The sequence below is a fragment of the Pseudoxanthomonas koreensis genome (assembly GCF_041890415.1).
GTDB classification, from domain to species: domain Bacteria; phylum Pseudomonadota; class Gammaproteobacteria; order Xanthomonadales; family Xanthomonadaceae; genus Pseudoxanthomonas; species Pseudoxanthomonas koreensis_A.
On the sequence record NZ_CP169056.1, the window covers coordinates 224,738 to 449,900 of the forward strand.

General features: G+C 69.8%; 203 protein-coding genes, 1 other RNA gene, 2 pseudogenes and 2 riboswitches (2 of these 208 cut by a window edge). Of the genes and pseudogenes, 117 read left to right on the plus strand and 89 right to left on the minus strand.

Annotated elements, in window-relative coordinates:
- Positions 1–257: the end of an SDR family oxidoreductase gene (locus tag ACEJ41_RS01045; protein WP_374012954.1), read on the plus strand. 415 nt of this gene lie to the left of the window's left edge; the window shows 257 of its 672 coding nt (coding positions 416–672); its start codon lies off the left edge, out of view; the stop codon is at positions 255–257.
- A 40-nt stretch (positions 258–297) separates the two neighbouring features.
- On the opposite strand, the gene ACEJ41_RS01050 is transcribed toward ACEJ41_RS01045, so the two are convergent.
- Positions 298–525, minus strand: coding sequence for a hypothetical protein (locus tag ACEJ41_RS01050; RefSeq protein WP_374012955.1), 228 nt, complete (start codon positions 523–525; stop codon positions 298–300).
- 225 nt (positions 526–750) lie between these two features.
- Between ACEJ41_RS01050 and ACEJ41_RS01055 the strand changes: the two genes are divergently transcribed.
- From ACEJ41_RS01055 to ACEJ41_RS01065, 3 genes are all read left to right on the plus strand, one after another.
- Positions 751–2,622: a right-handed parallel beta-helix repeat-containing protein gene (locus ACEJ41_RS01055; protein ID WP_374012956.1), complete on the plus strand. Its 1,872-nt coding sequence runs from the start codon at positions 751–753 to the stop codon at positions 2,620–2,622.
- Between the two features lie 379 nt (positions 2,623–3,001).
- Entirely contained in the window at positions 3,002–5,683 is a 2,682-nt protein-coding gene (locus ACEJ41_RS01060) for an EAL domain-containing protein (RefSeq protein ID WP_374012957.1), read from the plus strand.
- Positions 5,684–5,810: 127 nt separating this feature from the next.
- Positions 5,811–7,760: an alpha/beta hydrolase family protein gene (locus tag ACEJ41_RS01065; protein ID WP_374012958.1), complete on the plus strand. Its 1,950-nt coding sequence runs from the start codon at positions 5,811–5,813 to the stop codon at positions 7,758–7,760.
- 98 nt (positions 7,761–7,858) lie between these two features.
- Here ACEJ41_RS01065 and ACEJ41_RS01070 read toward each other — a convergent pair whose 3' ends face one another.
- A complete protein-coding gene (locus ACEJ41_RS01070; RefSeq protein WP_374012959.1) occupies positions 7,859–10,354 on the minus strand; it encodes a glycoside hydrolase family 9 protein in 2,496 nt (831 codons plus the stop codon).
- A gap of 547 nt (positions 10,355–10,901) precedes the next feature.
- Entirely contained in the window at positions 10,902–11,513 is a 612-nt protein-coding gene (locus ACEJ41_RS01075) for an ACP phosphodiesterase (protein ID WP_374012960.1), read from the minus strand.
- 152 nt (positions 11,514–11,665) lie between these two features.
- Between ACEJ41_RS01075 and fabV the strand changes: the two genes are divergently transcribed.
- Both fabV and ACEJ41_RS01085 read left to right on the plus strand, forming a co-directional pair.
- Positions 11,666–12,874 carry an enoyl-ACP reductase FabV gene (gene fabV, locus ACEJ41_RS01080; RefSeq protein ID WP_374012961.1) on the plus strand — a complete coding sequence of 403 codons (1,209 nt, stop codon included), beginning with the start codon at positions 11,666–11,668 and terminating at the stop codon, positions 12,872–12,874.
- Positions 12,875–13,078: 204 nt separating this feature from the next.
- Positions 13,079–14,035, plus strand: coding sequence for a hypothetical protein (locus ACEJ41_RS01085; RefSeq protein ID WP_374012962.1), 957 nt, complete (start codon positions 13,079–13,081; stop codon positions 14,033–14,035).
- Positions 14,036–14,047: 12 nt separating this feature from the next.
- On the opposite strand, the gene ACEJ41_RS01090 is transcribed toward ACEJ41_RS01085, so the two are convergent.
- On the minus strand, positions 14,048–14,290 hold the full coding sequence (locus ACEJ41_RS01090) for a DUF3297 family protein (protein WP_374012963.1): 243 nt from the start codon (positions 14,288–14,290) through the stop codon (positions 14,048–14,050).
- A gap of 146 nt (positions 14,291–14,436) precedes the next feature.
- On the opposite strand from ACEJ41_RS01090, the gene ACEJ41_RS01095 reads away from it, so the two are divergent.
- The 3 genes from ACEJ41_RS01095 to ACEJ41_RS01105 all read left to right on the plus strand — a co-directional run bounded on the left by ACEJ41_RS01095 (position 14,437) and on the right by ACEJ41_RS01105 (position 16,602).
- Positions 14,437–14,988: a YaeQ family protein gene (locus ACEJ41_RS01095; protein WP_374012964.1), complete on the plus strand. Its 552-nt coding sequence runs from the start codon at positions 14,437–14,439 to the stop codon at positions 14,986–14,988.
- A 6-nt stretch (positions 14,989–14,994) separates the two neighbouring features.
- On the plus strand, positions 14,995–16,188 hold the full coding sequence (locus ACEJ41_RS01100) for an NAD(P)/FAD-dependent oxidoreductase (protein WP_374012965.1): 1,194 nt from the start codon (positions 14,995–14,997) through the stop codon (positions 16,186–16,188).
- A gap of 108 nt (positions 16,189–16,296) precedes the next feature.
- Positions 16,297–16,602, plus strand: coding sequence for a hypothetical protein (locus ACEJ41_RS01105; RefSeq protein WP_374012966.1), 306 nt, complete (start codon positions 16,297–16,299; stop codon positions 16,600–16,602).
- 22 nt (positions 16,603–16,624) lie between these two features.
- On the opposite strand, the gene msrB is transcribed toward ACEJ41_RS01105, so the two are convergent.
- On the minus strand, positions 16,625–17,089 hold the full coding sequence (gene msrB / locus ACEJ41_RS01110; RefSeq protein ID WP_374012967.1) for a peptide-methionine (R)-S-oxide reductase MsrB: 465 nt from the start codon (positions 17,087–17,089) through the stop codon (positions 16,625–16,627).
- A 155-nt stretch (positions 17,090–17,244) separates the two neighbouring features.
- On the opposite strand from msrB, the gene ACEJ41_RS01115 reads away from it, so the two are divergent.
- Positions 17,245–17,649 carry a host attachment protein gene (locus ACEJ41_RS01115; protein WP_374012968.1) on the plus strand — a complete coding sequence of 135 codons (405 nt, stop codon included), beginning with the start codon at positions 17,245–17,247 and terminating at the stop codon, positions 17,647–17,649.
- Positions 17,650–17,672: 23 nt separating this feature from the next.
- Here ACEJ41_RS01115 and ACEJ41_RS01120 read toward each other — a convergent pair whose 3' ends face one another.
- Positions 17,673–18,227: a DUF3016 domain-containing protein gene (locus ACEJ41_RS01120; protein ID WP_374012969.1), complete on the minus strand. Its 555-nt coding sequence runs from the start codon at positions 18,225–18,227 to the stop codon at positions 17,673–17,675.
- A 219-nt stretch (positions 18,228–18,446) separates the two neighbouring features.
- On the opposite strand from ACEJ41_RS01120, the gene yedA reads away from it, so the two are divergent.
- Both yedA and rarD read left to right on the plus strand, forming a co-directional pair.
- The gene (gene yedA / locus ACEJ41_RS01125) at positions 18,447–19,346 is read left to right on the plus strand and encodes a drug/metabolite exporter YedA (RefSeq protein WP_374012970.1); all 900 of its coding nucleotides are present in this window, start codon (positions 18,447–18,449) and stop codon (positions 19,344–19,346) included.
- On the plus strand, positions 19,343–20,254 hold the full coding sequence (gene rarD, locus ACEJ41_RS01130) for an EamA family transporter RarD (RefSeq protein WP_374012971.1): 912 nt from the start codon (positions 19,343–19,345) through the stop codon (positions 20,252–20,254). Before yedA ends, rarD begins: the two co-directional genes overlap by 4 nt.
- Positions 20,255–20,341: 87 nt before the next feature.
- On the opposite strand, the gene ACEJ41_RS01135 is transcribed toward rarD, so the two are convergent.
- The 4 genes from ACEJ41_RS01135 to ACEJ41_RS01150 form a co-directional block, all read right to left on the minus strand.
- Complete coding sequence (locus ACEJ41_RS01135; protein WP_374012972.1) at positions 20,342–21,652, minus strand: ABC transporter permease; 1,311 nt, start codon at positions 21,650–21,652, stop codon at positions 20,342–20,344.
- Between the two features lie 12 nt (positions 21,653–21,664).
- Positions 21,665–22,825: an ABC transporter permease gene (locus ACEJ41_RS01140; protein ID WP_374012973.1), complete on the minus strand. Its 1,161-nt coding sequence runs from the start codon at positions 22,823–22,825 to the stop codon at positions 21,665–21,667.
- Positions 22,826–22,837: 12 nt separating this feature from the next.
- Positions 22,838–23,527, minus strand: coding sequence for an ABC transporter ATP-binding protein (locus tag ACEJ41_RS01145; RefSeq protein WP_374012974.1), 690 nt, complete (start codon positions 23,525–23,527; stop codon positions 22,838–22,840).
- Positions 23,528–23,638: 111 nt separating this feature from the next.
- Positions 23,639–24,892 (minus strand): efflux RND transporter periplasmic adaptor subunit, encoded by a 1,254-nt coding sequence (locus ACEJ41_RS01150; RefSeq protein WP_374012975.1) that lies wholly within the window; start codon positions 24,890–24,892, stop codon positions 23,639–23,641.
- Positions 24,893–25,131: 239 nt separating this feature from the next.
- On the opposite strand from ACEJ41_RS01150, the gene ACEJ41_RS01155 reads away from it, so the two are divergent.
- The 4 genes from ACEJ41_RS01155 to ACEJ41_RS01170 all read left to right on the plus strand — a co-directional run bounded on the left by ACEJ41_RS01155 (position 25,132) and on the right by ACEJ41_RS01170 (position 28,770).
- Positions 25,132–26,094, plus strand: coding sequence for an ABC transporter ATP-binding protein (locus ACEJ41_RS01155; protein WP_374012976.1), 963 nt, complete (start codon positions 25,132–25,134; stop codon positions 26,092–26,094).
- On the plus strand, positions 26,094–26,858 hold the full coding sequence (locus tag ACEJ41_RS01160; RefSeq protein ID WP_374012977.1) for an ABC transporter permease: 765 nt from the start codon (positions 26,094–26,096) through the stop codon (positions 26,856–26,858). The genes ACEJ41_RS01155 and ACEJ41_RS01160 overlap by 1 nt, the downstream gene beginning before the upstream one ends.
- Positions 26,859–26,874: 16 nt before the next feature.
- Entirely contained in the window at positions 26,875–28,065 is a 1,191-nt protein-coding gene (locus tag ACEJ41_RS01165) for a sensor histidine kinase (protein WP_374012978.1), read from the plus strand.
- A gap of 102 nt (positions 28,066–28,167) precedes the next feature.
- Complete coding sequence (locus tag ACEJ41_RS01170; protein ID WP_374012979.1) at positions 28,168–28,770, plus strand: response regulator; 603 nt, start codon at positions 28,168–28,170, stop codon at positions 28,768–28,770.
- A gap of 60 nt (positions 28,771–28,830) precedes the next feature.
- On the opposite strand, the gene ACEJ41_RS01175 is transcribed toward ACEJ41_RS01170, so the two are convergent.
- Positions 28,831–30,207 (minus strand): M17 family metallopeptidase, encoded by a 1,377-nt coding sequence (locus ACEJ41_RS01175; RefSeq protein WP_374012980.1) that lies wholly within the window; start codon positions 30,205–30,207, stop codon positions 28,831–28,833.
- Positions 30,204–30,953 carry an HAD family hydrolase gene (locus tag ACEJ41_RS01180; protein ID WP_374012981.1) on the minus strand — a complete coding sequence of 250 codons (750 nt, stop codon included), beginning with the start codon at positions 30,951–30,953 and terminating at the stop codon, positions 30,204–30,206. The genes ACEJ41_RS01175 and ACEJ41_RS01180 overlap by 4 nt, the downstream gene beginning before the upstream one ends.
- Before the next feature lie 626 nt (positions 30,954–31,579).
- Between ACEJ41_RS01180 and ACEJ41_RS01185 the strand changes: the two are divergent.
- Positions 31,580–31,729: pseudogene (locus ACEJ41_RS01185) on the plus strand (hypothetical protein); the annotation flags it as partial.
- 68 nt (positions 31,730–31,797) lie between these two features.
- On the opposite strand, the gene ACEJ41_RS01190 reads toward ACEJ41_RS01185, so the two are convergent.
- The 5 genes from ACEJ41_RS01190 to ACEJ41_RS01210 all read right to left on the minus strand — a co-directional run bounded on the left by ACEJ41_RS01190 (position 31,798) and on the right by ACEJ41_RS01210 (position 35,876).
- Positions 31,798–32,922 (minus strand): AI-2E family transporter, encoded by a 1,125-nt coding sequence (locus tag ACEJ41_RS01190; RefSeq protein WP_374012982.1) that lies wholly within the window; start codon positions 32,920–32,922, stop codon positions 31,798–31,800.
- A 57-nt stretch (positions 32,923–32,979) separates the two neighbouring features.
- Complete coding sequence (locus ACEJ41_RS01195; protein ID WP_374012983.1) at positions 32,980–33,420, minus strand: protein sip-5; 441 nt, start codon at positions 33,418–33,420, stop codon at positions 32,980–32,982.
- On the minus strand, positions 33,417–33,947 hold the full coding sequence (locus ACEJ41_RS01200; RefSeq protein ID WP_374012984.1) for a phage holin family protein: 531 nt from the start codon (positions 33,945–33,947) through the stop codon (positions 33,417–33,419). The genes ACEJ41_RS01195 and ACEJ41_RS01200 overlap by 4 nt, the downstream gene beginning before the upstream one ends.
- Positions 33,948–33,961: 14 nt before the next feature.
- The gene (locus ACEJ41_RS01205) at positions 33,962–34,321 is read right to left on the minus strand and encodes a hypothetical protein (protein ID WP_374012985.1); all 360 of its coding nucleotides are present in this window, start codon (positions 34,319–34,321) and stop codon (positions 33,962–33,964) included.
- Between the two features lie 100 nt (positions 34,322–34,421).
- Positions 34,422–35,876, minus strand: coding sequence for a Do family serine endopeptidase (locus ACEJ41_RS01210; protein WP_374012986.1), 1,455 nt, complete (start codon positions 35,874–35,876; stop codon positions 34,422–34,424).
- A 459-nt stretch (positions 35,877–36,335) separates the two neighbouring features.
- Between ACEJ41_RS01210 and ACEJ41_RS01215 the strand changes: the two genes are divergently transcribed.
- From ACEJ41_RS01215 to ACEJ41_RS01225, 3 genes are all read left to right on the plus strand, one after another.
- Positions 36,336–38,492 (plus strand): adenosylcobalamin-dependent ribonucleoside-diphosphate reductase, encoded by a 2,157-nt coding sequence (locus tag ACEJ41_RS01215; RefSeq protein WP_374012987.1) that lies wholly within the window; start codon positions 36,336–36,338, stop codon positions 38,490–38,492.
- Between the two features lie 181 nt (positions 38,493–38,673).
- On the plus strand, positions 38,674–39,336 hold the full coding sequence (locus ACEJ41_RS01220; protein WP_374012988.1) for a histone H1-like repetitive region-containing protein: 663 nt from the start codon (positions 38,674–38,676) through the stop codon (positions 39,334–39,336).
- Positions 39,337–39,440: 104 nt separating this feature from the next.
- On the plus strand, positions 39,441–40,217 hold the full coding sequence (locus ACEJ41_RS01225) for an NrdJb (protein WP_374012989.1): 777 nt from the start codon (positions 39,441–39,443) through the stop codon (positions 40,215–40,217).
- 70 nt (positions 40,218–40,287) lie between these two features.
- On the opposite strand, the gene ACEJ41_RS01230 is transcribed toward ACEJ41_RS01225, so the two are convergent.
- Positions 40,288–42,024: an ATP-dependent endonuclease gene (locus ACEJ41_RS01230; RefSeq protein ID WP_374012990.1), complete on the minus strand. Its 1,737-nt coding sequence runs from the start codon at positions 42,022–42,024 to the stop codon at positions 40,288–40,290.
- 397 nt (positions 42,025–42,421) lie between these two features.
- On the opposite strand from ACEJ41_RS01230, the gene ACEJ41_RS01235 reads away from it, so the two are divergent.
- From ACEJ41_RS01235 to ACEJ41_RS01260, 6 genes are all read left to right on the plus strand, one after another.
- The gene (locus ACEJ41_RS01235) at positions 42,422–43,222 is read left to right on the plus strand and encodes a hypothetical protein (protein WP_374012991.1); all 801 of its coding nucleotides are present in this window, start codon (positions 42,422–42,424) and stop codon (positions 43,220–43,222) included.
- A 128-nt stretch (positions 43,223–43,350) separates the two neighbouring features.
- Positions 43,351–43,728, plus strand: coding sequence for a hypothetical protein (locus ACEJ41_RS01240; RefSeq protein ID WP_374012992.1), 378 nt, complete (start codon positions 43,351–43,353; stop codon positions 43,726–43,728).
- A 180-nt stretch (positions 43,729–43,908) separates the two neighbouring features.
- On the plus strand, positions 43,909–44,991 hold the full coding sequence (locus tag ACEJ41_RS01245) for a hypothetical protein (protein WP_374012993.1): 1,083 nt from the start codon (positions 43,909–43,911) through the stop codon (positions 44,989–44,991).
- Positions 44,992–45,177: 186 nt separating this feature from the next.
- Positions 45,178–45,564 (plus strand): MAPEG family protein, encoded by a 387-nt coding sequence (locus ACEJ41_RS01250; RefSeq protein ID WP_374012994.1) that lies wholly within the window; start codon positions 45,178–45,180, stop codon positions 45,562–45,564.
- A gap of 49 nt (positions 45,565–45,613) precedes the next feature.
- Complete coding sequence (locus ACEJ41_RS01255) at positions 45,614–45,796, plus strand: hypothetical protein (protein WP_374012995.1); 183 nt, start codon at positions 45,614–45,616, stop codon at positions 45,794–45,796.
- Between the two features lie 80 nt (positions 45,797–45,876).
- Entirely contained in the window at positions 45,877–46,323 is a 447-nt protein-coding gene (locus ACEJ41_RS01260) for a GNAT family N-acetyltransferase (protein WP_374012996.1), read from the plus strand.
- On the opposite strand, the gene ACEJ41_RS01265 is transcribed toward ACEJ41_RS01260, so the two are convergent.
- Complete coding sequence (locus ACEJ41_RS01265) at positions 46,320–47,177, minus strand: PA4780 family RIO1-like protein kinase (RefSeq protein ID WP_374012997.1); 858 nt, start codon at positions 47,175–47,177, stop codon at positions 46,320–46,322. The two genes, ACEJ41_RS01260 and ACEJ41_RS01265, sit on opposite strands and share 4 nt — an antisense overlap.
- A 117-nt stretch (positions 47,178–47,294) precedes the next feature.
- Here ACEJ41_RS01265 and ACEJ41_RS01270 point away from each other — a divergent pair, with 117 nt between their 5' ends.
- Positions 47,295–48,017 carry an RNA pseudouridine synthase gene (locus tag ACEJ41_RS01270; RefSeq protein ID WP_374012998.1) on the plus strand — a complete coding sequence of 241 codons (723 nt, stop codon included), beginning with the start codon at positions 47,295–47,297 and terminating at the stop codon, positions 48,015–48,017.
- A 43-nt stretch (positions 48,018–48,060) separates the two neighbouring features.
- On the opposite strand, the gene ACEJ41_RS01275 is transcribed toward ACEJ41_RS01270, so the two are convergent.
- Complete coding sequence (locus tag ACEJ41_RS01275) at positions 48,061–49,173, minus strand: alpha/beta fold hydrolase (protein WP_374012999.1); 1,113 nt, start codon at positions 49,171–49,173, stop codon at positions 48,061–48,063.
- Between the two features lie 295 nt (positions 49,174–49,468).
- Between ACEJ41_RS01275 and ACEJ41_RS01280 the strand changes: the two genes are divergently transcribed.
- The 3 genes from ACEJ41_RS01280 (at position 49,469) to ACEJ41_RS01290 (ending at position 52,140) form a co-directional block, all read left to right on the plus strand.
- Positions 49,469–50,194 carry a hypothetical protein gene (locus ACEJ41_RS01280; RefSeq protein ID WP_374013000.1) on the plus strand — a complete coding sequence of 242 codons (726 nt, stop codon included), beginning with the start codon at positions 49,469–49,471 and terminating at the stop codon, positions 50,192–50,194.
- 104 nt (positions 50,195–50,298) lie between these two features.
- Complete coding sequence (locus ACEJ41_RS01285; RefSeq protein WP_374013001.1) at positions 50,299–50,733, plus strand: hypothetical protein; 435 nt, start codon at positions 50,299–50,301, stop codon at positions 50,731–50,733.
- Positions 50,734–51,108: 375 nt separating this feature from the next.
- Positions 51,109–52,140, plus strand: a complete 1,032-nt coding sequence (locus ACEJ41_RS01290) for an alpha/beta hydrolase (RefSeq protein WP_374013002.1) — start codon at positions 51,109–51,111, stop codon at positions 52,138–52,140.
- Here the strand turns inward: ACEJ41_RS01290 and ACEJ41_RS01295 are convergent.
- Positions 52,137–53,600 carry a nucleoside hydrolase-like domain-containing protein gene (locus ACEJ41_RS01295; RefSeq protein WP_374013003.1) on the minus strand — a complete coding sequence of 488 codons (1,464 nt, stop codon included), beginning with the start codon at positions 53,598–53,600 and terminating at the stop codon, positions 52,137–52,139. The two genes, ACEJ41_RS01290 and ACEJ41_RS01295, sit on opposite strands and share 4 nt — an antisense overlap.
- Before the next feature lie 232 nt (positions 53,601–53,832).
- Here ACEJ41_RS01295 and ACEJ41_RS01300 point away from each other — a divergent pair, with 232 nt between their 5' ends.
- From ACEJ41_RS01300 to ACEJ41_RS01315, 4 genes are all read left to right on the plus strand, one after another.
- Positions 53,833–54,639 carry a hypothetical protein gene (locus tag ACEJ41_RS01300; protein ID WP_374013004.1) on the plus strand — a complete coding sequence of 269 codons (807 nt, stop codon included), beginning with the start codon at positions 53,833–53,835 and terminating at the stop codon, positions 54,637–54,639.
- A 148-nt stretch (positions 54,640–54,787) separates the two neighbouring features.
- Positions 54,788–55,303, plus strand: coding sequence for a hypothetical protein (locus tag ACEJ41_RS01305; RefSeq protein ID WP_374013005.1), 516 nt, complete (start codon positions 54,788–54,790; stop codon positions 55,301–55,303).
- 151 nt (positions 55,304–55,454) lie between these two features.
- The gene (locus tag ACEJ41_RS01310; protein ID WP_374013006.1) at positions 55,455–56,516 is read left to right on the plus strand and encodes a Kelch repeat-containing protein; all 1,062 of its coding nucleotides are present in this window, start codon (positions 55,455–55,457) and stop codon (positions 56,514–56,516) included.
- 83 nt (positions 56,517–56,599) lie between these two features.
- On the plus strand, positions 56,600–57,304 hold the full coding sequence (locus tag ACEJ41_RS01315) for a hypothetical protein (protein ID WP_374013007.1): 705 nt from the start codon (positions 56,600–56,602) through the stop codon (positions 57,302–57,304).
- Positions 57,305–57,353: 49 nt separating this feature from the next.
- Here ACEJ41_RS01315 and ACEJ41_RS01320 read toward each other — a convergent pair whose 3' ends face one another.
- The 3 genes from ACEJ41_RS01320 to pdhA all read right to left on the minus strand — a co-directional run bounded on the left by ACEJ41_RS01320 (position 57,354) and on the right by pdhA (position 60,884).
- Complete coding sequence (locus ACEJ41_RS01320) at positions 57,354–58,694, minus strand: dihydrolipoamide acetyltransferase family protein (RefSeq protein ID WP_374013008.1); 1,341 nt, start codon at positions 58,692–58,694, stop codon at positions 57,354–57,356.
- A 29-nt stretch (positions 58,695–58,723) separates the two neighbouring features.
- Positions 58,724–59,710 carry an alpha-ketoacid dehydrogenase subunit beta gene (locus ACEJ41_RS01325; RefSeq protein ID WP_374014028.1) on the minus strand — a complete coding sequence of 329 codons (987 nt, stop codon included), beginning with the start codon at positions 59,708–59,710 and terminating at the stop codon, positions 58,724–58,726.
- 88 nt (positions 59,711–59,798) lie between these two features.
- Positions 59,799–60,884 (minus strand): pyruvate dehydrogenase (acetyl-transferring) E1 component subunit alpha, encoded by a 1,086-nt coding sequence (pdhA, locus tag ACEJ41_RS01330; RefSeq protein WP_374014029.1) that lies wholly within the window; start codon positions 60,882–60,884, stop codon positions 59,799–59,801.
- Between the two features lie 216 nt (positions 60,885–61,100).
- Between pdhA and ACEJ41_RS01335 the strand changes: the two genes are divergently transcribed.
- The 3 genes from ACEJ41_RS01335 (at position 61,101) to ACEJ41_RS01345 (ending at position 64,564) form a co-directional block, all read left to right on the plus strand.
- Entirely contained in the window at positions 61,101–61,964 is an 864-nt protein-coding gene (locus ACEJ41_RS01335) for a tryptophan 2,3-dioxygenase (RefSeq protein ID WP_374013009.1), read from the plus strand.
- Between the two features lie 189 nt (positions 61,965–62,153).
- Positions 62,154–63,965 carry a peptide MFS transporter gene (locus ACEJ41_RS01340; protein WP_374013010.1) on the plus strand — a complete coding sequence of 604 codons (1,812 nt, stop codon included), beginning with the start codon at positions 62,154–62,156 and terminating at the stop codon, positions 63,963–63,965.
- 2 nt (positions 63,966–63,967) lie between these two features.
- On the plus strand, positions 63,968–64,564 hold the full coding sequence (locus ACEJ41_RS01345) for a thioredoxin family protein (protein ID WP_374013011.1): 597 nt from the start codon (positions 63,968–63,970) through the stop codon (positions 64,562–64,564).
- A 7-nt stretch (positions 64,565–64,571) separates the two neighbouring features.
- Here ACEJ41_RS01345 and ACEJ41_RS01350 read toward each other — a convergent pair whose 3' ends face one another.
- Positions 64,572–65,075, minus strand: coding sequence for a MarR family winged helix-turn-helix transcriptional regulator (locus ACEJ41_RS01350; RefSeq protein ID WP_374013012.1), 504 nt, complete (start codon positions 65,073–65,075; stop codon positions 64,572–64,574).
- A gap of 168 nt (positions 65,076–65,243) precedes the next feature.
- Between ACEJ41_RS01350 and hppD the strand changes: the two genes are divergently transcribed.
- From hppD to ACEJ41_RS01365, 3 genes are all read left to right on the plus strand, one after another.
- Complete coding sequence (gene hppD, locus ACEJ41_RS01355) at positions 65,244–66,290, plus strand: 4-hydroxyphenylpyruvate dioxygenase (protein WP_374014030.1); 1,047 nt, start codon at positions 65,244–65,246, stop codon at positions 66,288–66,290.
- A gap of 104 nt (positions 66,291–66,394) precedes the next feature.
- Positions 66,395–67,696: a homogentisate 1,2-dioxygenase gene (hmgA, locus tag ACEJ41_RS01360; protein WP_374013013.1), complete on the plus strand. Its 1,302-nt coding sequence runs from the start codon at positions 66,395–66,397 to the stop codon at positions 67,694–67,696.
- Positions 67,697–67,764: 68 nt separating this feature from the next.
- On the plus strand, positions 67,765–68,712 hold the full coding sequence (locus ACEJ41_RS01365; RefSeq protein WP_374013014.1) for a sodium:calcium antiporter: 948 nt from the start codon (positions 67,765–67,767) through the stop codon (positions 68,710–68,712).
- 12 nt (positions 68,713–68,724) lie between these two features.
- On the opposite strand, the gene ACEJ41_RS01370 is transcribed toward ACEJ41_RS01365, so the two are convergent.
- The 6 genes and pseudogenes from ACEJ41_RS01370 to ACEJ41_RS01395 all read right to left on the minus strand — a co-directional run bounded on the left by ACEJ41_RS01370 (position 68,725) and on the right by ACEJ41_RS01395 (position 74,758).
- Entirely contained in the window at positions 68,725–69,108 is a 384-nt protein-coding gene (locus ACEJ41_RS01370; RefSeq protein ID WP_374013015.1) for a Na+/H+ antiporter subunit G, read from the minus strand.
- Complete coding sequence (locus ACEJ41_RS01375; protein ID WP_374014031.1) at positions 69,105–69,347, minus strand: K+/H+ antiporter subunit F; 243 nt, start codon at positions 69,345–69,347, stop codon at positions 69,105–69,107. Before ACEJ41_RS01375 ends, ACEJ41_RS01370 begins: the two co-directional genes overlap by 4 nt.
- A gap of 38 nt (positions 69,348–69,385) precedes the next feature.
- Positions 69,386–69,895 (minus strand): Na+/H+ antiporter subunit E, encoded by a 510-nt coding sequence (locus ACEJ41_RS01380; protein ID WP_374013016.1) that lies wholly within the window; start codon positions 69,893–69,895, stop codon positions 69,386–69,388.
- A complete protein-coding gene (locus ACEJ41_RS01385; RefSeq protein WP_374013017.1) occupies positions 69,892–71,457 on the minus strand; it encodes a monovalent cation/H+ antiporter subunit D in 1,566 nt (521 codons plus the stop codon). Before ACEJ41_RS01385 ends, ACEJ41_RS01380 begins: the two co-directional genes overlap by 4 nt.
- Before the next feature lie 146 nt (positions 71,458–71,603).
- Positions 71,604–71,927 (minus strand): annotated as a pseudogene (locus ACEJ41_RS01390) (Na+/H+ antiporter subunit C); the annotation flags it as partial.
- On the minus strand, positions 71,927–74,758 hold the full coding sequence (locus ACEJ41_RS01395; protein WP_374013018.1) for a monovalent cation/H+ antiporter subunit A: 2,832 nt from the start codon (positions 74,756–74,758) through the stop codon (positions 71,927–71,929). The gene ACEJ41_RS01395 and the pseudogene ACEJ41_RS01390, both read right to left, overlap by 1 nt.
- 149 nt (positions 74,759–74,907) lie before the next feature.
- On the opposite strand from ACEJ41_RS01395, the gene ACEJ41_RS01400 reads away from it, so the two are divergent.
- On the plus strand, positions 74,908–75,837 hold the full coding sequence (locus ACEJ41_RS01400; RefSeq protein WP_374013019.1) for an NAD-dependent epimerase/dehydratase family protein: 930 nt from the start codon (positions 74,908–74,910) through the stop codon (positions 75,835–75,837).
- Between the two features lie 43 nt (positions 75,838–75,880).
- On the opposite strand, the gene ACEJ41_RS01405 is transcribed toward ACEJ41_RS01400, so the two are convergent.
- Positions 75,881–76,360, minus strand: a complete 480-nt coding sequence (locus ACEJ41_RS01405; RefSeq protein ID WP_374013020.1) for a DUF962 domain-containing protein — start codon at positions 76,358–76,360, stop codon at positions 75,881–75,883.
- Positions 76,361–76,760: 400 nt separating this feature from the next.
- Positions 76,761–77,714, minus strand: coding sequence for a phosphoribosylaminoimidazolesuccinocarboxamide synthase (locus tag ACEJ41_RS01410; RefSeq protein ID WP_374013021.1), 954 nt, complete (start codon positions 77,712–77,714; stop codon positions 76,761–76,763).
- A gap of 132 nt (positions 77,715–77,846) precedes the next feature.
- On the opposite strand from ACEJ41_RS01410, the gene ACEJ41_RS01415 reads away from it, so the two are divergent.
- From ACEJ41_RS01415 to ACEJ41_RS01435, 5 genes are all read left to right on the plus strand, one after another.
- A complete protein-coding gene (locus ACEJ41_RS01415) occupies positions 77,847–78,179 on the plus strand; it encodes a DnaJ family molecular chaperone (protein ID WP_374013022.1) in 333 nt (110 codons plus the stop codon).
- Positions 78,180–78,224: 45 nt separating this feature from the next.
- Positions 78,225–78,911, plus strand: a complete 687-nt coding sequence (gene rpe, locus ACEJ41_RS01420) for a ribulose-phosphate 3-epimerase (RefSeq protein ID WP_374013023.1) — start codon at positions 78,225–78,227, stop codon at positions 78,909–78,911.
- Between the two features lie 118 nt (positions 78,912–79,029).
- Positions 79,030–80,031: a lipid kinase YegS gene (gene yegS / locus ACEJ41_RS01425; RefSeq protein ID WP_374013024.1), complete on the plus strand. Its 1,002-nt coding sequence runs from the start codon at positions 79,030–79,032 to the stop codon at positions 80,029–80,031.
- Between the two features lie 147 nt (positions 80,032–80,178).
- On the plus strand, positions 80,179–81,681 hold the full coding sequence (gene trpE / locus ACEJ41_RS01430) for an anthranilate synthase component I (protein ID WP_374013025.1): 1,503 nt from the start codon (positions 80,179–80,181) through the stop codon (positions 81,679–81,681).
- 10 nt (positions 81,682–81,691) lie between these two features.
- A complete protein-coding gene (locus ACEJ41_RS01435; RefSeq protein WP_374013026.1) occupies positions 81,692–82,270 on the plus strand; it encodes an aminodeoxychorismate/anthranilate synthase component II in 579 nt (192 codons plus the stop codon).
- A 135-nt stretch (positions 82,271–82,405) separates the two neighbouring features.
- Here ACEJ41_RS01435 and ACEJ41_RS01440 read toward each other — a convergent pair whose 3' ends face one another.
- Together ACEJ41_RS01440 and ACEJ41_RS01445 are read right to left on the minus strand one after the other, a co-directional pair.
- Positions 82,406–82,663 (minus strand): DUF2249 domain-containing protein, encoded by a 258-nt coding sequence (locus tag ACEJ41_RS01440; RefSeq protein WP_374013027.1) that lies wholly within the window; start codon positions 82,661–82,663, stop codon positions 82,406–82,408.
- Positions 82,664–82,785: 122 nt separating this feature from the next.
- Positions 82,786–83,172, minus strand: coding sequence for a GtrA family protein (locus tag ACEJ41_RS01445; protein WP_374013028.1), 387 nt, complete (start codon positions 83,170–83,172; stop codon positions 82,786–82,788).
- Positions 83,173–83,394: 222 nt separating this feature from the next.
- On the opposite strand from ACEJ41_RS01445, the gene glmU reads away from it, so the two are divergent.
- A complete protein-coding gene (gene glmU, locus ACEJ41_RS01450) occupies positions 83,395–84,768 on the plus strand; it encodes a bifunctional UDP-N-acetylglucosamine diphosphorylase/glucosamine-1-phosphate N-acetyltransferase GlmU (protein ID WP_374013029.1) in 1,374 nt (457 codons plus the stop codon).
- 8 nt (positions 84,769–84,776) lie between these two features.
- Here the strand turns inward: glmU and ACEJ41_RS01455 are convergent, their stop codons facing one another.
- The 8 genes from ACEJ41_RS01455 to ACEJ41_RS01490 all read right to left on the minus strand — a co-directional run bounded on the left by ACEJ41_RS01455 (position 84,777) and on the right by ACEJ41_RS01490 (position 94,706).
- On the minus strand, positions 84,777–86,123 hold the full coding sequence (locus ACEJ41_RS01455; RefSeq protein ID WP_374013030.1) for a PAS domain-containing sensor histidine kinase: 1,347 nt from the start codon (positions 86,121–86,123) through the stop codon (positions 84,777–84,779).
- A gap of 3 nt (positions 86,124–86,126) precedes the next feature.
- Entirely contained in the window at positions 86,127–87,464 is a 1,338-nt protein-coding gene (locus tag ACEJ41_RS01460) for a sigma-54-dependent transcriptional regulator (RefSeq protein WP_374013031.1), read from the minus strand.
- A gap of 26 nt (positions 87,465–87,490) precedes the next feature.
- The gene (locus ACEJ41_RS01465) at positions 87,491–88,723 is read right to left on the minus strand and encodes an ABC transporter permease (protein WP_374013032.1); all 1,233 of its coding nucleotides are present in this window, start codon (positions 88,721–88,723) and stop codon (positions 87,491–87,493) included.
- A gap of 12 nt (positions 88,724–88,735) precedes the next feature.
- Positions 88,736–90,037, minus strand: a complete 1,302-nt coding sequence (locus tag ACEJ41_RS01470) for an ABC transporter permease (RefSeq protein ID WP_374013033.1) — start codon at positions 90,035–90,037, stop codon at positions 88,736–88,738.
- Positions 90,038–90,056: 19 nt separating this feature from the next.
- Positions 90,057–91,280, minus strand: coding sequence for an ABC transporter permease (locus tag ACEJ41_RS01475; RefSeq protein WP_374013034.1), 1,224 nt, complete (start codon positions 91,278–91,280; stop codon positions 90,057–90,059).
- A 46-nt stretch (positions 91,281–91,326) separates the two neighbouring features.
- Complete coding sequence (locus tag ACEJ41_RS01480) at positions 91,327–92,634, minus strand: ABC transporter permease (protein ID WP_374014032.1); 1,308 nt, start codon at positions 92,632–92,634, stop codon at positions 91,327–91,329.
- An 8-nt stretch (positions 92,635–92,642) separates the two neighbouring features.
- Positions 92,643–93,362 (minus strand): ABC transporter ATP-binding protein, encoded by a 720-nt coding sequence (locus ACEJ41_RS01485; protein WP_374013035.1) that lies wholly within the window; start codon positions 93,360–93,362, stop codon positions 92,643–92,645.
- Positions 93,363–93,434: 72 nt separating this feature from the next.
- Positions 93,435–94,706 carry an efflux RND transporter periplasmic adaptor subunit gene (locus ACEJ41_RS01490; protein ID WP_374013036.1) on the minus strand — a complete coding sequence of 424 codons (1,272 nt, stop codon included), beginning with the start codon at positions 94,704–94,706 and terminating at the stop codon, positions 93,435–93,437.
- Positions 94,707–94,942: 236 nt separating this feature from the next.
- On the opposite strand from ACEJ41_RS01490, the gene glmS reads away from it, so the two are divergent.
- From glmS to ACEJ41_RS01505, 3 genes are all read left to right on the plus strand, one after another.
- A complete protein-coding gene (gene glmS, locus ACEJ41_RS01495; protein WP_374014034.1) occupies positions 94,943–96,775 on the plus strand; it encodes a glutamine--fructose-6-phosphate transaminase (isomerizing) in 1,833 nt (610 codons plus the stop codon).
- Between the two features lie 168 nt (positions 96,776–96,943).
- Positions 96,944–97,516 (plus strand): NADPH-dependent FMN reductase, encoded by a 573-nt coding sequence (locus tag ACEJ41_RS01500; protein WP_374013037.1) that lies wholly within the window; start codon positions 96,944–96,946, stop codon positions 97,514–97,516.
- Positions 97,517–97,528: 12 nt separating this feature from the next.
- Complete coding sequence (locus ACEJ41_RS01505; protein WP_374013038.1) at positions 97,529–98,422, plus strand: pirin family protein; 894 nt, start codon at positions 97,529–97,531, stop codon at positions 98,420–98,422.
- 22 nt (positions 98,423–98,444) lie between these two features.
- Here ACEJ41_RS01505 and ACEJ41_RS01510 read toward each other — a convergent pair whose 3' ends face one another.
- A complete protein-coding gene (locus ACEJ41_RS01510) occupies positions 98,445–99,173 on the minus strand; it encodes a DUF1428 domain-containing protein (protein WP_374013039.1) in 729 nt (242 codons plus the stop codon).
- Positions 99,174–99,414: 241 nt separating this feature from the next.
- Between ACEJ41_RS01510 and ACEJ41_RS01515 the strand changes: the two genes are divergently transcribed.
- Positions 99,415–100,518, plus strand: coding sequence for a PLP-dependent cysteine synthase family protein (locus tag ACEJ41_RS01515; RefSeq protein WP_374013040.1), 1,104 nt, complete (start codon positions 99,415–99,417; stop codon positions 100,516–100,518).
- A 73-nt stretch (positions 100,519–100,591) separates the two neighbouring features.
- Entirely contained in the window at positions 100,592–102,634 is a 2,043-nt protein-coding gene (locus ACEJ41_RS01520) for a M3 family metallopeptidase (protein WP_374013041.1), read from the plus strand.
- Positions 102,635–102,683: 49 nt separating this feature from the next.
- Here the strand turns inward: ACEJ41_RS01520 and fabB are convergent, their stop codons facing one another.
- The 6 genes from fabB to ACEJ41_RS01550 all read right to left on the minus strand — a co-directional run bounded on the left by fabB (position 102,684) and on the right by ACEJ41_RS01550 (position 108,858).
- Complete coding sequence (gene fabB, locus ACEJ41_RS01525; RefSeq protein ID WP_374013042.1) at positions 102,684–103,898, minus strand: beta-ketoacyl-ACP synthase I; 1,215 nt, start codon at positions 103,896–103,898, stop codon at positions 102,684–102,686.
- Between the two features lie 2 nt (positions 103,899–103,900).
- Positions 103,901–104,416 carry a 3-hydroxyacyl-[acyl-carrier-protein] dehydratase FabA gene (gene fabA / locus ACEJ41_RS01530; protein ID WP_374013043.1) on the minus strand — a complete coding sequence of 172 codons (516 nt, stop codon included), beginning with the start codon at positions 104,414–104,416 and terminating at the stop codon, positions 103,901–103,903.
- A 48-nt stretch (positions 104,417–104,464) separates the two neighbouring features.
- Positions 104,465–105,595, minus strand: coding sequence for a DNA polymerase IV (gene dinB / locus ACEJ41_RS01535; RefSeq protein WP_374013044.1), 1,131 nt, complete (start codon positions 105,593–105,595; stop codon positions 104,465–104,467).
- Positions 105,596–105,665: 70 nt separating this feature from the next.
- Positions 105,666–107,537, minus strand: coding sequence for a TonB-dependent vitamin B12 receptor (btuB, locus tag ACEJ41_RS01540; protein ID WP_374013045.1), 1,872 nt, complete (start codon positions 107,535–107,537; stop codon positions 105,666–105,668).
- Between the two features lie 127 nt (positions 107,538–107,664).
- Positions 107,665–107,909, minus strand: a riboswitch (cobalamin riboswitch).
- A 107-nt stretch (positions 107,910–108,016) separates the two neighbouring features.
- Positions 108,017–108,376: a TfoX/Sxy family protein gene (locus ACEJ41_RS01545; protein ID WP_374013046.1), complete on the minus strand. Its 360-nt coding sequence runs from the start codon at positions 108,374–108,376 to the stop codon at positions 108,017–108,019.
- Positions 108,373–108,858 carry a GAF domain-containing protein gene (locus ACEJ41_RS01550; protein WP_374013047.1) on the minus strand — a complete coding sequence of 162 codons (486 nt, stop codon included), beginning with the start codon at positions 108,856–108,858 and terminating at the stop codon, positions 108,373–108,375. Before ACEJ41_RS01550 ends, ACEJ41_RS01545 begins: the two co-directional genes overlap by 4 nt.
- A 180-nt stretch (positions 108,859–109,038) precedes the next feature.
- Here ACEJ41_RS01550 and bioD point away from each other — a divergent pair, with 180 nt between their 5' ends.
- Positions 109,039–109,722: a dethiobiotin synthase gene (gene bioD, locus ACEJ41_RS01555; protein ID WP_374013048.1), complete on the plus strand. Its 684-nt coding sequence runs from the start codon at positions 109,039–109,041 to the stop codon at positions 109,720–109,722.
- A 115-nt stretch (positions 109,723–109,837) separates the two neighbouring features.
- Here the strand turns inward: bioD and ACEJ41_RS01560 are convergent, their stop codons facing one another.
- The 3 genes from ACEJ41_RS01560 to ACEJ41_RS01570 form a co-directional block, all read right to left on the minus strand.
- On the minus strand, positions 109,838–110,227 hold the full coding sequence (locus ACEJ41_RS01560) for a phasin family protein (protein ID WP_374013049.1): 390 nt from the start codon (positions 110,225–110,227) through the stop codon (positions 109,838–109,840).
- Positions 110,228–110,433: 206 nt separating this feature from the next.
- The gene (gene queD, locus ACEJ41_RS01565) at positions 110,434–110,787 is read right to left on the minus strand and encodes a 6-carboxytetrahydropterin synthase QueD (RefSeq protein ID WP_374013050.1); all 354 of its coding nucleotides are present in this window, start codon (positions 110,785–110,787) and stop codon (positions 110,434–110,436) included.
- Positions 110,788–110,995: 208 nt separating this feature from the next.
- Positions 110,996–112,378 (minus strand): DEAD/DEAH box helicase, encoded by a 1,383-nt coding sequence (locus ACEJ41_RS01570; RefSeq protein WP_374013051.1) that lies wholly within the window; start codon positions 112,376–112,378, stop codon positions 110,996–110,998.
- Positions 112,379–112,869: 491 nt separating this feature from the next.
- Here ACEJ41_RS01570 and ACEJ41_RS01575 point away from each other — a divergent pair, with 491 nt between their 5' ends.
- Together ACEJ41_RS01575 and maiA are read left to right on the plus strand one after the other, a co-directional pair.
- A complete protein-coding gene (locus ACEJ41_RS01575) occupies positions 112,870–113,859 on the plus strand; it encodes a fumarylacetoacetate hydrolase family protein (RefSeq protein ID WP_374013052.1) in 990 nt (329 codons plus the stop codon).
- Between the two features lie 98 nt (positions 113,860–113,957).
- Positions 113,958–114,638, plus strand: coding sequence for a maleylacetoacetate isomerase (gene maiA, locus ACEJ41_RS01580; protein ID WP_374013053.1), 681 nt, complete (start codon positions 113,958–113,960; stop codon positions 114,636–114,638).
- A 111-nt stretch (positions 114,639–114,749) separates the two neighbouring features.
- Here the strand turns inward: maiA and ACEJ41_RS01585 are convergent, their stop codons facing one another.
- Entirely contained in the window at positions 114,750–115,883 is a 1,134-nt protein-coding gene (locus tag ACEJ41_RS01585) for a PilT/PilU family type 4a pilus ATPase (RefSeq protein WP_374013054.1), read from the minus strand.
- A gap of 100 nt (positions 115,884–115,983) precedes the next feature.
- Between ACEJ41_RS01585 and ACEJ41_RS01590 the strand changes: the two genes are divergently transcribed.
- On the plus strand, positions 115,984–116,379 hold the full coding sequence (locus tag ACEJ41_RS01590) for a DUF4398 domain-containing protein (RefSeq protein ID WP_374014035.1): 396 nt from the start codon (positions 115,984–115,986) through the stop codon (positions 116,377–116,379).
- On the plus strand, positions 116,376–117,275 hold the full coding sequence (locus ACEJ41_RS01595; protein WP_374013055.1) for a hypothetical protein: 900 nt from the start codon (positions 116,376–116,378) through the stop codon (positions 117,273–117,275). Before ACEJ41_RS01590 ends, ACEJ41_RS01595 begins: the two co-directional genes overlap by 4 nt.
- Positions 117,276–117,407: 132 nt before the next feature.
- Here the strand turns inward: ACEJ41_RS01595 and ACEJ41_RS01600 are convergent, their stop codons facing one another.
- Complete coding sequence (locus ACEJ41_RS01600) at positions 117,408–117,623, minus strand: YdcH family protein (protein WP_374013056.1); 216 nt, start codon at positions 117,621–117,623, stop codon at positions 117,408–117,410.
- Between the two features lie 516 nt (positions 117,624–118,139).
- Here ACEJ41_RS01600 and ACEJ41_RS01605 point away from each other — a divergent pair.
- The gene (locus tag ACEJ41_RS01605) at positions 118,140–119,516 is read left to right on the plus strand and encodes a pyridoxal-phosphate dependent enzyme (protein ID WP_374013057.1); all 1,377 of its coding nucleotides are present in this window, start codon (positions 118,140–118,142) and stop codon (positions 119,514–119,516) included.
- Positions 119,517–119,910: 394 nt separating this feature from the next.
- On the opposite strand, the gene ACEJ41_RS01610 is transcribed toward ACEJ41_RS01605, so the two are convergent.
- From ACEJ41_RS01610 to gspG, 10 genes are read right to left on the minus strand one after another with little or no spacing between them, the layout of a single operon-like run.
- The gene (locus tag ACEJ41_RS01610) at positions 119,911–120,450 is read right to left on the minus strand and encodes a hypothetical protein (protein ID WP_374013058.1); all 540 of its coding nucleotides are present in this window, start codon (positions 120,448–120,450) and stop codon (positions 119,911–119,913) included.
- Positions 120,451–120,467: 17 nt separating this feature from the next.
- On the minus strand, positions 120,468–122,648 hold the full coding sequence (locus tag ACEJ41_RS01615; protein WP_374013059.1) for a secretin N-terminal domain-containing protein: 2,181 nt from the start codon (positions 122,646–122,648) through the stop codon (positions 120,468–120,470).
- A 10-nt stretch (positions 122,649–122,658) separates the two neighbouring features.
- Complete coding sequence (locus tag ACEJ41_RS01620; RefSeq protein WP_374013060.1) at positions 122,659–123,138, minus strand: hypothetical protein; 480 nt, start codon at positions 123,136–123,138, stop codon at positions 122,659–122,661.
- The gene (locus ACEJ41_RS01625) at positions 123,135–123,734 is read right to left on the minus strand and encodes a hypothetical protein (RefSeq protein WP_374013061.1); all 600 of its coding nucleotides are present in this window, start codon (positions 123,732–123,734) and stop codon (positions 123,135–123,137) included. The genes ACEJ41_RS01620 and ACEJ41_RS01625 overlap by 4 nt, the downstream gene beginning before the upstream one ends.
- Entirely contained in the window at positions 123,731–124,840 is a 1,110-nt protein-coding gene (locus ACEJ41_RS01630) for a hypothetical protein (protein WP_374013062.1), read from the minus strand. The genes ACEJ41_RS01625 and ACEJ41_RS01630 overlap by 4 nt, the downstream gene beginning before the upstream one ends.
- Complete coding sequence (locus tag ACEJ41_RS01635; protein ID WP_374013063.1) at positions 124,758–125,852, minus strand: type II secretion system protein GspK; 1,095 nt, start codon at positions 125,850–125,852, stop codon at positions 124,758–124,760. Before ACEJ41_RS01635 ends, ACEJ41_RS01630 begins: the two co-directional genes overlap by 83 nt.
- Complete coding sequence (locus ACEJ41_RS01640; protein ID WP_374013064.1) at positions 125,842–126,426, minus strand: type II secretion system protein J; 585 nt, start codon at positions 126,424–126,426, stop codon at positions 125,842–125,844. Before ACEJ41_RS01640 ends, ACEJ41_RS01635 begins: the two co-directional genes overlap by 11 nt.
- Positions 126,426–126,860, minus strand: coding sequence for a type II secretion system protein J (locus tag ACEJ41_RS01645; RefSeq protein ID WP_374013065.1), 435 nt, complete (start codon positions 126,858–126,860; stop codon positions 126,426–126,428). Before ACEJ41_RS01645 ends, ACEJ41_RS01640 begins: the two co-directional genes overlap by 1 nt.
- Positions 126,857–127,327 carry a prepilin-type N-terminal cleavage/methylation domain-containing protein gene (locus ACEJ41_RS01650; RefSeq protein WP_374013066.1) on the minus strand — a complete coding sequence of 157 codons (471 nt, stop codon included), beginning with the start codon at positions 127,325–127,327 and terminating at the stop codon, positions 126,857–126,859. Before ACEJ41_RS01650 ends, ACEJ41_RS01645 begins: the two co-directional genes overlap by 4 nt.
- Positions 127,324–127,779, minus strand: coding sequence for a type II secretion system major pseudopilin GspG (gspG, locus tag ACEJ41_RS01655; protein ID WP_374013067.1), 456 nt, complete (start codon positions 127,777–127,779; stop codon positions 127,324–127,326). Before gspG ends, ACEJ41_RS01650 begins: the two co-directional genes overlap by 4 nt.
- Positions 127,780–127,915: 136 nt before the next feature.
- On the opposite strand from gspG, the gene ACEJ41_RS01660 reads away from it, so the two are divergent.
- The 7 genes from ACEJ41_RS01660 (at position 127,916) to ACEJ41_RS01690 (ending at position 135,486) form a co-directional block, all read left to right on the plus strand.
- Positions 127,916–128,719 carry an ABC transporter permease gene (locus tag ACEJ41_RS01660; protein ID WP_374013068.1) on the plus strand — a complete coding sequence of 268 codons (804 nt, stop codon included), beginning with the start codon at positions 127,916–127,918 and terminating at the stop codon, positions 128,717–128,719.
- 76 nt (positions 128,720–128,795) lie between these two features.
- On the plus strand, positions 128,796–130,508 hold the full coding sequence (locus ACEJ41_RS01665) for a GspE/PulE family protein (RefSeq protein WP_374013069.1): 1,713 nt from the start codon (positions 128,796–128,798) through the stop codon (positions 130,506–130,508).
- Positions 130,508–131,713, plus strand: a complete 1,206-nt coding sequence (locus ACEJ41_RS01670) for a type II secretion system F family protein (protein WP_374013070.1) — start codon at positions 130,508–130,510, stop codon at positions 131,711–131,713. Before ACEJ41_RS01665 ends, ACEJ41_RS01670 begins: the two co-directional genes overlap by 1 nt.
- Before the next feature lie 444 nt (positions 131,714–132,157).
- Entirely contained in the window at positions 132,158–133,759 is a 1,602-nt protein-coding gene (locus tag ACEJ41_RS01675) for a hypothetical protein (protein ID WP_374013071.1), read from the plus strand.
- A 132-nt stretch (positions 133,760–133,891) separates the two neighbouring features.
- The gene (locus ACEJ41_RS01680; RefSeq protein WP_374013072.1) at positions 133,892–134,149 is read left to right on the plus strand and encodes a HigA family addiction module antitoxin; all 258 of its coding nucleotides are present in this window, start codon (positions 133,892–133,894) and stop codon (positions 134,147–134,149) included.
- A 306-nt stretch (positions 134,150–134,455) separates the two neighbouring features.
- Positions 134,456–134,761: a hypothetical protein gene (locus ACEJ41_RS01685; RefSeq protein WP_374013073.1), complete on the plus strand. Its 306-nt coding sequence runs from the start codon at positions 134,456–134,458 to the stop codon at positions 134,759–134,761.
- Positions 134,758–135,486 (plus strand): nucleotidyl transferase AbiEii/AbiGii toxin family protein, encoded by a 729-nt coding sequence (locus tag ACEJ41_RS01690; protein WP_374013074.1) that lies wholly within the window; start codon positions 134,758–134,760, stop codon positions 135,484–135,486. The genes ACEJ41_RS01685 and ACEJ41_RS01690 overlap by 4 nt, the downstream gene beginning before the upstream one ends.
- Before the next feature lie 18 nt (positions 135,487–135,504).
- Here the strand turns inward: ACEJ41_RS01690 and ACEJ41_RS01695 are convergent, their stop codons facing one another.
- Entirely contained in the window at positions 135,505–136,257 is a 753-nt protein-coding gene (locus ACEJ41_RS01695) for a hypothetical protein (protein WP_374013075.1), read from the minus strand.
- A 165-nt stretch (positions 136,258–136,422) separates the two neighbouring features.
- Between ACEJ41_RS01695 and ACEJ41_RS01700 the strand changes: the two genes are divergently transcribed.
- From ACEJ41_RS01700 to ACEJ41_RS01740, 9 genes are all read left to right on the plus strand, one after another.
- Positions 136,423–137,727, plus strand: a complete 1,305-nt coding sequence (locus ACEJ41_RS01700; RefSeq protein ID WP_374013076.1) for a polysaccharide ABC transporter ATP-binding protein — start codon at positions 136,423–136,425, stop codon at positions 137,725–137,727.
- Complete coding sequence (locus tag ACEJ41_RS01705) at positions 137,724–138,644, plus strand: glycosyltransferase (protein ID WP_374013077.1); 921 nt, start codon at positions 137,724–137,726, stop codon at positions 138,642–138,644. The genes ACEJ41_RS01700 and ACEJ41_RS01705 overlap by 4 nt, the downstream gene beginning before the upstream one ends.
- Positions 138,641–139,486, plus strand: a complete 846-nt coding sequence (locus ACEJ41_RS01710; protein ID WP_374013078.1) for a hypothetical protein — start codon at positions 138,641–138,643, stop codon at positions 139,484–139,486. Before ACEJ41_RS01705 ends, ACEJ41_RS01710 begins: the two co-directional genes overlap by 4 nt.
- On the plus strand, positions 139,483–140,244 hold the full coding sequence (locus ACEJ41_RS01715) for a sulfotransferase (RefSeq protein ID WP_374013079.1): 762 nt from the start codon (positions 139,483–139,485) through the stop codon (positions 140,242–140,244). Before ACEJ41_RS01710 ends, ACEJ41_RS01715 begins: the two co-directional genes overlap by 4 nt.
- Positions 140,245–140,473: 229 nt before the next feature.
- On the plus strand, positions 140,474–143,845 hold the full coding sequence (locus tag ACEJ41_RS01720; protein ID WP_374013080.1) for a glycosyltransferase: 3,372 nt from the start codon (positions 140,474–140,476) through the stop codon (positions 143,843–143,845).
- A 37-nt stretch (positions 143,846–143,882) separates the two neighbouring features.
- Positions 143,883–144,344 (plus strand): hypothetical protein, encoded by a 462-nt coding sequence (locus tag ACEJ41_RS01725; protein ID WP_374013081.1) that lies wholly within the window; start codon positions 143,883–143,885, stop codon positions 144,342–144,344.
- 2 nt (positions 144,345–144,346) lie between these two features.
- Complete coding sequence (locus ACEJ41_RS01730; RefSeq protein WP_374013082.1) at positions 144,347–145,390, plus strand: acyltransferase family protein; 1,044 nt, start codon at positions 144,347–144,349, stop codon at positions 145,388–145,390.
- Complete coding sequence (locus tag ACEJ41_RS01735; RefSeq protein ID WP_374013083.1) at positions 145,387–147,192, plus strand: sulfatase-like hydrolase/transferase; 1,806 nt, start codon at positions 145,387–145,389, stop codon at positions 147,190–147,192. The genes ACEJ41_RS01730 and ACEJ41_RS01735 overlap by 4 nt, the downstream gene beginning before the upstream one ends.
- Positions 147,182–147,532: a hypothetical protein gene (locus tag ACEJ41_RS01740; protein ID WP_374013084.1), complete on the plus strand. Its 351-nt coding sequence runs from the start codon at positions 147,182–147,184 to the stop codon at positions 147,530–147,532. The genes ACEJ41_RS01735 and ACEJ41_RS01740 overlap by 11 nt, the downstream gene beginning before the upstream one ends.
- An 18-nt stretch (positions 147,533–147,550) precedes the next feature.
- On the opposite strand, the gene ACEJ41_RS01745 is transcribed toward ACEJ41_RS01740, so the two are convergent.
- Entirely contained in the window at positions 147,551–148,492 is a 942-nt protein-coding gene (locus ACEJ41_RS01745) for an electron transfer flavoprotein subunit alpha/FixB family protein (RefSeq protein WP_374013085.1), read from the minus strand.
- Between the two features lie 144 nt (positions 148,493–148,636).
- Positions 148,637–149,383 carry an EtfB protein gene (locus tag ACEJ41_RS01750; protein WP_374013086.1) on the minus strand — a complete coding sequence of 249 codons (747 nt, stop codon included), beginning with the start codon at positions 149,381–149,383 and terminating at the stop codon, positions 148,637–148,639.
- Positions 149,384–149,602: 219 nt separating this feature from the next.
- Here ACEJ41_RS01750 and ACEJ41_RS01755 point away from each other — a divergent pair, with 219 nt between their 5' ends.
- Both ACEJ41_RS01755 and ACEJ41_RS01760 read left to right on the plus strand, forming a co-directional pair.
- On the plus strand, positions 149,603–150,316 hold the full coding sequence (locus tag ACEJ41_RS01755; RefSeq protein WP_374013087.1) for a CoA transferase subunit A: 714 nt from the start codon (positions 149,603–149,605) through the stop codon (positions 150,314–150,316).
- Position 150,317: 1 nt separating this feature from the next.
- Positions 150,318–150,950, plus strand: coding sequence for a CoA transferase subunit B (locus ACEJ41_RS01760; protein WP_374013088.1), 633 nt, complete (start codon positions 150,318–150,320; stop codon positions 150,948–150,950).
- Positions 150,951–151,093: 143 nt separating this feature from the next.
- Here ACEJ41_RS01760 and ACEJ41_RS01765 read toward each other — a convergent pair whose 3' ends face one another.
- Positions 151,094–152,758 carry a 4Fe-4S dicluster domain-containing protein gene (locus ACEJ41_RS01765; RefSeq protein WP_374013089.1) on the minus strand — a complete coding sequence of 555 codons (1,665 nt, stop codon included), beginning with the start codon at positions 152,756–152,758 and terminating at the stop codon, positions 151,094–151,096.
- Between the two features lie 209 nt (positions 152,759–152,967).
- Between ACEJ41_RS01765 and ACEJ41_RS01770 the strand changes: the two genes are divergently transcribed.
- Positions 152,968–153,558, plus strand: coding sequence for an alpha-ketoglutarate-dependent dioxygenase AlkB (locus tag ACEJ41_RS01770; RefSeq protein WP_374013090.1), 591 nt, complete (start codon positions 152,968–152,970; stop codon positions 153,556–153,558).
- 197 nt (positions 153,559–153,755) lie between these two features.
- Here the strand turns inward: ACEJ41_RS01770 and ACEJ41_RS01775 are convergent, their stop codons facing one another.
- The 4 genes from ACEJ41_RS01775 to ACEJ41_RS01790 form a co-directional block, all read right to left on the minus strand.
- Positions 153,756–154,400 (minus strand): ABC-type transport auxiliary lipoprotein family protein, encoded by a 645-nt coding sequence (locus tag ACEJ41_RS01775; RefSeq protein WP_374014036.1) that lies wholly within the window; start codon positions 154,398–154,400, stop codon positions 153,756–153,758.
- Positions 154,401–154,603: 203 nt separating this feature from the next.
- The gene (locus ACEJ41_RS01780; RefSeq protein WP_374013091.1) at positions 154,604–155,527 is read right to left on the minus strand and encodes an MlaD family protein; all 924 of its coding nucleotides are present in this window, start codon (positions 155,525–155,527) and stop codon (positions 154,604–154,606) included.
- Positions 155,528–155,530: 3 nt separating this feature from the next.
- Positions 155,531–156,352, minus strand: coding sequence for an ABC transporter ATP-binding protein (locus ACEJ41_RS01785; protein ID WP_374013092.1), 822 nt, complete (start codon positions 156,350–156,352; stop codon positions 155,531–155,533).
- 9 nt (positions 156,353–156,361) lie between these two features.
- Positions 156,362–157,477, minus strand: a complete 1,116-nt coding sequence (locus tag ACEJ41_RS01790) for an ABC transporter permease (protein ID WP_374013093.1) — start codon at positions 157,475–157,477, stop codon at positions 156,362–156,364.
- Positions 157,478–157,539: 62 nt separating this feature from the next.
- On the opposite strand from ACEJ41_RS01790, the gene ACEJ41_RS01795 reads away from it, so the two are divergent.
- A complete protein-coding gene (locus ACEJ41_RS01795) occupies positions 157,540–158,787 on the plus strand; it encodes a threonine/serine exporter ThrE family protein (RefSeq protein WP_374013094.1) in 1,248 nt (415 codons plus the stop codon).
- 881 nt (positions 158,788–159,668) lie between these two features.
- Here the strand turns inward: ACEJ41_RS01795 and ACEJ41_RS01800 are convergent.
- The 4 genes from ACEJ41_RS01800 to ACEJ41_RS01815 form a co-directional block, all read right to left on the minus strand.
- Positions 159,669–160,097, minus strand: coding sequence for an H-NS family nucleoid-associated regulatory protein (locus tag ACEJ41_RS01800; RefSeq protein ID WP_374013095.1), 429 nt, complete (start codon positions 160,095–160,097; stop codon positions 159,669–159,671).
- Positions 160,098–160,283: 186 nt separating this feature from the next.
- Positions 160,284–161,981 carry a proline--tRNA ligase gene (locus tag ACEJ41_RS01805; protein ID WP_374013096.1) on the minus strand — a complete coding sequence of 566 codons (1,698 nt, stop codon included), beginning with the start codon at positions 161,979–161,981 and terminating at the stop codon, positions 160,284–160,286.
- 303 nt (positions 161,982–162,284) lie between these two features.
- On the minus strand, positions 162,285–162,563 hold the full coding sequence (locus ACEJ41_RS01810) for a DUF4124 domain-containing protein (RefSeq protein WP_374013097.1): 279 nt from the start codon (positions 162,561–162,563) through the stop codon (positions 162,285–162,287).
- A gap of 2 nt (positions 162,564–162,565) precedes the next feature.
- Positions 162,566–162,946 carry a DUF4124 domain-containing protein gene (locus tag ACEJ41_RS01815; protein ID WP_374013098.1) on the minus strand — a complete coding sequence of 127 codons (381 nt, stop codon included), beginning with the start codon at positions 162,944–162,946 and terminating at the stop codon, positions 162,566–162,568.
- A 104-nt stretch (positions 162,947–163,050) separates the two neighbouring features.
- Here ACEJ41_RS01815 and ACEJ41_RS01820 point away from each other — a divergent pair, with 104 nt between their 5' ends.
- Genes ACEJ41_RS01820 through rimI form a run of 3 tightly spaced genes read left to right on the plus strand, consistent with a single transcriptional unit; the run spans position 163,051 to position 164,812 of the window.
- Positions 163,051–163,827 carry a phosphatidylcholine/phosphatidylserine synthase gene (locus ACEJ41_RS01820; protein ID WP_374013099.1) on the plus strand — a complete coding sequence of 259 codons (777 nt, stop codon included), beginning with the start codon at positions 163,051–163,053 and terminating at the stop codon, positions 163,825–163,827.
- Positions 163,828–163,832: 5 nt separating this feature from the next.
- On the plus strand, positions 163,833–164,306 hold the full coding sequence (locus ACEJ41_RS01825; protein ID WP_374014037.1) for an alanine acetyltransferase: 474 nt from the start codon (positions 163,833–163,835) through the stop codon (positions 164,304–164,306).
- Between the two features lie 50 nt (positions 164,307–164,356).
- Positions 164,357–164,812, plus strand: a complete 456-nt coding sequence (gene rimI, locus ACEJ41_RS01830; RefSeq protein WP_374014038.1) for a ribosomal protein S18-alanine N-acetyltransferase — start codon at positions 164,357–164,359, stop codon at positions 164,810–164,812.
- 226 nt (positions 164,813–165,038) lie between these two features.
- Here the strand turns inward: rimI and ACEJ41_RS01835 are convergent, their stop codons facing one another.
- From ACEJ41_RS01835 to ACEJ41_RS01845, 3 genes are all read right to left on the minus strand, one after another.
- Complete coding sequence (locus ACEJ41_RS01835; RefSeq protein WP_374014039.1) at positions 165,039–167,960, minus strand: valine--tRNA ligase; 2,922 nt, start codon at positions 167,958–167,960, stop codon at positions 165,039–165,041.
- 131 nt (positions 167,961–168,091) lie between these two features.
- The gene (locus ACEJ41_RS01840) at positions 168,092–168,517 is read right to left on the minus strand and encodes a DNA polymerase III subunit chi (protein ID WP_374013100.1); all 426 of its coding nucleotides are present in this window, start codon (positions 168,515–168,517) and stop codon (positions 168,092–168,094) included.
- Positions 168,518–168,527: 10 nt separating this feature from the next.
- Positions 168,528–170,018 (minus strand): leucyl aminopeptidase, encoded by a 1,491-nt coding sequence (locus tag ACEJ41_RS01845; protein ID WP_374013101.1) that lies wholly within the window; start codon positions 170,016–170,018, stop codon positions 168,528–168,530.
- 116 nt (positions 170,019–170,134) lie between these two features.
- On the opposite strand from ACEJ41_RS01845, the gene lptF reads away from it, so the two are divergent.
- Both lptF and lptG read left to right on the plus strand, forming a co-directional pair.
- Positions 170,135–171,223 carry an LPS export ABC transporter permease LptF gene (gene lptF / locus ACEJ41_RS01850; RefSeq protein ID WP_374013102.1) on the plus strand — a complete coding sequence of 363 codons (1,089 nt, stop codon included), beginning with the start codon at positions 170,135–170,137 and terminating at the stop codon, positions 171,221–171,223.
- The gene (lptG, locus tag ACEJ41_RS01855; RefSeq protein ID WP_374013103.1) at positions 171,220–172,320 is read left to right on the plus strand and encodes an LPS export ABC transporter permease LptG; all 1,101 of its coding nucleotides are present in this window, start codon (positions 171,220–171,222) and stop codon (positions 172,318–172,320) included. Before lptF ends, lptG begins: the two co-directional genes overlap by 4 nt.
- Before the next feature lie 196 nt (positions 172,321–172,516).
- Here the strand turns inward: lptG and ACEJ41_RS01860 are convergent, their stop codons facing one another.
- Entirely contained in the window at positions 172,517–173,017 is a 501-nt protein-coding gene (locus tag ACEJ41_RS01860; protein WP_374013104.1) for an RDD family protein, read from the minus strand.
- Between the two features lie 41 nt (positions 173,018–173,058).
- On the opposite strand from ACEJ41_RS01860, the gene xerD reads away from it, so the two are divergent.
- The 11 genes from xerD to ACEJ41_RS01915 all read left to right on the plus strand — a co-directional run bounded on the left by xerD (position 173,059) and on the right by ACEJ41_RS01915 (position 192,126).
- Positions 173,059–174,045 (plus strand): site-specific tyrosine recombinase XerD, encoded by a 987-nt coding sequence (gene xerD, locus ACEJ41_RS01865; protein ID WP_374013105.1) that lies wholly within the window; start codon positions 173,059–173,061, stop codon positions 174,043–174,045.
- 143 nt (positions 174,046–174,188) lie between these two features.
- Complete coding sequence (locus ACEJ41_RS01870; protein WP_374013106.1) at positions 174,189–175,001, plus strand: thioredoxin fold domain-containing protein; 813 nt, start codon at positions 174,189–174,191, stop codon at positions 174,999–175,001.
- A 144-nt stretch (positions 175,002–175,145) separates the two neighbouring features.
- Positions 175,146–179,135 (plus strand): phosphoribosylformylglycinamidine synthase, encoded by a 3,990-nt coding sequence (gene purL, locus ACEJ41_RS01875; protein WP_374013107.1) that lies wholly within the window; start codon positions 175,146–175,148, stop codon positions 179,133–179,135.
- A gap of 818 nt (positions 179,136–179,953) precedes the next feature.
- Positions 179,954–180,811, plus strand: coding sequence for a glycosyltransferase (locus tag ACEJ41_RS01880; protein ID WP_374013108.1), 858 nt, complete (start codon positions 179,954–179,956; stop codon positions 180,809–180,811).
- Positions 180,808–181,659 carry a glycosyltransferase family 2 protein gene (locus ACEJ41_RS01885; RefSeq protein ID WP_374013109.1) on the plus strand — a complete coding sequence of 284 codons (852 nt, stop codon included), beginning with the start codon at positions 180,808–180,810 and terminating at the stop codon, positions 181,657–181,659. The genes ACEJ41_RS01880 and ACEJ41_RS01885 overlap by 4 nt, the downstream gene beginning before the upstream one ends.
- Positions 181,660–182,565: 906 nt before the next feature.
- The gene (locus ACEJ41_RS01890) at positions 182,566–185,736 is read left to right on the plus strand and encodes a TonB-dependent receptor (protein ID WP_374013110.1); all 3,171 of its coding nucleotides are present in this window, start codon (positions 182,566–182,568) and stop codon (positions 185,734–185,736) included.
- A 196-nt stretch (positions 185,737–185,932) separates the two neighbouring features.
- The gene (locus ACEJ41_RS01895; RefSeq protein WP_374013111.1) at positions 185,933–186,688 is read left to right on the plus strand and encodes a SapC family protein; all 756 of its coding nucleotides are present in this window, start codon (positions 185,933–185,935) and stop codon (positions 186,686–186,688) included.
- 4 nt (positions 186,689–186,692) lie between these two features.
- Positions 186,693–187,718: a cupin-like domain-containing protein gene (locus ACEJ41_RS01900; RefSeq protein ID WP_374013112.1), complete on the plus strand. Its 1,026-nt coding sequence runs from the start codon at positions 186,693–186,695 to the stop codon at positions 187,716–187,718.
- A 121-nt stretch (positions 187,719–187,839) separates the two neighbouring features.
- Positions 187,840–189,480, plus strand: coding sequence for a tryptophan halogenase family protein (locus tag ACEJ41_RS01905; protein WP_374013113.1), 1,641 nt, complete (start codon positions 187,840–187,842; stop codon positions 189,478–189,480).
- A gap of 78 nt (positions 189,481–189,558) precedes the next feature.
- Entirely contained in the window at positions 189,559–190,260 is a 702-nt protein-coding gene (locus tag ACEJ41_RS01910; RefSeq protein ID WP_374013114.1) for a DUF6445 family protein, read from the plus strand.
- 279 nt (positions 190,261–190,539) lie between these two features.
- Entirely contained in the window at positions 190,540–192,126 is a 1,587-nt protein-coding gene (locus ACEJ41_RS01915) for a tryptophan halogenase family protein (protein WP_374013115.1), read from the plus strand.
- Positions 192,127–192,255: 129 nt separating this feature from the next.
- On the opposite strand, the gene ettA is transcribed toward ACEJ41_RS01915, so the two are convergent.
- Positions 192,256–193,920 carry an energy-dependent translational throttle protein EttA gene (gene ettA / locus ACEJ41_RS01920; RefSeq protein ID WP_374013116.1) on the minus strand — a complete coding sequence of 555 codons (1,665 nt, stop codon included), beginning with the start codon at positions 193,918–193,920 and terminating at the stop codon, positions 192,256–192,258.
- 188 nt (positions 193,921–194,108) lie between these two features.
- Here ettA and glyA point away from each other — a divergent pair, with 188 nt between their 5' ends.
- From glyA to ribD, 3 genes are all read left to right on the plus strand, one after another.
- Entirely contained in the window at positions 194,109–195,362 is a 1,254-nt protein-coding gene (glyA, locus tag ACEJ41_RS01925; RefSeq protein WP_374013117.1) for a serine hydroxymethyltransferase, read from the plus strand.
- A gap of 110 nt (positions 195,363–195,472) precedes the next feature.
- Complete coding sequence (gene nrdR, locus ACEJ41_RS01930) at positions 195,473–195,997, plus strand: transcriptional regulator NrdR (RefSeq protein WP_374013118.1); 525 nt, start codon at positions 195,473–195,475, stop codon at positions 195,995–195,997.
- 57 nt (positions 195,998–196,054) lie between these two features.
- Positions 196,055–197,137: a bifunctional diaminohydroxyphosphoribosylaminopyrimidine deaminase/5-amino-6-(5-phosphoribosylamino)uracil reductase RibD gene (gene ribD, locus ACEJ41_RS01935; RefSeq protein ID WP_374014040.1), complete on the plus strand. Its 1,083-nt coding sequence runs from the start codon at positions 196,055–196,057 to the stop codon at positions 197,135–197,137.
- A 972-nt stretch (positions 197,138–198,109) separates the two neighbouring features.
- On the opposite strand, the gene ACEJ41_RS01940 is transcribed toward ribD, so the two are convergent.
- Both ACEJ41_RS01940 and ACEJ41_RS01945 read right to left on the minus strand, forming a co-directional pair.
- Positions 198,110–198,559 (minus strand): hypothetical protein, encoded by a 450-nt coding sequence (locus ACEJ41_RS01940; RefSeq protein WP_374013119.1) that lies wholly within the window; start codon positions 198,557–198,559, stop codon positions 198,110–198,112.
- 89 nt (positions 198,560–198,648) lie between these two features.
- Positions 198,649–199,254 (minus strand): hypothetical protein, encoded by a 606-nt coding sequence (locus tag ACEJ41_RS01945; protein ID WP_374013120.1) that lies wholly within the window; start codon positions 199,252–199,254, stop codon positions 198,649–198,651.
- Between the two features lie 166 nt (positions 199,255–199,420).
- Positions 199,421–199,646: riboswitch (FMN riboswitch) on the plus strand.
- A gap of 175 nt (positions 199,647–199,821) precedes the next feature.
- Here ACEJ41_RS01945 and ACEJ41_RS01950 point away from each other — a divergent pair.
- From ACEJ41_RS01950 to nusB, 4 genes are all read left to right on the plus strand, one after another.
- Entirely contained in the window at positions 199,822–200,448 is a 627-nt protein-coding gene (locus ACEJ41_RS01950) for a riboflavin synthase (RefSeq protein ID WP_374013121.1), read from the plus strand.
- Positions 200,445–201,539, plus strand: coding sequence for a 3,4-dihydroxy-2-butanone-4-phosphate synthase (gene ribB / locus ACEJ41_RS01955; RefSeq protein ID WP_374013122.1), 1,095 nt, complete (start codon positions 200,445–200,447; stop codon positions 201,537–201,539). The genes ACEJ41_RS01950 and ribB overlap by 4 nt, the downstream gene beginning before the upstream one ends.
- A 73-nt stretch (positions 201,540–201,612) precedes the next feature.
- Positions 201,613–202,080 carry a 6,7-dimethyl-8-ribityllumazine synthase gene (gene ribH, locus ACEJ41_RS01960; protein WP_374013123.1) on the plus strand — a complete coding sequence of 156 codons (468 nt, stop codon included), beginning with the start codon at positions 201,613–201,615 and terminating at the stop codon, positions 202,078–202,080.
- A complete protein-coding gene (gene nusB, locus ACEJ41_RS01965) occupies positions 202,077–202,547 on the plus strand; it encodes a transcription antitermination factor NusB (RefSeq protein ID WP_374013124.1) in 471 nt (156 codons plus the stop codon). Before ribH ends, nusB begins: the two co-directional genes overlap by 4 nt.
- A 6-nt stretch (positions 202,548–202,553) precedes the next feature.
- Here the strand turns inward: nusB and thiL are convergent, their stop codons facing one another.
- The 5 genes from thiL to ACEJ41_RS01990 all read right to left on the minus strand — a co-directional run bounded on the left by thiL (position 202,554) and on the right by ACEJ41_RS01990 (position 208,492).
- Positions 202,554–203,612, minus strand: coding sequence for a thiamine-phosphate kinase (thiL, locus tag ACEJ41_RS01970; protein WP_374013125.1), 1,059 nt, complete (start codon positions 203,610–203,612; stop codon positions 202,554–202,556).
- 6 nt (positions 203,613–203,618) lie between these two features.
- Entirely contained in the window at positions 203,619–204,782 is a 1,164-nt protein-coding gene (locus ACEJ41_RS01975; RefSeq protein WP_374013126.1) for a MalY/PatB family protein, read from the minus strand.
- A gap of 113 nt (positions 204,783–204,895) precedes the next feature.
- A complete protein-coding gene (locus ACEJ41_RS01980; RefSeq protein WP_374013127.1) occupies positions 204,896–206,278 on the minus strand; it encodes an FAD-binding oxidoreductase in 1,383 nt (460 codons plus the stop codon).
- 59 nt (positions 206,279–206,337) lie between these two features.
- On the minus strand, positions 206,338–206,748 hold the full coding sequence (locus tag ACEJ41_RS01985) for a YraN family protein (protein WP_374013128.1): 411 nt from the start codon (positions 206,746–206,748) through the stop codon (positions 206,338–206,340).
- Position 206,749: 1 nt separating this feature from the next.
- A complete protein-coding gene (locus ACEJ41_RS01990; RefSeq protein ID WP_374013129.1) occupies positions 206,750–208,492 on the minus strand; it encodes a penicillin-binding protein activator in 1,743 nt (580 codons plus the stop codon).
- Positions 208,493–208,565: 73 nt separating this feature from the next.
- Between ACEJ41_RS01990 and rsmI the strand changes: the two genes are divergently transcribed.
- The 16 genes from rsmI to ftsZ all read left to right on the plus strand — a co-directional run.
- Positions 208,566–209,399 (plus strand): 16S rRNA (cytidine(1402)-2'-O)-methyltransferase, encoded by an 834-nt coding sequence (gene rsmI, locus ACEJ41_RS01995; RefSeq protein WP_374013130.1) that lies wholly within the window; start codon positions 208,566–208,568, stop codon positions 209,397–209,399.
- Positions 209,400–209,538: 139 nt separating this feature from the next.
- Positions 209,539–209,901: RNase P RNA component class A (rnpB, locus tag ACEJ41_RS02000), an RNA gene on the plus strand.
- A gap of 327 nt (positions 209,902–210,228) precedes the next feature.
- Positions 210,229–210,675, plus strand: coding sequence for a division/cell wall cluster transcriptional repressor MraZ (mraZ, locus tag ACEJ41_RS02005; protein WP_374013131.1), 447 nt, complete (start codon positions 210,229–210,231; stop codon positions 210,673–210,675).
- Between the two features lie 14 nt (positions 210,676–210,689).
- Entirely contained in the window at positions 210,690–211,676 is a 987-nt protein-coding gene (rsmH, locus tag ACEJ41_RS02010; protein WP_374014041.1) for a 16S rRNA (cytosine(1402)-N(4))-methyltransferase RsmH, read from the plus strand.
- On the plus strand, positions 211,673–211,936 hold the full coding sequence (ftsL, locus tag ACEJ41_RS02015; RefSeq protein WP_374013132.1) for a cell division protein FtsL: 264 nt from the start codon (positions 211,673–211,675) through the stop codon (positions 211,934–211,936). Before rsmH ends, ftsL begins: the two co-directional genes overlap by 4 nt.
- The gene (locus tag ACEJ41_RS02020; protein WP_374013133.1) at positions 211,933–213,759 is read left to right on the plus strand and encodes a peptidoglycan D,D-transpeptidase FtsI family protein; all 1,827 of its coding nucleotides are present in this window, start codon (positions 211,933–211,935) and stop codon (positions 213,757–213,759) included. The genes ftsL and ACEJ41_RS02020 overlap by 4 nt, the downstream gene beginning before the upstream one ends.
- Positions 213,756–215,252: a UDP-N-acetylmuramoyl-L-alanyl-D-glutamate--2,6-diaminopimelate ligase gene (locus ACEJ41_RS02025; RefSeq protein ID WP_374013134.1), complete on the plus strand. Its 1,497-nt coding sequence runs from the start codon at positions 213,756–213,758 to the stop codon at positions 215,250–215,252. Before ACEJ41_RS02020 ends, ACEJ41_RS02025 begins: the two co-directional genes overlap by 4 nt.
- Complete coding sequence (gene murF, locus ACEJ41_RS02030) at positions 215,249–216,673, plus strand: UDP-N-acetylmuramoyl-tripeptide--D-alanyl-D-alanine ligase (protein WP_374013135.1); 1,425 nt, start codon at positions 215,249–215,251, stop codon at positions 216,671–216,673. The genes ACEJ41_RS02025 and murF overlap by 4 nt, the downstream gene beginning before the upstream one ends.
- A complete protein-coding gene (gene mraY, locus ACEJ41_RS02035; protein WP_374013136.1) occupies positions 216,663–217,748 on the plus strand; it encodes a phospho-N-acetylmuramoyl-pentapeptide-transferase in 1,086 nt (361 codons plus the stop codon). Before murF ends, mraY begins: the two co-directional genes overlap by 11 nt.
- Positions 217,748–219,100, plus strand: a complete 1,353-nt coding sequence (gene ftsW / locus ACEJ41_RS02040) for a putative lipid II flippase FtsW (RefSeq protein ID WP_374013137.1) — start codon at positions 217,748–217,750, stop codon at positions 219,098–219,100. Before mraY ends, ftsW begins: the two co-directional genes overlap by 1 nt.
- On the plus strand, positions 219,097–220,233 hold the full coding sequence (gene murG / locus ACEJ41_RS02045; protein ID WP_374013138.1) for an undecaprenyldiphospho-muramoylpentapeptide beta-N-acetylglucosaminyltransferase: 1,137 nt from the start codon (positions 219,097–219,099) through the stop codon (positions 220,231–220,233). The genes ftsW and murG overlap by 4 nt, the downstream gene beginning before the upstream one ends.
- A complete protein-coding gene (gene murC / locus ACEJ41_RS02050) occupies positions 220,230–221,672 on the plus strand; it encodes a UDP-N-acetylmuramate--L-alanine ligase (protein ID WP_374013139.1) in 1,443 nt (480 codons plus the stop codon). Before murG ends, murC begins: the two co-directional genes overlap by 4 nt.
- A complete protein-coding gene (locus tag ACEJ41_RS02055; protein ID WP_374013140.1) occupies positions 221,669–222,661 on the plus strand; it encodes a D-alanine--D-alanine ligase in 993 nt (330 codons plus the stop codon). Before murC ends, ACEJ41_RS02055 begins: the two co-directional genes overlap by 4 nt.
- Positions 222,658–223,497, plus strand: coding sequence for a cell division protein FtsQ/DivIB (locus ACEJ41_RS02060; RefSeq protein WP_374013141.1), 840 nt, complete (start codon positions 222,658–222,660; stop codon positions 223,495–223,497). The genes ACEJ41_RS02055 and ACEJ41_RS02060 overlap by 4 nt, the downstream gene beginning before the upstream one ends.
- Entirely contained in the window at positions 223,494–224,729 is a 1,236-nt protein-coding gene (gene ftsA / locus ACEJ41_RS02065; RefSeq protein WP_374013142.1) for a cell division protein FtsA, read from the plus strand. Before ACEJ41_RS02060 ends, ftsA begins: the two co-directional genes overlap by 4 nt.
- 194 nt (positions 224,730–224,923) lie before the next feature.
- Positions 224,924–225,163: the beginning of a cell division protein FtsZ gene (gene ftsZ / locus ACEJ41_RS02070; RefSeq protein ID WP_374013143.1), read on the plus strand. It continues 1,023 nt past the right edge of the window; only the first 240 of its 1,263 coding nucleotides appear in the window; it begins with the start codon at positions 224,924–224,926; its stop codon lies beyond the right edge, outside the window.

A 225,163-nucleotide genomic window follows, 5' to 3' on the forward strand; every position in this document is an offset into this window, starting at 1 on the left:
CCGGTGCCTATTACGGCTACCGCGCATCCAAGGCGGCGGTGAACGCGATCGGCAAGTCGCTGGCGGTGGACCTGGGGCCGCGCGGCATCGCCGTGTTCCTGCTGCATCCGGGGCGGGTGGCCACCGACATGCTGGGCGGGCGCGGCGACATCGGCCCGGACGAGGCGGCCGCGCAACTGATCACGCGCCTGGACACGCTCACCGCGCAGGACAGCGGCAGCTTCTGGCACGCCAACGGCACGCCGCTGCCCTGGTAGCGACGTGCCGGTCCGGTGGTGCGTTGCCGGATGCAGCGGCTCAGGTAGCGCCGAAGCCGGGGCTGGATTGGGCCGGCGCACGCAGCGCAAGGCCGGCATCGGCCTGCATGCCGGCCAGGGCCACATCGCCATGCGGCGCAGTGCGGCTGCCGTCGTCGCGTCGTGCGCGCAGGCGTCCATCGGTGCGGTGGGCGTTGTGCCTGCGCTGCAGCGCGCACCAGGTCGCGGTGCCCAGGGCGGCAAGGCCAAGCAGTGGGACAAGGCGCATGGGAGATCCTCGGGTCGGGGGAGCGATGACGATGCGCCCGTGCCGGTGATCCGCGCGTGCATGGCGCAGCAGATGCCCGTCCCGCCCCGGCATGCACGCCGAACCGCTACCCAGTTCGCATTCGTGCGGCGGCGGCGATGCTAGTATCCGTTAGCGCTAACATCCGGACGGGATGCCGTATCGTGCGCCTCCAACAAACGTACTGGCTCGTCCTGGGAGGGACACATGTCGATTCCGAATCCTGCGCAGCCGTGCGGCCTGCGCATTGCGTCCAGCCTGTTGCGCCCGTGGCTGCTCGCAGCCGCAATGCTGGTGGCCGTTCCGGCCGTGGCCCAGCCGTCCGGTGGTCCCTACGGGCCGATCCCGCAGTCGTATCCGGTGCCGGACAGCGGCACGGTGTACTTCGTGGCGCCCGATGGTGACGCCGACGCCGCAGGCACCACGCTGTCCAGGCCCACCACCATCGAGGCGGCCATCGCCCGGGTGGTGACCGGCGACAGCATCGTGTTGCGCGGGGGCACCTATCGCACCGGCGGCCTGCAGCTCAACCAGGGCATCACCCTGCAGCCCTACCTGGGCGAACGCCCGGTGCTCAAGGGCACGCGCGTGGCCAGCGAATGGCAGGAGCTGCGCGACGGCGTATGGCGCACGAAGTGGGACCGCCTGTTCCCGGCCACGCCGCTGGCCTGGTGGCGGCTGGAGCGCGAGGGCATGCGCACCCCGCTGCACCGCTTCAACAACGACATGGTGTTCGTCGATGGCAAGCCGCTGCTGTCGCAGGGCTGGGCCGGCGAGCTGGGCGACGAGGGCTACTACATCGACTACGCCAACGGCTATGTCTATGTCGGCGTGGACCCGGCGCAGCACCAGATCGAGATCACCGCGCACGACATCGCCCTGCACCGGCCCTCGCGCGAGGTGCACGGCAAGGCGTCCGACGGCAAGGGCCCGACCATCCGCGGCCTGACCTTCACCCAGTACGCGTTCCGCGCCATCGACATCGAGGACCGCAAGCCGTCCACCGGCCCGAACGACGAGCCCACCGACGACCCGGTGGGCATCTCGCCGCGCAGCGAGCACGGCAAGCAGGTGGTGGGCACCACGCTCGAGCACGTGACCATCAGCTTCACCTCGCGCGTGGCCGGCTACTTCCGCGGCGACAACGTGACCATCCGCAACTCGCTGGTCAGCGACACCGGCACCGAGGGCATCTACCTGATCGGCTCGTCCGGCTCGCTGCTGGAGCGCAACATCGTCCGCCGCAACAACATCGAGCAGCTCACCGGCTACTTCCCGGCGGCGGTTAAGATCTTCAACCAGTCCTACGACGTGGTGGTGCGCGACAACCTGATCATCGACCACCCGCATTCCAACGGCGTGTGGTACGACGTGGGCAACGTGGAAGGCGTGTTTGCCGACAACTACGTGGAAAACACCCTGATCGGGTTCTTCTTCGAGATCTCCAAGGGCGTGGTGGTAGCCGGCAACGTGTTCGCCAACAACGAGCAGGGCATCCGCATCCTCAACAGCGCCGGCGCGCGCATCTACCACAACACCTTCCTCGATTCGCAGGTGATGATCGACCGCGACGGCCGCAGTGCCACCGCCGACCACTTCGCCTGGCACCCGGCCACCGGCCCGGACGTGCACGAGCGGGTGGACCACGTGTTCGAGGGCAACCTGCTGGTGGGCGGCGAGGGCTACGACAAGCCGCTGCTGCGTTTCGACCAGCCGCAGGCGATGTGCGCCACGCAGACCCAGCGCCCGGCCAGCCGGGTGGACCACAACGTCTACGTGCGTGCCGGCGGCAGCGAGCCGCTGGTGACCTGGAGCCCCGTGCCGGGCAAGGACTGCCGCGCGCAATACGCCACCCTGGAGGCGTTCGGCCGGGCCACCGGGTTCGAGGCCAACGGCGTGTCGCTGCCGCAATACCACGGCACCGTGTTCCGCAGCGCGGAACTACGCCACTTTGAGCTGGCCCGCCAGCCGGAGGGCGTGAAGGCGGTGCCGGTCTCGGCCGAGGCTGCCAAGGTGCTCGGTTCGGCCGCACCGCGCCTGCCCGGCGCGTACCCGGCTGCGGCGCAGGATGCGCGCTGACGCCGGAGCCACGGCCACGATGTGAAGCGGAGGGGGCGGCAACGCCCCTTCCGCGTTCCTGGACTCCGCGCCGCCGGTCGCATGACCGCGCCGGCATGCATTGCGGCCGACGGCTTCATCGCTGGCACCGGAATGCTGCGATGCGCCATGGCGATGGCGCCGATTGTCCGGCACCGTCTTGACGGGTGTTCGGGCGTGGGCTGGTATTGTCGGTCGGGGTTGCCGGATGTCCGGGCATCCCCGGGCCGCGGTCAAGAATTCACCGCCACGGACCGATAGACATGATTCGACCGGCTGGAGCGGACGCGGTGCAAGCCCGTGTCCTTCCCGCCCCCTGCGCCGTGCCGACATGGACGGCCATGTCATGCAGGACGCTTTCATGCCAGTGCCACAGACACTGCCAGTTTCGCTGGACAAGGCCGGAAACCTGTCGCATGTGCCGGCATTGGCATCGCCGGCATGGGCATTGCTGGTGTTGCTGGCCGGCCTGCTGATCACCGCCGAGCTGGCGCGGCGCGAATGGACCGACGTGCACGAGCGTGCCGGCACGATGCACCGCGCCCTGGCCGATGCGGCCGCCGGTCGCCTGCGCGAGCCGCTGTCCACCGCCGCGCTGGCCCTGCGGGCGATGCAGACGGTGCTGCTGTCCGACGACCTCATGGACCAGCGGCTGTTTGCCGAGTACCACGACAACCTGCGCGTGCGCGAGCAGTTGCCCGGCTACGTGGTCACCGCGTTCGCCCGCCGCCTCCAGGGCGTCCCGGCCGGTGAACCATCGTCCTATCCCTACGTGTTCGTGGCGCCGCTGCAGGGCAACGAGTCGATCATGGGGTTCGACATCGCCGGCCAGCCGGAGAACCTGGCCGCGCTGGAAGAAGCGCGCGATACCGATTGCACCTGCATCTCGGCGCCGTTCGCGCTGCTCCAGTTCCGCGATGCCGGTGGCGCCGCGGCGCAGGGGATCACGGTGCGGGTGCCGGTGTACACGCGCGGCCCGGTGCCGGCGACCGTGGCCGAGCGGCGCGAACGCGAGGTCGGCGCGCTGGCCTTGTCGCTGCGGCTGGAGCCGATGGTGCGGCATGCCCTGGAGGGACGCATCCTGGACTACATGCACGTGGACATCCGTGACGTGGATGCGCCCGAAGGCAGCAACCTGGTGTTCGCCACTGCTCCGGTGCCACAGGACAGCGACCGGGTCCAGCAGCGCGAGTTCGCCTTCGGCGGGCGCCGCTGGGAGCTGCACGTATGGCCGCAGGCCGCGCGCGCGGACCTGGGCCGCCTGTACCTGATCATCCTGGCCGGCACCACCATCAGCGTGCTGCTGGCACTGCTGTTGTGGCTGCAGGCCACCACCCAGCGCCGCGCGCTGGAACTGGGCCGGCGCATGAGTACGCGCTTCGGCGAGAGTGAAGCCCGCTTCCGCGTGCTCAACGACCTGCTGCCGGCGCTGGTGTTGCTGGCCGATGGCCGTGATGGCCGGGTCGCCTACGCCAACCAGGCCGCGCGGCGGCGCCTGGGTGAAGTGGCCGGCGTGCCGCTGCTGTCACTGTTTGCCGATGCCGCCATGGGGGCGCAGGCGCTGGAGGAAGCCGGTCGCGATGGCGACTGGGCCAACCGCGAGGCGGCGCTGGACGCCGCCGGCGAGCAGTTCTGGGCCAGCGTGGCCCTGGCCCGGGTCGAAGTCGACGGCGCGCCGTGGCTGCTGATGGTGGCCAGCGACACCAGCGAGCAGCGCGCACTGACCGAGCGCCTGCGCTACCAGGCCGCGCACGACGGCCTGACCGAACTGCCCAACCGCCGCGAGTTCGAGCGCCGCCTGCAGCAGGCGCTGGCTGCCGGCCGCGAAAGCGGGTCCACCTTCGCCCTGCTGTACATCGACCTGGACCAGTTCAAGCTGATCAACGACCTGGCCGGGCACATGGCCGGCGACCAGCTGCTGGTGCAACTGGTGCAGGCCATGCGCCGCCAGCTGCGCGCCGGCGACGTGCTTGCGCGGCTGGGCGGCGACGAGTTCGGGCTGCTGGCCTTCAACGTGGACCTGGCCCAGGCCACCACCCTGGCCGAGCAGATGCGCCGCTGCATCGAGCAGGTGGCATTCCTGTGGCAGGGCTGCGGCTATACGGTCAGCGCCAGCATCGGCGTGGTCCTGGCCGAACACCGCAGCAGCACCTTGAAGAACCTGCTGGCCTGGGCCGACAGCGCCTGCTACCAGGCCAAGGAGGAAGGCCGCAACCGGGTGTGGGTGTACCGCGAGGACGCCGACACCACCCGCCGCCACAGCGAGATGGAGTGGGTCAACCGCCTGCGCCTGGCGATGGAGCAGGACCGCCTGCTGCTGGATTACCAGGAAGTGCTGCCGCTGGACCCGGCCGTGCAGCGGCCCATGCACATCGAACTGCTGCTGCGCCTGCGCGAGGAGAACGGCGAGGTGGCGCTGCCCGGCGCATTCCTGCCGGCGGCAGAGCGCTACGGCCTGATGCCGGTGCTGGACCGCTGGGTAATCCGCACCGCACTGGCCAATTTCTCCAGCCTGCATCCCTGCGGCGGGGAACTGGGCACCCTGGCGATCAACCTGTCCGGCGCCAGCATCGACGACGAGGACCTGGCCGACTTCATCCTCGCCACCATCGAGGAGTTCCAGGTGCCGGCGCAGCGGGTGTGCCTGGAGATCACCGAGACGGTGGCCGTGCGCAACCTGTTCAAGGTGGTGCGGGTGATCGAGCGCCTGCGTGCGGCCGGCTGCCGCATCGCGCTGGACGATTTCGGCGCCGGCATGTCCTCCTTCGGCTACCTGAAGAACCTGCCGGTGGACATGATCAAGATCGACGGCAGCTTCGTGCGCGACCTCGGCAGCGATGCGATGAGCCAGGTGATCGTCAGCGCGGTGGTGCAGATCGGGCACCAGCGCGGGCTTGGGGTGGTGGCCGAGTGGGTCAGCGACGAACGCGTGCTGGCCGTGCTGCGCGAGCTGCAGGTGGATTACGGCCAGGGCTTCCTGCTGCACCGGCCCGAGCGGGTAGTGTTCCAGCGCAGGTCGGGCGAAGGCCTGGCCTGGTCATGACCATGGCCGTGTCCGTGTCCGTGGGCACAATGCCCGCCTGATCCCGGGTAGAACGACGCGCTCCCGGTTGCCACCATGCGCGCCGGGAACTGGAACAGTGGGGAAAGCAATGCGTGGACTGACGAGGATGGCCGTCACCCTGGCGGCAGGATGGATGCTGGCTGCGCCGGCCGGCGCGGACCCGGCGAAGGTGGACCTGGAACCCTACCTCAGGCGCGACCTGTACGAGCGGGTCAAGATCTCGCCCGACGGCGCGTACTTCGCGGTCACCGTGCCGATGGAGGACCGCACCGTGCTGGCGGTCGTGCGCCGCGACGGCATGGAGGCCACCGCCAAAATCGCCGGCGGTGCCGGCTCGGAGGTCGATGACTTCTGGTGGGCCAACGGGGAGCGGGTGGTGGTGTCGATGGCGCACCGCTACGGCTCGCGCGACCAGCCCGGGGTGATTGGCGAACTGCACGCGGTCAATGCCGATGGCAGCTACGCCAAGCTGCTGGCCAGCCCGTACGGGCTGAAGGAGAGCAACCCGCTGGTCACCCACGTGCGCACCGTGCTGGAAGGCTCGGTGTTCATGCTCGACCCGCTGCCCGGCGAACACAAGGACATCCTGGTCCAGTCGGTGGCCCAGCAGGGCGACCCCACCTCGCAGGTCGAACGGCTCGACCTCTACACCCGGCGGCGCACCCATGTCGCCTCCGGTCCGCTGCCGCACGCCAGCTTCACCACCGACGCCGCCGGCCAGGTGCGCTTTGCCCTTGGCGCCGGCAGCGACAACGTCAGCAAGCTCTACTACCGCGACGGCGACGGTGCGCAATGGCGGCTGGTCAACGACCAGGGCAGCAGCGGCCATCGCGAATTCGCGCTGGGGTTCGCCGCCGGAGGCAAGCTGGCCTACCTGCAGGTGGAGCATCCGCAGGGGCCGGACTCGCTGGTGGCCTGGGACCCGGCCAGCGGCACCTACACCCCCCTGCTGCGCGACGAGGCGGTCGACCCGTACCGCATCCTCTACGACCTGGACGGGCGCACGCCGATCGGCGCCTCGTACATGACCGACCGGGTGCGTTACCGCTTCTTCGACGAGAAGGCCCCGACCGCGCAGCTGTACCGGATGCTGGAGAAGGCCTTCGAGGGCGATGCGGTGCAGATCACCTCGGTCACCGGCGATGGCCGCGAGGCCCTGGTCTACGTGTCCAGCGACCGCAACAACGGCGACTACTTCCTGTTCGACACTGCCCGGCGCAGCGCCGAGCGGGTGTTCAGCAGGCGCAAGTGGATCGCGCCCGCCACCGTGCCGCCCTCGCGCGCGGTCAGCTTCAAGGCGCGCGACGGCCTGCAGCTGCACGGCTACCTCACCGGCCCGCTCGACGCCGGCGACGGCCCGCAGCCGATGGTGCTGCTGCCGCACGGCGGGCCTTACGGGATCCGCGACGGCTGGCAGTTCGACGACGACAGCCAGGTCCTGGCCGCGGCCGGCTATACGGTGCTGCGGGTGAACTACCGTGGCTCCGGCGGCTATGGCTGGGCGCACACGCAGGCCGGCGTACAGGAATGGGGCGGGCGCATGCAGGACGACCTGACCGATGCGACCCGCTGGGCGATCGAGGCCGGCATCGCCGACCCGCAGCGCATCTGCATCTACGGCGCCAGCTACGGCGGCTATGCGGCGCTGATGGGCGTGGCCCGCGAGCCGGACCTGTACCGCTGCGCCGCCGGCTACGTCGGCGTCTACGACCTGCCGATGATGCACCGCGACGCCTTCAGGCGCAGCCGCTCTTCGCGCACCTGGGCGCTGGAGTGGATCGGCGCGCGCGACGACCTGGAGCAGCGCTCGCCGGTCAACCTTGCCGACCGGATCAAGGTGCCGGTGTTCCTGGCCGCCGGCGGCAACGACGAGCGTGCGCCGATCGCGCACAGCAAGCGGATGGAGCGCGCGCTGGAGAAGGCCGGCGTGCCGGTGGAGACCCTGTACTACCCGAGCGAAGGCCACGGGTTCTATCGCGTCGAGCACCGCCGCGAGTACTACCGCCGGCTGCTGGCTTTCCTGTCGCGCCACCTCGGCGGCGCGACCGCGCATTGAAACGCCCGGGCCGGTGCATCACGCACCGGCCCGGGCCGTCGTATCGGCGGAAGATCCTGTTGCCCTGGCGGTCGCGGCGCGGCCGCCAGGGGGCAGGGCTAGCGTTCCTGCGGCGGCAGCGCGCCCAGCAGGTCCTGCGCGGCATGCACCAGGAAGATGTAGCTGGCGCCGAGGTTGATCACGTACTCGTTCTGGCCCCAGAAGAACGGCCAGTCTTCCTTGTTTTCCGGGAAGTCCGGCTTGAGCACCAGCACGCCCGGCACCACGCCGCCGGCGATGAAGCTGAAGTCGGCGCGGTTCATGCCGTAGGCCACCTGCTTGGAGCGCGCGCCGACGGCCGAGACGAAGGAGATGTTCGAGTCCGGGTGGGTGCCGTACAGGTAGTTCAGGCCCTGCAGGGTCGGCTCGATGTCGAACAGGTCCGGGAACGCCTTGTGCAGGTGGTAGTTGGTGGTGGCCATGCCAACCACGGCGCCGTTGCCGGCCCAGCCGCCACGGGTGATCAGCACGCCGTAGGGGTTCTCCCGGGTCATCGGGGCCAGTTCCTTGCGCATGCGCACGGCGCGCTCGCGCACCTGCGCGGCAAAGGCCGCATCCATCTTCGGCAGCGCCTTCACCACCATCCCGGCGTTGAAGCCGAAGCGCGGCTCGATCTTCGGCCACAACGCGCGCAGTGCGTCGGCATAGGCGTCATCACCGGTGGACAGCAGCAACTGCACCGCGGCATGCAACTGCTCGTCGTCCGGATGGCCGCCGGTGGTGTTGCCCACGCGGAACAGGTTGGGCTCGCGCGACTGCTCGAATTCCCACACCTTGCGCGCGGTGGCCAGGCACTCGTCGGCCAGCGCATCGTTGTAGCCGCGCAGGGCACGGCTGGCGGCGGCCAGGGCGGCGGCCGAGCCGTAGTTCAGCGCAGTGGTATTGCTGGTGAACGCCAGGCGGTCGTCGTTGGGCGAGTCCGGATCGCTGGGATCGTCCACCTTGCCATCGGTCTTGCTGGCCGCATCGCCCAGGTGGGTGTACTGGCCCAGGTCCGGCTCGACGATGCCGGGGATGGCATGGCCGAACACGCGGTGCTGGGCGATCAGCGCCAGGGTGCCGTGCTCGATCTGCTGCAGCAGGTCCGGCACGCCGTCCGGCACGTGGATTTCCACATGCTTGCGCTTCTGGTCGATGGTGGTCTCGTCACGCGTGGGGCGGAACTGCTCCCAGGTATCGACCAGCGAAGCCACCGTGGCGTAGTGGGTCTGGGTACGGATGTCGAAGTCGCCGGCATCGAACCAGCCGCCGTAGTTCAGCCCCGGGATGTGCTCGCCCGGCTGGAACGGCGAATCCAGGTCCGGGCCCTGCGCGAACAGGTCGAAGTGCTCGCGGTTGGGTGCCACCTGGCGCGCGTCATCCATGTGCGGGCGGCCGTGCCACACGCGGTACGCCTCGTTGACGAACATGTGGTCCATCTGCACCGGCAAGAACACGTCGGAGGTCGGGTGCCAGGCGTTGGCAAAGACGTCCTTCGCGATGCGGAACGCGTGGGTGCGCTGGCCGGCGGCCTCGATCACGTACATGCCCGGGGTGCGCACGTCGGAGAAGTCGAAGGTGTAGTACTCGTAGCGCAGGTACTGCCCCCAGTGCCGGGTGTCGGCGGCCAGGGCCACGTGCTCGCTGCCGTCGGCATCGATGCGCAGCAGCTTCGCCGGCCCCGGGGCGGCGGCGTTGCGGTCGTTCTCCAGCACCGCCACCTTGCGCTGCGTCGGGTGGTAGCCCACCTGCGAGTGGCCGATCACGGTGCTGCGGGTCCAGCCGGGCACGGTGTTGCCGGTGAGGGTCCAGTCCAGCACCGGGCCGGTCTTGCCGGCCGGCAGCAGGGTGCGCACCACGAACCAGCCGTTCTGCGCCTGGTTGCGGCCGTCATACAGGCCCAGCGCGCCGCTGCGGCTCTCGATGGTGACCCGGCGCTGCGGGTCTTCCGGGGCCAGGGTCAGGCGGTTGCCGGTGGCGATGGGCAGGCGCACGGTCTTGCCGTCCGCCGCGCGGCTGCTGGGGCCGGAGGGGTACAGCGGGAACTGGCCGTTGCGCGCGTCCATCGCCCACGACTTGCTGAAGTAGGCCGAGGGCAGGAACTCCATGTTGAAACCGGCGCGGCCCTGCAGCGACGCGGGCAGCGGCTTGTCCAGCACCACCTGGATGCGCACGCCTTCACCCTGCGGCGTCACCCGGATGTCGTACTCGAACTTCTCCTGCGGATAGCCCAGCCGGGTGGTGACGGTGCCGGTGGCCGCATCGACCTTGCGCTCGACCATCAGCGCCACCGGGTCCCACTGCTCGGGGGTCGGGCTCAGGCGCACGTCGCCATTGGTGGCGGTGCGCACGCCGTGATGGATCAGTTCCACGCCGGCGTGCTTGGAATCGCTGAACAGGCCGTCGTAGTAGTTGTTGAAGACCAGGACATCCAGCCCGGTGCGGTGGAAGTACTCCTGGTCGTTGAGCTTGAGCCCGGCATCGGCGGCCAGCGCCGGCAGCGCGGCAACCGAGAGGATCGCCGCAGCGAGGGCGCGGCGGTGGATCGGAGCGCGCGACGGGGTGCGATGGGTCATGGTTGGTTTCTCCCGAGGGTTATGTGAACGCTAACATTCGGCGCTGGATGTTGCCTTTTGCGGCGCAGCAAAACGCGGGGACATGCCTGCCTGATGTGCTGCTGCCGCGCGCTCCGGGACACGGTCGCGCTCTTGTTGTAGGAGCCCGTCTTGCGGGCGACCGCGCCGCGCGCTCCGGGATACGGTCGGGTCAGTCATCCGGAGGTCGCCGGCGAGACCGGCTCCTACAGGCGGCGGCCGATGGGCGTGACCGGGTGTGGTGCGATGCGGTGGTCGAGGGCGTCGTCGTCTCTTGTTGTTGTAGGAGCCCGTCTTGCGGGCGACCGCGTCGCGCGCTCCGGGACCCGGTTGCGTCAGGCATCCGGAGGTCGCCGGCGAGACCGGCTCCTACAGGCGGTGGCCGAAGATCGTGGCCGGGTGTGGTGCGATGCGGCGGTCGAGAGCGTCGTCGCTTCTTGTTGTAGGAGCCCGTCTTGCGGGCGACCGCGTCGCGCGCTCCGGGATACGGTCGCGTCAGGCATCCGGAGGTCGCCGGCGAGACCGGCTCCTACAGGCCGCCTTCGGAAGCCTCCAGGCTGGGCCGAAGCTGCGCCACGTAATCCTGCAATTGCGGGAAGAACGCCTCGAACCCGGCCGCGATTGCTGCTTCATGCCGGGCCAGGTCGTCCAGGCACGCCACCAGGCGCTCGCCGTTGCGCGACAGGCGCGTGGCGATGCGGGCCACGGCGCGGTCCACGTTGTGCCGCTGGCGATAACTGCCCAGCCAGTCGTGCCCGGCCATCAGTGGCGCGATCGCGCGCAGGCGCTGCGGCAAGCCGTCCAGATGCTGCAGCAGCCAGGCGTAGAACGGCGCGGTGAACGCATCCAGCGGCACCTGGCTGTAGCGGTCCCAGGCCCGGGCCAGGCAGTGGTCGTAGTACACGTCCAGGGCGATGCCGGCATAGCGGCGCAGTTCCGGGGCAAACAGCCCGCGCGCCTGCACCACCAAGGGATGGGTGTCGGTGTAACGGTCCACCCGGCGGTGGATCACGATCTCGCGCCGCACCTGCGCCGGGTAGTCCTGCAGCGCCAGCCGGCCGAACACGAAATCGCCCAGCAGCGCGCCAAGCATCGCCGGATGGCCGGGGCCGGCCAGGTACAGGTGGGCGAGATAGTTCACGTGCCAGCAGTGCAGCAGTGGATGGAGTCGGCAGTGTGGCACGGCCGTGCGCGCCCATACGCCCCTGCAGGGCCATCCCGCGCCGGACACCTTAGACTGTGCGGCCTGCGGCCCCTGGGCGCCGCATCCCGTCCGCTTCACGAGAGAGCCGCGTGGTCATCCATCCCAAAGTCCGAGGCTTCATCTGCACCACCGCCCACCCCGAAGGGTGCGCGAAGAACGTCCTTGACCAGATCCGCTACGTCCAGGCGCAGGGCGTGCGCAGCGACGGGCCCAAGCGCGTGCTGGTGCTCGGCGCCTCCACCGGCTACGGCCTGGCCGCGCGCATCACCGCCGCCTTCGGCTACGGCGCCGCCACCCTGGGCGTGTTCTTCGAGAAGCCCGGCACCGACAAGAAGCCCGGCAGCCCCGGCTGGTACAACTCCGCCGCATTCGACCGCCAGGCCAAGGACGCCGGCCTGTGGAGCCGCTCGATCAACGGCGATGCGTTCTCCAACGAGATCCGGGCCAAGGCCATCGAGATCATCCGCGAGGAGATGGGCGGCCCGGTGGACCTGGTGGTGTACTCGCTGGCATCGCCGGTGCGGCGCATGCCCGATACCGGTGAACTCAAGCGCTCGGCGCTCAAGCCGATCGGCCAGCCCTACACCGCCACCGCGGTGGACACCAACCGCGACCAGATCATCCAGGCCACGGTCGAGCCGGCCACCGACGAGGAAATCGCCGACACCGTGACGGTGATGGGCGGCGAGGACTGGGAACTGTGGATCAAGGCTCTGTCCGAAGCCGGCGTGCTGGCCGCCGATGCACGGACCGTGGCCTTCAGCTACATCGGCACCGAGATCACCTGGCCGATCTACTGGCACGGCGCACTGGGCAAGGCCAAGGAAGACCTGGACCGCGCCGCCCATGCCCTGGATGCCAGGCTCAAGCCCGGCGGCGGCCAGGCCAATGTGGCGGTGCTCAAGTCGGTGGTCACCCAGGCCAGCGCCGCGATCCCGGTGATGCCGCTGTACATCGCCATCGTGTACCGGATCATGAAGGAGCAGGGCCTGCACGAAGGCACCATCGAACAGCTCGAACGCACCTTCCGCGAGCACCTGTACGCCGCCGCGCCGCCACCGACCGACGCCTCCAACCGCCTGCGCCTGGACGACCGCGAACTGCGCGACGACGTGCAGCAGGCCTGCCGCGAGCTGTGGCCACAGGTGACCAGCGGGAACCTGTACGAGGTGACCGACTACGCCAGCTACAAGCACGAGTTCCTGAAGCTGTTCGGCTTCGAGCGTGATGACGTGGACTACGACGCCGAGGTCGATCCTGTGGCCACGTTCGACGTGGTCGACACGACCGCCGGCTGACATCGCGGCATGCCGCGCGGCCGGGGCTGCCGGCCGCCGGCGGCGCGCAGGATGTGCGCCGGCGCGGGCCCGCGCCGGCCCACCGATGGCCCGCGCCGGCCGCCGCGCCCTGCAACGCCGGATGAAGCGCGGGCCGCGCAGGTGGAACCGGTCCGCACCGGATGCGGTCAGGCTGGCGTGTCCCCGTCGCAACCGGGCTCCCGCTTGAACGCTGCTCTCCGCCACCCCGACGCACTGCCGCACCTGCTGGCCATGGCTGCCACCCTGGTGGTGCTGGTGCTGGCCGCGCGCGTGCTGATGCAGGTGCCGGACCCGCCGATGCTTCGGGTGCAGGAACCACGCATCCAGTTGCGCCTGGTGCCCCGGCCTTCCGCGGCGCCATCCGTGACCACCGCGCCCGCGGAGGGCACGGCGCCCGCAGCACCCGTGCAGCCTGGCCAGCCCAGTCCACCCGATAGCGCCGACGGCGCCATGCCCGCCGATGCGCCCGCATCCGCATCACCCGTGCGCAACGCGCCCGCCAGCGTGCTGGCCCGGTTGTACGACGCACGCGGCCAGCCGCGCCTGCCGCCCGGCACCGTGCCGCCGCCGGCGCCACCGGCCACCCGCGACATCCTCAACCCGCCCAACCCGGTGGATTACCGCCCAACCCGGTTCGACGAAGCCTGGGTCGCCGATGGCGGCGTGGCCGATCGCGCCGCACAGGGCCTTGCCAATGCGAACAAGGCCCTGGTCGAACTGCTGCATGGCAAGGACGTGCAGCCGGCGCGCGCGCGTCCGGCGCCGGAGGTGCGCTTCAACCCCGCCCGCCACGAACGTGCATCGGACCTGGGCAGCGCGGCCACCGGCGATGCCTGGCGTGCAGCGCCCATCAGCGACGAACCGCTGCCCGGGCCGGGCGGCGAGGCCAGCGCCCGCATCCGCACGCAGCTGGCGGCGCTGGAGCGCGACCACGCCGGCTGCAATCCGCAGCGGGTGCAGCAGTTGCTGGCGCCGGCGCGCCGGTTCCTGGGCGAACTGCAGCGCGCCGAGCATGCGCTGGCCAACGGCGCCGACCCTATCCGTGCCGGCACCCTGCCGGTGGCCGCGCGCGGCGCCTGGAACCAGGCCCGGCGCGTGCTGTGGCATGCACGCAGCGAACTGGCAGATTGCCGCAGCTGATCCGCCGAGGCCTCAGGCCGGCTCGTGGAAGTAAGGTTCCACCTTGCCGCGGACCCGGATCGTCATCGGGTTGCCGCGGCGGTCGCGCGAGCGGCCCACCTGCACCCGGATCCAGCCTTCGCTGACCGAGTATTCCTCCACGTTGTCGCGCTCCTCGCCGTTGAAGCGCACGCCCACGCCGCGGTCGATCGCGGCCGCGTCATGGAAGGGGCTGCGCGGATCAAGGGCCAGCCGGTCGGGGGGCGTATCGGTCATCGTCTTGCATCGTCCATCGCCGGAACCGCCGGCACATGGGCGCCAAGGATAAGGCCTGCCCGCGGCGGCCGCCGCATGCCGGCCTGCGCGGGCGCGTATCATGCGACGCCCCGCACCCGCCCCGGCGGCGCGCAACAGGATCCACCATGGCGCTCAAGGCCACCGTGGTCCGGGCCGAGCTGCAGCTCAGCGACCTGGACCGCCATCACTACGCGACCTATCCGCTGACCCTGGCCCAGCACCCTTCCGAAACCGAGGAGCGGCTGATGGTGCGGCTGCTGGCCTTCGCGCTGCATGCCGACGAACGCCTGGAGTTCGGGCGCGGCCTGAGCAACGACGAGGACCCGGACCTGTGGCGGCGCGACTACAGCGGCCAGGTCGAGCTGTGGATCGAGCTGGGGCAGCCGGACGAGGCGCGCATCCGCAAGGCCTGTGGCCGTGCCGCGCAGGTGGTGGTGCTCAACTACGGCGGCCGCGCCGCGGACCTGTGGTGGGACAGGAGCGGGCGCGCGCTGGCGCGGCACGCCAACCTCACCGTGCTCGACCTGCCCGCCGCCCAGGTGGACGCGCTGACCGCGCTGTACACGCGCGGCTTGCGCCTGACCGTGATGATCGAGGACGGCGAGGTGCGGCTGCTGGCCGAGGATGGCCGCGAGGTGCTGCTGCAGCCGGTGGCGCGCATGGCACCGGCGGGCTGAGCGGCCGTGGCTAGCGTGGCCGGGCACGACGCCATCGTGATCGGCGCCGGCGCCGCCGGATTGATGTGCGCGCTCACTGCCGCCGGCCGCGGCCTGCGCGTGCTGGTGGTCGAACACGCCAACCGGCCCGGCAAGAAGATCCTGATGTCCGGCGGCGGGCGCTGCAATTTCACCAACACCGGCACCGGGCCGGACAACTTCCTGTCGGCCAACCCGCACTTCTGCAAGTCGGCGCTGGCGCGCTACACGCCCTGGCATTTCATCGAGATGGTGGACCGCCACCGGATCGCCTGGCACGAGAAGGCGCCCGGCCAGCTGTTCTGCGATGTGTCCTCCAAGCTGATCGTGAAGATGCTGCTGGACGAATGCGCGGCCGTCGGCGTGGAGTTGCGCACCCAATGCAGCGTGGAACGGGTGGACCATGCCGATGGCGGCGGCTTCGGGCTGGCGACCAGCCAGGGCCGCTTCACCGCGCCCGCGCTGGTGGTGGCCAGCGGCGGCCTGTCGATTCCCAGCATGGGCGCGACCGGCTTCGGCTATGAACTGGCGCGCCAGTACGGGCACACGGTGCTGCCGACCCGCGCCGGGCTGGTGCCGCTGACCCTGTCCGGCCGCCACCAGGAACGGCTGGCCGACCTGTCCGGCGTCGCAGTGGAGGTGGAGGCGCGCTGCAACGGGCAGGGTTTCCGCGAGGCGATGCTGTTCACCCACCGCGGGGTCAGCGGCCCGGCGATCCTGCAGATCTCCTCGTACTGGCAGCCGGGCGACGACCTGCGCCTGGACCTGCTGCCCGGACGCGACGCGCATGACTGGCTGCGCATGCAGCAGCGGCAACGCCCGGATGCCGAACTCAAGACCGTGCTGGCCGATGCGCTGCCGCGACGCTTCGCCCAGCGCCTGTGCGAGCTGTGGCTGCCGAACCGGCCGATGCGCCAGTACGACCCGCCGCAGTTGCGCCAGGCCGCCGCGCTGCTGGCCGACTGGCCGCTGGTGGCCAGTGGCACCGAGGGCTACCGCACCGCCGAGGTGACCCTGGGGGGCGTGGACACCGATGCGGTGTCCTCGGCCAGCATGCAGTCGCGGCTGGTGCCGGGGCTGTACTTCGTCGGCGAGGTGCTGGACGTGACCGGCTGGCTGGGCGGCTACAACTTCCAGTGGGCCTGGGCGTCCGGGCATGCGGCGGGCACCGCGCTGGGCTGAGCGCGGGCGCGGCTTCACCCGCGTTCAACGGCCGGGCTGGAATGCTGCGCACGCAGGGGGCAGCACATTGCCACGGCCGTGCCGGTGGCCACCAGGAAGAACCGCACAATGCAGCAGACGCAAAGGCCGGCGCGCACGGCGCAGCTGATCGACATCGACCGCGAGCGCGAGCACTGGAAGCAGCGCTATCCCGGTCTGCCGCGGGCGCGGGCCATGCGCAGTTTCGTGCGCTACTGGCCGGTGCTGTGCGCGGTGTACGACGTCTACCTCAACCACCCGCGCGCCGGCCGCGAACAGGCGCTGGAGCTGTTCCTGCAGCGCGTGGACGTGGCCGCCAGCCCGTTGACCGCGGACGAGGCAACTGAAGTGTTCACCCGCGTCTGGGAACGGATCGACGGCATCTCGCCGCGCTAGCGGCGCGACCGTGCTGCCGCGCTCAGGGCGGGCCGGCTTCGATGCCGCCGCGGCCGAGCGGGTCGGGCAACGCTTCGCCCTCGCCGACGAAACCAAGCGCCACCGAGTTCAGGCAATGCCGCTCGCCGGTCGGCGGCGGGCCGTCGGGGAAGACGTGGCCCAGGTGGCTGCCGCAGCGTGCGCACACCACTTCGGTGCGGATCATGCCGTGGCTGGTGTCGCGGATGCGGCGCACGTGCGCGTCGTGGTACGGCTGGAAGAAGCTGGGCCAGCCGGTGCCGGAGTCGAACTTGGCCGACGAATTGAACAATGGCAGGCCGCACAGCCGGCACACGTAGGTGCCGGTGCGCTTGTTGTCCAGGAACGCGCCACAGAACGGCGCCTCGGTCCCGTGCTGCAGCAGCACGCGCTGCTCTTCCGGCGACAGCGCGTCGGCCAGGGCGCGGCGGCTGGCGTCATCGGGCGGGCTCAGGTCGAAGCGTGACATGGCAGGTCTCCTGCGAAAGGCTGCGGCCATGATGCCGCAGGCGTGGCCGTTCGGCGTGGACGGCGCGGCCACGCCGCGCTGATCCGGCGTGCGCGGCGCGCTAACGCATCGCCGCGTAGGCTCGGTTGCCCACCCTCCACCACACGGGAGTTTCCATGCGCAGGATCCCGCGCGAAGCCTGGATACTTGTTGCCGACGGCGCGTCGGCACGGCTGTTCCGCAACCTCGGCAGCGACACCGGCCAGGTGCGCCTGCACCAGGAAGAAGCACTGCAGCTGGACCCGGCCGAAGGCGTGATGCCGGCGGTGTTGCCGGCCGACACCCCCGCGCGCGAGGCCGACGAGGCGTCCTTTGCGCGGCAGCTGGCGCTGCGCCTGAACCGCGATGCGCTGGGCGGGCGGTTCCAGCACCTGGTGCTGGCCGCCGACCCGCAGACCCTGGGCCAGATCCGGCCGCTGCTGCACGACGAGGTGCGCAACCGGCTGCTGGCCGAGGTGCCCCGCAACTACACCCGCTCACCGCGCGAGGACATCGAGCGCGCGCTGGCGCCCGAGTTCTAGGCGGTCCGGCACGCCGGGTCCGCTCAGGCCCGCGGCGTGCCGGGCAGTTCGCGGCGCAGCCAGTCGTCGATCATCCGCTTCTCGTGGCGCAGCGGATCGGAATCGCCGATCGAGCCCTTCATCAGGTAACTGGTGTCGTGCAGCTTGCGCTCGCCCTCGGCCAGCACCTGGCCATCGGCGCCGGTGATGCGCACGTTCACGGTCATCCGCGGCGGATAGGTGTCGCGCATGATCCGCACCCGGTCCATGCTGATGCCGCGCCACGGCTCGTAGCGGCCGGCGCGCTGGATGTCGGTGATGGTCACGTCCATCCGCTGGCCGTCGGCCAGGCGCCTGGTCGCGCGGTCCTGCACGTAGCCGGCCAGCTGGTTCACCCAGTCGCCGCGTTGTGCTTCCCAGCGGTTGCCGCTGTAGCGCAGTTCGGAAAACCCGGCCGGGTCGGTCCAGGACACGCTCACCGGGCCGGCGTCGGGCAGGGCACGCGGCAGGTCCGGATCGGTGACATGCGCGGTGCCGGCCAGGGCCGGCAGCGCGGCGGTCAACACCAGCAACAGGGCAGGGATCGACACAGGTTTCATGACGCAATCTCCAGGTGGCGCTTGGGCCGAATATGCGCCCGCCTCCGGGGGCGGGCAAGGCGGCATGCGCGGGCCGTTGCACGCGCTTCAGCCAGCGCCGCGCACGCCACCGCAGCGCAACACAGCCTTGCACCAGTGCAGCCGCCGCCATGGCCGATGGCACGTTCGCCCGGCCCGCCACTGGACTAGAATTTCCCACCGCATCCCCTCCCCACTCCCATGCATGCTCCCGCACAGGCCCCGGCCCGCACCGCCGGACTGGCCGCCGTCGCCGCACTGGCCATCGTCTATGTGGTCTGGGGTTCGACCTACCTGGCGATCCGCTTCGCCCTGGAGGGCGGCTGGCCGCCCCTGACGATGGTCTCCGGCGTGCGCTTCCTGCTGGCGGGCGCGGCCATGTATGCATTCCTGCGCTGGCGCGGGGTGGCCGCACCCACGCGCGGACAATGGAAGCGCCTGGCGATGCTGGGCCTGCTGCTGCTGTTGCTGGGCAACGGCTGCGTGGTGCTAGCCGAGCAGACCGTGTCCTCCGGCCTGGCGGCGGTGGCGGTGGCGTCGGTGCCGCTGTGGATGGGGCTGTTCGGGATGCTGTTCGGGCAGCGCCCCAGCCGCATGGAATGGCTTGGCATCGCGATCGGTTTTGCCGGGGTGCTGTGGCTCAACGCCGGCAGCAGCCTCAACGCCAGCCCGGTGGGGCTGGTCCTGCTGCTGGTGGCACCGATCGGCTGGGCGTTCGGCTCGGTGTGGGCGCGCGGGCGCGACCTGCCGTCGCCGTTCATGGCCGCAGCCGGACAGATGCTGTGCGGCGGCGCGATGCTGCTGGTGGCCGGCGTGTTGCGCGGCGAGTCGCTGCCGCAGGCGGTCACCGTGCACGGCACCCTGGCACTGGCGTACCTGGCGGTGTTCGGTTCGGTGGTCGCGTTCAGCGCCTACGTATGGCTGCTGCAGCACGTGCGCCCGGCCCTGGTGTCCAGCTATGCCTACGTGAACCCGGCCATCGCGGTGGCACTGGGTGCGTGGCTGGCCGGCGAGCACTTCGGCGTGAACGAGCTGGGCGCGATGGCGGTGATCCTGGCCGGGGTGGTCACCATCACCCTGGCCCGGGTAATGCGGCGGTGAGCGCGCTGCAGGCGCAGGACATCGACCGCCGCGGCCTGGCGGTCACCGCCGCCACCTTCGTGGTGTGGGGCGTGGTGCCGGTGTACTGGCACCTGCTCAGGAGCGTGCCGGCGTTGCAGGTCATGGCCCACCGGGTGATCTGGAGTGCGCTGCTGGTGGCCGGCTGGCTGTGGCTGCGCCATGGCAACGGCTGGCTCCGGGCCATCGCCGCGCAGCCGCGCGCACTGGCCGCGCTGGCCCTGAGCGGGACGCTGATCGCGTTCAACTGGTGCCTGTACATCTGGGCGGTGAACGCCGGGCACGTGGTCGAGACCAGCCTGGGCTACTTCATCAATCCGCTGCTCAACGTGGTGCTGGGCGTGGTGGTGCTGCACGAGCGCCTGCGCCGGCTGCAGTGGATCGCGGTGGGCTGCGCGGCCGTGGGCGTGGCCTGGCTGACCTGGAGCGCCGGTTCGCCGCCGTGGATCGCGCTGGGGCTGGCCGGGTCGTTCGGCGTGTACGGGCTGGTGCGCAAGCTGGTGGCGGTCGATCCGGTGGCCGGCCTGGGGCTGGAGAGCCTGTACCTGTTGCTGCCATCGCTGGCGTATGTGCTGTGGGCCGAGGCCGGGCATGGCGGCGGCTTTGCCGGGCAGTGGAGCCTGGGCGTGGACGTGCTGCTGGTGCTCAGCGGCGTGGTGACGGCAGTGCCGCTGATCGGCTTTGCCTACGGCGTGCGCCGGATTCCGCTGAGCGTGGTCGGGCTGCTGCAGTACATCGCGCCGACCCTGCAACTGCTGCTCGGGGTGTGGTTCTTCCACGAGCCGTTCGATGCGGCGCGTGCGCTTGGATTCGGTGCGATCTGGCTGGGGCTGGCGCTGTATGCCGGCGAGGGCCTGTGGCGCAGCCGGCGCAAGGTGGTGGTGGCGTAGGCCGAGCGCCTCAAGGCGCCACCGCACCGCATGTGGCGCAACCAGGCCCGGCAGCGCGTGGCGCCGGGCCTGGTTGCGTGCGGCCCGCTACACCTCGCGCAATGCGGCGGTGATCGGCAGCCGCGCCGCGCGCAGGGCGGGGAACAGGCCGCCGACCAGGCCGATGCCCAGCGCCCACTTCAGACCCGTCCACAGCAGCTCGGGGGTGACCTTGAACTCGAACACCACCGCGCTGAAGCTGGCGCCCATGGTCGAGGCCGTATAGCCGTTGAACACCAGCCAGGCCAGCAGCCCGCCAAGCGCGCCGCCGGCCAGCGCCAGCAGCATGGTCTCCAGCATCACCGCCACCACCACCGGCAGGCCGCGGAAACCGATCGCGCGCATGGTGGCGATCTCGCGGGCGCGCCCGGCCACCGCCGCGTACATGGTGTTGAGCGCGCCGAACACCGCACCCACCGCCATGATCCCGCCGATCACCGTGCCCAGGATGGTCAGCAGCTGGTTCAGCTGCCCGCTCTGCTTGGCGTAGTAGGCCTTGGTGGTCTCCACGTCCAGCTTCAGGCGCGGGTCGCCCTCCATCGCCGCGCGGAACTGCTCCAGCCCCTGGCTGCCGTCCAGGCGCACGTTGACCGACTGCCAGGCGTTGCGCTGGTAGGCATTGGCCAGTACTTCGGCATCGGTCCACAGCTCCGAGTCGTGCACGCCGTTGGCCTCGAACACGCCGACCACCGCCCACGTCTCGCTGCCCAGGGTCACGTTGCTGCCGACCTCCAGCCCGCGGAACTGGCGCAACGCGCCCTTGCCGACCACGATCTCGCGCAGGCCGGTGTTGAACTTGCGTCCTTCGATGATGCGCACGTGCTGGTGCACGTCCCAGCCGCGCTCGCCCACGCCACGGAACTGCGCGTTGACGTCGCTGCCATCGCTGCGCGCGGGCAGGGTCACCACCTGGGCGACCTCCGGCGACATCAGCGCGCGCCCGTCGGCATCGCGCGCGATGCCGGGCAGGCTGGCGATCAGCGGCACCTGGTCGCGCATGATGGCCGAGTTGGTCTCGGCCTGGGAGCCGCCGCGCAGGATGATCGCGGTGGTTTCATTGCCGGTGCCGGAGACCGTGGCCTGGAAGCCGCGGCCCATCGACAGCATCGCCACCAGCACCGCGACCACGCCGGCAATGCCGACCACGATCACCGACGAGGCGCCCCAGCGTTGCGGCAGGCTCGCCACCCCGATCCGGGTGGCCGCCGCGGCCACGCGGCCACCGCGGGTCAGCGCCAGCCACAGTGCAACCAGTACCGCCAGCGCGGCCACGACCTGCCAGGGCGCCAGGACCCACGCCACCAGCCCGGCCAGCAACGCCAGCACGGTGAGCAGGTTCCACAACCATTGCTTGTTCATGGGCAGGTCTCCTCAGCGGCCAGCCAGTGCATCGACGATTTTCAGCCGCTTGGCGCGCAGCGCCGGCAGCACTCCCACCACCAGCCCGATCACCACGATCAGCACCAGTCCGGTCAGCCAGGTCTGCACCGGGATGGTGGGTGGCAGCAACCCCTGCGCGCGCGCCGCCAGTACCGGCAGCAGCGCCCGCGCGATGCCCAGCCCCAGCAGGCCGCCCAGCCCGACCAGCAGCACCGATTCCACCAGCACCAGGGCCAGCACCAGGCCGTCGCGGAAGCCCAGGGTCTTGAGCACCGCCAGCTCGGGCACGCGCTCGCGCACCGCCTGGGCCATGGTGTTGCCGGTCAGCAGCAGCAGGGTGAAGAACACCGCGCCCATGATCGAGGTGACGATCAGGCCGATGTCGGCAAACTGCTTGAGGAAGCCCTGCTGGAACGCGGACTCGGTCTGGGTCTTGGTCTCGCGGTCGGAGTTGGCCGACAGCGCATCGATGGCCTGGGCCACGCGCGAGGCGTGGTCCGGGTTGTCCAGGGTCACCGTGTACCAGCTCACGATGCCCTTGCTGTAGTCGTTGGCCTCGTCGAAGTACGCCCAGTTCATCATCAACTGGTTCTCTTCGTTGGAGGCGGTGGTGCGGTCCTTCGAGCGGAAGATGCCGACCAGTTCAAGCGGCCAGTCGTTGCTGCCCTGGCGCGGGAAGATGGTGGCCTGCAGCGGGATGGTGTCGCCGATCTTCCAGCCGAACTTGTTGGCCAGCGCCTCGCCCACCACCGCGCCGGCGCGGGTGTCCTGGAACGCGCGCACCTGCTCGGGCGGCAGCTCCAGGTTGGTGTACACGTCGAAGTAGTTGGGCGCCACCGAGAAGTTGGGGAAGAAGTTCTTCGGATCCTGGTAGATGCCGCCGAACCACATGGCGTAGGTGACGTCCTTGACCCCGTCCACCGTGCGCAATTGGGGTTCCAGGCGCACCGGCAGGGTCTGGGTGATGGACAGGCGCGAGGTCACCACCAGGCGGTTGGCGCCGTCCACGCTGCTGCCGCCGGACTGGAACGCCACGCGCACCGAGTCGAGCATGCCGAACAGCAGGAAGGCGGTGACCACCGAAAGCAGGGTCAGCAGGGTCCGGGTCTTGCTGCGGAACAACTGCGCCCACACGAGCGACAGATATTTCATCGCGGCGCTCCGTCAGTGGGCGGCTGGCGCGGTGGCCAGTTCGCCCTTGTCCAGGTGGATGGTGTGGGTGGCGTATTCGGCCGCCTTCGGATCGTGGGTGACCATGACGATGGTCTTGCCGTGCTCGCGGTTGAGCAGCTGCAGCAGTTCCAGGATCTCCTCGGCCGACTGCCGGTCCAGGTCGCCGGTGGGTTCGTCGCAGATCAGGAAGGTGGGGTCGGCCACGATCGCGCGGGCAATGGCCACGCGCTGCTGCTGGCCGCCGGACAGTTCGTTGGGGCGGTGGTTGCGGCGCTCGGCCAGGCCGACCAGGGTCAGCGCGATCTGCGCGCGGCGGGCACGGTCGGCCGCGCCCATGCTGGTCAGCAGCAGCGGCAGCTCCACGTTCTTCTGCGCGGTGAGCATGGGCATGAGGTTGTAGAACTGGAACACGAAGCCCACGTGCCGGCTGCGCCAGTTGGAGAGTTGGCCGGCGGAGAGGCGGTCGATGCGCTCGCCCTCGATCTCGATCTCGCCGCCGCTGGGCGTGTCCAGGCCGCCGATCAGGTTGAGCAGGGTGGTCTTGCCCGAACCGGATGGCCCCATCAGTGCGACGAAGTCACCGGCCGGGATGTCCAGGTCGATGCCATGCAGCACCTGCACCTTCTCGGGGCCACGCTGATAGGTCTTGGTGATGTTGCGCAGGGAAACCAGTGCGGTCATCGGGTGTTCCTCGTCGTGGACCCCGCGGGCGCGGGGCATGCTGGAATGAAAAGGCCTGGACCGGCCCACCCGGTCCCGCCTGCCGCCCCGCCTTGGGGCGGCGTTGCTGGATCATCTGGCCGCCGCGTCCGCCACCTGCACGCGGTCGCCGTCCTTCAGGGTCTCGGGCGGATCGAGTACCACGGTCTGGCCGGCGCTCAGCCCGGACAGCACCTGGCGGTCGGTGCCCATGGCCAGGCCGGTTTCCAGCGCGCGCCTGCGCACCCGGTCCTCGCCGTCGAGCACGAACGCCACCTGCGCGCCGTCGCGCTGCACGATCGCCGCGGCCGGGACCCGCACGCCCTGCGGCTTGGCTTCGCCCGCCACCGGCGCCGCTTCCAGGAAGCTCACCCGCACGCCCATGTCCGGGACGATGCGCGGGTCCTTTTCCTTCAGAGCCACCCGCACCTTGACCGTGGCCTTGCCGCGGTCGGCGGCGGGGATGATGGCGATCACCTCGGCCGGGATGCGCCAGTCCGGGTAGGCATTGAGCACGGCTTCCACCGGCATCTGCGGCTGCACCCGGCCGATGTAGGACTCGCCCACTTCCACTTCCACTTCCAGCGACTCCATGTCCACGATGGTGCCGATGCCGGTGCGGGTGAAGCCGCCGGTGGCCAGCGGCGAGACGATCTCGCCCGGCTGCGCCGCCTTGGCGATCACCACGCCGGCAAACGGTGCGCGCACGATGGTGTTGTCCACGCCCTGCTCGGCGATCTGCAACTGGTCGCCGGCCACCTGCGCGTTGCGCTGCGCGGTGGCCAGCTGCGCGCGCAGGCTGTCGCGCTGGGCCACTGCCTGCTCGTACTGCGCGCGCGAGACCAGCTGCTGCCCGACCAGTCCGGACAGGCGCCGGGCCTGGGCCTCGGCTTCCTGCAACTGCGCCTGCACCGACCCGACCTGGCTGCGCATGGCCGCAAGCTGGGACGCGGCGAGCGCGCGCTGGGCATCGGCGTCGATCGGCTCCAGGCGTGCAAGCACCTGCCCTTCCTCGACCTGCATGCCTTCCTCGATCAGCACTTCCTGCACCCGCCCGGTGACCTTGGCCGAGACCGTCGCCATGCGCCGCGCCACCACGTAGCCGCTGGCGTCCAGCACCGAAGCAGCGCCGCCGGCGGACGACGCGATCGCCGCCACCGGCGCGGTGCGCACCTCGGGTGCCGCGTCGTCGCGTGTGATCCAGAAGGCGATCAGCACCGCCAGCACCACCACGCCGGCCACCGCCAGCCCGAACAGCGCGCTGAAGCGGCGCGGCGGGGGCGCGGACGGCGTTTTCCTGTCGCGCTCGATGCGCAGTTCCTTGAGCAGTTCGGCAGAAGCGTTCATTGCGTATCCGTGGGTGAGTCCAGGCAGTGTCCGGCGCAAGGGTACACGCCGCCCATTGCCAGAGGTCACGCGTCGGCCGCTGCGGCCCGGCCGCATGGCGGGGCAGTGGCCGGCCTCGTGGCCGGACCGAAGCGGCGATGGACGACATGGTGCCGGCTGCCGGCGCGGCGGCGTAGTGACAGCTGTCATGTGCTTGCCATGGCATCGGCCACTGCGCCCGCAGCGGGTGGATGTTCAACATGGCACCGTCTTCCCTGCAACGAGCACGCCCGATGGACACCGCCACTCCTGCCCCGCTTGCACGGCTGCGACAGGCCCGCAAGCACTACGGCGCCACTTGCGCCCTGGACGGGCTGGACCTTGAGCTGCATGCCGGCCAGGTGCTGGCGCTGCTGGGTCCCAACGGCGCAGGCAAGACCACTGCGATCAGCCTGCTGCTGGGCCTGCACGCGCCCGACTCCGGCACGGCCGAACTGTTCGGACTCCCGCCGCAGGCCATGGAGGCGCGCCGCCGCACGGGGGTGATGCTGCAGACCGCCGGCATCCCCGACACCTTGCAGGTGCGCGAACTGGTTGCCCTGACCTGCAGCTACTACCGTGATCCGCTCCCCGTGGATGAATGCCTGGCCCTGGCCGGGCTTGAAGACGTGGCTGGCCGCCGCTACGGGCGTCTTTCCGGCGGCCAGCAGCGGCGCGTGCAGTTCGCGATGGCGGTGTGCGGCCGGCCGCAACTGCTGTTCGTGGACGAGCCGACCACCGGCCTGGACATCGATGCGCGCCAGCGCCTGTGGCAGGCGATCAGGATGCTGGCCGCACAGGGCTGCGGGGTGTTGCTGACCACGCACTACCTGGAGGAAGCCGAGGCCCTGGCCGACCGTGTCGCGGTGATCGACCGCGGCCGCCTGCTGGCACAGGGCAGCGTCGAGCAGATTCGCGCACGGGTATCGCAGCGCAGGATCGGCTGCCTGTCGGTGCTCGATCCGGCGCAGGTGGCCACCTGGCCGGAGGTCCACGAGGCGCGCACCGGCCACGGAGGACGCCTGGAGCTGGTGGCCAGCGGCGCCGAAACGGTGGTGCGGCGACTGCTGGCCGAAGATCCCGCACTGACGGAACTGGAGGTGCGTCGCGCCGGCCTGGCTGACGCCTTCCTGGCGCTCACCGCTCGCCCGGAACATGCAACCGATCGCAAGGAAGCCGCCTGATGGAAACCATGACAATGGCCGGCGTCGCCATGACCCTGCGCATCTGGCGCCACGAGGCGAGCTGCGAATTCCTGCGGCTGTGGCGCACTCCTTCATTCTCGGTGCCGTGCCTGCTGTTTCCCGCGCTGTTCTACCTGCTGTTCGGCGTGTTGCTGGATCGCGGCAATGGCGGCGAGGCCGCCCGCTACCTGCTGGCCGGCTACGCGGTGTTCGGGGTGATGGGCGTGGCCTTGTTCGGTTTCGGCATGACCGTGGCGGTCGACCGCGAGCAGGGTCTGCTCACCCTCAAGCGTGCGCAGCCGATGCCGCCGGGCGCATACCTGGCGTCCAAGGTGAGCATGGCCATGCTGTTTTCGCTGGTGATGCTGGCCGTGCTGGCTCTGTTGGCCGTCGGCGCCGGTGGTGTGCGCCTGGCACCCGGGCCGTGGCTCGGATTGCTCGGCGTGGCACTGTTCTCGGTGTTGCCGCTGGGTGCACTTGGGCTGTGGCTTGGCACCCTGGTCGGCGCGCGCGGCGCACCGGCCCTGATCAACCTGGTCTATCTTCCGATGGCGTTCCTGTCGGGCCTGTTCGTGCCGCTGTCGATGCTGCCGCCGTTGCTGCAGACGCTGGCGCCGCTGTGGCCGGCGTACCATCTTGCTGCGCTGGCCCAGGGGCAGGCCGGTTTCGAAAGTGCAGGGAATCCATATGCGCACGCGGCCATCGCATCGGGATACGCGCTGGTGTTCATGCTGCTGGCCCGCCGCCGGCTGCGCGCCGGATGAAACAGGAGGAGCAGTGATGTCCAGAGTAATGCCGCAATGGCTGCACCCGGCGCCCGATTCGCTGCTGGCCTGCGCGGTGCGCCGTGGCCGGCCGGCGTGGACCGAATGGGTCCACCTGGGCTGGACCGTGTGGGTGTTCATCGTCCCGGCGTTCACCCCGCAGGGTTACGACCTGCAGTGGCTGGTGCTGACCGCGGTGTCCTGGCCGGTGTTCGTGGCCCTGTATGCGATGGCTATCCTGTGCCCGCCGCGGCAGGTGGCGTGGGCCGCGGCGGGCATGTGCCTGCTGTCGCTGTGCCTGCTGCCCTGGTATCCCTCCGGGATGAGCTACTTCGTGTTCGGTTGCGTGTTCTTCGGCGTGTTGCGCTGGCGCCGCGCGCTGCACTACATCCTGCTGCTGATGGCCCTGTGCCTGTTCTACATCGTGCTCGGCCGCATGTTCGGCTACCCGTGGTCGGCCCTGGCCTGGGTGCTGGCCACGGTGCTGGTGATCAGCCCGGTGATGCTGGTGCAGCGCACGAACGAGCGCATGGACGCCGCGCTGCGGCTCTCGCACGACGAGGTCCGGCGCCTGGCCGCCACCGGCGAGCGCGAGCGCATCGGCCGCGACCTGCATGACCTGCTCGGCCACACCCTGTCGCTGGTGGCGCTGAAGGCCGACCTTGCCGGGCGCCTGGTCGGCAACGACCCGCAGGCCGCACAACGCGAGATCGCCGAGCTGGGCCAGGTTGCGCGCGATGCACTGGCCCAGGTGCGGCATGCGGTGACCGGCATCCGCGCCGCCAGCCTGGCCGCCGAGGCAGCCACCGCGCGCCTGCTGCTGGAAACCGATGGCGTGTCCATGGAGCTGGACATGGACGATGCCGGGGTGCCGCCACCGCACCTGGAAACCGTGTTGGCGCTGTGCCTGCGCGAAGCGGTGACCAACATCCATCGCCACGCCCGCGCCAACCGCGTGCACCTGCGCCTGCAGCGCGACGCGCGCCATTGGCAACTGCACGTGGAGGACGATGGCCGCGGCGGCGTGATCCGGGCCGGCAACGGCCTGGACGGCATGGGCGAGCGGCTGCGGGCGCTGGGCGGCAGCCTGCGCGTGGAACCCGCCCCGCGGCGCGGCACCCTGCTGGTGGCCGAACTGCCGTGCTGGGATGCAGGCGCGCACGCACCGCAGCCCGTTGCCCGGGACGCCAGTACCCGGCCGGTGTAGGAGCCGCACCCGCCCACGCTCACGCCCACGTCCGCCCGCCCGCGCCGACGGCTGCGGCGACATTTGCTAACGTCGCGCCATGCCCGCGATGCGCCGTCACCGATGATCCGAGTCCTGCTGGCCGAAGACCAGGCCATGGTCCGTGGCGCGCTGGCCGCGCTGCTGGGCATGGAGCCGGACATCGAGGTGGCCGGCACCGCCGCCGATGGCGAACAGGCGTGGCGCGAGATCCAGCACCTGCGGCCGGACGTGCTGGTGACCGACATCGAGATGCCCGGGCTGACCGGCCTGGAGCTGGCCCAGCGCATCGCCCGCCACGCATTGCCGGTGAAGGTGGTGATTGTCACCACCTTCGCCCGCGCCGGTTTCCTGCGCCGCGCGCTGGAGGCCGGGGTGGCCGGCTACCTGCTCAAGGACGCGCCGGCCGAAGGCCTGGTCCAGGCGCTGCGCACCGTGCACCGCGGCGGGCGTGCCATCGCCCCGGAACTGGCGCTGGAAGCCTGGGCCGAAACCGATCCACTCAACGACCGCGAGCGCCAGGTGCTGCGCCTGGCCGGCGAGGGCCGTTCCACCGCGGACATCGCCGCCCAGCTCAACCTGTCGCAGGGCACGGTGCGCAACTACCTGTCCGAGGCCATCGGCAAGCTCGGGGTCGGCAACCGGATCGAAGCCTATCGCCTGGCCCGCCAGCGCGGGCTGCTGTAACCGCGTTGCGCGCGGGTCGATGCATGGTTCCCGCCGCGCGGATGATGCGGTGCTGCGACTTCAGCCGGCGCGCGCCTTGAGCAGTGCGTAGGCCGAGCGCAGCCCCAGCGCTTCGCCGCCGGCAGGACGGCCGGCGCGGTTGCCGTCGTTCCACGCATAGGTGTCCAGGTGCGCCCATGGCAGGCCCTCGGGCACGAAGCGCTCCAGGTACAGCGCGGCGGTCACCGCCCCGGCCATGCGCGAGCCGGCGTTGGCCAGGTCGGCCACTTCGGAGGTGAGATAGCGCAGGTAGGGGCGCCACAGCGGCAGCCGCCATACCGGGTCGCGGGCCTGGCGGCCCGCCGCCAGCCAGGCCTCGGCCAGCGCATCGTCATTGGAAAACAGCGCCGGCAGGTCCGGGCCCAGCGCCACCCGCGCCGCACCGGTGAGGGTGGCGAAGTCCAGCACCAGGTCCGGCTGCTGCTCGGCGGCGTAAGCCAGCGCATCGCACAGGATCACCCGGCCTTCCGCATCGGTGTTGTCGATCTCCACGCTCACGCCCTTGCGCGTGGCCACCACCTCGCCGGGACGGAACGCATCGGGGCCAAGCGCGTTCTCCACCGCCGGCACCAGCACGGTCAGCCGCAGCGGCAGCCCGCGCGCCATCACCAGGCCGGCCAGGGCCAGCGCGTGCGCGGCCCCGCCCATGTCCTTCTTCATGTTGCGCATGCCGTCGGCCGGCTTGATGTCCAGGCCGCCGGTGTCGAAGCACACGCCCTTGCCGACGATGGCCACGTGCAGCGGCCTGGCCTGGCCATCGCCGGCGCCGTTCCAGCGCAAGGCCAGCAGCCGCGGCGCGCGATGCGAGGCGCGGCCGACCGCGTGGATGGCCGGGAACTCCTGCTCCAGCACCTGGCCGGTGAACACTTCCAGTTGTGCGTCGTGCGCGCTGGCAAGTTCGCTGGCGATGGCTTCCAGGTGGTCCGGGCCCATGTCCTGGGTCGGCGTGTTGACCCAGTCGCGCACGCGCATGCACGCAGCCAGCAGGTCCAGTGCCTCGGCATCCAGCTCGTCCAGGCGCAGCCGCGCCGGTGCGCGCGGTGCGGCCTTGTAGCGTTCGAAGCGGTAGCTGCCCAGGCCCCAGCCCAGTTGCAGCGCCGCGCGCTCGGCCGCCGGCAGCGTATCGGCCGGACGCCAGGCTCCGTCGGGCAGCGCATTGGGGCCGTGGGCGTAGGCGCACGGATCCAGGCGGTCGCCGACGCCGAGCACCGCACCGGCCACGCCTTGCGCACCGGGCAGCAATGCCGCGCTGCCCGGCGCGGCGTCGAAGCCCTGGGTTTCCAGCCAGGCGGCGATGGCCGGCGGCTGCGCATCGCGCCAGGCGGCGTAGCCGGCGCGGTCGACCAGGTGCAGGGGCAGGGCGGTGGATTCGGTGCGGGCGTAGGCGGGATGGCTCATGCGTGGGGACGTTCGCTGCGGTGCGGGTGGGCCGGACCGGCAGCATCCGGGGCAAGGTGTGCGTCCAGCCAGTCGGCCAGCGCGGCAAGCGTGTCGAACTCCAGGTCCGGGTGCACGTCCTGGCGCTCCCAGCGCGCCCCGGTGCGGTTGATCCAGCAACTGCGCAAGCCTGCACGCGCCGCGCCGGCAACGTCCATCTCTTCGTGGTCGCCCACGTGCAGCACCTCGCCATGGCCGCAGCCCAGGCGCGCGCAGGCGGCGTGAAAGATGCCGGGCTCGGGCTTGGCCGCGCCGTGTTCGTGCGCACCCAGCTGGAAAACGAAGTGCTGCATCAGGCCGATCCGCTGCAGGTCGGCATTGCCGTTGGTGATGGCCGCCAGCGGGATCTGCGCGGCGATCCGGGCCAGGGCATCGAGGCTGTCGGGGTAGAGGTCGACCTGGTTGCGCGCGGCATGGAACACATCGAAGGCCGGCTCCAGCAGGTCCAGCGACGCGCCGCTGCGCTCCAGTACTTCGCGCAGGATCAGGCGGCGCAGGGCGGACATGTCGTGGCGCAGTTGCGGGTTGTCGCCGAACACCCGGTCACGCACTTCGCGCATGAGGGCCACCGGGTACATGGCCGCGGTGGCCGGGCTGTGCTGCAGCAGCCAGTCGTGCATGACCTGGTCCACCCGCGCGCCGATCGGGGCGAACGGCCACAGGGTGTCGTCGAGGTCGAGGGTAATGGCGCGCACGGTGAAGCTCACCGGGCCATTGTAGGCCGTCGCCGCCAGCATCGGCCGCCCGGCCGCAACCAGGCCCCTCGCCCTTGCCCTTCCGCTCTTTGCCGTTCCGCTTTTGCCTTCACGCTCTTGGCCGTTGCCGTTGCCTTTGCCTTTGCCTTTGCCTTTGCCTTGCCCTTACCCCGCCGGTAAAGCGAGCCGAGCATCGCAGCGCCGGCGGGGGCGCAGAGGCCCACCTGTCTGAGCGAAGCGAGTTGTGGGCCGTCCCCCGCTGGCGCGAGAAGCGCAGGGCACCGGTCGGCGCAGCCGGCCGGATCGCGTCCCGGATGTGCTTTCTTTTGGTTACTTTTCTTTGCACAAGCAAAGAAAAGTGACTCGCTCGATGCGAAGCAGCGAGTGAAAGCTTTGCTCTGCGCGGCCAGCGCTATCCGCCTGCCATCGCCCAAGGCAACAACAAGGGCAATAGAAGGCTTTCGCCTGCTATCGCCCAATGCAACAGCAAAGGCAATAGCAGGGCTTTCGCCTGCCGCTGCGCGGCCGGGCGAGTCACTTTTTCTTTGCTCCTGCAAAGAAAAAGTAACCAAAAAGAAAGCAGGGCCGGACGCGACCCGGCTGGCTGCGCCAGCCGGTGCCCTGCGCTTCTCGCGGCGATGGGGGTGGCCCACAACTCGCTTCGCTCAGACAGGTGGGCCACCTGCTCCCATCGCCACTGCGATGCTCGGTTCGCTCTACGGCGGGGTAAGGGCAAAGGCAAAGGCAAAGGCAAAGGCAAAGGCAACGGCAACGGCAAAGGCAACGGCAACGGCAACGGCAACGGCAACGGCAACGGCAACGGCAACGGCAACGGCAACGGCGAACGCCGGCTGCATCACTCCAGCAGGCGCGCCCAGCCCTGCATGCCATCCACCTGCGCCAGCACCAGCTTCATGCATACCAGCAACGGCACCGCCAGCAACAGGCCGACCATGCCCCACAGCCAGCCGAACAGCATCAGCGCCAGGATCAGAATCAGCGGCGACAGCGCCATCCGGCGGCCCAGCACGATCGGGGTGATGAGCTGGCCTTCGATCGTGTGCAGCAGCAGGTACAGCGCCGCCGGCAGCAGCGAGTGCCAGGCGTCGTCGAAGGCGATGAAGCCCACCAGCAGCATCAGGCACGCGCCGATCAGCGGGCCCACGTAGGGCGCGTAGTTGAGCAGCATGACCGCCGTGCCCCACAACAGCGCCTCCGGCGCCGGGAAATCCAGCAGGTACAGGATGCCGGCAAACGCCAGCCCCACCACCGCGTTGATCACGCTGATGGTGAGCACGTAGCGCGAGACCTGGTACTCGATTGCGTGCAGGATCTCGACCGTGAACTTCTTCTGCTGGCGGCCAGGCAGCAGCGCGATGGCATGCCGTTGCAGGTTCTCGCCATAGACCATGAAGAAGAACGTCAGCAGCACCACCGCCAGCGCCGAGGCGGCCAGGCGCGGGGTGCGCGCCAGCGCGGCGTAGGGGTCGTCCACCCGGGTGCGCACCACCTGTACCTTGCGGCTGGCCTCGCCGGTGGCCGCGCGCGCCATGTCCTCGGCGATGCGGTTGGCCTCGTGCATCGGGCGGGTCAGGTCCTGCAGCTGGCGGCCCAGCTTGCGTGCCTCGCGCGGGGCCTGCTCGGCCCAGTCGGTGGCCGGGCCGACCAGTTGCATGGCCAGCGCGCCTGTGCCGGCCAGGCCGGCGGCCAGCACCAGCAGCGCGGCCAGGAAGCGCGGCACGTAGAGTCGCCGCAGCACGCGGATCACCGGGTTGCCGATCAGTGCGAAGAACATCGCCAGCAGGATCGGCAGGATCACGCCCTGCGCGGCCCACAGGGTGAAGCCCACTGCCAGGGTTGCCAGCACCAGGGCTGCAGAGGAGGACGGCGGGCGCGGCGGCCGCGCGTCGGCCGGTGCCGGCTCGGGTGCAGCAGGCACGGCCGCGGACGCAGGCGAAGCGGGGGGCGGGGTGGAGGACATGCGCGCCTCTGGATGGCCGGCAGGCCGGCGGGCGCCGGCACGGAAGAACGAGACGGATCAGCGTTCGGACATTTCGGTCGCCGCTTCGGCCGGCGACGGCGGGTGCAGCGGGCCGGCAGGTTCGGCCCGCGCTGCGGTCGCGCCCGGGGCTGCTGCCGGCTGGCCGCTGGCGGCCTGCTGCGCGGCGTCGGCCGCATCGGCTGCGGCATCGGCGCCCTGCGCGGCCTCTTCGGCGGCGCTGGCGGCCTGCAGCGTGGTCAGCAGGCTGGAAACGGTGCCCAGCATCTGCAGCCAGCGCATGCCGCCGATCCGCGACAGCGGCTCGGCACGTCCCGCCAGGAAGCCGGACAGCAGCCCGGCCACCACGATCCTTGCCGGCGACCAGCTATGGCGCCAGACCAGGCCGAAGCGATGACGGTGCGCATGGGCCTGGTCCAGGCATCCGGCCACGCGCAGCTCGGCCCGTTCCACCCGTTGCCGCAGCAGTTCGAACCTCATGGCCGCGGTGCCTGCGGTGCGGCGGCGGGTGTTTCGGGGGTGTCGTGGCCGTCGCCGTCGCCCGGATCGGGCGTGGAATTGCCGGGCTCGTCGAACAGGCCCATGCGGCTGAGCTGGCGGCGGGTGGCGTGCATGCCCATGTAGTCGAAGAAGCGCGATGTGCGCCACACCGCCAGCGCGGTGATGGCCAGGTTGAACAGCGCGGCCAGGCTCAGCGAAGCCAGCCAGGACAACCCCGCCCACTGCATCAGGGCCACCCCTGCAGCGGTGGCCAGCAGCCAGGCCGATGCACCGAACACCACCGCCACGCCGGTCCATGCCAGGCCGCGGCCCATCGCACTGCGGGCCAGGGCCAGGTCGGCCGAGGCCAGGGTGCGCAGGGCACGCAGGGCGTCGGCCGAGGCCCCCAGCGCTGCGCGCCCGGCCTGGCCGACATCCTCGATGCTCTCGGCCAGCGAAGGCGCGGACCCGTCCGCGCCTTGCCCGTCCGGATCGGATGGGCCTGCGTTGCGTTCCCCTTCGCTCACGTCGTGGCCGCAGGTCAGCGGTCGCGACGACCCAGCGCGGCAACCAGCCAGCCGGCCGCGAAGGCCACGCCGAAGGACGCCAGGGGACGCTCGCGGATCAGTTCGGCGGCGCTGTCGATCAGGTCGCGGCCCTTGTCGACCAGCGCATCCATCTGCTCGCGCGCCGCTTCGCCGCCCAGCTCGGCGGCGGCCAGGCCCGCCAGCCCGCCTTCGGCCAGCTCGGCCTTGACGTTGGCCCGGCCCAGGCGCAGTTCGTCACCGGCCGCGCCGGCGGCGCCACGGATGGCCTCGCTGGCCGCGCCGGCAGCCGACTTCAGGTGGGCGCCGGCTTCGCTCAGGTTTTCCTTCAGGTGGTCGGTGGACGTGGGGCTCATTGCGGATCTCCTTGGGTTGGGGCGGTGCCGGCACCGTGCGTGCGACATGGAAGCATGCGCGTGGTGTAGGTCCCGTTACGGTGGCGCCGGTTGGCGCCGCTCACTGCATGACCAGCCGTCCCTGCACGTTACCGCGGACGATCAGCAGCACCAACTGCTGCGGCGGCCGGGCCATGGTCGCGCGCAGCCCGGCCAGGTCATCGAAATTGCCGGCACTGGTGGCGGTGATGACATCGCCGCGGCGCAGGCCGTTCTGCGCAGCCCGGCTGCCGGCGGCCACGTCCTCCACCAGCACGCCGCGCCCGCGCGCCTGGCGCAGCGCTTCGGGCAGCTCGGCCAGGCGCGCGCCGGCCAGGCGCTCGTCCAGGCTGGCGCCATCCAGCGCGCGCGGCTGCTCGCGCAGGGCCACGCCCAGGTTGATCTGCTTGCCGTCGCGCAGCACCTGCAGCGCCACCTTGGCGCCGACCTGCTGCAGGCCTTCGTAGTTGTGCAGCATCAGCGGATTGGCGATGCGCTGGCCACCGGCGGCAATCACCACGTCGCCCGGGCGCAGGCCGGCGGCGGCCGCGCCGGAATCGGGATGGACGCGGGTGACCAGGGCGCCCTGCTGTGCTTCGTCCAGCCCCAGCGAGCGGGCCAGGCGCGCGTTGAGCGCCTGCGTTTCAATGCCCAGGGTGCCGCGCCGCACTTCGCCCACCGTGACCAGCTGCTGCACCACGCTGCGCGCCAGGGCGGTGGGAATGGCCAGGCCCAGGCCGATGTTGCCGGCTGCGCTGCCGCGCGGATTGAGCGAGGCGGTGTTGATGCCCACCAGCTCGCCGCGCAGGTTGACCAGCGCACCGCCGGAGTTGCCCGGGTTGATCGAGGCATCGGTCTGGATGAAGTTCTGGTAGCCCAGGCCGCGGATGCCGCTGCGGCCGACCGCCGAGACGATTCCGGAGGTCACCGTCTGGCTCAGGCCGAACGGGTTGCCGATGGCCACCACGTAGTCGCCCACCTGCAGGGCGCTACTGTCGCCCAGCGGCAGCTCGGTGAGGTCGTCGGCGGCGATCCGGATCAGGGCCACGTCGGTGTCCGCATCCGAGCCGAGGAACTCGGCCTTGAGCGTGCGCCCGTCGGCCAGCGACACCGACACCTCGTCGGCGCCTTCGATCACGTGATGGTTGGTGAGCACATAGCCTTGCGCGGCATCGATGATCACGCCCGAGCCCAGTGACTCGTTGATCCGCTCCTGCGGCACCTGCGGGAACATGCGCCGGAAGAACGGATCATCGAAAAACGGATTGCGCACCCGCACCCGCTGCTGGGTGTGCACGCTGACCACTGCCGGCATCACCCGCTGCAGCATCGGCGCCAGCGACGGCATCGGCGCGGCCTGGGTCGATGCCGGTGGCGGGGACAGGGACGCGGCCAGCGGCTGCGGCATCGGTGCCGGCTGCATCGGAGCCGGAGCGGCCTGGGCCCGGTTGTCCAGGGTCTGGTGCAGGGCGGTGGCGGTGAAGCCGCCGAACGCGGCGGCGGCAGTCAGGGCGAGCAGGGTGGTCGCAGGGCGCATGCAGCAGGTCTTCCTCGCAGGCGGGTGGACGGGCGGCGGCGCGCGGCCGCCATGCTCATCAAGCTGAACAAGTGTGCTGCGCCCGGATTTAACGCCCGGTGAAGTAGCGTGCAACGGTGGCGCGACGGGCGTGCCATGCGGGTTTGCCACGCGGACCCTGGCGACCCCCCTGCGGTCGGTTGACAGGTAGGGGGGGCGCGGTTAGCTTGGCTGTCTGTTGCGCCACTAGATATAGCGTTTTCGATCCACGAAAGACCCAAGCGATGGTGTTTTTCATGAATACGCATCAAAAGGTGCCAGGGCCGGGCGAGGCGACGGGATGCAGGCAGGGGATGGCCTGGGCCCGCGGCCGCGCTGGCCAGCAACGACACAGAACCTGATCCGGCCCGCGGCACGGTTGGCGGCAACGCCATGCCCGCGGTCAGGACGAAGAACCCGATGCGGAAGGAGAACCCATCAGTGAGTACGGTGCGCCTCGAAGTGGTCCAGGACAACACCAATGCCGGCAGCCAGATCCCGCTGCAGCCTGCGTCCCAGGACATCTGGGACAAGAAGTACCGCCTGAAGACCAAGGCCGGCGTGCCGCTGGACGTGGACATCGACGGTACCTGCCAGCGCGTGGCCCGGGCCCTGGCCGACGCCGAGGAGACCGACGAGAAGCGCGAGCTGTGGTACGAGCGCTTCCTGTGGGCGCTGCGCCGCGGCGCGATCCCGGCCGGCCGCATCACCTCCAACGCCGGCGCGCAGGAGCACAAGCCGGCCACCAGCACGATCAACTGCACCGTCTCGGGCACCATCACCGACTCGATGGACGGCATCCTGGAGAAGGTCCACGAAGCCGGGCTCACGCTCAAGGCCGGCTGCGGCATCGGCTACGAGTTCAGCACCCTGCGCCCGCGCGGCGCGTTCGTGGCCGGCGCCGGCGCCTACACCTCCGGGCCGATGTCGTTCATGGATATCTACGACAAGATGTGCTTCACCGTCTCGTCGGCCGGCGGCCGCCGCGGCGCGCAGATGGGCACCTTCGATGTCTCCCACCCGGACGTGAAGGATTTCATCCGGGCCAAGCGCGAGGACGGGCGCCTGCGCCAGTTCAACCTCTCGCTGCTGATCACCGACGGCTTCATGCAGGCGGTGGCCGACGACGCCGACTGGCCGCTGGTGTTCCCGATCAACCGCAAGGAAGAGGGCGACGTCGACCTGGGCGACGCCGACACCGTGGTCTGGCGCGACTGGCCCACCCACGACAACTACATCGTGCGCGATGACGGCCTGGTGGCCTGCAGGATGTACGGGCACATCCGTGCCCGGCACCTGTGGGACATGATCATGGTCTCCACCTACGACTACGCCGAGCCGGGCTTCATCCTGATCGACCGGGTCAACGAGATGAACAACAACTGGTGGTGCGAGAACATCCGCGCCACCAACCCCTGTGGCGAGCAGCCGCTGCCGCCCTACGGCGCCTGCCTGCTGGGCTCGGTCAACCTGACCACCTTCGTGCGCGACCCGTTCACCGACAAGGCCCGCTTCGACTGGGACGAGTACAAGGAAGTGGTGCGCGTGTTCACCCGCATGCTCGACAACGTGGTGGAGGTCAACGGCCTGCCGCTGCAGCAGCAGCGCGACGAGATCATGCACAAGCGCCGCCACGGCATGGGCTTCCTGGGCCTGGGCAGCACCCTGACCATGCTCAAGATGAAGTACGGCTCGCCCGAGAGCCTGGAGTTCACCGAGCAGGTGGCCCGCGACATGGCCGTGGCCGGCTGGGAAGTGGGCCTGTCGCTGGCCCGCGAAAAGGGCGCCGCGCCGATCATGGACGAGCGCTTCAAGGTCACCGCGCAGATGCTGCGCCAGCGCCCGGAGATGGTGAAGGACGGCTGGCGGGTGGGCCAGGAAATCGAGGGCAAGGTGCTGCACGCGCGCTACAGCCGCTACATGCAGCGCATCGCCAGCGTGGCCCCGGAGCTGGTGGAGGAGCTGGCCGAGACCGGCTCGCGCTTCACCCACCACAGCTCCATCGCGCCCACCGGCACCATCTCGCTGTCGCTGGCCAACAATGCCTCCAACGGCATCGAACCCTCGTTCGCGCACCACTACAGCCGCAACGTGATCCGCGAGGGCAAGAAGACCAAGGAGAAGGTGGACGTCTACAGCTACGAGCTGCTGGCCTACCGCCACCTGGTCAACCCCAAGGCCATGCCGTTTGCCGAGGACGCGGCCGCCAGGCTGCCCGACTATTTCATCTCCGCCGACGACATCCATCCCAAGGAACACGTCGACGTGCAGGCCGCCGCGCAGAAGTGGGTGGACAGCTCGATTTCCAAGACCGCCAACGTGCCCACGGACTACCCCTACGAAGAGTTCAAGGACATCTACCGCTACGCCCACGCGCAGGGCCTCAAGGGCTGCACCACGTTCCGCTTCAACCCCGCCGCCTTCCAGGGCGTGCTGGTCAAGGAGAAGGACCTGGAAAACACCCTGTACCGCTTCGAGCTGGAGGACGGCTCGATGGTGGAGGTCAAGGGCAACCAGGAAATCGAATACGACGGCGAGGTGCACTCTGCCGCCAACCTCTTCGACGCACTCAAAGAGGGCTACTACGGCAAGTTCTGACCTGGCCCCACCGGCCGGGCAAGCGGGCGGGCGCGTGGGGAACGGCGCCTGTTCCGGATTTTGCAGGCCGCGGCGCGCGCTGTTCCGGGCGCCCGCCGCGTCCGGTTCCACTGCGGTACGGCGCCCGGAACAACGTAATGTCCCGATGACCACACATGCAGCGAGCCCCCAGGAGGGCCCCATGAGCAATGGCAATGGCAATGGCGTGACCGCGACCCTGTCCGAGGCCGCCGAAACTGCAAGGGAAACCATCAGCGGCATCGGCAGCGGCATTGCCGCCACCGCAAGCGAGGCCGTGTCCACCGCCAGCGAGGCAGTGACCCGGGTGCGCAAGGCCGCCACCCGCCGCGCGACCACGGCAAAGAAGACCGCTGCCAAGAAGGTGGCCAAGGCCCGCAAGGCGGTGAAGACCGACGTGGCCAAGGCCAAGAAGGTAGTGAAGAAGGCCGTGTCCAAGGCCAAGAAGAAGTTGACCGCGGCCAAGGACAACGCCACCGCCGAAGCCGCCGCCCTGCGCCGCAAGCTGGGCAAGCCGGTACCCAAGAAGGCCGCGGCCAAGAAGGCGACTGCAAAGAAGGCGACTGCAAAGAAGGCAACGGCCAGGAAGGCAGCGGCGAAGAAGGCCGTCGCCAGGAAGGCGCCCGCAAAGAAGACCGCCGCAAGGAAGGCCGTTGCCAAGAAGGCCGTTGCAAAGAAGGCGGTCGCCCGGAAGGCACCTGCAAAGAAGACCGTTGCAAAGAAGGCCGCTGTAAAGAAGGCCGTGGCCAGGAAAGCGCCCGCCAGGAAGGCGGCAGTGAAGAAGGCCCCGGCCAGGAAGGCCGCCGCCCGCAAGGCCGGCAGGTAATACGCATCACCCCTTCCCCTCCGGCACGCGCCGGACGGGAAGGGTGCCGCGGCCCCGCGCCGCCCCCACGCCACCACCCAGAGATCAGCAAGGAATCTGCCGCCATGGCCGTCAAGATCGACCAGAAAATCAAGGGCTACACCGTCGTCACCCTCGAGGACCAGGCGCGCGAAGCCGCCGCTCCGGTGCCGGCCGCCCCGGTCGACCGTGCCAGCGACGAGGCCGCCGTGCGCGACAACGTCATCCACATGCACGAGCGCATCGAGCGCCCGGAAGTGCTGATCGGCAGCACTTACAAGATCAAGTCGCCGATGGTCGAGCACGCCATGTACGTGACCATCAACGACATCGTCCTCAACGCCGGCACCGAGCACGAGCTGCGGCGCCCGTTCGAGGTGTTCATCAACTCCAAGTCGATGGACCACTTCCAGTGGATCGTGGCCCTCACCCGCATCATGAGTGCCGTGTTCCGCAAGGGCGGCGACGTCACCTTCCTGGTGGAAGAAATGAAGGCCGTGTTCGACCCGCGCGGCGGCTACTTCAAGGCCGGCGGCGTGTACATGCCCTCCCTGGTGGCCGAGATCGGCGCCGTGGTGGAGGAACACATGAAGTCCATCGGCCTGATCCACGACCCGGAACTGAGCGCCCACCAGAAAGCCCTGATTGCCGAGAAGCGCAAGCAGCTCGACGAGCGCACCAGGAAGGACAGCGCCCCGGCCGCCGCCGCCCCCGCCACCCGCGACGAGGACGTGGCCGTCACCGGCGACGGCACCAGCTTCCCGCCCAGCGCCACCATGTGCCACAAGTGCAGCACCAAGGCGCTGGTGATCATGGATGGGTGCGCGACTTGCTTGAATTGCGGGTATAGCAAGTGCGGGTGAGGTGGCGCCCAGAGCTCCGTTCTCTTTAAATGATCGCGACCAAGAGAAAGGGCCCGTTTGGGCCCTTTTTTCAGATCCAGTTTGAGAAATCTAAAAGCGTTTGGGGGTCGGCTGCATGAGAAACTCCTCCGCCTGCCATGGCCAACGCGGCGAACTGGGCGCGAGCCGCGTTCGTCTTTGCGATTCCTAAGTGTGCTTCGATGGCGCCCCCAGGCCAGAGCCAAATATTGATGGGCTTGAAAAGGTTGTGGATGTTTCGGCACTCGGTTGGAAGCGCAATAGCTAGTTGTTCGTAGGCTTTTTCGGGATTCATTGCGCCGCCTTTTCTAGGTAGGCCAGTACAATCAAGATTGAAGCCCAATGAGGAGCTGTTGGCAGCAAACCATTGCAGGCATGAGTTTAGGTTCGGGTCTGCTGGCGAGATGAGATTAAGAGACGGGGCTTCTTTGAAGGCAAAGTCAAGGTCAAAAACCACCTTTGGCGTATATCCCAAGTTCTTGAAGAGCTTTGCAATGTCTATCGAGCCGCCGCTCCCGGCTGATTCGATGAGAGAAGCGCTGGCCTGATTGAGTCGTTTCCCGGTGGCTCCGAAATAGACTGCCGGCAGCAGGTGGCGCTCTGTTTTTCCCTCCACAATGATCGGTTTTTCAGAGAATAGCCACTGGGAGCTATGGCTCAGCGAGTAAATCACATCAGTTTGGTGTTGCGAATTGCTTATGCCGGAAAGTGCAGAGGCGATCTTCTGGCGATAGGTGGTTCCTCTCTGAGGACATTTCCAAAATACGACCGTCTCAGCGGCGTCATCAGCACCAACCATCATTGGTGAGTGTGTCGAAAAAAAGATCTGAAAGTCGCCCGAGGAAAGATCTTTGAGTGCCGCCGCAACCGAGCAAATGGCCTGGGGGTGAAGGTAGAGCTCAGGCTCATCTATCAATATGACGGTATTGTTCCCAGCGCTTCCAACTTGGCTCGCATATTTGGCGAGGAGCTGAATCAGAGCCATCTGAACAGTTCGCTGGGTGCCGTGGCCATAGTCGGCGAAGGCGCGCGGGTTGTTGCTTCCTTGCTCAACAAGCTTGATCGTTGTTGACTTTATTATCTCGTCTAAGCTGGGTGGCGGGATTTCTATCTGGACGTCGATGCCGGAAAAAAGAGATGCCAAGCTCTGGGTGGCACTGCTTTCAAGGCTGGTTAACTCGGGGATCCTTGTTTGTCCGTTGAGATGGGTGCCCAATGCGGCAAGAGATGCATCCACGGTCTGCATTGCAGACTGATTATTGGCTCGCGCTAGATCAAGCGCGTACTTTATTAGCAGGCCAATAGTGTTCTTGGCAGCAAATTTGCTTACGTCATCGCCCGCGTCATCCATGGCTTTGATGTGGACAGGTTCGGGGAGCATTGTTCCAAGGGCATTGTCTATGCCGGTTGGGTTAGCTCTCCAATTTCCCGATCCATCAAGCACTTCCAGCTTGACGAGTGAAGCCGTAGTCCCGGGAGTCTTCTGGATGCGTCGAAAGGTGAGTTGATCGCTAATAATAAATGGTTCAATCTGCTGTTGCTGGTTTTCCGGCAACAAGTGGATTGCGCTTGATACTCCGACCACGGTTCCCTCGACCCAGGCTTCCTTACTCGGATCGTGAAAACATGATTCGGGGAGTGCCGACTTCTTTAGGAGCCAGCTAATTGCTCTGAGGAAATTTGATTTCCCTGCGTTATTGTAGCCTACGACTGGGTTATATCTGCCTAGCGAAATATCAAGTTCCTGAATTGACTTGAAGTTGTAGACCTTTACGTGTGATAGGTGCATGTGTAATTACCCAGTGATTCCTGCTCAGGTTCTGCCTTTTCACGGAGAGCACGATGAGCAAAGTGATGAATGATAACGGAGTCAGATTCACTTCGATACGGATATACGCGATGATCATCGGCGAAATAACTGACCTCGTTCCAGCCGTGAGTATTTCATCTTGTCGTCGGGTCGAGCTCCGCGATTGAGTGGGGGCGTGGAGGGCGTCGTCCTAGATGGTCGGTCGTGCTAGTCGCCTTAATTTTCTATTGGGGGCAAAGTGGTGGAGTCACATGAGAGCACATCTGTAAAGTTCAATGGAGAAGTGGAATTCCCCTACCCTGTAACGGTTTTCTCTCTTGTTGCTGGCGGGTGTTTACCGCTTCCGCTATCCAGTGCGCAAGTGCACTTGGTGGACATGAATATCCTCCTTTGGCTTCGTCAAGTCCCAGGGTCCGTGGCAAAACGTAAGGACTTCGAGGCGAACCGTTGGTGGCTGGAGTTCCTCAATGACCCTGCCCAAGTCATCAATCCGGTGTTGTGTGCAATGGAAGGTTGGAACCTTCGTGTGCCGACAATCGGAGAGTTCCGGACGGTGTACGAAAGTTCCTGTGATGAACTGCAGGCCTACTTCCCGAGAGCGCATATCTTGCGGCATGAAGCGGTCCACTTTGACGGGCTCTATGAACTTGTCACTAGAACTTCAGTGCGACACGCTGCTGAGGTCACCTTCCTTCGCCAGGTGGCGCCCCTCGTTACAGAGCCCAAAGGAGGACGGGAGCGCCGTCGCCTCCGGGAGCTCATCCTCGGGCAGGCTCGCAACTCGGGAATCAGAACATCGATGGCGCTGATCGCAGTGCTGTCCTGCCTGTGCGAGGGAGGGGGGAAGGCTGCTCGGGTTACTGCAAGGCGCGTCATCAAGCCAACGGCGTCTTACTCCGAGGAAGATGCCCACAATGCCTTGTCTGATATTCGAGCACTGGAGATGCTCGCAGCAGGGTATGCGTTAGGAGGTCCGGCCCTTGGACTCTGTACGCGTGACAAGCCGCTTGCCGGATTCTGGTGTGACCTGGGCGTAAGAAACTCATGCTTGGTCGAGGGCGTTTTCGCCACGTCCTACGGCCTTTCACCTCGGCTGTTCACAGCATTGTCCGAAGAAGAGATGCGGGAGCTCTTCTCTTTGATGGTGGACTACGGGTTCGACGGGATTGAGGAGTAATAATGGGGGCAGGTTCACTTATTGATAGTTGGCTTGGCTGCACGAGTGCAAGACGGCATGGCCTGTGCAGAAACTGCAGGGTACATTAGGTACCTGCCAGAATTCACGACAGACCCGATGGGGGAAGAATGGAACTCTTCAAGCGCTTGAAAGCCATGTTCGCGGGCCAGCTGGCACCAACTCCCGTGGATGCCAGTGCCCTGCGTCCTGCGCTGCGCTACCACAACCGCCGCAATCCGGATGGGCCGCATGTGGCGTTCTTCGATGGGTTCAGGGAGGATGAGAAGAGAGGGAAGGTTCTGGTACTGGACCTGCGCGGGGATGCGGATGTCTCCCAGCGTGGACAGATGCTGCTTGCCTGCCTCGACGCACTGGAGCAGAACGCGGACTTTGCCTGCTCCGTGCTGATGGACCGGGTGATCGTGGATGAGATGGTGGCCGTGGTCGATACCAACGTGGACGAGCTGCGTTCGGCTGTGCGCCGGCTGGAGTTCGAGTACGCCTGATGCAAGGCTAGGACGTCTCGGTGTGTGCAAGCGCCTTGCGGGAAGGCTTGCGCGGTCGCCGGCAAGTCCGGCTCCTACAATTTCTCTCCCGAGTCGTGACTGTGTCCGGTGGGAGGTAAGCGGAGCTAGGGCCTTGGAGTGACAGGGCTGGATTCGTATCGCTGAAAGCGGAGGGGGGTTATGCGCAGTTGGGTCCTTTTGTCGCTTGTCCTCCTCACTGTGGGAGATGTGTCGGCGCACAAGCTTGCCCCCGAGGCGACGCCCGAGGAGCGGCGGCTGGCAGGAATCACGTCCGGGGCGCGCGCCTCGCTGGAGCGATTGATGGCGCGGTGGTCGTTGGAGGTGTTTACCGAGCCCGTCCATGAGGAAATCACCAACCACATCTATGGCTGCAACGGTGACGTTTGCGCTGGGAACCAAGCCACGACTGCGCCGCCGGCGGTCCTCGCAGGTGTGCGCTGGAACGATGATCCGCCTTTCCAGCTACTAGCCGGCCAGGCTCAGAACACCAACTGCAAAACCCGGGAAACCGTGCGCTTCGAGACCCAGCCGCTGTGCTGGGTGGCCCTGTTCCGTGATGCGAAGGCCGGTGCGGCGCGCGGCAAGCGGTACGGTCCGGGTGATGCCATGCTCTATCGGTCGCATTTCGGCGACCTCCAGTTCCTCCATGCGATGGCTGCCGCGGATGGCGAGAGTGCGGCAACGACGCGCGATGCTCTTATGGGCTGGTTCGAGTTTGCATGGCGCGCCTCGCTGGGCGAGTACACGCTGGACACCCGGCTCAAGGATGTTCGAATCCCGGTGATCCAGCATGCATTTGGAGGCACCGAATGGCGCGTAATGGATCTTTATACGCTCGGTGCCAGTGGTGGGCTGAGGCGCTACGTCGCTGATGTGGCATTCGGCTCGCTGCTGCATGCGGTGCAGGACAGCTTTGCGGCGGGTCACGTGCGGCGCGAGGAAGCCAGCGGTTTGCAGGAATGCCACCTCGCGGGAACTGCTGTGTCAGCGCCCGGGCGGATCCTGGAGTTCCATTCGTATGCCGGTCAGGATCATGGGCTCCATGCCCAAGCGGATTCGCGCAAAGCGTTCATGCGGAGGTTCCAGGAGGCGGGCAACGTCGTGGAGGTCAGTAAGCCCCTTGTGCGCGCACGCACGCAGGCGCTTGAGTGGCACGCGGTCGAGCCATACTTTGATTGCCTCTTTACCCTGCAGCGCCCGGAAGCTCCAGCAACAGCCGGCGACTTCCTTGGAGGGAATTAGGCCGCTCTGGGATCGGGCGGGGCGGGGTCGGATAACGGCGTTAAGCGGGGACCGCTAAACGGGGTCAGATTCACTTCCTATTCGAGCCGAATGGAGTCAGGCCTGGTCTCCATCAAGGTGCAGCCACTCTCGGGCGGATCCGTCCCTCTTTGATCCCACCCACATCAATCCACAACAAGGGAAACCATGAACTACGTCGATCTGGTGGCCGTGCTGGCCATCCTCCAGCTCATCTTCTTTGGGGTGCTCGTCGGTCGTGCGCGCGGGCGATACGGGGTCAAGGCTCCGGCCGTTTCCGGGCATGAGATGTTCGAGCGCGCCTACCGCGTCCAGATGAACACGCTGGAGCTCATGGTCGCCTTTCTCCCGGCCTTGTTCGTCGCTGCCAGGTACTGGCCGCAGTCCTGGGTCGCCATTGCCGGTGCGGTGTACCTGGTCGGCCGGTTCATCTACTGGCGCAGCTATACCGCCGCGCCGGCAAGCCGTGGGCTGGGTTTTGCCCTGTCCATGTTGCCCATCCTGGCGCTGCTCATCGGCGCACTTGGCGGCATCATCCGCGGCAGCGCGGCCTGACCGGATTCAAGCCGGCGGCAGGGCCGTCCACCGCAGGGGCTGAGCCGCCATGTTCAAGATCATCGGATTCTTCCTCGTGCTGTATGTCTGCTACGCGGCGGCCACCGGCCGGGTATGGGCCAAGGCCGGCATCCGTGCGCGCGAGATCCTGCGCGAGGAGAGCCCGCGGTACTTCTGGGGGGTCGTCGGTATCTATGCGGCCCTTTCCGTGGCGCTGTTCTTCGTGTTCTGATGCCGCCGCGGCCTGGCGGCAGATGCGGCGGGGCGATTGCATGCCCAATCACGTCGATTGTCGAAGGGGTACGGAGCCTGATGGACATCATGCTGGTTGAGGACGAGGCGGGGGTCGAGCGGTGCTACCCGCTCATGTCGACGTTGCGCCCGCACCTGTCGCGCGAGGCGTTCGTCGCGGCGGTGCGGCGCATGGAGGCGGCGCACGGTTACCGGCTGGTCAAGCTGGAGGAGGGTGGCAAGCTGTGTGCGCTGGCCGGCATCCGCATGGGCGAGTGGCTGCACCGCGGCCGCTACCTGGAGGTGGATGAACTGGTCACCGACGAGGGCGAACGCTCGCGCGGTTACGGCCGGGCGCTGCTGGCCTGGATTGCCGATTACGCCCGCGCGCAGGGTTGCGACCAGGTACGGCTGGTGTCCGGCGTGCAGCGCGTGGATGCGCACCGCTTCTACGAGCGCGAAGGGATGCGCTTCGAGGCCAAGTACTTCTCGATGGACCTGGGTCAGGCGCCGCGCGCCCGGTCCTAGTCTTCCTCGGCCGCCGCTTCCCGCCCCTGCTGGCGGATCAGCGCTTCCTCGCGCGCATCGTTGATGGCGTGGCGCACGCCGTCCACATCGGGCGCGGACTCGTCGTGCTCGAACTCGCCGGTCAGCTCGCTGTCCGGGTGCAGTTCGCCGGCCTCGAACAGCGCCCACATCTCCTCGCCGTACCAGGTGTCCAGCAACTCCGGCGCAAACCCGCCCAGGCAGGCGGTGATGTTGTTGACGTCGCGCAGCAGCATGGTGCGCGCGGCGTTGTTGCCGGCGGCGCTGACCACCTGCGGGAAGTCGATCACCACCGGTCCGTCGGCGGCCACCAGCACGTTGTAGGGCGACAGGTCGCCGTGGACCAGGCCGGTGCAGAGCATCTTCACGATCTGGCGCACCAGGAAGCGATGGAAGCTGCGTGCCTCGTCCGGCGACAGCTCCACCTCGCCCAGCCGCGGTGCCGAATGTCCGTCCGCATCCACCACCAGTTCCATCACCAGCACGCCGTGGAAGTAGCCATACGGCTCGGGCACGCGCACGCCGGCATCGCGCAGCTGGTACAGCGCGTCGACCTCGGTGTTCTTCCAGGCCGCTTCCTGCTGCTTGCGGCCGTACTTGCTGGCCTTGCCGATCGCGCGCTGCTCGCGGCTGCCGCGCACCTTGCGCCCTTCCTGGTACTGCACGCGCTGCTGGAAGCTGCGCTGGGCCATGTCCTTGTACACCTTGGCGCAGCGGATCTCCTCGCCGGCGCGCACCACGTACACGGCCGCTTCCTTGCCGCTCTTGAGCGGACGCAGCACGGCATCGATCACGCCATCGTCGATCAGCGCCTGCAGGCCTGCGGGAGTTTTCATGGCACCTCTTGAGGAACGGGGCGGCGCGCCCGGCCCGCCACCGCAACCGGCGTCCCGGGGCGCACCGGAGTGCGCGAACGATACACTGCGCGTCCCCGCTCCCGTGGTTTTGCATTCATGTCCGATCCGGTTCGCCTGGCCAGGCGCGTGGCCGAACTGGCGCGCTGTTCCCGCAACGAGGCCGAACAGTACGTCCAGGGCGGCTGGGTGAAGGTGGACGGCCGGGTGGTGGAAGCGCCCAACCACATGGTCAGCAGCGAAGCGGTCGAGATCGATCCGGCCGCGCAGCTGCAGGCCAACGAGCCGGCCACCGTGCTGCTGCACAAGCCGGCCGGTGTCGATGTGGCCACCGGGGCCAACCCGGCCTTGGCCCTGGTAACGCCGGCAACGCGATGGAGCCAGGACGCCAGCGGCGTGCGCCTGCTGCAGCAGCATTTCCAGCGCCTGGTGGCGCTGGCGCCGCTGGAGCGCGAGGCCAGCGGCCTGGTGGTGCTGAGCCAGGACAGGCGCGTGCGGCGGCGGCTGGTCGAGGACATGGATGCCATCGAGCAGGAGTTCGTGGTCGAGGTTGACGGTGCGCTGGACCCGTGGGGCCTGGGCCGACTGGGCCACGGCCTGGCCTACGAAGGGCGCGCGCTGGCGCCGTGCAAGGTCAGTTGGCAGAACGAGACCCGCCTGCGCTTCGCGATCAAGGGCGTGCGCCCCGGGCAACTGCGCGACATGTGCGCGCAGGTCGGCCTGCAGGTGCTGTCGATCCGCAGGATCCGGATCGGCCGGATCGCGCTGGCCAAGATGCCCGCCGGCAACTGGCGCTACCTGCCGGTGGGCGAGAAGTTCTGAGCCGGGCGCGGCGTGTGCCCGGAGTTCGCTGGTGCCGCCGCGCTCAGGGCGCTGGCACGTCGCCGGCCAGCGGCCTGGCCCGCTGCACCAGGGTGACCAGCAACTGCCCGGGCTGCTCGGCGAAAATCTCGTGCGCGGCGTATTCGAACCACTCGAAGTGCTTGTACGGCGCCTGCACCCGGTCGAACCATTCGTGTGCCACGTATGAGTTGACGCTGCGGTCGTGGCGCCCGGCCAGCACGATCAGCGGGCAGCCGAGCCGGGTTTCATCGCTCATGTCCACGCCGACGACGTCGCTGAACAGGTACTGCTGCGAGAACCCGTTGCCGTCGTAGGCGCGGGCCGCTTCCGCGTCGGAGTATTCCGGCGACAGGCGTACGGCCATGCCGTCGATCTGGCGTTCGCGCCAGGCCATCACCCCGCCGTAGTAGTCCGACCAGCGCCGCTCCAGCGCGATTTTTTCCAACGGGATGGGGGCGTCGCCCTGCGCGTACGGTGCGATGGATTCCAGCTCGGCCACTGCCTGCTGGTTGCCGCTGCGCCGCGCCTGAGCCAGGGCGTAGGCATGGCCGCGCCGCTCGCTTTCCGGGATATCGATTGCCTGGCCCATGCCGATGTATGCGTGCAGCCACTCCGGCCGGCGCAGGGCGAACTTCAGGCCCACGTAGCTGCCCCAGGACGTGCCCAGCAGGAAGATCTTCTCCTGGCCGAACTCGCGGCGCAGCCATGCCACCAGTTCCTCGGTGTCGTCGATGAAGCGCTCCGGCGTCATCGTCGCGGCCACCGCGGCCGGGTCGTTGGCCAGGTGGGTCTTGCCGGCGCCGCGCTGGTCCCAGTGCACCACGGTGAAGTATTCCTCCAGCCCGCGGGTGGCCCACCAGGCGATCCCCGAGGTCGGGAACCCCGGGCCTCCGTGCACCACCAGCAGCACCGGGTTGCCACGATTCTGGCCGCGGATGCTGACGAACTGGTTGATCCCGCCAATCGGCAGGTAGTCGTAGCGTTCCACGCCCGAAGGCGCCACGATCTTCCGCAGTTCGCCGATGATGGCCACGGCGTCGGCGCGGGCGCCTGTCGGCGCGGGCGTGGTGGCAAGTGCCGGGGTGGTTGCCAGCAGCATGACCAGCGCGGCGGCAACGCGGTGCAGGTTCCACATGGCGCTGGTTCCCTGTGTGAAGGCGGGGCGGCCGCGCGCAGGTGGCCGGATGGCACCGGTGGCACGCGCCCACCGCCACATGGTGCCCGCTCGCGCGGCGGGCCGCCACGGGGCCGGCGGGTGCGGATGATGGCGCCCGTGCGGCGGGCGTGGTGGCGCATTCCGGGGTGCCATTTCCGGTTCCGGTGTTGTATCAATACGCATCCTCTTCCCGGGCTGGGGACCCGGGCGCGCAGGGCTGTCCTTCCGCGTGCGGGGACGTGCGTCCAACCGTCAAAAACCTAGGGAGCAAACCATGAAGTGGCTAGCCGTTGTTGCCGGCGTTTCGCTGTCCCTCACCTGCACCGCCGTGGTGCAGGCCAATCCACTCAAGGAGCTGGTCGCTTCGCGTGGCACCTCCACGCTCAAGTACGAGCGCGCTGTCGGCAAGCGTGCGGAGTTCGCCACGCTGGCCGAACAGGGCCCCGCTGCCGGCGTGGCCGTCACCCTGGTCGATGACGGCGGGACCGGCGCCGGGGACAAGGTGGCCGATGCGTATGTCGAAGGGCTGCGCAAGGTGTTGCCCAACTCGATCCGGCTGGCCAATGCGGATGATCGTTCGCCGCAGTTCCTGGCCCGCATCGCCCTGGCCTCGCGCGAAGGCAGGGCCGGCGAGGATGCCAAGCTGATCGCCGGTGCCCAGGGCACCACCTGCCAGCAGGTGGGCAAGGAAAAGATGCAGTGCCAGGAGATCGGCAATGCGCCCAACGCGATGGGCAAGACCGCCTCGACCTGGATCAACCCGGAGCTGACGGTGATGATCCGCCTGTACCGGTTCGACACCGAAGATCGCGCTGCTGCACCGGCGGTGGTGTTCGAGGACACCTACAAGCTGTCCTACGTGCAGACCGAATGCACCGACCCGGGCGCGGCGGTGGCTTCGGCGGCACGGCTGCTGGGCGAGGCGGTGATGACCAGCCGCTCGATCAACGTCGACTTTCCCACCAGCCCGCGCGTGCTTGGCTGCAACGTCAAAGGCTGATCCGGCGCGCGGCCGGGCGACTTAACGGCAAGTTCAGTCCTGGTCCCTAGAGTGGCCCGGCCAATTCGCGCCAATGGGAGTTTCGAGTGAAAGGATTTGTGCTGTTGTCCCTCGTGTTCGCCGCCGTGGCCATGCCCCAGGCAAAGGCCGAGGAAGTGGGCAAGTACGTGTATGCGTACGATGCAGATACCTACCGTGTACTGACGCTGCGTTACGGTCCGCAGGACGGGAACCAGATGCTGGTCAAGATCAGCGGCATCGACAATGACCAGGATGGCAGGATCTACCTGCACACGAAGAAGTGCGACACCAGCAAGTGCGATGCCTACAAGTGGGTCACCACCGAGGTCCACAAGCCGGATGGGCACCAGTGGTTCACCATCTACAACCCCGGTGGCTGGAGCAGCGGCGACATCCTGCAGCCGTACCTGGTGGAACCGTCCGCCAGCGGCAAGGTCTACCTGCGCGAGAAGGTGCAGACCAATCTCGACCCGGAGTTCTTCCTTGCCAACTACAAGCGGCAGCAGGGCAAGAAGTAATCCCGGCGGGAATGGAGTTACAGCAGAAAGGGGCCCAACGGCCCCTTTTTGCTGTCGTCACGTCTGGGCACCCCGGACGCATGCCCCTCGACGTCCCCCGCATGTGGAAGCCGGTCTCGCCGGCGACCGTGGCGCGGCATGTCGTGTGGGACGTTGTGGCGCCCCTGAGGTCGCCCGCAAGACGGGCTCCTACAATCACGCCCTAGACGTCCCCCGCATGTAGGAGCCGGTCTCGCCGGCGACCGCGGCGCGTTGTGTCGTGTGGGGTGTTGTGGCGCCCCTGAGGTCGCCCGCAAGACGGGCTCCTGCAAAAAACGGGCGCCGCGCGCGCCCGGGACGTTACCCTTGCCGTCGCCCATGTGCCGGAACCCGACCATGCCTGACCACCGCATCGCCCTTCGTGTCCGCCTGCTTGCCGGGCTTGCCCTGTTGACTGTGGCGCTGGCCGCCACTGCCGGCGATGTACCGGTGCAGCCGCGTCACTACCCGCTCACGTCCGATTCGCTGCAGCATGCCGATGTGCCGCGCGGCCAGCTGGAAGGGCCGTTCGAACTGCACAGCAAGGTCATCCCCGGCACCGTGCGCCGCTACTGGATCCACGTGCCGGCCAACCACGACCCGGCACGGCCGGCGAACCTGCTTGTGTTCCACGACGGCCAGCGCGCGACCAACCCGCAGGGCTCGCTGCGGGTGGGCAACGTGCTGGACAGCCTGGTTTACCGTGGCGACATCCCGCTCACCATCGGCGTGTTCGTGACCCCGGGCCATCGCGCCGCGCAGTATCCGGACGACCTGGGCATGTCCAACCCGGACAACCGCGCGCAGGAGTACGACGCGCTCGACGACACCTACTCACGCATGCTCATCGACGAGCTGCTGCCGCAGGTCGCCGCGCGCCATGCGCTGAGCGACGACCCGGCCCGGCGCGCCATCGGCGGCACCAGCAGCGGCGCCATCGCCGCATTCACCGTGGCCTGGCACCGGCCGGACGTGTTCGGCAACGTGATCAGCTTCATCGGCAGCTATGTCTCCATCGGCTACCGGCCGGCGCAGGACGGCGTGCCGATGGTGCCGGGCGGCGACCTCTACCCGGGCATGATCCGCAAGAGCGGCATCCGCCCGCTGCGCATCTTCCTGCAGGACGGCAGCAACGACCTGGACAACGAGCACGGCAACTGGTTCCTGGCCAACCAGCAGATGCTGGCCGCGCTGCACGGGGCCAACGCGCAGGCCGAGCGCAACGGCGACAGCGGCCCGCGCTACCAGGTGGCCCACGTGTGGGGCGAGGGCGGCCATTCGGACGACCATGGCGGCCAGCTGCTGCCTGACGTGCTGCGCTGGCTGTGGACGCCGGGCGCACCGCCGCCCGCGCACGCGGCCGACGGACCGGACCATCCGGCCGACTAGGGCTCCACGTTGACGATCACCCGCCGGTAGCGGGTGAGCGCGGGGCTGCCGCGGTCGCTGACCTGGACGATGAAGTGCGCCTGCTGCGGCCGCTCGACCGTGGGTGCGAGCAGGCGCACGGTCTGCATGTTCTCGGCGCCATCCAGGTCCCATGCGCGGTCCTGGCCACCGGGTTCGGGATAGTGGAACCACAGGTATTGCAGGCTGTCGCCGTCCGGATCGGTGGTGCCGGCCGCGCTGAGGGTGAGCCGTTCGCCGGCGCGCACGCGCAACTGCTGCGGATGCGCCAGCCGGACCTGCGGAGGGTGGTTGGCCTCGGCAGGGCCGAGGATGGTCCAGTCCATGCGCGCGGCGAAATCGTTCTGGAACGCGGCGCGCCAGCGCCACACTGTGGTGCGGTAGCCGGTGTCGCTGCGTGCGCCGCGCACCACGCTGCGCCCGTAGCGGCCGGGCTCGTAGGGGATGTAGGTGTCGATGGCGTTGGTCCAGATCGGTCGCGTTTCCGCCAGCACCGGCACGCCGCCGGTAAAGCCGTCCGGGTCGGTGTCGGCCAGTGCCGGGATGCGCAGTTCGTAGCGTCCGCCCCAGCCACCCCAATCCGGATGCTCCGGTGCATGCAGGCCATTGGGGATCAGCGACAGGAAGCTGGGCGTGTCGCCTTCCACGCCGTAGGCCACGTCCGGATAGGCGCTGCCCAGCGGGCCGTGGCCCTGCTGGATGTGGCGGGCGATCCAGTCGTTGGACAGTTCCGGGTGGTCGAAGCCGGGCTCGGGTTGCATGATCCCGCGCCAGGTGGCCGCGTCGTAGCCGCCCGGGCTGACGATGTAGAACAGCTCGGGAAACTCGCGCCGGATCCAAGCGCCGCTGTCGTCCTGGTCGGAGATCGCGTACACGCGCAGGCGTGACAGCAGCCCGGGCAGCGCATCGGCATCGTGGCTGGCGCGCAGGCGGTGCAACGCCTGGGCCAGGGTGTTGGCTCCGCCCCACACCGCGACCCACAGCGGGCGCGGATCATCGGCCTTGATCCGTTCGATCAGCAGGTCCGATCCGGGCGTGTCGTGGCCTTCGCCCACCGCGGCCATGCCGTAAACCGGCGCACCGGCGCGCACCTTCGCCTTGAGCTGCGCGGCGTCGGGGAAGCCCGGTTCGTGCAGCAGCAGGTTGGGCTGCACTCGTGCGTACAGGTCGAGGATGTGGTGGATCGATCCGGGCGAGACCCGGCCGCGCTGGTGGATGGAGGTGGTGGCCACCAGGCCTTCGATGTCGATCACGTTGGCGTACAGCACCAGGCGGATCAGCGACTGGGTGTCGTCGGGCTCGTTCTCGATGTCGGTCAGCACCAGCAGCCGGTGCCTGGGTTCGGCCGGTTGAACGGGCGCGGACGTGGACGTGGACATGGCCGCAGCCGGCCATGCGGCGATGAGGGCCAGGATCAGTGCGGTGGCGGGCCACGGGGCCATGGAAGCTCCTGCAGGTGTCGGGCACCGCAAGGGTATGCGCAACCGGCGCCGGTTGCGCAGGCGGCCGATGCCACGCCGTGTCCTCACGCGCACACCGCGAAACCGACACCGCACTGAACAGCCTTGGCGCATCGACAACGGCCGGCGCGCAGGCGACGGCGGATTCACGCCGCTGCCTCCACTGTGGTCCGCACACCTGCATTGGCGGGCACAACGACAAATGGAGGCACACGTGGACAGGCATGACGGCAACAAGGTGGACAGGCATGACGACAACCAGGCCCGCGATCTCAATCGTGATCCGCTCAGCGGCACCCCCGGTTCGCACCCGGTCGGCGTGGGCGTTGGCGGGGTAGGCGGCGCTGCGGCCGGTGCGGTGATCGGCGCCATCGGCGGCCCGCTGGGCATGCTGATCGGTGGCGGCATCGGCACCCTGGTGGGCGCGGCCGCCGGCAAGGGCGTGGCCGAGCGCATCGACCCGACCGGCGAGGAGGAGTTCTGGCGCGAAACCCACAGCACGCGCCCGTACCACGACGCGCGCTTCGACTACGAGAACGACTACGCGCCGGCCTACCGTTACGGCGTGGATGCGCGCAGCAACATGACCGACCGCTCCTGGGACGCGGGCCTGGAGCAGGAGCTTGGCGCCGGCTGGGGCCAGGTGCGTGGCGAGTCGAAGCTGGAATGGGACCACGCGCGCGATGCGGTACGCGATGCCTGGGATCGCAGCGACCGCACCTTCCGCGCCTACGCCACCACCGATCGCTACTACGCCGACCAGTTCGAGGGCGTGGACTATCGCGATCGTGACAGCAGCTACGACGACTACCGGCCGGCGTACCGCTACGGCACCCAGGCACGTTCGCGCTATGGCAACCGCAGCTGGGACGACGACCTGGAGAGCGAACTGGCGACCGGCTGGGAGCGCTCGCGCGACAGTTCGCCGCTGAGCTGGGACAAGGCACGCTTTGCGGTGCGTGACGCCTGGCACGGCGTGGAACGCGCGTTGCCCGGCGATGCCGACCGCGACGGCCGCTGAGCCTTTGCGGTAATGCAATGATGCGGTGACGCGGATGCGTCGCTGTGCAGGTGCGTGCACCGGTGCAGCGGCGCATCCGTTCAAGTGGCAACCCGGCTATGCTTTGCGCACGTCGATTCCGGCGCTGGCCGTCGGCCGGGGAGAAACCATGTCGCAATCCTGGCCGCTGGCGTGGCTGGCACTGCTGGTCATGCCGCTGCTGGCCGTGGCCGCGGTGGTGATGTACCTGCGCGGCTCGGCGCGCGGCACCGTGCAGGTGCTGCACGTGGCAGGCTCCGCGTTCCTGTTCGCGGTGCTGGGCCCGCCACTGGGGGCGCTGCTGCTGGGCGTGCCGGCGGTGGTGCAGATGGGCGGCCCCGACGCCGGCACGATGTTGCTGTTCGTGGTGGCGATGTCCTACGTCCCGGGATTCATCCCGGCCCTGGTCGGTGGTGCCTGCATGGGCCTGCTGCGGCAGGTGCTCGGTCCGTGGGCGCGGGTCGGCGCGTCGGCGCTGGTGTGCGCGTTGGCCGCAGTCGCGTTCGGCCTGGGTGCGCTGGGCCTGGGCATGGCCAGCGCGCCGATGATGGGCGGCCTGGGTGGCGCCTCCGGTGCGCTGCTGGAAGGCGGCTGGCTGTGGTGGGCACGGCGGCGGCGCCGGCGCGCGGCCGCAGTCGTTTCCTGACCGGCGCTGCGTACCCGTCGCGCGCAGCATCCATGCCGGCGTGCGGCCGCAGCCCGGCCGGCGACGCGGTTACCATGGCGGCGTGCGCGCATGGCTGCATGCCGCGCCATCACCCTGCGCGTACGCGCCCGACCCACGACAGGACATCCGCATGCCCAAGGCCGACCTCCCGCCCCGTCATCCTGCCGCAGCACTGCTTGTCGCCACGGCCGCTGCGGTCGCCGCGCTGTGGCTGCCGGCCACCGCACTGGCCGATGGACCCGCCCCGGCCACGCAGGGCGCGGCCCATGCCCACGGGGAGCCGGCGCTGGCCTGGTCGGTGCCGGCCACCATCGGCACGCCCACCGCGCGCCATGAAAACGGCATGGCGGCGGTGGACGGTCGCCTGTACCTGGTCGGCGGGCGCGGCGAGCGCCCGGTGGACGTGTACGACCCGGCCACCGCGCGCTGGATCCCGGCGTCCGCGCCGCCGCTGGAAATCCACCACCTGCAGGCGGTGGCGCACGAGGGGCGCATGTATGTGCTGGGTGCCTTCACCGGCGGCTTCCCCGAGGAGCAGCCGCTGACCCACGTGCTGGTCTACGACCCCGCCAGCGACCGCTGGAGCCAGGGCGCGGAGATCCCCGCACACCGTCGCCGCGGCGCGGCCGGCGTGGTCGTGCACGAAGGCCTGATCTACGTGGTCGGCGGCAATACCCGCGGCCACATGAGTGGTTACGTGCCGTGGCTGGACGTGCTTGATCCGAGCACAGGCCAGTGGCGCGAATTGGCCGATGCGCCGCGCGCGCGCGACCACTTCCATGCCGTGGTGCTGGACGGCAGGCTCTACGCTGCCGGCGGACGGCGCACCTCGCACGACACCGGCGACACCTTGTCGATGACCATTCCCGAAGTGGACGTGTACGACTTTGCCAGCGGCCAGTGGCAGACGCTGGCCGCGCCGCTGCCCACCCCGCGTGCCGGCACTGCCGCCGTGGCCACGGACGGGCGGGTGGTCGTGATGGGCGGCGAAAGCGCGCGCCAGGTGCCGGCGCACAGCGAGGTCGAAGCCTATGACCCGGCCACCGGCCAGTGGGCCACCTTGCAGGCCCTGCCGCGTGGCCGCCATGGCACCCAGGCGGCGATGCTGGGCGACGAACTGCACGTGGCCGCCGGCAGCGGCGACCGCGGCGGCGGCCCCGAGCTGGATGACCACCACGTGCTGGCTCGCTAGGGTCGGCCGGCTGGCGTAAGGTGCATGCAGGCAGCCTGCCCGGCACCCGGCGTGGCAGGATTCCGCAACCCAAAGGGGGGACCATGAAGCAGATAATGATCATCGCCGGCCTGCTGGCCATTGCCTTGCCGGCCAGCGCGTCGGAGGCCTTGCGCGCCTTCCAGTCGACCCAGGGGGGCGTGTACGTGCATTACGAACGCGCCACTGCCGGCGAGGACGCGTTTGCGCGCCTGACCGCCGCCGGCAACACGCCGGTGTACGTGGTGCCGGTGGCGCCGGCGCCCAATGACGCAGCCGGCCGCCAGCTGGCGCAAAGCTATGCCGATGCGCTGCGCGCCGTGCTTCCGGGTGCGGTGCTGGGCGATGCGGCGGCGCTGCCGGCCGAGGGCTACGTGGTGGAAGTGGACGTGGCCCAACTGGAAGACCGGCTGGAAGTGAGCGAGCAGGTGTTTGCCACCGGCGGTGCCGCCACGGTATGCAGCTCGGTCGGCAACACCGTCGAATGCAAGGTGGCCGGCACCGGCCCGGTGCCGATGGGCACCCGCACCGCCGAGCAGGCCGGCCAGCGGGTGGAGGCGCGGCTGCGCCTGTCCCGGCTCGAGAACGGCGCGCTCTCGCCGGTGTACGACGACACCTACGTGATCCGCTACACCGAAGCCAACTGCCGCAACGGCATGGCTGCCGCGATCACCCTGGCCGAGGCGCTGGCCGTGGACGCGCTGTCGGTCGAGCCGGTGAACATCCGCTTCCAGAGCCGGGGCGGTCCGCTGCGCTGCGACCGCCGCTGAACTTCGCAGGCAAGGCCGGGGCGCGCCTGGGTGCCGCCCCGGCCAGCGGTCAGTGCGGTAGCTCCAGGTCGTCCAGCAACGCGCGCAGGAAACGCACGGCCTCGCCGCCGGTGGCGGCGCGGTGGTCGAAGCTCAGCGAGATCGGCAGGCGCCGATGCACCTCGATGCCGCCCATCACCGCGACCACGTCGTGGCTGAGGCGGCCTGCGCCGACGATGGCCACGCACGGCGGCACCACCACCGGGGTGGCATAGCGGCCGGCGAACATGCCGAAGTTGGACAGCGAGATGGTGTGGCCGGACAGCTCGCTGGCCGGGATGCTGCGGTCGCCGACCTGGCTGCGCAGGCGTTCGATCCCGGCGCGGATGCCGGCCGGGTCGAGCATGTCGGCGTTGCGCAGCGCAGGCACGAACAGGCCATCGGCGGTGTCCATGGCGATGCCGATATCCACCTGCTGGTGGCGGGTGACGGTCAGTGCCTGGCCGTCGAACCAGGCGTTGAGCGCCGGCATCGCGCGCGCGCCGGCGACAATGGCGCGGATCAGGCGTGCGGTGATGTCCTGGCGGCCGACCCAGGCGTGCAGGTCGGCATCGTCCACCACCGTGGTCGGCACCACCTGGGCATGGGCGTCGGCCATGACCCGGGCCATGTTGCGGCGCACGCCCTTGAGCTGCTCGGGCTGGCCACTGGCGGTGCTGGCGTCGTCGCCTGGCGGGCGGGTGCGCATCGGCTTGCCGGCGGCCGACAGGGCGGTGCGCCCGGCACCGCCTGCCGCCCGCGGCGGGGCGTGCGAGGGCGGCGGCGCAAGCAGGGTGGCCGGATCGGCCGCGGCGCGCTTGACGTCGGCCTGGGTGACGGTGCCGTCCGGACCGCTGGCACGCACCCGGGCCAGGTCCACGCCGAGCTTGCGCGCCAGCGCGCGCACCGCCGGCATCGCCTTGACTCCGCCTACCGCGACCGCGCGCTCGCGATGCAGGGTGTCGGAGCTGTGCACGGCGCCGACCACGGTGCCGGCATCGCCGCCCCGTGCTTCCGACGGCCCCGGCTGCACCGCCAGCTCGCCGCCATCGTCGCTGGCAACGGCCTTGGCCGCCGGCCGCTGGTGGTGCCCGGTGTCCTGGCCCTGGGCACGCTGCGGCTGGTCCGGGTCCAGCTCGAACTCGGCCAGCATGTGCCCGGTGACGACCACCGCGCCGGCCTCGCCGGCCAGCCTGACCACCTTGCCCGAGACCGGCGACGGCACCTCGACCACCGCCTTGGCGGTTTCCATCGACACCAGCGGCGCGTCCAGCGCCACGCTGTCGCCTTCCTTCACGTACCACTCCACGATGGTCGCGTCCGGCAGGCCCTCGCCCAGGTCGGGCAGCTGGAAGGTGGTGTGCTTGCTCATGGATCCCTCGGAAGATGTGTGCGCCGCCGTCAGCCGTGGGCCAGGGTGCGCCGGGCCGCGGCGACGATGCGCTCCACCCCGGGCAGGTATTTCATTTCCAGCCGGAACAGCGGGATGTGGGTGTCGTAGCCGGTCACCCGTTCCACCGGCGCGAGCAGGTCGAACATCGAGCGCTCGGCCAGGCGCGCGGCGATCTCGGCACCGAAGCCGGCACTGCGCGGGGCTTCCTGCACGATCACGCAGCGCCCGGTACGGGCCACCGACTCGGCGATGGTGTCGAAGTCCAGCGGGCGTAGCGTGGCCACGTCCACCACCTCGGCGCTCACGCCTTCGGCGGCCAGCACGTCGGCGGCCTCCAGCGCTTCCTTCACCTGCGCGCCCCAGGCCACCAGGGTCACGTCGTGGCCCTCGCGCAGCAGGAAGCACACGTCCAGCGGCAACGCCTCGCCGTCGTCGGGCACCCGTTCCTTGTACTGCCGGTAGATGCGCTTGGGCTCGTAGTAGATGACCGGGTCGGGGTCGCGGATGGCGGCCAGCAGCAGGCCATAGGCGCGCTGCGGCGAGGACGGCATCACCACCCGCAGGCCGGGCACGTTGACGAACATGGCCTCGTTGGCCTCGCTGTGGTGCTCGGGCGCGCGGATGCCGCCGCCCCACGGCACGCGCAGCACCATCGGGCAGGACAGCCGGCCGCGGGTGCGGTTGCGCAGGCGCGCGGCGTGGCTGACCACCTGGTCGATCATGGGATAGACGAAGCCGTCGAACTGGGCCTCGGTCACCGGCTTCATGCCCTGCGCACCCAGGCCCACCGCCAGGCCGGCGATGGTGGTTTCGTCCAGCGGGGTGTCGAGCACGCGCTGGTCGCCGAAGCGCTGCTGCAGGCCGGCGGTGGCGCGGAACACGCCGCCGTTGACGCCCACGTCCTCGCCCAGCACCAGCACCGTGGGGTCGTGCGCCAGCTCCCAGGCCAGGGCCTGGGTCACCGCCTCGATCAGGGTGATGGGGGTGTCGGTCATCGGCTTGCCTGCGTCGCCGCCGGATGATGCCGGCAGGGCCTCGGCGCCGTCGCCGGGCGCGGCATGCGGCGCATCGTCGCGGCGAGGCTCATCCATGGCGCGCCTCCAGCGCGATCGCCGCCGCGCGCTGGGCCAGCAGGTCCGCAGGCGGGTCGGCGTACAGATAGTCGAACATGGCCTGCACCGGTTGCGCCGGGGTGGCCAGGTAGGCGTCGACCTCGATCGCGATGCGGCGCTCGCACTCGGCTTTCCACTCCGCTTCCTGCGCTTCGCTCCAGGCACCCTGCGCGGTCAGCCAGGTGCGCATGCGCGCGACCGGTTCGAGCGCCCAGGCCGCCTTGACCTCGTCCTGGTCGCGGTAGCGGCGCGCGTCGTCGGCGGTGGTGTGGTCGGACAGGCGGTAGGTCATGAATTCGATCACCGTGCCGCCACCGCCGCTGCGCGCGCGCTCGGTGGCGATGCGCATCGATTCGAGCACCGCGACCAGGTCGTTGCCGTCCACCTGCAGGCAGTGCAGGCCGCCGGCAATGCCCTTCTGGGCCAGGGTCCGGGCGCCGGTCTGCGCCTCGCGCGGCACCGAGATCGCCCAGCCGTTGTTGATCACCGCCAGCACCAGCGGCAGGGTGTACGCGCCGGCGCAGTTGAGCGCGGCGTAGAAGTCGCTCTTGGAGCTGCCGCCGTCGCCGCAGGCGGCAACCGCCACCTGCGCTTGCCCGCGCAGCTTGAACGCCAGCGCCGCCCCGGCCGCGTGCAGGCACTGGGTGGCGATCGGCACGCAGATCGGGAAGTCGATGGCCGCGTCGCTGTCGCGCGGGTAGTCGCTGCCGCGCTCGTCGCCGCCCCAGTACATCAGCACGTCGCGCGGGCGCACGCCACGCTCGAACATGGTGCCCAGTTCGCGGTAGCTGGGCGCGAACACGTCGCCGTTGCGCATGGAGGCGCCGATGCCGATGTGGGTGGCCTCGTGGCCCAGGCACGGTGGATAGGTGCCCAGCTTGCCGGTGCGCTGCAGGGCCACTGCCTTGGTGTCGAAGGCGCGCGCGAACAGCATGCGCTTGAACGGCTCCACCAGCACCGCAGGGTCGCGGAACGCAGGCGGCAGCTCGCGCACCGGCTGGCCCTCGGCACCGAGGAATTGCAGGTATTCAATCTGGAAGCTTGCGGCCAGGGTCATCGCGTGCGTCACCAGCGCGGGAAAGCCTGCGGAAAGTTGCATATGGTACGGACCGGTTGCCGGAATCCTGCCGTGCAGCGCAACAACGCTTTCAATCCATGCACTTGCATGCGGCACCGGGTACGGACTCCTGCCGATCATAACGGTGATGGGCCGTGGCCGTGACCACGCTGCGTTAACCTTGTCGTTTCGCGCCTTCCGCGACACCCCACGCCGATGACCCTAGAACACAACCAGCGCCCGCTTGAACCGGGCATCCACACCGACCTGCACGGCCGGATGACGTATGCCGGCTACCTGCACCTGGACCGGCTGTTGTCGGCGCAGCAGCCGTTGAGCGACCCGCCGCACCATGACGAGATGCTGTTCATCATCCAGCACCAGACCTCGGAGCTGTGGCTGAAGCTGCTGATGCACGAGATGCAGGCCGCGCGCCGGTTCCTGATGGCCGACCAGGTGTGGCAGTGCCGCAAGGTGATGGCGCGCAGCAAGCAGGTGTTGCGCCAGTTGACCGAGCAGTGGTCGGTGCTGGAGACGCTTACTCCGTCCGAGTACATGGGCTTCCGCCACCTGCTCGGGCCCTCGTCCGGGTTCCAGTCGCTGCAGTACCGCGCGGTGGAGTTCCTGCTGGGCAACAAGAACGCGGCCATGGTGAAGGTGTTTGCCCACGATCCGCAGGGCCAGGCCGCGCTGCGCGACGAGCTGGAGGCACCGAGCCTGTACGAGGAGTTCCTGCGTTACCTGGCGCGCTTCGGCCATGACATCCCCGCGCGCTACCTGGATCGGCACGCCGACTGGAGCGTGGCCCACGTCTCCGACCCGGCGCTGCTGCCGGTGCTGGAGCGCATCTACCAGGACACCGACCGCTACTGGCGCGAGTACCAGTTGTGCGAGGACCTGGTGGACCTGGAAACCCAGTTCCAGACCTGGCGCTTCCGGCACATGCGCACGGTGATGCGGATCATCGGCTTCAAGCGCGGCACCGGCGGCTCCAGCGGCGTGGGCTTCCTGAAGAAGGCGCTGGAGCTGACCTTCTTCCCGGAGCTGTTCGAGGTGCGTACCAGCATCGGCCCGGCGTAACGCCGGCAGCGGGCACCGGGGGCCGCGCAAGCCGCGGCCGCCCAAGCTGCGGCCACCCAAGGGAAATCCATGGATCGGCGCGCGCCGTCGTGACGGCGTTCGCATTGACGCGGGCGTGGCCGTCGGTGATTCTCGGGCCACTTCCGGGGGCTGCCGGCCCCCCAACCCCATTCGCATCCAAGGATTCCCATGAGCGCCGACACCGTCGTGCCCGACACCCCCGCCGCGCCTCCGCAGCCACCCCTGTTCCCCCAGGTCATGGGCCACCCGCGCCCGCTGTGGATGCTGTTCATGACCGAGTTCTGGGAGCGCTTCGCCTTCTACGGCATGCGCTGGGCGCTGGCGCTGTACATCGTGGCCCAGTTCCATGGCGGGGACAGCGCCGGAGAAGCGCCTGCCAGCCGGCTGTACGGCGCCTACCTTGCCCTGGTCTACGCGGCGGCCCTGTTCGGCGGCTACGTGGCCGACCGCATCATCGGCTACCAGCGTTCGATCCTGCTGGGCGCGGTGGTAATGGCGGCCGGGTTGTTCCTGATCGCGGTGCCGAGCCAGCAGGTGTTCGAGATCGGCCTGGCCACGGTGATTGCCGGCAACGGCCTGTTCAAGCCCAACATCTCCACCATGGTGGGCAAGCTGTACGTGGCCGGCGACGAGCGCCGCGACTCGGGATTCACCCTGTTCTACATGGGCATCAACCTCGGCGCGATGATTGCGCCGCTGCTGACCGGCTGGCTGGCCGAGCGCATGTTCGGCGGTTCGCCGGAGATGCCGGCATACAAGGCCGTGTTCATCGCTTCCGGCGTGGGCATGGTGGTGAGCCTGGTGTGGTTCTGGTTCGGCCGCCGCCAGCTGCAGGGCATCGGCGCCCCGATCGAGGGAGCGGCCGGCCCGCAGCGGGTGCTGTGGGTGGCCCTGGCCACCCTGGCGGCGATCCCGGTGATCTATTACTTGCTGGGCGGCGGCTTCGCCGAAATGGTCGCCAGGCTGCTGATGCAGGCTGGCGCGATCGAACCTGCCTACGTCGACGGCGTGCTCGACTACGAGAGGACCCTGTCGGCCGCCACGGTCCTGGCCTGGCTGCTGGGCGCGCTGTTCGTGGTGCTGTGCGTGCTGATCCTGGTCGAAGGCTTCCGCGATGGCGCGGTGCGCCGCGACATGGCCATCGCCATGCTCATCATCTTCACCTTCAACGTACTGTTCTGGTGCTTCTTCGAGCAGGCCGGAAGCTCGTTCAACTTCCTGGCCCAGAACATCGTCGACCGCGAGTTCGGCGACTGGATCTTCCCGGTCGGCTGGTTCCAGTCAGTGAACTCGGTGGCGATCATCACCCTGGCGCCGGTGCTGGCCTGGCTGTGGGTCCGGCTCAGCCGGATCCAGGCCGGAGGCGGCGCGATGCGCGTGGTGCGCCTGGCCCTGGGCGCCGCCTCGACCGTGTTCGCGATCGTGGCCATGTACCGCCTCGCCGGCCTGGGCGTGCTGCCGGGCTGGGCCTTCTACGTGATCTCGGCACTGATCCTGGTGCTGGGCGGTTGGGCGACCCGGATCGACGTGACAGGCGCCACCGCCACCGCCAACCCGTCGATCCCGCGCAAGTTCGGCCTCGGCATCATCTTCAACGGGCTGGCCTTCCTGCTGCTGATGTTCGCCCTGTCCAGCCTGGTCGACCCGCAGACGCTGAAGATCCCGTTCTGGACGCTGTTCATGGTCTACGTCATCCAGTCGGTGGGCGAGCTGTGCCTGTCGCCGATCGGCCTGTCGATGGTGACCAAGCTGGCACCGGTGCGCCTGGTGGGCTTCGGCATGGGTGGCTGGTTCCTGTCCACGGCCATCGGCAACAACCTGTCGGGCATTTTCGCCAGCCACGTGAGCGGAGAGACGGGCATGACCGTGGAGTCGGCCTTCACCGGCTACACACTCGGTTTCTGGATCCTGATGGGCAGCGGCGTGCTGCTGTTCCTGATCGCGCCGCTGATCCAGAAGCTGATGCACGGGGTGAAGTGAGGATGCACGCGCGCATGCCCGGTGCGCTGGCCATGGCGCTGTGGCTGGCTGCCTGTGGCGGCGGCGAGGTGCCGGCGACCTCCGGGCCGCCGCAGCCGGTGGATACCTCGCCGACCCGGCCGGCATTGCCCGACCCTACCGAGCCGGTCGCCTCGGGCAACACCCGCGCGGCGGCCGACGTGGCCGCCATCGCCGGGCTGGGCGCCGGGTTCGACCCGGCGCGCGATGCACGTGCGGACCTGGAAACGGCCAAGGTCGAAGCCAAGCGCGGCGGCCGCCACATCGTGCTGGAACTGGGCACCGCCGATTGCGCGCCGTGCGCGGCGCTGGACGAGATGATCGAGGGCGAGGCCGCGTTGCGGCGCCAGCGCGATGCCGGCTTCGTCTGGGTCAGGGTGGATCGCAGCGCGGCGGGCAACGCGCAACTGCTGGCCGCCTATCCGGGCGGCACGGATGCGCCGGCACCGCACCTGCTGGTGCTGGATGCCGATGGCCAGCTCCTGCACGCACAGCCGGGCGAGGCGTTGATGGACGACGGGAGCCCGCACCAGCGCCAAGTGCGCGGGTTCCTCGAACGCTGGATGCCGCCAGCGCCCTGAGTGCCTGCTAGACGCCTTCGCGCAACGCCGCCAGCCCCGGGCCGGCAAGCTTGTGCAGCAGGCGGTCCAGCACCACGCGCTCCTGCTCGTCGAGGGTGGCGATCAGCCGCTGCTCGCAGGCCAGCGCCATCGGCGCGATTTCGTCGTACACGGTGTAGCCCACTTCCGACAGCGCCAGCACCGAGCGGCGGCGGTCATCACTGTGGATCTCGCGCTTGATCAGGCTGCGCTCCAGCAGCCGGGCCACGGCGCGGCTGACCGCGACCTTGTCCATCGCGGTGCGCTCGGCCACTTCGTTGGCCGACAGGTCGGGGAAGCGGCCGAGCACGGCCATCACCCGCCATTCGGTGATCGCCAGGCCAAACCGCTTCTGGTAGATGTCGGCGATGGTCTGGCTGACGCGGTTGGACAGCACGCTCAGCCGATAAGGGAGGAAGTGCTCCAGTTCAAGCTGCGCATGCCCGGAGGCATCGAACGCGGCGGCGGCTTCGGATTCTGCGGAAACGGTCATTGCTGCAGGCTACCTTGCATGTGGTTGCACACGTAACTATAAGGAAATATATCAGGTCCCGATCCCCACCGGGATGCTCAGGAAGCCACCATGCGCGAGCAACCGCAAGTCCTTTCCTCCGGATCGCCCGGCGCCGGCGGCGCCGTGGCGCAGCAGTTCGACAACCCGATGGGCATCGACGGCTTCGAATTCGTCGAGTTCGCGGCCCCGCCCGAAGACGCCCCCAGGCTCCACGATTACTTCCGTAGGCTGGGCTTCGTGCGCATCGCCCACCACCGCGAGCGGCCGATCAGCACCTACCGCCAGGGTGACTGCACCTTCCTGCTCAACGAGGACCCGGACTCGTTCGCCGCGCGCTTTGCCGCCCAGCATGGTCCATCCGCCTGCGGCTTTGCCATCCGGGTCAGGAAGCTGGCCGACTGGGTGCGCACCCAGGCGCTGCGCAACGGCGCCGAGCCCTTCGCCGAGGACGAGCAACTGGGCAAGGCGGTGGCCGCGCCGGTGATCAAGGGCATCGGCGGCTGCATGCTCTACATCGTCGACCGCTACGACGACCAGGGCACCATCCATGATCCGGACTATGCGTACCTGCCGGGCGTGGAGCGCATGCCCAAGGGCTTCGGCCTGACCTTCATCGACCACCTCACCCACAACCTCTATCCGGGCAACATGGACAGGTGGGCGGATTACTACGAGCGGTTGTTCAACTTCCGCGAGATCCGCTACTTCGACATCAAGGGCGCCAGGACCGGGTTGCTGTCCAAGGCGATGACCGCACCCGACGGCATGGTCCGGATCCCGCTCAACGAATCGACCGACCCCAAGTCGCAGATCAACGAGTACCTGGAGGCCTATCGCGGCGAGGGCATCCAGCACATCGCCTGCTTCACCGAGGACATCCACGCCACCGTGGAGCAGATGCGCGCGGCCGGGATCCAGTTCCTGGATACGCCCGATACCTACTTCGACGTGATCGACCAGCGCATTCCCGGCCATGGCGAGGACGTGCAGCGGCTGAAGAAGAACCGGATCCTGATCGATGCCGACCCGGAAACCGGCACGCGCAAGCTGCTGCAGATCTTCACCCAGAACGCGGTCGGCCCGATCTTCTTCGAGATCATCCAGCGCAAGGGCAATGAGGGTTTTGGCGAGGGCAATTTCCAGGCGCTGTTCGAGAGCATCGAGCGCGACCAGATGCGGCGCGGCGTCCTGTAGGAGCCGGTCTTGCCGGCGACCCATTGCCCACCCCCTGTAGGAGCCGGTCTTGCCGGCGACCCCCGGCGCCCACCCGGCACCAGCACCAGCACGGCGAGGCGAACATGACATCGGCATCCGAGCGCTACATGACCGGCTTCGGCAACGAGTTCGCCAGCGAGGCCCTGCCGGGCGCATTGCCGCAGGGCCAGAACTCGCCGCAGCGGCCCGCATACGGCCTCTACGCCGAGCAGCTCACGGCCACCGCATTCACCGCGCCGCGCGCGCACAACCGGCGCAGCTGGCTGTACCGCATCCTTCCGGCCGCGGTCCATGGTGCATTCACCCCGCTGGCCCAGCACGCGTTCCACAACGATTTCGGCCGCGGCCCGCTCAACCCGGAGCAGATGCGCTGGGACCCGCTGCCGCTGCCCGGCGCGCCGGCCGACTTCGTCGAGGGCCTGTTCACCATGGCCGGCAACGGCTCGCCTGCCGCACAGCAGGGCGTGGCCGTGCACCTGTACGCGGCCGACCGCGACATGACCACGCGCTACTTCTACGATGCCGACGCCGAGCTGCTGCTGGTGCCGCAACTGGGCCGGCTGCACATCGCCACCGAGCTGGGCGTGCTGCAGGTGGAGCCGCAGCAGGTGGCGGTGATCCCGCGCGGCATCCGCTTCCGGGTGGCACTGCCCGACGGGCCCGCGCGCGGCTACGTGCTGGAAAACTTCGGCGCCCACCTGCGCCTGCCCGACCTGGGGCCGATCGGCGCCAACGGGCTGGCCAACCCGCGCGATTTCCAAACCCCGCAGGCCGCCTACGAGGATCTGCAGGGCGACTTCGAGCTGGTGGCCAAGTTCCAGGGCCACCTGTGGCGCGCGGACATCGGCCACAGCCCCCTGGACGTGGTGGCCTGGCACGGCAACTGCGCGCCGTACCGCTACGACCTGCGCCGCTTCAATGCGATCGGGTCGATCAGCTTCGACCATCCCGATCCTTCCATCTTCACCGTGCTGACCTCGCCGAGCCATGCGCCGGGCACGGCCAGCGTGGACTTCGCCATCTTCCCGCCGCGCTGGCTGGTGGCCCAGCACACGTTCCGCCCGCCGTGGTTCCACCGCAACGTGGCCAGCGAATTCATGGGCCTGGTGCATGGCGCCTACGACGCCAAGGCCGGCGGCTTCGTGCCCGGCGGTGCCTCGTTGCACAACAGCATGAGCGGACACGGGCCGGACCCGGCCACGTTCGCGCGCGCCTCGAGCGCGGACCTGTCGGTGCCCGACGCGATCACCGACAGCATGGCCTTCATGTTCGAAACCGCGTCGGTGCTGCGCGCCACCGCCCAGGCCCTTGTGGCCCCGCACCGCCAGCGCGATTACGGCCAGTGCTGGGCGGACCTGCCGCGCAACTTCCGCGCCCCGCCCTGAGTGGCGCGGCCGCGGCCCGCACGAGGCTGGCATAGAATCGTCGCCGACCGCACACGCAGGGAACCGCCATGGGCGAAGCACTGGGAGGATTTGCGCTGGGCCTGCTGCTGCTGGCACTGGGCGGGGACTCGGCAATCAAGGGCGCGTCCGGCCTGGCCCAGCGCCTGGGCCTGAAGCCATTCACCGCCGGCTTGCTGCTGCTTGCCTTCGGCACCTCGCTGCCGGAGCTGGCGGTCAACCTGCGCGCGCTGGCGCAGCAACAACCGCAACTGGCGCTGGGCAACGCGGTGGGCAGCACCCTGGTCAACCTGGGCCTGACCCTGGGCGTGGCGGCGCTGGCCGCGCCGCTGCTGCAACGCGCGCGGATGCACGTGCCGCTGCTGGTGTTGCTGGCGGTGGCCGCGCTGGCGCTGATGGTGTTCGGCCTGGATGGCGCGGTGGGCCGGGTGGAAGGCGTGGCCCTGCTGGCCGGCTTCGTCGCGGTGGTGGCCGTGCTGCTGCGCCGCGCGCGCCACGAACCGCAGGCGGTGCAGGGTGCGGTCACCGCATTCGCCGCCACCCGCACCGGGCTGGGATTGAACCTGGTGCGCCTGGCCATCGCCATCGCGCTGCTGTACTACGGCGCGCGCTGGGTGGTGGCCGGTGGCCTGGCGCTGGGCGATGCATGGGGCCTGAGTCCGCTGCTGGCGGGCCTGCTGCCGGTGGCCATCGGCACCGCGCTGCCGGAGATCGCCACCGCGGTGGTGGCTGCGCGACGCGGGCACGGCGACATGGTGGCCGGGCACGTGATCGGCGCCAGCCTGTTCAACCTGCTGGTCATCGTGGGCGGCATGGCCGTGCTGCAGCCGCTGGCATTGCCGGCCTCGTTCGTGAAGCTGGAACTGCCGGCGGTGGTGGTGCTGGCGCTGGTGCTGTACCCGATGCTGCGCAGCGACCACAGGGTTGGCCGCGGCGAGGGCGCGGTGCTGGTGGCGGTGTTCGGCGCGTGGGTGGCGCTGGAACTGCTGCTGCTGTAGGCGCGAGGCCGGTCAGCACGGCTGGCCGTCGTCGTCGTCCTGCGCGCCGTCGCCGTCATCATCATCAGGCTCCGGGCCCACGCCCGGCTGCAGCGGGCGCTCGGCCATGTGCAGCGACAGCGCCGCCTTGGCCATCAGGTGCGCGCTGATCGGCGCGGTGATGAACAGGAACGCGGTGATCAGCAGCTCGCGCGGCTGCGGGTCGGAGCCGGCCAGCGCATGGTGGCCCACCGATGCCAGCAGCACGCAGCCCACGCCCAGGGTGCTGGCCTTGGTCGGCCCGTGCAGGCGCTTGAAGAACTCCGACAGCTTCAACAGGCTGTAGGAGCCGACCACGAGGAAGAAGCAGCCGGCGCCCAGCAGCAGCACCAGGGCGGTGGCGAATACCCAGCTCATTCGACGATGTCCCGGCGCAGCACGTACTTGCTCAGCACCACCGTGCCGACGAAGCCGAGCATGGCGATGATCAGCGCCACCTCGAAGTACACCGCGGTATTGAGGTGCATGCCGAACAGGATCAACTCGGCGATGGTGGCCACGAACAGGGTGTCCAGGGCCAGGATGCGGTCCGGCACCGACGGCCCGCGCAGCAGCCGCACCAGCGCCAGCAGCATGGCGAAGCCGACCACGTGCATCGCCACCACGATCGCCAGGCCGACCAGGGATTGCGGGGTCACGGGAAGATCTCCATCAGGGGCCTCTCGTAGCGCGTCTTGATCTCGTCGATCACCGCCTCCGGGTCCTTCAGGTCCAGCACGTGGACCAGCAGGTGGCGGCGGTCCTCCGACAGCGAGGCCGAAACCGTGCCGGGGGTCAGGGTGATGATGCTGGTCAGGGTGGCGATGCCGTGGATGTTCTCGATGTCCAGCGGCAACCATACGAACCCGGGCGTGATCCTGCTCTCGTCGCCGAGCACCTGGCGGGCGACGGTGATGTTGCAGCGGATGATGTCCAGGATGATGATCACTATCAGGTGCGGCAGCCGGCGCAGGCGGCCCACGCGCGCGAACTCGCGGTCCAGGCGCGCGGCGAACGGCGGGATGGCGATGGCCAGCAGCACGCCCAGCAACAGTTGCCCAGCGCTGACCTCGTCGTTCATCAGCAGCCAGAAGCACAGCACCATCACGCTCAGCGGCGGCGAGGGCAGCAGGCGCTTGTGCCAGGGACGGTTCCTGCGGCTCATGGCGCCCTCAGCACGGGTGCGGCCTCGCGGACCTGGCGCACGTAATCCTCCGGCGCCAGCAACTGCGCGGCGGTGGCGCTGGTGTAGTCCAGCAGTGGCGCGGCGGCCAGCACCATCGCCACGCCATACCCCACCAGCAGCACGGTCGCCGCGGTTTCCAGCGGCCGGCGCGGGGTGGAGGGCAAGGCATCGGCGGGGGTGAAGTCGGCGAGCTGTTCGGGGCTGGCGTCGGGCCATGGTTCCACCCGCCAGAACAGCCGGGTGCCCGCCCGCGCCATCGCCACCAGCATCATCAGGCTGCTGCCCAGCACCAGCAGCCACACCCAGGCGGTATGCACCCCGGCCGGCACGGCGGCCAGCAACAGCAGCTTGCCCACGAATCCAGACAGCGGCGGCAGGCCGATCAGTGACACCGCCATCAGCATGAACAACACGCCGGGGACCAGCCGGTCGGGCAGGGCCACGATCCGGTCCTTGCGGTCGCCGGCGCGTCCTCGGCGGCGGCGGATGAGGTCGGCCAGCAGGAACAGCGCCGCACCGGCGAAGGTGCTGTGGGCCAGGTAGTACAACCCGGCGGCAATGGTGTCGGCGCGGGCCAGGGCAAAGGCGATGAACAGCGTCGCGGCCGAGGCCAGCACCGCGTAGGCCGCCAATGCGCGCAGGCGCTCGACCGCCAGCACGCCCAGCGACGCCATCACCAGGGTTGCCGCGCCCAGTGCCAGCAGTGCGGGCCAGGCAAAGCCATCCAGCGGCCCGGCCGCGCCGAACACCAGGGTGCACACCCGCAGTACCGCGTACAGGCCGACCTTGGTCATCACCGCGAACAGCGCGGCCACCGCTGCCGGCGCGTGGGTGTAGGTCTGCGGCAGCCACAGGTACAGCGGCAGCAGCGCGGCCTTGGCGCAGAACACCACCAGCAGCAGGCCGGCGGCAGCCTGGACCAGGGCCAGGTCCTGCGCCGGCGCCTGGGCCACGCGCACCGCCAGTTCGGCCATGTTGAGCGTGCCCAGCAGCCCGTACAGCAGGCCCAGCGCAATCAGGAACAGGGTCGAGGCGGCGATGTTGAAGGCCACGTAGTGCAGGCCCGCGCGCAGGCGCTCGGCGCGGCCGCCACTGAGCATCAGCCCGTAGGAGGAGATCAGCAGCACTTCGAAGAACACGAACAGGTTGAACACGTCGCCGGTGAGGAAGGCGCCGTTCAGGCCCATCATCTGGAACTGGAAGAACGCATGGAAGTGCGGCGCGCGCCGGTCCCAGCCGGCGCAGGCGTGCAGCAGGCAGGCCACCGCCAGCAGCAGGCCGACCAGCAGCATCAGCGCCGACAGCCGGTCGGCCATCAGCACGATGCCCAGCCGCGAGGGCCAGTCGCCCAGCAGGTAGACCGCGATTTCGCCGCCGCTGGCGTTGCTGGCCAGCAGCACGGCCGCGGCCAGCATCACCGCCATCGAACTCCAGGCCACGATCCGCTGCGGCAACATGCCGAAGCGGCGGTGTTCGAAGAACAGCGCCAGCGAGGCGGCCAGCAGCGGCACCAGGATCGGCAGCAGCGGCAGGTGGTTCATGCGCGCGGCTCCGGCGGGGCGTCGTCGACGCCCTGGTGGTCGGCGGCCGCGTCCACGGCTTCACCGATGGCCGCCGCGGCGGCCTCGCGGGCCTCCTCGTGGCGGCGCTGCTCGGCGCGCTGGAACTCCAGCTCGGCGCGGCTGCCATCGACGTGGTCGCTGTAGTTGTCGGCACGGCTGCGGATGGCCAGCACGATGCTGACCGCGGTCATGGCGAAGGCGATGACGATGGCGGTCAGCACCAGCGCCTGCGGCAGCGGATCGGTGTAGTGGGCCAGGTCGGCGGGCACGCCATTGCGCAGCACCGGCGGCTTGCCCGGCACCAGCCGGCCGCCGGCGAAGATCAGCAGGTTGGTCGCGTACGACAGCAGGGTCAGCCCCAGGATCACGTCGAACGAGCGCGCGCGCAGCAGCAGGTACACGCCTGCGGCGGTGAGGATGCCGATTGCGCTGGACAGGGCCAGTTCCATCAGAGGGGCTCCCCGGTGCGGGTGGAGCGCATGCCGCCGATCACGCCATCCTGGGCCAGGCGGGTGCGCGAGGGCTTGATCGTGCCCAGCATCGACAGGATCAGCATCGCGCCACCGAACACCACCAGGTACACGCCGGTGTCGAACGCGGTGGCGCTGGCCAGCGGCAGCGTGCCCACCAGCGGCAGCGACAGGTCCAGGTGGCCACTGGTCAGGAACGGCACCCCGAACACCAGCGACGCGGCCCCGCTCAGGCCGGCCACCATCAGACCGATGCCGATGCAGCGGATGTAGTCGAAGCCGAAGCGTGACTCCACTGAGGCTGCGCCCTGGATCACGTACTGGATCAGCAGCGGCACCGCCAGCACCAGGCCGGCGATGAACCCGCCGCCGGGCGCATTGTGCCCGCGCAGGAACAGGAACACCGATACGGTCAGGGTCAGCGGGAACATCAGCTGGGCCAGGTCGGCCGGGACCGGCAGCTTCATCGGCGGGCTCGACATCACCTTCTCGGGCGCCATCCGCGCACGCCGCAGCAGCGCGTGCACGATCAGCGCGGCCACGCCGAACACGGTGATCTCGCCGAAGGTGTCGAAGCCGCGGAAGTCCACCAGGATCACGTTGACCACGTTGCGCCCGTAAGCCTCCGGCAGCGAGCGTGCGAGCATCTCAAGGCTGGCCGCATCGCCGGGCGCTCGGGTCATCATCGCGTAGGCCAGCAGGCCGGTGCCCAGCCCGGCGACCGCGGCCACGGCCACGTCGCGCCGGCGCCGGCGCGGCGTGCGCTCGGGCGGGGAGCGTGGCGGCAGGTAGTGCAGGCCCAGCAGCAGCAGCGCCAGGCTGACCATCTCCACCAGCAACTGGGTCAGGGCAAGGTCCGGCGCCGACAGGAACACGAAGGTCAGGCTCACCATCAGCCCGGCGCCGCCAAGCACCACCAGCGCCAGCAGGCGCTGGCGGTACAGGCGGATGGTCCACACCGTGCAGGCCACCAGCACCAGCCACATCAGCCAGCCCAGCAGCGGCATCGGTTGCGACGCACGCCACTCCAGCGGCGCATGCGCACCGGACAGGAACGGCGCCGCGCCTGCGGCCACGGCAGCCAGCACCAGCCACACCATGCTGCGCTGCAGGCTGCGGTTGGCCACCTTGCGGGTGAAGCGCCCGGCCACCGAATACAGCGCGTCCATGTTCCAGCGGAACAGGGTGCGGCCAAGCGAGCGGCGCACGATCGCATGCATGTCCAGCAGCCGGCGCAGGCCGAAGTACAGCGCGATGCCGCCGGCGATCCCGGCCAGGCTCATCAGCAGCGGGGTGTTGACGCCGTGCCACACCGCCAGGCTGTAGCGCGGCAGTGCCGGGCCCAGGATCGCCCCGGCCGCGGTGTGCAGCACCGGCGCCACGGTGAAGGCCGGGAACATGCCCACCGCCACGCACAGCAGCACCAGCACCTGCACCGGGATCTTCATCCAGCGCGGCGGCTCGTGCGGCTCGCGCTTGACCGCGCGCGGCCCCTGCCCGAAGAACGCCTCGTGCACGAAGCGCAGGCTGTAGGCCACGCCGAACACCGCGTACAGCAGGGCCGCCACGCCGATGGCATGGCGCATGTACTGGTGGCCGCGGATCTCCAGCGCCTCGGCGAAGAACATTTCCTTGGACAGGAAGCCGTTGAGCAGCGGGATGCCGGCCATCGCCAGCGAGGCGATGATCGCCAGCGCGCTGGTCATGGGCATGTAGCGGCGCAGGTTGCCCAGCCGGCGCAGGTCGCGGGTGCCGGTCTCGTGGTCGATGATGCCGGCGGCCATGAACAGCGAGGCCTTGAAGGTGGCGTGGTTGATGATGTGGAACACCCCGGCCACCACCGCCATCGGCGTGGACAGTCCGAACAGCAGGGTGATCAGGCCCAGGTGGGAGATGGTCGAGTAGGCCAGCAGGCCCTTGAGGTCATGCTGGAAGATCGCCGACCAGGCACCCAGCAGCAGGGTGATCGCGCCGATGCCGCTGACCGTGTAGAAGAACAGGTCGGTGCCGGCCAGCGCCGGGTGCAGCCGCGCCAGCAGGAACACGCCGGCCTTCACCATGGTGGCCGAGTGCAGGTAGGCCGACACCGGCGTGGGCGCGGCCATCGCGTGCGGCAGCCAGAAGTGCAGCGGGAACTGCGCACTCTTGGTGAACACCCCCGCCAGCACCAGCGCCAGCATCCACGGGTACAGCTCGCTGGCGCGGATCACGTCGCCGGCCGCCAGCACCACGTCCAGCTCGTAGCTGCCGACGATGCGGCCGATCAGCAGCACGCCACCGAGCAGGGCCAGGCCGCCTGCGCCGGTGATGGCCAGGGCCATGCGTGCGCCCTCGCGCGCGTCCTGGCGCTTGTACCAGAAGCCGATCAGCAGGAACGAACTGATGCTGGTCAACTCCCAGAACACCACCAGCAGCAGCAGGTTGCCGGCCAGCACCACGCCCAGCATCGAGCCCATGAACAGCAGCAGGCAGCCGAAGAAGCGCGGCGCGCTGTCCTCCCTGGCCAGGTAGTAGTGCGCGTACATCACCACCAGCGCACCGATGGCCAGCACCAGCCCGGCAAACATCCAGGCCAGGCCGTCCAGGCGCAGGGTGAGGTTGAAGCCGACCTGGGGGATCCACGCATGGTCGGCGCGCGGGATCCAGCCCTGCAGCACCGCAGGGCTCAGCCACAGCAGCACCAGCAGGCCCAGCACCGGCGCGGACGCAGCCAGCCATGCGCTTGCCGCGCGGGAACGCGGGCGCAACCATGCCAGGGCCGCCGCCGCCGCGAAGGGCAGGGCGAGCAGGATTTCCAGAAAGGGGATCATCCGTGTGCGATGTGGAACGACGCGGAACAGGCCCGAGTGTAACAGCCGCTTCCGCGGCTCCGGCAACGGCGTCGCCATCCGGTGGCTCGGCCCACGCCGTCCGGGTGCCCGCTGCAACCGTCGCCGCGCTGCCCGCTATCCTCTGGCCCATGCGTGATCCATCCTCCTCATCCGCCACCCCGCCGCCGCGGGCGCTGCTGGCCGGTGCCAGCGGCCAGATCGGCCGGCGGGTGCTGGCGCGCCTGCTGGCGGACGGCTGGCAGGTCACCGCGCTGTCGCGCCAGCAGCACCCGGCGCAGGCGGGCGTGGCCTGGCGCCAGGCGGCGCTGCCGGACGCCGGACCCGGCCAGGGCTTCGATGCGGTGCTCAGTTGCGGGCCGCTGGACCTGTTCTCGCAGTGGTACGCGGCCACGGCGACCGGGCGCGCGCGGGTGGTCGCATTCGGCTCCACCAGCGTGCATGTCAAAGGTGATTCGCCCGATCCGCACGAGCGCGACCTGGCCCGGCGCCTGGGCCAGGCCGAGGCGCGCCTGGCCCAGGCCGCGCGCGAGCGCGGCGCCGCGGTTGCGGTGCTGCGCCCGACCCTGGTGTACGGCGCCGGCCTGGACCGCAACCTGAGCCGGATCGTGGCGCTGGCCCGGCGCTACGGCGGTGTTGCCCTGCCCCACGATGCGCGCGGGCTGCGCCAGCCGGTGCACGTGGACGACCTGGCCGATGCCGCGCTGGCGGCGCTGGCGCTGCCCGGCACAGGCGACGGGCGCGCGCGTGGCTACGACCTGCCGGGCGGGGAAACGCTGGATTACCGGCAGATGGTCGCGCGGGTGCTGGCGACGCTGGCGCCGCCGCGGCGGCTGTGGATCCTGCCCGGGCCGGTATTCGCGATGGCGGCGGCCAGCGCGCGCCTGCTGGGCCTGCACGATGCCGGGGCCGCGGTGCTCGCGCGCCTGCGCCAGGACCTGGTGTTCGACGATGCGCCCGCGCGCCGCGACCTGGGGTACGCCGCGCGTCCCTTCCAGCCCACCGCCGCCATGTTCCAGCCGCCCCTGCAGGAGCCGGCCTTGCCGGCGACATGCCGGTGACATGCCGGTGCGGTCGCCGGCATGGCCGGCGCCTGCCAAAGGCTCAGTAGCGCCAGCCCATCTGCCGGTAGAACTTCGCCATCACCCAGGCCGGGCCGATCAGCAGGTAGACCAGGTCGGTGAGGAAGCTCGGCTTGCGGCCTTCGTATTTGTGGCCGACGAACTGGGCGATCCAGGCAATCACGAAGACCCCGGCGGCCGCCATCAGCAGGGTCGTCAGGCCCAGCCGCATTTCCAGCAGCCGGCACAGGCAGCCGCAGAAGAAGAACGCGGCCAGCATGCCCATCCCCAGCGGGCGCGACATGCGGTAATAGAACATCCAGGCGAAGAACATCGCCAGTGCGGCCCAGATGCCGGTCTTGGCAATGGTGCCGAACACCGGGATGCACCACAGCAGGGCGACCACCGACCACAGGATCGCGGGTACCGCGACCACGTGGATGCGCTGGTTCAGGACGTTGCGATGGTCGTCGGAATAACTGGCGAAATAGCGGTCGATAGGCCGCAGCACGGTGCCGTCCATCATCCCTCCCGAGGATGCGCATGGCTCGGGGCCGAGCATAGCCTGCCAATGCCCCGTGCGCTGCGCCGGCCCGCAGCGGTGCCGGCGCAGCGGTCGCCGGCAAGGCCGGCTCCTACAGGAGGCGTTCCGAAGCTCGGAGGTGCTGTAGGAGCCCGTCTTGCGGGCGACTTCGCAGCACGGAACGGCCTCTGCCGCGTCACCCCTCGCCGCGGTCGCCGGCACGGCCGGCTCCTACGATGCCCATTGGCCGCGACCACCGGCCGGTGCCAGCGATGCTGCTGTAGGAGCCCGTCTTGCGGGCGACCCGGCACCGGTGTCCGCAGCGGCGGACCCGGTCGCCCGGCGCTCATCCCGCCTTCCGCATTCCCGCAACCGGCCCGGTGGTGCCGGCAGCGGCGGCTCAATCGACGTGGATGCCGGCCAACTTCTGCAGCGCCTCGGCGTAGCGGGCGCGGGTGCGTTCGATCACCTCGGCCGGCAGCTTCGGGCCGGGGGCGGTCTTGTCCCAGTCCAGCGTCTCCAGATGGTCGCGCACGATCTGCTTGTCGTAGCTGGGCGGGCTGCTGCCCACCTGATACTCGTCGGCCGGCCAGTAGCGCGAGGAATCGGGCGTGAGCATCTCGTCCATGATGTACAGCCGGCCATCGGCGTCGGTGCCGAACTCGAACTTGGTGTCGGCCAGCAGGATGCCGCGCTCGGCCGCATGGCTGGCCGCGTAGCGGTACAGGCGCAGGGTCGCGTCGCGCACGCGCTCGGCCAGCTCGCCGCCCACGGTGCGCACCATCGCGTCGAAATCGATGTTCTCGTCGTGGTCGCCGACGGCGGCCTTGGTCGAGGGAGTGAAGATCGGCTCGGGCAGCTGCTCGGCCTGGCGCAGGCCATCGGGCAAGGCGATGCCGCTGACCTGGCCGGTGCGCTGGTAGTCCTTCCAGCCGCTGCCGATCAGGTAACCACGGGCGATGGCTTCCACCGGCACCGGCTTGAGCTTGCGGGTGACGACTGCGCGCTTTGCATACAGCGCTGCGTCCACGCCTTCGGGCAACACTGCGGCCACATCGATCCCGGTGAGGTGGTTGGGCATCAGGTGCGCGGTCTTGCCGAACCAGAAGTTGGAGATCTGGCACAGCATCTCGCCCTTGCCCGGGATCGGATCGGGCAGGACCACGTCGAACGCGGACAACCGGTCGGTGGCGACCATCAGCAGATAGCCGTCGGGCGATGCGGCATCGGGGCCGGCCGCGGCCAGCGCCGCATCGGCAATGCGCTCGCGCGGCAGGTCGAACACGTCGCGTACCTTGCCGCGATGGCGCAGCGGCAGGCCGGGGAGATCAGACTGGAGAAGGGTGGTGGACAACGGGGTCTCCGGTACAGGACGGGACGTCCCGGCCCACGCCAGCGGTACGTCGCGCGGCGGCCGGTCGCACAGTGTACGGCCAGCCGGGGCGGCTGTGACGTAGAATCGGGCGCTCCGCATGCCGCCTGCTCAATGAACCGCTGGTACGGAAAACTGCTCGGGCTGATCGCCGGTGCGCTGTTGCTGCGGGCCAACCCGCTGGCCGGCGCAGTGATCGGCCTGCTGCTGGGCCACGCCTTCGACAGCGACTGGTTCGGCCGGCGCCGGCATGCCGATCCCTGGGCCGAGCTCGGCCTGGACCCGGACGCCAGCGACGCCGAGGTCGAGCAGGCCTATCGCCGGCTCATGTCCCAGTACCACCCCGATCGCGTTGCCGGTGCCGCCCCCGAGGTGCGCGCGCAGGCCGAGAAGCGCGCCCGCGCGATCAACGCCGCCTACGACCGCATCAGCCGCAGGCGGCGCTGAAGGCCCCGCACGCCGCGCCCATCCGTTTCCTTTCGCGAGCCGACCATGCAGCCTACCGTCATCGCCCCATCCATCCTCTCGGCTGATTTTGCCCGCCTTGGCGAGGAGGTGGACAACGTGCTGGCCGCCGACGCGGACTGGGTCCATTTCGACGTGATGGACAACCACTACGTGCCCAACCTGACCATCGGCCCGATGATCTGCCAGGCGCTGCGCAGGCACGGGGTGACCGCACCGATCGACGTGCACCTGATGGTCGAGCCGGTGGACCGGATCGTGCCGGACTTCGCCCAGGCCGGCGCCAGCGTGATCAGCTTCCACCCGGAAGCCAGCCGCCACGTGCATCGCACCATCCAGTTGATCCGTTCGCACGGCTGCCAGGCCGGGCTGGTACTCAACCCGGGCACGCCGCTGGAAGTGCTGGACTGGGTGCTCGACGACCTGGACCTGGTGCTGCTGATGTCGGTCAACCCCGGCCATGCCGGCCAGGATTTCATTCCCGCCTCGCTGGACAAGCTGCGCGCGGTGCGGGCGATGATCGACAAGCGCGGCCGGCCGGTGCGGCTGGAGATCGACGGCGGGGTCAAGGCCGACAACATCGCCCAGATCGCCGCCGCCGGCGCGGATACCTTCGTGGCCGGCTCGGCGATCTTTGCCGAGCCGCGCAGCCGCGCCCACTACGCCGACGTGATCGGCGCGATGAAGGCCGCGGTGGCCGCCGTCCGCGGCTGAAGCGCGCCGGGCACCCGAATATCCCGCGCATCCCGAAAGTCCCGGCCGACGCGTGGATTCACGCCCGACGCCGGCGCTGGCTGCTAGCGTGCGCCGCTCCCGACCCTCGGATCCATGCATGCCTCCGACCCCTGCGGCTGCGTCCGTGGCCTGGTTGATCCTCAACGGCAAGTCCGCCGGCGACGATGCCGTGCGCGAAGCGGTAGCGACGATGCGTGCGCGCGGCTTCGGCCTGGCGGTGCGTGTCACCTGGGAAGAAGGCGATGCGGCGCGCTGCGTGGACGAGGCGCTGGCGGCCGGTGCCGCAACCGTGATCGCCGGCGGCGGCGATGGCACCCTGGGCGTGGTTGCTGCCGCCCTGGCCAACCAGGACCAGGACGCCGATGCGCTGCCCGCGCTGGGGCTGCTGCCGCTGGGCACGGCCAACGATTTTGCCACCGCCGCCGGCCTTCCCATGGAGCCGTTGGCAGCGCTGGAACTGGTCGCCGCGATTCCCGCACGGCCGCTGGACCTGCTGCGGATCGAGGCCGACGGCCACCAGCGCTGGTGCGCCAATCTGGCCAGCGGGGGCTTTGGCACCGAAGTCACCGTGGACACCGACGAGGGCCTGAAGAAGCTGCTCGGCGGGCTGGCCTACCTGGTCACCGGGATCGCGCGGCTGGGCAGGATCGAATCGGTGCCGGTGCGCGTGCGTGGCCCCGGGTTCGCCTGGGAGGGTGGGGTGATGGCACTGGGCGTGGGCAATGGCCGCCAGGCCGGCAGCGGCCGGGTGCTGTGCCCGGATGCGCGGGTGGACGATGGCCAGCTGGAGCTGACGGTCATCCCGGAGCTGTCCGGCGAGATGCTGGGTACGCTCGGCACCCTGGTCAAGGAGGGCCAGCGCGCCGCCCTGGAGCGCAGCGCCGTGCGCGCGCGCATGCCGTGGGTGGAGCTGGAATCGCCCGCCGGCCCGCTCACGCTCAATCTCGATGGCGAACCGGCGCAGGCGGGCCGATTCCGGATCGAGTGTGTCCCGGGCCGCCTGCGCATGCACCTGCCAGCCGACAGCCCGTTGCTGTCCACCGTGCCCGCTCTCCCCGCCGGGGCCGTGTCCGGCAAGCTGCGCTATCCCGGCAGCTAACGGCTGCGCATCGTTGCCGATGCGGTTAAAGTTGGCCCATGTTCGGCCAGACGATCAGGCTTTCCCGTTCTTCCGCGCGCCCGTGCTGGCGATGGCGGCCCGTCGCCGTCGTTTGCACCGTCCCGTTCCGCCGGAAGGAAGCCCGTCTTGATCACGCCCGAACAGTTCCAGCGCCACGCCGCTGAATACCGCGATTCCGAGCGCCACGCCCGCGTTCCCGTCGTCCGCGAGGTGCTGTCCGACCTGGATACCCCGCTGTCGGTCTACCTGAAGCTGGCCGACGCCCCGCACACCTACCTGCTCGAATCGGTCCAGGGCGGCGAACGCTTCGGCCGCTACTCGATCATCGGCCTGCCGGCGCGCCGCACGGTCGCCTTCCGTGGCCACACCATGGAGGTGCGCGAGGGCGACCAGATAGTGGAGACACGCCAGGTCGCCGACCCCTTCGCCGAGGTCGAGGCCCTGCGCGCCGCCTACGCGGTGCCCAAGCTCGACGGCCTGCCCGGCTTCACCGGCGGCCTGGTCGGCTGGTTCGGCTTCGAGTGCATCGGCTACATCGAGCCGCGCCTGGCCGGTGGCGACAAGCCCGACGAACTGGACACCCCGGACATCTACCTGATGCTGTCCGAGGAACTGGCGGTGTTCGACAACCTCAAGGGCCGCCTGTACCTGATCGTGCATGCCGATCCGCGCCAGCCCGGTGCCTGGGACCAGGCGCAGCTGCGCCTGGATGCGCTGACCGACAAGCTGCGCTATCCCGGCAGCTACCCGCCGCCGCTGAGCCGCGATGTGCTGGACGAAAGCCATTTCGTCTCCGGCTTCACCCGCGAAGGCTTCATCGAGGCGGTGGAAAAATCGAAGGAATACATCCGCGCCGGCGACGTGTTCCAGGTGGTGCTGAGCCAGCGCCTGAGCGTGCCGTTCAATGCGCGCCCGGTGGATGTGTACCGCGCCCTGCGCGCGCTCAATCCTTCGCCGTACATGTACTTCCTGGATACGGGGCAGGTGCAGGTGGTCGGCTCCTCGCCGGAGATCCTGGTGCGCCAGCAACATGCCGGTGACGGCGGCGGCGAAGTCACCGTGCGCCCGATTGCCGGCACCCGTCCGCGCGGCGAGACCGCGGCCGAGGACCTGGCGCTGGAACAGGACCTGCTGGCCGACCCGAAGGAACTGGCCGAACACGTGATGCTGATCGACCTGGGCCGCAACGACGTGGGCCGCGTGTCCGAGCCCGGCAGCGTCGAAGTCGGCGAACGCTTCGTGATCGAGCGCTACAGCCACGTCATGCACATCGTCAGCGAGGTCACCGGCAAGCTGCTGCCGGGCCTGAGCTATGCCGACGTGCTGCGCGCCACCTTCCCGGCCGGCACCGTCAGCGGCGCGCCCAAGATCCGCGCCCTGGAAGTGATCCGCGAGCTGGAGCCGATCAAGCGCAACGTCTATGCCGGCAGCATCGGCTACATCGGCTGGCACGGCGACGCCGACACCGCCATCGCCATCCGCACCGCCGTCATCAAGGACGGCCGCCTGCACGTGCAGGCCGGCGCCGGCATCGTCTACGACTCCGACCCGCAGAAGGAGTGGGACGAAACCATGAACAAGGGCCGCGCGCTGTTCCGCGCCGTGGCCCAGGCGGCCAAGGGCCTGTGAGGGGAATGACATGCTCTTGATGATCGACAACTACGACAGCTTCACCTTCAACCTCGTGCAGTACCTGCAGGCGCTGGGGGCGGAGGTGGAGGTGGTGCGCAACGACGCGATGAGCGTGGACGCGATCGAGAAGCTCGCGCCGGAACGCATCGTCATTTCCCCTGGCCCGTGCACGCCCAACGAGGCGGGCGTGTCGCTGCAGGTGATCGAACGGCTGGGCGCGACCACGCCGATCCTGGGCGTATGCCTGGGCCACCAGAGCATCGGCCAGGCATATGGCGGCAAGGTGGTGCGCGCCGGCAACATCATGCACGGCAAGACCTCGGCGATCCGGCACGAGGGCAAGGGCGTGTTCGCCGGCCTGCCGGACGGCTACGAGGCCACCCGCTACCACTCGCTGGTGATCGAGCGCGGCTCGCTTCCGGCGCAGCTGGAAATCACTGCCTGGACCGAGAACCCGGATGGCTCGTTCGAGGAGATCATGGGCCTGCGCCACCGCGAGCATCCGGTGGAAGGCGTGCAGTTCCACCCCGAGTCGATCCTGACCGAGCACGGCCACGCGCTGCTGAAGAATTTCCTGCAGCGCTGAGCGCGCGGCGGCCGCCGGAACACCGCGCGGTCGCCCGCAAGACGGGCTCCTACAGGGGGTGCGTGCCCGTGTAGGAGCCCGTCTTGCCGGCGACCGCGGTGAGTCCGCCAATGCGGAGCGGCGGGCCGACGTGGCTCAGCCGCGCACGACGAAGTCGATCACGATCGCGCCCGGCTCGCGCTGCCGGTACAGGATTTCCACCCGCTCGCCGAAGCGCTCGCTCAGCTGCGCCAGCAGCGGCAGCGGGTCGTGGTCGTTGACGAAGCGCATGGCCTCGCCCGGTTCCAGCGCGCCCAGCGCGCCGAAGATGGCCGAATGGCGGAAGCGGCGGGCGATGCCGCGCGCGTCGAACGGGTGGGCGGTGTAGTCCGGGACGGGGTTGGGTTCGCTCATGGTGCGCTCCTGCGGAAAGGAGCTCCCAGCCTGGGCACGCGCCGATGCGTGCGCCCTGATCCAGGTCAGGTGGCGGCCGATCGATGGCGCCAAAGGTGGCGTCTGCGGCCGCGCGATCGCGGTTACCGGCGGTACACCAGCCGCGGCAGCAGGAAGAAATTGCCCAGCGCCAGCGCGCCTTCGACCAGCGGCTTGGCCAGCCAGGCCCAGCGCAGCCCCAGGCGCATCTCCACCAGCGCCATCAGCAGCGTGCTCAGCACCGTGGCCGCCAGCCACAGCAGCCAGAAGCGGCCAAACTGGCGCCAGCCCAGGCGGCCGCCCTCGCCACCGGCAAAGGTGTAGCGGCCGTTGAGCCAGAATCCGAGCAGGGCGCCGCTGGTGCGGCCGGCCAGGTTGGCCGGTGCGGCCGCCACGCCCAGCGCGGTGAGGGCCACGAACATCGTCCAGTCCAGTGCCAGCTGCAGCAGGCCGAAGGCGAGGTACTGGCCGCCCTGGCGGAGGAGTGGCATCGGTCGGGTCCGCGGTCGATGGTGAAGGCACGCAGTCTAAACCCGGCGATCGTGGCCGCCGTGTCGATGCTCCATCGCCCGGGCGCGGGTGCGCCTGGCCGCTGCATGCGGGCGGTGGCCAGGCGTGCCGTTACCTGCAGGTCGGCACGCTGCATTGCACCGATCCGCGCGATGCGGGCGTATAGAATCGGCATGTCGCATTCGTAGCGGAACCCAGAGCGCATGACCCAGGCACTGCACGTGGTGATCCTCGCCGCCGGCGAAGGCAAGCGGATGAAATCGGACCTGCCCAAGGTGCTGCAGCCGGTGGGCGGGCGGCCGATGCTGGCGCACGTGATCGACACCGCACGCGCGCTGCAGCCTGCCGGCATCCACGTGGTCTACGGGCATGGCGGCGATGCGGTGCGCGCGGCCTTTGCCGCGCAGGACGACCTGGCCTGGGCCGAGCAGGCGCAGCAGCTGGGCACCGGCCATGCCGTGCAGCAGGCGCTGCCCGGGATTCCCGAGGCGGTGGACGTGCTGGTGCTGTATGGCGACGTGCCGCTGACCCGCGCCGACACCTTGCGTGGCCTGCTGGCCGCGCCGGGCCTGCTGCGGGTGCTGGTGGCCGAGCCGGACGATCCCACCGGCTACGGCCGCATCGTCCGCGATCCGCAGGGCAAGGTTGCCGCCATCGTCGAGCAGCGCGACGCCAACGAGGAGCAGCGCCGCATCGGCACCATCAACACCGGCATCGTGGCGGCCGAATCGGACGCGCTGGCGCGTTGGCTGGCGCGCCTGTCCAACCAGAACGCGCAGGGCGAGTACTACCTGACCGACATCTTCGCCATGGCCGCGCAGGAGTACAACGCGGCCGAACTGGTGGTGGTGGACGATCCGCTGGAGGCCGAAGGCGCCAACGACCCGTGGCAACTGGCCCAGCTCGAGCGCGCATTCCAGTTGCGCTGCGCACGCGAGTTGTGCAGGCAGGGCGCACGCCTGCTGGACCCGGCCCGCTTCGACCAGCGCGGGCAGGTGCGCGTGGGCCGCGACGTGGAGATCGACGTTGACGTGGTGCTGGAAGGGGAGGTGGAGCTGGGCGACGGCGTATCCATCGGCCCGTTCACCCGGCTGAAGGATGTGCGCCTGGGCGCGGGCACCGTGGTACGCGCCCATTGCGACCTGGATGGCGTGGTTGCCCAGGGCGCGGTGCAGATCGGCCCGTATGCGCGGCTGCGCCCGGGCACGGTGCTGGCCGACGGCGTGCACGTGGGCAACTTCGTGGAAACCAAGAAGACCACCATGGGCGTGGGCAGCAAGGCCAACCACCTGACCTACCTGGGGGATGCGCAGGTGGGCGCGGGCGTGAACATCGGCGCCGGCACCATTACCTGCAACTACGACGGGGTGAACAAGTCGGCCACGGTGATCGGCGACGGCGCCTTTGTCGGGTCCAATTCGGCGCTGGTGGCGCCGGTGGAAATCGGGGCGGGCGCGACCATCGGCGCCGGCTCGGTGATCACCCGCAACGCGCCGGCCGGCACGTTGTCGGTGTCGCGTGCGCGCCAGACCAGCGTCGAGGGCTGGACGCGGCCGCAGAAGAAGCCGAAAGGCTGACTGCGGCCTCAGGCGGTCTCCGGCAGCATCACCGCCACGCACAGGCCGCCGCCGTTGCGGTTGCGCAGCGACAGGCGGCCGCCGTGCGCCTCCACGATCTCGCGCGCCAGTGCCAGGCCCAGGCCCGTGCCATTGCGCTTGGTGGAGTAGAACGGCAGCAGCGCGTTGTGCAGCACCGCGTCGTTCATGCCGGGGCCGCGGTCCAGCACTTCCAGCCGGCTCCAGCCCGGAAGCCGCAACAGGCGCACGTGCACCTCGTCGCTGGGCGGCTGCGCCTCGGCACCGGCCTCGTGTGCGTTCTTGAGCAGGTTGAGCAGGGCCTGTTCCATCTGCGCAGGGTCGGCACGGGCGCGCAGTGCGTGCGCATCGCCCTCCAGGGTGAAGGCGATCTGCCCCTGCAGCCGGCGCAGGAACCCGCCCCACGCGGTCACCTGCAACTGCGGCTGCGGCAGCTTGGCGAAGCGCGCGTAGCCGCGGATGAACCCTTCCAGGTGGCGGGCACGGTCCTCGATGGTGGCGAACACCTCGGCCAACGGCTCGCTGCGCCCGCGCCGCACCAGTTCGGCACCGGAGTGCGCAAGCGAGGCGATCGGAGCCAGCGAGTTGTTCAACTCATGGCTGATCACCCGGATCACCTTCTTCCAGGTCTGCACTTCCTGGCGGCGCAGCTCCGGGGTGAGCAGGCGCACCAGCAGCAGTTCATGGCCGCGCCCGTTGAGGGTGAAGGTGCGCCGCGAGAGGTGGTAGACCTGTTCGTCCTCGGCATCGGCATCGGTGATGGAAAACAGGCCGTCGCCGCCGTGGGCCATGGCGTGGCCCAGCTCGGCCGGCAACCGCTCCAGCAGTGCATCCATCCGCTGGCCTTCCAGCTTGCGGCCCTCGCCCAACAGCTTGCGCGCGGCCAGGTTGGCGTAGGCGACGCGGCGGATGCGGTCGCCACCGGCGGCCGACAGCACCATCGCCACCGGGGTGTTCTGGACCATGGTGTCCAGCAGCAGTTCGCGCTGCACCAGCTCCTGGCGCTGGTGCCGCAGCACCTCGCCCAGCTCGGCATGCGCGCGCACCAGCTCGCCCAGCTCATCGTCGCTGCGCCAATGCACGCCGAAATTGAACTCGCCGTCGCGGTAGGTGTGGACGCTGCCGGCCAGCGCGCGGAACAGCGCCTGCAGCGGCGCCAGCGCGTGGCCCAGGCTCCACCACATCAATGCCAGCAGGGCCGCCACCGACAGGCTGGCCAGCAGCCAGCCGCGGTCGATCCAGTAAGCGAAGGTCCACGGCAGTGCCGCGGCCAGCACCAGCACCGGCAGCAAGCGTACGAACAGGCGCAGGGTGAGGGTGTGGCGCAGCCGTGGCATCGGTCAGGAGGCCTTGAGTCCGTGGCGCTCCATGCGCCGGTACAGCGCCTGCCGGCTCATGCCAAGCTCGGCGGCGGCCTGGGCGATGATGCCGCCGGCACGCTGCAGCGCGGCTTCGATCCGGGCGCGGTCCGGCTCGGGCGCGGTGTTGCTGCGCAGCGGCGCGGGCGCGGGCAGGGCCAGGTCGGCCACTTCGATCCGCGGCCCGGCGGCCAGCAGCTGCGCGCGCTGGATGACGTTGCGCAGCTCGCGCACGTTGCCCGGCCAGGCATGACGCTGCAGGGCCGCGGACGCAGCGGTGGACAATGGCTTGCCGTCGGCCACGAAGTGCTCGGCCAGCGGCACGATGTCGCCGGCGCGCTCGGCCAGCGGCGGCATCGCCAGCTCGATGGTGTTGAGGCGGTAGTAGAGGTCCTCGCGGAACGTGCCTTCGCGGATCATCGCCGGCAGGTCGGCATTGGTGGCGCTGACCACGCGGACCCGGACCTGGCGCTCGCGGTTGGAACCCAGCCGCGCGAAGCAGCCGGTCTCCAGTACCCGCAGCAGCTTCATCTGCCCGGCCGGCGGCAGGTTGCCGATCTCGTCCAGGAACAGGGTGCCGCCGTCGGCGGCCTCGAACTTGCCTTCGCGCGCCTTGTTGGCGCCGGTGTAGGCGCCGGCCTCGGCGCCGAACAGTTCGGCCTCGATCAGTTCGGCCGGCAGTGCGCCGCAGTTGACGGTGACGAACGGGCCGTCGCGCACCGGCGAGTTGGCTTGGATGATCTGCGCGATCTTCTCCTTGCCGCTGCCGTTGGGGCCGGTGACCAGCACCGGCAGTTCCGAGCGCGCCACCTGGCAGGCCAGCGCCACCACCCGCTCGCTGGCCGGGTCGGCGAACACCACCCCGCGCAGGTCGTAGCGGCGGGCCAGGTCCTCGCGCCGACGGCGCTCGCCATCGCGTCGCTGGTGCAGCTCGTGGCGTGCTTCGGCCAGTTCCAGCAGGTTATTGACCGTGCCCAGCAGCTTGGCGTCCTGCCACGGCTTGGCCACGTAGTCGGCGGCGCCGGCCTTGATCAGCTCGACCGCGCTTTCCAGATGGGTCCAGCCGGTGAGCAGCACCACCGGCAGGTCCGGATGGCGGTCGCGGATCGCGGAAAACAGCGCCAGGCCTTCGTCGCCGGAGGTGGTGTCGGCGCTGAAGTTCATGTCCTGGATCACCAGGTCCACGTCCTGGCCATCGAGCATCGCCAGCCCGGCCTGCGGCGATGCCGCGTGCACGGTGGCGATGTCATGCAGCGAAAACAGCACTCCCAGCGCGGTGGCCACGGCGGGGTTGTCGTCGATGACCAGGATCGTGGGCATGCGGGACTCCGGGCAAGGCGGCCAGCTTAAACGCTGCGGGTGGCGGTGGCCGGCGGGATCGACGCCGCGCGCCGGGCCGGTGCATACACCGCAAGCTGGCCCAGCGCCCACAGCAGCACCGCGCCGGCCGGCAGGTAGTACAGCGGCAGGCGCGCCATTTCGTACTTGCCCATCAGCACCTGGTTGATCGCATACGCCAGGAGCATGCCCAGGACGATGCCGATGCTGGCCAGCAGGAAGTTCTCGACCTGGAAGTAGCGCAGGATCTGGCCGCGGGTGGCGCCCAGCGCACGACGGATGCCGATCTGGCGCTTGCGCTGCTGCACCCAGAAGCTGGCCAGCCCGACGATGCCCAGCGCGGTGATCAGCAGCAGCGCCACGCACACGATGCCCAGCAGCCAGGCCATCGCCCGCGGCCCCTGGTGGAACTCGTTGCGCAGCTCCTCCATGGTCTTGCTCTGGTCGTCCAGCACGATGCGGTCGGCGCCACCGGCGCGCAGCAGTGCCTTGGCCGCCTCGAGGACTTCGGCGCGGCGCTCGGGTGATGTGCGGATCACGTAGTTGCCACCGAGGTTGTAGTGGGTGCGCGCCGGGTACACGACCGAATATTCGCGCGCGCTCGGGCCACCGGCCTGGCTGGGCCGCACCAGGTGGGCGACAACCCCGACCACGCGCACCGGCGTGTCCCCCCAGCTGTAGAAGGTCTTGCCCAGCGGGTCCTCGCCGGGGAACAGGCGCGCGGCCAGCGAGCGGGTGATGATGGCCGTGGACATCGCGTCCAGCCCGGTGCTGCCATCGAGCAGCGACGCCGCATCGTTGTATTCCTCCGGCAGGAAGTTGCGTCCTGCCACCAGGTCCAGCCCCAGGGTTTCCAGGAACCGCTCCTCGGCCATGTAGCTGGTGGCATGGAGGGTGGGCTGGCGCTGCCCGGGCGTGAGCCGGATGCCGCTGTTCCAGGACGAGTTCACGAACGGCACCTGGTTGAGCGCGGTCGCGTCCGCGACACCGGGCAGGGCGCGCAGCGCGACCAAGTCGGCACGGGTGCGCGCGGCCTGCTCCGGGCTGTCCAGGCCGGTGATCTGGACCCGGACCAGTTCGTCCTCGGCCAGCCCGCTGATCTCGCCCAGCTGGGCCAGGCGGTCGCTGATCATGAACAGCGCGTTGCAGATGATCGCGCAGGCCAGCGCGATCTCGATCACGATCAGCGCCGCGGCGGTGCGGTGGCGCATGAGGGTGGAAAGGATGGGGCGGATGTCCATGGGCGTCTCCGGTCACTGACTCTTGAGCTGGATGGCGGGCGTGACCTGCATCGCCCGCCAGGCCGGCAGCAGTCCGGCCAGGACGCTGGCCACCAGGGCCAGGACGAAGGTCAGCAGCAACATGCCGCCGTCCAGCCGCGCCAGCTCGGCATGGCTGGCCGGTTGCAGGCGCACCGCCCACAGCCCCAGCAGCGACAGCCCCAGGCCGAGCACGCCGCCGGCCAGGCCGACCGCGCCGGCCTCGACCAGGCACTGGCTGAAGATCGCCCGGCGCGAGGCGCCCAGCGCGCGGCGCACGCCGATCTCGCTGCCGCGGCGCAGGAACTTGGCCAGCAGCAGGCCCACCGTGTTGACCAGGCACACCAGCAGGAAGCCGATGCCCAGCCACAGCTGCATGACCACGTCGCGTGGCACCACGCGGTTGAACTCCAGCCACTCCATCACGTTGCGCAGGCGCACATTGTTGGGACGCTCGAAGCGGCCGGCCTCGCGCTGCCGGTCGGAATAGTTGGACAGGTAGTCGCGGTACGCGGCGGCCTTGGCCGGCGAATCCAGCTGCACCCAGTACTGGATCCACACGCAGGGGGCGTTGACCCCGGTTTCGTCGCCCTGGGTGTGTTCCCAGCAGTCCATGCTGCCGACCCGTCCCAGGTTGAGGTCGCGCGAGGTGCTGAAGGGCAGGAACAGGTCCTCGGCGGTGCCGTAGCGGTCGGAGTTCATGTCGTAGAAGCGCGGCACCATCCGCCAGTCGTCGGCCACCCCGACCACGGTGAAGTCGGCCGCGCCGATGCGCAGGGTGCGGCCGGTGCTGTCCTCGCCGCCGAACACCCGGTCGTTGAGGCTGCGCGACACCACCACCACCCGCGCCCGGGCCTGGTCCTCCTGCGCGGTCCAGCCGCGCCCATGCCGCAATGGCATGCGGAACATCGGGAAGAAATCGGCGCTGGTGTAGCGGGCCGAGGCCTGGAACGGGGCCAGGTCGGGGCGCCCGGGCATGATCGCCACCGAGCCGCCGGTCATCATCGCCTGGCGGTCGCCGCGCTTCTCGGCCAGCAGGGCCTCGGCGTCGTAACGGCTGAGCTGCAGCGCCGGTTCCTCGCCGGCGGTGTAGTCGTCCATGCCCTCCGGGTCCAGCTGCACGTAGTGCAGTGTGTGGCTGGTGCCGGGCAGCGGATCGCCGGACAGCACGTGGAACACGGTGAGCGTGGTCATGCACGCACCGATGCCCAGGGCGATGGCCAGCACCATCAGTACGGTCAATGCCTTGTCGCGGCGGAAGCTGCGCACCGCCAGGTTGGCGTAGTAGCTGAACATGGATGTCTCCGGAAACGTCCTAGAGGCTGCGGGTGGCGGTGGCCGGCGCAATGCCGGATGCGGTGCGTGCGGGCCCGTAGACCGCGGCCTGGCCCAGCAGCGCCAGCGCGAGCGCGCCGGCCGGCAGGTACGCCAGCGGCAAGCGCGGCAGTTCGTGATGGGCCATCAGCCACTGGTTCAGGGCGAACGCCAGCAGCATGCCCAGTGCGCTGCCGGCCGCGACGATCAGGAAGTTCTCGGTCTGGAAGTAACGCACCACCTGGCTCCGGGTCGCGCCCAGCGCCCGCCGGATGCCGATCTGGCGGGTGCGTTGCTGCACCCAGAAGTTGGCCAGCCCGGCGATGCCCAGCGCGGTGACCAGCAGCAGCGCGGCGGTGATCGCCAGCAGCAGGCCGATCATCTCGCGGTCGTTGCGGAAGTAGCCGTTGCGCGATTCCTCGTAGGTGCGCTGCTCCAGCACCAGGCGCTCCGGATCGATCCGCTCCAGCGCGGCCACCGCCTGCTCCAGCACCTGGGCGCGACGTGCAGGATCGGCCACGCGCAGGACATACAGCCCGCCGTTGTCGTAGTTGTTGCGGATCGGGAAGATCACCGAGCGGCTGGTGTCGCCATCCATGACTCCCGGCCGGGCCAGGGTGTCGACGATGCCCACGATGGTCATCGGGAGCGGCCCCACGTAGACGGCCTGGCCCAGCGCCTGCCCGTCCGGGAACAGGTGCGCGGCCGTGGCGGTGGGCACGATGATCGAGCCGCGCAGGCCTTCCAGGTTTTCGCGGCGGGCCAGCTCGGAGGCGTCGATGTATTCGTCGGCCAGGAAGTCGCGGCCGGCGACCAGGCGCAGCCCGAAGGTGTCCAGCAGGCCGGGATGGCTGTCGTACTTGCCGGCGATGAGCGTGGGCACGGCCTGGTCCGGCGCCAGGGCCAGCGAGGTGTTCCAGCCGTGGCCGTGGAACGGCACCTGGTTGGTCACGGTGGCGGCAACCACGCCCGGGATCGCCCGCAGCGCGGCCAGGTCCTCGCGGGTGCGCGCATCGGCGTCGTCGCGGGTGCCGGTGCCGCCAAGGCGGATCTGGACCAGTTGCTGCTCGGCGATGCCGCTGGCCAGGCGCACGCCATCCAGGCGCTCGGACACCAGGAACAGCGCGTTGCACAGGATGGCGCAGCTCAGGGCGATCTCCAGCACGATCAGCGCGGTCGCGACCTGGTGCTTGCGCAGTGCTGAGACAATCGGGCGGATGTTCATGGCGTGGTTTTCCGGTGCCGCCTCCCGTGTGGGGAGGCAAGGAAGGTCATTGGGTCTTGAGCTGGATCGCGGGCGTGACCTGCATCGCGCGCCACGCGGGCAGCAGCCCGGCCAGCAGGCTGGCGGCCAGCGCCAGGACGAAGGTCAGCAGCAGCATCGGCAGGTCCAGCTGGGCCAGTGCGGCGTACCCGGTGGGGCGCTGGCGCACCACCCACAGCCCGGCCAGCGCAAACCCCAGGCCCAGCACGCCGCCGGCCAGGCCAATGGCGCCGGCTTCCACCAGGCATTGCCGGAAGACCTGGCCGCGGGTGGCGCCGAGTGCACGGCGCACGCCGATCTCGCCGCTGCGGCGCAGGAACTTGGCCAGCAGCAGGCTCACGGTGTTGAGCAGGCACACGGCCAGGAAGCCGAACGCCAGCCACATCTGCAGGCGCACGTCGCCCGGCACCACGCGGCGGTGCTCCAGCCACTGCATCACGTTGCGCAGGCGGGTATTGGGCGGGCGCTGGAAGCGGCCGGCGTCGCGCTGGGCGGCCGAATAGCGATCCAGGTAGGCCTTGTAGGCGCCGGCCTGGGCCGGATCCTCCAGCTCCACCCAGTACTGCACCCAGCTGCAGGGGCGGTCCAGCGCGGTGTGTTCATGGCTGACCGGCTCGTGGCTGAAGCAGTGCATCAGCCCGACATGCTGCAGGTCCAGTTCGACCGCGGTCTGAAACGGCACGAACACCTGCTCGCTCTCGCCGTAGCCGCGCATCCACAGGTTGTAGAAGTGCGGCTGCGGCGCCCAGTCGTCGAGCACGCCGACGATGCGCAATGCATGCCCGTCCACCCGCAGTTCGCGACCGGTGCTGTCGCCGCCGCCGAACAGCCGCGCGTTCAGTTCCGGTGCGATCACCGCCACCCGCGCACGCGCGTCGTCATCGGCCGCCGACCAGCCTGCGCCGAAGCGGAACGGTGTGTCGAACATCGGGAAGAAATCCGACGAGGTGAAGTGCATCGACGCCTTGAACGGCCGATGGCTGCTGCCTTCGGTGCGGATGGTGCCGCTGCCTCCGGCCATCATCGCCTGGTGCACGGCCTGCTTCTGGCGCAGCAACTGCTCGGCATCCAGGCGGGTGAGCATGGTCTCCGGCTCCTCGCCCGCAACGTGGCCTGCGGCCGGCCGCGGATCGAGCTGGACCACGAACAGGCGCTGGCTCTTGCCCGGCATCGGGTTGCCGGACAGCACCTGGAACACGGTGAGCGTGGTCATGCACGCGCCCACGCCCAAGGCGATGGCCAGCACCATCAGCGCGGTCAGCACCCGGTTGCGGCGGAAGCTGCGCAGCGCCAGCCGGGAGTAGTAGCCGAGCAGCTGCGCGCTCATGCAGGGCTGGAAGCGTGCTGGACGGCGGGGGCGCGGCGCGGCGGATCCAGCGACAGGTCGGTGGCCACGCCATCGACGATGTGCACGTTGCGCTGCGCGCGCGCGGCCAGCTCGGGGTCGTGGGTGACCATGACGATGGTGGTGCCGGCCGCGTTGATCTGCTCCAGCAGCTCCATCACCCCGCGCGCCATCTGCGAGTCCAGGTTGCCGGTGGGTTCGTCGGCCAGCAGCAGGCATGGCTCGCCGGCCAGGGCGCGGGCGATCGCCACGCGCTGCTGCTGGCCGCCGGAAAGTTCGGCCGGGTAGTGCTTCATGCGCGAGGCCAGGCCCACCTGCCCGAGTGCCTTCTCGATGCGCGCGCGGCGGTCGGAAGCCGGCAGCCCGCGGTAGCGCAGCGGCACGTCGACGTTGTCGAACAGGTTCAGGTCCGGAATCAGGTTGAAGCCCTGGAAGATGAAGCCGATCTTGCGATTGCGCAGGCGGCTGCGGGCATCGTCGGAGAGCCCGCGCACGTTCTCGCCATCGAGCAGGTAGTCGCCCTCGCTGAACGTTTCCAGCAGCCCGGCGATGTTGAGGAAGGTGGTCTTGCCCGAACCCGACGGGCCGGTGACCGCGACGAACTCGCCCTCGCGCACGTGCAGGTCGAGCGAGCGCAACGCGTGGGTTTCGATCATCGCGGTCCGGTAGACCTTGGAGACCTGGCGCATTTCCAGCATGACGGTGCCTTTATCGATTGGGAGACGGAGATGGAGCGGTTGCAGCGGCGGTACTTGCGGCGCGGGCGGCGGTCATGGGTTGACCGAGACCTTGCCGGCGTCGCCGAACTGGTCGGTGCCTGAAATGACGATGCGCTCGCCCTGCTCCAGGCCGGAGACGATCTCGACGTGGCCCAGGCTGCTGGCGCCAAGCTGCACCGGGCGGCGGCTGGCGCTGCGGCCATCCACCACCCAGGCCCAGCGTCCGCCGTCCTGTTCGACGAAGGGGCCGCGCTCGACCATCAGCACGTCGTTGCGGGTGTCGAGCACGATCCGCGCCGACAGCCGCTGGTTCTGGCGCAGGCCGGGTGGTTGCCGGCCATCGTCGAAGCGCAGGCGCGCGGTGACTTCGCCGTTGACCACTTCCGGCGACACCGCCGCCACACGCGCCGGGTAAGGCTTGCCCTGGCTGGTGACCTGCGCCGGCACGCCGATGGCCAGGTCGCGGGCGAAGCTCTCCGGCACCCGGATCTCCAGCTCGAACTCGCGCAGGTCGACCACGCTGAGGATGGCGGCGTTGGCGGCCACGTTGGTGCCCTGCGCGATCTGCACCTGGCCGACCTGGCCATCGAACGGCGCGCGCAAGGTCAATGCGTCCACCTGGCGCCGCAGTTCATCGGCCACCGCCTTCTGGCGGTCGGCGAGCAGGCGCTTGTTGCGCGCATCCAGGGCCGCGCCGCGCTGCTGCAGGCCGGCATCGCTGCGCGCGGCCAGCAGGCCGATGTCGGCCTTCTTCAGTTCGTCGCGGGCGCGTGCAAGCTCGTTGTCGGATACCGCGCCGCCGGCATGGGCGCGTTCGTAGCGTTCCAGGTCGCGCCCGGCGGCGGTATGGTCGATGCTGGCCTGGTCCAGCGCCTTGCGCGCGTTGAGCCCGGCGATCTGCGCGTCCAGCTGCGCGCGGCTGGCCTCGGCCTCCATGCTGGCCTGGGTCGATTCCTCCTGGACCAGCCGGCTGCGCAACTCGGGGCTGTCGATCACCGCCAGCTCCTGGCCCTGCCTGACCGCGTCGCCGGCCACAACCTTCAACGTCACGGTGCCGCCGGCGATCGCGTACAGGGTGGGGCTGTTGGCGGTGATGACCTTGCCGTCGGCGGCGATGTCGCGCACCAGGTCGCCGCGCTTCACCTCGGCAATGCGGATGCGCGCGCCATCGTAGGAGCGCGCACCGGCGCCCCAGCCGACCACCACCCAGCCGGCCAGGGCCAGCAGCAGCGCCACCGCGGCCGCCGGCCACAGCCAGCGCCGCCACGCCGGGCGCGGCGCGGTGGAGAGCTTGCGGTCCTGGGCGGAGGTGTCGGGGATCATCGGGCTGCCGGTCGGGTGGAGTGCACTGCATGGCAACGCATATCGCGTGCCAACGCCAAGTGCTTGATCGACAAGCATGCGCCGCGCGTGGCATGTGTCCGCGGTGTCCGCACGGACGTGCCGCGGACAGGCTGCGGCCGCTCCCTGTCCGGCACATGTCCACCGGCGCGGCGCGCAACCCGGTGCGTGGCCCGTCTCCGCTAGAATCGTTGCCCTGTTTCCGGGTGGAAGGCGACATGTGCGGCATCGTCGGTGCAATCGCGGATCGCGATGTGGTTCCGGTCCTGGTCGAGGGGCTCAAGCGGCTGGAGTACCGCGGCTATGACTCCTCGGGCATCGCGGTGGCCGAGGCGGCCGGCGTGCGCCGGGTGCGCCGCACCGGCCGGGTCGCCGAGATGGAGCAGGCGGTGGTGGCCGAGGGCTTCCAAGGCGCGCTGGGCATCGGCCACACCCGCTGGGCCACCCATGGCGGGGTGACCGAGGCCAACGCCCACCCACATATCAGCCACGATGACCTGGCCCTGGTCCACAACGGCATCATCGAGAACCACGAGGCCCAGCGCGAGCGGCTGGCCGCGCTGGGCTACGTGTTCGAGTCGCAGACCGACACCGAGGTCATCGCCCACCTGATCCACCACCACATGGACAGTGGCCGCGACCTGCTTGGTGCGCTGCAGGCCACGGTCAAGGAGCTCACCGGCGCCTACGCGCTGGCGGTGGTCAGCCGCTCGCAGCCCGACCGCCTGGTGTGCGCGCGGATGGGCTGCCCGCTGCTGGTCGGCCTGGGCGAGGGCGAGAACTTCGTGGCCTCGGACGTGTCGGCGATCATCCAGGCCACGCGCCGGGTGATCTTCCTCGAAGAGGGCGACACCGCCGACGTCACCCGCGACGGCGTGCGCGTGTTCGATGCGCAGGACCGCCAGGTCGAACGCGAGGTGCATGTCTCCGACGTGTCGCTGGCCTCGCTGGAGCTGGGCCCGTACCGGCACTTCATGCAGAAGGAGATCCACGAGCAGCCGCGGGCGATCGCCGACACCCTGGAGGCGGTGATCGACGCCGGCGGCTTCGCACCGTCGCTGTTCGGGCCCGGCGCGGAGGAAGTGCTGCGCAAGGTGACCGGGGTGCAGATCCTGGCCTGCGGCACCAGTTACTACGCCGGGCTGACCGCGCGCTACTGGATCGAGGCCATCGCCGGCCTGCCGTGCAGTGTGGAGATCGCCAGCGAATACCGCTACCGCGACGCCTGGGCCGACCCGGACCACCTGGTGGTCACCATTTCCCAGTCCGGCGAAACCCTGGACACGATGGAGGCGCTCAAGTACGCCAAGTCGCTGGGCCACCGCCACACCCTGTCGATCTGCAACGTGCCCGAGAGCGCGATCCCGCGCGCCAGCCAGCTGGTGTGCTACACCCGCGCCGGTGCCGAGATCGGCGTGGCCTCGACCAAGGCCTTCACCACCCAGCTGGCGGCGCTGTTCCTGCTGACCAGCGTGCTTGCCAGGCTGCGCGGCCGGATCACGCCCGGGCAGGAGGCCGACCACCTGGAACAGCTGCGCCACCTGCCCGGCAGCGTGCAGCACGCGCTCAACCTGGAGCCGCAGATCGTGGCCTGGGCCGAGCGCTTCGCCGGCAAGCAGAACGCGCTGTTCCTGGGCCGCGGCCTGCATTACCCGATCGCCCTGGAAGGCGCGCTCAAGCTCAAGGAAATCACCTACATCCACGCCGAGGGCTATCCGGCTGGCGAGCTCAAGCACGGCCCGCTGGCGCTGGTGGACGCGGCCATGCCGGTGGTGGTGATCGCACCCAACGACCGCCTGCTGGAGAAGGTGAAATCCAACATGCAGGAAGTGCGCGCGCGCGGCGGCGAGCTATTCGTGTTCGCCGACCAGGACAGCAACTTCACCGAGTCCGAAGGCGTGCACGTGATCCGCACCCCGCGCCACGCCGGTGTGCTCAGTCCGGTGATCCACACCATCCCGGTGCAGTTGCTGGCCTACCACACCGCCCTGGCGCGCGGCACCGACGTGGACAAGCCGCGCAACCTGGCCAAGTCGGTGACGGTGGAGTAGCGGGGCGCCTCCCGCGGTGCCGTGGTGGCCGTGGCCCGGCGTAACACCGTTTTCTCCCGGCCGCGCGTAGGATCGATGGCGCCGCCCCCGCAGCCGCGCCAGCGGCGTGTCGCGGTGGTTTGCCCGCAGGCCCGACAGGCGCCGTCCATCACGCACCGGGAGATGATGATGAAGACCTACAAGGTGGGCTACCTGATCGGCAGCCTGGCCACGCAGTCGATCAACCGCAAATTCGCCAAGGCACTGTTCAAGCTGGCGCCCGAGCAGCTGCAGTTCCACGAGATCTCCTTCGCCGACCTGCCGCTGTACAGCTACGACTACGACGCCGATTACCCGGAGGCGGGGCGCCGGTTCAAGCAGGCGATCGAGTCCTCCGACGCGATCCTGATCATTACCCCGGAGTACAACCGCTCCATCCCCGGCGCGCTGAAGAACGCGATCGACTGGGCCAGCCGCCCCTGGGGCAGCAACTCCTTCGCCAACATCCCCTCCGGGGTGATCGGCGTGTCGCCCGGCGCGATCGGCACGGCGGTCGGCCAGCAGCACCTGCGCAGCATCCTGGGCTTCCTCAACTCGCCGCAGATGAACTCGCCCGAGGCCTACATCCAGTTCAAGGAAGGCTTCCTCGACGAGGCCGGCGCGATCGCCGACCCGGGCACGGCCAAGTTCCTGGCCGGCTACCTCAAGGAATTCCACGAGTTCATCGCCCGCGTGCTCACCGTGCTGCCGCGCGGCGCCTGAGGCCGGTTCGCCATGATCGAACTTCTCATCCCGCAGCGCCGCCGCGACCTGGGCGCCTTCGAGGTCGGCCGCGTGCTGCCTTACGCCAAGCGGCGCATGGTCGGGCCGTACATCTTCTTCGACCGGATGGGGCCGAAGGACTTCGCCCCCGGCATGCCGCGCGAGGCCGACGTGCGCCCGCATCCGCACATCGGCCTGTCCACCATCACCTACCTGTTCGACGGCCAGATCATGCACCGCGACAGCGTCGGCTCCGAGCAGCCGATCCACCCGGGCGAAGTGAACTGGATGACTGCCGGCCGCGGCATCACCCATTCCGAGCGCTTCGAGGAACTGCGCGCGCACGGCGGGCCGATGGACGGCATCCAGGCCTGGGTGGCCCTGCCCGACGAGCGCGAGGAGATCGATCCCGGCTTCTGGCACTACCCCAGCCAGGCGCTGCCGGTGTTCGAAGGGCAGGGCATGGCCGGGCGCCTGATCGCGGGCCGGCTGGAGGGCGTGGACTCACCGGTCAGGGTCGACTCGCCGCAGTTCTACGTGCACTGGCAACTGCGCGCGGGTGCGCGCGTGTCGCTGCCTGCCGAGTACAGCGAGCGCGCGGTCTACGTGGCCAGCGGCGAGGTGGAGGTGGCCGGGCAACGGGTGCAGCCGGGCTGCATGGCGGTGCTGGTCCCCGGCGGCGCGGTGACCGTGGCCGCGGCCAGCGATGCGGTGGTCATGGCCCTGGGCGGCGAGCCGGTGGGGCCACGCTTCATCGACTGGAACTTCGTTTCCTCCTCGCAGGAGCGGATCGAGCAGGCCCGCGCCGACTGGGCCGCCGGGCGGATGAAGCTGCCGGACCTGGACGATGGCGAGTTCATCCCGCTGCCGCCGAAGATTGGTGCGGCGCCGGAGCCGATGTCGTGACCCGGAAGCGGGGCCGGCGCGCTTACGCAGCGGCCGAGTCGAAGATCGGCTCGAACCCGGCCCAGAACATGCGCTTGCCGTCGAACGGCATCTCCTGCATCTGCTCCTGCATCTGCTCGCCGGCTGCCTGCATCCGCGCAGTGGCTGCATCGCAGCTGGCGCGGTCGGCCCAGCGGATCCAGCTGAACACCACCGTCTCGCCGTCTTCGGCGTGGACGGCGCGATGGAAGTCGGTGCGCTGGCCACGCGGCACGTCCTCGCCCCAGGCTTCCACCGTGCCAAGTGCACCGGCATCGCGGAACATCGGCCACGCGTCCCCGGCCATGCCCACGTAAGCGTCCTTGTTGGCCTCCGGCACCGCCAGGACGAAGCCCTGGTAGTAGCCGGCACCCGTATGCCCGCCCTGTTCGAACACCGGGGCGAAACCGCCATGGATCATCCGCTTGCCGTCGAACGGCATCGGCGGCAGCGCCTGCATCGCCGGGTCGGACATCATCGCCTGCCAGGCGGCATCGGCGGCCGGCCGGTCGCGCCACACGATCCACGAGAACACGACCACTTCATCGGGTTTGGCCTCCACCGCGCGATGGAAGTCGGTGAGCTTGCCGTGCGGCACGTCCACGCCCCAGGTCTCGACCATGCGCAAGGCGCCGTGGGCCTTGAACACCTTCCATGCGGCGGTGGCATGTTCAAGGTAGCGTGCGCGGTTGGCGGCCGGGACCGGCGCGACCATTCCTGTGCAATAGCTCATCGGAGTGTCCTGGCGCGGGCTGGGAGGGCCGACTGTGACACAGGAAGGGGCAAGGCGAGGGTGAAGCCACGGCCCGCGGGCGCATGCGGGCAACCTTGGCCCTGTGCTGGCGCGGGATCGGGCCAGGGCGTGGGCGGCGCGGCAGCAGCGCCGCGCAGGCGTTCGTGGACTGGTCGCGTCTGGTCCACGGACGCGGTGATGCATGTGCTTAGAATGGGCTTTCCGCAACCTCGCCACCGCCATGTCGCAGCGTGCCTGGGTGGCCGCCGCCATCCACAAGATCGAGGCCGACTTCAACCGCTCGGCCGACACCCACCTGATCCCGCTGCCGTTGCCGGCGTGGCCGGACATCGACGCCTACCTGAAGGACGAGTCCAGCCACCCCACCGGCAGCCTCAAGCACCGCCTGGCGCGCTCGCTGTTCCTGTACGCGCTGGCCAATGGCTGGCTGCATGAAGGCAGCACCGTGGTGGAAGCCTCCAGCGGTTCGACCGCGGTTTCGGAAGCGTATTTCGCGCGATTGCTGGGGCTGCCGTTCATTGCGGTGATCCCGGCCTCCACCTCGCCGGAGAAGATCGCCGAGATCGAGTTCTACGGCGGCCGCTGCCACCTGGTGGAGAGCGCCTGTTCCATCGCCGAGGAATCGGCGCGCGTGGCACGCGCCACCGGCGGCCACTTCATGGACCAGTTCACCTATGCCGAGCGTGCCACCGACTGGCGCGCCAACAACAACATCGCCGAATCCATCTTCAAGCAGATGGCGCGCGAGCCGCACCCGGTGCCGGCATGGATCGTGTGCGGCCCGGGCACCGGCGGCACCAGCGCCACCCTCGGGCGCTACGTGCGCTACGGATGCCACGGCACCCGGGTGCTGTGCGTGGACCCCGAGAACTCGGTGTTCTTCGACCACTACCGGTTGCAGCGCGAAGGCCGCGATGGCCCGCTGCCTGCGGTGGCGGGCGGCTCGCGCATCGAGGGCATCGGCCGCCCGGTTGCCGAGCCCAGTTTCATCGCCGGCTGCGTGGACGCCATGCTCAAGGTGCCCGACGCGCTGAGCCTGGCGGCGATGCGCCATGTCAGCGCGGTGCTGGGCAGGCGCGTGGGTGGCTCCACCGGCACCAACTTCGTCGGCGTGCTGCACGCGGCGCGCGCCATGCACGCCTCCGGGCAGGGCGGCTCCATCGTCAGCGTGCTGTGCGACAGCGGCGAGCGCTACGCGCACAGCTATTACAACCCGGAGTGGTACGCCGGCAATGGAATCGATGTCGACGCCGCCGACGCGGCGATCGCCGCCGCGGTGGCCGGCGCACCCTTGCCCGCGCTGCCGGCCTGCGGCGCGGCTTGAATTCGGCCGGGTGCGCGCGCATCTGTCACTGGTACGCGGCATCGCGCCGATCCCCCGGTTGCAAAGGACTTCCATGGACAACCCGTTGCTCGACTTCTCCGGCCTTCCCCGTTTCGATGCGATCCGCCCGGAACACATCGGGCCGGCCATCGACGTGCTGCTGGAGCAGGCCGGGGCGGCGGTGAAGGCGGCGCAGGCCGTCAGCCCGGTGACCTGGGACAGCTTCGTCACTCCGCTGGAGGACGCCACCGAGCGGCTGTGGCGCGCCTGGGGCCAGGTGGTGCACCTGCAGGCGGTGGTCAACACCCCGGAACTGCGCGAGGCCTACAACGCCAACCTGCCCAAGGTGACCCGCTTCGGCGCATCGCTGGGCCAGAACCTGGCGCTGTTCGCGCAATACAAGGCGCTGGCCGCTGCACCGGAATACGCCGGCTACGGCGCTACCCGGCGTAAGGTGGTGGAGAACGCGCTGCGTGATTTCCGCCTCGGCGGTGCCGAGCTGTCGGAGGCGGACAAGGAGCGTTTCTCTGCGCTGCAGGAGGAACTGGCCGCGCTGTCGGCGAAGTTCTCGCAGAACGTGCTCGATGCCACCGATGCCTTCGCCCTGTACGTGGACGGCGAGGCGCGCCTGTCCGGCCTGCCGGCCGAGGTGGTCGCTGCCGCGCGCGCTGCGGCCAAGAAGGACGAAGACGCGCCTGGCAAGGGCCGGGGCTGGAAGCTGACCCTGCAGATGCCGTGCTACCTGCCGGTGCAGACCTATGCCGACGACCGCGCGCTGCGCGAGGCGCTGTACCGTGCCCACGGCCTGCGTGCGTCCGAGGCCGGCCCGGCCGAGCTGGACAACGGCGCCAATATCGACCGCATCCTGGAACTGCGCGCCGGGCTGGCCGCGCTGCTGGGCTTTGCCAGCTACGCCGACTACTCGCTGGCAACCAAGATGGCGCAGTCGCCGGGCGAGGTAGCCGGTTTCCTGCGCGACCTGGCCGTTCGCGCGCTGCCGTTCGCGCGCCGCGACCGCGCCGAACTGGAACAGTTTGCGCGCGACGAGCTGGGCCTGGACGAACTGCAGCCCTGGGACCTGGCCTGGGCCAGCGAGAAGCTCAAGCAGGCGCGCTACAGCTATTCCGAGCAGGAGGTGAAGCAGTATTTCACCGAACCCACGGTGCTGGCCGGCCTGTTCGACGTGATCCAGTCGCTGTATGCGGTGAAGGTGACGGCGGACACCGCACCGGTGTGGCACGACGACGTGCGCTTCTACCGGGTGGAGGACGCGCACGGCCGCCTGCTTGGCCAGTTCTACCTGGACCTGTACGCCCGCGAGGGCAAGCGTGGCGGTGCGTGGATGGACGATTGCCGCAACCGCCGGGTCACCGCGACGGCCGCGCAGACGCCGCTCGTCTACCTGGTCTGCAACTTCGGCAAGGGCATGGATGGCAAGCCGGCCACCTTCACCCACAACGAGGTCACCACCCTGTTCCACGAGATGGGCCACGGCCTGCACCAGTTGCTGACCGCCATCGGCGAGCTGCCGGTGGCCGGCATCAACGGCGTGGAGTGGGACGCGGTGGAGCTGCCCAGCCAGTTCATGGAGAACTTCTGCTGGGAATGGGAGCGCGTGCAGGCGATGACCGCGCATGCCGAAACCGGGCAGCCGCTGCCGCGCGAACTGTTCGACAGGATGCTGGCGGCAAAGAATTTCCAGAGCGGCATGTTCACCGTGCGCCAGCTCGAGTTCGCCCTGTTCGACATGGAGCTGCACAGCCGCTTCGACCCGGGGCACGACAGCGTCATGCAGTTGCTGGAGCGGGTGCGCGACGAGGTCGCGGTCAACCGCGCCCCGGCCTGGCACCGCTTCCCGCACCAGTTCAGCCACATCTTCGCCGGCGGCTACGCGGCCGGGTATTACAGCTACAAGTGGGCCGAGGTGCTCAGCGCGGATGCCTACGCCGCGTTCGAGGAAGCGCCGGAGCAGCTGGCCGAAACCGGCGCCCGTTTCCTGCGCGAGATCCTCTCCCGCGGCGGCAGCCGCAGTGCACTGGAAAACTTCACCGCCTTCCGCGGCCGCGCGCCCAGCCTCGACCCGCTGCTGCGCCACAACGGCATGGCTGCCGTGTAGGAGCCCGTCTTGCGGGCGACCGCGCGATGCCGGTGCGTGCGCCAGGCCCTCAGGCCCGGGCGAACACCAGGGTGCCGTTGGTGCCGCCGAAGCCGAAGCTGTTGGACATCACCACGTCCAGCTTCGCCTCCCGGCTCTGGCGCACGATCGGGAAGCCTTCGGCCTTCGGGTCCAGGGTCTCGATATTGGCCGAGCCGGCAATGAAGCCGTCGCGCATCATCAGCAGGCTGTAGATTGCCTCGTGCACGCTGGCCGCGCCGAGCGAATGGCCGGACAGCGCCTTGGTCGAGGAGATCGGCGGCACGTCCGCGCCGAATACCTCGCGCACCGCGCTCAACTCGGTGATGTCGCCCAGCGGAGTCGAGGTGCCGTGGGTGTTGAGGTAATCGACCTTGCGCCCTTGCGCACCTTCCAGGGCCATGCGCATGCAGCGCACCGCGCCCTCGCCGGATGGCGCCACCATGTCGGCACCGTCGGAGGTCACGCCGTAGCCGACCAGCTCGGCGTGGATGCGCGCACCGCGGGCCACCGCGTGGTCCCAGTCCTCCAGCACCAGCATGCCGCCACCACCGGCGATGACGAAGCCGTCGCGGTTGGCGTCGTACGGGCGCGATGCCGTTTCCGGGCGGTCATTGAACCCCGACGACAGCGCGCCCATGGCGTCGAACATCACCGTCATCGTCCAGTCCAGGTCCTCGCCGCCGCCGGCGAAGACGATGTCCTGCGCGCCATGGCGGATCAGGTCGGCGGCCGCGCCGATGCAGTGCGCCGAGGTGGCGCAGGCCGCGCCGATCGAATACGACAGGCCCTTGATCTTGAACGCCGTGGCAAGGTTGGCCGACACCGTCGAGCACATCGTGCGCGGGACCATGTACGGCCCCACCTTGCGCACCCCGCGCTCGCGCAGCAGGTCGGCCGCGGCCACCTGCCAGTGGCTGGAGCCGCCGCCGGAGCCGGCGATCAGGCCGGTGCGCGGGTTGCTCACCGCCGCCTCGTCCAGGCCGGCATCGGCGATGGCGTCGCGCATGGAGACGTAGCTGTAGGCGGCCGCATCGCTCATGAAGCGCTTGAGCTTGCGGTCGATCAGCGCATCCAGATCCAGCTCCACCGGGCCGCCGACCTGGCTGCGCAGGCCGCGCTCGACCGAGTCGGGCAGCACGCGGATGCCGGCGCGGCTCTCGCGCAGCGAGGCCGATACCGTGTCCAGGTCGTTGCCCAGGCAAGAGGCGATGCCCATGCCGGTGATGGCGATACGGCGGCTCATGCTCAGAAATCCTCGGTGGAGGTGAACAGGCCCACGCGCAGGTCCTTGGCGCTGTAGATCTCGCGCCCGTCCACCAGCATGCGCGCATCACCCTGGGCCATCACCAGCTTGCGGTTGATCACCCGGCTGATGTCGATCTCGTAGGTCACCAGCGTGGCCGTGGGCAGCACCTGGCCGGTGAACTTGACCTCGCCGCAGCCCAGCGCGCGACCGCGCCCGGGCGCGCCCAGCCAGGTCAGGAAGAAGCCGACCAGCTGCCACATCGCGTCCAGGCCCAGGCAACCGGGCATCACCGGATCGCTGATGAAGTGGCACTGGAAGAACCACAGGTCCGGGCGGACGTCGAGTTCGGCACGGATGTAGCCCTTGCCGTACTTGCCGCCCTCGTCGCTGATCTCGACCACGCGGTCGAACATCAGCATCGGGTCGGCGGGCAGGCGGGCGTCGGCCGTGGGGAACAGTTCGCCGCGGCTGCTGGCGAGCAGTTGTTCGCGGCTGAACGAGGAGGCGCGGTTCATGCGGAGTCCGGGGGGGAAAACACCAAAGCGTGCATGAGGGTAACCGTTTCAATCAAATGTTGGGAGATACGCCAGCGTCTGTTGCCCGTCGGGCGGGGCGAAAAGCTCGCCCTGGGCCACGCTTTCGTCCGCGTCGCGGAAGCCGGCCAGGCCCACCCCGACCAGGCGATAGCAGGTGTCGTCCGGCAGTCCGACGCGGGCGCGCAGGGCCAGCGCCAGCGCCGCCAGCTCGGCCTCCGAGGCCGGCGGGTGGTCGGGGGTGTGGCTGCGGGTGAGGATACGGAATTGCGCGGTCTTGAGCTTGAGTACCACGGTACGCGCCACCCGGGCCGTCTTGCCGGCCGCGCGCCAGGTATTGCCGGCCAGGGCGCGGATCGCCGGTTCCAGCGCCGCCAGCGGCAGGTCCTGGGCGAAGGTGTCCTCGGAGGAGACCGACTGCACCGGCTGGTCCGGCTCCACCGGGCGTTCGTCGATGCCGCGCGCGCGCCGGTACAGGGCGGCGCCGAAACTGCCGAACTGCTGGCGCAGCGCTTCCAGGGGCAGGCTGCGCAGGTCGCCGACGGTGGCGATGCCCAGTGCGTGCAGGCGGGCCTGCATCACCCGGCCCACGCCCGGGATGCGCCCCACCGGAAGCGGGGTGAGGAAGCGTTCGACCTGGCTGGGGCGGATCACGAACTGGCCGTCGGGCTTGTTCCAGTCCGATGCGATCTTGGCCAGGAACTTGTTGGGCGCCACGCCGGCCGAGGCGGTGAGCGCGGTCTGCTCGCGGATCTGCGCGCGGATCGCCTCGGCCACGGCGGTGGCGCTGGGCAGGCCGGACCTGGATGCGGTGACGTCCAGGTAGGCTTCGTCCAGCGACAGCGGCTCGACCAGGTCGGTGTGGGCCAGCATGATCTGCCGCAGTTGGCGTGACACCGCCTTGTAGCGCGCGAAGTCCGGCGGCACGAATACCGCCTGCGGGCACAGGCGTTCGGCGCGCAGCGCCGGCATCGCCGAGCGCACCCCGAACCGGCGGGCCTCGTAGGAGGCCGCGCACACCACCGAGCGCGCGCCGCGCCAGGCCACCACCACCGGCCGTCCGCGCAGGGCAGGGTCGTCGCGCTGCTCCACCGATGCGTAGAACGCATCCATGTCGACGTGGATGATCTTGCGTGGCGCGGGCGTGGGCGGCATGTCCATGCCCGCCCATTGTGCCGCGGCCGCTCGGGCGCACGTCCATGTGCGCACTGGCTGCCGCGGGCATGCCGGCTCAGCGCGCCTGCGGGCGCCAGTGCAGGCTCAACCCGTACTCGCGGCCGGGCTGGTTGTACCAGGCGATGGTCTCGTACCGGCGGTCCAGCACGTTGCCCACCTTGGCCCGCAGTGTCCATGCCGGGGCCAGCGCGTACTCCAGGCGCAGGTCCAGCAGGCCGTATCCGGCCAGGCGCGCGCTGTTGGCCACGTCGTCGTGGCGGGCGCTTGCTCCGATGGCGCTCACGCCCACCCGCAGCGGGCCGAACGCGCGGTCCACGTCCAGCCGCCCGGTGTTGCGCGCGCGCCGTGGCAGGCGGTTGCCGTTGTTGGTGCCGCCGCTGTCGTTGCGTGCATCCAGGTGGCTCACTTCGGCGGTGAGGTCGAACCCGGCCAGCGAGGCAAAGCCGGTCGCTTCGGCGCCACGGATGCGTGCGCGGTCGATGTTGACCAGGTTGAAGCCGGTGTCGTAGCCGATCAGCTGGTCGATGCGGGTCTGGAATGCATTGACGGTCCAGTTCCAGCCATCGCCGTAGCGGGCGATGCCGAGGTTGGTGCTGCGCGATTCCTCCGGCAGCAGGTCCGGGTTGCTGAAACCGGGGTAGTACAGGTCGTTGAAGGTCGGCGCCTTGAATCCGGTGCCGGCGCTGGCGGTCAGCCGCCAGCCCTCGCCGAAGGCCAGGCCGTAGCCAACGCTGCCGGTGGTGTGGTGGCCGAACTGCTGGTTGTCGTCGCCGCGCAAGCTGGCCTGCATGGTGTGCGCGCCAAAACGGCCCTGGTATTCGAGGAAGGCGCCCAGGTTGTCGCGGCTGGCCTCGTCGAAGGCGGTGCTGCTGGCCAGGCGGTCGCGCAGCCAGTCCATCCCCGCGCTGAGCAGCTGGTCGGTGCCGAAGCCGGCGTCGACCTGCACCGAGGCCTGGTCGCGGCGGGTGTCGAAGGTGCTCACGAAGCTGCGGCCGGCGGCACTGGCGTAGAAGCTGTCGGCATCGTCGTTGGTGCGCCCGAGCTGCGCCGTCACCGAGAGCCGGTCGCGTGCCCGCCAGCGCGCACGCGCGCCCAGCACCTGCTGGCGGTTCTCGGCCTCGTTGCCGCTGTACATGCTGCCGTCGTACTCGTTGAAGTTGTTGGCCTGGAGCAGGTGCGCATCCACTTCCAGGCCCTCGGCCATCTCCAGGCCGCCGCGCAGGTTCACCGACACGTTGCGGTAGCCGTCGCGGTCGGGTTCATCGGCAAAGCAGCCGGCGCCCCAGCCGGCAGCGGTTCCGCGGCAGGCATCGATGCCGTCGGTTTCCTGGTAGCCGGCACGGGCCGAAACCCAGCCACGCGCGCCGCGGTTGGACAGGCCGACGGCGGCGTGGCGCAGGCGGTCGCTGCCAACGCCCAGCGACGCCTCACGACGCAGGCCCGGCTCGGCGGCGCGGGTGAAGATCTGGATCACGCCGCCCACGGCCTCGGATCCGTACAGGCTCGAGCGCGGCCCGCGCACGATCTCGACCCGCTCGATCTGGTCGATCGGCAGGTCCTGCAGCATCGACATGCCGTTGGTGGCCTGGCCGATGCGCAGCCCGTCCACCAGTACCAGCACGTGGTCCGATTCGGTGCCGCGCAGGAACAGCGAGGTCAGCTTGCCCGGCCCGCCCTGCCGCGTCAGGTTGATGCCGGCGCGACCCTGCAGCAGGGCCGGCAGCGAGGTGGCCTGGCTGCGTTCGATGGTGGCGCGGTCGATCACCTGCACCGGGACCAGGCTGTCCTCTATGGCCACGTCGGTGCGGGTGCCGGTGACCACCACCTGGTCCAGGTCGGTGGCTGCCACCGCGGCGCAGGCCAGCGCCGGCGCGCCCAGCAGGGCCAGGCCCACGGCAACGGGAAGGGGACGGTTGTAGGGTTTCATGCATCTCTCCTGACGTCGCGCGCGCCCGCGCGAACGTGTGGCTTTGGGAGGCTGCCACGAGGAGGAGGGCGACGGAGGAGACGTGCGGGACACGGCACGGCGCTGCCGCCGCCATGCCCTCCGCATCGCAACCAGTCGTCTTCCGGGCCGGTCTCCGGACTCGCAGGCGGCGGGGCCATGAGGCCCGGCCCGTCCGGACGCCTTCCCGTGCCAAGCACAGTGGCGGTTTGCCCGGAGTGGTCCTGCTTACCGTTGCGGGGGCAGTGCCGGGATGTCGGGGCGGCGGCCGTACTGGCCGTGCCCTGAGTCACCGGCTTCCCGTTTCAACCCGGGGCCGGAAGGCCGCGGGTCACCCGAAAGTGCGCGCAGTCTATGCGATCGCCCTGCGGCCGGCAAAGTGAGGCGTGGGCGTTTTGCGTGGGAAGACGCAGACACTCCGGTCGCTGGCGCAGCGCATGGGCTGCGTGGCCGGAGCGGGCTCAGCTGCGGTCGTCGTCGTCGCCTGTAGCCGTATCGTCGTCGCGGCAATAGGCAACGGTCACCGGCCCGGCCTCCGGGCGGCCGCGCGCGGCCGGCAATGCGGCACTGGCCGCTTCCACCTCGGCCAGCAGTTGCTGGCGGCGCGCCTCGGGCACGTCGTGCCAGTGGCAATCCAGCAGCGCGCCTTCCAGCGCGTACAGCAGGTTCAGTCCCGGCTTGAAGCCGGCGCGCTTGACCTTCATGAAAGCAGCCACTGCACCGGTCGCGGCCAGGTCCGCGGCGCTGCGCAAGCCGACCTGGCGCAGCCGCGCCGCGCTCTTGGGGCCGATGTTGCGCAGCTTGCCGGTGTCGCCGCTCATCGCACTGCATCCAGGTAGGCGGCGGCAATCGCTTCGAGCCCGGCCTGGTCGTCGGTATCGAACCGGTCGCGCTGCGGGCTGTCCAGGTCGAACACGCCCAGCAGCGCACCATCAAGCATCAAAGGCACCACCAGCTCCGAGCGCGACGCCGAGTCACAGGCGATGTGCCCGGGAAACGCATCGACGTCGGCCACGCGCTGGGTCTGGCCGCTGCGCGCGGCGGCACCGCACACGCCCTTGTCCAGCGGGATGCGGATGCACGCCGGCAGCCCCTGGAACGGGCCGACCACCAGTTCGCGTCCATCGTGGAAGTAGAAGCCCACCCAGTTCACGTCGGGCAGCGCGTGATACACCAGCGCCGCGAGGTTGGCGGCGTTGGCGATCCGGTCGCGCTCGCCGTGCATCAGCGCGCGCGCCTGCTGCAGCAGTTGCGCATAGCGTTCCGGCTTGCTGCCACTGAGCGGGATCGGGGCGAAGGACATGCGGTCATGTTACCCATCCCGGCGGAGCCAGGTGCGGGCGTATCATTTCCGGTTCATGCCGGGTCGCACGCGTACACCACGTGACGATGCCGATGGCAGGCTGCGGCTTCCGTGGTCACGGCATGGACCGTTCCCGCGCGTGGCGCCGCCGCGTCCACCCACCTGGCCACAGGAATGCAGATGTCCGCCGTCGTCAGCGATCGCCTCTACGTGACCGGCACCGACACCGGCGCCGGCAAGACCCTGGCAAGTTGCGCGCTGCTGCATGCATTGCGCGCGCAGGGCATGGCGGCGGTGGGGATGAAGCCGGTCGCCAGCGGCTGCACGCGCACGCCGCAGGGCTTGCGCAACGACGATGCGCTGGCGCTGCAGGCTGCCAGCGCGCCGCAGCCGGCCTATGAGGACCTCAATCCCTTTGCCCTGCCCGAGCCGCTGGCCCCGGAACTGGCTGCGCGCGCGGCCGGTGCCGAGGTCACGCTGGCGCCGCTGCTGGATGCATTTGCGCGGCTGCGTGCGCAGGCCGACGTGGTGGTGGTGGAGGGCGTGGGTGGCTGGGCCGCACCCCTGGCCACGGCACTGGACCAGCGCGACCTGGTGCGCGCGCTGCGCCTGCCGGTGGTGCTGGTGGTCGGCATGCGCCTGGGCTGCCTCAACCATGCGCGCCTGAGCGCGGCGGCGATCCAGGCCGACGGCGCGCTGCTGCTGGGCTGGATCGCCAGCGAAGTCGATCCGGACATGGCCTGCCGGCAGGAGAACCTGGAACTGCTGGCCGCACGCCTGCCGGCGCCATGCCTGGGCCATCTGCCGCATGCGCGCAATCCGCAGCCGGCCACCCTGGCCGCGCATCTGTCGCTGCCGCTGTAGGAGCCCGTCTTGCGGGCGCCACAAAAAGAAAGACCCGGCAGCGGGAGGGAGCTGCCGGGTCCAGGTTTGCGCGGAGGGAGGGGAGCCGCGCAAAGAGCTTTGAAGCCGCTTACGATCAGCGCTTGGCGGCCTTGGTCGCCTTGGCGACGGTGGCCTGGGCCTGGTCGGAGGCCGCTTCGAACTGGGCCTTGGCCAGCTGGCCAAACGCCTCGGTGGTCTTCAGGGTCAGGCCGAACACTTCCTGACCGGCAGCAGCAACGCGCTCGGCGTTGTCGCGGGCAACCTGCAGGCCCTTCGGCCACACGGTCTTGTAGGCTTCCAGGTCACGCACTTCGGCGAGCTCGCCCAGGTAGCTGGTGGCGGCATCGACGTTCTTCTCGAACGTGCGCAGCTGGACTCCGAGCACCGTCTCGGCATTCTCCAGGGCCAGGCGGTTCACACGCGCAGCGACGGCGGCGAACTGTTGCGTGTAGGCGCTGAACTGGTCGTTGAACTGGTAGGACATGGCGTACTCCGTAGGTGTTGCTTGGATGGTGCGATGCAGCATATGCACATCTTTGTTGCAATGCAACACCTGGCGGAGGAATTTCGCCAGAAAATTGATAATCCGTTCAGTTACAAGTGCTTGGCGATGCCCGAGGCAGTTGCCCGGGGCACTTCCGGGGTGTCAATCCGGTGCAAATCGCGCGCTTGGGTCCAGCCTGGCCCGGCTCAGCCGCGGTAGCGGCAGCCCGACGTGCAGGTTTCGTGGACCACGACCTCGCTCAGCAGCGGCAGCGACGGCTTCAGGCGCGTCCAGATCCACATGGCCAGCCGTTCGCTGGTCGGGTTGTCCAGGCCAGCGATGTCATTGAGGTAATGATGGTCGAGCTGCTCGTAGAGCGGCTTGAACGCGGCCTTGATCTGGGCGAAGTCCATGACCCAGCCGGTGTGCGGGTCGGGCTCGCCGGAGATGTGGATCTCCACCCGGAACGAATGGCCATGCAGGCGCGCGCACTTGTGGCCGGCGGGCACATGCGGCAGGCGGTGCGCCGCCTCGAGGGTGAAGACCTTGAAGATATCCATCCGCGCATTGTCGGCCGCGGCCGCCTGCGCCCGCAATCGCCCGCCGCGGGCATGGCTTGCCAGGCACATGGCCCGCCAGGCACATGGTCGGGCCGCGGCCACGGTTGACCACGGCATCCCGGCCGCGGCCGCGGCCGCGATGCCCGGGCATCAGCCCGTGCGGATGCGGTGTTCCTCTCCAGCTTGCCGCGTGCAGCGGCCGGAAGGCTCAGCGCGTGGCGTCGCGACGCGGGCCATCGTTGCCACCGCGCCGGCGCCCGCGGGTGCCGTCGGCCGGTTGCCGCGCGCCATCGCGCTGGCCGCCGTGCGACTTGGCGCCGGCATGCGCATGGCGCTGGCCGTCGCCGTGCGGACGGCGGCCACGGCCGCCACCGGGCTTGCGCGGCGGACGCTGCCCGCCCGGCACTTCGGTCTTGCCCGGGGCACTGTTGCCCCAGCGGATCGGCACCTGCGGCTCGAAGCCGGGCAGGTCGCGGATTTCCATGTCGCGGTCCAGCAGGCGCACGATCTGGCGCAGGTACTTGGCGTCGTCCTGCGACACCAGCGACAGCGCTTCGCCGGTCGAGCCGTTGCGGCCGGTGCGGCCGATCCGGTGCACGTAGTCCTCGGCCACCATCGGCAGGTCGTAGTTGATCACCCGCGGCAACTGGTCGATGTCGATGCCGCGCGCGGCGATGTCGGTGGCCACCAGCACCTTGACCTTGCCGGACTTGAAGTCGCCCAGCGCGCGCAGGCGCTGGCCCTGGCTCTTGTTGCCGTGGATCGCCGCGGCCTGGATGCCGGACTTCTCCAGGAAGGTGACCAGTTTGTCGCTGCCGTGCTTGGTCTTGGCGAACACCAGGGTCTGCACGCGCGTGTCCTGCGCCAGCAGGTGCAGCAGCAGCTCGCGCTTGCGGGCGGTGTCGACCGGATGCACGCGGTGGGTGATGGTCTCGGCCACGGTGTTCTGCGGAGTCACCTGGACTTCGCGCGGGTTGCGCATGAACTCCATCGCCAGCTGCTTGATGCTCTCGGGGAAGGTGGCCGAGAACAGCAGGGTCTGCCGGTTCTGCCGCGGCAGCTTGGCCAGGATGCGCTTGATCGACGGCAGGAAGCCCATGTCGAGCATGCGGTCGGCCTCGTCCAGCACCAGGATCTCGATCCCGGACAGGTCCACGCTGCGGCGCTCCATGTGGTCGATCAGGCGACCCGGGCAGGCCACCACCAGGTCCACGCCGCGGCGCAGCGCATCGAGCTGGTTGCCCATGCCCACGCCGCCGTAGATCACCGCGCTGGGAATGCGCAGGTGCTTGCCGTAGTCGCGCAGGCTGTCGTGCACCTGGGTGGCCAGCTCGCGGGTAGGGGCCAGGACCAGCACGCGCGGCTTGCGCGGGCCGCGGCTCACCGCTTGCGGCGCGGTGCCCAGGTGCTGCAGCAGCGGCAGGCCGAAGGCGGCGGTCTTGCCGGTGCCGGTCTGGGCGCCGGCAAGCAGGTCGTGGCCTGCCAGCACCAGCGGGATGGCCTGCTGCTGGATCGCGGTGGGGGTTTCGTAGCCCTGCTCGGACAACGCGCGCAGCAGGAACGGGGCAAGGCCCAGGGATTCAAACGACATCGTGGAAGCTCCATGGCAACGGCCCGCGGACGCATGTCTGCGGGCTGATCGGTATTCGATCGGTGGCTCGGAGCGTTCCCGTGAACCGCGCTGCGAGAAGTGGTTGGCCGGAAGAACCGGCCCGATTGCCAGCGAATGGCGTCGGAGTGGGACGGGCGCCGGACGGATCCGGAGCTGTCGTTCCCGGAGGGAAACGGACGGCCGCTGGGCAATCAGGGCGGCGATTCTACGCGATGCAAGCCGATTGCGCCTGCTGCCGGTGGAGGGCGTTCAGCAAGACGCGCGCCGGCCTCGCCGGTGGCCGTGGGTTGGCGGGGCGGGTTGGTTTCGCCTGGTCGCCCGCAAGACGGGCTCCTACAGGGGGCGCCCGTGTAGGAGCCCGTCTTGCGGGCGACCTCGCAGGCGGCAAACGATCCCCGATCCCCGATCCCCGATCCCCGATCCCCGATCCCCGACCGCTACACTCCGGGTTCCCCGCAGGAGTGAACCGGATGAAGCTCGGAACCCTCAAGGAAGGCGGCCGCGACGGCACCCTGGTGGTGGTCTCGGCCGACCTGGGCTGCGCGGTGCGCGCCGACGGCATCGCCGCGACCCTGCAACAGGCCCTGGACGATTGGCAGCGCGCCGCACCGCGCCTGAATGCACTGGCCCAGGCGCTGCAGGCCGGTGAGGCCGCCGATGCCTTCGACCTGGACATGGCCGCGCTGGCCGCGCCGCTGCCGCGTGCCTACGAGTTCGTTGACGGCAGCGCCTACCTGCCGCACGTGGAACGGGTGCGCCGCGCGCGTGGCGCGCAGGTGCCGGAGAGTTTCTACACCGACCCGCTCATGTACCAGGGCACCGGCGCCGGTTTCCTCGGTCCGCGCGACCCGGTGCGTGCCATCAGCGAGGACCACGGCATCGACCTGGAAGCCGAGATCGTGGTGGTCACCGACGATGTCCCGATGGCGGTGTCGCCGCAGCAGGCGGCCGAACACATCCAGCTGATCGGCCTGATCAACGATGTCTCGCTGCGCAACCTGATTGCCGCCGAACTGGCCAAGGGCTTCGGCTTCCTGCAGTCCAAGCCGCGCTCGGCGCTGTCGCCGGTGCTGGTCACCCCGGACGAACTGGGCGATGCCTGGCGCGGCAACAAGCTGCACCTGCCGCTGGTCAGCCACATCAACGGCCAGTGGTTCGGCGCGCCGGAAGCCGGCGAAGACATGCAGTTCGATTTCGCCCAGCTGATCGCCCACGCGGCCCGGACCCGGCCGCTGGCCGCCGGCACCGTGGTCGGCTCCGGCACCATCGCCAACCAGGACGTGTCGCGCGGCGCCTCGTGCCTGGCCGAGCGGCGCACCGTGGAGGCGCTGCGCGACGGTGCACCGGCCACCCCGTTCCTGAAGTTCGGCGACAGCGTGCGGATCGAGATGTTCGATCGCGCCGGGCACAGCCTGTTCGGCGCGATCGAGCAGCGGATCGAGCGCGCGCCGCTGCCCTGAACAGCCCGCTGCGTTCCGGCCGCCGCACCGGCCCATGGACAGGCAGCACGGCCCGGGCTGCTCCTACACTGTCATCGCACCACGGGGAAACCATGGCAATGGACAGCGCACTGCAGCTCCACACCTACTGGCGTTCCAGCGCTGCGTACCGCGTGCGCATCGGGCTGGCCCTCAAGGGCCTTCAATACGCGCAGCGGCCGGTACACCTGCTGGAAGGCGGCGGCCGCCAGCATGCGGCCGAGTTTGCTGCGATCAATCCACAGCGCCTGGTGCCGGTGCTGGTGCACGGCGACCTGGTGGTGCACCAGTCGCTGGCGATCCTGGAATACCTGGACGAGGCCTGGCCCGCGCGCGCCCGGCTGCTGCCCGACGCTGCGCCGGCGCGTGCGCGGGTCCGCGCGCTGGCGCAACTGGTGGCCTGCGACGTGCACCCGCTCAACAACCTGCGCGTGCTGCAGTTCTTCGAGCGCGAGTGGCATGTGCCGCGGTCCGAGTGCGACGACTGGGTGCGGCACTGGATCGGGGAGGGCATGGCCGCGTTCGAGGCGCGGGTGGCCGGCGATCCGTCCACCGGCGCGTTCTGCCATGGCGATGCCCCGGGGCTGGCCGACTGCTGCCTGGTGCCGCAGCTGTACAACGCGCGCCGTTACGGCATGGACGTGGCCGGCTGGCCGACCCTGGCGCGCATCGAGCAGGCCTGCCTGGCCCTGCCGGCATTCAAGGCCGCCGCGCCCGGCGTGCAGCCCGACGCCCCCGGCGCGGACCCTTCCCCCCTGTAGGAGCCCGTCTCGCGGGCGACCGCGGCAACCGCATCGCCGGCAAGGCCGGCTCCTGCACGAGCGCTCCTCCTGTAGGAGCCCGTCTTGCGGGCGACCGCGGCGATGCGTGCCTCAGCCGAAACCGTGGGTGATGGTGGGCGAGGACGGGCCGTTGATGTCGGCGTAGGGGTCGTGCTCGCCTTCGGCGCCTTCGGACAGGCGGAACTTCAGCGCCAGGCCATCGCGCGAGTCGGCTGCGCGCAGCGCCTCCTCCTGCTGGATCTGGCCCTGCTTGACCATCCGGAACAGGCACTGGTCGAAGGTCTGCATGCCTTCTTCCAGCGACCCCTCCATCGCCTGCTTGATCTCGTGCACCTGCCCGCGGCGCAGCAGGTCGCGGATCATCGGGGTGTTGATCAGCACCTCGCTGGCCGGCAGGCGGCGCTCGTCCATGCCCTTGACCAGGCGCAGCGACACCACCGCGCGCAGGTTCAGCGCCAGGTTCATCAGGATGTTCTTGTGCGCACTCTCGGGGAAGAAGTTGAGGATGCGCTCGATGGTCTGGTCGGCGTTGTTGGAGTGCAGCGTGGCCAGGCACAGGTGGCCGGTTTCGGCGAAGGCGATCGCCGCCTCCATCGTGGTCGCGTCCAGGATCTCGCCGATCAGGATCACGTCCGGCGCCTCGCGCATGGCGTTCTTCAGCGCGTTGTGGAAGGCGTGCGTATCCAGGCCCACCTCGCGCTGGTTGACGATCGATTTCTTGTGCTTGTGCAGGTACTCGATCGGATCCTCGATGGTGAGGATGTGGCCGGTGATGTTGCTGTTGCGGTGGTCGATCATCGAGGCCAGCGCGGTGGACTTGCCCGAGCCGGTGGAGCCGACCAGCAGCACCAGCCCGCGCGGGGTCATGATGATGTCCTTGAGCACCTGCGGCAGGTTGAGCTCCTCGATGGAGGGGATCGCGCTGCGGATGGCGCGGATCACCATGCCTACCTCGCCGCGCTGCTTGAACACGTTGACCCGGAAGCGCCCGGCATCGGCCAGGGCGATGGCCATGTTCATCTCCAGGTCGCGCTCGAACTGCGGCACCTGGCCCTCGTCCATCAGCGAGTAGGCGATTTTCTTGACCATGCCCGGAGGCAGGCCGGTATTGCCCAGCGGGTAAAGCTTGCCTTCGATCTTGATGTAGACCGGAGCCCCGGTGGTCAGGAACATGTCCGAGGCATTTTTCTCGGTCATCAGCTTCAGGAAGTAGCCGATATCCATTGCGCGACGATCCCCAGTTGAATGGCCCGCAACCGTGCCATTGCATGCGCGGCGCCAGCTTCCGACAATGGCCGCCACCCTTATGGACGCGGCGTTCCCCATGAACGAACCTAGCTTCGCACAATTCCGCGTGTGCCTGTATGCGCTGGCGCTCGCTTTCGCGTTGCCGGCCATGGCCCTGGCCCAGGCCCTGCCCGAGGTGCAGCAGGCCGAGCAGGCGATCCTGCAGGCCCAGCAGGCCGATGCCGACCACTACGCCCCGGACCTGCTCGAAGGCGCCCGCCAGACCCTGGTCCAGGCCCAGCTCGCGGCCGCGTCGCGCAGCCGCAGCGAGCGACGCCAGGCACCGGCCCTGGCGGCCCGCGCTGCCGTCGACGCCGACCTGGCGCGGGTGCGCAGCGAGCAGGCCAGCATCGAAACCGGCCTGTTGCAGCGCCGCAATGAAATTGCCGAGTTGAACAGGCGGCTGGGCCAGCACGGGGAGGGCGCGCCATGAACACTCTTTCAAGGACCCTCTGCGCAGCGGTGCTGGGCGCCGGCCTGCTGGGCCTGGCCGCGGCGCCGGCGCGGGCGGCAGACGATGCCGATGTCACCCGGCTGCAGGCGCGCCTGGCCGCGCTGCAGGACGACCCGGCCCTGGCACGCGCCGGGCTGTACGAGCGGATGGATGCGCAGCGCGCCCTGGTGGCGCTTTCCAAGGCCCGCCGCAGCGAGCGGCCCGAGGCGCTGTACCTGGCCGAACGACGGCTCGAGATTGCCGAGCTGGCCGCCGCCAACGAGGCCGCCCGGGCCGAGCTGGTGCGGCTGGACCTGCGGCGCAGCGAACTGCTGCTGGCGGCAAGCCGGCGCGAGGCCGAGCATGCGCGCCGCGAAAGCGAGCGCCTGCGCATCCAGGCCCAGATCCAGGCCGAGGAGGCCGAGCGCCTGCGCATCGCCGCCGAAGCCGAAGCGGCCGCGCGCAGCGAAGTCGAACAGGCGCTGGGCAAGGCCACCGGACGCCAGGTTGCGCAGCTGAGCGCGGCGCGGCGCAAGGAGGCCGGGTTGGCGCGCCAGGAGGCCGAGCTGGTGTCCGGAAGCAAGTTGCCGGCGTCGCGCTTCGAGGGCCAGCGCGAAGTGTTCACCCTGCCTGGGTCCGCCTATGCCCCCGGCAAGTCCAGCCTGAGCGGTTCGGGTACATCGGCGGCCGCCGCGCTGGCGGCGTACCTGCAGATCGGCAAGGGCCAGGCGCGGGTGGTGGCCTGGGGCAACGACGCCAAGCTTGCCCAGGCCCGTGCCGCCGCGCTGCGTGATGCCCTGGTCGCCGGCGGCGTGCCCGCCGCGCGGATCAAGGCCGAGCGCAAGGCGGGGGCGGCCAGCAACGCCCGCGCCGCCGAGGTCAGCGTCGACCTGTAGCGGCACGCAGTATCGGGATGCATGCACAGCATGCAGTCACCGCATGCAGTCACGGCATGAGTTGCGGCGGGCATGCACCCGCCAGGGCGGCGGCGGATCCGATGCCGCCACCGCCCGGACCAGCGTCAGCCGTCAGTGATCGCGGTCGTAGATGCGCAGCAGGCGCTGCTTGGCCACCAGCTTCTCGCGCTTCATCTGGCCAAGCGTGTTGGTGTCGATCGGCAGTACGCCGAGTTCGGCATCCATCACTTTCTTGTTCAGCAGCTTGTGGCGCTGGTAGAGCTGCTTGAACTCCGGATCGCGCTTCATCAACGCGTCGATCTGGTCCTGCGGTTGCCCTTCGAACATGTATCCACCTCCTGGGAGTGGCGCGTCCGTTGCAGGGGCCGCCGGCCTGCCTGGCCGGCGGAAAACGAAACGCCCCGAACCTTGCGGCCGGGGCGTTCTGGTGGAGCGGGTCCGATGCGGGTGGCTCTGCCGGACACCACCGGTCGGGCTGCGAAACCCGGCGGCGGTCTCCTGTGGCGGAACGGATGGCTGCATCGGGCAGTGGCTCCGGTCATCCGGAAGGCGGAAGCACCCTCCGGATAATCGACCCTACTCCAGCCATCAAGTGGCGGCAAGCGGCCATCGACGGATTTGCGACCGGCGCGCGTGCAGGTCCCATGACACGCCGAGACTGGCCAGGCCCGCAACGCATTCGCGCAGCCCGCAGCCGCACTGCGCGTGCCTCCATGGCGTTGCCTCGGCACCGGCGATCGCCGGCGATACGGGCGTTCGCGCTGCGCCACCTGACGCCGATGGCTGTTCCGGCGGATAATCGAGGTTCCGCCGCCTTTTCGCGGCCACGTCACCGGAGCGATGATGGCCCCGTATGCCTCCGTGCTCGATCTGATCGGGCGCACTCCCATGGTCAAGGCCCTGCACCTGGATACCGGCGCGTGCGAGCTGTACCTGAAGCTGGAGAACGCCAACCCGGGTGGATCGATCAAGGACCGCACCGCGCTGGCCATGATCGAGGGTGCCGAGCGCCGGGGGCTGATCCAGCCGGGGGCCACGCTGGTGGAGGGCACCGCCGGCAACACCGGCATCGGCCTGGCCCTGGTGGCCCAGCAGAAGGGCTACCGGCTGATCCTGGTGGTGCCGGACAAGATGAGCCGGGAAAAGATCTTCAACCTGCAGGCGATGGGCGCGCAGGTGGTGCTGACCCGCTCGGACGTCGGCAAGGGCCACCCGGACTACTACCACGACAAGGCGGCGCGCATCGCCGCGCAAACGCCGGGCGCGTGGTTCGTCGACCAGTTCGGCAACCCGGACAACCCGGCCGCGCACGAGGCCGGCACCGGGCCGGAGATCGTGCAGCAGATGGCCGCGGTCGGCGGCTTCGACGCGGTGGTGGTCGGCTGCGGCAGCGGCGGCACCATGACCGGCCTGTCGCGCTGCTTCGCGCGGATGGCGCCCCAGGCCGAGCTGGTGCTGGCCGACCCCGCCGGCTCGATCCTGGCCCAGTACGTCAACGAAGGCGTGCTCAGCGACCACCTGGGCAGTTGGATGGTGGAAGGTATCGGCGAGGATTTCCTGCCGGAGGTGGCAGATTTCGGCCGGGTGAAGCAGGCCTATTCCATCACCGACACCGAAAGCTTCCACGCCGCGCGCGAACTGCTGGCACGCGAGGGCATCCTTGGTGGTTCATCCACCGGCACCCTGCTGGCCGCGGCGCTGAAATACTGCCGCGCGCAGGCCACGCCGAAAAAGGTGGTGGTGCTGGTGCCCGATACCGGCAACAAGTACCTGTCGAAGATGTACAACGACGACTGGATGCTGGACAACGGCTTCCTCGAACGCCCGCGCCACGGCGACCTGCGCGACCTGATCCCGAACCCGCACGGCGCCAGCAACACGATTGTCGTCGAGCCCGACGACATGCTGGTCACCGCCTACCAGCGGATGAAGCTGTACGACGTCTCGCAGCTGCCGGTGATGGAGCACGGGCAGCTCACCGGCATCGTCGACGAGAGCGACGTGCTGCTGCATGTGTATGGCGACGAGGCACGTTTCCGCGATCCGGTGCGCACCGCCATGGTCGGCAAGCTCGACCGGCTGGACGTGAAGTCGCCGATCGAGGCGCTGCTGCCGGTGTTCGACCGCGGCCAGGTGGCCATCGTCACCGAGGGCGATACCTTCCTCGGCCTGATCACCCGCATCGACCTGCTCAACTACCTGCGGCGACGGGTGCAGTAGCCCCGTTCGACCGTGTGCCCGCCCCGTGTAGGAGCCCGTCTTGCGGGCGACCTCGCAGCACGTAACGACCTCCGCGCGTCACGCCTCGCAGCACGTAACGACCTCCACCGCGTCACCCCTCGCCGCGGTCGCCGGCAAGGCCGGCTCCTACAGGAGGCGTTCCGGAGCCCATGTCCGTTGCAGGAGCCTCGTCTTGCGGAGGTGTTGTAGGAGCCGTCTTGCGGGCGACCTCGCAGCACGTAACGACCTCCACCGCGTCACCCCTCGCCGCACGTCACGACCTCCACCGCGTCACCCCTCGCCGCGGTCGCCGGCAAGGCCGGCTCCTACAGGAGGACCTGCGGGCATGCCGGTCGCCGGCAAGGCCGGCTCCTACAGGTGCCCGCCCAGCGTGTCAGCGGCCCTTGGCTTCGCTGAGCAGCTTGCACTGCACATTGACGCCGTCGCGGCCGGCGGTGTTCAGGGTGTCCCAGTAAAAGTCGCAGGCCAGCAGGTTGTTCGGGGTGCTCTTGCGCCCGGAGGTGGTGTTCACCATCACCTGCGGCTGGCCGATGATCTGGTCCAGGCGGCTGCGGTCCACCGCTGATTCGGGCAATTCCACCGCGCCGCTGCCATCAAGCTCGAACACCTTCTTGCCCAGTTCGATCATGCCCAGCTCGTTCGGCGCCAGGGTGGCACCCGGCGCAGGGTCACCGCCATAGATCACTTCCACCCGCACGGTCTCGCCGCTGGACTTGAGCGACTGTTCCGCGGTTGGCGACAGGGTCACGTTTACCTTGAGCGCGACGACCTCCTGCGGCGGGGCAGGTGCCTGCTCCTGGGTCGCAGCGGCAGCCGCGAGCTCCTGGGTGTCGTCGTCTTCGGCTTCGCGCCGGGCGCAACCGGTGGCGACCAGGGCAAGCATCAGGCAAAGCGTGGCGGTTCTTGCGTTCATGGCGGGGGCCTGGATGGTCAGGGATTCACGGGGGTAAAGGGCTGCGGCAGCGCCGCCGGCGGATACGGGGCGGGCGCCGCACCCGGTACGGGTTGAGGCCCGAGCGCGCGGTCGAGGTCGAGCAGGTCGAAGCGCTCGATCACCGCCTGGCTCAGCTCGGTCGCGCGCTCGTCGCTCTCCACGATGTAGGGGACGATGATCAGGACCAGCTCGGTGCGGTTCTTCTTGACCGACTTGTTCTTGAACAGGCTGCCCAGCAACGGCACGTCCTTGAGCCCGGGGATGCCCGAATCGGTATCGGTCCTGCGGTCGGAGATCAGGCCCGCCATCACCACCGAGCCACCGTCGCGCAGGCTCAACGACGTGTTGAGGCTGCGATTGAAGATCGACGGCGAATTGGCGGTGGCGCCATCGTCCATGGGCAACGCCTCGCTGACCTCCTGGCTGATGTCCAGGTCGATGCGGTCGTCCGAGTACACCGTCGGCTTGATCTTGAGGATGATGCCGGTCTTGCGGTACTGGATCGACTGCAGCAGGTTGGTGCTGCCCTCGGTCTGCTGGTTCGAGGTGGTGGTCATCGTCACCGTCGGCACTTCGGTGCCCACGTCGATGTTGGCCTCGTTGCCGCTTTTCACCAGCAGTCGGGGCGTGGACAGGATGCTCACCCGGTTGTCGTTGGCGAAGGCGGTCAGCGCGGCCCGGTTCTGTCCGGCCACGTCCAGCAGGTAGGTCAGTCCGCCGCCGGAAGCGCCCGGCGAGGACCCGCCCGAACCGGTGCCCTTGAAGATGCTGCCGTCGAAGCGCCCGAAGCCGCCCTTGGCGAACCAGCTCAGGCCGTATTCGTTGTCGTCGTTGAGGGTGACTTCGGCGATCGTCACCTCGATCATCACCTGCCGCGGTGCCCGGTCCATCTGCTTGATCAGGGTCATCAGGCGTTCCCATTGCGCCGGGTCGCCCTGGTAGATCAGTGCATTGCGCGGCTCGTCCACCATGATCCCGGAGATGATTCCCGACCCGGACGAGGAGCGGTTGGCGGTGGGTGCGGCCGCTGCATCACTCGCCCCGGCCGCTGCCGTGGCCGCGGCACTGGAGCTCTGCTGCTGGCTGCGGATGCTGGAGGTCAGGACATCGGCAATGTCCTTGGCCTTGGTGTTGCGCACCTGGTAATAGAACATCGACTGGGTGCCGGCGCGCTGGCTTGGCCGGTCCAGTTCGCGCGCCCAGGCCACCGCGTAATCCATGGTTTCCTGGCTGGAGGCGAACACGATCACCGAGTTGGCCGTGGCGATCGGCAGCACGATCACGCTTGAAGGCGAGCCGGCCGTGCGGTTGGCACTGTAACCCTGCAGGTTGAGCACTTCGGTCAGCCGCGCGGACAGCTCCTCGGCCGACAGGAACGCCGGCTCCAGGCGGGTGCTGATGCGACCGCGCATCAGCGGGCGGTCGAACACGCGCAGCGCCTCGATGGCCTGGCGCACCTGGCTGGGGCGGCCGTTGATGAGCACCGCGTTGCGCGCGGTTTCCTCGGTCACCTTGAGTTCGGAACCGAACAGGGTGTTGAGCCAGCGCACCGCATCACCGCTGCGGATGACTTCCAGCTCGATCATCTGGAAGATCGGGCGATGGCTCACCGGCACGTTGGGCAGGGCCTTGCCGCTGATGATCAGCGGCGGCACGGCCGAGCCGCCCTTGGGTGCAAGCCGCAGGTTCACCAGCTTGCCTTCCACGCTGACCGCCACGCCGTATTCGGCCAGCACCTGGCGGGTGAGGTCGAACAGCTCGGCCGGGCGCATGCTGTCGGCGGCATTGAGCGTCACCAGCTCCTGCAGCGAGGCGACCTGCGGCTCGATATTGACGCTCAACCCGAGGATGTTGCCGAACACTTCGTTGGCCAGTACCGGCACCGGCAGGTCCTGCACGTTCACGCTTACCGGGGTGGTGCCCAGCGGCGGCGTGGCATCGCCGCTGTCCAGGCTGGCGCTGGCGCTGCCCGGCATGTTCACCCGCGGGGTCACGGTCTGGACCAGCTCGGTGGGCCCGGTCTGGTTGCCTACCGGTGCGGCCTCCAGCGACGCCGCGGGCTTGGCCGGCAACTCCAGTGGCGCGGGCACCGTGACCTTCTGCGCGGTACTGGCGCACCCGGCCAGAAGGGTGATGGCGAAGACGGTCAGGCCGATCGCACTGCGGGACGGGATCATCAGGCTTCCTCTACTCCGTATCGGGCGTGCCGGAGCTGCACTGGCCGGTACTACGGATGGGTTGGGAACGGTGGAGCTGGTAGACGAGGGTGCAGGCACCGCGCTCGACGGTCACGGTATCGCCTTCAATGCCGGCCAGGCGGCTGCCGTCGGGCAGGGTGGCGCCAGGCTCCAGGCGGAAATTCTGCTTGTTCTTTCCTGGCGTCATCACCAGCGCCACCGGTTGCGGCGTCTGCGCAATGCCGGCCAGGCGCCAATCCTGGCGCTGCTGGCCGTCGCCGCCGGCGGTGTCCTGGCCCAGCCAGCGCAGTTGCCCTGCCTGGGTCAGCGCGTCTGCCGGCAGCCGCTCCAGGGCATTGGCGGGCAACGCCCATCCGGCCGCGCTCTCGCGATTTTTGGGGATCGGTGGCGGTGGCCATGCCGCGCCCACCGCAACGCCCGTCAGTGCGCATGCGGCAATCAGCAGCATCACCCGGCGGCGCAGGTTCATGGCGCCGCCCCGTCATCGGTCGCGGGCAGGCGGTAATACGCACTCATGGCAATCGAAGCGTTGGAGTTGCTGTCGCTGCGGATATCCAGTGATTCGATCACCACCAGGTCGCGGCCGCCTTCGATCCTGCGCACGATGGTCAGCGCTTCGCGCGGACCCATGCTGCCGCGCAGGCTGGCGCGCACGCGCACCACTCCCGGCAATGTCTCCACCGGGGCGGTGCCTTCCACGGCGGTGCGCACCTTCTGCGGGTCCGAGGTGCTGTTGGCCAGGCTCTGCAGCCAGCTCTGCAGTGCGGCCTGTGCGGCACCCGGGGTGTTGGCCGGCGGAATCTGCGCCAGCAGCGCCTCGCGCAGCGCGGTCGACTCCCTGGCCCGCTCGAGCCACACGTCCTGGCCTTGCAGTGCCTTGATCCGGCGCAGCTTGGCCTCCTCGTCGATGGCCTGCTTCTGCGCCGCGACCCGCACCTGGTCCAGCCCCTGCAGCAGCATCAGCGTCGCCAGCACCGCGATCGCCAGCAGCGCCCAGCGCAGCCATGGCGCGGCTTCAAGCTGCCGGCGCAACTGCATCGCCACCGGAGACGCGGCAAGGTTCATGGCGAGGCGGCCGTTGCGGTGTCGGCCACGACGTTGGCGCGGATCACGACTTCGCCACTGCGGGTGAGCAGTTCGGTAGTGACGTCGGCGAACATCGGCGAGCCCTCCCAGGAGGCGACAAGTTTCTGCGGGTCGGCATCGGGCATGACCAGCGTCACTTCGATCCGCTCCGGCGTGGGTTGGTTCCACTGGCGGATCTGCCAATCGCGCCCCGGCAGCAGGCGGCGGGCCTCGGCAAGCAGGACCACGGCGCCGCGGCCCGGATGCAGCGCCAGCACCTGGCTGATGGCGGCCAGATCGCGGTCGCTGGTTTCACGCGCGGCCAGGATCCGCTTGAGTGGTTCGTCCAGCGCCTCGGCCGCCTGGCGTGCCTGCCAGATGTCGATCCTGCTGCGCAGGATGCTGCCCAACTGCGCCGAGGCCACCAGCACGGCCAGCAGGCCCAGCCCCAGGCCCAGCCGCGGCAGGTGCCGCTCCAGGCCGGACAACCCGGACAGCGCCATGCGGCTCTTGCCGCGGCGGCTCCAGGGCTGGCGTGCCACCGCGGCGGGCAGGGCCGATGGCACGGCCGCGCTCGCCGCGTCGGCCATTCCGGCCGATCGCAGGAAGGCCTGCCAGTCCGCCGCCGCAGGCAGCGCCGGCCACCAGCGGTCGGCCACCAGGCGGGCCTCGCGCCATACCCGCGCCTCGATGCCCTCGTTCAGTTCCAGCAGCTCGATCCCGTCATCGACAGCGGTGCTGCCGGTGTACAGCGCCTCGGGCACGAACTCGGTCCGGCGCGCCTGCACGCCGCGCTCGGCCAGCAGTTCCAGTACCCGCGAGCGCGACCAGTACCAGGCTGCGCCGTGTCCGTCCGCTTCCCATGCCACGCCGAACTCGGGGTCGGAAAAGGGCGCCGCACGGCGCACCGCAAGGGCCGCCACGTTGCGGCGTTCCTTGTCCGGCGCCTTGCTGGCGTCAACCCGGGTGAACAGGCACAATCCCCGCCCGACCACGCACACGAGCGCGTCGGCACCGCCTCCCTCAAGCGGGCGGTTCGATTCGATCCCCAGCAGCATCCTGCGGGGCGAGAAGCGGTGTTGCAGTCGCTTCAGCCACGGCGTCATCGGATTGGTCGTCACGCGGGAGGATGACCTCGTAGTCGATCTGCCAGGGCGGGCCGCCGACGGCGAGCGGTGTCAGGCGCCAGTGCGCAAGCCTTTTGGCGCCAAAACGGCGATCACGCAGGATAAGGTTGCCGGATATGTTTGGAAAGAGGGTCAGGCTCTCTTCCATGAACGGCGCGATCGGGAAGGCCTCCCGCAGGGTCCAGAACGAGGTGATCGGCATTGTCCGGCGCATGGCCACCAGCCGCTGCGCGTGCTCGCGGTTCATTCCGGGGATCATTTCCAGCACCTCCACCGGCGCGGTGTTGAGGTTGATCGTGGCACCGCGGGTAGTGGTCAGCGTACGCAGCAGCTGGCCGTCGTCCATCTCCTCCAGCAACCCGTCCCAGCCCAGGATGCGGCGGAATTCCAGCGGCGTGGCCACCGCGCGGTTGGTCGGCGGGGTGCGTCCGGCCTTGAGGTAGTCCTCGCGTTCGGCGCCGCCAAGCCGGTGCAGCGAGTCCGGGTCCTGGTAATCCAGGCGCTTGGCATCCAGTTCGTTCCAGCTGGCCGAGGGCGCGCCGCGGGACGCATAGAACGCGTGGATGATGCTCGACGACATCCAGTTCGGATTCAGCAGCCCGCGGTCGTCCTGCAGTGCAAACTGCGCATCGCCCAGCCCCGCGTAGAACGAGCCGTCCAGCCGGATCTCGTTGCCCAGGGGCAGGGCATGGCGGCCCTCGTCGTCGCCATCGAGCATGGCCAGGGTCACCGGCGGGGTGGGTACCGGCACCAGCCCGCCGATGTTGCGGCGCTGGGTTGCCAGCATGTAAAGCACGGTGTCGCCGGTCGAGCGCATGTCCAGATCGCCCTGGAACCGGTCGATCTCGTCCTGCGCCTCGGCCACCGCGCGGCTGCCGGAGGCCGCCACTGCGCCGGCCAGCAGGGTCAGCACCACCAGCAGGGTCAGCACGATCACCAGGACAAAGCCGCCCTGGCGCTGCATCGTGCGGCGCGGCGGCCTAATAGTCATCGTCGGGCTCATACAGCACGCGGATGGGGTTGCGGATGCCGACGATGCGCGCGCTCCACAGGCGCTGTTGGCCGGTGTCGCTGTCCAGGCGCAGCACCACCCCTGACGGCAGGTGGTCATGCAGGCCCAGCGCAGGCGGCCATTGCGGGTGGAACCTGCCCTCCTTGTCCAGGTACGCGAACTCGGCATTGGAGGCCCGGTCCAGCGGCAGCACCAGCGGATGCCCGGCCTCGTCCAGTTCCAGGCGCACCACGCCCGCGGAGGACACGGCCTTCCATGTCACCGGCGTGGCGCCGCCCTGCGAGTCGAGCAGGGGCTGCAAGGTGACACCGGCAAAGCCCGTTGCATCGCCGGAAAACTCTTCGTCCTCCACCGGCACCAGTGCACGCACCGACGATTCCAGCCAGCTGCGCGCCAACGTGGCCTGGCGCGTCTGCGCGTTGAGGCCGTTGATCGCCGCGTCCGCGCGCCGCCATTGCCCCAGCGACTGGAACCCGATCGCCAGCGCCATGCCGGCGATGATCAGCACCACCAGCATCTCCAGCAGGGTCAGGCCTGCCGCGCGCCGGGCCATCAGTCCAGCTCCAGGTTCGGTGGCCGGGCCACTTCCCAGCCGGTTCGTCGCAGGTCGAACTGGCGCACCATGCGCCCGTCGCGCAATACCTCCACGTCCATCTGGTAGAGGATGAAGTCGAACTGGGTGGGCATGCCAATGCGGCTCAGGCCAGGCCTGCGCTCGGTCAGCGCCTGCGAGCGCCAGCGCACGGTGAGTGGGGCGGCGATGCGCTCGCCGTCGGGCTCGGCCATCGGGTTGATGTCCTCCACCAGGGCCAGTGCCGCGCGCGCGTCCTCGATCGCATGCGCCTGCGCCTGCGCCCGGTTCAGCGCCATGGTGGAGGTGGACAGCCAGCTGTACAGCGCCAGCAGGGCGGTGGCCATGATCACCATGGCCACGATCGCCTCCAGCAAGGTGAACCCGTCCTGGGCCGCGCGCCCGTGCCGGCTCATGTGCTGCCCGTGCCCGCCGGCTCCTGCAACACCCGGCAGAACGGCGCCTCGATGCGGAACGGCAGTACCTGCCGGCGCGTGTGCAGGATGCCCTCGGCGTCCGAGCAGGCCCCGTTGGCGCGCACGCTCAGCGGAACCTGCATCTGCAGCCGCCAGCCGCCGGGCAGCGGCACCAGGTCGGCGTCGCCAGCCGTGGTGCCGGCTTCCGCATCGGCCGCGGCCAGGGTGTCGGGCTGGTCTTCGCTGCCGGGCTCGGCTCCGGCCGCCACCAACTGCAGTGCGCGCCCCTCGTTGCGTGCGCGCAGCGACAGCGCGGCGATGGTCTGCATCACCCGTTCCACCTCGTCGGCCTCGCGCCAGCTCGCGATCATGCGGTAGCCCGCCGGCGCCACCATGCTCGTGGCCAGGGCCAACAGTGCCACCACCACCAGCATTTCCAGCAGCGTGTAGCCCCGGGGCGGGATCATTGGGTGGGCAGTTGGCCGATGTCGGCGTCGTGGCCCTCGCCGCCGGCCTGGCCGTCGGAACCAAAGGAATACAAGGTGAAAGCGTGGTTGCCCGACGGACGCGGCGAGTACTGGTAGGGATTGCCCCAGGGGTCCGGCGGCAGGCCGTCCTCCAGGTACGGGCCCTGCCAGCGCTGCGCCGCGGTCTGGTCGCCCGGCGGCGTCACCAGCAACTGCAGCCCCTCTTCCTGCGAAGGAAAGCGGCCCATGTCCAGGCGCATCGTTTCCAGCGCCCCGCGCAGCATCCGCACCTGGGTCTGGGCGGTCTGCACCTTGGCCTTGTCGGCCTGGCGGAACAGGCGCGGGCCGACCAGCCCCATGATCAGGCCGATGATGACCAGCACCACGATCATTTCCAGCAGCGTGAAGCCGCGTGCGGCGCGACGGGAAGGGGGTGCAGGGCGCTTGTACATGCGGCAGGTCCGGTGGATCACTAGAGGCGCGTGATTCTAGCGCTCCGGGAGCCGGCTTGCCGGCGGCTGCGGATACCGGAATCGCGGGGTTCAGCGACCGCCCTGCTACCCTTCGCGCTTTTCCTGAATGCACACAATGTCCATCACCGCTCCCCGGCGCCTGGCCGAGCTGGCCTCCCTGTGGCACACCCTGGTCGCCCAGGACCTGGCCGTGCGTTACCGCGGCACCCTGCTGGGCCGGGTCTGGCCGGTGCTGATGCCGTTGCTGATGCTGGCCCTGTTCGGCTTCATGTTCGGCGTGATCTTCAGGTCGCGCTGGCCCGGGGTGGCCGAGGATGACCACCTGGGCTTCATCCTCAACCTGTTCACCGGGCTGCTGGTGCATGGCGTGCTGGCCGAGGCGCTGGGGCAGGCGCCCACGCTGATGCAGCGCAACAGCAACTTCGTGCGCAAGATGGTGTTCCCGCTGCCGGTGCTGGTGGCGGTGCCGATTGGCGCGGCCCTGGTGCATGCGGCCATCGGCTTCGTGCTGCTGGTGGTGATCAATGCGCTGTTCAGCAGCGGCCTGCACCTGTCCGCGCTGGCGGTGCCGCTGGTGCTGGTGCCCTACCTGGTGATGCTGTACGGGCTGTCGCTGGTGTTCGCCGCGCTGGGCGTGTACATCCGCGACCTGGGCCAGGTGGCGGGCGTGCTGGTCACCGCGATGCTGTTTACCGGTGCGGTGTTCTTCCCTGCCGACCGGGTGCCCGCCGCACTGGCAAGCGTGGTCCACTTCAACCCCATCACCTGGCCCATCGACGCGGTGCGTGGCTGCCTGCTGCGTGGGCAATGGCCCGACCCGCTGGCCTTCGGCCTCTATTCGCTCGTGGCGGTGGCCGTGCTGCTGGCCGGGCTGTGGATCTTCTCGGTCCTGCGTCGCGGCTTTGCCGACCTGCTGTAGCCGCGCCGGTGGCCGCGACACCCCCGCGCCGATGTACCACAATGCCGTTTCCCGACTTCCAGGCCCCTGCATCGCGATGAACGCCATCCCCGCACCGCTGGATTCTCCGCTGCTGCTGGGCCAGCTGCTGCTGCAGCGCGGCGCGATCCGCCCGGCCGACCTGGAGCGCGCGCTGGAGCTGCAACAGGAGGTCGGCGGCCGCATCGGCAGCCTGTTGATCCGCATCGGCGCGCTGTCCGAGGACCAGTTGATCGATGCCCTGTCGCTGCAGCTTGGCCTGCCGGTGGCCGGGCGCGACCTGGCGCTGCCGGCGGGGCTGGCCGACTGGCGCATGCCTGGCGGCGCCGAGCCCGGGCTGGACTGGCTGCAGGATCGCGAAGTGTTGCTGTGGGAAGACGGCGACGGCCATGCCTGGTGCGCATGCCGCGACCCGCAGGATCCGGCGCTGCTCGAAGCGCTTGCCTACCTGTGGCCGCAGCGCGCGGTCCGCATGGCGCTGGCGCCGGGCCAGTTGCTGGAACGCACCCTCGATGCCCTGGTCCAGGAGCAGCGCGGTGGCGGCGCATGGGGCGGCGACGACGTGCGCCACCTGCGCGAGCTGGCCGAGGAGGCGCCAGTGGTGGAACTGGTCAACAGCCTGCTGGCCCAGGCGGTGGAGCAGCGCGCCTCGGACATCCATCTTGAGCCGGAAGAAAACCAGTTCGTGGTGCGCTTCCGCATCGATGGCGTGCTGTACTCGCGCCTGCGCCTGCCGCGCGAGCGCTTCAACGCGGTGGCCTCGCGCCTCAAATTGCTTTCCGGCATGGACATCGCCGAGCGCCGCCTGCCGCAGGATGGCCGCCTCAGCGTGCGTGCCAGCGGCCAGGCGATGGACGTGCGCGCCTCGGCCCTGCCCGGCGTGCACGGCGAGTCCATCGTCCTGCGCCTGCTGCCCAAGGAGCGCAAGGACCTGGGCCTGGAGCGGCTGGGCATGGCGCCGGACCACCTGGCCATCCTGCAGGGCTGGAGCCGCGAGGCGCACGGTATCGTCCTGGTCACCGGCCCTACCGGCTCGGGCAAGTCCACCACCCTGTACGCGACCCTCGCGGCCAGCAACGACGGCATGAAGAAGATCATCACCGTCGAGGATCCGGTGGAGTTCCAGTTGCCGGGCATCACCCAGATCCAGACCCAGGCCGAGATCGGCCTCAACTTCGCCAGCGTGCTGCGCTCGATCCTGCGCCAGGACCCGGACGTGATCATGGTCGGCGAAATCCGCGACCGCGAAACCGCCGAGATCGCCATCCAGTCCGCGCTCACCGGCCACCTGGTGCTGTCCACGGTGCATACCAATGACGCGCTTGCCGCCTTCACCCGCCTGATCGACATGGGCGTGGAGCCCTTCCTGGTCGCCACTCCGCTCAAGGGTGTGCAGGCCCAGCGCCTGGTGCGCCGGCTGTGCCCGCATTGCGCGCGGCCGGCGCAGGTATTGCCCGGCGATGGCCTGGTGGACGAGACCGGGCAGTGGGTGGCGCGCGTGTTCGGTGCCGACGCAGCGCCCGCGCAATGGATGGAAGCGGTGGGTTGCGCGCGTTGCCAGAACACCGGCTACCAGGGCCGCATCGGCATCTACGAGCTGGTGCCGGTGGACGAGGCCATGCAGCAGGCGGTTGTCTCCGGCGCCACCCACCAGCAGTTGCGGGCCATGGCGCGCGAGCGCGGCTTCCGTTTCCTGCGCGAGGATGGCCTGCTCAAGGCGTGGCAGGGCGTGACCACCGTGGATGAAGTGCTGCGGGTCACGGCGGTCTGATGGCGAGCTACCGGTTCAAGGCGGTCAACGCCGAGGGCGCGCGCCTGGACGGCCAGGTCGCCGCCGAGGGCGAGCGCGAGGCCGCACGCCTGCTGGAGCGTCGCGGCCTGTCGGTGCTGGCCCTGGAGCCGGCATCGGCCGCCGCGCCGCGCACCGGTCTGCGCCGCGGCCGCCGGTTGAAGGACCGTGACATCGTGCTGGCCCTGCACGAGCTGGCCACCCTGCTCATGGCGGGCGTGGCCCTGGCCGAGGCGGTGGCCGCGCAATCGCGCTCGGCCCATCATCCGCGGCTGCTGGCCGCGTTCGAGGCGGTGTCCACCGGCCTGCGCCAGGGCCAGCCGTTCTCGCAGTCGCTGCTCGATACCGGCCTGCCATTGCCGCCCTACGTTGGCACCCTGGTGCGCAGCGGCGAGAAGGCCGGGCAGTTGGGCAAGGCCCTGCAGGACGCCGTGCTGCAGTTGGAATACGACCTGCAGGTACGTGGCGAGATCCGCCAAGCACTGACCTATCCGGCCGTGCTGGTGACCGCCGGCATTGCCGCGGTGGTGTTGATGTTCACCTTCGTCGTGCCCAAGTTCGCGGCCCTGCTCAGCCGCGCCGACGACCTGCCCTGGCTGGGCTGGGCCGTGCTCAGCACCGGCATGTTCGCGCGCCAGTACTGGTGGCTGCTGCTGCTTGGCCTGCTGGCGGTTGGCGTGGTGGTGTGGCGCCTGCTGCGTGACCCGGTCGCGCGCGCGCGCGGGTACGAACGCCTTGAACGCCTGCCGGTCATCGGCACCTGGCGGGTCGAATCGGAAACCGCCGCCTGGGCGCGCATCCTGGCCACCCTGCTGGGCAACCGCGTGCCGCTGCTCGATGCTCTCGCACTGGCGCAGGCCGGCGTGCGTGCGCCCGGGCGGCGTGCCCGGCTGGAGGAGGTGTCGCGCAACGTGCGTGCCGGCGCCACCCTGGCCGACTCGCTGGAAGAGCAGGCCACCCTCACCGCCACCGGCTACAACCTGGTGCGCGTGGGCGAGCGCTCGGGTGAGCTGCCGGCCATGCTGCGCTCGCTGGCGCGGTTGTGCGAGGACTCCGGCCGCACCCGCATGAAGCAGTTCCTGGCTTTGCTGGAGCCGGTGGCCATCCTGCTGATCGGCTCGGTGATCGGCGTGATCATGATCGGCATCATCCTGGCCATCACCAGCGCCAATGACATCGTGCTGTAGTGCCCGGCTTCGGCAGCATGAGCAGCTCGTGGCGCGGGGCCTGAACGGGTCATGGGGCCGCCTTAACCGTGAGCAGGGCCTGGTCCGGGAAGTGCTTGATCTGCATGTCCGCCTGCGCCAAGGTAGGCGGTCCGGCGCCTCGGGCAATGGGAGTCAGCGTTTGTCGGCACCGTCGGCGCGTGCCTTCCCACTGCCCGATGTGGTGCAAGGCCGTGCACGGCGGCATGGCATTCCCCTTGACGGTCTGGTAAGGCCCGGTTAACGTTCCGCCGTAGCTTGCGGTCTGAAGGGTCCGGGGAGATGGATTTTTCGTCTTGAAGGGTTCACGGAAGCGACCGGTTGCCAGAGGGCTAGCCCGACGGTACCGGGGATAGCAGGTAACCGGTAAGAGCTACTCGCAGTAACTAAATTTAGTTGCCTAAAACCTCAATGGAGTTGATTCATATGACGAAGTTCAACAAGAGCCTGCTGACCGCGGCCGTGGTGGGTGCTCTGGCACTCCCGGCAGTGGCTTCGGCGGCCGACCTGTCCTACGTGGCGGGCAAGCAGATCTCGTTCGCCAAGGACCTGATCGTCAACGACGGCACCACCATCTACACCGCCAACGGCCTGCGCCTGACGGCGGAAGGTCCCGATGCCGTGCGTCTGGGCACGGTCGCCGGCGACGACGTCACCGTCAAGGTCACCCTGACCAATGGCGCCAGGTTCGACACCACCGCCGATGCCCCGACCCTGGTCGCCGGCTTCCTGGAAGGCGTGCAGACCGGCGGTGCTCCCGTTGCGCTGGGTGCCGGTCCCACCATCGTCGGTACTCCGTACTACTCCACCAGCGGTCAGGAGCTGAACTTCACCTACACCGCCTCTGGTGCCGGTGTCCTCGGCGCTGCCGGTGATTACTTCCTGGAGCTGAACAGCCTGCAGATCACCAACCTGGTGCAGGGCCTGTTCAACGGCTCCAGCGTCGGTGCGGAAATCACCGTGCAGAACTCGCTCGGCCAGCAGATCCTGGCGTCCAGCGCCACCATTGCCACCTCGAAGTGGGGCCTGGCTGTTTCGTCCGACCCGACTCAGGGTGACACCGCCGCCACCATCGACGTGGGTTCCTCGCCGCGCAAGACCCTGTTCTCCAGCACCGGTGGCGTGGGCGTGGCTGATGCCACCCTGTTCAACGCCGGCGAGCTGACCGTCGACATCGCCACGGCCGTGCCGATTGGCGGCGGTGCCGAGACCTACATCAACAACTACAGTGCCGTGGCTGCCACGCCTCAGTACAACATTGTTGCCACCGCCGACATCACCGTGACCGTCACCGGTACCGACCTGTCCGCGTTCGATGGCGGCCACGTGTGGCTGGACCAGGCTGCCGGCTGCGCCAGCGGCGTGGACCTGGCCGGTACCGTCAGTGGCGACACCGCCACGTTCACCAGCAACGCCAGCGATCCGCTGTGGGCCAGCGTGACCGGCGCTCCTCCGGGCCCCTCGTCCGTCTACGTGTGCTTCGAAGCCCATGACGACGTCGAGCTGGTTGCCCAGGAACTGGCGGGCAGCGTCTCGGTGGCCTACAACCTGCCGACCCAGCGCGTCGATCCGCCGGCTGCTGCGTTCGCGCTGCTGCCGCTGCGTCTGAACGGCACCACCCTGTACTTCCAGAACGTGAACCCGGGTGACAACCCGACCGCCCAGTCGTTCCTGCGTCTGACCAACAACAACTCGCAGATCTGCCCGGTCACCATCGACGCCAAGGACGATGCTGGCCTGCTGAGCGACGAGGTCAACCTGGTCCTGCAGCCGCACGCTTCGGCCCAGCTGAACACCACGTTCCTGGATTCCGGTTCGTACCCGGCTGGCCTGGTGGCCAACACTGGCGCCACCGGTGCGCTGGGTGACGGCTCGGGCAAGTGGTTCGTCCGCGTCACCGCCGAGTGCTCCAACTTCTGGGGTTCGGCGCTGAACCGCAACAACGAGACCGGCACGGTCACCAACCTGACCCACGACGAAGGCGTGGGCAACCACTGGCTGACCCCGGGCACCAAGCTGAACCCGTAATCGGGTAAGGCAAAGGGCTCACCTGCAGCAACATCGCAGGCAAGCAACACGGGACGGGTGGCGCAAGCCACCCGTCCTTTTTTGTGCCCCGTCCCGCTCAGTCAGTAAGCTGCGCCTTTGTAGGAGCGTCCCTTGGGCGCGACCTCGCAGATGCCGAAGACATCCCACGGTCGCCGGCAAGGCCGGCTCCTACATATCGCCGCCTCCACCCTCAGCCGCATCCTCAAGGACACGAGCCGTGTCACGCCGGAAATGGCGCTGCGCCTTTCCAAGGCCGTCGGCCGCTCTCCCGAGAGTTGGCTCGCCATGCAGGATGCACATGACCTGTGGCAGGCTCGGCAGACGGTCAACCTGCAACGGGTTGGCAGGCTCAAGCTGGCCGTGGCATGACCGCGCATCCAGGTCGCGGCTGCCGCTGCGTCTGAACGGCACCACCCTGTACTTCCGGAACGTGAAGCTATTGTAGGAGCGTCCCTTGGGCGCGACCTCGCAGATGCCCGAAGACATCCCACGGTCGCCGGCAAGGCCGGCTCCTACATGTCGCCGCCTCCACCCTCAGCCGCATCCTCGGCGGGACGGCAGGCCTTATCGTAGTTGACGCACCGTATCCAGGCGGGCAGGGATGCGGGTTTGATGATTGACGCCCCTGCACCGTAGACCTACCTTGAATCCGGATCCTTTGATGGGTGGCCGACCATGGGACAGCAATCCGGCCTGGAATTGGCTGTGGCGCATCTGAATGCTTCGGTCGGGCCGGTGTTGACCACTGGCCAGTTGGCCGCTGCCCTGCGCGCCGGTTCCACGCGCAATCTGCCGGTGCCGCCAGCCGCCGCCGCACTGATCAGTTCCTTGTTCGCCGAGCTTCCGCCCGACTTGATCCTGCGCTGCACGGTTGATGCTGCCGCGGACGTGCGGCGCGTCAATGGACTCTATCTGGAGGCGTTGGCGGATGCGCTTCCGCCAGTCCGGGCGTGGGAGGCCTCGGTGGAGCACTTCCTGTGAGCGGCACCACGCAGGATCAAGTGCTGGCTCACCGCCAGTCCGGGTCCTGGCGGAACCTCGAACGGACCGCACTGGCGATCATCGCCGACGTTCAGGAGCATATGGGTAGCGCTTTCCAGCCGAAGCTGGGTGGGGGGACGCGCTTGATGCTGGCCCTGGATCATCGCATCAGCCACGACATCGATCTTTTCATACGTGATCCCCAATGGATCGGGTACATCACACCGCGTCTGAATGATCGTGTCGAGGCCCTCGTTGCAGGCTACGAAGAAGCTGCGGATTTCCTCAAGCTCAACCTGCCGGACGGCGAGATCGACTTCATTGTCCGAGGTTCCCTGCTTGGTCTCCCGGACGAAGCCTCGAAGGAAACGAGGCTGCCGTTGGAGCCGGTTGCGGAGGTGCTGGCAAAGAAGCTGTTTTATCGTGGCTCGGCACTGACCCCGCGTGACCTGTTCGACTGGTGGGCAGTGGAAACCTTGAAACCCGGGCTTGTCCAGGCCGCAGACATGGGGCGTCTACTGCAAGGCAAGCGCCGGGGCATTCTCAATGCACTCGATTTGCTGCGCAGGTCGACCGTGGCGGCGAAATTGTGGGACGGAATCCTTGCTCCTGACAAACCGGACATGGCCAATGTGGCTGCCTGGGCGCAGGGGGTGCTGGATCAGTACCAACAAGCTTCAATGAGGATGTCCGGCCAGACACCGGAAGTGAACCGAACACCCTGATCCTCCCCGCTTCCGGGTTCACTCGACCGGAGGCGGTGCGCCAACCTTGTCCTTGGTCTTCGACAGCACGGCCGCATAGCGCTCGGCCTGCTTCAGCCATGCCTCGGCATAGGCGCGCTTGGCTGCGCTCTGCTCTGCCTTCGGGCATCCGTTATCCGCTCCCGTACAGCGGACTGCCAGCAGGGCTTCGGCCTCCTGGCGGACCTTGGGCTTCGCGTTCTGGATGGACACGCCGTACTTGGCTTCCAGGCCCTGGATCGCTTCGACCAGTGCGGCACGATGCGTGTGGACACTGCTCTTGCCCTTGAGCCAGGCCGGCCGGTCGGCGCCGGACAGCAGCGCGTCGCCGCGCAGCGCCCAGGTGGTGCGCATCTGCCAGGAGCCGTATCGGATTGCATGCGCCAGGCCCTTGGCCTCCGGGCTGTTGCAGTCCAGCGCAGCCTTGGCGGCGATCGCCGCCTTCGCCGCCGCCTCGGGGTGGCCGGCCTGCCCGCCATGGCTGTTGAACCAGGCCATGCGTTCCTGGGCCGTTGCGTCCAGTGCCGTGCGCGCCGCCGGCTCCAGCCAGTGGCAGCGTTCGTCCAGCGCAAGCATCTGCTGCAGCTCCGCATACTGGCGCGAGGCCAGCTGCAGATGCTCTTGGGTCTTGTCGGCAGCCGGGGTGGTTGCGGGGGCCGTCTCCGCATGGGCACTGGCCACGGCCAGGCCGAGGCAGGCCGCCAGCAGCCTCAGGGCAGGGAGGACGTGTCGGGAGCTGGAAAGGGAAATCATGGCTTTCCTGTAGCGGTTATGGGGAAGGCAATGATGCCCGAAACCGGCCCCGCCCTGCCTGCTGCGTCACACCTCGCCGCGGTCGCCGGCAAGGCCGGCTCCTACAGGAGGCGTTCCGTCCGGTATGTGCACCGCCATGCCCGCGCCGGTATGCTTGCCAGCTTCATGACTCCTCCCGATCCCGCCCTGGCTCCGCCTGCGCTGCGCGTGCGCGAGGTCGGCAAGACCTACCGCCTGTGGAGCACGCCGGCCAGCCGCTTGTGGGTGCCGCTGCTGTACCGCGCCTCGGCCTGGCTGCGCCCGTTGCCGCCGCTGTCGCGCTGGCTGCAGCGCCATGCGGCCGCGCGGGTGCATTACCACCAGGCGCTGACCGGGGTGGACTTCGAGCTGCGCCGCGGCGAGGCGCTGGGCATCATCGGCCATAACGGCAGTGGCAAGAGCACCTTGTTGCAGATCGTGGCAGGGGTGCTGGAGCCAACCACCGGCACGGTGCAGGCCAATGGCCGCATTGCCGCGCTGCTGGAGCTGGGCTCGGGGTTCAACCCGGAACTGACCGGGCGCGAGAACGTGAAGGTCAATGCCGCCATCCTCGGCCTGACCCCGGCCCAGGTGCGCGAACGCATGGATGACATCGTTGCCTTCGCCGACATCGGTGACTACATCGACGAGCCGGTCAAGACCTACAGCTCGGGCATGGCCCTGCGCCTGGCCTTCGCAGTGCAGGTGCACACCGACCCGGACATCCTGATCGTGGACGAGGCCCTGGCGGTGGGCGATGCGGCGTTCCAGGCCAAGGCCATGGCCCGCATCGACGAGATCCTGCGGCGCGGTACCACCTTGCTGTTCGTCGGCCACGACCTCAACGCGGTCAAGGCGTTCTGCCACCGCGCGATGCTGCTGGAGAAGGGCCGCATCGTGCTGCAGGGGCTGCCGGACGAGGTCATCACCGAGTACCTGCACCGCACCCACAAGCGCGCGCTGCAGGCGCAGCAGGACAAGCGTGCCTCCGCGCTGGAACGCATCGATGGCGGCTACGGCCTGCAGGACGCCTGCGTGGTGCAGGCCAGCGTGAACGGTGCGCGCCATGCAGCCGTGCAGCACGGCCAGCGGCTGGAGTTCGCCCTGGACGTGCGCCGCACCACGGACGTGGCCCACCCCTGCCTGATCTTCGACGTACTGGACGGCCGCGGCCTGCAACTGACCGGGCGGCGCATCGAATTGCCGGCAGGCGAGGGCGCGGCGCGGATAAGCATCGGCCTGGATGCGTCGTTCCAGCAGGGCATCTACCGCATTCGTACCCGGGTGGTGGATTCGCCGACGCTGGAGCGCACCACGGTGCTGTCGCGCCAGGAAGGCTGGCTGTCGTTCGAGGTGGTGGACGACAGCCGCGCGCGCTTCACCGGCCTGTTTCCGGTGCCGATGCAGATCCGGGTGGAGGATGGCGCAGGCGCTGCCGGTGTGCCGGCATGAGCGGCAGGCGGCTGCTGTTCCACCGGGATTTCCGCCAGTACACCGGGGGCCACGGCAAGGTCTGGGATTACTTCAACCATGCGCTTGCACTGGGCTGGGATGCGCGCGTGTACCTGACTGCGGACTCGCGGCGTGATGTGTCCAACCCATGGATGGCGATGCCGCAGCGGATCGAGCCGCAATGGCAACCGACGCAGGCCGACGCCCTGTTCCTTGGCGGGCAGGACTGGGACGCGGTGCCGGCAGGAACGGAAGATCACGTGCCGGTGGTGAACCTGATCCAGGGCGTGCGCCACGCGGACCCGGCGCTGCCGTTGCATGGTTACCTGGCGCGCAAGGCCGTGCGCATCTGCGTGGGCCAGCCGGTCGCCGACGCGATCCTTGCAACCGGGCGCACGTGTGGCCCGGTGCAGGTGATCCCCGCCGCACTGGAATTGCCCCGTGACATCGCGCACGCGGCAGCGAAGACCCGCGATGTGCTCATCGCCGCACACAAGAATCCGCAGCTGGGACGCGCGCTCGCCGAGCGGCTGCGCGCACGGGGAGTGGATGTGGAACTGATGCTGGACTGGATGCCGCGCCCGGACTACCTGCGCGCGCTGGCACAGGCCCGGGTGGCCGTGATGCTGCCGCTGCCGGCCGAGGGATTCTTCCTTCCCGGCCTGGAAGCGATGGCCCTTGGATGCGCGGTGGTCATGCCCGACGCCATCGGCAACCGCCAGTACGCGATCGACCGCGACAACTGCCTGATGCCGGCCGCCGATCCGGACGCCATCGCGCAGGCAGTGGCCGAACTGCTCGATGATGTGGCCCTGCGCACGCGCCTGGTGTCGGCCGCAGCGCAGGTCGTGGCCCGGCACGGACCTGCAGCCGAGCGCGCAGCATTGGCCGCAGTGCTGGCGGAGATCGACGCATGAATGCACGCAACCTGGCCCTGACCGGCGTGCCGCGCTCCGGCACCACCCTGTGCTGCCACCTGCTGGGCATGGCGCATCGCACCGTGGCCCTGTTCGAACCGATGGAAGTGGCAAAGCTGCCACGCGAACCGGCCTCGGCGCTGGACCGGATTGCCGCGTTCTATGCCGAATCCCGCGCCTCGCTGACAGCCGACGGCAGCGCCTGGAGCCAGCAGGTGAACGGCCGCGTGCCCGACAACCCGTTTTCCAGCCAGCGCGGCAACGATGGCCAGCGCCGGAAGGAAGCCGAGCGCGGGAGGATCCGGCTGGATCCGCCGCCGTCGCCCGGCTTCACCCTGGTGGTCAAGCACAACGCGGCCTTCACCGCCCTGTTGCCCGACCTTGCCGCACGCTTCACCACCTGCGCCATCGTGCGCAATCCGCTGGCGGTGCTGGCCTCGTGGCACTCGGTGGATCTGCCGGTGTCGCACGGGCGCCTGCCGGCCGGCGAACACTTCGACCCGGAACTGGCGCGCCGCCTGGACGCCGAACCGGACCGCGTTGCGCGCCAGTTGCTGATCCTGGACTGGCTGTTCGCCCGCTACCACCACAGCCTGCCGCCCGAGCGCGTGCTGGCCTACGAGGACGTGGTGGCCAGTGGTGGCGTGCTGCTGGCCGAGGCCTTCGGCCTGCAGCTGCAGCCGCAGCCGTTGCAGGAGCGCAATGCCAGCCGCCTGTACTCGCCGCGCATCTGCGAGGAACTGGCGCTGCGCCTGCAGGCCGACCGCGGCGCATGGCGCGTGCGCTACGGCGATGCCGACGTGGAGGCATTGCTGCGGCGCATGCGCGGGGATGGTCCGTGAATCCGCGCATCGGGTTCGTGCTCGGCGGCGTGCAGAAGGGCGGCACCACGGCACTGGCCCACTTCCTCGGGCAACACCCGCACCTGCGCCTGCCTGCGGGCAAGGAGGCGCATGTCTTCGATGCACCGGACTTCGACGACACCTGGGATGCGGCGGCGGTGGACGCGCGCTATGCGGCCCACTTCGACGCCGGTGCGGACGGGCAGGGGTGCCTGCATGGCGACGCCACGCCGATCTACTGCTTCCTGCCGCCCGTGGTGGAGCGCATCGCGCGCTACAACCCGGCCATGCGCTGGATCGTGATCCTGCGCCAGCCGGTGGACCGGGCCGTGTCCCAGTACCGGATGGAACGCGGCCGCGGCGACGAGTCCTGGCCGCTGTGGGCCGCGGCGTTGCTTGAACCCTGGCGCCTGGCCGGCCACCGCGATGACCTGGCCCTCGGCTCGCCGCTGCGCCACCACAGTTACCTGGCCCGTGGCGACTACGCACGCCAGCTGGACGTGCTGTACCGGCATTTCCCGCGCGGGCAGGTGCTGCTGCTGCACAACCACGAGCTGGCCCACGCGCCCGATGCGGTGATGGCGCGGATATGGGATTTCCTGGGGCTGGCGCCACCGCCGCAGCCACCGGCCTACGGGCGGGTGTTTGAAGGCGGTTACGCGCCCCTGCGTGGATGGTCGCCGACCCGGGGGCTGCTCGGCCTGCTGCTGCGCGGACGCATGCGCGATGCTGCGCGCCGCCACGATATCCACTGGTAGGGCGCGCGCGCCACATCGTGAGCGCAGCCCAAACGCGGGACCCGGGGGCGGGCAGGGCCTCGGCTATAATCACGCACCGCGCAATGGGCCCGGATTCCCGGTCCGGCCGGCCCCGGCCGCGACTTTCGCGAACACGAGCGACCCCATGGCCTCTGGCGCTGATCCTCTCTCCCGCATGTCGTCGATGATCCATTCGCCTGTGTCGGGGCCTGCGCCTGCCGCAGCGGCCGTGCACGCGCCATCCCGGGCCCTGCTGGTGCTGGGCATGCACCGCAGTGGCACTTCGGCGGTCACCGGCGCGCTGCGCCTGGCCGGTGCCGACCTGGGGACCGACCTGATGGCCGCTGGTCCGGACAACCCCAGGGGATTCTGGGAGCACGCCGGCGTGGTCGCCATCCACGAGCGCCTGCTGCTGGCCCTGGACCGCGCCTGGAACGATCCGCGTCCGCTGCCGGCGGGCTGGCTGGAATCGGCTGCCGCACGGCAGGCGTCGGTGGAACTGGAAGCGCTGTTGCGCGCCGAGTTCTCCGGCACCGCGCTGTGGGCGGTGAAGGACCCGCGCATGTGCCGGCTGCTGCCGCTGTGGTGGCCGATCCTGGCGCGCATGGGGGTGGAGCCGGCGGCGATGTTCGTGCTGCGCCACCCCGACGAAGTGGCCGCCTCGCTGGCCGCGCGCAACCAGTGGCCGGAAGGGCTCTCGCGCCTGCTCTGGATCCAGCACCTGCTGGATGCCGAGCAGGCCACCCGCGCAGTGCCGCGCACCGTGGTGGCGTACCCCGCGCTGCTGGCCGATGCGCCCACGACGCTGCGCGCTGCGTTTGCCGCGGTGTCGGTCGGGTTGCCGCCGCAGCGCGGCTCGCTGGACGACGCGCTGGCCGGCTTCATCTCCGCAGGCGACCGCCACCACACCGCAACGGCCGCCACCGACGCGGATGCCGAACTGGCGCAGCACATGTACGACGCGTTGCAGGCCGCCCGGCCCTGGGACGCCCTGCGCCCGCTGCGCGCCCGTTACGAGGACGCACAGCGCCTGTTCGGCACGGCGCTGGACCAGTGCGTGGCGCTGGAGGCGCGTGCGCATGCCGCGCTCGATGACGCCCGGCAGCAGATCGACCAGGCCATGCCGCTGCTCGAGGAGCGCGAGCGTGTGCTGGTGGAACTGGGCGAACTGAAGCACGACCACCGCAGCCTGCACGACGCGCACCTGCGCCTCCAGCACGAGCACGAGGACCGCACCCGCTGGGCGCTGGAAATGGACGCGGAGATCACCCAGTGGCGCAACGCGGTGGCGCCGCTGGGGCACGTGGAGGATGCGCCGGTGGACACCGCATCGCCGCAGGCCGCGGCGCAAGGCATCGAACGGCTCGCGAACCGCCACGCCGACCTGCGCCGCTCCCATGGTGAACTGGACGAGCGCATGCGGATGGTGCTGGCGTCGCGCTCGTGGAAGCTCACCCGGCCGCTGCGCCTGGCCGCGCGCATCGTGCGCGGCGACTGGGCCGGCGTGGTCGAGGCGTTGCGCGCATCGGGCCTGGCCCGCTCGCGCTGGTTGGCGCCGTTGCGGCCGCTGGTCCGGCGCTGGCTGGCGCCGCGGCTCGATGCGGCCAACGCCGAACCGCTGGCGCGCGGGGCCGGGCCGGCCGCACGCGATATCGACGTGGGCGACCTGGCGTTCCCGGAGTTCGACGCACCGCAGGTGTCGGTGATCATTCCCGCCTACGGCAACCTGCCGTACACCGCGGCCTGCCTGCGCTCGATCATGGCCCACCCGTCCGCGGCCTCCTGCGAGGTGATCGTGGCCGAGGATGCCTCCGGCGACGCGCAGATCGGCGCGCTGGCACGGGTGCCGGGCCTGCGCTACCACGAGAACCCGCAGAACCTGGGCTTCCTGCGCTCCTGCAACCACGCCGCGACCCTGGCCCGCGGGCAGTTCGTGCTGTTCCTCAACAACGACACCGAAGTCACCGACGGCTGGCTGGACGCGCTGCTGGCGGTGTTCGATCGTGCCGACGCCGGCCTGGCCGGCTCCAAGCTGGTCTATCCCGATGGCCGCCTGCAGGAGGCCGGCGGCATCGTCTGGGCCGATGGCAGCGCGTGGAACTACGGCCGCCTGGACGACCCGCGCAAGTCCGCCTACAGCTACCTCAAGGAAGCCGACTACGTGTCCGGCGCCTCGATCATGCTGCGCAGCGAAGTGTTCGCGCGGCTGGGCGGTTTCGACGAGCGCTATGCACCGGCGTACTACGAAGACACCGACATCGCCTTCCGGGTGCGCGAGCTGGGGCTGAAGGTGTACATGCAGCCGGCCTCGGTGGTGGTGCACCACGAGGGCATCTCCAACGGCACCGACGAGTCCGGCGGGATCAAGTCCTACCAGGCGGTCAACCGCGCCAAGTTCCTCGAACGCTGGCTGCCGACGTTGCAGGCCGGCCATTTCGCCAACGGCGAGCAGGTGTTCCTGGCGCGCGACCGCTCGCGCAACCGTCCGCACGTGCTGGTGGTGGACCACTTCGTGCCGCAGCCGGACCGCGACGCCGGCTCGCGTGCGACCTGGCACGTGATCCGCATGCTGGTCGAACGCGGCCACCAGGTCACCTTCTGGCCGGACAACCTGCACCGCGACCCGGTCTATTCGCCGCCGCTGCAGCAGCTCGGGGTGGAGGTGATCCACGGCGGCGAATTCCGCGGCCGCTTCGATGCGTGGATGGCCGAGCATGGCCGCCACCTGCAGGCCGTGGTCCTCAACCGCCCGGACGTGTCGGTGAAGTACATCGATGCGGTGCGCCGCCACAGCCGGGCGCGGGTGGTCTATTACGGCCACGACGTGCACCACCTGCGCCTGCTGGAACAGGTGCGGCTGCAGCCCGACGCGAAGCTGGAGGCCGAGGCCCGGCGCGTGGGCACGCTCGAACACGACCTGTGGCGGCGCTCTGACGTGGTGCTGTACCCGTCCACCGACGAGACCGCGCATGTGCAGCAATGGCTGGAGACGCGCGGCGGCGGGGCGCAGGCGCTGACCGCGCCGCTGTTCGCTTACGAACCGCTGGCGCAGGAGCAGGTGCCCGGGCCCGGCACGCGCAGCGGCCTGCTGTTCGTGGCCGGGTTCGCACACCCGCCGAATGTGGACGCGGTGCGCTGGCTCATGGCCGAGGTGCTGCCGCTGGTCAGGCGCGAGTTTCCGCAGGTGCGGCTGTCGCTGGTCGGTTCCAACCCGCACCCGGAAGTGCAGGCCATGGCCGGCGACGGCGTCGAGGTCACCGGCTATGTCAGCGACGAGCGGCTGGCCGCGTACTACCGCGACGCGCGCGTGGTGGTGGCGCCGCTGCGCTTCGGCGGCGGGGTCAAGGGCAAGGTGCTGGAGAGCCTGCGCTTCGGCGTGCCCTGCGTGACCACGCCCACCGGCATGCAGGGCCTGGGCGCGGCGGCCGGGTTCATGCCGTCCAGTGCCGATGCTGCCGCGTTTGCAGCCATGGTGGTGCGCCTGTTGCGCGATGACGACCACTGGTGCGAGGTCTCGCAGGCATCGCGCACGTTCATTGATGGCCACTACTCGCCGCAGGCATTGTGGAACGTGCTGTCGGCGGCGCTGGTGCCGGCCTGATCCAATGCCCCGCGCGATTGGACCCGCTGCTGCGGCCGTGACCGGTACCCGATGGGTGCCCGGCGCGCTGCTGTGCCTGCTGCTGGCGGGATGCTGTTCGGAGAACAGCCCCATCGTGCAGCAGCTGCGCGCGCAGCAGGCTGCGGTGGCGCAGGCCGGCTATACCTCGACCACGGTGGCCGCCGACGGCATCGAGTTCGCCATCGAGGCACGCGAGGGCGTGGAACTGGTGCCGGAAGTCGTCGCAGGCGGCTGTGGCGGCGGCATGGCCACCGTGCGCATCACCTGGAATGTCGGCCTGGCCGGCGTCAACCGTGTGCGCGCGCAGGTGGGCGAGGGCGCGGACGCTGCAGTGTGGGCCGATGGCGGCGGCCAGGGTGCGGCGCTGACCGGCCCCTGGGTCGGCGATGGCACCGTGTTCGTGTTCTCCGACCTGGCCAGCGGAACCCGTCTTGGCACGGTGCGGGCCATTGCCCGGCCCTGCGCGGGAGGGCAGTGAGCATGTCGGCCCCGGCCACAGCCAGCGGCTGGCGGTTGCCGCAGTTCGGTTTCGGCACCTGCCGCCTGGTGCTGGCATCGCTGGTGGCTGCCTCGCACCTGTGGGCGGACATGGTCCATGGCTATGCCGCCTATGCGGTGTGGGCCTTCTTCGTGCTCAGCGGTTTCCTGATGACCCTGGTGCTGACCACCCGCTACGGGGTGGACCGCCAGGGCCTGGGCGCATATGCGTTCAACCGCTTCATGCGCATCTTCCCGCTGTATTGGCTGGCCGTGCTGATGGGCGTGGCCACCCTGTGGTACTACGGCCGCTGGGGCGTGGACCTGCGGGTGATCAACGGCGAGTTCTACATGCCGTCCAGCGTGCGCGAATGGAGCCACGTGCTCAGCCTGTTCCCCGGCATCCAGCGTGGTGGCCTGCCGGTGCCGGTCTCCAACGCGCTGGCGATCGAGGTGGGCTTCTACATGCTCATGCCGCTGATGGCGCGTGCGCGCAGCACCGCATGGTTCGCCGTGGCCGTGGCGGTGATGCTGAACCTGGACCTGGGCATTTCCGGGCGCTCGTTCGGCGAGCGCTACGCCACCTTCCTGCCGTGCATGCTGCCGTTCGCAGCCGGATCGCTGGCCTGCCATTACCGCCAGGCGCTGTCGCGCTGGAGCATGCCATGGACCAGCTCGCTGGTGTGGCTGGCGCACGGGCTGGTGTGGCTGGTGAAGCCGCAGTGGCCGTGGACCTGGGGGCTGTATGTGTCGATGCTGCTGTCGGTGTGGATGGTGGTGTCGCTGCACAAGCAGCGCTCGGGCAAGGTTGATCGCCTGTTCGGCGACCTCAGTTACCCGGTGTACCTGATCCACACCACCGTGGCCGCATGGTTCCTGTGCCTGTGCGGCGAGATCCGCACGCCGCTGTTCTTCCTCAAGGCGTTCGCGCTGACCCTGCTGTTGTCGTGGCTGATCGTGGTGCTGATCGACCGGCCGCTGTCGCGGATGAAGCGCAAGGCGCCCGGTGACATGCCCGGTGGTGGACGGGTCGGGGGCCTGGCGTGAGGCACTGGCATGCGCGCGCGCTGCAGGTGGCGGCGCGGTACCGGCGTCCTGCCCTGGCCACCGTGATCGCGGCGCTATGGCTGGCGCAGGCGGTGCTGCTGTGGCGGCTGGACCGGCACGCACACGGCCTGGCCGCCGACGCCTATGCCGGCACCTGGACGATCGCGGCCAACGCGCTGCCCGGATGGGTGGCGGCGCTGTGCCTGGTCGCACTGACCCGGCGGCTGCTGTTCCCGCTGCTGCTGGTGGGCGTGGTGCAGGTGGCGGTGTGCATCGCCTCGCTCAAGAAGTACGAGATCCTCGGCAGCCCGTTCGCGCTGCAGGACGTGTACTTCCTGACCACCATCAACCGCGCCAGCCTGGAGCTGTTCGGCTCCTACGTGGATCAACCGGGCTGGTGGCTGGCCGGTGCTGCCGGCGTACTGGCGGTGCTGGTCGCGGCGTTCCGGTTCGAACGCCCCTGGATGCGCAGGTTCGGCACGGCCCAGGTCGCGCTGCTGCTGGGCAGCGGCCTGGCGGTGGGCCTGCTGTACGCCGGGACGCAGCCGTGGACCACGCTCTACGACGCCAAGCGCGTGCGGCCCTCGTCCACCGGCCCGACCCTGGCGGTGGTGCGCTCGGGGCTGTTCAGCAGCCTGGCCTACCGGCACCTGCAGGTGCGCAACATGCGCTTCGAGGTCAACGCCGCGGCGCTGCAGCGCACCCTGGACCATCTCGGGCCGCCGCCGGCGGGCCGCCCTCTTGCCGCCGGGGACCTGCCCGACGTGGTGGTGGTGCTGAGCGAATCGTTCATCGATCCGCGCATCCTCGCCGGCATGCCGGCCACTCCGGATCTGGTGCCGGCCGCGCGCGCGCTGCTGGAGGCCGGCCACGGCGGCACCATGGCCGTGCCCGCGTACGGTGGCGGGACGGTGCGCACCGAGTTCGAGATCCTGACCGGGATGCCGGCCGACGCCTTCCCGTCGGCGGTCTTCCCGTACGTGGACATCGAGCGCGCCGTGTTCCCCTCGGTGCCGCGCCTGCTCAAGCGCAAGGGGTATGCGACCGTCGCGGTGCACGGCAATTCCGGCGCCTTCTGGAACCGCAACGAAACCTACGCCTCGATGGGCTTCGACCGCTTCCTGACATCGCGTGATTTCGCCAGGCGCGGCGTGCGCCGCGAGGGCATGTGGTATTCCGACAGCGGCATGACCGACATCGTCCTGGAGGAGCTGGACGCCAGCCAGGGCCCGACCTTCGTGCTGGCGGTCAGCATGCAGAACCACGGCCCGTACACGACCGCGCCGGAGGACGTGGACCTGGACGCATGGGAGGCCACCACGCTTCCCGCCGGCCTGGACGAAGACGCCGCGCTGGAGCTGCGCAACTTCCTCTATCACCTGCATCGCGCCGATGCCCAGCTGGCGCGCCTGCACCAGGCGCTGCAGGCGCGCGGCCGGCCGTACGTGCTGGCGTTCTTCGGCGACCACCTGCCGGCGCTGCCCGCACCCTATGCGCAACTGGGCTTCATCGATGGCGGCACCCCGGAAAGCCAGTACGTGCCGTGGGTACTTGTGGCCGGCAAGGGCACCACGTTGCGCGCACCGGCCGGCCCGTACCACATGCATGCATGGGAGCTTCCGGCCCGGATCCTGGACGCGACCGGCCCGTCCGACTCCTACTTCCGCTTCATCCAGGCGCTGGGCCCGCGACTGGTGCAGGCCACCGAGCAGGATGAGCGCAACATGTTGTGGGGTGGGCTGGTGGCCGGCGCGAACGCGCGCATGGAGTATCGCTTCGCGGAGCATGCCGATGGCCGCTAGGTGGATGGGCGTGGCGGCACTGGTGCTGCTCGCGGCCGGGTGCTCGCAGCAGGAGCAGGTAGCGCTGGACCTGCAGCCTGCGCAGGTGAGCGAATGCGACCTGCCGGTGTCCGTGCAGGTGACATGGAACGTGCTGCTTCCCGGCGTGGAGGCGGTGGAGCTGCACGTGAACAATCCCGGCCGGCGTCCCATGCTGTGGACGCAGACCGCCGCCTTCGGCAGCCAGCACACCGATGCCTGGGCGGCGGACGGCTTCACCGTCACCTTGCGCACCCTGGAAGGCCGGGAGCTGGCACGCCGCACCCTGACCACAACCGCCTGCGCGGACGCGGCCCTGTAGCTGGCGCCGTCGGCGGGCTCAGCCCAGCGCCGCTTCCAGTTCCGGCAGCACCGTGAACAGGTCGCCGACCAGGCCGATGTCGGCCACCTCGAAGATCGCCGCGTCCGGGTCCTTGTTGATCGCAACGATCGTCCCGGCGTCCTTGATCCCGGTCAGGTGCTGGATGGCGCCGGAGATGCCGATCGCCAGATACAGCTCAGGGGCGATGATCTTGCCCGTCTGCCCGACCTGCATCTCGTTGGGGCAGTAGCCCGCATCGACCGCCGCGCGCGAGGCGCCCACCGCCGCGCCGAGCTTGTCGGCCAGGCTGAAGACGATGCCGAAGTTCTCCTCCGAACCGATGCCGCGGCCGCCGGAAATCACCCGGCGCGCGGACTGCAGGTCGGGGCGGTCCGAGCTGCCTGCCGCCAGGCCCAGGTGGCGGGTATGGGTGGGCAGCGTCGCCTCGACCTGCACCGCCTCCACCGTGGCGCTGCCGCCATCGCCGGCCACCGGCCAGGACGCGGTGCGCACCGTGGCCACCACCACGTGCCCGGCGGGGGCCTGCACGGTGACGATGGCGTTGCCGGCGTAGATCGGGCGCTTGAAGGTGTCCGCGCCCTCCACCGCCATCAGGTCGGATACCTGGTTGACGCCGAGCAGGGCGGCGACCACCGGCATCAGGTCCTTGCCGAAGGTGGTGGACGGCCCGAACACATGGCTGTAGCCGGTGGCCACGGCGGCGACCTGCGGGCCCTGCACCTGGGCGATGGCGTCCGCATTGGCCGGGTTGGCAACGGCGAGCACGCGGCTCACGCCGGCGATGCGGGCGGCCTGTGCGGCGACCGCCGCCGGGTCGGCGGCCAGCACCACCACATCGATCGCCTCGGGGCCAAGTGCCTGTGCCGCGCTGACGGTGCGTGCGGTGGAGGGGTTGAGGGTGCCGCCCAGGTGTTCGGCAACGACGAGGATCTTGGACATCAGCAACTCCGTTATCAAGATTGCGGGGCCGGCCTCGCCGGCGCCCAATGAACCCACCCCTCGTTTGTAGGAGCCGGTCTCGCCGGCGACCGCTTTCCGCGACCCCGATGAGCCCGCAACCGGCAACACCGCCGCCAACTCGGGTTACAGCAGGTTCCTCGCCTTCAGTGCGGCGACCAGCTCGGCTACGTCCTTCACCATCACGCCCTTGCTGCGCGCGGTGGGCGGCGCATGGGCCAGGGTGGTCAGTACCGGCCCGGCATCCACGCCCAGCTCGGCCAGTTGCAGGGTCTCCATCGGCTTGCTCTTGGCCTTCATGATGTCGGGCAGCTTGATGAAGCGCGGCTCGTTCAGGCGCAGGTCGGTGGTCACCACCGCCGGCAGGTCCACCTCCAGGGTTTCCAGCCCGGCGTCCACCTCGCGGGTGACGGTGGCCTTGCCGCCTTCGACCTCCAGTTTCGAGGCGAAGGTCGCCTGCGGGCGGCCCCACAGGGTGGCCAGCATCTGCCCGGTCTGGTTGGCGTCGTCATCGATGGCCTGCTTGCCCAGGATCACCAGGTCCGGCTGCTCCTTCTCCACCAGCTTGAGCAGCGTGCGGGCCGCGGCCAGTGGCTGCAGCGGCTGGTCGGTGACCACGTGGATGGCGCGGTTGGCGCCCATGGCCAGGCCGTTGCGCAGATGCGGCTGGGCATCGGCAGGAGCAATGGTGGCCACCACCACCTCGGTGGCGATGCCCTTGTCGCGCAGGCGCAGGGCCTCTTCCAGCGCGATTTCGTCGAACGGGTTGGGCGAGAGCTTGACGCCCTCGGTGACCACGCCGGAGCCATCCGGCTTGACCTGGATGCGGACGTTGTAGTCCACCACCCGCTTGTAGGCGACCAGGATCTTCATGGGGCGGGGATTCCTTCGGATTTCAGGCGAACGGCCCGGCCGCGGCGGCTGGCACGGGGCGGAGGGGGATTCATGGCCCTGATTCTACCGCCCGCCCCGCAGCGTGTCGGGCCCCGCGGTCGCCGGCAAGACCGGCTCCTGCGGCCCCCGCGTACGGGCGTGTCGCGCTGCAGCACGCTGCGGCTAGAATCAGGAACACGGATCCACACGAGGACAGGCATGGCCGCTTCAAAACTCTATCCGGACGCGAAATCCGCGCTGGCCGACCTGGTCGCCGACGGCCGGACCCTTGCGGTCGGGGGCTTCGGCCTTTGCGGCATTCCCGAAGCGCTGATCGCCGCGCTGCGCGATTCCGGCGCAAAAGGGCTGACCGTGATCTCCAACAATGCCGGCGTGGACGGCTTCGGCCTGGGCCAGTTGCTGGAAACCCGGCAGATTCACAAGATGATTTCGTCCTATGTGGGCGAAAACAAGGAGTTCGAGCGCCAGTTCCTGGCCGGCGAGCTTGAACTGGAATTCAACCCGCAGGGCACGCTTGCCGAGCGCCTGCGCGCAGGTGGCGCGGGCATCCCGGCCTTCTACACCGCCACCGGCTACGGCACGGTGGTGGCGCAAGACAAGGAGACGCGCGAGTTCAACGGCAAGCACTACGTGCTGGAGACCGCGCTGACCGCCGACATCGCCCTGGTCAAGGCGTGGAAGGCCGACGCCGCCGGCAACCTGGTGTTCCGCAAGACCGCGCGCAACTTCAATCCGGCCTGCGCGATGGCCGGCAAGGTGTGCGTGGCCGAGGTGGAGGAGGTGGTGGAGCTGGGCGCGATCGAACCGGACCAGGTGCACCTGCCGGGGATCTACGTCGACCGCATCGTCCACAACCCGACGCCCGAAAAGCGCATCGAACAACGCACGGTGCGCGCCGAAGGAGGCAACTGACATGGCCTGGACCCGCGACGAGATGGCGCAGCGCGCCGCCCGCGAGCTGACCGACGGCGCCTACGTGAACCTGGGCATCGGCCTGCCGACCATGGTCGCCAACCACATCCCCGCCGGCGTGGATGTGTGGCTGCAGTCGGAGAACGGCCTGCTCGGCATCGGCCCGTTCCCGACCGAGGCCGAACTCGATGCCGACCTGATCAATGCCGGCAAGCAGACCGTCACCGCGCGCGCGGGCGCCAGCTATTTCGGCAGCCATGATTCATTCGCGATGATCCGCGGCGGCCACATCGACCTGGCCATCCTCGGCGCCATGCAGGTGACCGCCACCGGCGACCTGGCCAACTGGATGGTGCCCGGCAAGATGGTCAAGGGCATGGGCGGGGCGATGGACCTGGTGGCCGGCGTGCAGCGCGTGGTCGTGCTGATGGAGCACACCGCGAAGAATGGAGAGCACAAGATCGTGCCGGAGTGCACGCTGCCGCTGACCGGCGTGGGCGTGGTGGACCGCATCATCACCGACCTGGGCGTGTTCGACGTCACCGATGGCGGTTTGGCACTGGTGGAGGCCGCGCCCGGCGTGGAGCTGGACGAGCTGCGCGCAAAGACCGGCGTGCCATTCACCGCCCTGTAGGAGCCGGCCTCGCCGGCGACCGCGGCGCAGCCGGACAGCCCTGACTCCATCGGAGCGCATCCGGCCCCCCGCGCCCGTGCGTCGCGCGCGCTGCGGTGGTCCGATGTGCACGACGCCGCCTGCGCCGTGCCTTTGCCATCGGGCTACAGGTTCTGGTAATTCGGCCCGGCGCCGCCTTCCGGCGTGACCCAGGTGATGATCTCGTACGGGTCCTTGATGTCGCAGGTCTTGCAGTGCACGCAGTTGGCGGCGTTGATCTGCAGCCGGCGGCCGCTGCTTCCGTCAGGCAGGGTGTCCTCGACCATCTCGTACACGCCGACCGGGCAGAACCGCGTGCACGGGTTGGCGTACTCGACGGTGCAGCGCTCCACGCAGATGGAGGTGTCGGCCACCTTCAGGTGCACCGGCTGGTCCTCGTCGTGCTCGGTGGCCGCGTAGTACACGCCCTGCAGGCGGTCGCGCGGTGGCAGGCTGCGCTGCACGTAGTCGCGGCGTGGCTGCTCGTGTGCGTCCACCCGGTCCAGCGCGCACCAGTCCGGGGTGACCTTCAACGTCCATGGCGAGGCACCGCGCACCGCGGTTTCCCACGCGGCATTGGCCAGGCCCGGCCACAGCCCCTTCTTGAAGCCCGGCTTGATGTTGCGCACGCGGCGCAGCTCGGCCATCGCGGGAGAGGCGCGCAGCGCAGCGTCGAAGCCGGCCGGTTGCAGGCCGTTGCCGGCCAGGTGCGCGGCGGCAAGCATGCCGCTGCGGATGGCCTGGTGGGTACCCTTGATCCGCGGCACGTTGAGCAGCCCGGCGCTGTCGCCGACCAGCAGCGCGCCGGGCATCTCCACCGTCGGCACCGATTGCCAGCCGCCGCTGGCGATGGCGCGCGCGCCGGCCGAGAGGATGCTGCCGCCGTCCAGCAGCGGCTTGAACAGCGGGTGGTTCTTCCATTGCTGGAAGGCTTCCCATGGCTGGTAGTGCGGGTCGCGGTAATCCAGGCCGCTGACGTAGCCAAGCGCGACCTGGTCGTTGTCCAGGTGGTAGAGGAAGCCGCCGCCATACGTTGCGTTGTCGGCCGGCCAGCCCAGGGTGTGCACGATCCTGCCCGGCAGCGTGCGGCCCGGCGGCAGTTGCCACAGCTCCTTGATCCCGATCGAGTAGGCCTGCGGGTCGTGGCCGGCATCCAGGCCGAAGCGCGCGACCAGGCGCTTGGTCAGGTGGCCGCGCGCGCCTTCGGCCAGCACGGTCACCTTCGCGCGGATGTCGATGCCGGCGGTGTAGCCGGGCTTGTGCGTGCCGTCGCGGGCCACGCCCATGTCGCCGATGCGCACGCCCAGCACGCGGCCATCGTCGCCATGCAGCGTGTGCGCGGCGGCGAAACCGGCATAGACCTCCACGCCCAGCGCTTCGGCCTGCGGCGCCATCCACGCGCACATGGCGCCGAGGCTGACGATGACGTTGCCGTGGTTGCGCATGCCCGGCGGCACGATCGGCGACTTCCTGCCGCCATCCCTGGTCAGGAACCAGAACTCGTCCTCGCCGGCAGGTACGCATACCGGCGGCGGGTTGTCGCGCCAGCCCGGCAGCAGTGCGTCCAGCGGGCCCGGTTCGATCACCGCGCCGGACAGGATGTGCGCGCCCACGGTGCTGGCCTTCTCGATCACGCACACCGAGATGGACGGGTCCAACTGCTTGAGGTGGATCGCAAACGCCAGCCCGGCCGGGCCGGCGCCGACGGTGACGACGTCGTATTCCATGACGTCGCGCGCGATGGCGTCATCGGCATCGGTGAAGGCGCGGGCGTGGTGGGGGTCCGACATCCTTCGGCTCCGGTGGTTGCGGCTGCATCCATTTTCGGTGTTCCGCGCAGGTGGGGCAAATCGGCCGGGAACCGCATGCCGATGCCACTCATGACGCCGGTCTTGCCGGCGACCGCGCGGGGGCGGACGGTTCAACGGCACCCGATCCAACGCACGCGCTTCCACCATGACGGCCTTGCCGGCAAGGCCGGCTCCTACAATCGGGCGTCATGGAATGGACCGACTTTGCGCTGCCCGATGCCCAGGTGCGCCTGGCCCGCGACTGGCTGGCGCCGGAGGCGGCGGCCGACCTGATGGCGGCCTTGCTGCACGAGGTGCCGTGGGAGACCCACCACGTCCGCCTGTTCGGGCGGACGCTGCCGTCGCCGCGCTTGAGTTGCTGGATCGGCGATGCGGAGGCGGTGTACCGCTACTCGGGCAGCCGCTTCCAGCCGCGGCCCTGGACGCCGTCGCTGGCGGCCCTGCGCGCACGCCTGCAGGACGCGCTGGGCCAGCCATTCAACAGCGTGCTGGCCAACCGCTACCGCAGCGGTGCCGATGCGATGGGCTGGCACAGCGACGACGAGCCGGAACTCGGGCCGGAGCCGCTGATCGCATCGCTGAGCCTGGGCGCGACCCGGCGGTTCCTGCTGCGCCATCGGCACGATGCCGGTGTGCGGCTGGCGCTGGAGCTGCCCGCCGGCAGCCTGCTGTTGATGCAGGGCGCCACCCAGCGATGCTGGAAGCATGCCTTGCCGCGCACTGCACGCCCGGTCGGCGAACGCATCAACCTCACCTTCCGCCAGGTGTTACCGGCGTAGGAGCCGGCCTTGCCGGCGACCGCTCATGACGCCGGTCTTGCCGATGTCGCCCATGTAGGAGCCGGTCTTGCCGGCGACCGCGCGGGGGCGGAAGGTTCAACGGCACCCGATCCCACGCGGGCGCTTCCACCATGGTGGTCGCCGGCAAGGCCGGCTCCTACAGGGGAAGGCGACCGCGCGGCGCGCGGCGCGCGAGGTCAGCGCGGGCGCTCGGCGTCGGCCTGGCCCTGCGCCAGGGTCCAGCCGGCGATCTCGGTGGTGAGCGTGCCCAGGGCCTGTTCGAAGGCGGCGGCGACGCTGTCGATGTCGGTGGTGGCTGCCGGGCGCGCCTGCTCGAAGGTGCGTGCGGCAACCACGCGCTGGTCGGTGTTGTGCAGCAGCTTGGCCGCCACCTCGATGGTGGCCGCGGGCCCGCCGCTGGAATAGTCGGCCTCGAACCGGCGCACGTCCATGGCCAGCCGGTAGTCCGCGCGCAGGCCGGTGGCCACGCGCCCGACCGCGGGGATCCTGCCCGAGTCCTCCAGCGCGCGCAGCACCGCACCTTCCAGCAGGTCGGTGGGCGTCTGCGCCCAGACCGCCCCGCGATACACCTGCAGTTCGCCCGGTACCGGCCGCACCGAGATGCGCGGGCTGTCGACCAGGCGCGCGGCGCTGGGCTTGGTGATGGCAAGTTGCCAGTCCACCTGCGGCCAGGACGGATCCGGCTGCACCTGCACCTGCGGCGAATAGATCGTCACCGGATCCCGCTTGCCGCCGCCCAGCAGGGAACAGCCGCTCAACACGGCCAGGGCTGCCAGGACAAGCATGGCGCGCATGCCGCGACCCAGCGTCGCACCGCGCATGCCATTGCCGCGCGCGAGCGCGTCAGTCGCCGTCGTCATCGAAGTGTGCATCGTGGTTTGCATCTGCATGGCACTCATCAGTTTCTCCTGCGCGGCGTCCATTCCCGGTTCCACCCGGCAGTGCTGCATTGCGCGCTGCCCGGCCATTGCCGACACCGGCGCCGCCGTGGCGGCCACCGTGCCGTGGTCAGCCGATCCGCGCGTCACGGCTCGAACTCCTTGGGCCCGTCGCGGCCCAGCAGGAAGCGGCTGGGGTTGCTCTCGAGGCGGTCGCTGATGTGGCGCAGGTCGCGGATCAGGCCGCGCAGCTCGGTCAGGGTCGGGCCCAGCTGGGCCAGGCCGTCGTTGGCGAAGCTGTTGATGGCCGCGCGGTTCTCGCCCAGGATCGCGTCGGCATTGCCGGCCGCCGAATCCAGCCGCACCAGGGTGGAGTCGAGCTTGGCGATGATGTCCGGCAGTTCGCGCACCAGGTTCTGGTCGATGCGCTGCATGGTGCCGTTGGTGGTCTGCAGGGTGGTGTCCAGGCTGCGCGCGGCATCGCGCGCACTGATCAGCAGTGCCTCCATGCCCTGGTCCTTGGAGGCCATCGCGTCGGTGATCCGCTCCACGTTTTCCAGTGCCGCGGTCACCCGGGCAACGTTGCCGTCGCTGAGCATGCGGTCCAGGCGTTCGACGATGCGGCTGGCGGTGTCGGTGATGTTCTGCAGCGCGGAGGGCGAGGTCTGGATCAGCGGGGTATCGCGCTGGTCCACGGTGGTGAGCCTGGGCGCACCGGGGGTACCGCCGGACAGCTGGATGATCGCCGGGCCGGTGAGGCTGGTGATGGCCAGCTTGGCGCGGGTGTCGGTCTTGATCGGGGCGGTGGCGTCGGCGCGGATGATGGCCACCACCCGGCGCGGGTCGCTGGGGTCCAGTGAAAGCCTGTCGATGGAGCCGATGGCAATGCCGTTGTACTGCACCGGGCTGCCAACCGACAGGCCGGTGACGGCTTCGTCGAACACGATCATGTAGCGCTGCCAGCTGCGCTCGGACGAGTACTTGGCGGCCCACAGGCCGAACATCAGCAAGCCGATCGACACCAGCAGGGTGAACGCGCCGATCAGGATGTAATTGGCCTTGGTCTCCATGGGTCAGTCCGTCTCCGCGGGCGTGGATGCCGGGTGGTGTGAATCGTGCGCCACACGCGCAGCGCGCGCGCGCGGACCGTGGAAATACTCCTGCACCCACGGGTGGTCGAAACGTTCGACCTCCGCCAGTGGCGCAGTGATCACCACCTTGCGGTCGGCCAGCACCGCCACCCGGTCGCAGATAGCGTACAGGGTGTCCAGGTCGTGGGTGATGAGGAACACGGTCAGGCCAAGGGCTTCACGCAGGGTCGACAGCAGGCGGTCGAAGGCGGCCGCGCCGATCGGGTCCAGGCCGGCGGTGGGCTCGTCCAGGAACAGCAGTGGCGGGTCCAGGGCCAGGGCCCGGGCCAGGCCGGCGCGCTTGCGCATGCCGCCGGACAGCTGCGAGGGCAACTTGTCCAGCGCGTCGGCCGGCAGGCCGGCCAGCTTCACCTTCAGCAGCGCCAGCTCGTAGCGCCAGCTTTCGGGCAGGTCGGGGTGGTGTTCCTTCAACGGCACCTGCACGTTCTCGCCCACGCTCAGCGAGGAGAACAGGGCGCCGTCCTGGAACAGCACGCCGGTATGGCGCTCGATGTACAGGCGCTGGTCCGGATCGTCGGACAGGGCGTCGGAGCCGAGCACCTCGATGCGGCCCGCGGCCGGCCGCTGCAGGCCCAGGATGCTGCGCATCAGCACCGACTTGCCGCTGCCCGAGCCGCCGACCACGCCCAGGATCTCGCCGCGGCGCACCTGCAGGTCCAGGCCATCGTGCACCACCTGCTCGCCGAAGCGGGTGGCCAGGCCATGCACGGTGATGGCGTCGCGCTTGTTCGGATCATCCGTCACGGGGCACCGTTACCAGTCCATGTGCATGAACCACAGGGCGGCGAACGCATCGATCACGATCACCAGGGAGATCGTCTGCACCACGCTGGAGGTGGTGCGCTCGCCGACCGACTGCGCCGTGCCCTTCACCTGCAGCCCCTCCAGGCAGCCGATCAGGCCGATCACCAGGGCGAACACCGGCGCCTTGAACATGCCGACCAGGAAGTGCCGCACCTCCATCGTGTCGTGCATCCGCGCCAGGTACATCTGCGGCGGGATGTCCAGGTCGAACGCGCCCACCGTCACGCCGCCGGCCAGGCCGGCCATCATCGCCACGAAGGTGAGCAGCGGCAGCATCACCAGCAGCGCCAGCAGCCGCGGAATCACCAGCACGTCCACCGGGTCCAGGCCCAGGGTGAGCATGGCATCGACCTCCTCGCGCGCCTTCATCGCGCCGATCTGTGCGGTGAAGGCCGAGGCCGTGCGCCCGGCCAGCACGATAGCTGTGAGCAGCACCGCGAACTCGCGCAGGAAGGCGATGGACACCAGCTCCACCACGAAGATCTCGGCGCCGAAGTCGCGCAGGATGGTCGAGCCCAGGAACGCGATCACCGCGCCCACCAGGTAGGACAGCAGCGCCACCAGCGGCACCGCGTCCAGCCCCACCTGTTCCATGTGCGCCACCGTGGCGGTGAGGCGGAAGCGGCGCGGCTGCCGGACCATGCGCGCCATCTTGGACAGGTTCTCGCCGGTGAATCCCACCAGCAGCACCACCTCGTGGAGGTTGGCCTGCACCGCGCGGCCCAGGCGTTCCAGGGCGGCGGCCACGCCATAGTCGCGGCGCGCGCGCGGGCGCTCGTCGGCCACGTCCTCGATCGCTTTCACCAGCGCGGTATGGTCGCGGCCGAAGTGCAACGCCGCGTCGTGCAGCGTGCGCCGCCGCGCGAAGCGGATCAGCTGCATCACCCCGGCCGAGTCCAGCCGGTCCACGCCTTCGGCGTCGATGGCCTCGATGCCGTCCGGCACGTCGCGCAGCGCTTCGCCCATCGCCACGGCGTGCGCGAGCGTCCACTCCCCGGCCAGACGGATGCGGCCGTCGGAGGGGTCGCGTTGCCAACGGGGCGGGTTCGGGGTCGAATCGCGCATGGTCCGGGGCGAGCATACAGGCAAGCGGCCGAGAGCCGCATCAGGCCCTGCATACTAGGCCGATGCCCAGTTCACCTCCCCATCCGGCCAGCTACGCGCAGCGCATCGCATTCGTCGCGGAGATGGCTGCGCGCCTGCACCGTTACGGCACCACGGCCCAGCGCCTGGAGGCGGCGATCACGGCGCTGTCACAGCGCCTGGACCTGGAGTGCGAGGCCTGGTCCAACCCCACCGGGCTGATCCTGAGTTTCAGCGATCCGACGCGCTCGCCGGGCAGCGTGGACGTGACCCGCGTGGTGCGCCTGCCGCCCGGTGAAAACGACCTGCACAAGCTTAGTGAAGCCGACCGCATCGCCGATGCGGTGGCGGCCGGCAACCTGACCATCGGCCAGGGCCATACGGCGCTGCGCACCTTGGACCGCGAACCGTCGGGCCGGGCCCAGGTGATGCAGGTGCTGGCCTTCGGCCTGGCCGCCGCCGGCGTGGCCGGGCTGTGGCGGCTGCCGTGGCTGGACATGGCCACGGCTGCCTTCACCGGGTTGTTGATCGGGCTGCTGGCGCAGTTCACCAGCCACCGCCCGGCGCTGAAGGAAGCCGGCGACGCGCTGGCCGGGTTGATCGCCGGCACGGTGGTGACCATGGTGGCGGTGGTGGTGGGGCCGTTGAACCTCAACACGGTGGTGATCGCTTCGCTGGTGGTGCTGCTGCCGGGCATGTCGCTGACCAATGCCATGAACGAGCTGTCCAGCCAGCACTGGGTGTCGGGCACGGTGCGCTTCGCCGGCGCGCTGACCACGGTGCTGAAGCTGACCGTGGGCGCGATGGTGGCGGTGATCCTGCTGGACCGGCTGGGCCTGGAGCCGCGGGTACGGGCCTGGCGGCCGCAGCCGGAGTGGGTGGAATGGTTGTCGATGGGGGTGGCCGCGTTTGCTTTCGCGGTGTTGTTCAAGGCCAGCCGCCGTGATTATCCGTGGGTGATGGGCGCGGCCATTTGCGGGTATCTGATTTCGCGCTACGCGGGCAACGCTTGGGGCAGTCCGGCGGGCATTTTCCTCTCGGCGATGGCGCTGACTGCGGCGGGCAACGGTTTCGGACGCTGGATGCAGCGTCCGGGGGCGGTGGTGCGGTTGCCGGGCATCATCATGCTGGTGCCCGGCAGTGCCAGCCTGCGCGGGCTGCTCACGTTGATCCAGCAGCAGGACGTGGGCGTGGGGCAGAGTGCGATGTTGACGGTGCTGAACATCATCATGGCGCTGGTGGCCGGGCTGCTGTTCGGCAACCTGCTGATTCCGGCGCGCAAGAACCTGTAGGGCGGGCTTCGGCTTCGGCTTCGGCGGCTTCGGATGGGGGCCGCCGTGCCCCGGGGGCATGGCCCACCCCTCGGGACGACATCCTGTCTTTACTCGGGGCCGTGGCACAACCATGTGCCACTTGGTCCATGCCCCCGGGACACGACGTCCTTCGGCGCATCTGGATCGCGGTGTCGATTGGGTGGCCTTTCCGCGTTCTGAAAGGACCTGCAACGAATCGTGGCGGTATGTCGGCTGTCTGCTGCCGGCTTCGGACGGGGCCGCCGTGCCCCGGGGGCATGGCCCACCCCTCGGGACGACATCCTGTCTTTACTCGGGGCCGTGGCACGTCCATGTGCCACTTGGTCCATGCCCCCGGGGCACGACGTCCTTCGGTGCATCTGGATCGCGGTGTCGATTGGGTGGCCTTTCCGTGCCGCGCGTCCCTGCCTCTTGTTGTAGGAGCCGGTCTTGCCGGCGACCCGACGCAGGCTGCGGCATCGCGACACACCACCCCGCACCGCGGTCGCCGGCAAGACCGGCTCCTACATGCGGCGGCCGATGAACGTTGGACGGTGTGGTGCGATGCCTGCTGACGGGAAGTCAAGGAGGAGGCTTCGGCCGCAGGCCGGAGCCGGGGGACATGAGCGGCAGCAGGCATCGCACCGCGCCGCCACGACCATGCTCCCCGCCGCCCCGCCGCCCCGCCGCCCCGCCGCCCCGCCGCCCCGCCGCCCCGCCGCCACGCCGCCACGATCATGCTTCCCGCCGCACTGCTGCACCGCCTCCCGCCGCCCCGAAACCTTCCGCCCCGCCGCTTCCAGCGGAGTGGCCAGATTACATCCCTCACCGGGACGCAGATCAAACAAAAACGCCGGCTTGCGCCGGCGTTTTCTGTGCGATTACTTCTTCGCTTTCTTGACCACCCGCTTCTTCGCACCGGCGGGCTTGGCCTTGGGGGTCGGCTTGGCGACACCGGGAATCAGGAACTCGCCCAGATCGCGGCCCTTGCCCGTATAGGCGGCCAGCCAGCGCGGCTGCTTGCCGCGGCCCGTCCAGGTTTCCTTCGGATTGGCCGGATTGCGGTACTTCGGGGCGACCTTGCCCAGCTTGCGCCCAGTGCGCGGGGACGCAGCACGGCTGGCGCGGGCAGGCGCGGCGGCGCCGAACAGCTCCTCGATGGTATAGCCCTCGGCCTTGGCCAGCCGGGTCAGCTTGTTGCGCACCTGCGACAGCGGGGCACGCTTGGACAGCAGGGCCTGGCGCTTCTTGGCGGTGGTGATCAGCGAACCCAGCTCGCGGGCGGAGAGGGTCTTGATATCAATCGGCATCGGGATGAATCTCCGGTTTTTGTTCCAGGGAAATGCAGGGGAATATGCCCCTCCCTGGACACGACTCGCGGCGCAGGATAATGCATGCGCATTATCCCGGCAAATCCAGGCCGCGTGAAAATCGCGATTATCGGTGGAGAATCGCCCGCGCTGCCGCGGCCGGCGCGGCCGACGCCGATGCTGCGCTCAGGCGCCGCGCAACTGCTCCAGCAACTGGCCGCGGTCGAGCGACTGCGCCTCGGCAGCGGTGCGTGCGCGGTACTCGAAAGTGCCGGCCGCCAGGCCGCGCTCGGACACCACCACCCGGTGCGGAATGCCGATCAGTTCGATGTCGGCAAACATCGCGCCCGGGCGCAGGCCGCGGTCATCGAGCACCGTATCGATCCCGGCCGCCTGCAATTCGTCCAGCAGTGCCCCGGCCGCCGCGTCGACCGCCGCGTCCTTCTTCGGGTTGATCACGCAGATCGCCACCCGCCACGGCGCCATCGGCGCAGGCCAGATGATGCCGGCCTCGTCGTGGTTCTGTTCGATCGCCGCGGCCACGATGCGCGACACGCCGATGCCGTAGCAGCCCATCGCCGGCACTGCCGCCTTGCCGTTCTCGTCGAGCACGGTGAACTTCATCGCCTGCGAATAGGTGCGGCCGAGCTGGAACACATGGCCCACTTCGATTCCGCGCGCCAGGCGCAGTTCGCCGCCGTCGACGGCGCGATCACCGGCGACCACCTCGCGGATGTCGGCCACCACGTCGGCTTCGGCAAGGTCGCGGCCCCAGTTGACGCCGGCCAGGTGGAAGCCCGGGGCGTTGGCGCCGACCACGAAGTCGGCCAGCGCGGCGACTTCGCGGTCGGCGATCACGCGGATCGCCCTGGCCGGCGCCACGGGGCCGAGGAAGCCCGGCTCGCTGCCGAGGTGCTCAAGAATTTCAGCTTCGGTGGCCGCGCGATAATCGGCCATTCCGGCGACCTTGCGCAGCTTGATCTCGTTGACCATGTGGTCGCCGCGCACCAGGGCCAGGGTGAAGCCATCGGCGCCGACCAGCGCCACCGACTTGACCGTGCGCTGCAGGGCGATGCCGAGCAGGGCGGCGACGTCCTCGCAGGTCTTCTGCACCGGCGTTTCCACCTTGCGCATGGTTTCGGCGGCGTCCGGGCGCGGGCCCGGCGCGGCGGCCTGCGCGGTTTCCACGTTGGCCGCGTAGTCCGAGCCGGTGGAAAACGCCAGCGCGTCCTCGCCCGAATCGGCGATCACGTGGAATTCCTGCGAGGCATCGCCGCCGATCGCACCGGAATCGGCCTGCACCGCGCGGAACTCCAGCCCCAGGCGGGTGAAGATGCGGGTGTAGGCGGCCTTCATGTTCTCGTATTCGCGGGCCAGGTCCTCGTCGGAGGCGTGGAACGAATAGGCGTCCTTCATCAGGAACTCGCGCGCGCGCATCACCCCGAAGCGCGGCCGGATCTCGTCGCGGAACTTGGTGTGCACCTGGTAGAAGTTCACCGGCAGCTGCTTGTAGCTGCCCAGTTCCTGGCGGGCGAAGTCGGTGATGGCTTCTTCGGCGGTGGGGCTGAAGCAGTATTCCTGCTCCTTGCGGTCCTTGATCTTGAGCAGCTGGCCGCCGAACTTCTCCCAGCGCCCGGTTTCCTCCCACAGCTCGCGCGGCTGCACGGTGGGCAACTGCAGCTCCACCGCGCCGGCGCGGTCCATTTCCTCGCGCACGATCGCCTCGACCTTGCGCAGCACGCGCAGGCCCAGCGGGGACCAGGTGTACAGGCCGGCGGCGAGTTTGCGGATCATGCCGGCGCGCAGCATCAGCTTGTGGCTGGCCAGCTCGGCGTCGGCCGGGGTTTCCTTGGTGGTGTGCAGGTGGAAGCGGGACAGGCGCATCGCGGAGGCATTCGAAGACGGGAAGCTGGACATTCTGCCAGTCCCGGCCGCCCGCGGGGCCGCGCGCGCCCGTAGGAGCCGGTCTCGCCGGCGACCGCGCGATCCCACCGATCATCCGGCACGCCGCCCCCGTAGGAGCCGGTCTCGCCGGCGACCGCGCGATCCCCTCCGATCATCCGGCACGCCGCCCCGTAGGAGCCGGTCTCGCCGGCGACCACGCGATCCCCCCCCGATCATCCGGCACGCCCCGTCGCCAGCAAGACGGGCTCCTGCGGTATGTGGGTTCCGATTGCGGCGGGCCCGTCAGCGGCCGGCGTCCACCTGGATGCCGGGCGCCGGTTCCCGGGCCAGGCGCTCGTAGGCGGTGCCCTTGGGCGGTGGGTTGTCGGTGATCTGCAACTGGCCGCCGGCATCGCGCCAGCGGTACAGCGGGCGCAGGGCGTCCTCGGCCTGGGCGGCGGCGGCCTGTTCGGCGCGCTCGCGTGCCTCGGGCGATTGCCGGGGCGATGCGTCGCGCCCCAGCCACCACGCCAGGCCGCCGCCCACGACCAGCCCGGCCAGGATCGCCCAGGTGGCGCGCATGCTCAGCCGCCCGGGCAGTACGCCTTGACCGCGGCGTCGGCCAGCCCCTTCTGCGCCTCGCGCTCTTCGGGGCTGAGGGTGTGCTCGGCGGTGCCGTCACCGTCGCGGTCCTGCATCACATCCGCGCTGCCCTCGAGCAGGGTGAGGTTCTTGCGCGCGGTGATGCACTCGGGCGATTCCACCGAGGTGGCCGGCGCCGCGGTCTGCACGGTCTGGCCCCGGTTGTCGATGCTGCGCGTGTCGTAGCGCTGCCCCGGTGGCGGCTTGTCCGAGGAATGGGTGACGCCCTGGGCGTCCTTCCACTGGTACACGGTGCCGGCCAGGGCGGTGGAGCCCAGGCCGGCGGCCAGGAGCACCAGGCAGGTGCAGGACAGGATGCGCATCGGCGGTTCTCCACAAACGGGGGATGGGCCGATTGCAGCACCGGCCAGCCGGGCTGGCAAGTCGGGCGGTTCGCAGGCGGCCGGCGGGCCCGTACACTGGCGCCATGGACCTGGACCGCCCACCACCGCGCTCGCGCGGGATCTACCTGCTGCCGAACCTGTTTACCACCTGCGGGCTGTTCGCCGGTTTCTACGCGATCATCGCAGCGGCCAACAGCCAGTTCACGGCCGCGGCGATCGCCGTGTTCGTGGCCGGGCTGGCTGACGGCATCGACGGCCGCGTGGCCCGCCTGACCGGTACCAGCAGCGCGTTCGGGGTGCAGTACGACTCGCTGGCCGACCTGGTCAGCTTCGGCCTGGCACCGGCGCTGGTGATGTACCACTGGTCGCTGTCGGCGCTGAAGTTCGACGGCAGCGTCATGGGCCGGGTCGGCTGGGCGGTGGCGTTCCTGTACGCGGCCTGCGCGGCGTTGCGCCTGGCCCGCTTCAATACCCAGGTGGGCGTGGTGGACAAGCGCTGGTTCGTGGGCCTGGCCAGCCCGGCGGCGGCGGGGCTGATGATGGCCTTCGTCTGGGCGTTCGCCGATGGTGGCCTGGGCTGGAGTGGCGAGGAACTGCGCTACGTCGCGCTGGGGGTGACCCTGTGCGCGGGCCTGCTGATGGTCAGCCAGATCCGCTACTGGAGCTTCAAGGGCAGTGGCGAGGGTGGCGCGCGCGCGGACCGGGTGCCGTTCGCGGTGCTGCTGGTGGTGCCGGTGGCCATCGCGGTGCTGGTGATCGACCTGCCGCGGGTGCTGTTGGCGGTGGGCCTGCTGTACGCGCTGTCCGGGCCGGTGACCGGGTTGTGGCTGCGCTGGCGCGGGCCATCCACGCCGGCATGAACGCGATGCTGGCCGATGCTTCGCCCTGGAGCCGGCGCCAGCGCGCCTGGCTCCAGGCATTGGGGCACGTGGTGTATCGCCAGGGCACGGCGACCGAGTGCGGGCCGTCGGCCGTGCCTGGCCAGCCTGCTGCCGACGATGCGCATCCGCAAACGACAGTGGCAGTGCACGACCAGCCCCGCGAAGACACACCGCGACGGGCGCCGGCCGCGCCCGCAACGATGCAAGCGGGTACGCCGGCCGGCCAGGTTGCGCCCGCGGCGATGGCAGCCGGCAATCGCGCCCGCGCGCCCGGCCGTGGCGCCCCACGCCTGCCGGACCGCCTGCAGATGGCCCTGCTGCGCGCCTCCGGCCTGGACCCGTCCGATCCGGCCACCCAGGCGCTGATGGCGCAGTGGCCGCTGGAACAGTTGCGCCGTGATGCAGCGGCCAAGCGTGCGCTCTGGCCGCAACTGCGCGCGCTGAGACGACGGCCGTGAGCGTGGCCGCCTACCGGGCGCTGGCACCGTCCAGGTGGCGGCTGCGCGCGATGCGCGAAGGCGACCTGGACGCAGTGCTGGCGATCGAGCATCGGGCCTATCCGTTCCCGTGGACGCGCGGCACCTTCCGCGATTGCCTGCTGGCTGGCTACCCCGCGCTGCTGGCGCTGGAGGACGACCGGCCGGTTGGCTACGGCGTGATGAGCGTGGCCGCCGGCGAGGCGCACCTGTTGAACCTGTGCACCACGCCGGAGCGGCAATCGCGCGGGCTTGGCCGGCATGTGCTGCGCAGCCTGGTGCTCACTGCACGCGAACGTGGCGCGCAGCGCATTTTCCTGGAGGTACGGCCATCCAATCCGCCGGCCATCGCGCTGTACCGCAGCGAGGGCTTCGACGAGATCGGTCGTCGTCCACGCTACTACCCGGCGGTGCAGGGCCGGGAAGATGCGCTGGTCATGGCGATGGAGCTGGTGTCCGGCGAAGTGGACCGGATGCCCCCCCTGTAGGAGCCGGCCTTGCCGGCGACCGCGCGATATCACCGGCGCCGGGGTGCCGCGGCGGCGGCAGGATCACGGGTGTCCGGCTTTCGCGTGCGCGGGCGGCGCGCCGCGGTCGCCGGCAAGGCCGGCTCCTACAGGAGATGTTCTGGGCCGGGCGACGTCACGCCCGTGTTTGTGTAGGAGCCGGTCTCGCCGGCGACCGCGCGATATCACCGGCGCCTGCAGGGGCGTTTCAGAGTTTGGCGCGCTGGGCGCGCAGGCCGTCGAGCTGGACGCTCCAGTCGGCCAGGCGCTGGCGCTCCTGGTCGACCACGCTGGCCGGTACCTTGTCGGTGAACTTGCCCAGTTTGGCCTGGCTCTTGTCCTTCTCCGCCGCCACACGGGCGATTTCCTTGTCCAGGCGCGCGCGTTCGGCGTCCAGGTCGACCAGGCCCTCCAGCGGAACCAGCAACTTCAGCTCGCCGACGATGGCGGCAGCGGCGGGCGGCGACTCGGCATCAGCGGCCAGCCATTGGACCGACTCCAGCCGCAGCAGGAAGCGCAACTGGGAATCGAAGCGGGCCATGCGCGTGCGGTCGCTATCACTGCCTCCCTGCAGTTGCAGGCGCACCTGCCTGGAAGGCGATACACCCAGCTCGCTGCGCACCCGGCGCAGGGCCGAGACCATGGCCTTGAGCCACTCGATATCGGCCGCGGCGGCGGCGTAGTCCTGGCCGGCGAAATCGGCCGGCAACGGATAGGCCTGCAGCGAGATCGAGCCACCTTCGATGCCAAGGCGCGGGGCGACCTGGCGCCACAGCTCCTCGGTCACGAATGGCACCAGCGGGTGCAGCAGGCGCAGCAGCGTTTCGAGCACGTACAGCAGGGTGTGGCGGGTACTGGCGGCGGCTTGCGCGTCGTCGGCCGCTTCCGGCGTCCAGCCTCCAGCGGCACTCGTGCTTTCCTGCACGGCGCCATTGAGCGCCGGCTTGGCCAGCTCGACGAACCAGTCGCAGAACTCGTTCCAGGCGAACTCGTACAGCGCCTGCGCCAGCAGGTCGAAACGGTAACCGGCGAAGTGCTGCTGGGCCTCGGCCACCACCTCCGCCAGGCGCGCCAGGATCCACTTCTCGGCGTCCGTGCGCGGCTGCGGCACGCCGTTGAAGCTGGCGCCCTCGGTGTTCATCAGCACGAAGCGGCTGGCGTTCCACAGCTTGTTGCAGAAGTTCTTGTAGCCCTCGGCGCGGCCGAGGTCGAACTTGATGTCGCGGCCGTGGCCGGCCAGCGCGGCGATGGTGAAGCGCAGCGCGTCGGCGCCGTGGGCGATGATGCCGTCCGGGAACTCCTTGCGCGTGGCCTTTTCGATCTTCTCGGCCAGCCGTGGCTGCATCAGCCCGCTGGTGCGCTTGGCCACCAGGTCTTCCAGGGTGATGCCGTCGATGATGTCCAGCGGGTCCAGCACGTTGCCCTTGGACTTGGACATCTTCTGGCCCTGCGCATCGCGGATCAGGCCGGTGATGTAGACGTCGCGGAACGGCACCTGCCCGGTGAAGTGGTCGGTGGCCATGATCATGCGCGCCACCCAGAAGAAGATGATGTCGAATCCTGTGACCAGCACCGACGACGGCAGGTAACGGTCGAAGCCGCGCTGCGCCATGGCCTGGTCATCCGGCCAGCCCATGGTGGCGAACGGCCAAAGCTGCGAGGAGAACCAGGTTTCCAGGACGTCGTTGTCCTGGTCGAGGACCACGTCGGCACCCAGCCCGTGCTTGCGCCGCACCTCGGCCTCGTCGCGGCCGACGTAGCAGTTGCCCGCCCCGTCGAACCACGCCGGGATGCGATGCCCCCACCACAGCTGGCGGCTGATGCACCAGTCCTGGATGTTCTCCATCCAGTGGCGGTAGGTGTTGATCCAGTTCGGCGGGACGAACTTCACCTGCCCGGGCTTTCCATCAACGCCTTCCACCAGCTCCAGCCCGCGCCTGGCCAGCGCGTCCATCTTCACGAACCATTGGTCGGTCAGATAGGGCTCGATCACCTGGCCGGTGCGGTCGCCGCGCGGCACCTGCAGCTTGTGCGGCCTGGTCTCGACCAGCAGACCCAGCTCTTCCAGGTCGGCAAGCACGGCCTTGCGCGCGTCGTAGCGGTCCAGGCCGCGGTACTTCTCCGGTGCGTTGTCGTTGAGCGCGGCCTCGGGCGTGAGGATGTTGATCAGCGGCAGGCCGTGGCGCTGGCCGACCTGGTAGTCGTTGAAATCATGCGCCGGGGTCACCTTGACCACGCCGGTACCGAACGCGCGGTCCACGTATTCGTCGGCGATCACCGGGATGCGGCGCCCGGTGAGCGGCAGCAGCACCTGCTTGCCGACCAGGCCCGGGTAGCGTGCATCCTCCGGGTGGATCATCGCCGCGGTGTCGCCCAGCATCGTCTCGGGCCGGGTGGTGGCCACGACCAGGTAATCGCGGGTTTCGCGCAGCACCTCGTTGCCGTCGGCGTCGACCTCGACGTGTTCGTAGGTCACGCCGTCGGCCAGCGGGTAGCGGATCGACCAGAGGAAGCCATCCTCCTCCACGTTCTCCACTTCCAGGTCGGAGATGGCGGTCTTGAGCACCGGGTCCCAGTTGACCAGGCGCTGGCCGCGATAGATCAGCGGGTCCGGGTTGCCGTGTGCATCCTTGTTCTCGTGCAGGCGCACGAATGCCTCGGTTACCGCCGCCTTGTAGTCGTCATCCATGGTGAAGGTGCGGCGCGTCCAGTCGCCCGACGCGCCCAGCCGGCGCATCTGCCGCTCGATGGTGTCGCCGGACTGGCCCTTCCACTCCCACACCTTGGCGATGAAGCCATCGCGTCCCAGCGAATCGCGGGTCTCGCCCTTGCCCTCAAGCGCGAGGTTGCGGCTGACCACCATCTCGGTGGCGATGCCGGCATGGTCGGTGCCCATCTGCCACAGCACGTCGCGGCCGCGCATGCGCTGGTAGCGCACCAGCGCGTCCATCAGCGTGTGCTGGAAGGCGTGGCCCATGTGCAAGGTGCCGGTGACGTTGGGCGGCGGCAGCAGGATCGAATACGGCTCGCCCTGGCCGGATGGCTTGAAGCAGCCGCTGGCCTCCCACTCGGCGTACAGGCGCGATTCGAAGGTCTTGGGTTCGTAGCCGGAGGGCAGGGTGTCGGTCATTTTTCTTTCTTCGAGGTCGTCGTGCTGCTGTTCGTAGGAGCCGGTCTTGCCGGCGACCGCCATGCATGGATGGCCTGCCAGCGATCCGTTCGCCATTGTGGTCGCCGGCAAGGCCGGCTCCTGCAAGGTCGTCACATGTCGTGCTTGTTCATGGCATAGCCCAGCGCCTGGTACTGCTTCCAGCGCGCGCGCAGCGGGTCGCGCGCGGCCGGATCGGCGGGCACCACTTCCAGCACCCGCTCGCACGCGGCCGTCCAGGCGGCATCGCGCAGGTTGATCACCAGCGGCCGGGCCGGCGCATCGACCTCCGGCGGCACGATCAGCACCGGGGTGACTTCGTCATCCTCGTCGCGGCCGGCGATCTGGTGCGGCACGTAGGCGTCGGGCTCGAACGACCACAGCAGGTCGTCCAGCTCCTCGGCCTGGGCCGCGTCGCGCGCCAGCACCAGGGTGAACTGGTTGGCATCGCAGGCGCGCTTGGCCAGCTCGCAGACCAGCAGCAGCGGCTGGGCGGCGAAGCGGGGCTTGGCGATCAGGTAGAAGTCCGCGCGGGGCATGGCCGGCCGCTTACGCGGCGCTTCCCGCGCCGGCCCGGTCCAGCAGCCACTGGCTCAGCAGGCCGACCGGGCGGCCGGTGGCCATGCCGCGCTTGCCTTCGTCGCTGGCGCTGCCGGCGATGTCCAGGTGCGCCCAGCGCTGGCCTTCGGCGAAGCGCGCCAGGAAGCAGCCGGCGGTGATCGCGCCGCCCCAGCGGCCGCCGATGTTGTAGACGTCGGCAAAGCTGGACTCCAGCAGGGTCTGGTATTCGTCCCACAGCGGCAGGCGCCAGGCGCGGTCGAACACGTGCTCGCCGGCGGCCAGCAGTTCGCCGGCCAGGTCGTCGTGCTTGCTCATCAGGCCGGAGGCGTACTTGCCCAGGGCAACCATGCACGCGCCGGTCAGGGTGGCCACGTCGATGAGGGCGGCCGGTTCGAAGCGCTGCGCGTAGGTCAGCGCATCGCACAGGATCAGGCGGCCCTCGGCGTCGGTATTGCCCACCTCGATGGTCTTGCCCGACATCGAGGTGATGACGTCGGACGGCCGGTAGCTGTTGCCGTCGATGGCGTTTTCCACCGCCGGGGCGATCACCACCAGGTTCAGCGGCAGCTTCATCTTCACCGCGGCCACGAAGGTGCCCAGCACGCTGCCGGCGCCGAGCATGTCGTACTTCATCTCCTCGATCCCGCCCTGGGTCTTGAGGTTGACCCCGCCGGTGTCGAAGGTGATGCCCTTGCCGACCAGCACGTAGGGCTTGGCCGAGGTGTCGGCGGCGCCGGACCACTTCAGCACCACCAGGTGCGGGCGGTTGACCGAGCCGCGCGCCACGGCCAGCAGCGAGCCCATGCCCAGTGCTTCCATCTGCTGCTCGTCCAGGATCTCCGCCTCGGCGCCTTCGTGGGCATCGGCAAATTCGCGCGCCTGCGCGGCCAGGTAGGCCGGGTTGCAGATGTTCGGCGGCAGGTTGCCCAGCTCGCGGGTGAAGGCCACGCCGGCGGCAATCGCCTGGCCCTGCGCCAGGGCGGTGGCATCTTCGCCGGACATCGCCAGCTCGCGCAGGCCGGCCTCGTCCTTCTTCTTGCCCAGGGTGGCGGTGTAGCGGTACGCGGCATGGTCGGCGGCAATGACCGCCTGGCGGATGTTCCAGGCGGCATCGCGCCCGGCCACCGCAACTTCGGAAACGGTGAACAGCGCCTTGCCGACCGGGCCGGTCTTCAACGCGCGCACCGCGTCGGCCACCGCCTTCAGGTACTGCGGCACGCCGAACTTGGCGGTATCGCCCAGCCCGATCACCAGCACCCGCGGCGCGGCCACGCCGGGAAGGTCATGCAGCAGCAGGCTGCGGCCGGTGCGGCCGCTGAGGTCGCCGCGCTCGAGCAGGGCGCGCAGGCGGCCGCCGCTGGCCTCGTCGATGGCCTGGCCGGCGGGGGTGAGGCTCTTGTCGCCGTAGGCGCCCACCACGACGCAATCGAGGGCGGCCGCGGCGGCGGCTTCGCGGTTCAGGGTGAATTGCAGGGCCATTGATCAGATTCCCGGAAGCGGTTGCGTACAATCGCGGATCGCCCGCGGCGGGCCGGTAGCCGGCGCTCCGCGAAATCCGCAAGCGAATCCCGGATTTTATAGGACTGGCCAGCCAGATGCCGAAGCTCGACCGCTACCTGCTGCGCGACTTCGTCCAGAGCGTGCTGGCAACCCTGATCGTGCTGCTGGCCGTGAGCATGGGCGGGGTGCTGGTGGACGTGCTGGGCGAGATTGCCGATGGCGGCCTGCCGGCGCGGCTGCTGCTGTCGCAGTTGGGCCTGCAATTGCTGGTGTACCTGCCGCTGGTGCTGCCGCTGGCCCTGATGCTGGGGTTGATGCTGGCCGTGGCCCGGCTGTACCGCGACTCGGAAATGGCCGTGCTCAACGCGGTGGGGGTCGGCCCGCGCCGGCTGCTGCGCCCGTTGCTGATGGCGGCGTTGCCGGTGGTGGCCGTGGTGGCGCTGTGCTCGCTGTGGCTGGGGCCATGGGCCAAGCGCACCGGCGAGCGGATGGTGGAGCAGGCCAACCGCAGCCTGATCGTGGCTGGCCTGGAGCCGGGGCGCTTTACCCTGCTGCCGGGCGGCGGCGGAATCGTGTACATCGACGGCATGAGCGAGGACGGGCGCAACCTGCAGCAGTTGTTCCTGCAGCGCGAACGCGACGGCCGGCTGGACGTGGTCACCGCGCGCACCGGCTCGCTGGAGTTCGGCGGCGAGCGCGACCGCTACCTGCGCCTGCTCGACGGGCATCGCGTGGAAGGCCCGCTGGATGCCGGCCTGGACTTTCGCCTGATGCGCTACGCGGTCAACGAAGTGGCATTGCCCGAGCGCGCCGAAAGCCGCCAGGACGATGATCCGGCACTGGCGCCCACCGCGGCACTGCTGGGCGATGCGCGTCCGGCGGCGGCGGCCGAACTGCACGCGCGCCTGGCCCCGCCGCTGCTGGCGCTGGGATTTGCCCTGCTGACCATGCCGCTGGCGCGCAGCTCGCCCCGGCAGCAGCGTTACGGGCGGCTGATGCTGGGCTTCCTGGCCTACCTGGTCGGCCTCAACCTGATGTTCATCGGCGTGCGCCTGATCGCCGACGGCGACGTGCCGCGGCTGCTGGGCCTGTGGTGGCTGACTCTGCCGCTGCTGGCGCTGGCCGCCTGGCTGTACCTGCGTGACGGCCGCCTGCCGCGCCCGCGCCGGGGTGCGACCGCATGAACCTGCGCCTGCGCCAGCATGACCTCTACATCGGCCGGGTGGTACTGGGCACCGTGCTGCTGACCTGGGCGGTCCTGGTCGGCCTGGACGTGGTGATGGCCCTGTCCGGGCAAATGGGCGACCTGGGCAAGGGCAGCTACGACTTCCCCACCGCGCTGGCGGTGGTGGCCTATTCGGTGCCGCGCCGGGCCTATGTGATCTTCCCTTACGCGGCGGTCATCGGCGCATTGCTCGGCCTGGGCCAGCTGGCGGCCACCTCCGAGTTGACCGCGCTGCGCGCGCTGGGGTTGTCGCGCAGCCGGCTGTCGATCTCGGTGGCGGCCGCGCTCACCCTGTTGACCATGCTGATGGTGCTGGCCGGCGAAACCGTGGCGCCCTGGGGGCAGCGCCAGTCCGACCAGCTCAAGCTGGCGGCCAAGACCAACAACGTGGCCATCGCCCGTTATTCCGGGCTGTGGGCACGCGAGGGCGATACCTTCCTCAACGCGATCGACGGGCAGGAGCGCATGGAGGGTGGCCAGCGCGTGCTGGAACTGCGCGACGTGCGCCTGTACCAGGTGGGCGAGGACGGGCGCATGACCTCGTTTGCCCGCGCCGCACTGCTTGTGCATGACCAGGATGGCTGGACCCTGCGCCAGTTGCGGCGCGTGGTCCTGGGCCCGGATTCGGCGCGCGAGGAGCGGGTCGAAGCGCAACGCTGGGAATCGCAACTGGATGTCAACGCCCTGGCCGCCGGCGTGACCCGGCCGCGCAACCTGACCGCGGCCGACCTGCAGGCCAGCATCGAGTACCGCCGGCGCAACGGCCTGGACGCGCGCGACTACGAGGACACCTACTGGAGCCGCTGGTTCTACCCGATCAACGTGCTGGCCCTGTGCCTGGCGGCGATCCCGTTCGCCTTCGGCAGCCTGCGCAGCGGCGGCATGGGCAAGCGGCTGTTCCTGGGCATCGTGTTCGCACTGGGTTTCATGCTGCTGCAGATGCAGTTCGGGCGGCTGGCCGGTGCGTTCCGGTTCGATTACCGCATCGCCTACGCGCTGCCGCCAATCCTGATGCTGGCGACGTCGTGGCTGCTGTTCCGGCGCAAGTCCGGTTGACCGGCCGCAGGAGCGCCATCGCAGGCGCGTCCCGCGCAGGAGCCGGCCTTGCCGGCGACCCGCGCGTCGCTCGAAAGGCCTCGACCCGTCCGCCCCCGCGATCACCCGCAAGACGGGCGCCTGTCCGCGCCCCCGCAGCGATCCTCCCGCCCGTGCAGGAGCCGGTCTTGCCGGCGACCCGCGCGTCTGCAGGGGCCTAGGCTTTCGGTACCCGCACCAGTTGCGTACCGCTGGCGCGGTCGTGCCAGGTCAGCCGGTCGCGGTCCAGCCAGGCCCACCAGAAGCCCAGGCCGCCGGCCAGCAGCGACAGTGTGCCCACCGCATAGCGCAGCCACAGCCTGTTGCGGGTGGGCGTGCTGCCGTCGCGCGTGCGCAGGCGCAGCCGCCACGGGCGCATGCCCAGGGTCTGGCCGCCCAGGCGCCAGCTGAGCGTGGCGTACATGCCCGTCACCACCCAGCAGCCCAGCCACAGCAGCCATTGCAGCGCGCTGAACGGGGCGATGTTCTCGCGCACGGGGTGGTTGCCCAGGAACGTGTAGCCGAGGGTGAAGCCGGCGGCGAGCAGCATCCACAGCGCCAGCACCGGCCACAGGTCGTAGAACAGCGCCAGCAGCCGCCATGGCACCAGCGCCCGCGGCCGCGCGGCGGCGTCGGTAGCGTGGCGGGGCGTTGTGGTTGGCGGGATGGCGTCGTTCATTGCCGCACAGGATAGCGGCAGGCGGCGGCTATCCTGTGCCCATGCCTGCCGCGCAGCCTCCTGCCAGTGCCGCCGATCGCCGCCGCCTCGCCCGGCGCCTGCCGCCTTTGCGCGAGGCCGACGCGCGCGCGATCCAGCGCTTCATCGATGCGGCATGGGCCGAACACGGGCTGGCGCGGCTGAGCCAGGACGCCTACCGCCGTGATCTCGAACAACTTGCTCGTTGGCGCGATGGCGCCGGTGGCGGGCTGGAGGGGGCCGACCGGGCGAGCCTGTTCGACTACCTGGCCTGGCGCCACGCCCAGGGCTACCAGCCGCGCAGCAATGCACGGCTGCGCGCCAGCCTGCGCGGGTTCTATGCCCACCTGGTGCGGCTGGGCGTGCGCACGGACGATCCGGCGGTGCTGCTGGACCCGCCGCGGTTGCCGCGTCCGCTGCCCAAGGCACTCACCGAGTCCCAGGTCGACATGCTGCTGGCCGCGCCGGATGTCGAAACGCCCGAGGGCCTGCGCGACCGCGCGATGCTGGAGTTGATGTACGCCGCGGGCCTGCGCGTGAGCGAACTGGTGAACCTGCCGGCCAACGCGGTCAACCTGCGCCAGGGCGTGGTCCGGGTGACGGGCAAGGGCGCGCGCGAGCGCCTGGTGCCGCTGGGCGAGGAGTCGCAGGACTGGCTGGAGCGCTACCTGGAGCAGGCCCGGCCGCGACTGGCCGGCACGCGGCCGGTTGCGGCCGACGCCGCCGGCAACGTGCCGCTGTTCCTCACCCCCGCGCGCAGCGCGCCGACGCGCCAGGCGTTCTGGCAGACGATCAAGCGCCAGGCCGCCGCCGCCGGCATCGACCCGGGCACGATCAGCCCGCACGGCCTGCGCCACAGTTTCGCCACCCACCTGCTCAACCGCGGTGCGGACCTGCGCGCGCTGCAACTGCTGCTGGGCCACGCCAGCCTGTCGACCACCCAGATCTACACCCTGGTGGCGCGCGAACACCTGCAGCGCCTGCATGCCCGCCACCATCCACGGGGGTGAGGCAGGCGGCCCGCGCCGCGCCGGGCGATCGCAAAACCCGGCGCCGTGATCGGCAACGCCACCTGACGCGCGCCGATACCGCGCATGGTGGTACTGGCGCCGTATGCGAGAATCGGCCATTCCCGACCTCCCCGACGTCCGCCATGCATCGATTTTTCGCCATCGCGCTGTTGAGCGCGTTCAGCCTGGGTGCCTGCGCGCAACCGGCGCCCCCGGCCGCCACCGCCGCCGCCCCCGGGACCAGTACGGCAGCGGCGGCCAAGGCTGCCCCCGCCGCCGGCAATGCCGAGCAGAAGGTCCGCCAGGCACTGGCCGATCTGGCCCCCGGGACCCAGCCGGACTACGTTGGCGCAGCACCGTTTGCGGGTTTTCGCGAAGTACTCCTGGATGGCCAGGTGTTCTACGTGTCCGATGACGGGCGCTACCTCATGCAGGCGCAGCCGCTGGATATCCAGGCCCGCCGGCCTGCCGCCAGCCCGGGCCTGATGGCCTACCGCAGCAAGGCGCTGGCAGGGGTGCCTGAAACGGAGCGGATCGTGTTCTCGCCGCCCAATCCCAAGCACACCATCAGCGTGTTCACCGACGTGGAATGCGGATACTGCCGGCGCATGCACCAGGAGATCGCCGAGTACAACCGGCTCGGCATCGCGGTGGAGTACCTGGCGTTCCCGCGCATGGGCCCGGCCAGCGACGACTTCCGCGAGATGATTTCGGTCTGGTGCGCGAGTGACCGCAAGCAGGCCCTGACCGGGGCCAAGGCCGGCAACCGCGTGCCCAACCGGCAGTGCACCAGCCCGGTGGCGGCGCATTACGACCTGGGCCAGCGCATCGGCGTGACCGGGACGCCAGCGGTGTTTGCCGCCGATGGCAGCCAGCTGGGCGGCTACCTGCCTCCGGCGCAGATGATCCAGGCCCTGGACCGGCTGGGGTCAGAGGCGGCAGGCGGCGGGCGCTGAGCCGCCCGCCGCGGAGTTTCCGCATGTCCCTTGCCGGCGGGCCTTGCCGGCGGTGAACCGCGAGCCTGCCGGCCCCCGGGCCTGCCGCCAGGGGGTAGGTTGCTCCGGTACAATGGCGGGCCTTTCGCTGCCATCTGGCCGGACATGATCGTCCTCGAGGGCGCCGCCGCCCTTTCGCCGTTCCGCAGGCAACGGCTCCAAGACCGCCTGCAGACCCTGGTTCCCGGCCTGCGCATCGAAGGCGCCTGGTACGTCTACTTCGTCCAGCCGGGCGCCGGAGCGCCGGACACGGCGGCCCTGCACCGCATTCTCCAGGCCGGCCAGGCCGAAGCGCCGCGTGCCGCCGGCGCGCTGTCGCGCTACGTGGTGCCGCGCCTGGGCACCCGTTCGCCGTGGTCGAGCAAGGCCACCGAACTGCTGCACGGGGCCGGGCTGGACGTGGCCCGGGTGGAGCGTGGCCTGCGCCTGGACCTGACCGGCTGGCCGCGCGACCCGGCCGCGCAGGCCGCCGCCGCGCGCCTGCTGCACGATCCGATGACCCAGTCGCTGCTGGATGCGCGCGAGCAGGCGCAGGCGCTGTTCGCCGCGCCGCCACGCCGGCCGCTGGAGCGTGTTGCCCTGGCCCGGCTGGAAGATGCCAACGCACGCCTGGGCCTGGCCCTGGCGCAGGACGAGATCGACTACCTGCGCCAGCGCTACACCGAACTGGGCCGCGATCCTTCGGACGTGGAACTGATGATGTTCGCGCAGGCCAATTCCGAGCACTGCCGGCACAAGATCTTCAACGCCAGCTGGACCATCGACGGGCAGGAGCAGGAGCGCTCCCTGTTCCGGATGATCAAGCACACCCACCAGAAGACCCCGCAGCACACGCTCAGCGCCTACAGCGACAACGCCGCGGTGATCGCCGGCCACGTCGCCGCGCGCTACCGGCCGGACCCGGCCAGCGGGCAGTACCGCACCGAGCCGGCGGTGCCGTCGGCGTTCCAGATCAAGGTCGAGACCCACAACCATCCCACCGCGATCTCGCCGTTCCCCGGCGCGGCCACCGGTGCCGGCGGCGAGATCCGCGACGAGGGCGCCACCGGCCGCGGCGGCAAGCCCAAGGCCGGGCTGACCGGCTTCAGCGTGTCGCACCTGCGCATTCCCACCTTGCCGCAGCCATGGGAAGGCGCGCGCGCGCTCAACCCGCGCATGGCGCCGGCGCTGGAGATCATGCTCGACGGCCCGCTGGGCGGAGCGGCGTTCAACAACGAGTTCGGCCGGCCCAACCTGCTGGGCTACTTCCGCAGCTTCGAACTGCCCGAAGGCATCGCCGACGACGGCAGCCGCCTGACCCGCGCCTACGACAAGCCGATCATGCTGGCCGGCGGCCTGGGTGCGATCGACCGCATCCAGGTGGACAAGATCAGGTTGCAGCCGGGCGATGCGGTGATCGTGCTCGGCGGCCCGGCGATGCTGATCGGCCTGGGCGGCGGCGCGGCCTCGTCGGTGGCCTCCGGCGAAAGCGCCGAGGAACTGGACTTTGCCAGCGTGCAACGCGAGAACCCGGAGATGGAGCGCCGGGTGCAGGAGGTCATCGACCGCTGCGTGGCGCTGGGTGCGGACAACCCGATCCACTTCTTCCACGATGTCGGCGCCGGCGGCCTGTCCAACGCCATCCCCGAGCTGCTGCACGACTCGGGCGTGGGCGGCGTCATCGACCTGGGCAAGGTGCCCAGCGACGATCCATCGCTGTCGCCGCTGGAGCTGTGGTGCAACGAGTCGCAGGAGCGCTACGTGCTGGGCGTCCCGCGCGACCGGCTGCAGGAATTTGCCGACATCTGCGCGCGCGAGCGCTGCCCGTTCGCGGCGGTGGGCGTGGTCACGGCCGAGCAGCGGCTGGTGGTCGGTTACGGCGCCACTGTCGAAAGCGTCTACGGCGGCGCGCAAGCCGCTGAACCGCACCCGATCGACCTGCCGATGGACGTGCTGTTCGGCAAGGCGCCGAAGATGCATCGTGACGCGGTGCGCAAGGCGGCGGCGCCGTGGCCGGTGCTCGATACCACCGCGCTGCATCCGGACGTGGCCCCGGGCCAGGTCCTGCACCGGGCCGGCCTGCGCGTGCTGGCCCATCCCACGGTGGCGTCCAAGAACTTCCTGGTGACCATCGGCGACCGCAGCGTCGGCGGCCTGACCGCGCGCGAGCAGATGATCGGCCCCTGGCAACTGCCGCTGGCCGACTGCGCGATCACCCTGGCCGATTACGACGGCGTGGCCGGCGAGGCGATGTCCATTGGCGAGCGCACCCCGCTGGCCCTGCTGGACTCGGCGGCCGCCGCGCGCATGGCGGTGGGCGAGGCGATCACCAACCTGTGCGCCGCGCCGGTGGAGGCGCTGGAGCAGGTCAAGCTGTCGGCCAACTGGATGGCCGCCTGCGGTCATCCGGGCGAGGACGCCGCGCTGTACGAGGCGGTGCATGCGGTGGGCATGGAACTGTGCCCGGCGCTGGACGTGAGCATCCCGGTCGGCAAGGACTCGTTGTCGATGCAGGCACAGTGGGTGGAGCCCGGGCCGGATGGCGGCGCGGCCGGGTCCACCAGCCACAAGTCGGTGTCGCCGGTGTCGCTGGTCGTTTCCGCATTCGCGCCGGTGGCCGATGTGCGCGGCCAGCTCACCCCGCTGCTGGCGGCCGACGAGGACAGCGAGCTGTGGCTGATCGGCCTGGGCGGCGGCAAGCAGCGCCTGGGCGGTTCGGTGCTGGCCCAGGTGCATGCCCGGGGCGACGGTCTGCCCGCCTTCGGCGGCGAAGTCCCTGACCTTGACGACCCGGAGCGCCTGCGCAACTTCTTCGAGCTGATCTGCGATGCGCGCGAGGCCGGGCTGTTGCTGGCCTATCACGACCGCAGCGATGGCGGTGCCTTCGCCGCGTTGTGCGAGATGGCCTTCGCATCGCGCCGTGGCCTGGACATCACCCTGGATGCCTGGGGCGAGGACCCATTCCGCACCCTGTTCAACGAGGAACTGGGGGCGATCGTGCAGGTGGCCGACGAGGACCGCGCCGCATTCGCCGACCTGATCGAGCGCCACGCGTTGACCGAATGCGCGCAGCGCATCGCGCGCCCGACTTCGGGGCCGCGCGTGCGCGTGCGCCTGGACGGCATGCTGCTGGCCGAATGGCGCTGGGAAGAGCTGTTCGATGCCTGGTGGTCGGTGAGCCATGCGATGCAGCGCCTGCGCGACAACCCGGACAGTGCCGACGAGGAGCGGGCGGTTGCACGCGATTTCGAAGCGCCGGGCCTGAAGCCGCTGTTGTCGTTCGACCCGGCCCAGGACGTGGCCGCACCCTATATCCAGTCGGTGCCAGGCGCGCCGGCAGTGGTCACCGGTGCGCGCCCGCGGGTGGCGATCCTGCGCGAGCAGGGCGTCAACAGCCAGATCGAGATGGCGCGCGCGTTCGATCGCGCCGGTTTCGTCGCCGTGGACGTGCACATGAGCGACCTGATCGCCGGTCGCATTGCACTGGACGGTTTCGCCGGCCTGGCCGCCTGCGGCGGCTTCAGCTATGGCGACGTGCTTGGCGCCGGCCGCGGCTGGGCCACCTCGATCCTCGAGCGCCCGCAGCTGCGCGAGGCCTTCGCCGCGTTCTTCGCGCGCGCCGACACCTTCTCGCTGGGCGTGTGCAACGGCTGCCAGATGATGAGCGAGCTCAAGGACATCATCCCCGGTGCGCAGCACTGGCCCAGGTTCCTGCGCAATCGCAGCGAGCAGTTCGAGGCCCGCACCAGCCTGCTGGAAGTGGTGGAGTCGCCTTCGATCCTGCTGCGCGGGATGGCCGGCTCGCGGATCCCGGTGGCGGTGGCGCACGGGGAGGGTCGGGTCGAGTTCGCCAATGCCGGCGACCAGGCCGCCGCGCAGGTGGCACTGCGTTACGTGGATGGGGCAGGGGCGGTGGCAACGACCTATCCGTTGAACCCGAACGGTTCGCCGGACGGCATCACCGGCCTGTGCAGCGACGATGGCCGGGCCACGATCCTGATGCCGCATCCGGAGCGGGTGGCGCGCAGCGTCAACCTGAGCTGGCATCCGGCCGACTGGGGCGAGGACTCGCCGTGGATGCGGATATTCCGCAACGCGCGGGTGTGGGTGGGCTGACCGCGCGCGAGGTCGCGCATCGCATCGCACCGGGTTGCATCGCGCCACGCCATCCCGCACCGCGGTCGCCGGCAACGCCGGCTCCTACACGTGGATGGGTCGGTGATTGGGGGCGCACGGTTCGCGTGCGCCCTTCCTTTGCGTCGCAAATGTAGTGGTGTGATCGGTTGCTCCGGAAGGAGTCGCGGACGTGCGGGTGTGGCGTGGCCGCTCGGGCGCACATCCGTGTGCGCACTCGCTACCGCGGCCATCCATGGCCGCTGCCACGCCACACCCGCACGCCCACGTCTTCGGCGTGTCGATGTCCCGCCTCTTGTAGGAGCCGGTCTTGCCGGCGACCCGACACGGGGCCGGGTCGAGTCATCACCACACACCGCATCGCACCGGGTTGCATCGCGCCACGCCATCCCGCACCGCGGTCGCCGGCAAGACCGGCTCCTACAAAAAACGAAGCCGCAGCATCGATATGCCGATGGACGGCGTCCGGCCGGGGGGATGGGGCAAGTGGCACATGGATGTGCCGCGGCCGCGAGTGCGCACAGGGATGTGCGCCCGAGCGGTGCACCATCCCCCGGTCGGGCGGCGGCCCCGTCCGGAGCCTCACACATCAGGCGCACTTGCTCATGCGCCCGAGTGGTGCACCATCTCCCCGGTCGGGCGGCGGCTCCCTCCGAAGCCGACAACGCCGACGCTGTTGTCGCCAGCCATCACAGGCCTTGCTGTTGGGCTCGTGCGCGGCCGCGATGCCGATGGGCCTGGCGCCCGCACATCGCGGCCCTGCTAGAGTTCCCTCATCTTCCGAGGAACCCGCGTCTGCCGTGAGCGACCTGCCCATCGTGCTGCTGCCGCTCGCTGCCGACGAGGATGCGCTGGACGCCTGCCTGGCGGCGCTGGATGCGGCAACGCCTGCCGGTACATCGGTCTGGCTGGCCGATGACGCCCAGGCCGGGCCACGCGGCATCGCCCTCGTCGAACGCTGGCTGCAACGCACCCGCCTGCAGGCCGAATACACCCGCCGCGCCCATCCGATCGGGCAGGCCGCCCACCTCCAGGAAATGCTGCAGGCCTGCGCCGGCACCGACGTGGTGGTGCTGGCCGCCGACGCCTGTCCCCTGCCCGGATGGCTGCAGCAACTGGCCGCCTGCCTGGCGCGTGATCCAGCCATCGCCACCGCCACGCCCTGGTGCAACGCCGGCGAAGCGGCAGGCTGGCCGCGGCTGGGCGAGGTCTGCGCGCCACCATCCGATCCGGCAACCACTGCGCAGGCCTGTGCGTCCCTGGCGCCGCAACATCCCGAACTGCCGGCCGCCATCACCCACGCCGTCGCCCTGCGCGGCAGCGCGCTGCTGCGCGCAGGCGGCCTGGATACGGCCAGCTTCGGCTCCTGGTATGCGGCCCTGATCGACCTGTCCCTGCGCCTGTCCGGCCTGGGCTGGCGCAATGTCCTGTGCGAAACCGCCTTCGTCGCGCGCGGCGGCGAAGGCGCGGCGCTGCCGGGCGAGCTGGATGTCCTGGCCGCGCGCTGGCCCGCCTGGCATGCGCGGCTGGCCGGATTCCTTATGCACGACCCGTTGCGCCAGCCCCGCGAACGGCTGGCCGACCTGCACGCGCAGTTGCACGCCCGCCACCAGCACGAGCTGTTTTCCGCGCCCGCGCCGGCCGGGGATGCGGCATGAGCGAGGCGACGCCGGCGGACATCGCCGCGGTGGTGGTCAGCTATCGCAGCGCGTCCACCCTGGATGAATGCCTGCTGCGGTTGCGCGGCGCGCGCGGCGTGGCCCAGATCCGCGTGGTCGACAACGGCTCGGACGATGGCACCCTGGACATCCTGCAGGGCCATGCACTGGCCGATCCGCGCCTGCGCTTCATCGCCAACCCGGACAATCCCGGCTTCTCGGTGGCCTGCAACCAGGGTGCGGCCGACTGCGATGCGCCGTGGCTGGCCTTCGTCAATCCCGACCTGCAGGTCGAAGCCGACACCCTGCAGCGGCTGCGCGCCCATGCCGTGGCGATGGGAGAACGCATGCTGCTGGGCGCGGACCTGCACGGGGAAGATGGCGTCCGCGATGGTGCCGCGCGCCGGCGCGACCCGGACTTCGCGGCGATGCTGCGCAATCCCTCAACCGGAGCACGGCTGGACGTGGCGATGGATGCCGCACGCGCACTGCAGCCGGTGGATGCGGTGTCCGGCGCGCTGGTGCTGATGCCGCGCGCACTGTTCCAGCAGATCGGCGGCTTCGATGAGGGCTACCGCCTGCACGCCGAGGACTTGGACCTGTGCCGGCGCGCGCGCCAGGCCGGTGCCACCGTCGCCGTGGCCAACGACGTGCCGGTGTTGCACCTGCGCGGCATCTCCAGCCGCTCGCGCCCGCTGTTCGTGGAATGGCACAAGCATCGCGGGCTGTGGCGCTACTTCCGCAAGTTCGAAGCACCCGCACGCAGCCTGCCGGTCCGCGCGGCGGTGTTCGCGGCGATCTGGGCGCACTTCCTGGCCGGACTGCCGCGGCGCCTGCGGCGTGGCTGACGGCGCGGTCGCGCCTCATATACATGTGGGCCGGTACGCGTCGCGGCGCGCGCGGCTCGCCAGCTTCGCCACGCATGGTCTAAGGTATCGCCCGGGCGTGCGCAGCCGGCACGCCTTGCGGGCCGCACTGCGGCGTCCGGAAATGCGGCTCCAGGGCCATTGCGTGGGAGTGAAGTTTGCGCACCATCACGGTTGTGGCCGTTGATCGACATGCATCCGCTGGCGTATGCCGGGTGGCCGTGCGCCGGTCCCGCATGGTCCGTCGGTGGGTGCGCTCCGCGATCCGGCGTGGCGTGCATACGCACGGGAATGGGCCCGGCATGCGCGTGCGCGGCACGGCAATTTCCTTGATGGACTTGGCCTTGTCGCGTGCGGTGCAACGCAGCGCGGGAAGGATTTCATCACTCGCGCATCCATTCGCCGGCGCATTGGCTTCCGGTGTCATTGGGGGCGGCCTGCGATTGCAAAACGTTGCCGCGGCAACTGTAAAAATTCTGTTGCGCTGCAGGGTGACAGCCGCGTTAGTAACGTGTTATTCCTGATTAGGCATCATTTGATAGCGCTATCGGATATCGGGATGCACGCGGCACCATTCGCCGGCCTCGCGGCGCGGAACAAGGCTCCAGCGGGGCGTCGCCGGCAGGCGGCAATCCGGGTTCCGTCAGGGGGGTGGTGCCGTCCGAGCCCGGATTGCTGTTGTCCGGGCAAATAAGAAGCAGGCTCGTTTCCTACGAGGCCCTCGCAAGGGGCAGTTACGTCAACCAAAGTTCCAAGGGGAGGGAAAGCACATGAATCTTTGCAGCTGTCGATGTCCAGCGCTGTCGAAGGGTGCGCGCACGGCTGGTGCCGTGATGCGTGCAAGCAATGCGCCGACCCAAGTCCAAATCCAGTGCTGAGGACAATTGCATGAATCACAAGCTCAAGCGTTTCAAGTCCGCCGCGATGTTCACCATCGTCGGTGGCATCGTCGTCATCAATCCGGCTTTTGCCCAGGAGCAGGACGCCACCACCCTCGACACCGTCGTGGTCTCCGGCCTGCGTTCCAGCCTTGACCACGCCATGAACATCAAGCGCGACACGCCCGGCGTTGTCGACGCGATCAGTGCCGAGGACCTCGGCAAGTTCCCGGACACCAACCTGGCCGAGTCCCTGCAGCGCATCACCGGTATCTCGATCGAGCGTCGTGACGGTGAAGGCGCCCAGGTGACCGCGCGTGGCTTCGGCCCCGGCTTCAACCTGGTCACCCTCAACGGTCGCCAGGTTCCGGGTGCCGACGGCTTCGGCGGCGGCGGCCTGGAAGTCGGCGGCGTCGGCTCCGGTACCCGTGGCTTCAACTTCGCCCAGCTGGCCTCCGAGGCTGTCAACGGCGTGACCGTGTACAAGACCGGCCGCGCGGCGCAGCCCAGCGGCGGCATCGGCGCCACGGTCGACATCCTGACCTCGCGTCCGTTCAACAACCGTGGTGGCGAAGTCGTTGCCAGCGCCGGCGTCAAGGCGCTGTCGGACGATTCGCAGACCATCGGCAGCGACATCACCCCGGAAGTGTCCGGCATCTTCAGCTACGCCAACCCGGACAAGACCTGGGGCGTGAGCGTGAATGCCAGCTACCAGAAGCGTCGCGGCGGCTCGGCCCAGGCCACCCAGAACGGCTGGAACGTGGCTCGCTGGAACGGCACCGACAACCGCCTGCGTTCCGATGCGGTGGTGCAGAACGCGCCGGCCATCGGCCAGCTGTACTCCATGCCGAACGACGTGCGCTACGCGTACTCGAACTTCGAGCGTGAGCGCATCAACGCGCAGGGCGTGCTGCAGTTCGCCCCGAGCGATGCACTGACCTTCACCCTGGACTACACCCACTCGACCAACGAGATCGCCCAGGATCGTGGCGAGCAGACGATGTGGCTGCAGAACAACCTGACCCACGTGACCTTCGACGGCAATCCGTCCGTGGCCACCCCGGTCTACATCCGCGACCTGGCCGGCGGCGGCAAGGACTTCGGCTTCGAGCAGCAGCGCGACGAGCAGAAGTACAAGCTCGACTCGCTGGGCCTGAACGTGAAGTGGGACGTCACCGACCGCTTCGCCCTGACCTTCGACGCGCACCACACCAAGGTCAACAGCCGTCCGAACGACCCGATCACCGGCGGCAGCTCCACCGCGTTCAGCTTCGGCGGCTTCGCCCCGGATCCCTCGGTCAACAACTGGACCCAGGAATACGAGTTCAACAAGGGCCTGCCGCTGATGTGGCGCACCCTGTACCCGACCACCGCTGACGCGCTGGCCGATACCAATGGCGTGGTGAACCCGGACTTCGCCCCGGAGCAGTTCGGCAGCCAGATCATGCGCATCTGGTCGACCCGCCAGGACAGCGAGGTCAAGGAAGGCCGCATCGACGGTGAGTACGCGTTCGACAACGGCCGCTTCCTGTTCGGCATCAACTCCACCGAGAGCAAGATGCGCCGCCTGAACGTCGACGGCCACGCGCACCTGATGACCCTGGGTGACTGGGGCTCGACCGACCGCGGCCAGATCGCCAACATCGCCTCGGTGCTGCGTCCGTTCAGCATCACCAACCTGTTCAGCGACTTCCACACCGGTATCGCCGACTCGAACGTGTGGATCGGCAACGGCAGTGAGCTGGCCCAGTGGGCCGTGGACCAGTGCGCCGCTGGCACCGCGCCGGCAGCGTGGGCTGCACAGAACCGCTGCGACGGCATCTCGTCGCGTGCGCGTACCGTGTATGACGCCGACAACCTGGTGGAAGAGAAGACCCGCTCGGTGTACGTGCAGTGGGAGCAGAGCGGCATGCTCGGCGACTTCCCGACCTACCTGGTCGCCGGCCTGCGCTACGAGCGGACCGACGTGACCTCGACCTCGGTCATCCAGGTCCCGGGTGCCATCGCGTGGCTGTCGAACAACGACTTCCAGGTGCAGACCTCGCCTGAGTCCATGCCGTTCAGCGAGAAGGCCAGCTACAGCTACCTGCTGCCGAACCTGGACTTCAGCGTCGACCTGACCGCCGACCTGAAGGCCCGCGCCTCGTTCAGCCAGACCATCGCCCGTGCGCCGTACGGCAACCTGTACGCCGGTCCGGGTGCGGGTGGTCCGAGCGGTTCGACCCTGTACGGCGAGCAGTACCGTGCCACCGGCAGCGCCCAGAACCCGTCCCTGCTGCCGCTTGAGTCGGACAACGTCGACCTGGGCCTGGAGTGGTACTTCGCTCCGTCCAGCTTCGTGGGCGTGACCTACTGGAACAAGCGCGTCAAGAACTTCATCGGCAACACCGTGGTGCGCGAGAACCTGTACGGCCTGACCGACCCGACCACCGGTGCTGACGCGCAGGCGGCCAATGCGTTCCTGGCCAGCCCGGCGTGTGCGGCGCAGGTGACTGCGGCCGGTGGCGATCCGGCCGAGGGCTGTAAGCAGGACTACACCACCCTGTTCGCCGCCACCGCGCTGCTGCGCAATGCGGCGCAGACCGGCGGCCTGGCCGCGTACGACGGTTCCAACGCGCAGTCCATCGCCCTGGAGCTCCAGTACGACATCATCGGTTCGGCCGCCGCTGGCGACCCGCTGTACCAGTTCGACGTCAACCGTCCGGTCAACCAGCGTGCTGCCACGCTGCACGGCTGGGAAATCGGTGGCCAGTACTTCTTCGGTGACTCCGGCTTCGGCGTCCTGGCGAACTACACCATCGTGAACGGCGACGTGGAGGCCAAGCGTGACTCCGACCCGACCACCGACGTGTTCGCCCTGACCGGCCTGAGCGATACGGCCAACGTCGTGCTGATGTACGAAAAGCACGGTTGGTCGGCGCGTCTGGCCTGGAACTGGCGTGACGAGTACCTGCTGGCTGCCAACCAGAACGGCAACAACCGCAACCCGTACTTCGTCGAGGAGTACGACCAGTTCGACCTGAGCGTGAGCTACAAGATCAACGACAACCTGTCGGTGTCGGCCGAGGCGATCAACGTCACCGGCGAAGACACCCGCTGGAGTGCTCGTAGCCACAATCAGTTCGTGCGTGTGGTCGACCAGTCCCCGCGCTACATGCTGGGCCTGCGTTACACGTTCTGATGTAAAGCGACGGCACGCGAGTGCCTGAGCGTTTGAAGTACGGGGGACCGCTGTTTCGGCAGCGGTCCCTCTTTCCTAGGGGACTGCCGCCGCGCGCTTGCCGTTGCGACGGGCTTGCAGCCAGGCTCGGTGCCATGGCGGGTGCGATGCACCCCGGGATGGTGGGCGCAGGCTGCAGGAAGTGAAGAGAGCCCAGATGGCCCGATACGAATTGCTCAACAACACCGCGCACAAGGATCTGCGCATTTCCACCCGCTTCGGTGAGGAGTTCGGCGACAACACCGGCGTGGTCCAGGTGTTCCCGACCGAGTTCGCCGAGTTGCAACGCGAATACCCGATCTTCTTCCGCCAGGTCGAGGACGGTGGATTCGAAGCCGTGGCCCTGCTGGGCTTCGAGCAGCACGAAAACCTGTTCGTGCGCGACGGCGGCTGGCATGCCGCCTATCTTCCGGGGCTGATCGCCCGCGGACCTTTTCTGATCGGGTTCCAGGAGCAGATGGTCGATGGCCAGCTGCGCAACGAACCGGTCATCTATGTCGACCTGGACCATCCGCGCGTGACGCGGGGGCAGGACGGACACCCGGTGTTCCTCGCCCAGGGCGGCCACAGTCCGTACCTGGAGCGGATCAACACCGTATTGCGCGGCATCAACCACGGCGTGGAGGCCAGCAAGGCCATGATCGCCGCGTTCCAGCAACTGGACCTGATCCAGCCGATGCAGATGGAAGTGCGCTTCGACGAGTCGAACGCCGTCAACCTGAGCGGGCTGTACGGCATCGACCGCGAGCGCCTCGAAGCGCTGGACGCGCAATCGCTGCACGGCCTGCAGCAGTCCGGCTGGCTGGAAGGTGCCTACCTGGTCGGCGCCTCGCTGTACAACATGCGCCGGCTGATTGCCGAGAAGCAGCAACGCCTGCGCGAGGAGACCGCCGCGCCGGAGGGAACCGCCTGACGCCATGTCCCGGGAGGTTGCAAGTGTCCGCGTCCTGGAGGGTTCCAGCCCCGGCGTGCCGCCGCTGCAGACGCTGCTCCGGGACGCCGTGCCGACCGTCGTGCGCGGGCTGGTACGCGATTGGCCGCTGGTCCAGTGCGGCCTGCAGTCGCCGCACGCGGCGATGGAGCACCTGCGCGGCCACTACAACGGGCGGCCGGTGCAGTACTCCTGGGGCGATCCGTCCACCCGCGGACGCCCGTTCTACGATGCAGGCTTCACCCGGCTGAACTGCGAGGTCCGGCGCGGCAGCCTGGACAAGGTGCTGGAGGAACTGGCCTCGCACCTGGACGATCCGCATCCACCCACCTACTACGTGGCCTCGCTGCTGGTGGACCAGTGCCTGCCGGGCCTGCGCACCGCCGGCAACGACCTGGACCTGTCCGCGCAAGGCGTGCAGGCGCCGCCCAGCATCTGGATCGGCAACCGGGTCACCGCCTCGTGCCATTACGATGCCCCCAACAACATCGCCTGCTGTGCGGTGGGGCGTCGTCGCTTCACCCTGTTCCCACCCGAGCAGATCGCCAACCTGTACCCCGGTCCGCTGGAGCCCACGCCTGGCGGCCAGGCGATCAGCGTGGTCGATTTCGCCGCGCCCGACCTGGAGCGCTATCCGCGCTTTGCCCAGGCCATGCAGGCGGCCCAGTCGGTGGTGCTGGAGCCGGGCGACATGATCTTCATTCCCAGCATGTGGTGGCACCACGTCGAGGGGCTGGATCCGTTCACCGTGCTGGTGAACTATTGGTGGAGTAGCATGCCTGGGTGGATTCCCACGCCGATGCACGCGCTGTACCACGCGTTGTGGACCATCCGCGACCGGCCAGACAGCGAGAAGCAGGCCTGGCGCGAGGTGTTCGACCACTACGTGTTCGGCCCGGCCGAGCGTGCCGGCGAACACCTGCCTGCACCGGCGCGCGGCGCCCTGGGCGAGATCGACGAACAGTACGCCCGCCAGTTGCGGGCGATGCTGATCGACCGGCTCAACCGCTGAGCGGCCGGGCATGCAAGGGGCGGCGATCGGGTACGCCGCCCTGGCCGCACCGCAAGGTGGCGGCGCGGTACCCGAAGGCCGCGGCCATGGCCGCGATACGTTGCGCAAGAACGTTGGGAGAATGAAGTTGGCTACTGGAAATGGAAGGATTCGCAAGGTCGTGATCGCTGGTGGCGGCACTGCCGGCTGGGTGGCCGCGTGCGCGCTGACCCATCAGTTCCGCGACATGCTGGACATCACCCTGGTCGAGTCGGAGCAAGTCGGCACCGTCGGCGTGGGCGAGTCGACGATCCCGACCATCCGCACCTTCCACAAGCTGTTGCAGATCGACGAGCGCGAGTTCCTCAGCTCGGTCGCCGGCAGCTTCAAGCTGGCCATCTCGTTCGAGAACTGGACCCGCCCGGGCGCGCGCTACATCCATCCGTTCGGCACCACCGGCGTGAACACCTGGTCGGTCGACTTCCATCAGTTCTGGCTGGAGAGCCGCCGCCGCGGCATCAAGAGCGAGCTGGGCGACTACTGCCTGGAAACCGCCGCCGCGCTCAAGGACCGCTTCGCCCTGTTCAACACCGGTCAGAATACCCAGCAGTGGTCGATGCGCTGGACCAAGGCGGCTTCGATGGAACGCCGCGACGTGAGCTACGCCTACCACTTCGACGCCGGGCTCTATGCCGCGTTCATGCGGGTCAAGTGCGAGGGCCGCGGGCTCAAGCGCATCGAGGGCAAGATTGCCCAGGTTCGCCAGGATCCGGAGAACGGCTTCGTGCAGGCGCTGGTGCTGGAGGACGGGCAGGTCATCGAAGGCGACCTGTTCCTCGACTGCACCGGCGCGCGCGCGCTGCTGAGCGAGCAGGCACTGAAGACCGGCTTCGAGGACTGGAACCACTGGCTGCCAAGCAACCGCGCGGTGGCGCTGCAGACCGAAGCCGATGGCCCGCCGGTGCCGTACACGCGCGCGATCGCGCACGAGGCCGGCTGGCACTGGAAGATTTCGCTTCAGCACCGGATCGGGTGCGGCATCGTGTTTTCCGATGCGCACATGTCCGACGACGAGGCGACCGCCAAGCTGCTGGCCGAGAACCCGGCCAAGCGGCTGCGCGAGCCGTGGATCATCCCGTTCCGCACCGGGCGCCGGCGCAAGGCCTGGAACAAGAACGTGATTGCGCTGGGCCTGGCGAGCAGCTTCATCGAGCCGCTGGAGTCCACCAGCATCCACCTGACCCTGAGCGCAGTCACCCGCCTGGTGCAGTTCTTCCCCTTCGAAGGCATCAGCGAGGCGGCGGCGGAACGCTACAACGAGGTCAGCCGCATGGAGCTGGAGCACGTCCGCAACTTCGTCGTGCTGCATTACCACCTCAACCAGCGCGACGAGCCGCTGTGGAAGCAGTGCCGCGAAATGGAACTGCCGCCGGGCCTGGGCGAGCGCATCCAGGTGTTCCGCGAGACGGGCTACGCGTGGCAGGGGGAGGACGAACTGTTCCGGCTCGATTCCTGGACCCACTGCATGCTCGGCCAGGGCGTCGTGCCCCAGAACCACCACCCGCTGACCCGCGCACTGTCGGACGCCGATCTCAAGACCCTGCTCGACGGCGTGCGCAAGCCGATCGATGCTGCAGTGGCGGCCATGCCCAGCCAACAGGACTTCATTGACAGCTACTGCAGGGCGCCGGACTCGGCTTGGGAGAAGATGTACGCGCGCGCCCGGCAGCATGAGCAGGTGACCGGCAAGGTCGCCGGCGTCGGTGGAGACCTGAAGCAGTGATGCGCGGATGCCGCTGCAAGGTACCCGGCCGGGTATGGGACTTCCGCGGCAACCTGCTGGCGGGTTGAGCACGTACCGATGATCCTCGACCTGAACCCGCAGATGCGCATCGAGCGGCGCTCCCTCGGCAACGAGGGCGCGCCACTGCTGGTGATCGACAACCTGCTGAGCGATCCGGAGCGGCTGGTGCGCAAGGCCGCGCGCAGCCAGTTCGTGCCCGAGGGTTCGATGTTCCCTGGCATCCGCACCCGCGCGCCGGCGACCTACCCGGTCATGCTCGAGCAGGTGGTGCGGCCGTTGCTGGAGGAGCACTTCGGGCTGCCGCGCGACGCCGGCTTCCGGTTCCCGATGTGCCACTACTCGCTGGTCACCACGCCGCCGGGGCAACTGGCGTTCCTGCAGCGGGTGCCGCACATCGATTCGCACGACTCCAACGGCCTGGCCACGGTGCATTACCTGTTCCGCGGCAATTGGGGTGGCACCGCGTTCTACCGCCACCGCAGCACCGGTTTCGAGTCCGTGGACCACGCGCGCCGGGTGCCGTACTTCAGCCGCCTGGAAGAGGAAAGCCGTACACCGGACGCGCCGGTGGATGGTTATATCGGCATCGACACGCCGCTATACGAGCGCATCGACCAGGTGGAGGGCGTGTTCAACCGGCTGGTGGTGTACCGCCGCAACTCGCTGCACTCCGGTGCAATCGACAACGGCAACGTGCCGCCGCCGGACCCGACCACGGGCCGGTTGTCGATCAACAGCTTCATCGACGTGCTGGCCTGACCACCCACCGGCTCCGGCGCCTGCCGGACCCTCGCAGCCAATCGACGCCCCGGTGCCATGCACCGGGGCGTTGTCGTTTCAGCGGCTTGAACCGCAGCCGCTTCGGGCCGGTTTCGATTTGATCAAGGTCAAGAACGGTGCAGATCGCCGTGTCGCGTACTTGTCTGCCCTGGTGCCCTCTGTCAGCTTCGCTTGGGGAATTTGGGGGCGCGCTGCGCGGTACCCGAAGGCCGCGGCCATGGCCGCGATACGTTGCGCACAAACATTGGGAGAATCACGTTGGCTACTGAAAATGGAAGGATTCGCAAGGTCGTCATCGCCGGTGGTGGCACCGCAGGCTGGGTTGCTGCGTATGCGCTGGCCCACCAGTTCCGCGACCTGCTGGACATCACCCTGATCGAGTCGAAGGACATCGGGACGGTGGGCGTGGGCGAGTCCACGATCCCCACCATCCGCACGTTCCACCGGCTACTGCAGATCGATGAACAGGAGTTCATGAGCGCCACGGCGGCCACGTTCAAGCTCTCGATCTCGTTCGAGAACTGGAAGTGCAAGGGTGACCGTTATTTCCATCCGTTCGGTACCACCGGGCTGAACACCTGGGCCACGCACTTCCACCACTTCTGGCTGGACGGGCTGCGCCGCGACATGCAGCACGAGCTGGGCGACTTCTGCCTGGAAACCCGCGCCTCGCGCGAGGACAAGTTCGCGCTGTTCGACCGCGACACCACCACCCAGAGCTGGTCCACCCGCTGGGTCGGCATGCCCGGCGCCGCGCAGCGGCCGGAGGTGAGCTATGCCTACCACTTCGATGCGGCGTTGTACGCCACCTACATGCGCGGCAAGTGCGAGAAGCTGGGACTGACCCGGATCGAGGGCACGATCAAGGAAGTGCGGCAGAATCCGGAGAGCGGTTACCTCACCTCGCTGGTGCTGGAAGACGGCCAGGTGATCGAGGGTGACCTGTTCCTGGACTGCACCGGCGTGCGCGCGGTGCTTGGCGAGCAGACCCTGCAGACCGGGTTCGAGGATTGGGGCCAATGGCTGCGCTGTGACCGCGCCGTGGCCCTGCAGGCCGAATCGGTGGCCCCGCCGGTGCCGTACACCCGCGCCATCGCCCACGAGGCAGGCTGGCGCTGGCAGATCCCGTTGCAGCATCGCATCGGCTCGGGCCTGGTGTACTGCAGCCGCTTCATGTCCGACGACGAAGCCATGGCCAAGCTGCTCGAGCAGGTCAACGCGCCCAGCATCAAGGCACCGTGGCAGGTGCCGTTCAGCACCGGCCGGCGCAGGAAGGCGTGGAACAAGAACGTGGTCTGCATCGGCCTGTCGGCCGGCTTCATCGAGCCGCTGGAATCGACCAGCATCCACCTGACCCTGAGCTCGGTGGCGCGCCTGCTGCAGCTGTTCCCGGTGGACGGCATCAGCCCGGCGCTGGTCGACCATTACAACGAGATCAGCCGCCAGGAAATGGAGACGGTGCGCGACTTCATCATCCTGCACTACCACCTCAACCAGCGCGACGAGCCGCTGTGGCGCGAGATGCAGGAGATGGAACTGCCGGAGAAGCTGGCCCGGCGCATCGCCCAGTTCCGCCAGCGCGGCCATGCCTGGCAGGGCGAGGACGAACTGTTCCGGCTCGATTCGTGGACCCACTGCATGGTGGGCCAGGGCGTGATGCCCGAGCAGCACCACCCGTTGACGCGTGCGATGTCCGATCAGGAGCTCAAGGATACGTTCGACCACATCCGCAAGCCGCTGGTCCAGGCGGTGGCGCAGATGCCTTCGCACGTGGACTTCCTCAACAGCTACTGCAAGGCACCGCAGTCGGTGTGGAACTTCCGCGGCCCGTCGATGGTGGGCTGAGCGGGCGTGCGTGCATGATCCTGGGTTCGATCCCGGACCTGCGCATCCAGCGGCGCTCCCTCGGCAACGAGGGAGCACCGGGCCCGGGGCCGGCCTGCGTGCCCGGGTGCGCTGCACCCGGGCGTGGCCTTACTTCAGCGCCTTGAACCGCAGCCGCTTCGGACCGGCGTCGTCGCCCAGACGGCGCTTCTTGTCTTCCTCGTACTCGCGGTAGTTGCCCTGGAAGAACTCCACGTGGCTGTCGCCCTCGAAGGCGAGGATGTGGGTGGCGATGCGGTCCAGGAACCAGCGGTCATGGCTGATGACGAAGGTGTTGCCCGGGAATTCGAGCAGTGCGTCTTCCAGCGCACGCAGGGTCTCGATGTCCAGGTCGTTGGACGGTTCGTCCAGCAGCAGCACGTTGCCGCCCTGCAGCAGGGTCTTGGCCATGTGCAGGCGGCCGCGTTCGCCACCGGACAGTGAGCCCACGCGCTTCTGCTGGTCCTGGCCCTTGAAGTTGAAGCGGCCGATGTAGGCGCGCGACTGGATCTCGATGCCGTTGATGTTGAGGATGTCCAGGCCGCCGGACACTTCCTCGAACACGGTCTTGTCGCCTTCCAGCGCATCGCGGTTCTGGTCGACGTAGGCCAGCTGCACCGTCGGGCCCATGTCGATGGTGCCCGAGTCCGGCTTCTCCTGGCCGGTGATCATCTTGAACAGGGTCGACTTGCCGGCGCCGTTGGGGCCGATGATGCCGACGATGGCGCCGGCCGGCACCAGGAAGCTCAGGTTGTCGATCAGCAGCCGGTCGCCGAAGCGCTTGCTGACGTTCTTGAACTCGATGACCTTGGCGCCCAGGCGCTCGCCCGGCGGGATGAAGATCTCGTTGGTCTCGTTGCGCTTCTGGTAGTCGACCGACTGCAGCTCCTCGATGCGGGCCAGGCGCGCCTTGCCCTTGGAGCGGCCGCCCTTGGCGTTCTGCCGCGCCCACTCCAGCTCCTTCTGGATGGCCTTCTGCCGCGACTTTTCCTGGTTGTCTTCCTGCTTGAGGCGTTCTTCCTTCTGCTGCAGCCACTCGGTGTAGTTGCCCTTCCACGGAATGCCGCGGCCGCGGTCCAGTTCCAGGATCCACTCGGCGGCGTTGTCGAGGAAGTAGCGGTCATGGGTGACGGCCACCACGGTGCCGGTGTAGCGGGCCAGGAACTGCTCCAGCCACTCCACCGACTCGGCGTCCAGGTGGTTGGTCGGCTCGTCCAGCAGCAGCATGTCCGGCTTCTGCAGCAGCAGCCGGCACAGGGCGACGCGGCGCTTCTCGCCGCCGGAGAGCTTGCCGATCACCGCGTCCCACGGCGGCAGGCGCAGCGCGTCGGCGGCGACTTCAAGCTGGTTCTCCAGGGTGTGCGCGTCGCCGGCGGCGAGGATCGCCTCCAGTCGCTCCTGTTCCTTGGCCAGGGCGTCGAAATCGGCGCCTTCCTCGGCGTAGGCCGCATAGACCTCGTCCAGCCGCGCCTGCGCCTGCAGCACCTCGCCCACGCCTTCCTCGACCGCTTCGCGCACGGTCTGTTCGGGGTTCAGGCGCGGCTCCTGCTCCAGGTAGCCGACCTTGATGCCCGGCTGCGGCCGCGCCTCGCCCTCGAAGTCCTGGTCCACGCCGGCCATGATCCGCAGCACGGTGGACTTGCCGGCGCCGTTCAGGCCCAGCAGGCCGATCTTGGCGCCGGGATAGAAGCTCAGCGAGATGTCCTTGATGATCTGCCGCCTGGGCGGGACCGTCTTGGACACCCGGTTCATGGTGTAGATGTACTGCGAGGACATGCCGGCTCCTGGTGCGCGTCCAGCCCGGTCCGCAGGGCGGACAGGGCCGGGGGGAGGGAAAACGGGGATTATAGCGGGGATCGCCCCGCGGCCCGGCCCGGCTGCGGGCCGCGCCGGCGGCGCCCCGGGCGGCGGCGGCTTACAATTGCCGGCTTCCCGCCCTTTCCCTCGCCTCCCTGGAGCTGCCCATGTACTCCCGCGACGTCCGCCTTGAAACCTACGACCCCGAACTGGCCAAGGCCATGGCCGACGAGTGCCGCCGCCAGGAGGACCACGTCGAGCTGATCGCCAGCGAGAACTACGCCAGCCCGGCGGTGATGGAGGCCCAGGGCAGCCAGCTGACGAACAAGTACGCCGAAGGCTATCCGCGCAAGCGCTACTACGGCGGCTGTGAATACGTCGACATCGCCGAGCAGCTGGCGATCGACCGGCTCAAGCAGCTGTTCGGCGCCACCTACGCCAACGTGCAGCCGCACAGCGGCTCGCAGGCCAACCAGGCCGTGTACTTCGCGCTGCTGCAGCCGGGCGACACCATCCTGGGCATGTCGCTGGCCCACGGCGGCCACCTGACCCACGGCGCCAAGGTCAACGCCTCCGGCAAGATCTTCAACGCCATCCAGTACGGCGTGGACGACCAGGGCCTGCTGGACTACGACGAGATCGAGCGGCTGGCGCTGGAGCACAAGCCGAAGATGATCGTGGCCGGCTTCTCGGCCTATTCGCGGGTGATGGACTGGGGCCGCTTCCGCGCCATCGCCGACAAGGTCGGCGCATACCTTTTCGTGGACATGGCGCACGTGGCCGGCCTGGTGGCCGCCGGCGTGTACCCCAACCCCCTGCCGCATGCGCACGTGGTCACCTCCACCACCCACAAGACCCTGCGCGGCCCGCGTGGCGGCATCATCCTGGCGCTGGATGCGGGCGAGGAGCTGGAGAAGAAGCTGCAGTCGGTGGTCTTCCCCGGCATCCAGGGCGGCCCGCTGATGCACGTGATCGCGGCCAAGGCGGTGGCCTTCAAGGAAGCGCTGGAGCCGGGATTCAAGGCCTACCAGGAGCAGGTCGTGAAGAACGCCCGGGCGATGGCCAGGACCCTGGTCGCCCGCGGCTACAAGATCGTCTCCGGCGGCACCGACAACCACCTCATGCTGGTGGACATGATCGGCAAGGACGTCTCCGGCAAGGATGCGGAAGCGGCGCTGGGCAAGGCCCACATCACGGTCAACAAGAACTCGGTGCCCAATGACCCGCGTTCGCCGTTCGTCACTTCGGGCCTGCGCCTGGGCACGCCGGCGGTGACCACCCGCGGCTATGGCGAACAGGACTGCGTGGACCTGGCCAACTGGATCGCCGACGTGCTGGATGCGCCCAACGATGCGGGCGTGATCGCCACGGTGCGGGACAAGGTCACCGCGCAGTGCCGGAAGTATCCGGTCTACGGGTGAACCATCCAGGCGCGGCGGTACCCGCCGCCGCGACCGGCCCGGCTGCGCGCCGCGGCCGCGCGTGGCAGGCTTGGGCGGCCGCCGTCGCCCGCTGACTCCGGAACGCCGTCATGCATTGTCCTTACTGCCAGCACACCGACACCCGGGTGATCGACTCCCGGGTGTCCGAGGATGGCGCCACCATCCGCCGCCGTCGCGCCTGCGAGGCCTGCGGCGAGCGCTTCAGCACCCTGGAGACGGTGGAGCTGAAGTTGCCGGCCATCGTCAAGAGCGACGGGCGCCGCGAGCAGTTCGACGCCAAGAAGCTGCGGCTGGGCTTCGACCGCGCGCTGCAGAAGCGGCCGGTGTCGGAGGAGCGGATCGAGGCGGCGGTGCGCGCGGTGGTGCACGCGGTGCGCATGAGCGGCGAGCGCGAACTGCCCTCGCGTCGGATCGGCGAGTTCGTGATGGACGAGTTGCGCCAGCTCGACCACGTTGCCTATGTGCGCTTCGCCTCGGTCTACCGCAGTTTCGAGGACGTGGCCGATTTCCGCGAGGAGATCGAAAAGCTCGAGCGCGACCTGCCTGCCGGCAGCGCCCAGCTCCCGTTGCTCGAGGACGGCAGCCCGGCGCCGGTGCGGGCGAAGAAGCGCTGAGCACACCGCGCCGCATCGCTGGCCGCTGGCCACGGTCTTTGTCAGACTCCGCCGATGATGCCGTTTGACGCCACCGACCACGCCCTGATGGCGCGGGCCCTGCGCCTGGCCGAGCGCGGCCTGTACAGCGCCCGCCCCAACCCGATGGTGGGCTGCGTGATCGCCCATGGCGGCGAGGTGGTGGGCGAGGGATGGCACCCGCGCACCGGCGAGCCGCATGCCGAGGCCTTCGCCCTGCGCCAGGCGGGCGAGCGCGCACGCGGTGCCACCGCATACGTCACCCTGGAGCCGTGTGCCCATCACGGCCGCACCCCGCCATGTGCCGATGCACTGGCCGAAGCCGGCGTGGCCCGCGTGGTGGCGGCCATGCGCGATCCGTTCCCGCCGGTGGACGGGGCCGGGTTCGCACGGCTGCAGGCGGCGGGCATCGCGGTGGCGGCCGGACTGATGGAGGCGCAGGCGCGCGAACTCAACCGCGGCTATCTTGCGCGCGTCACCCGCGGCCGGCCGTGGGTGCGGATCAAGCTGGCCGCAAGCCTTGATGGCCGCACCGCAATGGCCAGCGGCGAATCCAAGTGGATCACCGGCGAGCCGGCCCGCGCCGACGTGCAGCGCTGGCGCGCGCGCAGCGGGGCGATCCTCACCGGTGCCGATACGGTGCTGGCCGATGATCCGGCGCTTACCGTGCGCCTTGGCGATGCCACGCCGTTCCAGCCGCCGTTGCGGGTGGTGGTGGACAGTGGCCTGCGCAGCCTGGCTGCCGCACGCGTCCGCGATGGCGTTGCGCCGACCCTGTACCTGCACGGTCCCGACGCGGTCGTGCCGTCGGGGTTGCAGGCCGAGTTCGTGGCATTGCCGCTGCGTGATGGGCGCACTGCCCTGGATGCTGCGTTGCAGTTGCTCGGTGCGCGCGGCATCAACGAGGTCCAGGTCGAAGCCGGCCCTGCGTTGTGTGGCGCATTGCTGCACGCCGGGCTGGTCGATGAACTTCTGCTCTACCAGGCGCCGGTGCTGCTGGGCGATCGCGCCCGCCCGCTGCTGGCCGGCCTGGGCATCGACAACATGGCCGCGCGCCTGCCGCTGCGGCTGATCGACGATGCGGTGGTGGGCACGGACCGGCGCCTGCTGCTGCGGCCATAAGGCGCCGGAGAAAATCGGGTTTGCCTGACTGCCTGGAGCGGGGCGAGCCGGATGCAATGCTGCCCAGGGAAGCTGCAGGGCGGGAGGGTCTGTCGCGGCGGTGCGGTGCGATGCCTGCTGCCGCTCATGTCCCCCGGCTGCGGCCTGCGGCCGAAGCCTCCTCCTTGACTTCCCGTCAGCAGGCATCGCACCACACCGTCCAACGTTCATCGGCCGCCGCATGCAGGAGCCGGCCTCGCCGGCGACCGGGCTGCATACCGCGGTCGCCGGCAAGACCGGCTCCTACAACAAGAGGCGACGATGCGCTTCGGCCGCCGCACAAGGCAGGCATTGCATCACTCCGTATCACGTTCATCGGCCGCCACATGTAGGAGCCGGCCTTGCCGGCGACCGCGGTATGCAGCCCGGTCGCCGGCAAAGCCGGCTCCCACAAGGTGCATCCATGCTCCGCGCGAATGGCCGGGGCACCCTCGCCGGTAATAACGTCCGGCTTCGGCTTTTCCATGGGACAGCCAGGGTTTGTCGCGGCATCGCACCACACCGTGTCACGAGCATTGGCCTCCACATGTAGGAGCCGGTCTTGCCGGCGACCGGGCTGCGGGTCGCGGTCGCCGGCAAGACCGGCTCCTACAACAAGAGGCGACGATGCGCTTCGGCCGCCGCACAAGGCAGGTATTGCATCACTCCGTATCACGTTCATCGTCCGCCACATGTAGGAGCCGGCCTTGCCGGCGACCGCGGTATGCAGCCCGGTCGCCGGCAAAGCCGGCTCCCACAAGGTGCATCCATGCTCCGCGCGAATGGCCGGGGCACCCTCGCCGGTAATAACGTCCGGCTTCGGCTTTTCCATGGGACAGCCAGGGTTTGTCGCGGCATCGCACCACACCGTGTCACGATCATCGGCCGCCGCATGCAGGAGCCGGCCTTGCCGGCGACCGGGCTGCGGGTCGCGGTCGCCGGCAAGACCGGCTCCTACAAGGGCGCCACGCCCATCGTTGCCGCGCGAAAGGCCGGGGCACCCTCGCCGGTCGTAGCGCCCGGCTTCGGCTTTTCCATAGGCCGCCAGCCAGATCCAAAGCGATTTGGCGTGTGGTGTGCTGACGGGAAGTAAAGGAGGAGGTCCTGGCCCGCAGGGCCGGGGCCGGGGGACATGAGCGGCAGCACACCACATGCCGAAGCGCCGCAGCCCTGCATCCGCACCCATCGACGCCTCGACGCCTCGACGCCTCGACACCCATCGACACCCATCGACACCCATCGACACCCATCGACACCCATCGACACCCATCGACACCCATCGACACCCATCGGCACCGACACCGACACCGACACCGACACCGACACCGACACCGACACCGACACCGACACCGACACCGACACCGGCACCGGCATCGGCATCGGCATCGACATCGACATCGACATCGGCATCGGCATCCAAGCCGTTCCCGGGCGGGAGCCCAAAAGCAGACGGGCCCTTGCGGGCCCGTCGTGGTCTTGCAGTGTTGCCCGGATCAGAAGCTGGCGCGCACGCCCACACGGTAGAAGTTGCTGTCCTCGATCACTTCGACCTCGCCAACCAGGCCCCAGTTGCGGGTGAAGCTGACCTGGCCGCCGAGGACGCCGACGAAGCTGCCGTCCACGTCGCTGCCGTCGATGTAGCCGGCCTTGGTCCACAGCTCGGTGCGCGGCGAGGGCTTGCCACGCAGGCCAACCGTCGCGCGGCCGGCATTGATGTCATCGGAGGCCGAACCACTGCCACCGGCGCCAGTCACGCGGGCCTTGGCTTCCAGGCGCAACCAGGCCAGGTCGGCGGTGAAGTCCAGGCGGTCCGAGAACTCCTGGTGGTAGCCGATGCCGAACTCCGGCTGCGACTGCTCGTACTTCACCCGGGTGGTGCCCAGGCCGAAGCTTTCCGAGACGCGCGAATAGCCGGCAAACAGGTTGACCTGCTGGCCGATCAGGAACGAACCGCGCAGGTAGCCGCCATCGGGGTCGGCGATGCCGTCGACCTCGACCTGGGTCCAGCCGGCTTCGACGTAGTTGTAGCTCAGGCCTTCGGCGGCATTTGCCGAAAGCGGAAGGGCGGCCAGCAGGGCCGCCGCAATCAGGGTACGCATTGGGGGTCAATCTCCGTATTGAGTCTGTATCACCGTCCCGTGGCGGGACGGTCGCGGCCAAACCGTGACCGGGCGCGGATTTTAACATCTTCTTCATGTTTCGGGGCCAGTACAGGCCCGGTGCTAGAATGCGCGCGGCCGGTTCGCCGGCCATGCAAACCCACAGAAACGTCTTCAGGGCGGGGTGGAATTCCCCACCGGCGGTAGGCGTCGCATCCGGCACGGCCGGCGCGATGCGAGCCCGCGAGCGCTTCCGATGGCGGCACCGGTCCTGCACCGGCGCCGCACCCGGAAGGTCAGCAGATCCGGTCCGATGCCGGAGCCGACGGTTGTGGCGCAGCGTTCGCCCTGGCGGATGCGGTGCCCCAGAGTCCGGATGAAAGAAGACGCCGTCGCCCGGCCCGATGCCGGGCGTCCGCGCGTGTCCCGGGACGTTTTTCGCCACCTTGCGGGAAACGTGATGCTTCCAGCCCCAAGCCCGTCTGCATTCCCTCCATCCACGCCCGTGCGCGGCACCGGCGCGCGCCACGCCTGCATCGGCCGTGCGCGGCCGCGGAGGGCGCGCTGATGTTCACCGGCATCATCGAAGGCGTCGGCCGCCTGGCCGCGCGCGAGCATCGCGGCGGCGATGTCCGCTTCACCTTCGCCACCGGCACGCTGCCCTGGCTGCACGCGGGCGATGCCGACGTGCGCCTGGGCGAGAGCATCGCGGTCAACGGGGTGTGCCTGACCGTGGTCGGGTTCGACGCCGACGGCTTCCAGGCCGATGCCTCCACCGAGACCCTGGCCCTGACCACGCTCGGGGACCTGCCGGTCGACGCCGCGCTCAACCTGGAGCGCGCGATGCGGCCCAGTGACCGCCTTGGCGGCCACCTGGTCAGCGGCCACGTCGATGGCATCGGCCGGGTCCTGTCGGTGCATGCGGATGCGCGCGCGCAACGCTGGCGCTTCGCCGCGCCGGCCACACTGCTGAAATACATCGCGAAGAAAGGCTCGATCTGCGTGGACGGGGTCAGCCTTACCGTCAACGACGTCGATGCCGACGGCTTCGAGGTCGCGTTGATCCCGCACACCGTGGCCAATACGCGCTTTGCGCAAACCGTGGCGGGTGACGCGGTGAACCTGGAGATCGACCTGGTGGCGCGCTACGTGGAGCGGCTGCTGGGTGCACGCGAGGCGGAGGCCGGCACATGAATTTCGCTCCCGTCCCGGAACTGCTGGAGGAGATCGGCGAAGGCCGCATGGTCGTGATCGTGGACGACGAGGACCGCGAGAACGAAGGCGACCTGATCATGGCCGCCGAGCTGGTGCGCCCGGCCGACATCAACTTCATGGTCACCCACGCGCGCGGCCTGGTATGCCTGTCGCTGACCCGCGAGCGCTGCGCCCAGCTCGGCCTGGCGCCGATGGTCCGGCACAACACCGCCCAGTTCCGCACCAATTTCACCGTCAGCATCGAAGCGGCCGAAGGCGTGACCACCGGCATCTCGGCCTACGACCGTGCCCACACCATCCGCACCGCCGTGCGGCCTGACGCGCGGCCGGCCGACCTGAGCCAGCCCGGCCACGTGTTCCCGCTGATCGCCAGCCCCGGTGGCGTGCTCACCCGGGCCGGCCACACCGAAGCGGCGGTGGACCTGCCGCTGCTGGCCGGGCTGGAGCCGGCCGGCGTATTGGTGGAGGTGATGAACGCGGACGGCAGCATGGCCCGGCGCCCGGAGCTGGAGCTGTTCGCGCGCGAGCACGGGTTGAAGGTCGGTTCGATCGCCGACCTGATCGCCTGGCGCCTGGCCAACGAACACACCATCGAGCGGGTGGACGAACGGGTGATCGACACCGAGTTCGGCCCGTTCCAGCTGGTCGTCTACCGCGACCGCATCGCCCACGAACTGCACTTCGCCCTGGTCCGCGGCACCCCGCAGTGCGACATCCCGACCCTGGTGCGGGTGCAGGTGGAAAATCCGCTCAGCGACCTGCTGCACTGGCGCCGCGACGACTTCGGCGTGGCCGCCACCGATGCCCTGCGCGCGATCGCCGCCGAAGGCCAGGGGGTGATGGTGGTGCTGTCGGCCCCGCGCGATCCCGAAGCGCTGCTTGCACGGCTGCGTGCCGAACCCGAGGTGCGGCGCGATCCCAAGGACGTTGGCCAGTGGCGGCGCAACGGCGCCGGCGCGCAGATCCTGGCCGACCTGGGCCTGGGCAAGCTGCGGGTGCTGGGTACGCCGCGTCGCCAGGTCGGCCTGGCCGGCTACGGGCTGGAGGTCGTGGAGTTCCTGTCGCCCTGAGCCGGTGGCGGCCACTCCGGCCCGTCGGGCGCGCCTCCGGTAAACTGTGCGCCTTCCGAGGACCCCCTGACCCATGACCCTGTACGAAGGCGACCTCCGCCTCCCGGCCGGCGCCCGCATCGCGATCCTGGCCAGCCGCTGGAACGCACGCATCACCGATGCCCTGGTCGCCGGCGCACGCCGCTGCCTGGCCGACAACGGTGTGCCCGACGAGGCCGTGGACGTGGTCCGCCTGCCCGGTGCCTGGGAGCTGCCGATGGCGACGCGCAAGCTTGCCCTTGCCGGCGGCCACGGCGCCCTGATCGTGCTGGGCTGCGTAGTGCGCGGCGACACCCGCCATTACGAACACGTCGCCGACCTGTGCGCCGAAGGCCTGATGCGGGTCGCGCTCGACACCGGCGTGCCGGTGCTCAACGGCGTGCTGGCGGTGGAGCGGTTCGAGGATGCCGAGGCCCGTGCCGGTGGCAGCCACGGCAACAAGGGCGAGGAAACGGCGCTGGCCGCGCTGGAGATGGCCAACCTGCTGGAGCGCCTGCCATGAACCGTCCGCACCGTCCGCGCAGCGGGGTCGATCCGGTCCTGCGCGCACGCGCGCGCAGGCGTGCACTGCAGGCGCTCTATGCCTGGCAGATCTCCGGCGGCAACGCGCAGCAGGTGATCGCCCAGTTCGCCCACGAGCAGGCCCACGAGATCGCCGACCTGGAGTACTTCGAGAGCCTGGTCCGCGGCGTGCTGGGCGAACGCGCCGGGCTGGACGCGGCCCTGGCTCCGCACCTGGACCGCGAGGTGGAGGAGGTGGACGCGATCGAACGCGCGGTGCTGCGCCTGTCCGCCTACGAGCTGTTGCACCGCCCCGACGTGCCGTACCGGGTGGTGCTCAACGAGGCCATCGAGATCGCCAAGCGCTTCGGCTCCGAGCACGGGCATACCTTCGTCAACGGCGTGCTCGACCGTGCCAGTGCGCAGTGGCGCGCCACCGAGGTCCAGGCGGCGCGCGCTGGCCGCTAGCCCGGCCTAGCCGAAGTGGACGTAGCCGCGGTGCGGTGCCTGCCAGGGCGCGGCATCGGCGGTCAGTGCATGCACCCCGGGTGTGGCGACGATGCGGCCGATGCGGGTCGCATCCACGCCAATGCCGCCCAGTGCGGCCGCCACCGCGTCGCGCCGCGACGGCGATGCGGTGAAGCACAGCTCGTAGTCGTCGCCACCCGTGGCCTGGAATGCACGCATGCATTCGCGGCGCGCGGCCGCGAGCGGCGGCGATGCGCAGCTTGCGCGTGGTTCCAGCAGCGTGCGCAGCGCAACCGATGCCGGCAATGCATCCACGTCCACCTGCGCGCCGGTGCCGCTGCATGCGCAGACGTGGCCCAGGTCGGCGAGCAGCCCGTCGGAAATGTCCACGCAGGCGTGGGCCAGGCCCGGCAACTGCCGGCCGGCCGCCACGCCCGGCCGTGGCCGCGCCAGCCGTTCGGCCAGGAATGCGCTGCCGGCCGGGTCGGCGGTGTTGCCGGCATCTGCTCCGGGCACGCCACCGCCTGCAGCCTCCGGCCATGGCAGGTGGCCGCCCAGCGCAAGGGCGGCAGCGGCATCGCCCAGGGTGCCGGTGACCCAGATATCGTCGCCGACGCGCGCGTGGTCGCGGCGCAATGCGCGCCCGGCTTCGACCACGCCCAACGCGGTGACTGCAATCGAGCGCGGGCCGCGGGTGGTATCACCGCCGACCAGGGCGATGCGGTGGATGCTCGCCAGTTCCAGGAACCCGTCGAGGAAGGCGTCCAGCCACGCCGGGTCGTCGCCGGGCAGCGACAGCGACAGCGTGCACCAGGCCGGGCGCGCGCCCATCGCGGCCAGGTCGGACAGATTGACTGCCAGCGCTTTCCAGCCCACATCGGCCGGCGCCGTGGCGTGCGGGAAGTGGACGCCGTCGTTGAGCGTGTCGGCGGTCACCACCAGTTCGTGTCCGGCCGGCACCTGCAGCAGCGCGGCATCGTCGCCGATGCCCAGCACCACGCCGTCATCGATGCCGGCGTGGCGGCTGCGCTCGCGGATCCGCGCGATGAGGTCGAATTCGGCCATGCCCGCCTAGAGCGCGTCCACCGCGTCGGCCATGCGTTCGACCGCCTCCACCAGCAATGGCCGGGGCAGGGCGAAGTTGAAGCGCACGTGGCCTTCGCCGCCGCGTCCGCAGTCGCCGCCGTCGGTCAGCGCCACCTTCGCGTTGCGCCGGAAGAACAGCTGCGGCGTGGTGTCCAGCGGCAGTGCGCGGCAATCCAGCCACGCCAGGTAGGTGCCCTGCGGCGGCAGGTGTTCGACCTGCGGCAGGCGTTCGCGCAGCAGCCGGGCCAGCAGGTCGCGGTTGCCCTGCAGGTAGTCGAGCACCTGCAGGCGCCAGGGCTCGCCCTCGGCCCAGGCCGCCGCATGCGCGAACACGCCCACCGTGGCGGTGCCATCGCTGGCGAAGTGGCCGACCTTGCGCCAGTGCGCCAGGTCATCGGGGTCGGTGAATACCAACTGCGCGCACTTGAGCCCCGGCAGGTTCCAGGCCTTGGAGGCGGACACCGCGGTGATCGCCTGGCGCGCGGCCTGCGCGGAAATGGAGGCGTAGACCACGTGCTGCTGCCCGGCGTAGACCAGCGGCGCATGGATCTCGTCGGAGAACACCCGCGCGCCGTGGCGTTCGACGATGGCGCTGATGCGCAGCAGTTCCTCGCGGGTGTAGACCTTGCCGATGGGATTGTGCGGATTGCACAGCAGCAGCATGCGCGCGCCGCCGGCGAAGGCGGCGTCCAGGGCGTCCTCGTCCAGGCTCCAGCCGGCACCGTCGCGCACCATAGGTACTTGCACCACCGGGTTGCCAAGCCATTCGAGCATCGGCAGGAACGGCATGTAGCACGGCACCGGCAGCGCCACCGGTGCGCCGGCCGGGATGTAATGGCGCAGGACCGCCGCCAGCGCACCCAGCACATCGGGCATGGGCCGGATCGCGGCCGGGTCCAGGTCCCAGCCGTGGTGCTCGCGCTGCCACCGCGCGCAGGCTTCGGCCATGGTCCGCAACGGGCCGGCGGTGAGATAGCCAAGCTGTCCGCGCGCGACCACCTGCTCCAGTGCCTGCCGTACCGGCGGGGCCAGGCCGAAGTCCATTTCGGCCACGAAGGCGCCGATGCAGTCCGGGAAGGCGCTCCATTTCAGCCCGCCGATGGCGCGCAACTGGTCCTGGGTGATGGCGTCGAAATCCAGCGTGTCCAATTCGAATCTCCGTGGGAATGCCCCATTGTAGGAGCGGGCCTGGCGTTGCGATGCGCGCCGGATATTCCACGCCGCTGCCCGCGGGCAGGCGGCCTGGCGGGCGCACCGTGCCGCTACGGCGGCAGCACCTTGCCGGGATTGAGGATGCCATCCGGGTCCAGCGCCGCCTTGACCGCGCGCATGGCCGCCAGGGTCGGCGGATCGAAGGCCCGCGCCATCCAGTCGCGCTTGGCCACGCCGATGCCGTGTTCGCCTGACAGCGTGCCGCCCAGCGCAAGCACCAGTTCGAACAGGCGCGGCAGGGTGGCCTGCGCGCGTGCGGTCTCGGCGGCGTCGTCGGGGTGGTACATGATGTTGACGTGCAGGTTGCCGTTGCCGGCGTGGCCGAAGCTGACGATCGGCAGCGCCGATGCGGCCGACAGTGCTTCCACCCCGGCCACCAGGTCGGGGATGCGCGACACCGGCACCACCACGTCCTCGTTGATCTTGCCCGGGGCGATGCTGCGCAGCGCCGGCGACAACGCCCGCCGTGCAGCCCACAGGCGATCGCGCGCGGCGCCGTCGGCGGCCACGTCCAGCGCGAGCAGGCCTTCGCCTTCGGCGGCGTCGGCCAATGCCTGCAGCACGTAGGGCAGGGACTCGTGGTCGCCGTCGGCTTCCACCAGCAGCATTGCGCCGGCCTCGGGCACGTCGCTGCCGTTGCGGCGGAGCAGGGCGATGGCGCGGGCGTCCATGAACTCCAGCATCGCCGGCACCTGCGGCTGGCGCATCAGCCGCGACACCGCCGCGGCCGCGGCCGCCGCGTCGCGGTAGAGCGCGCGCAGCCCGGCCTGGGCCTGCGGCCGTGGAGCCAGGCGCACGGTGGCCTCGACGATCAGTGCCAGGGTGCCCTCGCTGCCGACGATCAGGTGGGTGAGGTCGTAGCCGGTGGCGTCCTTGGTCCAGGGGCCGCCGCAGCGGATGATCTGGCCGCTGCCGGTCACCGCGACCAGGCCCAGCACGTTGTCGCGGCTGGCGCCGTACTTCACCGCGCGCGGGCCGCCTGCATTGCAGGCCAGGTTGCCGCCGATGGTGCAGCGTTCGGCACTGGAAGGATCGGGTGGCCAGAACAGGCCGTGCGGCTGCAGCGCCTGCTGCAGGTCGCCGTTGAGCACGCCCGGCTCCACCACCGCGCAGCGGTCGCCGGGGCGGATGTCGACGATCCGGTCCATGCGTGCGAACGAGACGACCACGCCACCCGCGAACGGCACCGCCGCCGCCGCAGTGCCGGTGCCGGCACCGCGTGCCACGATCGGTACGCGATGGGCGCGGCAGGCGCGCACGATGGCCGCGACCTGCTCGCGGTCGCGCGGAATGGCCACCGCGTCGGGCATGGCCCATTGGCGCGAGTCGTCCTCGCCATGCGCGCGGCGCGCGGCGTCATCGGTACGCCAGCCCTCGGGGCCGAGCAGGGTGGACAGTTCGGCGTCGAGCGCGGCGGGCAGGGCGTGGGTCATGGTTGCAATTGTAGGGCGTGGGTCGCACCGCAGCCGGTGCTTCGGCGGCAGGCACCGGCTCAGGCATCGTCCAGCCGGAACGCATCCTTCACCCAGCCGATCCGCGGCGCCTCCGGGTCACCGCTGGCCTCGGCCACGTCGAAGCGGCAAGGCGATTGCGCCAGCCGCGGGTTGCAGAGCAGGTAGAGCTGGGCGGCACGTACCAGCTTGCGGCGCTTGCCTGCATCCACCGAGGCCAGGCCGCCGCCGAACGTGGTGCTGGCGCGGTAGCGCACCTCCACGAACACCACGGTGCCGCCGCTGGCGGGGTCGAACATGACCAGGTCCAGTTCGCCGCCGCGGTAGCGCACGTTGCTGGCCAGGGTGCGCAGGCCGGCGTGTTCAAGGTGGGCGCGCGCGGCCGCTTCGACCCGGGCGCCGCGTGCGCGCCGGTCCGGTCCGTTGCCCGTCCGTGGGCGTCGGGGAAGCATGTCAGCGCGTCAGCGGAACCGGCGTGCCGCCACTGAAGGTGGCCCAGGCCGGTTGCCGGACGATATTGCCGAAGCCGTCCAGACGCAGGTCGCCGGTGGCGCCCTGCACCTGGCCATCGGTGCGGGTGGCCAGGCGTTCCAGGTAGGCGGTGATGCGCCAGGCGTCGTAGCCGAACGCGAACAGGCGCGCCGCCGCGCCGCGCGCGCTGGGGATGATGGCCGCCGCCACGCTGGCCTGCGGCAGGCCGCTCGCTCCGCGCGATGGCCAGGCTTCGGTGGGATAGACGATGCCGTCCAGCGCCGCGTCTTCGGTGGGGTTGCCGGTGCCCGAAGTCAGCTGCGAGGTGCCCACGCGGCTGCGCGTGGCCAGGCCGGCCGTCGCCAGCTGCGGCGCCAGCGCACGCGCCTGCGGACCACGCACGGCCAGGAACACCGCATCGGCGCCTGCGGCCGCTGCCTGCGCCAGTTGCCTGGCCAGGTTGCCGGGCTGCTCGCCCACCGACACGCTGGCAACCACCTCGCCGCCGCGCTCGCCCAGCCGGGTGGCGAACGCCTCGGCGGCGCGTTGCCCGTTCTCGTCGGTGCCGGCGATCACCAGCACGCGCCGGCGCTCGCGCGCGAGCAGGTAGTCGGCGGCGGCCACGCCGTCGTCCTCCGGCGCCAGCGAGAACATGGCGTGCCCGGGCGGGGCGGCGATGCTGGCGCGGTTGAGGGCCAGGCTGGGCACGCTGATGGCCGGCTCCTGGAACAACCGGGTGACCTCGTCGCGGCCCAGCGGGCCGATCACGAAATCGGCGCCTTCGCCCACCGCAGTGGCATAGGCGGCAACCGCGCCGGCAGAAGTACCGGTGGTGTCGTAGAAGGCGATCTCGGGGCGTGCGCGCTGCTCGCCGAAGTAGCCGGCGAGCAGGCCGTCGCGCACCGGCACTGCGGCGGTGGCCAGTTGCCCGGACAGCGGCAGCAGCACCGCAAGCTTGCGCGGCGGGCGGTAACCATCGGCGGCCGCCGGCGCACGCTGGTCGAATTTCCAGGCATCACCCAGGTCGAACGGCCGCGGCGGCGCCAGGCCGCGGCGCACCAGCGCGCGCGCGGCGAAGTTGTACAGCGGGTCGCCGGCGGGCAGGGCCGCGGCGCGGGCGCTCAGCGCCTGGTCGTCCAGCGAGGACAGCAGGCGTTCGATGGCGCGATGGTTCTGCACCCGCGGCTCGGCATCCAGGCCGGCATCGGCGCGGGCGTGTGCGGCGGCGGCGGCCAGCGCATCGCCCTGCGCCTGGTGCGCGGCGGCCATTGCCAGGTGCCAGCGCGCCTGCAACGGCATGGGCAGGGTGGCAGGGCTGCCGGCCAGGAGCGCGGCCACCGTGCCGGGCTGCTGCGCGGCCAGTGCCTGCTCGGCCTGCATCAGCGCCAGCCGGGCGCGGCTGGCGCCCGACACGCGGCGTGGATCCAGCTGCGCGGACACGCGCCGGGCCTGGGCTGCTTCACCGGCCTCATGCCAGGCGAAGGCCGCATCGGCCAGCAGCGCATTGCGCTGGGCGCCGCGCGCGCTGGCCGCCAGTGCTTCCAGGCGCTGTGCCGCGTCCTGGGCCTGGCCCTGGTCCAGTTGGGCCAGGGCGGCCGAATGCTCCGGCGCGGCACTGGGTGCGGTGGCCACGCTGGCGCAGCCGGCGGCCAGCAGCAGGCCCAGGCATGGCACCAGCCAGCGCAGGCGGGAAACGGGCTGCGCCGGTCGCGCGTATCGATACATGTCCATCCGTGGGCCGGGCCTGTCGGTGAAAGGGCTTAGGATTCTACCTTCCCGACCGCACTCCCGGATTCGCATGGCCGCTCCCACCCTGCATGTCGTCGCCACGCCCATCGGCAACCTTGGCGATCTCTCGCCACGGGCCCAGCAGGTGTTGCGCGAGGTGGATGCGGTGTGTGCCGAGGACACCCGCCGCAGCGGCCAGCTGCTGGCCCATTTCGGCATTTCCACGCCGTTGCTGGCGCTGCACGAGCACAACGAGCAGCAGGTGGCGCAGGGCGTGGTGGCACGCTTGCTGGATGGCCAATCGCTGGCGCTGGTCAGCGATGCCGGCACGCCGCTGGTCAGCGACCCGGGTTTCCGCCTGGTGCGTGCCGCGCGCGCCGCCGGGGTGCGGGTCAGCCCGGTGCCGGGGCCCTCGGCACTGATCGCCGCGCTCAGCGTGGCCGGGTTGCCGAGCGACCGCTTCGCCTTCGAGGGCTTCCTGCCGGCCCGTGCCGCGGCGCGGCGTGAACGCCTGGCCGCGCTGGCCGGCGAATCGCGCACCCTGGTGTTCTACGAATCGGCGCACCGCATCGATGCGTCATTGGCGGACCTGTGCACGGCCTTCGGCGGCAGCCGCCCGGCGGTGCTGGCGCGCGAACTGACCAAGCTGTTCGAAACGGTGCTGGATGGTCCGCTGGCCGACCTGCACGCGCGGGTCGTTGCAGATGCCGACCAGCGCAAGGGCGAGTTCGTGCTGGTGGTGCAGGGCATGGGCGAGGATGCGGATGCAACCCTGGCCGAAGGACGCAGGGTGCACGCGATCCTGGCCGGGCACCTGCCGCCGTCGGCCGCGGCCAGGCTGGCTGCCGAGATCACCGGCGCGCCGCGCAAGGCGCTGTACGGCGCCACCGATCCCGGCCAGTGACCCGGTCCGCCTCCATGGCCCCCTTGGCAAGGGGGCACCGCGACAGCGGCGGGGGATCGGGAGGGCAATGAGCGGGGCCCAGGCTTTGCGGAGCAAGATTTGGAGGCATTTTCCGCCGGAAGCCGTAAAATGCCCGCGCGGAGTCGGCCAGGCAGTCGCGTCATGCGCAAGCATGCCGAGGAAAGTCCGGGCTCCACAGGGCACGGTGCCAGGTAACGCCTGGGCGGCGCGAGCCGACGGAAAGTGCAACAGAAAGATACCGCCAGCGGCCCTGCCATCTTCGGGTGGCCGGGTGCGGGCAAGGGTGAAATGGTGCGGTAAGAGCGCACCGCGAGCCTGGTAACAGGCCGGCACGGCAAACCCCACCGGGAGCAAGGCCAAATAGGGACCTCATGACGTTGCCCGCGTCGGGTCCGGGTAGGCTGCTTGAGCGTAACGGTGACGTTGCGCCCAGAGGAATGACTGTCCACGACAGAACCCGGCTTATCGGCCGGCTCCGCACCTTCTTCCTGTTTCCTGTCACCCGGTCCGGGCCGCGTGCGGCCCCGGGCCGTGCGTGCGCAAGCCGCGCATTCTCACGCCGCCTTCACAAACCCGGATCGGACCACAATCTCAAAATTTGAGACGAAACATGAGGTTGTGGACTATCCTTGAACTTGACTGTGAAGATCGCTGCAACTCATTGACGCGATTGGTGATTTTGGGCCCGACAGCCTGTTGACAACCCTGTGAGTGGTCCCTAAGGTGGGCATTCGAGGGGAAACCGGGATTTCTGTGGTTTCCTGTGGTTGAATGACTTCCCATCAGCCGGGTCCGGGTAGCAGCGAACGTGTTCCAGGGCGAGACCGCCATCACCGTTGACGACAAGGGGCGCGTAGCCGTCCCCACGGCCTACCGCGAGGTGGTCGCGGGCGTCAGTGGCAATCGCCTGGTGCTGACCTACAACCCGTTCGAGGCCGGCTGCCTGTGGCTGTACGCGGAAGCGGAGTGGCAGCGGGTCCGCGACGAGGTCATGGCCCGGCCCAACACCCAGCGCGTGGTCCGGGTCCTGCAGCAGAAGCTGGTCGGTTCCTCGGCCGTTCTGGAGCTGGATGCCCATGGCCGCATCAGCGTGCCTTCCAGCCACCGCAATGCGGTGGGCATCGAGAAGAAGGCGGTGCTGCTGGGCATGGGCGACAAGTTCGAACTGTGGAGCGAGCAGGCCCACCGCGCATTGATCCAGCAGACGCTGTCTGACGGGGATCTGGGCGATGGATTGCTCGACTTGCGGTTGTGAGCCGGGGTGCCCGGATGCGCGACGCGGCGCAGTCCGGCCACCCGGAGCCGCAGACGCCGGCGGAGCACCTGCCGGTGCTGTACGCGCAGGTCATGGACGGGCTGCGGGTGATCGAGGACGGACGCTACCTGGACGGCACCTTCGGGCGCGGCGGGCATGCGCGCGGAGTGCTGCAACGACTCGGGCCGGGAGGCCGGTTGCTGCTGATGGACAAGGACCCGGAAGCGATCGCGGAGGCGCAGCGCAGCTTCGGCGGCGACGCGCGCGTGTCGCTCCGGCGCGGCAGCTTCGCCACGCTCGGTGACTGGGGCCAGGCCCGTGGCCTGGATGGGGTGCTGTTCGACCTGGGCGTGTCCTCGCCGCAACTGGACGTGGCGCAGCGCGGGTTCTCCTTCGCCAAGGATGGTCCGCTGGACATGCGCATGGACCCGGAGTCGGGCCAGAGCGCGGCGCAGTGGCTGGCCAGTGCCGGCGAAACGGAAATCGCCGACGTGCTGTGGCACTACGGCGAGGAGCGCCACAGCCGGCGCATCGCCCGCGCGATCGTGGCCCGGCGCGTCGAGCAGCCGCTGCAGCGTACCGGGCAACTGGCCGAGCTGATCGCGTCGGTCATGCCGCGTGGCAAGCCGGGTTCCGACAAGAGCCGGATCCACCCGGCCACGCGCAGCTTCCAGGCCATCCGCATCCACATCAACCGCGAGCTGGCCGACCTCGAGGCCGGGCTGGACGCGGCGCTGGAGGCGCTGAAGGCCGGCGGCCGGCTGGCGGTGATCAGCTTCCATTCGCTCGAGGACCGCATCGTCAAGCAGTTCATGGCCCGCCACGCCAAGGCGCCGCCGACCAACCGGCGGTTGCCGCCGACCGAAGCATTCGTGCCGGTGCTGGCCACCCTTGGCGGCGCGATCCGTGCGGACGCCGACGAGCTGGCGGCCAACCCGCGCGCGCGCAGCGCGGTGCTGCGGGTCGCCGAGAAGCTGGCCGCAGCGGAGCCGCGCGCATGAGCCGGTTCGGGCTGGCGATTCTGCTGCTGGCCGTGGTCGCCACGGCCATCGGCGTGGTCTACGAGCGCTATCGCCACCGGCAACTGTTCGTCGAGCTGACCGGGCTCGAGCGCGAGCGCGACGAACTCAACATCGAGTTCGGCCGGCTGCAGCTGGAACAGGCCACCTGGGCCCAGGCCAACCGCATCGACCAGCTCGCCCAGTCGCGCCTGGGAATGCGCTTCCCCGACGCCGACGACATCGTGGTGGTGCGTCCATGAGCGCGCGACCGGGCAACCGCCGCCGCGGCAGCTTCAGCCTGCGCAACCGGCTGCTGCTGGTTGCCGCCGCCATGGGCCTGGCTTCGGTGGCGCTGGTCGGGCGCGCGGCCTACGTGCAACTGGTGGACGCGGATTTCTACCAGCGCCAGGGCGAGGCCCGCTTCGTGCGCGAAATCCCGATCCCGACCTCGCGCGGCATGATCACCGACCGCAACGGCGAGCCGGTGGCCGTGTCCACGCCGGTCGAATCGGTGTGGGGCAACCCGCAGGAACTGCTGCGCGACCCCGACCGGCTGCCCGAGCTGGCGCAGGCGCTGGGCGTGCCGCTGGACGCGCTCAGCAGCCGCCTGTCGCAACGCGCCGACAAGGAGTTCGTCTACCTCAAGCGCCGGATCAATCCCGACCAGGCCAAGGCGATCCTTGCCCACGAGATCCCCGGGGTCTTCTCCCAGCGCGAGTTCCGCCGCTTCTACCCGCAGGGCGAAGCGATGGCGCACGTGCTGGGCTTCACCAACATCGACGACCGCGGCCAGGAAGGGCTGGAGCTGGCGTTCGACGAATGGCTGCGTGGCAAGCCCGGCAGCAAGCGGGTGATCCGCGACCGCCATGGCCGCATCGTCGAGAACATCGACCTGGTCCGCGCCGCCGAGCCGGGCAAGGACCTGACCCTGAGCATCGACCGCCGGATCCAGTTCCTGGCGTACCGCGAACTGCGCAACGCGCTGGCCACGCACAAGGCCAGCAGCGGCTCGGTGGTGGTGCTGGACGTGGCCAGCGGCGAGGTGCTGGCGATGGTCAACCTGCCCGGCTACAACCCCAATGCGGTTGCCGGTGGTGCCCAGGACGCGCATCGCAACCGCGCGGTGACCGACCTGGTCGAGCCCGGCTCGACCATGAAGCCGATCACCGTGGCCGCCGCGCTCAATGCCGGCATGGTGACGCCGTCCACCCGCATCGATACCAATCCCGGCTACATGGCGCTGGGGCGCTTCACCATCCGCGACCACCGCAACTACGGCGTGCTGGACGTCACCGGCATCATCACCAAGAGCTCCAACCTGGGCTCGGTGAAGCTGTCCGAACCGCTGCAGGACCGGTACTTCTACGACTTCATCCGCGGCTTCGGCTATGGCGCCGCGCCGCACAGTGGCTTCCCCGGCGAAGCGGCCGGCGTGCTGCCGCCGCCGCAGCGCTGGAGCGGCTCGACCAAGGCCACCATCTCCTACGGTTATGGCCTGTCGGCCACGCCGCTGCAGATCGCCCAGGCCTACGCGGCCCTGGGCAACCACGGCCGGCTGATCGCCCCGACCTTCGTCAAGGGCCAGATCAACGAGCCGCGGCAGGTGCTGCGCCCGGAGATCGCCGACCAGGTGGTGCGGATGATGCAGACCGTGACCGAGCCGGGCGGCACCGCCACCCAGGCCGCGATCCTCGGTTACCACGTGGCCGGCAAGACCGGCACCTCGCGGCAGGCATCGGCGGGCGGCTATTCGCGCCGCTACACCACCACCTTTGCCGGGCTGGTGCCGGCCTCCAACCCGCGCTTTGCCACCGTGGTGGTGATCAACGATCCGCAAAGCGGTTCGTACTTCGCGGGCCTGGTCTCGGCACCGGTGTTCCGCAGCGTGATGGAGGATGCGCTGCGACTGATGGACGTGCAGCCGGACGATATCGAGACCTGGCTGGCGGCCCAGGCCCGGGGCGAGGCCAAACGCCAGGCGGCGGTGGCGCCGCTGCCACAGGCGATCGAAGAAGGCTTCGACGACACCGTGATCCCGCCGGCCATGGCCGACCTGGGCGCTGACGGCGGAGGCCGGCCATGACCGGCGCGATGCGGCTCTCGCAACTGCTGCCCGACGTCGCGCTGCCGCGCGACATCGTCGTTTCCGGACTGGTGATGGACAGCCGCCTGGTCCAGCCCGGTGATGCCTTCGTGGCCGTGCCGGGCGTGGACGAGGAGGCCGGCGACCACGGCCTGGCCCATGCCGCGCAGGCCGTGGCCGCCGGCGCGGTGGTGGTCCTGTTCGAGCCGCCGGCGCCGCCCGCGCATCCGGCTCCGGCCGGCGCGATTGCCGTGCCCGGGCTGCGCACGCGGCTGGGCGCGATGGCCGACCAGCTGCACGGCCATGCATCGCGTGCGATGACCGTGGTCGGCGTCACCGGCACCAACGGCAAGACATCGACCGTGCAGTTGCTGGCCCAGGCCTGGCACCTGCGCGGGCTGCAGGCCGGCAGCATCGGCACCCTTGGCGCAGGCGTGTACGGCCAGCTGCGGCCGACCGGATTCACCACTCCGCTGGTGCTGCAGATGCACGCGCTGCTCGGCGAGCTGCGCGACCAGGGCGTGCGCGCCGTGGCAATGGAGGCCAGCTCGCACGCGCTGGACCAGGGCCGGGTGGACGCGGTGCATTTCGAGGTGGCGGTCTTCACCAACCTCACCCGCGACCACCTGGACTACCACGGCGACATGGACGCCTACGGCGCGGCCAAGGCCAGGCTGTTCGCGTGGCCCGGGCTGAAGGCGGCGGTGCTGAACCTGGACGATGCATTCGGCCGCCGCCTGCATGCGGAAGCGGCGCCGTCACTGCGGACCCTCGGCGTCAGTTCGCGCGGCCAGGCCGGCGCGGACCTGCGCGCCGATGCGGTGGTGCTGGACAACGGCGGCATCGCCTTCGACCTGGTCGTCGATGGCCACGCGCACCCGGTGCGCTCGCCGCTGCTGGGGCGCTTCAATGTCGACAACCTGCTGGCGGTGGCCGGCGTGCTGCATGTCCTGGGCGAGGCGCCGGCCGACATCGCCGCGACCCTGGCCCGTTTGCAGCCGGTCCCCGGGCGCATGAACCGGCTCGGCGGCGACGCTGCCGCGCCGCTGGTGGTGGTGGACTACGCGCACACCCCCGATGCGCTGGAGCAGGCCCTGTCCAGCCTGCGTGCGCATGCGGCCGCGCGCCTGCTGTGCGTGTTCGGCTGCGGCGGCGAGCGCGACCGCGGCAAGCGCCCGCAGATGGCGCAGATCGCCGAGCGCATGGCCGATGTGGTGTTCGTCACCGACGACAATCCGCGTCGCGAGCCGGGCCAGGCCATCGTCGATGAAATCCTGGCCGGTTTCGACGTACCGGCCGCGGCGCAGGTGGAACGTGACCGCGCGCGCGCGATCGAGCGCGCCGTCGGCATGGCATCGGCGCAGGACATCGTGCTGGTCGCCGGCAAGGGCCACGAGCCTTACCAGGACGTGGCCGGCGTGCGCCATCCCTTCGACGATACCGAGGTTGCGCGCGCGGCCCTGGCCCGGCGCATGGCGGAGGTGCGGGCATGAACCGCACGCCCCTGTCACTGATCGCGCACTGGGCCGGCGGCGAGATGCACGGCGATGACGTGCTGGTGGACGCCATCGCCCACGACACCCGCACGCTGGCGCCCGGCAGCCTGTACCTGGCACTGCGCGGCGAGCGCTTCGACGGCCATGATTTCGCCGCCCAGGCGGTGGAGCGGGGCGCAGTGGCATTGCTGGTGGAGCGTGCGCTGGCGCTGGACGTGCCGCAGGTGGTGGTGGCCGACAGCGAGCAGGCGCTGGCGCGCATCGCCGCCGGCATGCATGGCGGCCGCCGCGCGAAGGTGGTGGCCATCACCGGCAGCAACGGCAAGACCACGGTCAAGACCCTGGTGCTGGCGATCCTGCAGCGCGCCGGCCATGCCTATGCCAACCCGGGCAACTACAACAACGAGATCGGCCTGCCGCTGGCGGTGATCGATGCGCCCGAGGATGCGGATTTCGTCATCTACGAGATGGGCGCAGGCAAGCCGGGCGACATCGCCTACCTGGCTGCGGTGGCGCCGCCGGACGTGGCCGTGGTCAACAACATCGCCGCTGCGCACCTGGAGCGGATGGGCAGCCTGCTCGGCGTGGCCCGGACCAAGGGCGCGATCTATGCCGCGCTGGGCCAGGGCGGCACCGCCGTGGTCAACGCCGACGATGCGTTCGGCACCTGGTTCGAACAGGACGTGATCCGTGCCGCCGACAGCGGCCGCAAGGTGCTGCGCTTCGGCGTGGATGCCAGTGCGGAGATCGGCGTATGCGACATCCACGCCGATGGCGCCGGCAGCCGCTTCACCCTGGTAACGCCCGCAGGCCAGGCCGAGGTCGCACTGGCCCTGCCGGGGCGGCACAACGTGCGCAATGCGCTGGCGGCCGCAGCGGTGGCGCTGGCCTGCGGGGTCGCCCCGGCCGACATCGCCGCCGGCCTGGGCCAGGCCCGGCCGGTCGCCGGGCGCCAGGTGGCGCACGCGCTGCGCCCCGGCGTGCGCCTGGTGGACGACAGCTACAACGCCAACCCCGGTTCGGTGGCTGCGGCCATCGATACCCTGGCCGCCACCGGTGCCCAGGCCTGGCTGGTGCTGGGCGACATGCGCGAGCTGGGCGCCGAAGCGCAGGCACTGCATGCCGACGCCGGCCGCCGCGCGCGCCAGGCGGGGCTGGCGCGGCTGTACGCGCTGGGTCCGCTCAGTGCGGCGGCCGTGGAAGCCTTCGGCGAAGGTGCGCGCCATTTCGACAGCCACCAGGCGGTGGCCGCTGCACTGCGGGACGACCTGGCAGCCGCCGCTGTCGCCTCCGCGGCTGCATCCACCACCCAACACCACTCACCACTCACGATCCTGGTCAAGGGCTCGCGCGGAAGCGCGATGGACCGGGTCGTGGACGCACTGCTTGCGCAAGGGGACGCGACGGATGCTGCTTGAACTGGCTCGCTGGCTGCAAGGCCTGGAAAACTTCTTCGGCCTGTTCGGCTACCTGACGTTTCGCGGCATCCTCGCCGCGCTGACCGCGTTGTTCCTGTCGCTGTGGCTGGGCCCGGCGGTGATCCGCCGCCTTGGCCAGCTCAAGGGCGGCCAGCCGATCCGCACCGACGGCCCGCAGTCGCACTTCTCCAAGGCCGGCACCCCGACCATGGGCGGGGCGATGATCCTGCTCACCGTGCTGCTGTCGGTGCTGCTGTGGGGCGACCTGCGCAACAAGTACGTGTGGACGGTGCTGCTGGTGATGCTGGCCTTCGGCGCGATCGGCTGGTACGACGACTGGATCAAGATCGTGCGGCGCGATCCCAACGGGCTCAAGTCGCGCTGGAAATACCTGCTGCAAACGGTGTTCGGCCTGGCCGCCGGCCTGTACCTGTACCTCTACGCCGACGTGCCGGCGGCCACCACCTTCTACGTGCCGCTGTTCAAGTCCGTCGCCCTGCCGCTGGCCGGGGTCGGCTTCGTGGCCATCGCCTACTTCTGGATCGTCGGTTTTTCCAACGCGGTCAACCTGACCGACGGCCTGGACGGGTTGGCGATCATGCCCACCGTGCTGGTGGCCTGCGGCCTGGGCGTGTTCGCCTACGCCTCGGGCCACGCCGAATTCTCGCGCCACCTGCAGATCCCGGCGGTACCCGGCGCGGGCGAGCTGGCGATCATCTGCGCCGCCATCGCCGGCGCCGGCCTGGGCTTCCTGTGGTTCAACACCTACCCGGCCATGGTGTTCATGGGTGACATCGGCGCGCTGGCGCTGGGCGCGGTGCTGGGCACCGTCGCGGTGATCGTGCGCCAGGAGCTGGTGCTGGTGGTGATGGGCGGGATCTTCGTGATCGAAACCCTGTCGGTGATGATCCAGGTGGCCTCGTTCAAGCTCACCGGAAAACGCGTGTTCCGGATGGCGCCCATCCACCACCACTTCGAACTGAAGGGCTGGCCGGAGCCGCGGGTGATCGTCCGCTTCTGGATCATCTCGGTGATCCTGGTGCTGGTCGGCCTGGCCACGTTGAAGGTGCGTTGATGAACGACCTTTCGCACCAGGCAACCCGGCTGGAGGCCATCGGCGGCCGCTACGACCCGTGGCTGGGCGGCGCGGTGCTGGGCCTGGCGTGCCTGGGCGTGGTGATGGTCGCATCGGCCTCGATCGCGGTGGGCGAGAGCCTGGGTGCCGGCCCCTTCCATTACCTGGTGCGGCACGTGTTCTTCCTGGCGGTGGGCATCGGCCTGGCGCTGCTGGCCATGCGCAGCGAATTGAAGACGGTGGAGAAGTACAACCGGGTGTTGCTGCTGGGCAGCATGGTGCTGCTGGTGCTGCCCTGGCTGCCGGGGCTGGGGGTGAGCGTCAACGGCGCGCGCCGCTGGATCAACCTGGGCGTGTCGCGCTTCCAGGTGGTGGAAGCGGTGAAGGTGCTCTACATCGTCTGGCTGGCCAGCTACCTGGTGCGCTTCAGCGACGAGGTCAACGCCACCTGGATGGCCATGCTCAAGCCGCTGGGCGTGGCCGTGGTGCTGGTGGTGATGCTGCTGCTGCAGCCGGATTTCGGATCGGCCACGCTGCTGCTGGCCATTACCGCCGGCATGCTGGTGCTGGGCGGGGTGAACCTGCCGCGGATGTCGTTGCCGGTTGTGCTTGGCCTGCCGCTGCTGACGGCGGTGGCGATCTTCGAGCCGTACCGGCTGCGTCGCATCACCTCGTTCCTGGATCCCTGGGCCGACCAGCTCGGCTCGGGTTACCAGTTGAGCAACGCGCTGATGGCGGTGGGCCGCGGCGAATGGTTCGGCGTGGGCCTGGGCGCGTCGGTGCAGAAGCTCAACTACCTGCCCGAGGCGCATACCGACTTCATCTTTTCGGTGCTCGCCGAAGAGCTGGGATTCATCGGCGTGTGCGCCGTGGTCGGCCTGTACGTGCTGCTGGTCGGGCGCGCGCTGTACCTGGGGCTGAAGTGCGTGGAGATGCGCCGCCACTTCCCCGGGTATGTCGCCTTCGGCGTGGGCCTGTGGATCGGCATGCAGAGCTTCGTGTCGATCGGGGTCAACCTGGGCGTGCTGCCAACCAAGGGCCTGACCCTGCCGCTGGTGTCGTCCGGTGGCTCCAGCGTGATGATGACCTGCGTGGCCCTTGGCCTGCTGCTGCGCGTGTCCTACGAGCTGGACCGCGCCGAGCGCCAGGTCGCGCGCTTGCGCCGGGATGCGGGCGCCGATGCCGATGCCGATGCTCCGGCCGTGGACAAGCCGGCGGCCGTGGCACCGATCTCGGCCGGCGGGTATCGCCAGGCACCCGCGCCGGCTCCGACCCGGCGCACGGCGTTGGCCGCTGCCGCGCACGGTCGCGGCACCTCGCGGGTCGAGCCGACCTTCGGAGGCTTCGCATGAACGGCGCCACGCTCGCCATGCCCGCCGATGCGCAGGCGCGCCCGGTCATGCTGATGGCCGGCGGCACCGGCGGCCACATCTTTCCGGCGCTGGCCGTGGCCCTGGAGCTGCGTGCGCGTGGCGTGCCCGTGGTCTGGCTCGGCGCAGCCGGCGCCATGGAAACGCGGCTGGTACCGCAGCACGACATCGAGATCGACACGCTGCCGGTGGCCGGGATTCGCGGCAAGGGTGGCGCGACCCTGCTGGCCGCGCCGTGGCGGTTGCTGCGCGCGGTGCGCGCCGCGCGCGCGGTGCTGCGCCGGCGGCGTCCGCGTGCAGTGATCGGCTTTGGCGGCTTCGCCTCCGGGCCCGGCGGGCTTGCCGCGCGCATGGCCGGGGTGCCGCTGCTGGTGCACGAACAGAACCGCGCCCCGGGCCTGACCAACCGGGTCCTGGCGCGCCTGGCCTGCCGCACCTTGTCCGGTTTTCCCGGCGCGTTCGCGCGCGAGGAGGTGGTCGGCAACCCGGTCCGCGAGGCGATCGCCGCGCTGCCGGCGCCGGATGTGCGCCTGCACGGGCGGTCCGGCCCGCTGCGCCTGCTGGTGCTGGGTGGCAGCCAGGGTGCGCGCGCGCTCAACCAGGCGGTACCCGCTGCGCTTGCAGGCCTGTCCGGCGTGCAGGTCGAGGTGCGCCACCAGTGCGGCGAAAAGCTGCGCACCGAAGCCGGGCGCGCCTACACCGAGGCCGGCGTCGAAGCCCGTGTCGAAGCCTTCATCGACGACATGGCCGCCGCCTACGCCTGGGCCGACCTGCTGGTGTGCCGTGCCGGCGCCTCGACCCTGGCCGAGCTGTGCGCGGCGGGCGTGGGCAGCGTGCTGGTGCCATTCGCTGCCGCCGTCGACGACCACCAGACCCGCAACGCCGAGTACCTGGTCGAGCACGGTGCGGCGGTGCTGCTGAAGCAGGACGCGCAACTGGCGGTGAACCTGCAGGGCGCGCTGCGCGCGCTTGCGTCCGACCCGGCGCGGCGCCTGCAGATGGCGACCGCGGCGCGTGGCCTGGCCCGTCCCGACGCCGCCCGGCACATCGCCGCGATCGTGCTCGAACACGCCCTTCCTTGCACCCGACCCCTTTCCACTGGAGCTTCCGCATGATCCGCCGTCTCAATGACACCGACGACCTGGTGCGCGCGTTCCCGCGGGTGCACTTCGTCGGCATCGGCGGCACCGGCATGAGCGGGATCGCCGAGGTGATGCTGACCCTGGGCTACGAGGTGTCCGGTTCGGACACCGCCGACAACGCCGCCACCCGGCGCCTGGTGCGGCTGGGTGCGCGCGTGGTCCGCGGGCATTCGGCGGCCAACGTGCTGGGCACCGATTGCGTGGTCGTCTCCAGTGCCATCCGCGACGACAACCCGGAGCTGATGGAGGCGCGCAGCCAGCGCATCCCGGTGGTGCCGCGCGCGGCCATGCTGGCCGAACTGATGCGCTTCCGCCGCGGCATCGCGGTGGCCGGCACCCACGGCAAGACCACCACCACCAGCCTGACCGCTGCAGTGCTCAGCGAGGGCGGGATGGACCCGACCTTCGTCATCGGCGGCCAACTGCTGGCCGCCGGCGCCAATGCCAAGCTCGGTGGCGGCCAATGGCTGGTGGCCGAGGCCGACGAGAGCGACGGCAGCTTCCTGCGCCTGAGCCCGCTGGTGGCGGTGATCACCAACATCGATGCCGACCACCTGGAAAACTACGGCGGCGACTTCGCCCGCCTGCAATCGGCGTTCGACGAGTTCCTCAAGCGCCTGCCGTTCTACGGCTTGGCGGTGCTGTGCATCGACGACGAGGAAGTGGCCGCGCTGGCCGCGCGCACGCCGCGCCACGTGATGACCTATGGCACCGCCGCCGGCGCTGATGTGCGTGCCGACGACATCGTCCAGGAAGGCGGGCGCATGCGCTTCACCCTGCGCCTGCCCGAGGGCGCCACCGTGCCGGTGACCCTGGCCCTGCCCGGCCACCACAACGTGCTCAACGCGCTGGCCGCCGCCGCGGTGGCCTGGCAGCTCGGGGTGCCGCCGCAGAGCATTGCCTCGGCGCTGGAGAAGTTCGCCGGCATCGGCCGGCGCTTCAACGACCTGGGCGAGGTGGCCACGGCATCGGGCGCGCGCGTGCGCATCGTCGACGATTACGGGCACCATCCCAGGGAGCTGTCCGCGGTGCTCGCCGCCGCGCGTGGCGGCTGGCCGGACAAGCGCCTGGTGGTGGCCTTCCAGCCGCACCGCTACAGCCGCACCCGCGACCAGTTCGATGCCTTCGCCGCGGTGCTGTCCGAGGCCGACGCGCTGGTGCTCAGCGAGGTCTATCCGGCCGGCGAGGCGCCGATTCCCGGTGCCGACGCGCGTGCCCTGGCCCGCGCCATCCGTGCCCGCGGCCGCAGCGAGCCGGTGGTGGTGGGACAGGTGGCCGACCTGTGCCAGGTGCTTCCCGATGTGCTGCGCGATGGCGACCTGCTGCTGATGATGGGCGCCGGCGACATCGGCTACGTCGCCCAGCAGATCGCCACCGAGGGCTTCGCCGCCGCGGCAGGAGTGCAGGAATGAGCAAGGCCCTGCCAGCGCCGCGCCATGCAGACCCGGCCGTGTTCGGGCGCGTGGCCGTGCTCCTGGGCGGCACCAGTTCCGAGCGCGAGGTGTCGCTGGATTCGGGCCGCAACGTGCTTGAGGCACTGCGCGCGCGCGGCGTGGATGCGCATCCGGTGGATGGCATCCCGGCGCTGGTGCAGGCGCTGGTCGAGCGCAGGTTCGACCGCGTGTTCAACATCCTCCACGGCCAGCGTGGCGGCGGCGAGGATGGCGTGGTCCAGGGTTTGATGGACGCACTGGGCGTGCCTTACACCGGTTCGGGCGTGCTCGGCTCGGCACTGGCCATGGACAAGATCCGGACCAAGCAGGTGTGGCTGTCGCTGGGCCTGCCCACGCCGCGCTACGTGCACCTGGCGCGTGGGGTCGATGCGGCGACGGTGCACGAGGCCGCGCGCGGCCTGGGCCTGCCGGTGATCGTCAAGCCATCCTGCGAAGGTTCAAGCGTGGGCGTGTCGCGGGTGCTGGACGATGCCGGCCTGGACACGGCGGTGGAACTGGCCGCGCGCTATCCCGGCGAACTGCTGATGGAACAGATGGTGGTAGGCGACGAGCTGACCGTGGGCATCCTCGGCGACACCGCGCTGCCCTCGATCCGGATCGTGCCCAAGGGCTGGTACGACTACCACGCCAAGTACCAGGCCGAGGACACCCAGTACCTGTGCCCGGGCCTGGAGCCGGCCGCCGAGGCCGAGCTCGGCGCGCTGGCGCTGGCCGCGTTCCGCGCCGCCGGCTGCAGCGGCTGGGGCCGGGTCGATGCGATGCGCGACGCCAGCAGCGGGCGCTTCCTGCTGCTTGAGGTCAATACCGCGCCGGGCATGACCAGCCACTCGCTGGTGCCCAAGGCTGCCGGCAAGCTCGGCATCGGCTTCGGGGAGCTGTGCTGGCGGATCCTGGAGCAGACCCTGGACGTGGCGGACGCGGCGGACGCGGAAGGGGCCACGGCATGAGCGCCGTCCTGCGCATCATCGGCTGGCTGCTGGCGGTGGCGTTGATCGCAACGCCGGTGGTGGCCGTGCTCAACGGCTGGGTCGGCGCCGAGCGCTGGCCGCTGTCGACGCTGCGGGTCACCGGCCAGTTCGAGCGGGTGCCGGCCGAACAGTTGCGCCAGGTGCTGGCGCCGCATGCGAGCGCCGGCTACTTCGCGGTGCGCCTGGCGCATGCGCGGCGCGCGGTCGAGGGCCTGCCCTGGGTGGAAAGCGCGGTGGTGCGCAAGCAGTGGCCGGACGTGCTGGAGGTGCAGGTGGTCGAGCACCGGCCATTCGCGCGCTGGGGCGAGGACCGGCTGCTGTCCGAGCGCGGCCGCCTGTTCCCGTTGCCGCCGGACCTGGCCGATGCGCGCCTGCCGTGGCTGGATGGCCCCGACGCGCGCACCGGCGAAGTAGTGGAACTCTACAACCATACCCGCGAGCTGTTCGCGCCACTGGGCTATGGCGTGGCGCGCCTGGGCATGGATGCGCGCGGGGGCTGGTCGCTGGTGCTGGACAACGGCACCGAGGTGGTGATCGGCCGCCAGGATGCGCGCCTGCGCCTGGCCCGCTTCGTGCGCGTGCTGCCGCAACTGCTGGCCCGCCATGCGCGCCCGCTGCAGCGCGCGGACCTGCGCTACACCAACGGCTTTGCCCTGGAGTGGGCGACGCCGGGGCTGGCCCTGCGCGACTCCGCGCAGGAGATCGCAGCTTCGCCGGCACACACGCGCGCCGGCCACCGCGCCGCGGCGTCGTGGCGCAGCCGGGTGCCCGGCCAACCTGTACCCCGTATCACTCTTTCCGGCGTTACGACATGAACCGCAAAGGCGACAAATCCCTCATCGTCGGCCTCGACATCGGCACCTCCAAGGTGGTGGCGCTGGTGGGCGAGTACTCGCCGGGCAACCCGATCGAGGTGATCGGCATCGGTTCCCACGAATCGCGCGGACTCAAGCGCGGCGTGGTGGTGGACATCGAGTCCACCGTGCAGTCGATCCAGCGCGCGGTCGAGGAGGCCGAGCTGATGGCCGGCTGCGAGATCCGCTCGGTGTACGCGTCCATCTCCGGCAACCACGTGCAGTGCAAGAACTCGCCGGGCATCGTCCCGATCCGCGACGGCGAGGTCACCTGGCAGGACCTGGACCGGGTGCTGGACGCGGCCAAGGCGGTGGCAATCCCGGCCGACCAGCGCATCCTCCACGCGATCCCGCGCGAGTACGTGCTGGACGATTCGCAGGAGGGCATCCGCAACCCGGTGGGCATGACCGGCGTGCGCCTGGAAGTGCACGCGCACCTGGTCACCTGCGCCCAGTCGGCGGCGCAGAACATCACCAAGTGCGTGCAGCGCTGCGGCCTGCAGGTGGACGACCTGATCCTGTCCTCGCTGGCCTCCAGCGTGGCCGTGCTGACCGCCGACGAGCGCGAACTTGGCGTGGTGCTGGTGGACCTGGGCGCGGGCACCACCGACATCGCGGTGTTCGTGCAGGGCGCCATCTGCCACACCGCATCGCTGCCCATCGCCGGCGACCACGTCACCAACGACATCGCCCACATGCTGCGCACGCCCACGCCCGAGGCCGAGCAGATCAAGGTGCGCTACGCCTGCGCGCTGGCCCAGCTGGCCACCGCCGAGGAGTCGATCCAGGTGCCCAGCGTCGGCGACCGGCCGCCGCGGCGGATGCCTCGCGCCTCGCTGGCGCAGGCGGTGCAGGGCCGCTACGAGGAAATCTTCGAGATGGTCCAGGCCGAGCTGCGCCGTTCCGGCTTCGAGGAGCTGGTGCGCGCGGGCATGGTCCTGACCGGCGGCGCTTCGAAGATGGAAGGCGTGATCGAGCTGGCCGAGGAAATGCTGCAGATGCCGGTGCGCATCGGCATCCCGCAGCACGTCAGCGGGCTGGGCGAAGTGGTGGGCAATCCGGTCCACGCCAGCGGCGTGGGCCTGCTGCTGATGGGCAGCCAGATCGAGCATCCACGCCGGCCGTCGCTGCCCAGCGGCCGCGCGGGGAACTTCTTCAAGAAGTTGCGCAACTGGTATCGCGGGGAGTTCTGAGGGGCGGGGAAGCGGGGCGGGGAGCAGGCAGGACAGGACGGAAGACAACAGCGGTGGCGGTCGGCAAGCCGGACAACCAGAGCAAAGAACCAGGCAGCACTACAACCAGAAAGCCGGATGGAAACACGGAACGGGGTGGCTGACGCATCCCGATCCCGGGTCACCAACCCGGCACCATAACGAGGACAACGGACATGGCACATTTCGAACTGATCGAGAAGATGGCACCCAACGCGGTCATCAAGGTGGTGGGCGTGGGCGGCGGCGGCGGCAACGCCGTGGCGCACATGGTCAACAGCAGCGTGGAGGGGGTGGAGTTCATCACCGCCAACACCGATTCGCAGGCGATCAAGAACTGCGGCGCCAAGTTGCAGCTGCAGCTCGGCGACCACGTGACCAAGGGCCTGGGCGCAGGCGCCAACCCGGAGGTCGGC

Excerpts from the sequence above, each read along its gene's own strand:
- ACEJ41_RS01145 (WP_374012974.1), bottom strand. The coding sequence starts at position 23,527 with ATGACCGCACTGGTTTCCCTGCGCAACATCACCAAGACCTATCAGCGT.
- yedA (WP_374012970.1), top strand. The coding sequence starts at position 18,447 with ATGCATGCTCCCGCACAGGCCCCGGCCCGCACCGCCGGACTGGCCGCC.
- ACEJ41_RS01985 (WP_374013128.1), bottom strand. The coding sequence starts at position 206,748 with ATGCTTCCCCGACGCCCACGGACGGGCAACGGACCGGACCGGCGCGCA.
- ACEJ41_RS01090 (WP_374012963.1), bottom strand. The coding sequence starts at position 14,290 with ATGACCGATACGCCCCCCGACCGGCTGGCCCTTGATCCGCGCAGCCCC.
- ACEJ41_RS01240 (WP_374012992.1), top strand. The coding sequence starts at position 43,351 with ATGGAACTCTTCAAGCGCTTGAAAGCCATGTTCGCGGGCCAGCTGGCA.
- ACEJ41_RS01415 (WP_374013022.1), top strand. The coding sequence starts at position 77,847 with ATGAACCGCTGGTACGGAAAACTGCTCGGGCTGATCGCCGGTGCGCTG.
- ACEJ41_RS01520 (WP_374013041.1), top strand. The coding sequence starts at position 100,592 with ATGGACAACCCGTTGCTCGACTTCTCCGGCCTTCCCCGTTTCGATGCG.
- ACEJ41_RS01455 (WP_374013030.1), bottom strand. The coding sequence starts at position 86,123 with ATGCCACGGCTGCGCCACACCCTCACCCTGCGCCTGTTCGTACGCTTG.
- ACEJ41_RS01890 (WP_374013110.1), top strand. The coding sequence starts at position 182,566 with ATGAATCACAAGCTCAAGCGTTTCAAGTCCGCCGCGATGTTCACCATC.
- ACEJ41_RS01280 (WP_374013000.1), top strand. The coding sequence starts at position 49,469 with ATGAAGTGGCTAGCCGTTGTTGCCGGCGTTTCGCTGTCCCTCACCTGC.
- maiA (WP_374013053.1), top strand. The coding sequence starts at position 113,958 with ATGGACAGCGCACTGCAGCTCCACACCTACTGGCGTTCCAGCGCTGCG.
- ACEJ41_RS01950 (WP_374013121.1), top strand. The coding sequence starts at position 199,822 with ATGTTCACCGGCATCATCGAAGGCGTCGGCCGCCTGGCCGCGCGCGAG.
- ACEJ41_RS01570 (WP_374013051.1), bottom strand. The coding sequence starts at position 112,378 with ATGTCGTTTGAATCCCTGGGCCTTGCCCCGTTCCTGCTGCGCGCGTTG.
- ACEJ41_RS01590 (WP_374014035.1), top strand. The coding sequence starts at position 115,984 with ATGAACGAACCTAGCTTCGCACAATTCCGCGTGTGCCTGTATGCGCTG.
- ACEJ41_RS01685 (WP_374013073.1), top strand. The coding sequence starts at position 134,456 with ATGGGACAGCAATCCGGCCTGGAATTGGCTGTGGCGCATCTGAATGCT.
- ACEJ41_RS01095 (WP_374012964.1), top strand. The coding sequence starts at position 14,437 with ATGGCGCTCAAGGCCACCGTGGTCCGGGCCGAGCTGCAGCTCAGCGAC.
- ACEJ41_RS01210 (WP_374012986.1), bottom strand. The coding sequence starts at position 35,876 with ATGCGCCCTGCGACCACCCTGCTCGCCCTGACTGCCGCCGCCGCGTTC.
- ACEJ41_RS01385 (WP_374013017.1), bottom strand. The coding sequence starts at position 71,457 with ATGAACCACCTGCCGCTGCTGCCGATCCTGGTGCCGCTGCTGGCCGCC.
- ACEJ41_RS01845 (WP_374013101.1), bottom strand. The coding sequence starts at position 170,018 with ATGGCCCTGCAATTCACCCTGAACCGCGAAGCCGCCGCCGCGGCCGCC.
- ACEJ41_RS01105 (WP_374012966.1), top strand. The coding sequence starts at position 16,297 with ATGCAGCAGACGCAAAGGCCGGCGCGCACGGCGCAGCTGATCGACATC.
- fabB (WP_374013042.1), bottom strand. The coding sequence starts at position 103,898 with ATGAGCCGCCGTATCGCCATCACCGGCATGGGCATCGCCTCTTGCCTG.
- murC (WP_374013139.1), top strand. The coding sequence starts at position 220,230 with ATGATCCGCCGTCTCAATGACACCGACGACCTGGTGCGCGCGTTCCCG.
- lptG (WP_374013103.1), top strand. The coding sequence starts at position 171,220 with ATGAACCTGCGCCTGCGCCAGCATGACCTCTACATCGGCCGGGTGGTA.
- ACEJ41_RS01575 (WP_374013052.1), top strand. The coding sequence starts at position 112,870 with ATGAAGCTCGGAACCCTCAAGGAAGGCGGCCGCGACGGCACCCTGGTG.
- ACEJ41_RS01380 (WP_374013016.1), bottom strand. The coding sequence starts at position 69,895 with ATGAGCCGCAGGAACCGTCCCTGGCACAAGCGCCTGCTGCCCTCGCCG.
- ACEJ41_RS01695 (WP_374013075.1), bottom strand. The coding sequence starts at position 136,257 with ATGATTTCCCTTTCCAGCTCCCGACACGTCCTCCCTGCCCTGAGGCTG.
- ACEJ41_RS01840 (WP_374013100.1), bottom strand. The coding sequence starts at position 168,517 with ATGCCCCGCGCGGACTTCTACCTGATCGCCAAGCCCCGCTTCGCCGCC.
- ACEJ41_RS02020 (WP_374013133.1), top strand. The coding sequence starts at position 211,933 with ATGAGCGCGCGACCGGGCAACCGCCGCCGCGGCAGCTTCAGCCTGCGC.
- ACEJ41_RS01505 (WP_374013038.1), top strand. The coding sequence starts at position 97,529 with ATGATCGAACTTCTCATCCCGCAGCGCCGCCGCGACCTGGGCGCCTTC.
- ACEJ41_RS01615 (WP_374013059.1), bottom strand. The coding sequence starts at position 122,648 with ATGATCCCGTCCCGCAGTGCGATCGGCCTGACCGTCTTCGCCATCACC.
- hppD (WP_374014030.1), top strand. The coding sequence starts at position 65,244 with ATGGGCATCGACGGCTTCGAATTCGTCGAGTTCGCGGCCCCGCCCGAA.
- thiL (WP_374013125.1), bottom strand. The coding sequence starts at position 203,612 with ATGGCCGAATTCGACCTCATCGCGCGGATCCGCGAGCGCAGCCGCCAC.
- ACEJ41_RS01835 (WP_374014039.1), bottom strand. The coding sequence starts at position 167,960 with ATGACCGACACCCTGCCCTCCGGCTACGAACCCAAGACCTTCGAATCG.
- ACEJ41_RS02055 (WP_374013140.1), top strand. The coding sequence starts at position 221,669 with ATGAGCAAGGCCCTGCCAGCGCCGCGCCATGCAGACCCGGCCGTGTTC.
- ACEJ41_RS01620 (WP_374013060.1), bottom strand. The coding sequence starts at position 123,138 with ATGAACCTGCGCCGCCGGGTGATGCTGCTGATTGCCGCATGCGCACTG.
- glyA (WP_374013117.1), top strand. The coding sequence starts at position 194,109 with ATGTACTCCCGCGACGTCCGCCTTGAAACCTACGACCCCGAACTGGCC.
- ACEJ41_RS01885 (WP_374013109.1), top strand. The coding sequence starts at position 180,808 with ATGAGCGAGGCGACGCCGGCGGACATCGCCGCGGTGGTGGTCAGCTAT.
- gspG (WP_374013067.1), bottom strand. The coding sequence starts at position 127,779 with ATGTACAAGCGCCCTGCACCCCCTTCCCGTCGCGCCGCACGCGGCTTC.
- ACEJ41_RS01600 (WP_374013056.1), bottom strand. The coding sequence starts at position 117,623 with ATGTTCGAAGGGCAACCGCAGGACCAGATCGACGCGTTGATGAAGCGC.
- ACEJ41_RS01225 (WP_374012989.1), top strand. The coding sequence starts at position 39,441 with ATGGCCGTCAAGATCGACCAGAAAATCAAGGGCTACACCGTCGTCACC.
- ACEJ41_RS01140 (WP_374012973.1), bottom strand. The coding sequence starts at position 22,825 with ATGAAATATCTGTCGCTCGTGTGGGCGCAGTTGTTCCGCAGCAAGACC.
- lptF (WP_374013102.1), top strand. The coding sequence starts at position 170,135 with ATGCCGAAGCTCGACCGCTACCTGCTGCGCGACTTCGTCCAGAGCGTG.
- rsmI (WP_374013130.1), top strand. The coding sequence starts at position 208,566 with ATGGCCGCTCCCACCCTGCATGTCGTCGCCACGCCCATCGGCAACCTT.
- rsmH (WP_374014041.1), top strand. The coding sequence starts at position 210,690 with ATGCGCGACGCGGCGCAGTCCGGCCACCCGGAGCCGCAGACGCCGGCG.
- btuB (WP_374013045.1), bottom strand. The coding sequence starts at position 107,537 with ATGAAACCCTACAACCGTCCCCTTCCCGTTGCCGTGGGCCTGGCCCTG.
- ACEJ41_RS01435 (WP_374013026.1), top strand. The coding sequence starts at position 81,692 with ATGCTCTTGATGATCGACAACTACGACAGCTTCACCTTCAACCTCGTG.
- ACEJ41_RS01220 (WP_374012988.1), top strand. The coding sequence starts at position 38,674 with ATGAGCAATGGCAATGGCAATGGCGTGACCGCGACCCTGTCCGAGGCC.
- ACEJ41_RS01825 (WP_374014037.1), top strand. The coding sequence starts at position 163,833 with ATGCTGGCCGATGCTTCGCCCTGGAGCCGGCGCCAGCGCGCCTGGCTC.
- ACEJ41_RS01260 (WP_374012996.1), top strand. The coding sequence starts at position 45,877 with ATGGACATCATGCTGGTTGAGGACGAGGCGGGGGTCGAGCGGTGCTAC.
- ACEJ41_RS01585 (WP_374013054.1), bottom strand. The coding sequence starts at position 115,883 with ATGGATATCGGCTACTTCCTGAAGCTGATGACCGAGAAAAATGCCTCG.
- ACEJ41_RS01895 (WP_374013111.1), top strand. The coding sequence starts at position 185,933 with ATGGCCCGATACGAATTGCTCAACAACACCGCGCACAAGGATCTGCGC.
- ACEJ41_RS01645 (WP_374013065.1), bottom strand. The coding sequence starts at position 126,860 with ATGAGCCGGCACGGGCGCGCGGCCCAGGACGGGTTCACCTTGCTGGAG.
- ACEJ41_RS01400 (WP_374013019.1), top strand. The coding sequence starts at position 74,908 with ATGCGTGATCCATCCTCCTCATCCGCCACCCCGCCGCCGCGGGCGCTG.
- ACEJ41_RS01270 (WP_374012998.1), top strand. The coding sequence starts at position 47,295 with ATGTCCGATCCGGTTCGCCTGGCCAGGCGCGTGGCCGAACTGGCGCGC.
- ACEJ41_RS01765 (WP_374013089.1), bottom strand. The coding sequence starts at position 152,758 with ATGTCGGACCCCCACCACGCCCGCGCCTTCACCGATGCCGATGACGCC.
- ACEJ41_RS01050 (WP_374012955.1), bottom strand. The coding sequence starts at position 525 with ATGCGCCTTGTCCCACTGCTTGGCCTTGCCGCCCTGGGCACCGCGACC.
- ACEJ41_RS01325 (WP_374014028.1), bottom strand. The coding sequence starts at position 59,710 with ATGACCGACACCCCCATCACCCTGATCGAGGCGGTGACCCAGGCCCTG.
- nrdR (WP_374013118.1), top strand. The coding sequence starts at position 195,473 with ATGCATTGTCCTTACTGCCAGCACACCGACACCCGGGTGATCGACTCC.
- ACEJ41_RS01465 (WP_374013032.1), bottom strand. The coding sequence starts at position 88,723 with ATGGACATCCGCCCCATCCTTTCCACCCTCATGCGCCACCGCACCGCC.
- ACEJ41_RS01350 (WP_374013012.1), bottom strand. The coding sequence starts at position 65,075 with ATGACCGTTTCCGCAGAATCCGAAGCCGCCGCCGCGTTCGATGCCTCC.
- ACEJ41_RS01250 (WP_374012994.1), top strand. The coding sequence starts at position 45,178 with ATGAACTACGTCGATCTGGTGGCCGTGCTGGCCATCCTCCAGCTCATC.
- rimI (WP_374014038.1), top strand. The coding sequence starts at position 164,357 with ATGCGCGAAGGCGACCTGGACGCAGTGCTGGCGATCGAGCATCGGGCC.
- ACEJ41_RS01345 (WP_374013011.1), top strand. The coding sequence starts at position 63,968 with ATGCACGCGCGCATGCCCGGTGCGCTGGCCATGGCGCTGTGGCTGGCT.
- ACEJ41_RS01445 (WP_374013028.1), bottom strand. The coding sequence starts at position 83,172 with ATGCCACTCCTCCGCCAGGGCGGCCAGTACCTCGCCTTCGGCCTGCTG.
- ACEJ41_RS02060 (WP_374013141.1), top strand. The coding sequence starts at position 222,658 with ATGAGCGCCGTCCTGCGCATCATCGGCTGGCTGCTGGCGGTGGCGTTG.
- ACEJ41_RS01365 (WP_374013014.1), top strand. The coding sequence starts at position 67,765 with ATGGGCGAAGCACTGGGAGGATTTGCGCTGGGCCTGCTGCTGCTGGCA.
- glmS (WP_374014034.1), top strand. The coding sequence starts at position 94,943 with ATGTGCGGCATCGTCGGTGCAATCGCGGATCGCGATGTGGTTCCGGTC.
- ACEJ41_RS01705 (WP_374013077.1), top strand. The coding sequence starts at position 137,724 with ATGAGCGGCAGGCGGCTGCTGTTCCACCGGGATTTCCGCCAGTACACC.
- ACEJ41_RS01630 (WP_374013062.1), bottom strand. The coding sequence starts at position 124,840 with ATGACGCCGTGGCTGAAGCGACTGCAACACCGCTTCTCGCCCCGCAGG.
- ACEJ41_RS01760 (WP_374013088.1), top strand. The coding sequence starts at position 150,318 with ATGGCCTGGACCCGCGACGAGATGGCGCAGCGCGCCGCCCGCGAGCTG.
- ACEJ41_RS01740 (WP_374013084.1), top strand. The coding sequence starts at position 147,182 with ATGGCCGCTAGGTGGATGGGCGTGGCGGCACTGGTGCTGCTCGCGGCC.
- ACEJ41_RS01055 (WP_374012956.1), top strand. The coding sequence starts at position 751 with ATGTCGATTCCGAATCCTGCGCAGCCGTGCGGCCTGCGCATTGCGTCC.
- ACEJ41_RS01395 (WP_374013018.1), bottom strand. The coding sequence starts at position 74,758 with ATGATCCCCTTTCTGGAAATCCTGCTCGCCCTGCCCTTCGCGGCGGCG.
- ACEJ41_RS01700 (WP_374013076.1), top strand. The coding sequence starts at position 136,423 with ATGACTCCTCCCGATCCCGCCCTGGCTCCGCCTGCGCTGCGCGTGCGC.
- ACEJ41_RS01490 (WP_374013036.1), bottom strand. The coding sequence starts at position 94,706 with ATGATCCCCGACACCTCCGCCCAGGACCGCAAGCTCTCCACCGCGCCG.
- ACEJ41_RS01870 (WP_374013106.1), top strand. The coding sequence starts at position 174,189 with ATGCATCGATTTTTCGCCATCGCGCTGTTGAGCGCGTTCAGCCTGGGT.
- ACEJ41_RS01990 (WP_374013129.1), bottom strand. The coding sequence starts at position 208,492 with ATGTATCGATACGCGCGACCGGCGCAGCCCGTTTCCCGCCTGCGCTGG.
- ACEJ41_RS01545 (WP_374013046.1), bottom strand. The coding sequence starts at position 108,376 with ATGAGCGGCGACACCGGCAAGCTGCGCAACATCGGCCCCAAGAGCGCG.
- ACEJ41_RS01265 (WP_374012997.1), bottom strand. The coding sequence starts at position 47,177 with ATGAAAACTCCCGCAGGCCTGCAGGCGCTGATCGACGATGGCGTGATC.
- glmU (WP_374013029.1), top strand. The coding sequence starts at position 83,395 with ATGACCCAGGCACTGCACGTGGTGATCCTCGCCGCCGGCGAAGGCAAG.
- ACEJ41_RS01800 (WP_374013095.1), bottom strand. The coding sequence starts at position 160,097 with ATGCCGATTGATATCAAGACCCTCTCCGCCCGCGAGCTGGGTTCGCTG.
- ACEJ41_RS01470 (WP_374013033.1), bottom strand. The coding sequence starts at position 90,037 with ATGTTCAGCTACTACGCCAACCTGGCGGTGCGCAGCTTCCGCCGCGAC.
- ACEJ41_RS01905 (WP_374013113.1), top strand. The coding sequence starts at position 187,840 with ATGAAGTTGGCTACTGGAAATGGAAGGATTCGCAAGGTCGTGATCGCT.
- ACEJ41_RS01115 (WP_374012968.1), top strand. The coding sequence starts at position 17,245 with ATGCGCAGGATCCCGCGCGAAGCCTGGATACTTGTTGCCGACGGCGCG.
- ACEJ41_RS01340 (WP_374013010.1), top strand. The coding sequence starts at position 62,154 with ATGAGCGCCGACACCGTCGTGCCCGACACCCCCGCCGCGCCTCCGCAG.
- ACEJ41_RS01820 (WP_374013099.1), top strand. The coding sequence starts at position 163,051 with ATGGACCTGGACCGCCCACCACCGCGCTCGCGCGGGATCTACCTGCTG.
- ACEJ41_RS01730 (WP_374013082.1), top strand. The coding sequence starts at position 144,347 with ATGTCGGCCCCGGCCACAGCCAGCGGCTGGCGGTTGCCGCAGTTCGGT.
- purL (WP_374013107.1), top strand. The coding sequence starts at position 175,146 with ATGATCGTCCTCGAGGGCGCCGCCGCCCTTTCGCCGTTCCGCAGGCAA.
- ACEJ41_RS01660 (WP_374013068.1), top strand. The coding sequence starts at position 127,916 with ATGTCCATCACCGCTCCCCGGCGCCTGGCCGAGCTGGCCTCCCTGTGG.
- ACEJ41_RS01120 (WP_374012969.1), bottom strand. The coding sequence starts at position 18,227 with ATGAAACCTGTGTCGATCCCTGCCCTGTTGCTGGTGTTGACCGCCGCG.
- fabA (WP_374013043.1), bottom strand. The coding sequence starts at position 104,416 with ATGAACCGCGCCTCCTCGTTCAGCCGCGAACAACTGCTCGCCAGCAGC.
- ACEJ41_RS01175 (WP_374012980.1), bottom strand. The coding sequence starts at position 30,207 with ATGAGCCATCCCGCCTACGCCCGCACCGAATCCACCGCCCTGCCCCTG.
- ACEJ41_RS01195 (WP_374012983.1), bottom strand. The coding sequence starts at position 33,420 with ATGAGGTTCGAACTGCTGCGGCAACGGGTGGAACGGGCCGAGCTGCGC.
- ACEJ41_RS01070 (WP_374012959.1), bottom strand. The coding sequence starts at position 10,354 with ATGACCCATCGCACCCCGTCGCGCGCTCCGATCCACCGCCGCGCCCTC.
- hmgA (WP_374013013.1), top strand. The coding sequence starts at position 66,395 with ATGACATCGGCATCCGAGCGCTACATGACCGGCTTCGGCAACGAGTTC.
- ACEJ41_RS01295 (WP_374013003.1), bottom strand. The coding sequence starts at position 53,600 with ATGGCCCCGTGGCCCGCCACCGCACTGATCCTGGCCCTCATCGCCGCA.
- ACEJ41_RS01245 (WP_374012993.1), top strand. The coding sequence starts at position 43,909 with ATGCGCAGTTGGGTCCTTTTGTCGCTTGTCCTCCTCACTGTGGGAGAT.
- ACEJ41_RS01305 (WP_374013005.1), top strand. The coding sequence starts at position 54,788 with ATGTCGCAATCCTGGCCGCTGGCGTGGCTGGCACTGCTGGTCATGCCG.
- ACEJ41_RS01750 (WP_374013086.1), bottom strand. The coding sequence starts at position 149,383 with ATGAAGATCCTGGTCGCCTACAAGCGGGTGGTGGACTACAACGTCCGC.
- ACEJ41_RS01560 (WP_374013049.1), bottom strand. The coding sequence starts at position 110,227 with ATGTCCTACCAGTTCAACGACCAGTTCAGCGCCTACACGCAACAGTTC.
- yegS (WP_374013024.1), top strand. The coding sequence starts at position 79,030 with ATGCCTCCGACCCCTGCGGCTGCGTCCGTGGCCTGGTTGATCCTCAAC.
- ACEJ41_RS01170 (WP_374012979.1), top strand. The coding sequence starts at position 28,168 with ATGATCCGAGTCCTGCTGGCCGAAGACCAGGCCATGGTCCGTGGCGCG.
- ACEJ41_RS01775 (WP_374014036.1), bottom strand. The coding sequence starts at position 154,400 with ATGCGCGGTGCGACGCTGGGTCGCGGCATGCGCGCCATGCTTGTCCTG.
- ACEJ41_RS01665 (WP_374013069.1), top strand. The coding sequence starts at position 128,796 with ATGAACGCCATCCCCGCACCGCTGGATTCTCCGCTGCTGCTGGGCCAG.
- ACEJ41_RS01675 (WP_374013071.1), top strand. The coding sequence starts at position 132,158 with ATGACGAAGTTCAACAAGAGCCTGCTGACCGCGGCCGTGGTGGGTGCT.
- ACEJ41_RS01595 (WP_374013055.1), top strand. The coding sequence starts at position 116,376 with ATGAACACTCTTTCAAGGACCCTCTGCGCAGCGGTGCTGGGCGCCGGC.
- ACEJ41_RS01650 (WP_374013066.1), bottom strand. The coding sequence starts at position 127,327 with ATGATCCCGCCCCGGGGCTACACGCTGCTGGAAATGCTGGTGGTGGTG.
- ACEJ41_RS01745 (WP_374013085.1), bottom strand. The coding sequence starts at position 148,492 with ATGTCCAAGATCCTCGTCGTTGCCGAACACCTGGGCGGCACCCTCAAC.
- ftsL (WP_374013132.1), top strand. The coding sequence starts at position 211,673 with ATGAGCCGGTTCGGGCTGGCGATTCTGCTGCTGGCCGTGGTCGCCACG.
- ACEJ41_RS01310 (WP_374013006.1), top strand. The coding sequence starts at position 55,455 with ATGCCCAAGGCCGACCTCCCGCCCCGTCATCCTGCCGCAGCACTGCTT.
- ACEJ41_RS01255 (WP_374012995.1), top strand. The coding sequence starts at position 45,614 with ATGTTCAAGATCATCGGATTCTTCCTCGTGCTGTATGTCTGCTACGCG.
- ACEJ41_RS01710 (WP_374013078.1), top strand. The coding sequence starts at position 138,641 with ATGAATGCACGCAACCTGGCCCTGACCGGCGTGCCGCGCTCCGGCACC.
- ACEJ41_RS01510 (WP_374013039.1), bottom strand. The coding sequence starts at position 99,173 with ATGAGCTATTGCACAGGAATGGTCGCGCCGGTCCCGGCCGCCAACCGC.
- ACEJ41_RS01440 (WP_374013027.1), bottom strand. The coding sequence starts at position 82,663 with ATGAGCGAACCCAACCCCGTCCCGGACTACACCGCCCACCCGTTCGAC.
- ACEJ41_RS01815 (WP_374013098.1), bottom strand. The coding sequence starts at position 162,946 with ATGCGCATCCTGTCCTGCACCTGCCTGGTGCTCCTGGCCGCCGGCCTG.
- ftsA (WP_374013142.1), top strand. The coding sequence starts at position 223,494 with ATGAACCGCAAAGGCGACAAATCCCTCATCGTCGGCCTCGACATCGGC.
- xerD (WP_374013105.1), top strand. The coding sequence starts at position 173,059 with ATGCCTGCCGCGCAGCCTCCTGCCAGTGCCGCCGATCGCCGCCGCCTC.
- ribH (WP_374013123.1), top strand. The coding sequence starts at position 201,613 with ATGACCCTGTACGAAGGCGACCTCCGCCTCCCGGCCGGCGCCCGCATC.
- ACEJ41_RS01135 (WP_374012972.1), bottom strand. The coding sequence starts at position 21,652 with ATGAACAAGCAATGGTTGTGGAACCTGCTCACCGTGCTGGCGTTGCTG.
- mraY (WP_374013136.1), top strand. The coding sequence starts at position 216,663 with ATGCTGCTTGAACTGGCTCGCTGGCTGCAAGGCCTGGAAAACTTCTTC.
- ACEJ41_RS01475 (WP_374013034.1), bottom strand. The coding sequence starts at position 91,280 with ATGAACATCCGCCCGATTGTCTCAGCACTGCGCAAGCACCAGGTCGCG.
- ACEJ41_RS01795 (WP_374013094.1), top strand. The coding sequence starts at position 157,540 with ATGCCCAGTTCACCTCCCCATCCGGCCAGCTACGCGCAGCGCATCGCA.
- ACEJ41_RS01610 (WP_374013058.1), bottom strand. The coding sequence starts at position 120,450 with ATGAACGCAAGAACCGCCACGCTTTGCCTGATGCTTGCCCTGGTCGCC.
- ACEJ41_RS01460 (WP_374013031.1), bottom strand. The coding sequence starts at position 87,464 with ATGCCCACGATCCTGGTCATCGACGACAACCCCGCCGTGGCCACCGCG.
- ribB (WP_374013122.1), top strand. The coding sequence starts at position 200,445 with ATGAATTTCGCTCCCGTCCCGGAACTGCTGGAGGAGATCGGCGAAGGC.
- ACEJ41_RS01315 (WP_374013007.1), top strand. The coding sequence starts at position 56,600 with ATGAAGCAGATAATGATCATCGCCGGCCTGCTGGCCATTGCCTTGCCG.
- ACEJ41_RS01755 (WP_374013087.1), top strand. The coding sequence starts at position 149,603 with ATGGCCGCTTCAAAACTCTATCCGGACGCGAAATCCGCGCTGGCCGAC.
- ACEJ41_RS01165 (WP_374012978.1), top strand. The coding sequence starts at position 26,875 with ATGTCCAGAGTAATGCCGCAATGGCTGCACCCGGCGCCCGATTCGCTG.
- ACEJ41_RS01805 (WP_374013096.1), bottom strand. The coding sequence starts at position 161,981 with ATGCGCCTGTCCCGCTTCCACCTGCACACCACCAAGGAAACCCCGGCC.
- ACEJ41_RS01515 (WP_374013040.1), top strand. The coding sequence starts at position 99,415 with ATGTCGCAGCGTGCCTGGGTGGCCGCCGCCATCCACAAGATCGAGGCC.
- ACEJ41_RS01290 (WP_374013002.1), top strand. The coding sequence starts at position 51,109 with ATGCCTGACCACCGCATCGCCCTTCGTGTCCGCCTGCTTGCCGGGCTT.
- ACEJ41_RS01335 (WP_374013009.1), top strand. The coding sequence starts at position 61,101 with ATGACCCTAGAACACAACCAGCGCCCGCTTGAACCGGGCATCCACACC.
- ACEJ41_RS01370 (WP_374013015.1), bottom strand. The coding sequence starts at position 69,108 with ATGAGCTGGGTATTCGCCACCGCCCTGGTGCTGCTGCTGGGCGCCGGC.
- ACEJ41_RS02025 (WP_374013134.1), top strand. The coding sequence starts at position 213,756 with ATGACCGGCGCGATGCGGCTCTCGCAACTGCTGCCCGACGTCGCGCTG.
- ftsW (WP_374013137.1), top strand. The coding sequence starts at position 217,748 with ATGAACGACCTTTCGCACCAGGCAACCCGGCTGGAGGCCATCGGCGGC.
- ettA (WP_374013116.1), bottom strand. The coding sequence starts at position 193,920 with ATGTCCTCGCAGTACATCTACACCATGAACCGGGTGTCCAAGACGGTC.
- queD (WP_374013050.1), bottom strand. The coding sequence starts at position 110,787 with ATGGATATCTTCAAGGTCTTCACCCTCGAGGCGGCGCACCGCCTGCCG.
- ACEJ41_RS01160 (WP_374012977.1), top strand. The coding sequence starts at position 26,094 with ATGGAAACCATGACAATGGCCGGCGTCGCCATGACCCTGCGCATCTGG.
- murF (WP_374013135.1), top strand. The coding sequence starts at position 215,249 with ATGAACCGCACGCCCCTGTCACTGATCGCGCACTGGGCCGGCGGCGAG.
- ACEJ41_RS01770 (WP_374013090.1), top strand. The coding sequence starts at position 152,968 with ATGGAATGGACCGACTTTGCGCTGCCCGATGCCCAGGTGCGCCTGGCC.
- ACEJ41_RS01065 (WP_374012958.1), top strand. The coding sequence starts at position 5,811 with ATGGCCGTCACCCTGGCGGCAGGATGGATGCTGGCTGCGCCGGCCGGC.
- ACEJ41_RS01190 (WP_374012982.1), bottom strand. The coding sequence starts at position 32,922 with ATGTCCTCCACCCCGCCCCCCGCTTCGCCTGCGTCCGCGGCCGTGCCT.
- msrB (WP_374012967.1), bottom strand. The coding sequence starts at position 17,089 with ATGTCACGCTTCGACCTGAGCCCGCCCGATGACGCCAGCCGCCGCGCC.
- ACEJ41_RS01060 (WP_374012957.1), top strand. The coding sequence starts at position 3,002 with ATGCCAGTGCCACAGACACTGCCAGTTTCGCTGGACAAGGCCGGAAAC.
- ACEJ41_RS01275 (WP_374012999.1), bottom strand. The coding sequence starts at position 49,173 with ATGTGGAACCTGCACCGCGTTGCCGCCGCGCTGGTCATGCTGCTGGCA.
- ACEJ41_RS01405 (WP_374013020.1), bottom strand. The coding sequence starts at position 76,360 with ATGGACGGCACCGTGCTGCGGCCTATCGACCGCTATTTCGCCAGTTAT.
- ACEJ41_RS01910 (WP_374013114.1), top strand. The coding sequence starts at position 189,559 with ATGATCCTCGACCTGAACCCGCAGATGCGCATCGAGCGGCGCTCCCTC.
- ACEJ41_RS01945 (WP_374013120.1), bottom strand. The coding sequence starts at position 199,254 with ATGCGTACCCTGATTGCGGCGGCCCTGCTGGCCGCCCTTCCGCTTTCG.
- ACEJ41_RS01670 (WP_374013070.1), top strand. The coding sequence starts at position 130,508 with ATGGCGAGCTACCGGTTCAAGGCGGTCAACGCCGAGGGCGCGCGCCTG.
- ACEJ41_RS01150 (WP_374012975.1), bottom strand. The coding sequence starts at position 24,892 with ATGAACGCTTCTGCCGAACTGCTCAAGGAACTGCGCATCGAGCGCGAC.
- pdhA (WP_374014029.1), bottom strand. The coding sequence starts at position 60,884 with ATGACCCTGGCCGCAAGCTTCCAGATTGAATACCTGCAATTCCTCGGT.
- ACEJ41_RS01375 (WP_374014031.1), bottom strand. The coding sequence starts at position 69,347 with ATGCACGTGGTCGGCTTCGCCATGCTGCTGGCGCTGGTGCGGCTGCTG.
- ACEJ41_RS01205 (WP_374012985.1), bottom strand. The coding sequence starts at position 34,321 with ATGAGCCCCACGTCCACCGACCACCTGAAGGAAAACCTGAGCGAAGCC.
- nusB (WP_374013124.1), top strand. The coding sequence starts at position 202,077 with ATGAACCGTCCGCACCGTCCGCGCAGCGGGGTCGATCCGGTCCTGCGC.
- ACEJ41_RS01810 (WP_374013097.1), bottom strand. The coding sequence starts at position 162,563 with ATGCGCGCCACCTGGGCGATCCTGGCCGGGCTGGTCGTGGGCGGCGGC.
- ribD (WP_374014040.1), top strand. The coding sequence starts at position 196,055 with ATGCCGTTTGACGCCACCGACCACGCCCTGATGGCGCGGGCCCTGCGC.
- ACEJ41_RS01320 (WP_374013008.1), bottom strand. The coding sequence starts at position 58,694 with ATGAGCAAGCACACCACCTTCCAGCTGCCCGACCTGGGCGAGGGCCTG.
- bioD (WP_374013048.1), top strand. The coding sequence starts at position 109,039 with ATGTCCGCCGTCGTCAGCGATCGCCTCTACGTGACCGGCACCGACACC.
- ACEJ41_RS01860 (WP_374013104.1), bottom strand. The coding sequence starts at position 173,017 with ATGAACGACGCCATCCCGCCAACCACAACGCCCCGCCACGCTACCGAC.
- ACEJ41_RS01635 (WP_374013063.1), bottom strand. The coding sequence starts at position 125,852 with ATGACTATTAGGCCGCCGCGCCGCACGATGCAGCGCCAGGGCGGCTTT.
- murG (WP_374013138.1), top strand. The coding sequence starts at position 219,097 with ATGAACGGCGCCACGCTCGCCATGCCCGCCGATGCGCAGGCGCGCCCG.
- ACEJ41_RS01500 (WP_374013037.1), top strand. The coding sequence starts at position 96,944 with ATGAAGACCTACAAGGTGGGCTACCTGATCGGCAGCCTGGCCACGCAG.
- ACEJ41_RS01780 (WP_374013091.1), bottom strand. The coding sequence starts at position 155,527 with ATGGAGACCAAGGCCAATTACATCCTGATCGGCGCGTTCACCCTGCTG.
- ACEJ41_RS01900 (WP_374013112.1), top strand. The coding sequence starts at position 186,693 with ATGTCCCGGGAGGTTGCAAGTGTCCGCGTCCTGGAGGGTTCCAGCCCC.
- ACEJ41_RS01235 (WP_374012991.1), top strand. The coding sequence starts at position 42,422 with ATGAATATCCTCCTTTGGCTTCGTCAAGTCCCAGGGTCCGTGGCAAAA.
- dinB (WP_374013044.1), bottom strand. The coding sequence starts at position 105,595 with ATGGACATGCCGCCCACGCCCGCGCCACGCAAGATCATCCACGTCGAC.
- ACEJ41_RS01605 (WP_374013057.1), top strand. The coding sequence starts at position 118,140 with ATGGCCCCGTATGCCTCCGTGCTCGATCTGATCGGGCGCACTCCCATG.
- ACEJ41_RS01485 (WP_374013035.1), bottom strand. The coding sequence starts at position 93,362 with ATGCTGGAAATGCGCCAGGTCTCCAAGGTCTACCGGACCGCGATGATC.
- rpe (WP_374013023.1), top strand. The coding sequence starts at position 78,225 with ATGCAGCCTACCGTCATCGCCCCATCCATCCTCTCGGCTGATTTTGCC.
- ACEJ41_RS01625 (WP_374013061.1), bottom strand. The coding sequence starts at position 123,734 with ATGAACCTTGCCGCGTCTCCGGTGGCGATGCAGTTGCGCCGGCAGCTT.
- ACEJ41_RS01155 (WP_374012976.1), top strand. The coding sequence starts at position 25,132 with ATGGCACCGTCTTCCCTGCAACGAGCACGCCCGATGGACACCGCCACT.
- ACEJ41_RS01790 (WP_374013093.1), bottom strand. The coding sequence starts at position 157,477 with ATGCGCGATTCGACCCCGAACCCGCCCCGTTGGCAACGCGACCCCTCC.
- ACEJ41_RS01980 (WP_374013127.1), bottom strand. The coding sequence starts at position 206,278 with ATGACCCACGCCCTGCCCGCCGCGCTCGACGCCGAACTGTCCACCCTG.
- ACEJ41_RS01940 (WP_374013119.1), bottom strand. The coding sequence starts at position 198,559 with ATGTCGATGTCGATGTCGATGCCGATGCCGATGCCGGTGCCGGTGTCG.
- ACEJ41_RS01550 (WP_374013047.1), bottom strand. The coding sequence starts at position 108,858 with ATGTCCTTCGCCCCGATCCCGCTCAGTGGCAGCAAGCCGGAACGCTAT.
- ACEJ41_RS01230 (WP_374012990.1), bottom strand. The coding sequence starts at position 42,024 with ATGCACCTATCACACGTAAAGGTCTACAACTTCAAGTCAATTCAGGAA.
- ACEJ41_RS01640 (WP_374013064.1), bottom strand. The coding sequence starts at position 126,426 with ATGGCCCGGCGCGCGGCAGGCCTGACCCTGCTGGAGATGCTGGTGGTG.